General features: G+C 61.3%; 209 protein-coding genes, 4 tRNA genes and 3 rRNA genes (2 of these 216 running past the window's edge). 89 read left to right on the plus strand and 127 right to left on the minus strand.

Annotation, left to right across the window (positions count from 1 at the left end):
• The 9 genes from D1820_RS08665 to eda form a co-directional block, all read left to right on the plus strand.
• A protein-coding gene (locus D1820_RS08665; RefSeq protein WP_118068586.1) for an ABC transporter substrate-binding protein crosses the window boundary here: on the plus strand, positions 1-1,210 show its 3' portion. Its footprint begins 44 nt before the window's first position; only the last 1,210 of its 1,254 coding nucleotides appear in the window; its start codon lies off the left edge, out of view; it ends in the stop codon at positions 1,208-1,210.
• Between the two features lie 83 nt (positions 1,211-1,293).
• Positions 1,294-2,220 carry a carbohydrate ABC transporter permease gene (locus D1820_RS08670; RefSeq protein WP_040175537.1) on the plus strand — a complete coding sequence of 309 codons (927 nt, stop codon included), beginning with the start codon at positions 1,294-1,296 and terminating at the stop codon, positions 2,218-2,220.
• Between the two features lie 10 nt (positions 2,221-2,230).
• The gene (locus D1820_RS08675) at positions 2,231-3,070 is read left to right on the plus strand and encodes a carbohydrate ABC transporter permease (RefSeq protein ID WP_040179514.1); all 840 of its coding nucleotides are present in this window, start codon (positions 2,231-2,233) and stop codon (positions 3,068-3,070) included.
• Positions 3,071-3,212: 142 nt separating this feature from the next.
• Entirely contained in the window at positions 3,213-4,304 is a 1,092-nt protein-coding gene (locus D1820_RS08680; RefSeq protein WP_118068587.1) for a Gfo/Idh/MocA family protein, read from the plus strand.
• A gap of 12 nt (positions 4,305-4,316) precedes the next feature.
• A complete protein-coding gene (locus D1820_RS08685; protein ID WP_118068589.1) occupies positions 4,317-5,312 on the plus strand; it encodes an ABC transporter ATP-binding protein in 996 nt (331 codons plus the stop codon).
• 193 nt (positions 5,313-5,505) lie between these two features.
• Positions 5,506-7,122, plus strand: a complete 1,617-nt coding sequence (pgi, locus tag D1820_RS08690) for a glucose-6-phosphate isomerase (protein WP_118068590.1) — start codon at positions 5,506-5,508, stop codon at positions 7,120-7,122.
• 44 nt (positions 7,123-7,166) lie between these two features.
• Positions 7,167-8,627 carry a glucose-6-phosphate dehydrogenase gene (gene zwf / locus D1820_RS08695; RefSeq protein ID WP_118068592.1) on the plus strand — a complete coding sequence of 487 codons (1,461 nt, stop codon included), beginning with the start codon at positions 7,167-7,169 and terminating at the stop codon, positions 8,625-8,627.
• A 67-nt stretch (positions 8,628-8,694) separates the two neighbouring features.
• Positions 8,695-10,518 carry a phosphogluconate dehydratase gene (gene edd, locus D1820_RS08700; protein WP_118068594.1) on the plus strand — a complete coding sequence of 608 codons (1,824 nt, stop codon included), beginning with the start codon at positions 8,695-8,697 and terminating at the stop codon, positions 10,516-10,518.
• 3 nt (positions 10,519-10,521) lie between these two features.
• Positions 10,522-11,169, plus strand: coding sequence for a bifunctional 4-hydroxy-2-oxoglutarate aldolase/2-dehydro-3-deoxy-phosphogluconate aldolase (gene eda / locus D1820_RS08705; protein ID WP_118068595.1), 648 nt, complete (start codon positions 10,522-10,524; stop codon positions 11,167-11,169).
• A gap of 88 nt (positions 11,170-11,257) precedes the next feature.
• On the opposite strand, the gene D1820_RS08710 is transcribed toward eda, so the two are convergent.
• From D1820_RS08710 to D1820_RS08735, 6 genes are all read right to left on the minus strand, one after another.
• Complete coding sequence (locus D1820_RS08710) at positions 11,258-11,530, minus strand: GFA family protein (RefSeq protein ID WP_254683298.1); 273 nt, start codon at positions 11,528-11,530, stop codon at positions 11,258-11,260.
• A gap of 266 nt (positions 11,531-11,796) precedes the next feature.
• Positions 11,797-12,768, minus strand: a complete 972-nt coding sequence (locus D1820_RS08715; RefSeq protein WP_118068597.1) for a carbohydrate kinase — start codon at positions 12,766-12,768, stop codon at positions 11,797-11,799.
• Positions 12,765-13,409, minus strand: coding sequence for a nucleoside/nucleotide kinase family protein (locus D1820_RS08720; protein ID WP_118068598.1), 645 nt, complete (start codon positions 13,407-13,409; stop codon positions 12,765-12,767). The genes D1820_RS08715 and D1820_RS08720 overlap by 4 nt, the downstream gene beginning before the upstream one ends.
• Positions 13,406-14,182 carry an ATP-binding cassette domain-containing protein gene (locus D1820_RS08725; protein ID WP_040175555.1) on the minus strand — a complete coding sequence of 259 codons (777 nt, stop codon included), beginning with the start codon at positions 14,180-14,182 and terminating at the stop codon, positions 13,406-13,408. The genes D1820_RS08720 and D1820_RS08725 overlap by 4 nt, the downstream gene beginning before the upstream one ends.
• Complete coding sequence (locus D1820_RS08730; protein ID WP_118068600.1) at positions 14,182-15,243, minus strand: ABC transporter permease; 1,062 nt, start codon at positions 15,241-15,243, stop codon at positions 14,182-14,184. Before D1820_RS08730 ends, D1820_RS08725 begins: the two co-directional genes overlap by 1 nt.
• 234 nt (positions 15,244-15,477) lie before the next feature.
• Positions 15,478-16,494, minus strand: a complete 1,017-nt coding sequence (locus D1820_RS08735; protein WP_040175557.1) for a sugar ABC transporter substrate-binding protein — start codon at positions 16,492-16,494, stop codon at positions 15,478-15,480.
• Between the two features lie 172 nt (positions 16,495-16,666).
• Between D1820_RS08735 and D1820_RS08740 the strand changes: the two genes are divergently transcribed.
• Entirely contained in the window at positions 16,667-17,869 is a 1,203-nt protein-coding gene (locus D1820_RS08740; RefSeq protein WP_118068601.1) for an ROK family transcriptional regulator, read from the plus strand.
• A 9-nt stretch (positions 17,870-17,878) separates the two neighbouring features.
• Here D1820_RS08740 and D1820_RS08745 read toward each other — a convergent pair whose 3' ends face one another.
• The 3 genes from D1820_RS08745 to dnaE form a co-directional block, all read right to left on the minus strand.
• Positions 17,879-18,409, minus strand: coding sequence for a GNAT family N-acetyltransferase (locus D1820_RS08745; protein ID WP_118068603.1), 531 nt, complete (start codon positions 18,407-18,409; stop codon positions 17,879-17,881).
• 86 nt (positions 18,410-18,495) lie between these two features.
• Entirely contained in the window at positions 18,496-19,176 is a 681-nt protein-coding gene (locus D1820_RS08750) for a hypothetical protein (protein WP_118068605.1), read from the minus strand.
• A gap of 1 nt (position 19,177) precedes the next feature.
• Entirely contained in the window at positions 19,178-22,690 is a 3,513-nt protein-coding gene (dnaE, locus tag D1820_RS08755) for a DNA polymerase III subunit alpha (RefSeq protein ID WP_118068607.1), read from the minus strand.
• 381 nt (positions 22,691-23,071) lie between these two features.
• Here dnaE and xdhA point away from each other — a divergent pair, with 381 nt between their 5' ends.
• The 8 genes from xdhA to D1820_RS08795 all read left to right on the plus strand — a co-directional run bounded on the left by xdhA (position 23,072) and on the right by D1820_RS08795 (position 32,927).
• Positions 23,072-24,466 carry a xanthine dehydrogenase small subunit gene (gene xdhA, locus D1820_RS08760; protein WP_118068608.1) on the plus strand — a complete coding sequence of 465 codons (1,395 nt, stop codon included), beginning with the start codon at positions 23,072-23,074 and terminating at the stop codon, positions 24,464-24,466.
• Positions 24,466-26,871 (plus strand): xanthine dehydrogenase molybdopterin binding subunit, encoded by a 2,406-nt coding sequence (gene xdhB, locus D1820_RS08765; protein WP_118068610.1) that lies wholly within the window; start codon positions 24,466-24,468, stop codon positions 26,869-26,871. The genes xdhA and xdhB overlap by 1 nt, the downstream gene beginning before the upstream one ends.
• A 3-nt stretch (positions 26,872-26,874) precedes the next feature.
• Entirely contained in the window at positions 26,875-27,825 is a 951-nt protein-coding gene (xdhC, locus tag D1820_RS08770; RefSeq protein ID WP_118068611.1) for a xanthine dehydrogenase accessory protein XdhC, read from the plus strand.
• Complete coding sequence (locus D1820_RS08775; RefSeq protein ID WP_118068613.1) at positions 27,822-29,339, plus strand: ABC transporter ATP-binding protein; 1,518 nt, start codon at positions 27,822-27,824, stop codon at positions 29,337-29,339. Before xdhC ends, D1820_RS08775 begins: the two co-directional genes overlap by 4 nt.
• Before the next feature lie 120 nt (positions 29,340-29,459).
• Positions 29,460-30,542, plus strand: a complete 1,083-nt coding sequence (locus D1820_RS08780) for an ABC transporter permease (protein WP_118068615.1) — start codon at positions 29,460-29,462, stop codon at positions 30,540-30,542.
• Complete coding sequence (locus tag D1820_RS08785; RefSeq protein WP_118068616.1) at positions 30,542-30,856, plus strand: DUF2834 domain-containing protein; 315 nt, start codon at positions 30,542-30,544, stop codon at positions 30,854-30,856. Before D1820_RS08780 ends, D1820_RS08785 begins: the two co-directional genes overlap by 1 nt.
• Before the next feature lies 1 nt (position 30,857).
• Positions 30,858-31,778, plus strand: coding sequence for an ABC transporter permease (locus D1820_RS08790; RefSeq protein WP_014875712.1), 921 nt, complete (start codon positions 30,858-30,860; stop codon positions 31,776-31,778).
• 72 nt (positions 31,779-31,850) lie between these two features.
• A complete protein-coding gene (locus D1820_RS08795; protein ID WP_102883978.1) occupies positions 31,851-32,927 on the plus strand; it encodes a BMP family ABC transporter substrate-binding protein in 1,077 nt (358 codons plus the stop codon).
• A 172-nt stretch (positions 32,928-33,099) separates the two neighbouring features.
• Here D1820_RS08795 and D1820_RS08800 read toward each other — a convergent pair whose 3' ends face one another.
• The gene (locus D1820_RS08800; RefSeq protein ID WP_118068617.1) at positions 33,100-33,711 is read right to left on the minus strand and encodes a CDP-alcohol phosphatidyltransferase family protein; all 612 of its coding nucleotides are present in this window, start codon (positions 33,709-33,711) and stop codon (positions 33,100-33,102) included.
• Positions 33,712-33,852: 141 nt separating this feature from the next.
• Between D1820_RS08800 and D1820_RS08805 the strand changes: the two genes are divergently transcribed.
• From D1820_RS08805 to D1820_RS08820, 4 genes are all read left to right on the plus strand, one after another.
• Positions 33,853-34,806, plus strand: a complete 954-nt coding sequence (locus D1820_RS08805) for an aldo/keto reductase (RefSeq protein ID WP_118068618.1) — start codon at positions 33,853-33,855, stop codon at positions 34,804-34,806.
• Positions 34,803-35,915: an FAD-binding oxidoreductase gene (locus D1820_RS08810; RefSeq protein ID WP_118068620.1), complete on the plus strand. Its 1,113-nt coding sequence runs from the start codon at positions 34,803-34,805 to the stop codon at positions 35,913-35,915. Before D1820_RS08805 ends, D1820_RS08810 begins: the two co-directional genes overlap by 4 nt.
• Positions 35,915-36,586 carry a DUF938 domain-containing protein gene (locus tag D1820_RS08815; protein WP_118068622.1) on the plus strand — a complete coding sequence of 224 codons (672 nt, stop codon included), beginning with the start codon at positions 35,915-35,917 and terminating at the stop codon, positions 36,584-36,586. The genes D1820_RS08810 and D1820_RS08815 overlap by 1 nt, the downstream gene beginning before the upstream one ends.
• A 183-nt stretch (positions 36,587-36,769) precedes the next feature.
• On the plus strand, positions 36,770-37,768 hold the full coding sequence (locus D1820_RS08820) for a Gfo/Idh/MocA family protein (protein ID WP_118068623.1): 999 nt from the start codon (positions 36,770-36,772) through the stop codon (positions 37,766-37,768).
• A gap of 83 nt (positions 37,769-37,851) precedes the next feature.
• On the opposite strand, the gene D1820_RS08825 is transcribed toward D1820_RS08820, so the two are convergent.
• From D1820_RS08825 to D1820_RS08840, 4 genes are all read right to left on the minus strand, one after another.
• Entirely contained in the window at positions 37,852-40,362 is a 2,511-nt protein-coding gene (locus tag D1820_RS08825) for an FAD-dependent oxidoreductase (RefSeq protein ID WP_118068625.1), read from the minus strand.
• Between the two features lie 643 nt (positions 40,363-41,005).
• Positions 41,006-42,409, minus strand: a complete 1,404-nt coding sequence (locus D1820_RS08830) for an FAD-binding oxidoreductase (RefSeq protein WP_118068627.1) — start codon at positions 42,407-42,409, stop codon at positions 41,006-41,008.
• Between the two features lie 141 nt (positions 42,410-42,550).
• Positions 42,551-44,341, minus strand: a complete 1,791-nt coding sequence (gene ggt / locus D1820_RS08835; RefSeq protein ID WP_118068628.1) for a gamma-glutamyltransferase — start codon at positions 44,339-44,341, stop codon at positions 42,551-42,553.
• Between the two features lie 41 nt (positions 44,342-44,382).
• Positions 44,383-45,369 carry a D-glycerate dehydrogenase gene (locus D1820_RS08840; RefSeq protein WP_118068630.1) on the minus strand — a complete coding sequence of 329 codons (987 nt, stop codon included), beginning with the start codon at positions 45,367-45,369 and terminating at the stop codon, positions 44,383-44,385.
• Positions 45,370-45,642: 273 nt separating this feature from the next.
• Between D1820_RS08840 and D1820_RS08845 the strand changes: the two genes are divergently transcribed.
• A complete protein-coding gene (locus tag D1820_RS08845) occupies positions 45,643-46,128 on the plus strand; it encodes an SH3 domain-containing protein (protein ID WP_254683395.1) in 486 nt (161 codons plus the stop codon).
• 12 nt (positions 46,129-46,140) lie between these two features.
• Here D1820_RS08845 and D1820_RS08850 read toward each other — a convergent pair whose 3' ends face one another.
• Positions 46,141-48,753, minus strand: a complete 2,613-nt coding sequence (locus D1820_RS08850; RefSeq protein ID WP_118068633.1) for an AAA family ATPase — start codon at positions 48,751-48,753, stop codon at positions 46,141-46,143.
• Positions 48,750-49,883 (minus strand): metallophosphoesterase, encoded by a 1,134-nt coding sequence (locus tag D1820_RS08855; RefSeq protein ID WP_118068635.1) that lies wholly within the window; start codon positions 49,881-49,883, stop codon positions 48,750-48,752. The genes D1820_RS08850 and D1820_RS08855 overlap by 4 nt, the downstream gene beginning before the upstream one ends.
• Before the next feature lie 191 nt (positions 49,884-50,074).
• On the opposite strand from D1820_RS08855, the gene D1820_RS08860 reads away from it, so the two are divergent.
• The 5 genes from D1820_RS08860 (at position 50,075) to D1820_RS08880 (ending at position 56,069) form a co-directional block, all read left to right on the plus strand.
• Entirely contained in the window at positions 50,075-50,755 is a 681-nt protein-coding gene (locus D1820_RS08860; RefSeq protein WP_118068637.1) for a GntR family transcriptional regulator, read from the plus strand.
• Positions 50,756-50,832: 77 nt separating this feature from the next.
• A complete protein-coding gene (locus D1820_RS08865; RefSeq protein ID WP_118068638.1) occupies positions 50,833-51,852 on the plus strand; it encodes an ABC transporter substrate-binding protein in 1,020 nt (339 codons plus the stop codon).
• 51 nt (positions 51,853-51,903) lie between these two features.
• Entirely contained in the window at positions 51,904-52,671 is a 768-nt protein-coding gene (locus D1820_RS08870; protein ID WP_118068640.1) for an ABC transporter ATP-binding protein, read from the plus strand.
• Positions 52,664-53,515, plus strand: coding sequence for an ABC transporter permease (locus D1820_RS08875; protein ID WP_118068642.1), 852 nt, complete (start codon positions 52,664-52,666; stop codon positions 53,513-53,515). The genes D1820_RS08870 and D1820_RS08875 overlap by 8 nt, the downstream gene beginning before the upstream one ends.
• 337 nt (positions 53,516-53,852) lie before the next feature.
• Positions 53,853-56,069 carry an NADP-dependent isocitrate dehydrogenase gene (locus D1820_RS08880; RefSeq protein WP_118068643.1) on the plus strand — a complete coding sequence of 739 codons (2,217 nt, stop codon included), beginning with the start codon at positions 53,853-53,855 and terminating at the stop codon, positions 56,067-56,069.
• Between the two features lie 107 nt (positions 56,070-56,176).
• On the opposite strand, the gene D1820_RS08885 is transcribed toward D1820_RS08880, so the two are convergent.
• The 3 genes from D1820_RS08885 to D1820_RS08895 form a co-directional block, all read right to left on the minus strand.
• Positions 56,177-56,875, minus strand: coding sequence for a gamma-glutamyl-gamma-aminobutyrate hydrolase family protein (locus D1820_RS08885; protein ID WP_118068645.1), 699 nt, complete (start codon positions 56,873-56,875; stop codon positions 56,177-56,179).
• A complete protein-coding gene (locus D1820_RS08890; protein ID WP_118068647.1) occupies positions 56,872-57,882 on the minus strand; it encodes an amidoligase family protein in 1,011 nt (336 codons plus the stop codon). Before D1820_RS08890 ends, D1820_RS08885 begins: the two co-directional genes overlap by 4 nt.
• Before the next feature lie 127 nt (positions 57,883-58,009).
• Positions 58,010-58,624: a LysE family translocator gene (locus D1820_RS08895; RefSeq protein WP_118068648.1), complete on the minus strand. Its 615-nt coding sequence runs from the start codon at positions 58,622-58,624 to the stop codon at positions 58,010-58,012.
• A 208-nt stretch (positions 58,625-58,832) separates the two neighbouring features.
• On the opposite strand from D1820_RS08895, the gene D1820_RS08900 reads away from it, so the two are divergent.
• Complete coding sequence (locus D1820_RS08900) at positions 58,833-59,303, plus strand: hemerythrin domain-containing protein (RefSeq protein ID WP_027246270.1); 471 nt, start codon at positions 58,833-58,835, stop codon at positions 59,301-59,303.
• Between the two features lie 136 nt (positions 59,304-59,439).
• Here D1820_RS08900 and D1820_RS08905 read toward each other — a convergent pair whose 3' ends face one another.
• From D1820_RS08905 to D1820_RS08925, 5 genes are read right to left on the minus strand one after another with little or no spacing between them, the layout of a single operon-like run.
• Positions 59,440-59,979 carry a GAF domain-containing protein gene (locus tag D1820_RS08905; protein WP_118068650.1) on the minus strand — a complete coding sequence of 180 codons (540 nt, stop codon included), beginning with the start codon at positions 59,977-59,979 and terminating at the stop codon, positions 59,440-59,442.
• A gap of 30 nt (positions 59,980-60,009) precedes the next feature.
• Entirely contained in the window at positions 60,010-60,756 is a 747-nt protein-coding gene (locus tag D1820_RS08910) for an ABC transporter ATP-binding protein (RefSeq protein WP_027246268.1), read from the minus strand.
• Positions 60,753-61,601 carry an ABC transporter ATP-binding protein gene (locus D1820_RS08915; RefSeq protein WP_118068652.1) on the minus strand — a complete coding sequence of 283 codons (849 nt, stop codon included), beginning with the start codon at positions 61,599-61,601 and terminating at the stop codon, positions 60,753-60,755. The genes D1820_RS08910 and D1820_RS08915 overlap by 4 nt, the downstream gene beginning before the upstream one ends.
• Positions 61,598-62,500 (minus strand): ABC transporter permease, encoded by a 903-nt coding sequence (locus D1820_RS08920; protein WP_118068653.1) that lies wholly within the window; start codon positions 62,498-62,500, stop codon positions 61,598-61,600. The genes D1820_RS08915 and D1820_RS08920 overlap by 4 nt, the downstream gene beginning before the upstream one ends.
• Positions 62,500-63,474 (minus strand): ABC transporter permease, encoded by a 975-nt coding sequence (locus D1820_RS08925; RefSeq protein WP_371311699.1) that lies wholly within the window; start codon positions 63,472-63,474, stop codon positions 62,500-62,502. The genes D1820_RS08920 and D1820_RS08925 overlap by 1 nt, the downstream gene beginning before the upstream one ends.
• Before the next feature lie 235 nt (positions 63,475-63,709).
• On the opposite strand from D1820_RS08925, the gene D1820_RS08930 reads away from it, so the two are divergent.
• The 3 genes from D1820_RS08930 to D1820_RS08940 all read left to right on the plus strand — a co-directional run bounded on the left by D1820_RS08930 (position 63,710) and on the right by D1820_RS08940 (position 67,242).
• Entirely contained in the window at positions 63,710-64,327 is a 618-nt protein-coding gene (locus tag D1820_RS08930; RefSeq protein WP_040175608.1) for a helix-turn-helix domain-containing protein, read from the plus strand.
• 77 nt (positions 64,328-64,404) lie between these two features.
• Positions 64,405-65,991, plus strand: coding sequence for an ABC transporter substrate-binding protein (locus tag D1820_RS08935; RefSeq protein ID WP_040175610.1), 1,587 nt, complete (start codon positions 64,405-64,407; stop codon positions 65,989-65,991).
• Between the two features lie 150 nt (positions 65,992-66,141).
• Positions 66,142-67,242 (plus strand): Xaa-Pro peptidase family protein, encoded by a 1,101-nt coding sequence (locus D1820_RS08940; protein WP_118070116.1) that lies wholly within the window; start codon positions 66,142-66,144, stop codon positions 67,240-67,242.
• A gap of 111 nt (positions 67,243-67,353) precedes the next feature.
• Here the strand turns inward: D1820_RS08940 and D1820_RS08945 are convergent, their stop codons facing one another.
• The gene (locus D1820_RS08945) at positions 67,354-67,761 is read right to left on the minus strand and encodes a response regulator transcription factor (protein WP_118068657.1); all 408 of its coding nucleotides are present in this window, start codon (positions 67,759-67,761) and stop codon (positions 67,354-67,356) included.
• Positions 67,762-67,995: 234 nt separating this feature from the next.
• On the opposite strand from D1820_RS08945, the gene D1820_RS08950 reads away from it, so the two are divergent.
• Positions 67,996-71,130 carry a transporter substrate-binding domain-containing protein gene (locus tag D1820_RS08950; RefSeq protein ID WP_118068658.1) on the plus strand — a complete coding sequence of 1,045 codons (3,135 nt, stop codon included), beginning with the start codon at positions 67,996-67,998 and terminating at the stop codon, positions 71,128-71,130.
• A 365-nt stretch (positions 71,131-71,495) separates the two neighbouring features.
• On the opposite strand, the gene D1820_RS08955 is transcribed toward D1820_RS08950, so the two are convergent.
• Positions 71,496-72,419 carry a LysR family transcriptional regulator gene (locus tag D1820_RS08955; RefSeq protein WP_118068660.1) on the minus strand — a complete coding sequence of 308 codons (924 nt, stop codon included), beginning with the start codon at positions 72,417-72,419 and terminating at the stop codon, positions 71,496-71,498.
• Between the two features lie 273 nt (positions 72,420-72,692).
• Here D1820_RS08955 and D1820_RS08960 point away from each other — a divergent pair, with 273 nt between their 5' ends.
• On the plus strand, positions 72,693-73,070 hold the full coding sequence (locus D1820_RS08960; protein WP_118068662.1) for a nuclear transport factor 2 family protein: 378 nt from the start codon (positions 72,693-72,695) through the stop codon (positions 73,068-73,070).
• 57 nt (positions 73,071-73,127) lie between these two features.
• On the opposite strand, the gene D1820_RS08965 is transcribed toward D1820_RS08960, so the two are convergent.
• Positions 73,128-73,730: a TetR/AcrR family transcriptional regulator gene (locus D1820_RS08965; RefSeq protein ID WP_118068663.1), complete on the minus strand. Its 603-nt coding sequence runs from the start codon at positions 73,728-73,730 to the stop codon at positions 73,128-73,130.
• An 85-nt stretch (positions 73,731-73,815) separates the two neighbouring features.
• On the opposite strand from D1820_RS08965, the gene D1820_RS08970 reads away from it, so the two are divergent.
• Positions 73,816-74,682 (plus strand): NADP-dependent oxidoreductase, encoded by an 867-nt coding sequence (locus tag D1820_RS08970; protein WP_118068665.1) that lies wholly within the window; start codon positions 73,816-73,818, stop codon positions 74,680-74,682.
• A 118-nt stretch (positions 74,683-74,800) separates the two neighbouring features.
• Here D1820_RS08970 and D1820_RS08975 read toward each other — a convergent pair whose 3' ends face one another.
• Genes D1820_RS08975 through gstA form a run of 3 tightly spaced genes read right to left on the minus strand, consistent with a single transcriptional unit; the run spans position 74,801 to position 76,014 of the window.
• Positions 74,801-75,022, minus strand: coding sequence for a 4-oxalocrotonate tautomerase family protein (locus D1820_RS08975; RefSeq protein ID WP_118068666.1), 222 nt, complete (start codon positions 75,020-75,022; stop codon positions 74,801-74,803).
• A gap of 3 nt (positions 75,023-75,025) precedes the next feature.
• Complete coding sequence (locus D1820_RS08980; protein WP_096872473.1) at positions 75,026-75,406, minus strand: nuclear transport factor 2 family protein; 381 nt, start codon at positions 75,404-75,406, stop codon at positions 75,026-75,028.
• Positions 75,403-76,014, minus strand: coding sequence for a glutathione transferase GstA (gene gstA / locus D1820_RS08985; protein WP_118068668.1), 612 nt, complete (start codon positions 76,012-76,014; stop codon positions 75,403-75,405). The genes D1820_RS08980 and gstA overlap by 4 nt, the downstream gene beginning before the upstream one ends.
• A gap of 106 nt (positions 76,015-76,120) precedes the next feature.
• On the opposite strand from gstA, the gene D1820_RS08990 reads away from it, so the two are divergent.
• Positions 76,121-77,005 carry a LysR family transcriptional regulator gene (locus D1820_RS08990; RefSeq protein ID WP_118068670.1) on the plus strand — a complete coding sequence of 295 codons (885 nt, stop codon included), beginning with the start codon at positions 76,121-76,123 and terminating at the stop codon, positions 77,003-77,005.
• Positions 77,006-77,312: 307 nt separating this feature from the next.
• Here D1820_RS08990 and D1820_RS08995 read toward each other — a convergent pair.
• The 7 genes from D1820_RS08995 to D1820_RS09025 all read right to left on the minus strand — a co-directional run bounded on the left by D1820_RS08995 (position 77,313) and on the right by D1820_RS09025 (position 84,198).
• Positions 77,313-78,439 (minus strand): IS3 family transposase gene (locus D1820_RS08995; RefSeq protein WP_118068317.1). Its coding sequence is split into 2 segments (ribosomal slippage): positions 77,313-78,175 and positions 78,175-78,439, totalling 1,128 coding nucleotides; the frame shifts between segments, so codons are not numbered across the junction.
• Between the two features lie 262 nt (positions 78,440-78,701).
• A tRNA-Met gene (locus tag D1820_RS09000) sits at positions 78,702-78,778 on the minus strand.
• Positions 78,779-78,924: 146 nt separating this feature from the next.
• A 5S ribosomal RNA gene (rrf, locus tag D1820_RS09005) occupies positions 78,925-79,039 on the minus strand.
• 118 nt (positions 79,040-79,157) lie between these two features.
• Positions 79,158-81,985 (minus strand): 23S ribosomal RNA (locus tag D1820_RS09010).
• Between the two features lie 421 nt (positions 81,986-82,406).
• Positions 82,407-82,483, minus strand: a tRNA-Ile gene (locus tag D1820_RS09015).
• Between the two features lie 25 nt (positions 82,484-82,508).
• A tRNA-Ala gene (locus D1820_RS09020) sits at positions 82,509-82,584 on the minus strand.
• Between the two features lie 150 nt (positions 82,585-82,734).
• Positions 82,735-84,198: ribosomal RNA gene (locus D1820_RS09025) — 16S ribosomal RNA — on the minus strand.
• Together the 16S, 23S and 5S rRNA genes with 3 tRNA genes alongside form the textbook arrangement of a ribosomal RNA operon.
• 1,100 nt (positions 84,199-85,298) lie before the next feature.
• Here D1820_RS09025 and D1820_RS09030 point away from each other — a divergent pair.
• Both D1820_RS09030 and D1820_RS09035 read left to right on the plus strand, forming a co-directional pair.
• Positions 85,299-86,042 (plus strand): hypothetical protein, encoded by a 744-nt coding sequence (locus tag D1820_RS09030; RefSeq protein ID WP_254683299.1) that lies wholly within the window; start codon positions 85,299-85,301, stop codon positions 86,040-86,042.
• Positions 86,043-86,112: 70 nt separating this feature from the next.
• The gene (locus D1820_RS09035; protein ID WP_118068673.1) at positions 86,113-88,689 is read left to right on the plus strand and encodes an HWE histidine kinase domain-containing protein; all 2,577 of its coding nucleotides are present in this window, start codon (positions 86,113-86,115) and stop codon (positions 88,687-88,689) included.
• Positions 88,690-88,782: 93 nt separating this feature from the next.
• On the opposite strand, the gene D1820_RS09040 is transcribed toward D1820_RS09035, so the two are convergent.
• From D1820_RS09040 to D1820_RS09075, 8 genes are all read right to left on the minus strand, one after another.
• Positions 88,783-91,998 (minus strand): 2Fe-2S iron-sulfur cluster-binding protein, encoded by a 3,216-nt coding sequence (locus D1820_RS09040; RefSeq protein ID WP_118068674.1) that lies wholly within the window; start codon positions 91,996-91,998, stop codon positions 88,783-88,785.
• Between the two features lie 152 nt (positions 91,999-92,150).
• Positions 92,151-92,924 (minus strand): LamB/YcsF family protein, encoded by a 774-nt coding sequence (locus D1820_RS09045; protein WP_118068676.1) that lies wholly within the window; start codon positions 92,922-92,924, stop codon positions 92,151-92,153.
• On the minus strand, positions 92,921-93,964 hold the full coding sequence (locus D1820_RS09050) for a biotin-dependent carboxyltransferase family protein (RefSeq protein WP_118068678.1): 1,044 nt from the start codon (positions 93,962-93,964) through the stop codon (positions 92,921-92,923). Before D1820_RS09050 ends, D1820_RS09045 begins: the two co-directional genes overlap by 4 nt.
• Positions 93,961-94,713 (minus strand): allophanate hydrolase subunit 1, encoded by a 753-nt coding sequence (locus D1820_RS09055; RefSeq protein WP_118068679.1) that lies wholly within the window; start codon positions 94,711-94,713, stop codon positions 93,961-93,963. Before D1820_RS09055 ends, D1820_RS09050 begins: the two co-directional genes overlap by 4 nt.
• A gap of 170 nt (positions 94,714-94,883) precedes the next feature.
• Positions 94,884-95,663, minus strand: a complete 780-nt coding sequence (locus tag D1820_RS09060; RefSeq protein ID WP_096789805.1) for a class II glutamine amidotransferase — start codon at positions 95,661-95,663, stop codon at positions 94,884-94,886.
• On the minus strand, positions 95,663-97,132 hold the full coding sequence (locus D1820_RS09065) for an aminotransferase class V-fold PLP-dependent enzyme (protein ID WP_118068681.1): 1,470 nt from the start codon (positions 97,130-97,132) through the stop codon (positions 95,663-95,665). The genes D1820_RS09060 and D1820_RS09065 overlap by 1 nt, the downstream gene beginning before the upstream one ends.
• Before the next feature lie 209 nt (positions 97,133-97,341).
• Entirely contained in the window at positions 97,342-98,664 is a 1,323-nt protein-coding gene (locus D1820_RS09070) for an aspartate aminotransferase family protein (protein WP_118068682.1), read from the minus strand.
• Entirely contained in the window at positions 98,661-99,467 is an 807-nt protein-coding gene (locus tag D1820_RS09075) for a 3-keto-5-aminohexanoate cleavage protein (RefSeq protein WP_118068683.1), read from the minus strand. Before D1820_RS09075 ends, D1820_RS09070 begins: the two co-directional genes overlap by 4 nt.
• 255 nt (positions 99,468-99,722) lie before the next feature.
• Here D1820_RS09075 and D1820_RS09080 point away from each other — a divergent pair, with 255 nt between their 5' ends.
• Positions 99,723-101,120 (plus strand): aspartate aminotransferase family protein, encoded by a 1,398-nt coding sequence (locus D1820_RS09080; RefSeq protein WP_118068684.1) that lies wholly within the window; start codon positions 99,723-99,725, stop codon positions 101,118-101,120.
• An 83-nt stretch (positions 101,121-101,203) separates the two neighbouring features.
• Here the strand turns inward: D1820_RS09080 and D1820_RS09085 are convergent, their stop codons facing one another.
• The 4 genes from D1820_RS09085 to D1820_RS09100 form a co-directional block, all read right to left on the minus strand.
• Positions 101,204-101,959: an SDR family oxidoreductase gene (locus D1820_RS09085; protein WP_102898157.1), complete on the minus strand. Its 756-nt coding sequence runs from the start codon at positions 101,957-101,959 to the stop codon at positions 101,204-101,206.
• A gap of 206 nt (positions 101,960-102,165) precedes the next feature.
• Positions 102,166-103,194 carry a permease gene (locus tag D1820_RS09090; RefSeq protein WP_118068686.1) on the minus strand — a complete coding sequence of 343 codons (1,029 nt, stop codon included), beginning with the start codon at positions 103,192-103,194 and terminating at the stop codon, positions 102,166-102,168.
• Positions 103,187-103,504, minus strand: a complete 318-nt coding sequence (locus D1820_RS09095; protein WP_040174346.1) for a helix-turn-helix transcriptional regulator — start codon at positions 103,502-103,504, stop codon at positions 103,187-103,189. Before D1820_RS09095 ends, D1820_RS09090 begins: the two co-directional genes overlap by 8 nt.
• Positions 103,505-103,598: 94 nt before the next feature.
• Entirely contained in the window at positions 103,599-104,342 is a 744-nt protein-coding gene (locus D1820_RS09100; protein WP_118070118.1) for a hypothetical protein, read from the minus strand.
• A 127-nt stretch (positions 104,343-104,469) separates the two neighbouring features.
• Here D1820_RS09100 and D1820_RS09105 point away from each other — a divergent pair, with 127 nt between their 5' ends.
• From D1820_RS09105 to D1820_RS09120, 4 genes are all read left to right on the plus strand, one after another.
• Entirely contained in the window at positions 104,470-105,945 is a 1,476-nt protein-coding gene (locus tag D1820_RS09105) for a PLP-dependent aminotransferase family protein (RefSeq protein WP_118068688.1), read from the plus strand.
• A gap of 193 nt (positions 105,946-106,138) precedes the next feature.
• Complete coding sequence (gene xsc / locus D1820_RS09110) at positions 106,139-107,914, plus strand: sulfoacetaldehyde acetyltransferase (protein ID WP_118068690.1); 1,776 nt, start codon at positions 106,139-106,141, stop codon at positions 107,912-107,914.
• A 5-nt stretch (positions 107,915-107,919) separates the two neighbouring features.
• Entirely contained in the window at positions 107,920-108,666 is a 747-nt protein-coding gene (locus D1820_RS09115) for a TSUP family transporter (RefSeq protein ID WP_118068691.1), read from the plus strand.
• Positions 108,663-109,823, plus strand: a complete 1,161-nt coding sequence (locus D1820_RS09120; RefSeq protein ID WP_118068693.1) for an acetate/propionate family kinase — start codon at positions 108,663-108,665, stop codon at positions 109,821-109,823. The genes D1820_RS09115 and D1820_RS09120 overlap by 4 nt, the downstream gene beginning before the upstream one ends.
• Positions 109,824-109,860: 37 nt before the next feature.
• Here the strand turns inward: D1820_RS09120 and D1820_RS09125 are convergent, their stop codons facing one another.
• A complete protein-coding gene (locus tag D1820_RS09125; protein ID WP_118068695.1) occupies positions 109,861-110,712 on the minus strand; it encodes a phosphate acyltransferase in 852 nt (283 codons plus the stop codon).
• A gap of 32 nt (positions 110,713-110,744) precedes the next feature.
• On the opposite strand from D1820_RS09125, the gene D1820_RS09130 reads away from it, so the two are divergent.
• The 7 genes from D1820_RS09130 to D1820_RS09160 all read left to right on the plus strand — a co-directional run bounded on the left by D1820_RS09130 (position 110,745) and on the right by D1820_RS09160 (position 118,529).
• On the plus strand, positions 110,745-111,878 hold the full coding sequence (locus D1820_RS09130; RefSeq protein ID WP_118068696.1) for a citrate synthase: 1,134 nt from the start codon (positions 110,745-110,747) through the stop codon (positions 111,876-111,878).
• A 76-nt stretch (positions 111,879-111,954) separates the two neighbouring features.
• Positions 111,955-114,795 (plus strand): molybdopterin oxidoreductase family protein, encoded by a 2,841-nt coding sequence (locus D1820_RS09135; protein WP_118068698.1) that lies wholly within the window; start codon positions 111,955-111,957, stop codon positions 114,793-114,795.
• 149 nt (positions 114,796-114,944) lie between these two features.
• Positions 114,945-115,358 (plus strand): DUF6882 domain-containing protein, encoded by a 414-nt coding sequence (locus D1820_RS09140; RefSeq protein WP_162894084.1) that lies wholly within the window; start codon positions 114,945-114,947, stop codon positions 115,356-115,358.
• Entirely contained in the window at positions 115,355-116,149 is a 795-nt protein-coding gene (locus tag D1820_RS09145) for a 4Fe-4S dicluster domain-containing protein (protein ID WP_118068701.1), read from the plus strand. The genes D1820_RS09140 and D1820_RS09145 overlap by 4 nt, the downstream gene beginning before the upstream one ends.
• The gene (locus D1820_RS09150; RefSeq protein ID WP_118068703.1) at positions 116,149-117,036 is read left to right on the plus strand and encodes a DmsC/YnfH family molybdoenzyme membrane anchor subunit; all 888 of its coding nucleotides are present in this window, start codon (positions 116,149-116,151) and stop codon (positions 117,034-117,036) included. The genes D1820_RS09145 and D1820_RS09150 overlap by 1 nt, the downstream gene beginning before the upstream one ends.
• A 144-nt stretch (positions 117,037-117,180) precedes the next feature.
• Positions 117,181-117,651 (plus strand): carboxymuconolactone decarboxylase family protein, encoded by a 471-nt coding sequence (locus D1820_RS09155; protein ID WP_118070120.1) that lies wholly within the window; start codon positions 117,181-117,183, stop codon positions 117,649-117,651.
• The gene (locus tag D1820_RS09160; RefSeq protein WP_118068704.1) at positions 117,648-118,529 is read left to right on the plus strand and encodes a sigma-70 family RNA polymerase sigma factor; all 882 of its coding nucleotides are present in this window, start codon (positions 117,648-117,650) and stop codon (positions 118,527-118,529) included. The genes D1820_RS09155 and D1820_RS09160 overlap by 4 nt, the downstream gene beginning before the upstream one ends.
• A gap of 369 nt (positions 118,530-118,898) precedes the next feature.
• Here the strand turns inward: D1820_RS09160 and dapA are convergent, their stop codons facing one another.
• Positions 118,899-119,771: a 4-hydroxy-tetrahydrodipicolinate synthase gene (gene dapA, locus D1820_RS09165; protein ID WP_118068706.1), complete on the minus strand. Its 873-nt coding sequence runs from the start codon at positions 119,769-119,771 to the stop codon at positions 118,899-118,901.
• Positions 119,772-119,912: 141 nt separating this feature from the next.
• Between dapA and D1820_RS09170 the strand changes: the two genes are divergently transcribed.
• Positions 119,913-121,871, plus strand: a complete 1,959-nt coding sequence (locus D1820_RS09170; protein WP_118068708.1) for a lytic transglycosylase domain-containing protein — start codon at positions 119,913-119,915, stop codon at positions 121,869-121,871.
• Here D1820_RS09170 and D1820_RS09175 read toward each other — a convergent pair.
• Entirely contained in the window at positions 121,845-122,771 is a 927-nt protein-coding gene (locus D1820_RS09175; RefSeq protein WP_096789822.1) for a DMT family transporter, read from the minus strand. The two genes, D1820_RS09170 and D1820_RS09175, sit on opposite strands and share 27 nt — an antisense overlap.
• Positions 122,768-123,466, minus strand: a complete 699-nt coding sequence (gene mnmD, locus D1820_RS09180) for a tRNA (5-methylaminomethyl-2-thiouridine)(34)-methyltransferase MnmD (protein ID WP_118068709.1) — start codon at positions 123,464-123,466, stop codon at positions 122,768-122,770. The genes D1820_RS09175 and mnmD overlap by 4 nt, the downstream gene beginning before the upstream one ends.
• A gap of 58 nt (positions 123,467-123,524) precedes the next feature.
• Between mnmD and D1820_RS09185 the strand changes: the two genes are divergently transcribed.
• On the plus strand, positions 123,525-124,592 hold the full coding sequence (locus D1820_RS09185) for an FAD-binding oxidoreductase (RefSeq protein ID WP_118068711.1): 1,068 nt from the start codon (positions 123,525-123,527) through the stop codon (positions 124,590-124,592).
• Positions 124,593-124,615: 23 nt separating this feature from the next.
• Positions 124,616-125,032, plus strand: a complete 417-nt coding sequence (locus D1820_RS09190) for a VOC family protein (RefSeq protein WP_102896315.1) — start codon at positions 124,616-124,618, stop codon at positions 125,030-125,032.
• Between the two features lie 75 nt (positions 125,033-125,107).
• Here the strand turns inward: D1820_RS09190 and D1820_RS09195 are convergent, their stop codons facing one another.
• The 3 genes from D1820_RS09195 to D1820_RS09205 form a co-directional block, all read right to left on the minus strand.
• Positions 125,108-125,650 carry an NADPH-dependent FMN reductase gene (locus D1820_RS09195; protein ID WP_096872534.1) on the minus strand — a complete coding sequence of 181 codons (543 nt, stop codon included), beginning with the start codon at positions 125,648-125,650 and terminating at the stop codon, positions 125,108-125,110.
• A gap of 210 nt (positions 125,651-125,860) precedes the next feature.
• Entirely contained in the window at positions 125,861-126,520 is a 660-nt protein-coding gene (locus D1820_RS09200; protein ID WP_118068712.1) for an OmpA family protein, read from the minus strand.
• Between the two features lie 125 nt (positions 126,521-126,645).
• Complete coding sequence (locus tag D1820_RS09205) at positions 126,646-127,353, minus strand: YafY family protein (RefSeq protein WP_118068714.1); 708 nt, start codon at positions 127,351-127,353, stop codon at positions 126,646-126,648.
• Positions 127,354-127,456: 103 nt separating this feature from the next.
• Between D1820_RS09205 and D1820_RS09210 the strand changes: the two genes are divergently transcribed.
• Complete coding sequence (locus tag D1820_RS09210) at positions 127,457-127,741, plus strand: hypothetical protein (RefSeq protein WP_118068715.1); 285 nt, start codon at positions 127,457-127,459, stop codon at positions 127,739-127,741.
• Here the strand turns inward: D1820_RS09210 and D1820_RS09215 are convergent.
• A complete protein-coding gene (locus D1820_RS09215; protein WP_096872541.1) occupies positions 127,696-128,553 on the minus strand; it encodes a methylated-DNA--[protein]-cysteine S-methyltransferase in 858 nt (285 codons plus the stop codon). The genes D1820_RS09210 and D1820_RS09215 overlap by 46 nt on opposite strands.
• 177 nt (positions 128,554-128,730) lie before the next feature.
• Between D1820_RS09215 and nth the strand changes: the two genes are divergently transcribed.
• Both nth and D1820_RS09225 read left to right on the plus strand, forming a co-directional pair.
• On the plus strand, positions 128,731-129,375 hold the full coding sequence (nth, locus tag D1820_RS09220; protein ID WP_024096028.1) for an endonuclease III: 645 nt from the start codon (positions 128,731-128,733) through the stop codon (positions 129,373-129,375).
• Positions 129,372-130,361 carry an adenosine kinase gene (locus D1820_RS09225; protein WP_040174395.1) on the plus strand — a complete coding sequence of 330 codons (990 nt, stop codon included), beginning with the start codon at positions 129,372-129,374 and terminating at the stop codon, positions 130,359-130,361. The genes nth and D1820_RS09225 overlap by 4 nt, the downstream gene beginning before the upstream one ends.
• Positions 130,362-130,470: 109 nt before the next feature.
• Here the strand turns inward: D1820_RS09225 and D1820_RS09230 are convergent, their stop codons facing one another.
• A complete protein-coding gene (locus D1820_RS09230; RefSeq protein ID WP_118068717.1) occupies positions 130,471-130,959 on the minus strand; it encodes a MarR family winged helix-turn-helix transcriptional regulator in 489 nt (162 codons plus the stop codon).
• Between the two features lie 81 nt (positions 130,960-131,040).
• Between D1820_RS09230 and D1820_RS09235 the strand changes: the two genes are divergently transcribed.
• Positions 131,041-131,910 (plus strand): EamA family transporter, encoded by an 870-nt coding sequence (locus D1820_RS09235; RefSeq protein ID WP_040174397.1) that lies wholly within the window; start codon positions 131,041-131,043, stop codon positions 131,908-131,910.
• A gap of 20 nt (positions 131,911-131,930) precedes the next feature.
• Here the strand turns inward: D1820_RS09235 and D1820_RS09240 are convergent, their stop codons facing one another.
• Together D1820_RS09240 and D1820_RS09245 are read right to left on the minus strand one after the other, a co-directional pair.
• Positions 131,931-132,446, minus strand: a complete 516-nt coding sequence (locus D1820_RS09240) for a hypothetical protein (protein WP_118070122.1) — start codon at positions 132,444-132,446, stop codon at positions 131,931-131,933.
• 39 nt (positions 132,447-132,485) lie between these two features.
• On the minus strand, positions 132,486-132,968 hold the full coding sequence (locus D1820_RS09245) for an RNA pyrophosphohydrolase (protein ID WP_118068718.1): 483 nt from the start codon (positions 132,966-132,968) through the stop codon (positions 132,486-132,488).
• Positions 132,969-133,126: 158 nt separating this feature from the next.
• Here D1820_RS09245 and D1820_RS09250 point away from each other — a divergent pair, with 158 nt between their 5' ends.
• Both D1820_RS09250 and D1820_RS09255 read left to right on the plus strand, forming a co-directional pair.
• Positions 133,127-135,154 (plus strand): NADPH-dependent 2,4-dienoyl-CoA reductase, encoded by a 2,028-nt coding sequence (locus tag D1820_RS09250; RefSeq protein ID WP_118068720.1) that lies wholly within the window; start codon positions 133,127-133,129, stop codon positions 135,152-135,154.
• Between the two features lie 160 nt (positions 135,155-135,314).
• Complete coding sequence (locus D1820_RS09255; RefSeq protein ID WP_118068722.1) at positions 135,315-135,866, plus strand: type 1 glutamine amidotransferase domain-containing protein; 552 nt, start codon at positions 135,315-135,317, stop codon at positions 135,864-135,866.
• Positions 135,867-135,936: 70 nt separating this feature from the next.
• On the opposite strand, the gene D1820_RS09260 is transcribed toward D1820_RS09255, so the two are convergent.
• The 4 genes from D1820_RS09260 to D1820_RS09275 all read right to left on the minus strand — a co-directional run bounded on the left by D1820_RS09260 (position 135,937) and on the right by D1820_RS09275 (position 137,562).
• Positions 135,937-136,284, minus strand: coding sequence for a hypothetical protein (locus tag D1820_RS09260; RefSeq protein WP_118068723.1), 348 nt, complete (start codon positions 136,282-136,284; stop codon positions 135,937-135,939).
• 47 nt (positions 136,285-136,331) lie between these two features.
• A complete protein-coding gene (locus D1820_RS09265) occupies positions 136,332-136,688 on the minus strand; it encodes an antibiotic biosynthesis monooxygenase (RefSeq protein ID WP_014875796.1) in 357 nt (118 codons plus the stop codon).
• Positions 136,685-137,008, minus strand: coding sequence for an NIPSNAP family protein (locus tag D1820_RS09270; RefSeq protein WP_118068725.1), 324 nt, complete (start codon positions 137,006-137,008; stop codon positions 136,685-136,687). The genes D1820_RS09265 and D1820_RS09270 overlap by 4 nt, the downstream gene beginning before the upstream one ends.
• A 98-nt stretch (positions 137,009-137,106) precedes the next feature.
• Entirely contained in the window at positions 137,107-137,562 is a 456-nt protein-coding gene (locus D1820_RS09275) for a DUF4399 domain-containing protein (protein ID WP_118068726.1), read from the minus strand.
• A gap of 197 nt (positions 137,563-137,759) precedes the next feature.
• Between D1820_RS09275 and D1820_RS09280 the strand changes: the two genes are divergently transcribed.
• The gene (locus D1820_RS09280; RefSeq protein ID WP_014875799.1) at positions 137,760-138,665 is read left to right on the plus strand and encodes a LysR family transcriptional regulator; all 906 of its coding nucleotides are present in this window, start codon (positions 137,760-137,762) and stop codon (positions 138,663-138,665) included.
• Positions 138,666-138,752: 87 nt separating this feature from the next.
• Here the strand turns inward: D1820_RS09280 and D1820_RS09285 are convergent, their stop codons facing one another.
• Genes D1820_RS09285 through D1820_RS09300 form a run of 4 tightly spaced genes read right to left on the minus strand, consistent with a single transcriptional unit; the run spans position 138,753 to position 141,771 of the window.
• Positions 138,753-139,733 (minus strand): OmpA family protein, encoded by a 981-nt coding sequence (locus tag D1820_RS09285; protein ID WP_118068728.1) that lies wholly within the window; start codon positions 139,731-139,733, stop codon positions 138,753-138,755.
• Positions 139,730-140,305 carry a peroxidase-related enzyme gene (locus D1820_RS09290; protein ID WP_118068730.1) on the minus strand — a complete coding sequence of 192 codons (576 nt, stop codon included), beginning with the start codon at positions 140,303-140,305 and terminating at the stop codon, positions 139,730-139,732. Before D1820_RS09290 ends, D1820_RS09285 begins: the two co-directional genes overlap by 4 nt.
• A 3-nt stretch (positions 140,306-140,308) precedes the next feature.
• Entirely contained in the window at positions 140,309-141,052 is a 744-nt protein-coding gene (locus D1820_RS09295) for an N-acetyltransferase (RefSeq protein WP_118068731.1), read from the minus strand.
• The gene (locus D1820_RS09300) at positions 141,049-141,771 is read right to left on the minus strand and encodes a molybdopterin-binding protein (protein WP_118068733.1); all 723 of its coding nucleotides are present in this window, start codon (positions 141,769-141,771) and stop codon (positions 141,049-141,051) included. Before D1820_RS09300 ends, D1820_RS09295 begins: the two co-directional genes overlap by 4 nt.
• A gap of 50 nt (positions 141,772-141,821) precedes the next feature.
• On the opposite strand from D1820_RS09300, the gene sfsA reads away from it, so the two are divergent.
• Entirely contained in the window at positions 141,822-142,520 is a 699-nt protein-coding gene (sfsA, locus tag D1820_RS09305) for a DNA/RNA nuclease SfsA (RefSeq protein ID WP_118068734.1), read from the plus strand.
• Positions 142,521-142,524: 4 nt separating this feature from the next.
• On the opposite strand, the gene D1820_RS09310 is transcribed toward sfsA, so the two are convergent.
• Positions 142,525-143,442, minus strand: coding sequence for a mechanosensitive ion channel family protein (locus D1820_RS09310; RefSeq protein WP_118068736.1), 918 nt, complete (start codon positions 143,440-143,442; stop codon positions 142,525-142,527).
• Between the two features lie 157 nt (positions 143,443-143,599).
• Here D1820_RS09310 and map point away from each other — a divergent pair, with 157 nt between their 5' ends.
• Positions 143,600-144,409: a type I methionyl aminopeptidase gene (gene map, locus D1820_RS09315; protein ID WP_040174854.1), complete on the plus strand. Its 810-nt coding sequence runs from the start codon at positions 143,600-143,602 to the stop codon at positions 144,407-144,409.
• A gap of 85 nt (positions 144,410-144,494) precedes the next feature.
• On the opposite strand, the gene D1820_RS09320 is transcribed toward map, so the two are convergent.
• From D1820_RS09320 to D1820_RS09335, 4 genes are all read right to left on the minus strand, one after another.
• Entirely contained in the window at positions 144,495-144,821 is a 327-nt protein-coding gene (locus tag D1820_RS09320; RefSeq protein ID WP_014875807.1) for a hypothetical protein, read from the minus strand.
• Positions 144,822-145,007: 186 nt separating this feature from the next.
• On the minus strand, positions 145,008-145,676 hold the full coding sequence (locus D1820_RS09325) for an HAD family phosphatase (RefSeq protein WP_118068737.1): 669 nt from the start codon (positions 145,674-145,676) through the stop codon (positions 145,008-145,010).
• 24 nt (positions 145,677-145,700) lie between these two features.
• Positions 145,701-146,255: a 16S rRNA (guanine(966)-N(2))-methyltransferase RsmD gene (rsmD, locus tag D1820_RS09330; RefSeq protein WP_118068738.1), complete on the minus strand. Its 555-nt coding sequence runs from the start codon at positions 146,253-146,255 to the stop codon at positions 145,701-145,703.
• On the minus strand, positions 146,252-147,463 hold the full coding sequence (locus tag D1820_RS09335; protein WP_118068740.1) for an NAD(P)/FAD-dependent oxidoreductase: 1,212 nt from the start codon (positions 147,461-147,463) through the stop codon (positions 146,252-146,254). Before D1820_RS09335 ends, rsmD begins: the two co-directional genes overlap by 4 nt.
• Before the next feature lie 123 nt (positions 147,464-147,586).
• Here D1820_RS09335 and D1820_RS09340 point away from each other — a divergent pair, with 123 nt between their 5' ends.
• Positions 147,587-148,075, plus strand: coding sequence for a peroxiredoxin (locus tag D1820_RS09340; RefSeq protein ID WP_040174426.1), 489 nt, complete (start codon positions 147,587-147,589; stop codon positions 148,073-148,075).
• A gap of 76 nt (positions 148,076-148,151) precedes the next feature.
• On the opposite strand, the gene D1820_RS09345 is transcribed toward D1820_RS09340, so the two are convergent.
• From D1820_RS09345 to D1820_RS09370, 6 genes are all read right to left on the minus strand, one after another.
• Positions 148,152-148,442, minus strand: coding sequence for a 4a-hydroxytetrahydrobiopterin dehydratase (locus tag D1820_RS09345; RefSeq protein ID WP_102896299.1), 291 nt, complete (start codon positions 148,440-148,442; stop codon positions 148,152-148,154).
• Positions 148,439-149,626, minus strand: coding sequence for a GNAT family N-acetyltransferase (locus D1820_RS09350; protein ID WP_118068742.1), 1,188 nt, complete (start codon positions 149,624-149,626; stop codon positions 148,439-148,441). The genes D1820_RS09345 and D1820_RS09350 overlap by 4 nt, the downstream gene beginning before the upstream one ends.
• A 46-nt stretch (positions 149,627-149,672) precedes the next feature.
• Complete coding sequence (locus D1820_RS09355; protein ID WP_118068744.1) at positions 149,673-150,446, minus strand: glycerophosphodiester phosphodiesterase family protein; 774 nt, start codon at positions 150,444-150,446, stop codon at positions 149,673-149,675.
• Positions 150,443-150,901, minus strand: a complete 459-nt coding sequence (locus tag D1820_RS09360; RefSeq protein ID WP_118068745.1) for a RidA family protein — start codon at positions 150,899-150,901, stop codon at positions 150,443-150,445. The genes D1820_RS09355 and D1820_RS09360 overlap by 4 nt, the downstream gene beginning before the upstream one ends.
• 124 nt (positions 150,902-151,025) lie before the next feature.
• Complete coding sequence (locus D1820_RS09365) at positions 151,026-152,342, minus strand: HlyD family type I secretion periplasmic adaptor subunit (RefSeq protein WP_118068747.1); 1,317 nt, start codon at positions 152,340-152,342, stop codon at positions 151,026-151,028.
• The gene (locus D1820_RS09370; RefSeq protein ID WP_118068749.1) at positions 152,339-154,069 is read right to left on the minus strand and encodes a type I secretion system permease/ATPase; all 1,731 of its coding nucleotides are present in this window, start codon (positions 154,067-154,069) and stop codon (positions 152,339-152,341) included. Before D1820_RS09370 ends, D1820_RS09365 begins: the two co-directional genes overlap by 4 nt.
• Positions 154,070-154,255: 186 nt before the next feature.
• On the opposite strand from D1820_RS09370, the gene D1820_RS09375 reads away from it, so the two are divergent.
• Positions 154,256-155,035 carry a VacJ family lipoprotein gene (locus D1820_RS09375; protein WP_024095999.1) on the plus strand — a complete coding sequence of 260 codons (780 nt, stop codon included), beginning with the start codon at positions 154,256-154,258 and terminating at the stop codon, positions 155,033-155,035.
• Positions 155,025-155,633 (plus strand): phospholipid-binding protein MlaC, encoded by a 609-nt coding sequence (locus tag D1820_RS09380; RefSeq protein WP_102896293.1) that lies wholly within the window; start codon positions 155,025-155,027, stop codon positions 155,631-155,633. Before D1820_RS09375 ends, D1820_RS09380 begins: the two co-directional genes overlap by 11 nt.
• A gap of 137 nt (positions 155,634-155,770) precedes the next feature.
• Here the strand turns inward: D1820_RS09380 and D1820_RS09385 are convergent, their stop codons facing one another.
• Positions 155,771-158,035, minus strand: a complete 2,265-nt coding sequence (locus D1820_RS09385; RefSeq protein WP_118070124.1) for a transglycosylase domain-containing protein — start codon at positions 158,033-158,035, stop codon at positions 155,771-155,773.
• A gap of 271 nt (positions 158,036-158,306) precedes the next feature.
• Between D1820_RS09385 and D1820_RS09390 the strand changes: the two genes are divergently transcribed.
• Together D1820_RS09390 and D1820_RS09395 are read left to right on the plus strand one after the other, a co-directional pair.
• Positions 158,307-158,645, plus strand: coding sequence for a P-II family nitrogen regulator (locus D1820_RS09390; RefSeq protein WP_024095995.1), 339 nt, complete (start codon positions 158,307-158,309; stop codon positions 158,643-158,645).
• Positions 158,646-158,671: 26 nt separating this feature from the next.
• A complete protein-coding gene (locus tag D1820_RS09395; protein WP_118068751.1) occupies positions 158,672-160,015 on the plus strand; it encodes an ammonium transporter in 1,344 nt (447 codons plus the stop codon).
• Positions 160,016-160,174: 159 nt separating this feature from the next.
• Here the strand turns inward: D1820_RS09395 and D1820_RS09400 are convergent, their stop codons facing one another.
• The 6 genes from D1820_RS09400 to D1820_RS09425 all read right to left on the minus strand — a co-directional run bounded on the left by D1820_RS09400 (position 160,175) and on the right by D1820_RS09425 (position 165,270).
• Positions 160,175-161,359, minus strand: coding sequence for an amino acid aminotransferase (locus D1820_RS09400; protein WP_040174453.1), 1,185 nt, complete (start codon positions 161,357-161,359; stop codon positions 160,175-160,177).
• Positions 161,359-162,210 (minus strand): 3-mercaptopyruvate sulfurtransferase, encoded by an 852-nt coding sequence (sseA, locus tag D1820_RS09405; RefSeq protein WP_040174456.1) that lies wholly within the window; start codon positions 162,208-162,210, stop codon positions 161,359-161,361. The genes D1820_RS09400 and sseA overlap by 1 nt, the downstream gene beginning before the upstream one ends.
• A 139-nt stretch (positions 162,211-162,349) precedes the next feature.
• Positions 162,350-162,916, minus strand: a complete 567-nt coding sequence (locus D1820_RS09410; protein WP_118070126.1) for a hypothetical protein — start codon at positions 162,914-162,916, stop codon at positions 162,350-162,352.
• Between the two features lie 220 nt (positions 162,917-163,136).
• Positions 163,137-163,613 (minus strand): SsrA-binding protein SmpB, encoded by a 477-nt coding sequence (gene smpB / locus D1820_RS09415; protein ID WP_040174459.1) that lies wholly within the window; start codon positions 163,611-163,613, stop codon positions 163,137-163,139.
• 64 nt (positions 163,614-163,677) lie between these two features.
• On the minus strand, positions 163,678-164,541 hold the full coding sequence (locus D1820_RS09420) for a DMT family transporter (RefSeq protein ID WP_118068753.1): 864 nt from the start codon (positions 164,539-164,541) through the stop codon (positions 163,678-163,680).
• Between the two features lie 174 nt (positions 164,542-164,715).
• Complete coding sequence (locus tag D1820_RS09425; RefSeq protein ID WP_102898151.1) at positions 164,716-165,270, minus strand: helix-turn-helix domain-containing protein; 555 nt, start codon at positions 165,268-165,270, stop codon at positions 164,716-164,718.
• Between the two features lie 149 nt (positions 165,271-165,419).
• On the opposite strand from D1820_RS09425, the gene D1820_RS09430 reads away from it, so the two are divergent.
• The 3 genes from D1820_RS09430 (at position 165,420) to D1820_RS09440 (ending at position 169,172) form a co-directional block, all read left to right on the plus strand.
• Complete coding sequence (locus tag D1820_RS09430; protein ID WP_118068755.1) at positions 165,420-166,625, plus strand: benzoate/H(+) symporter BenE family transporter; 1,206 nt, start codon at positions 165,420-165,422, stop codon at positions 166,623-166,625.
• 120 nt (positions 166,626-166,745) lie between these two features.
• On the plus strand, positions 166,746-168,590 hold the full coding sequence (gene ilvD / locus D1820_RS09435; RefSeq protein WP_040174468.1) for a dihydroxy-acid dehydratase: 1,845 nt from the start codon (positions 166,746-166,748) through the stop codon (positions 168,588-168,590).
• Between the two features lie 114 nt (positions 168,591-168,704).
• Entirely contained in the window at positions 168,705-169,172 is a 468-nt protein-coding gene (locus D1820_RS09440) for an NUDIX hydrolase (RefSeq protein ID WP_118068757.1), read from the plus strand.
• Positions 169,173-169,302: 130 nt separating this feature from the next.
• On the opposite strand, the gene D1820_RS09445 is transcribed toward D1820_RS09440, so the two are convergent.
• Positions 169,303-170,121: a sulfotransferase family protein gene (locus D1820_RS09445; protein WP_118068759.1), complete on the minus strand. Its 819-nt coding sequence runs from the start codon at positions 170,119-170,121 to the stop codon at positions 169,303-169,305.
• A gap of 141 nt (positions 170,122-170,262) precedes the next feature.
• On the opposite strand from D1820_RS09445, the gene D1820_RS09450 reads away from it, so the two are divergent.
• Entirely contained in the window at positions 170,263-171,840 is a 1,578-nt protein-coding gene (locus D1820_RS09450; RefSeq protein WP_118068761.1) for a DUF5928 domain-containing protein, read from the plus strand.
• 55 nt (positions 171,841-171,895) lie between these two features.
• On the opposite strand, the gene D1820_RS09455 is transcribed toward D1820_RS09450, so the two are convergent.
• The 11 genes from D1820_RS09455 to D1820_RS09505 all read right to left on the minus strand — a co-directional run bounded on the left by D1820_RS09455 (position 171,896) and on the right by D1820_RS09505 (position 183,556).
• The gene (locus D1820_RS09455; RefSeq protein ID WP_118068763.1) at positions 171,896-172,543 is read right to left on the minus strand and encodes a DUF1523 family protein; all 648 of its coding nucleotides are present in this window, start codon (positions 172,541-172,543) and stop codon (positions 171,896-171,898) included.
• 10 nt (positions 172,544-172,553) lie between these two features.
• Positions 172,554-172,820, minus strand: a complete 267-nt coding sequence (locus tag D1820_RS09460; protein WP_024095981.1) for a hypothetical protein — start codon at positions 172,818-172,820, stop codon at positions 172,554-172,556.
• A complete protein-coding gene (locus D1820_RS09465; RefSeq protein WP_118068765.1) occupies positions 172,820-174,205 on the minus strand; it encodes a DUF6638 family protein in 1,386 nt (461 codons plus the stop codon). Before D1820_RS09465 ends, D1820_RS09460 begins: the two co-directional genes overlap by 1 nt.
• Positions 174,202-174,741, minus strand: a complete 540-nt coding sequence (locus D1820_RS09470; protein WP_118068767.1) for a hypothetical protein — start codon at positions 174,739-174,741, stop codon at positions 174,202-174,204. The genes D1820_RS09465 and D1820_RS09470 overlap by 4 nt, the downstream gene beginning before the upstream one ends.
• Positions 174,738-176,675, minus strand: coding sequence for an ATP-binding protein (locus tag D1820_RS09475; protein WP_118068768.1), 1,938 nt, complete (start codon positions 176,673-176,675; stop codon positions 174,738-174,740). Before D1820_RS09475 ends, D1820_RS09470 begins: the two co-directional genes overlap by 4 nt.
• 142 nt (positions 176,676-176,817) lie before the next feature.
• Positions 176,818-177,939: a hypothetical protein gene (locus D1820_RS09480; protein WP_118068770.1), complete on the minus strand. Its 1,122-nt coding sequence runs from the start codon at positions 177,937-177,939 to the stop codon at positions 176,818-176,820.
• 398 nt (positions 177,940-178,337) lie between these two features.
• Positions 178,338-179,420 (minus strand): hypothetical protein, encoded by a 1,083-nt coding sequence (locus D1820_RS09485; RefSeq protein WP_118068772.1) that lies wholly within the window; start codon positions 179,418-179,420, stop codon positions 178,338-178,340.
• A 218-nt stretch (positions 179,421-179,638) separates the two neighbouring features.
• Positions 179,639-180,265, minus strand: a complete 627-nt coding sequence (locus tag D1820_RS09490; protein ID WP_040174489.1) for a class I SAM-dependent methyltransferase — start codon at positions 180,263-180,265, stop codon at positions 179,639-179,641.
• Positions 180,266-180,283: 18 nt separating this feature from the next.
• Positions 180,284-181,036 (minus strand): phosphatidylcholine/phosphatidylserine synthase, encoded by a 753-nt coding sequence (locus D1820_RS09495; RefSeq protein WP_040174492.1) that lies wholly within the window; start codon positions 181,034-181,036, stop codon positions 180,284-180,286.
• A gap of 307 nt (positions 181,037-181,343) precedes the next feature.
• The gene (locus tag D1820_RS09500) at positions 181,344-182,552 is read right to left on the minus strand and encodes an aminopeptidase P family protein (protein WP_118068773.1); all 1,209 of its coding nucleotides are present in this window, start codon (positions 182,550-182,552) and stop codon (positions 181,344-181,346) included.
• Positions 182,553-182,770: 218 nt separating this feature from the next.
• Entirely contained in the window at positions 182,771-183,556 is a 786-nt protein-coding gene (locus tag D1820_RS09505) for an alpha/beta hydrolase (protein WP_118068775.1), read from the minus strand.
• A 199-nt stretch (positions 183,557-183,755) separates the two neighbouring features.
• Between D1820_RS09505 and D1820_RS09510 the strand changes: the two genes are divergently transcribed.
• Positions 183,756-185,231 (plus strand): NAD-dependent succinate-semialdehyde dehydrogenase, encoded by a 1,476-nt coding sequence (locus tag D1820_RS09510; RefSeq protein WP_118068777.1) that lies wholly within the window; start codon positions 183,756-183,758, stop codon positions 185,229-185,231.
• A gap of 132 nt (positions 185,232-185,363) precedes the next feature.
• Positions 185,364-187,553: an esterase-like activity of phytase family protein gene (locus tag D1820_RS09515; protein WP_118068778.1), complete on the plus strand. Its 2,190-nt coding sequence runs from the start codon at positions 185,364-185,366 to the stop codon at positions 187,551-187,553.
• Positions 187,554-187,653: 100 nt separating this feature from the next.
• On the opposite strand, the gene D1820_RS09520 is transcribed toward D1820_RS09515, so the two are convergent.
• From D1820_RS09520 to D1820_RS09545, 6 genes are all read right to left on the minus strand, one after another.
• Positions 187,654-188,112 (minus strand): Hsp20 family protein, encoded by a 459-nt coding sequence (locus D1820_RS09520; RefSeq protein WP_118068779.1) that lies wholly within the window; start codon positions 188,110-188,112, stop codon positions 187,654-187,656.
• A 133-nt stretch (positions 188,113-188,245) separates the two neighbouring features.
• Positions 188,246-189,061: a serine protease gene (locus D1820_RS09525; protein ID WP_118068781.1), complete on the minus strand. Its 816-nt coding sequence runs from the start codon at positions 189,059-189,061 to the stop codon at positions 188,246-188,248.
• Positions 189,058-189,912, minus strand: a complete 855-nt coding sequence (locus tag D1820_RS09530; RefSeq protein WP_014881124.1) for a serine protease — start codon at positions 189,910-189,912, stop codon at positions 189,058-189,060. Before D1820_RS09530 ends, D1820_RS09525 begins: the two co-directional genes overlap by 4 nt.
• 130 nt (positions 189,913-190,042) lie before the next feature.
• Positions 190,043-191,377, minus strand: coding sequence for a glycolate oxidase subunit GlcF (gene glcF / locus D1820_RS09535; protein WP_118068783.1), 1,335 nt, complete (start codon positions 191,375-191,377; stop codon positions 190,043-190,045).
• A 3-nt stretch (positions 191,378-191,380) separates the two neighbouring features.
• The gene (locus D1820_RS09540) at positions 191,381-192,481 is read right to left on the minus strand and encodes an FAD-binding protein (RefSeq protein ID WP_118068784.1); all 1,101 of its coding nucleotides are present in this window, start codon (positions 192,479-192,481) and stop codon (positions 191,381-191,383) included.
• A gap of 84 nt (positions 192,482-192,565) precedes the next feature.
• Complete coding sequence (locus tag D1820_RS09545; protein WP_118068786.1) at positions 192,566-194,014, minus strand: FAD-linked oxidase C-terminal domain-containing protein; 1,449 nt, start codon at positions 194,012-194,014, stop codon at positions 192,566-192,568.
• A gap of 90 nt (positions 194,015-194,104) precedes the next feature.
• Here D1820_RS09545 and D1820_RS09550 point away from each other — a divergent pair, with 90 nt between their 5' ends.
• Together D1820_RS09550 and D1820_RS09555 are read left to right on the plus strand one after the other, a co-directional pair.
• A complete protein-coding gene (locus tag D1820_RS09550) occupies positions 194,105-194,863 on the plus strand; it encodes a DUF599 domain-containing protein (RefSeq protein ID WP_118068787.1) in 759 nt (252 codons plus the stop codon).
• Between the two features lie 36 nt (positions 194,864-194,899).
• Positions 194,900-195,268, plus strand: a complete 369-nt coding sequence (locus D1820_RS09555) for a hypothetical protein (RefSeq protein WP_118068789.1) — start codon at positions 194,900-194,902, stop codon at positions 195,266-195,268.
• 39 nt (positions 195,269-195,307) lie between these two features.
• On the opposite strand, the gene rlmH is transcribed toward D1820_RS09555, so the two are convergent.
• The 3 genes from rlmH to D1820_RS09570 form a co-directional block, all read right to left on the minus strand.
• Positions 195,308-195,778 carry a 23S rRNA (pseudouridine(1915)-N(3))-methyltransferase RlmH gene (gene rlmH, locus D1820_RS09560; protein ID WP_118070128.1) on the minus strand — a complete coding sequence of 157 codons (471 nt, stop codon included), beginning with the start codon at positions 195,776-195,778 and terminating at the stop codon, positions 195,308-195,310.
• A gap of 85 nt (positions 195,779-195,863) precedes the next feature.
• Complete coding sequence (gene rsfS / locus D1820_RS09565; RefSeq protein ID WP_024095960.1) at positions 195,864-196,232, minus strand: ribosome silencing factor; 369 nt, start codon at positions 196,230-196,232, stop codon at positions 195,864-195,866.
• Positions 196,233-196,461: 229 nt separating this feature from the next.
• On the minus strand, positions 196,462-197,823 hold the full coding sequence (locus D1820_RS09570) for a mechanosensitive ion channel family protein (protein ID WP_040174518.1): 1,362 nt from the start codon (positions 197,821-197,823) through the stop codon (positions 196,462-196,464).
• Positions 197,824-197,975: 152 nt separating this feature from the next.
• Between D1820_RS09570 and D1820_RS09575 the strand changes: the two genes are divergently transcribed.
• Genes D1820_RS09575 through leuD form a run of 3 tightly spaced genes read left to right on the plus strand, consistent with a single transcriptional unit; the run spans position 197,976 to position 200,151 of the window.
• Positions 197,976-198,074 (plus strand): isopropylmalate isomerase, encoded by a 99-nt coding sequence (locus D1820_RS09575; RefSeq protein ID WP_241770621.1) that lies wholly within the window; start codon positions 197,976-197,978, stop codon positions 198,072-198,074.
• A 55-nt stretch (positions 198,075-198,129) separates the two neighbouring features.
• Complete coding sequence (leuC, locus tag D1820_RS09580; protein ID WP_096872612.1) at positions 198,130-199,533, plus strand: 3-isopropylmalate dehydratase large subunit; 1,404 nt, start codon at positions 198,130-198,132, stop codon at positions 199,531-199,533.
• Between the two features lie 12 nt (positions 199,534-199,545).
• Positions 199,546-200,151, plus strand: coding sequence for a 3-isopropylmalate dehydratase small subunit (leuD, locus tag D1820_RS09585; RefSeq protein WP_040181116.1), 606 nt, complete (start codon positions 199,546-199,548; stop codon positions 200,149-200,151).
• Positions 200,152-200,220: 69 nt separating this feature from the next.
• Here the strand turns inward: leuD and D1820_RS09590 are convergent, their stop codons facing one another.
• Entirely contained in the window at positions 200,221-201,198 is a 978-nt protein-coding gene (locus D1820_RS09590) for a DUF2332 domain-containing protein (RefSeq protein WP_118070130.1), read from the minus strand.
• A 368-nt stretch (positions 201,199-201,566) separates the two neighbouring features.
• Between D1820_RS09590 and D1820_RS09595 the strand changes: the two genes are divergently transcribed.
• From D1820_RS09595 to D1820_RS09615, 5 genes are all read left to right on the plus strand, one after another.
• The gene (locus D1820_RS09595) at positions 201,567-202,400 is read left to right on the plus strand and encodes a hypothetical protein (protein ID WP_096789866.1); all 834 of its coding nucleotides are present in this window, start codon (positions 201,567-201,569) and stop codon (positions 202,398-202,400) included.
• Entirely contained in the window at positions 202,397-203,461 is a 1,065-nt protein-coding gene (locus tag D1820_RS09600; RefSeq protein ID WP_118068791.1) for an endonuclease/exonuclease/phosphatase family protein, read from the plus strand. Before D1820_RS09595 ends, D1820_RS09600 begins: the two co-directional genes overlap by 4 nt.
• Before the next feature lie 141 nt (positions 203,462-203,602).
• Positions 203,603-204,706 carry a 3-isopropylmalate dehydrogenase gene (leuB, locus tag D1820_RS09605; protein ID WP_024095953.1) on the plus strand — a complete coding sequence of 368 codons (1,104 nt, stop codon included), beginning with the start codon at positions 203,603-203,605 and terminating at the stop codon, positions 204,704-204,706.
• A gap of 209 nt (positions 204,707-204,915) precedes the next feature.
• Positions 204,916-205,872, plus strand: a complete 957-nt coding sequence (locus D1820_RS09610) for a DMT family transporter (RefSeq protein WP_118068792.1) — start codon at positions 204,916-204,918, stop codon at positions 205,870-205,872.
• 43 nt (positions 205,873-205,915) lie between these two features.
• Positions 205,916-205,992 (plus strand) — tRNA-Pro (locus tag D1820_RS09615).
• A gap of 55 nt (positions 205,993-206,047) precedes the next feature.
• On the opposite strand, the gene D1820_RS09620 is transcribed toward D1820_RS09615, so the two are convergent.
• From D1820_RS09620 to hisS, 4 genes are all read right to left on the minus strand, one after another.
• The gene (locus D1820_RS09620) at positions 206,048-206,710 is read right to left on the minus strand and encodes a hypothetical protein (protein ID WP_118068794.1); all 663 of its coding nucleotides are present in this window, start codon (positions 206,708-206,710) and stop codon (positions 206,048-206,050) included.
• A 268-nt stretch (positions 206,711-206,978) separates the two neighbouring features.
• On the minus strand, positions 206,979-207,671 hold the full coding sequence (gene hisG, locus D1820_RS09625) for an ATP phosphoribosyltransferase (protein WP_118068796.1): 693 nt from the start codon (positions 207,669-207,671) through the stop codon (positions 206,979-206,981).
• On the minus strand, positions 207,668-208,756 hold the full coding sequence (locus D1820_RS09630; RefSeq protein WP_118068797.1) for an ATP phosphoribosyltransferase regulatory subunit: 1,089 nt from the start codon (positions 208,754-208,756) through the stop codon (positions 207,668-207,670). The genes hisG and D1820_RS09630 overlap by 4 nt, the downstream gene beginning before the upstream one ends.
• Before the next feature lie 3 nt (positions 208,757-208,759).
• Complete coding sequence (gene hisS / locus D1820_RS09635; RefSeq protein WP_118068799.1) at positions 208,760-210,247, minus strand: histidine--tRNA ligase; 1,488 nt, start codon at positions 210,245-210,247, stop codon at positions 208,760-208,762.
• A gap of 205 nt (positions 210,248-210,452) precedes the next feature.
• On the opposite strand from hisS, the gene D1820_RS09640 reads away from it, so the two are divergent.
• Complete coding sequence (locus D1820_RS09640) at positions 210,453-210,647, plus strand: SlyX family protein (RefSeq protein WP_014875870.1); 195 nt, start codon at positions 210,453-210,455, stop codon at positions 210,645-210,647.
• A 29-nt stretch (positions 210,648-210,676) separates the two neighbouring features.
• Here D1820_RS09640 and D1820_RS09645 read toward each other — a convergent pair whose 3' ends face one another.
• Positions 210,677-212,857, minus strand: coding sequence for a heavy metal translocating P-type ATPase (locus D1820_RS09645; RefSeq protein WP_118068800.1), 2,181 nt, complete (start codon positions 212,855-212,857; stop codon positions 210,677-210,679).
• A 215-nt stretch (positions 212,858-213,072) separates the two neighbouring features.
• On the opposite strand from D1820_RS09645, the gene D1820_RS09650 reads away from it, so the two are divergent.
• Positions 213,073-214,173, plus strand: a complete 1,101-nt coding sequence (locus D1820_RS09650) for a CaiB/BaiF CoA-transferase family protein (RefSeq protein WP_118068802.1) — start codon at positions 213,073-213,075, stop codon at positions 214,171-214,173.
• A 1-nt stretch (position 214,174) separates the two neighbouring features.
• Here D1820_RS09650 and D1820_RS19115 read toward each other — a convergent pair whose 3' ends face one another.
• Entirely contained in the window at positions 214,175-214,342 is a 168-nt protein-coding gene (locus tag D1820_RS19115) for a hypothetical protein (protein ID WP_014881143.1), read from the minus strand.
• A gap of 99 nt (positions 214,343-214,441) precedes the next feature.
• Positions 214,442-215,476, minus strand: coding sequence for a uroporphyrinogen decarboxylase (hemE, locus tag D1820_RS09655; RefSeq protein WP_118068804.1), 1,035 nt, complete (start codon positions 215,474-215,476; stop codon positions 214,442-214,444).
• 110 nt (positions 215,477-215,586) lie between these two features.
• Here hemE and hemC point away from each other — a divergent pair, with 110 nt between their 5' ends.
• Positions 215,587-216,549, plus strand: a complete 963-nt coding sequence (gene hemC / locus D1820_RS09660; RefSeq protein WP_118068805.1) for a hydroxymethylbilane synthase — start codon at positions 215,587-215,589, stop codon at positions 216,547-216,549.
• Positions 216,550-216,626: 77 nt separating this feature from the next.
• Here hemC and D1820_RS09665 read toward each other — a convergent pair whose 3' ends face one another.
• The 5 genes from D1820_RS09665 to clpS all read right to left on the minus strand — a co-directional run bounded on the left by D1820_RS09665 (position 216,627) and on the right by clpS (position 220,782).
• A complete protein-coding gene (locus D1820_RS09665) occupies positions 216,627-217,466 on the minus strand; it encodes a GH25 family lysozyme (protein ID WP_118068807.1) in 840 nt (279 codons plus the stop codon).
• A 126-nt stretch (positions 217,467-217,592) separates the two neighbouring features.
• On the minus strand, positions 217,593-218,486 hold the full coding sequence (hemF, locus tag D1820_RS09670) for an oxygen-dependent coproporphyrinogen oxidase (protein WP_118068808.1): 894 nt from the start codon (positions 218,484-218,486) through the stop codon (positions 217,593-217,595).
• Between the two features lie 37 nt (positions 218,487-218,523).
• Positions 218,524-219,327, minus strand: a complete 804-nt coding sequence (locus D1820_RS09675; protein WP_118068810.1) for an SDR family NAD(P)-dependent oxidoreductase — start codon at positions 219,325-219,327, stop codon at positions 218,524-218,526.
• A gap of 106 nt (positions 219,328-219,433) precedes the next feature.
• Positions 219,434-220,426: a class I SAM-dependent methyltransferase gene (locus tag D1820_RS09680; RefSeq protein WP_118068812.1), complete on the minus strand. Its 993-nt coding sequence runs from the start codon at positions 220,424-220,426 to the stop codon at positions 219,434-219,436.
• A 14-nt stretch (positions 220,427-220,440) separates the two neighbouring features.
• Positions 220,441-220,782 (minus strand): ATP-dependent Clp protease adapter ClpS, encoded by a 342-nt coding sequence (clpS, locus tag D1820_RS09685; protein ID WP_014875880.1) that lies wholly within the window; start codon positions 220,780-220,782, stop codon positions 220,441-220,443.
• A gap of 88 nt (positions 220,783-220,870) precedes the next feature.
• Here clpS and D1820_RS09690 point away from each other — a divergent pair, with 88 nt between their 5' ends.
• From D1820_RS09690 to D1820_RS09700, 3 genes are all read left to right on the plus strand, one after another.
• Complete coding sequence (locus D1820_RS09690) at positions 220,871-221,584, plus strand: HAD family hydrolase (protein ID WP_118068814.1); 714 nt, start codon at positions 220,871-220,873, stop codon at positions 221,582-221,584.
• 32 nt (positions 221,585-221,616) lie between these two features.
• A complete protein-coding gene (locus D1820_RS09695) occupies positions 221,617-221,955 on the plus strand; it encodes a hypothetical protein (protein WP_118068815.1) in 339 nt (112 codons plus the stop codon).
• 333 nt (positions 221,956-222,288) lie between these two features.
• Positions 222,289-223,878 carry a D-alanyl-D-alanine carboxypeptidase family protein gene (locus D1820_RS09700; RefSeq protein WP_118068817.1) on the plus strand — a complete coding sequence of 530 codons (1,590 nt, stop codon included), beginning with the start codon at positions 222,289-222,291 and terminating at the stop codon, positions 223,876-223,878.
• An 87-nt stretch (positions 223,879-223,965) separates the two neighbouring features.
• Here D1820_RS09700 and ccoS read toward each other — a convergent pair whose 3' ends face one another.
• The 7 genes from ccoS to D1820_RS09735 all read right to left on the minus strand — a co-directional run.
• Positions 223,966-224,124: a cbb3-type cytochrome oxidase assembly protein CcoS gene (gene ccoS / locus D1820_RS09705; RefSeq protein WP_024095921.1), complete on the minus strand. Its 159-nt coding sequence runs from the start codon at positions 224,122-224,124 to the stop codon at positions 223,966-223,968.
• A gap of 43 nt (positions 224,125-224,167) precedes the next feature.
• Positions 224,168-226,348, minus strand: coding sequence for a heavy metal translocating P-type ATPase (locus tag D1820_RS09710; RefSeq protein WP_118068818.1), 2,181 nt, complete (start codon positions 226,346-226,348; stop codon positions 224,168-224,170).
• Between the two features lie 3 nt (positions 226,349-226,351).
• The gene (locus tag D1820_RS09715) at positions 226,352-226,822 is read right to left on the minus strand and encodes a FixH family protein (protein ID WP_118068820.1); all 471 of its coding nucleotides are present in this window, start codon (positions 226,820-226,822) and stop codon (positions 226,352-226,354) included.
• Positions 226,819-228,258 (minus strand): cytochrome c oxidase accessory protein CcoG, encoded by a 1,440-nt coding sequence (ccoG, locus tag D1820_RS09720; RefSeq protein WP_118070132.1) that lies wholly within the window; start codon positions 228,256-228,258, stop codon positions 226,819-226,821. The genes D1820_RS09715 and ccoG overlap by 4 nt, the downstream gene beginning before the upstream one ends.
• A 558-nt stretch (positions 228,259-228,816) precedes the next feature.
• Positions 228,817-229,590, minus strand: a complete 774-nt coding sequence (locus D1820_RS09725) for a transglutaminase domain-containing protein (RefSeq protein ID WP_118068821.1) — start codon at positions 229,588-229,590, stop codon at positions 228,817-228,819.
• A 152-nt stretch (positions 229,591-229,742) separates the two neighbouring features.
• The gene (gene ccoP / locus D1820_RS09730) at positions 229,743-230,612 is read right to left on the minus strand and encodes a cytochrome-c oxidase, cbb3-type subunit III (protein ID WP_040174574.1); all 870 of its coding nucleotides are present in this window, start codon (positions 230,610-230,612) and stop codon (positions 229,743-229,745) included.
• On the minus strand, positions 230,609-230,686 hold the final stretch of the coding sequence (locus D1820_RS09735; protein WP_040174575.1) for a CcoQ/FixQ family Cbb3-type cytochrome c oxidase assembly chaperone. Its footprint extends 120 nt past the window's final position; 78 of the gene's 198 nt are visible here — the last part of the coding sequence; its start codon lies beyond the right edge, outside the window; its stop codon occupies positions 230,609-230,611. The genes ccoP and D1820_RS09735 overlap by 4 nt, the downstream gene beginning before the upstream one ends.

A 230,686-nucleotide genomic window follows, 5' to 3' on the forward strand; every position in this document is an offset into this window, starting at 1 on the left:
GATCGGCGGCGCCGCAGCTGCTGAAGACGTGACGCTGACCATTGAGAGCTGGCGCAATGATGACCTCGCCCTCTGGCAGGACAAGATCATCCCCGCTTTTGAAGCGGCCAACCCCGGCATTAAGCTGAAATTCACCCCTTCCGCCCCGGCAGAATACAATGCGGTGCTGAATTCCAAACTCGATGCGGGCAGCGCCGGTGACCTGATCACATGTCGCCCTTTTGACGCCTCGCTTGGTCTCTATGACAAGGGCCAACTGGCCGATCTCTCTGATCTGGAGGCCATGGGCAGCTTCTCCAATGTGGCCAAATCTGCCTGGCAGACCGACGATGGTTCCGCCACCTTCTGTGTGCCGATTGCCTCGGTGATCCACGGCTTCATCTATAACAAAGATGCTTTTGCCGAGCTGGGTATCGATGCGCCTGACACCGAAGACGAGTTCTTTGCCGCATTGGAAAAGATCAAACAGGACGGCAATTACGTTCCTCTGGCGATGGGCACCAACGACCAGTGGGAAGCCGCCACCATGGGCTACAACAACATCGGCCCGAACTACTGGAAGGGTGAGGAAGGCCGTCTTGCCCTGCTCGCAGGTGAGCAAAACTTGACCGATGATCAGTGGGTTGCACCCTATGAGACCCTGTCGAAATGGGGCGCGTACATGGGCGACGGCTATGAGGCGCAGACCTATCCCGACAGCCAGAACATTTTCACCCTGGGCCGCGCCGCGATCTATCCGGCGGGCAGCTGGGAAATCTCCGGCTTCAACACTCAGGCTGATTTTGAAATGGGCGCCTTCAAACCGCCGGTCAAAGCCGCAAGTGACACCTGCTACATCTCGGATCACACCGACATCGCCGTGGGTCTGAACGCCGCCTCCCCCAATGCCGAGGCTGCCAAGACCTTCCTGAACTGGGTCGGCTCGGCTGAATTCGCCAGCATCTACGCAAATGCGCTGCCGGGCTTCTTCTCGCTGTCGAACCATGAGGTCGCAATGGAGGATCCGCTGGCGCAGGAGTTTGTCTCCTGGCGTGGCGAGTGTGAGAGCACCATCCGCTCCACCTATCAGATCCTGTCGCGCGGCACGCCCAACCTCGAAAATGAGACATGGGGCGCCTCCGTTGCTGCGATCAAGGGCACCAAAGCTCCTGCTGATCTGGGCGCAGAGCTGCAAGAGGGTCTGGCCAGCTGGTACGAACCGCAGAAGTAAGCGCGCCACCACCTGACTGACCTGACACTCAGGCGTCCGGGCGGCCCCATGCGGCCCGGACCCGCCGATAGATGGGACACATCATGCAAAATACCTCTCATAAACCGCGCAGACGCTGGCATATCGCCGTTTTCCTTGCGCCCGCTGTGCTGGTCTACACCGCCATCATGATTTTCCCGCTGTTCAATACTCTGCGGCTCGCGCTCTACAGCGAAAGCGACCAGATCCGCCAGTTCGTCGGCCTTGCCAACTTCGAGACCCTGTTTTCCAATCCCAACTGGTCTGAACAGTTCTGGAACGCGCTTGGCAATAACTTCTGGTTTTTCTTTGTTCACATGCTGGTGCAGAACCCGATCGGGGTGGCATTGGCGGCGATCCTCAGCCATCCCCGGCTGCGCTTTGCAGCGCTCTATCGTACGGCGATCTTTGTGCCCACAATCCTCAGCTTTGTCATCGTCGGCTTTGCCTGGAAACTGATCCTCTCGCCGATCTGGGGCATCACACCGGACCTCTTGGACGCCATCGGCCTGAAATGGCTGTTCGCACCCTGGCTCGGCAAGGAAGACTACGCCCTGACCACGCTGGCGCTGATTTCCGTCTGGCAGTTTGTCGGCATCCCGATGATGCTGATTTACGCAGCCCTCCTGTCGATCCCGGAAGAGGTGATCGAGGCGGGCGAGGTTGACGGCATTACCGGAATGGCCGCCTTCTGGAAGATCAAACTGCCGCTGATCCTGCCCTCCATCGGGATCATCTCAATCCTGACATTTGTGGGTAACTTCAACGCCTTCGATCTGATCTACACCACCCAAGGTGCGCTCGCTGGGCCGGACTTCTCCACCGACATCCTAGGCACCTTCATGTATCGCACCTTCTTCGGTTTTCAGCTGCAATTGGGCGATCCGCATATGGGATCCGCCATTGCCACCGCCATGTTCGCGATCATCCTGATCGGTGTCTGTATCTATCTCTTCGGCATCCAGACCCGTCTGCGCCGCTACCAGTTCTGAGGATCGGACGATGAACAAAGCCCGCTCAAACCCGTTCAACAGCATCCTCGCGCATGGCGCGCTGATCACCTACACGCTGATCGCCCTGTTTCCGGTCTTCGTCATTCTGGTGAACAGCTTCAAAACCCGTAAAGCGATCTTTCGCGACCCGCTGGGTCTGCCCACATCAGACACGTTTTCGATGGTCGGCTATCAGACAGTCCTGAAGCAGGGGGATTTCTTCCTCTACTTCCAGAACTCGATGATTGTTACCGTGGTCTCCCTCGCACTGGTGTTGCTGTTTGGCGCCATGGCCGCCTTTGCCCTCGCGGAATACCGGTTCAAGGGCAATATGTTGCTTGGCCTGTACCTCGCCCTTGGCATCATGATCCCGATCCGCATCGGCACCGTCGCCATCCTGGAACTGATGGTGGACACTGGCCTCGTGAACACGCTGACTGCGCTGATCCTTGTCTATACCGCGCAAGGGCTGCCGCTGGCGGTGTTCATCCTGTCGGAATTCATGAAACAGGTGAGCGACGATCTGAAAAACGCCGGCCGCATTGACGGGCTGTCGGAATACACTATCTTCTTTCGACTGGTCCTGCCGCTGGTGCGCCCAGCCATGGCCACCGTCGCGGTTTTCAACATGATCCCAATCTGGAACGATCTCTGGTTCCCGCTGATCCTGGCCCCGGCCGAGGAGACCAAGACGCTGACATTGGGCAGCCAGGTCTTCATCGGGCAGTTCGTCACCGACTGGAACGCGGTGCTATCCGCCCTGTCGATGGCCATTCTGCCGGTGATGGTGCTCTACGTGATTTTCTCACGCCAGCTCATCCGCGGCATCACCTCCGGGGCGGTCAAATGATGCTGCCGCGCAAACCATCCCCCTGCCCGGCCCCGATGCCGGGCCGCGCCGGACCAGCCCCCCAATATGGCAGGGTTCTGTCATCTCTTGGTCCGGCGCACTCACCCGCTGTGCAGCTGAACCGCCATTCAGGAGGCTGCCAATGACCCGTGTTCTGATTGCTGGCCTTGGCAATATGGGGTTTTCCCATGCTATGGCTCACCACCACGATGACACCGCGCAGATCGTCGGCCTCGTCAACCGCTCTGGCACGGCCGCGCAGGCTCCCTTGCAGGACTATCCGGTTTTTAGCGATTTCCACCGGGCGCTGGCGCAGAGCAAACCCGATTTGGTGGTCATTGCGACCTATTCTGACAGCCACGCCGCCTATGCCATCGCGGCGATGGAAGCCGGCGCGCATGTGTTTGTCGAAAAACCGCTGGCCACCACGGTTGCTGATGCGCGTGCCGTGACCAACGCCGCCCGCCGTCTGGGGCGCAAACTGATGGTGGGCTATATCCTGCGCCATCACCCCAGCTGGCAGCGTCTGATTGCTGAGGCCCGCGATCTCGGCCCGCCTTATGTGTTCCGCATGAATCTCAACCAGCAGTCCGATGGGCCGACATGGTACACCCATAAAGCGCTGATGCAGACCACCTCTCCGATCGTGGATTGCGGTGTGCATTACGTCGATGTCATGTGCCAGATCACCGATGCCACGCCCCAGCGCGTTCACGGCATCGGCCTGCGCCTGTCCGACGAAATCGCCGAAGATATGTATAACTACGGCCAGTTTCAGGTGAGTTTCTCCGACGGTTCCGTCGGCTGGTACGAGGCCGGTTGGGGTCCGATGATGTCGGAGACCGCCTATTTCGTGAAAGACGTGGTGTCGCCCAATGGCTCCGTCTCGATCACCGAAATAGACAAGACCGGCTCAGACGATGTGGACAGCCACACCGCCGTCGGCAGCCTGATCGTACATCGCAGTACCCAAGGCACCCCCGACCGCCGCATCGACCTACCCGAGGAGCCCAACCATGACGCCCTCTGCGCCGCTGAACAGGCCCATATGCTGCGCGTCATCGCCGAGGACATCGACATGGAGCGGCATATGCAGGACGCCGTTGCCTCGCTGGCGATCTGTCTGGCCGCCGACCAGAGCATCCGCAGCGGCGCGCCTGTCGATCTGACATCTGACCTGACAGAGGCCGAGGCCACAGCGCCCGCCTCTCCATCTCTGACCCCGAAGACCTGAAGGATTACCGCCATGACTGCCCTACAGCTCACCAATGTCTGCAAATCCTTCGGCCCGGTCGAGGTGCTGAAAGACATCAACCTCACCGTCGAAGACGGCGAATTCGTGGTCTTTGTCGGCCCCTCGGGATGTGGGAAATCCACCCTCCTGCGGGTTATCTCCGGGCTGGAAGATGCCACCGCAGGCGAAATTTCCATCGGCGGCCAGACTGTCACCACCACGCCCCCCGCCAAACGCGGCATTGCCATGGTGTTTCAGTCCTACGCGCTTTACCCGCATCTTTCCGTGCGCGAAAACATGGCGTTGGCGCTGAAACAGGAACGCCAGCCCAAGGAGGAAATCACCGCGCGCGTCGCCGAAGCCAGCCGCATGTTGTCGCTGGAAGACTATCTGGACCGACGCCCCTCCGAACTCTCCGGCGGCCAACGCCAGCGGGTCGCCATCGGGCGCGCCGTGGTGCGCGAACCGAAACTGTTTCTCTTTGATGAACCGCTCTCCAACCTTGATGCGGCCCTGCGCATGAACACACGGCTGGAAATCGCCCGGCTGCACCGGCAGCTGTCGGCCAGCATGATCTACGTCACCCATGACCAAATCGAGGCGATGACCCTCGCCGACAAGATCGTGGTGCTGCGCGATGGCCGCATTGAACAGGTCGGCAGCCCGATGGAGCTCTATAACAATCCCGCCAATCGCTTTGTCGCGGAATTCATCGGCGCGCCCGCGATGAACTTTGTGCCGGCGCAACGCCTTGGTGGCACCGCCGGTCAGTTCATCGGCATCCGCCCGGAATACGCCCGCATCAGCCCTGATGGCCCCCTCGCGGGGGAAGTGATCCATGTGGAAAAGCTGGGCGGAGATACCAATATCCTCGTCGACATGGGCGAGGACCTCACCTTCACTGCGCGGCTCTTTGGGCAGCATGAAACCGATGTGGGCGAGACGCTGCAATTCGATTTCGACCCCGTGAATTGCCTCACTTTTGATGCCACGGGACAACGTATCTGATCGCACTCTGCTGCGCGCGCTCTTATTACAGGCACATCACACCGGGCCAGTCTATTTGGCCTGATCCAACGGCCAGCTATATTAGGGCGTTACAAACATACATGTTAGCGCTAACTATACAACAACGGCACCCCAGAGTGATTCGCGACTGGATGAATCACAACTGGGCGAGACCAACCGAGGGAGACCGACGATGACGCAGACCTGGCAACTTCTGGCAGAGCACCGGGCACAGACTGCCGATACCGCGCTGCTGTCGCTGTTTGACACGCCTGACCGGTTTCAGACCTTCTCTGCCGAAACAGACGGTCTGTTGTTGGACTATTCCAAAACCGCGCTCGACACCACCGCGCTCTCGCTTCTGGAGCGGATCACAGCTGAGGCCGGACTGGCGGATCGCATCAGCCGGATGTTTCACGGTGAGAAGATCAACACCACCGAAGACCGCGCGGTCCTGCACACCGCGCTGCGGGCGCAAACTGATGAGCCGATCAAAGTCGATGGTGACGATGTCCTGCCCGCCATCCGCCAGACCCTGCAACAGATGGCGAGTTTCGCCACGGCGTTACGCGATGGCAGCATCCGTTCAGGAACAGGCGCAAAATTCACCGATGTGATCAATATCGGCATTGGCGGCTCCGACCTTGGCCCCGCCATGGCCACACTGGCCCTGGCGCCTTACCATGATGGCCCCCGCTGTCATTTCGTCTCCAACGTGGATGGCGCCCATATCGCCGACACACTGAAGGGGCTGGATCCACAAACCACATTGGTGATCATCGCCTCCAAGACCTTCACCACCATTGAGACCATGACCAATGCCCGCACCGCATTGGACTGGCTGCGCGCCGCACTGGGGGATGACACCTCTACGCATCTGGCGGCCGTCTCGACCGCTCGGGACAAAACCTCAACCTTTGGCATTGCCCCCGAACGGGTCTTCGGTTTTGCCGATTGGGTGGGCGGGCGCTACTCGCTCTGGGGGCCGGTGGGTCTGCCGATCATGATCGCCATCGGAGCGGAAGATTTCCGCCAGTTCCTGTCCGGCGCCGCCGCGATGGACCAACATTTCCGCACCGCACCGTTCCGCGAAAACCTGCCGGTGATGCTCGCGATGACTGGCATCTGGCACCACAATATCTGCGGCTACGACAGCCGCGCGATCCTGCCCTATGACCAACGTCTGGCCCGCTTCCCCGCCTATCTCCAGCAGCTGGATATGGAAAGCAATGGCAAGAGCGTCGCACTGGATGGCAGCCCGCTGCCGCGCGACTCTGGCCCGATTGTCTGGGGCGAACCCGGCACCAACGGCCAGCACGCCTTCTATCAGTTGCTACATCAGGGCACCCGCGTGGTACCTGCCGAATTCCTTATTGCGGCTGAGGCGCATGAGGGGGATCTGACCCACCACCACCAGCTTCTGGTCTCCAATTGCCTCGCCCAGTCTGAAGCGCTGATGCTGGGCCGATCCCGCGAGGAGGCCCGCGCCATCGCCGCCAAACGCGGCTTCACCGGCGAGGCATTGGAACAGATGGCCGGGCACCTGTCCTTTGCTGGTAATCGCCCCTCTGTGACCCTCGCCTATCCTAAACTGACGCCCTTTGTGCTTGGCCAGCTGATCGCGCTTTATGAGCACCGCGTCTTTGTCGAAGGGGTGATCTGGGGGCTGAACTCCTTTGACCAATGGGGCGTGGAGCTGGGCAAGGAACTGGCCGTCAGCCTGCTGCCGCTGGTCGATGGCTCCGCCCCGCCCGAAGCTTACGAGGCCAAAGACGGCTCCACCCGGGGCCTGCTGTCCAAACTCACCTGATCCGCCCGCCGCCCTTCCGCCCCTCAGCTGACAGAGAAAAAGCCATGGTATCCCGCGTCATTCCCGTCCAGTCCTTTGATCTCGTGCTGTTTGGCGCGACCGGGGACCTCGCCCGCCGCAAGATCCTGCCCAGCCTGTTCCACCGTTTCCAGATCGGACAGTTCTCTGACGATTGCCGCATCATCGGCACCTCGCGCAGCGAAATGGACCGCAAGGGGTTTCAGGAGATGGTCGCCGACGCCATCCGCACCTATGGCCAGCCGGGCGAGACCAGCGACGACGAAATCGCAGCCTTCGTGGATCTGCTGCACTACACCGCTGTAGACGCGCGCGGCGACAACGGCTGGCAGGCGCTTGGCGATCTGCTGCGCGATGATGCCATCCGCGCCTTCTACCTCTCCGTCGGGCCCAGCCTGTTCCCCGATATCGCGGGCCGTCTGCGCTCCACCGGGATCGCCACCCCCGACAGCCGTATCGTGTTGGAAAAACCCTTCGGCCATGATCTGGCCTCAGCCCAGGCGCTGAATGCCGCCCTGCGCGCGAATTTCGAAGAACACCAGATCTACCGGATCGACCATTATCTGGGCAAAGAGACCGTCCAGAACCTGATGGCCCTGCGCTTTGCCAATTCTCTCTTTGAACCCCTGTGGAACTCCTCGCACATCGACCATGTGCAGATCACCGTTGCCGAGAGCATCGGCGTCAAAGGGCGCGGCGAATATTACGACAAATCCGGCGCCATGCGCGACATGGTCCAGAACCACCTGATGCAGCTCTTGTGCCTCACCGCGATGGAGCCCCCCGCCCGCTTCACCCCCAACGCCGTGCGCGACGAGAAGGTCAAGGTGATCGAGGCGCTGAACCCCGTCGCCCCGGATCAGATCGCCCGTGGCCAGTATCGCGGCCCGGAGGGAGACTCCTACCGCGACCATGCAGGCAATCCCGCAAGCACCACCGAAAGCTTCATCGCGATGAAGGTGGAGGTCGCCAACTGGCGATGGGCCGGTACGCCGTTCTATCTGCGCACCGGCAAATGCCTGCGCGCCCGCGAGTCGGAAATCGCGGTGTTCTTCCGCGACCCGCCGCACAACATCTTTGCCGAGGACACCGGCACCGGCGGCATCAAGGGCAATGTGCTGGTCATTCGCCTGCAACCGGACGAGGGCATCACCCTGCGCACCACCATCAAGGATCCCGGCCCTGGTGGCATGCGCCTGACCGGTGCCAATCTCGACATGACATTTGCCGACAGCCTGCCAGAGGCCGGACGCCCGCAGGACGCCTATGAACGGCTGATCATGGATGTGATCCGGGGCAACCAGACCCTGTTCATGCGCGGTGATGAGGTCGAGGCCGCCTGGGCCTGGGCCGATCCGATCATCGCGGGCTGGGCCGACAACAGCAATGACAGCCCACAGCCCTATGATCCCGGCAGCTCCGGGCCAGAGGATGCGCTGCTCCTGATGCACCGCGACAACCGACGCTGGCGCGGCATCGGCTCCTGAACCTGCCCGTTCTCGCTCCCGACACGATCCGATCAACCGGCACCTGACTGACTGAAAGAGGCACCTGATGCGTTTGAACCAAACAGTCCGCGACGTCACAGACCGAATTATCGCCCGCAGCGCCAAACCCCGCGCTGCCTATCTCGACAGGATGCGCGCCGCCAAGGGCAAAGGCCCTGCCCGCGCCCATCTCTCGTGCAGCGGTCAGGCCCATGCCTATGCCGCCACCGGTGAGGATCAGATGCCCCTCGCCGAAGGCACCGCCGGGCACCTCGGCATTGTGACCGCCTATAACGATATGCTCTCGGCGCATCAGCCGTTTGAAACCTACCCGCAACGGATCCGCGACGCCGTACGCCGCGTCGGCGGCACCGCACAGGTGGCCGGTGGCGTGCCGGCCATGTGCGATGGCGTCACCCAGGGCGAGGCGGGGATGGAGCTGAGCCTGTTCTCGCGCGACGCAATCGCCATGGCCACCGGCATCGCCCTCAGCCACAATGTCTTTGACGCCACCGTCTACCTCGGCGTCTGCGACAAGATCGTGCCGGGTCTGGTCATCGGCGCGCAGGTATTTGGCCATCTGCCCGCAGTATTCCTGCCCGCCGGTCCGATGACCTCCGGCATTTCCAACGACGACAAGGCCAAGGTCCGCCAGAAATTCGCCGCCGGTGAAATCGGGCGTGACGAACTGCTGAAATCGGAGATGGCCGCCTATCACGGCCCCGGCACCTGCACCTTCTACGGCACCGCAAATACCAACCAGATGCTAATGGAGTTCATGGGCCTGCACCTGCCCGGCTCCTCCTTCGTCAATCCCGGCACCGACATGCGCGCCGCCCTGACTGAGGAAGGTGCCCGCCGCGCTCTGGCGCTCAGCGCGCTTGGCAATGATTACACGCCGGTCTGCGATATTCTGGATGAGCGTGCCTATGTGAACGGCATCGTCGGGCTGATGACCACCGGCGGCTCCACCAACCTGCTGATCCACCTGATCGCGATGGCCCGTGCTGGTGGCATCATTCTCGACTGGCAGGATTTCTCTGACCTCTCCGACGTGGTGCCGCTCTTGGCGCGGGTCTATCCAAACGGTCTTGCCGATGTGAACCACTTCCATGCCGCAGGTGGGCTGGGCTACGTGATCGGTCAGTTGCTGAACTCAGGTCACCTTCACGCCGACACCCGCACGGTCGCGGGCAGCGGATTGGAGAGCTACACCGCCGAACCCTTCCTTGGTGACGATGGTCTGGTCTGGAAACCGGGCGCGGCTGAGACCCTCAACGACAAGATCATTCGCCCGGCAAGCGACCCCTTCCAGCCCACCGGTGGTCTGGCCCGGCTGTCTGGCAATCTCGGCACCGGGGTGATGAAAATCTCCGCCGTCGCGCCCGAACACCGCGTGGTCGAAGCCCCGGCCCGTGTCTTCCACGATCAGGAGGAAGCCAAAGCCGCCTTCAAGGCCGGGGAACTGGACAAAGGCGACGTTGTCATCGTGGTCCGCTTCCAGGGGCCGAAGGCCAACGGCATGCCGGAGCTGCATTCGATGACGCCCTTCCTCGGCATCATGCAGGGGCGCGGTCAGAAGGTTGCGCTGGTCACCGATGGCCGCATGTCCGGCGCCTCGGGCAAGATCCCCTCCGCCATCCATGTGGTGCCGGAAGCGCTGGATGGCGGCGCAATCGCCAAACTGCGTGACGGCGACATCGTGCGGGTTGATGCTCTCACCGGGACGTTGGAGGTCCTGAGCGAGGGGTTTGATGCCCGCGAGCCGGTGGTCGCCGATCTCTCCGCCTATCAGCATGGCACCGGCCGCGAGATGTTCGCGCTATTCCGCAATGCCGTCACCTCTGCCGACACCGGCGCCACCGTATTCTCGACCTTGATCGGAGACTGACCCATGGCCATCACCCCACAAGACGCCAGCACCCGTGCCCGCGAGATCTGCCAACTGGCCCCCATCGTGCCGGTTCTGGTTGTCCATGACGTCGCCCACGCCCGGCCGCTGGCAGAGGCGCTGGTCGCCGGTGGCCTGCCCGCACTGGAGGTCACGCTGCGCACCCCCGCCGCGCTGGATGTGATCGCCGAAATGGCGAAAGTGAAAGGCGGCGTTGTTGGTGCCGGTACGCTGATCACGCCAGAGGATGTCACCCGCGCCGTCGCTGCCGGGGCACAGTTCGGCGTCTCCCCCGGTGCCACCGACACGCTGCTGGACGCGGCGGAAGCCGCAGGCCTGCCGATGCTGCCCGGTGCTGCCAGCGCCTCCGAAGCGATGCGCCTGCTGGACCGCGGCTATGACATGCTGAAATTCTTCCCGGCTGAGGCCTCAGGCGGCGCGCCCGCGCTCAAGGCCATTGGCGCCCCGCTGCCGCAGATCAGCTTCTGCCCGACCGGCGGCGTCAGCCCGGACAATGCAAACAGCTACCTGTCGCTGTCCAACGTGGTCTGCGCCGGCGGCAGCTGGGTGGCACCGGCGAAACTGATTGAGGCGGGTGACTGGGACGGCATCCGCGACCTCGCCCGCGCCGCCAGCCAACTGCCACGCTGACCCAGAGCTCTGACAGAGACAAGCCCGCAGCCCTGTGCAAACGGCGCTGCGGGACGGCCACGGCTATACGCCGCTCAAAGCAGGTGGATCAGGCCGGATGACCGCTGGATTTCGGCGCATCGTCGCAAATCTCATACCAGCCGGGCTTCTCCGACACGAATTCATGGAACCGGTTTCTGGTCGAGATCTCGCTGTCCAGCGCATTTGCGGCAATCGGGAAACTATCCTCCTCGGATAGGATTTCGCCAAGCGAGCTGCCGCAGATCCTACAGAAACATCTTCCGTATTTATACGGCGCACCCGGCTGGTACAGGGCCACCTGATCCCTGCCCGCGACCCAGGTCAGATCTTCCCGTTTCACAAAAACGATGGTGCTCGCCCCCGCCTTTCAGCAGCGCGAACAATGGCACGTGCCCATCATGCTTGGCTCCGCCTTCAGTCGGAATTTGACCGCTCCACAGCAACAGCTCCCGTCAATCATCACATCAATCCTTCGCTGCACAATTCACAGGAACAATACATGAACATTCGAGATCGGGCAATCCCAAACGCGACGCGCGACACCGGCGGTCTCAGCGGGGCGGCACCTCAACAAATCTGGCATTGATGGGGATTGGATCGAGCGTGCTAGCCCTCCAGCTCGCCCCGCCAGGGCGGATTGGCACCGGGACGGGACACCGTGACAGCCGCCGCCCGCGCACCGTATCCCAGACAGGCGCGCAGCTGTTCGGGATCCATCTCACCGCGGGCCGCATCCGCCAGCACGCCTGCCTCGCTCGCCGCGGCCAGAAAGCCTGCATTAAACGTATCGCCAGCCCCGACCGTATCCGCAACCACCGCCATCTGCGCAGGAACCTCGACCGTGGGGCCGGACCGCAGGAACCCCTTCGCGCCCTTGCTGCCCAGCGTCAGGATCACCAACCCTGGCCCCCTCCCGGTCTCCCCGGTCAGAACCTGGCGGATTTTTTCCTCGATCAGTGCATCGCCGGGATAGATCCAGTGCAGATCCTCGTCCGAGACTTTGACAATCCCGGCCCCCGCCACCATCGCCGCCAAGCGGCTGCGATAGGCCGTCTCATCCTTGGCAAACCCGGCCCGCACATTGGGGTCGATCATGATGATCCGGCGTCCCCGTTCTCGGGCCGCCAGCGTTGCGTAAGCCTCCGCCGCAGCGCCATTGCACAAGGAAATCCCGCCAAAGAACAACGTCTCCACATCCTCAGACAGCTCCGGCAACTGGTCAGGACGCAGGCTGCCCCCGGCGGAATTCTCATCAAAGAAATGATACTCCGCATGACCGTCACGCAGATGCACAAAAGCCAGCGTAGAGGGCTGATCTGACCGTTCGGCAAACCCGTGATCCACATGTGACGCCGTCAGGGCCGCCGCCAGTTGCTGGCCGAACAGGTCGCGCGACAGGCCGGTGAACAGGCCGGTTTCCTGCCCCAGCCGCCCCAGCGCAATCGCCGTGTTGAACACCGCGCCGCCGCAATGGGGCACAAACCCGGTCTGCGCCTCTGCGCCATCCATGGTGGCCACGCCCCCCGCGACCGGCGCCGGGATCATATCGATCAGCGCCTCTCCACAACACAGGATCATTCTGTCTTACCTCTCCAGATCACATCCACAGGCAGGGAGGCGGCGGCCACACGATCTGCATTGGCCAGGTCATTGCCCTCCGCCCGCGCTTCTGCCTCAGCGTCGTTCAGGCCATGGGCCTGCCAGCGCGCCACAAGGCGCGCGCGCAGCATCTCGCGCGGGACATCGACCCGCACCGATACATCCCACAATGCCGCCAAATCGCGCCAGCCCGGCGCGTCAAACATCAGATAATTGCCTTCCACCACGGCGACCTCAACAGCTGCATTCACCCGTGCGGCACCTGCGATGGCAATGTCCTGCGCGCGGTCGAACTCTGGGTAAATCACCTCTTCGTCTACCGCCATGGCCGCTATCAGCCGCTGAAACCCCGCCTGATCAAAGCTCTCCGGCGCGCCTTTCCGTGCCAGCAGATCCATCTCCGACAACAGCCGGTTGTCCAGATGAAAACCGTCCATCGGCACCACCGCAGCTGACGTCCCCTGCGCACAGAGCGCCCGCACCAGCAGCTCTGCGAGGGTGGATTTTCCACTGCCCGGCGCGCCTGCCAGCGCCACCAGTCGCCGCGCCCGACCGGGCCGACATGGCAGCGCCTCAATGGCAGTGACCAGATCCGCCAGTGATGTCACCTCCTGCGTCATGCCGCCGTCAGATCCTCGGACGGCACCTGCGCGCCGGTCATATACGCCACCGCATCCGACATGCTGTGCTGCTTGGGATCAATCACGCAGAGCCGCTTGCCCAGCCGGTGCACATGGATGCGATCCGCAACCTCAAACACATGGGGCATATTGTGGCTGATCAGGATGATCGGAATGCCGCGTGATTTCACATCCTGGATCAACTCCAGCACCCGCCGGCTCTCCTTGACGCCCAGCGCCGCCGTTGGCTCATCCAGAATGATCACCTTGGAGCCAAAGGCCGCCGCCCGCGCCACGGCTACGCCCTGACGCTGACCGCCCGACAGGGTTTCCACCGCCTGATTGATATTCTGGATCGTCGCCAAGCCCAGCTCGTTCAGCTTGTCACGGGCGACCTGCTCCATGCGGGCGCGATCCAGCTGCCGCAGCAGATTGCCCCGCCAGCCGGGTTTGCGCAGCTCACGCCCCATGAACATATTATCGGCAATCGACAGCGCAGGCGACATTGCAAGCGTCTGATAAACCGTCTCGATCCCCTCTTCACGCGCATCAATCGGCGATTGGAACGCCACCTTGCGCCCCTCCAACCAGACCTCCCCCGCATCCGGGATCACCGCGCCGGAAATCGCCTTGATCAGCGAGGATTTCCCGGCCCCATTGTCACCGATCACCGCAAGGATCTCTCCCGGCATCAGATCAAAATCGCAATGGTCCAGCGCCGTCACACGGCCGTAGCGCTTCACCAGACCGCGGGCTTTCAAAATAGGTTCCATCAGACAGACACCTTTCTGATCCATTGATCCACGGCCACCGCCGCAATGATGAGAAGGCCAATCAGCAGATAGGTCCACTGTGCATCCGCCCCCAGCAGGCGCAACCCCAGGGTAAAGACTCCGACAATCAGCGCCCCGAAAAACGTCCCAAGGATCGACCCGCGCCCGCCAAACAGCGAGATCCCCCCAATCACCACCGCCGTGATGCTCTCGATATTCGCCAGCTGGCCCGAAGTCGGCGACACCGATCCGATCCGCCCGATCATCGCCCAACCGGCAAAGGCGCAGATCAACCCCGACAGCATATAGACAGAGATCAGCACGCGGTTGACCTTGACCCCCGACAGCTCCGCTGCCTCCGGGTCGTCGCCCACCGCATAGACATGCCGCCCCCAGGCCGTGTGGCGCAGCACATAGGCCAGCAACAGCACCAGAACCACCATGAAGATCACCCCATAGGTGAACACCGCGCCGCCGATTTTGATCTTATCGCCGAACAGCTGCAGCAGCGGCGCCTCGGCGGCGATGGTCTGGCTGCGGATCGTTTCATTGGCGGAATAGAGGAAATTCGTCGCCAGCACGATCTGCCACATGCCCAGCGTCACGATGAATGGCGGCAGCTTCATCCGCGCCACCAGCCAGCCGTTGATAAATCCGCAAAGCGTGCCGCAAATCAGGCCAGAAGCCACCGCCACCTCAACCGGCAACCCGTAGCGAAAGGTGAATTGCCCCATCACCACCGAACTCAGCACCATGATGGCGCCCACCGACAGGTCGATCCCTGCCGTCAGGATCACCAGCGACTGTGCACAGGCCACGATGCCGACAATACCCACCTGCTGCAGGATCAGCGTCAGCGCAAAGGGGGAGAAAAACTTACTCCCCAGCAGCAGCCCAAACACGATCACCGACAGCACCAGCACAATCAGCGGCACCAGCGATGGCGTTACATGCAGAAGATGCTGCAATCGGCTGATAAAGGAGGCCTCTCCCTGGTCAAAATCCGCAACGGCCTCGGGGCTGCCGCTGGCCGCCGCTTCATAGCTTTGGGGCGTGGTCATATCTGTCTCCGTAACATCCGGCATCCGGGCGGGTCGCATGGTCCCGATCCGGGGATTGAACTGCGGATCAGATCCGCAGCGGTGCAGAGGGGGCGATGTTGCCACCGCCCCTGTCTATTTCAGCACCCATGATCTGCTCGATGGGTTGGTATGACCGCCTGCGAAATATGCCTGCGTATCCGGTGGCACTGCCAATCCGTCGTCAAGAGGTCAGGCCGAACCGGATGCCCGGACTTAGCCCCAGCAGAGGTTTGTGCCCTCTTCGGTGTTGATGCTCTCGACGCCCTCAGCAGGCTGATCCGTCACCAGCGCCACGCCGGTGTCAAAAAACGCCTTGCCCGGTGTCGGCGCGGGTTTCTCTCCAGTGCTGGCCCAGGCGCTGATCGCCTCGATCCCCTTGGAGGCCATCAGCAGCGGATATTGCTGCGAGGTCGCGCCAATGACACCATCCTTGATGTTCTGCACACCAGGGCAGCCGCCATCAACAGAGACGATCAGCACGTCATTTTCACGCCCGATCGCCTTCAGCGCCTCATAGGCACCCGCAGCGGCAGGTTCATTGATCGTATAGACCACATTGATCATAGGATCCTTGGCCAGCAGGTTCTCCATCGCGCGGCGACCGCCTTCTTCGTTGCCTGCGGTGATATCATTGCCGACAATGCGTGGATCGGTCTCGTCGCCCCATTTGTTGGGATCGCCCAGATCAATGCCGAACCCCTGCAGGAAGCCCTGATCGCGCAGCACGCCCACTGTGGGCTGGCTGACAGCCAGATCCAGCATAGCGATCTTTGCATTGGCCGCCTCATCGCCCAGGCTTGCTGCCGCCCATTTGCCGATCAGCTCACCGGCCAGAAAATTGTCGGTGGCAAATGTGGCATCGGCGGAGTCAATCGGCTCCAGCGGGGTATCCAGCGCAATCACCACCAGACCAGCGTCGCGCGCCTGCTGCACCGCCGGCACAATTGACGAGGTATCGGAGGCGGTCAGTAGGATCCCCTTCGCCCCATCGGCGATACAGGTCTCAATCGCTGCCACCTGGGTTTCATGGTCGCCATCCACCTTCCCGGCAAAGCTTTTGAGCGTCATGCCCAGCTCTGCCGCCTTGGCCTCGGCGCCCTCTTTCATCTTGACGAAAAACGGATTGGTGTCGGTCTTGGTGATCAGGCAGGCCGTCACGCCCTCCGCCGCAAAGGCGCTGCCAGACATGGCCGCAAATCCAAGCGCGGTTCCCAATAGCAATTTCTTCATGATGTCCTCCCTCAGCATCATAACGCACAAACAAACACAGGACGGACCAGCCGTCGTGTCGCCCATAGAGGGCCGTGATTCTGACCTCCCTGTCAATAAGTAAATCAACTTGACTTATTAAGTCGATATCCGCACTTTCCTCAGATCTCAAAGCGTGATTAGGGTCCGCCGCATGGAACAAGAACAAGCCAGATCCCTGACCGGCGGTGTCAATCAGACCGGTGTCCGCGTGTTCAACGAACGACTGATCCTGTCTCTCCTACAACGCAACGGGGCGATGCCCGGCAGCGCGTTGGCCCGGGGGACCGGCCTGTCGCCACAGACTGTCTCCGTCATCCTGCGTAAGCTGGAAACCGATGGGCTGCTGCAGCGTGGCGAGACCCAGCGCGGCCGGGTTGGCAAGCCGTCGGTGCCCATGGGTCTCAATCCTGACGGCCTCTTCTCCTACGGGCTGAAGATCGGCCGCCGCAGCGTCGAGGTGCTGTTGATGGATGTCTGCGGTGCGGTGCGCCAGCAGCTGCGGCTGCGCTACCCCTACCCCACGCCCGCGGTGGTCTTTGACTTCCTGCGCGACAGCATGCGCCAGATCGAGGCGGCACTGCCGCCAGAGCTGCACCCGCGCATCTGCGGCATCGGCGTTGCTGCCCCCTTCCAGCTCTGGACCTGGCATGCCCAGATCAACGCTCCCGCAGAGGCGCTGGCCGACTGGCAGACGGTTGATTTTACATCTGAAATTGCGCGCTTCAGCGCTCTGCCCGTGCATGTGGTCAATGATGCCACCGCGGCCTGCCGCGCCGAACATATGTATGGCCGGGGCAAGGCTTATCGCGACTACGCCTATTTTTTCGTCGGCGCCTTCATCGGTGGCGGCGTGGTGCTGAACCACCGGGTGCTGGAGGGCAATCAAGGCAACGCCGGCGCGCTTGGCTCCCTGTCGATGCTTGGCCCCGACGGACAGGAGGCAAAGCTCCTGGACCTTGCCTCCATCCACCTCCTCGAACAGCGCCTGCGCGATGCGGGCAAGGATCCCGGCCAGCTCTGGCAGCTGCCGATGCATTGGTCCGGATTTGACGCCGAGGTCACCCCCTGGCTGGATCAGGCCGCCGACGCCATCGCCCGCGCCAGCCTCGCGACCTGCGCGGTGATTGATTTCGAAGCGGTGCTGATCGACGGCGCCCTGCCCGACACCATCCGCGCGGCCCTGGTCGACCGCACCCGCACCGCTTTGGCGGCTCTCGACGCCCGCGGCCTGATCCTGCCCCGCATCGAATGCGGCGCCATCGGCCCCAACGCCCGCGCCATCGGCGCCGCCAGCGGCCCGATCATCTCCCAATATCTTCTGGACACCAATTCCGTCTTCAACGCCGCCCTGTGAAGGGGTTGCTCACCCCGGACAGTTGCGCGCAAAAACGTCGTTCAGATACGATTGATCGTTGATGATAAACTGTGTCTCCCCAACACGGTCAAACCCCTGTGACAGGTAGAACGCCTTTGCAGGGGTGTTTTCGGCATTGCTGGCCAGCCAGACCCGCGCCACGCCCTCCTCCGCACAATGGGCCAGACCCGCGCGCAGCAGTGCAGCCCCAATGCCCCGCCCCTGATGGCGTGGCTGCACATAGAGCGTCGTGATCTCCACGTCCGAACAGCCCGGTGTCGGCCCCGGACGCCCGCGACTGATGCGGATATAGCCATCAATGCCAACCCGGTTCTGCGAGACGATGACATGCTCCTGCGGATCAGCAAGCGTCTCGGCAAACCGCGCCGCCGTCAGCTCCGCCAGAGCATAATCGGCGAAGAACCCGCTCACCCCCTCGCGCAGATAGGTGCCGATCCAGACCTCCAGCGACAGCGCCGCCAGGCTGGACGCATCCGCCATTTCTGCCACCCGCAGGGTGAGGTCTGGGTGGTCAGTCACGGCAATGGGTCCTTAATTGGCAGAGACTTACGTGCGGCGATGTTAAGGGCGAGGATCACAAAAAAGGGGAATTATTAATAAAAACCCTAACCTGAGTTCTTGGCGATTTTCTCCAGTGCATCAACCATCCTCATTTCAGGAGATTTTTCAGCGCCTAGCTTCTCCATTTCTCTTACATCAAGGGTAAAATCACTACGATATCGACCGCTAGCCAAATCCTCGTATCGCAACGTAACCGAAAAGGGCGGTAACGGGTTTTCCCCGAGGAGATCCCAACCAAGACCAAGGCTGAACTGAACTGATCTATTCTGCGGGATGACCGAGAAGATGTGGTGCTTCACGAACACATTGACGAATAGATCACGTTTCATGAGATCATCATCTGGCTCCTCAACGTCTAGCACTACCTTGATTGCTGCGCCTGCTCCAACGTTGGTAACGTCAAGTGTGATCACGTCACGAGCATCTTCCCGTTGACCGAAATGAGCGACTAATACCGGGTCTGTTGCAGCTTCCCTTGCCTGACCTTGTTCAGACAAAGCTCTTGCCGCCAGAAAAGTTGACGCTCCAGCCACCAGAATAGAAATTAGTATTGGCGTAATGTCTACAATTGAGTTGAAATCTAAATCTGCAAGTTTCCCGCCAAGCAGCACAATCAATAAAACAGCAGAAAGCAGACCGATAGTTAAGCCTAGTGCCACCTTTCCATCGGCGAGGTATCCGCCCCCTGCTTCGGATTTATCATGCCTAATACTATACTTCCCCACTTCAAATCTCCTCCACATCCATCACCCCGTCCAGCGATTTCAGCGCGCCTTTGATCTGGGGGTTGATGGGGAAGGGCTGGCCCAGATCCATCTCAACATCACCGGGCAGGCCGGGATCCTGCAGGTACATATAAACCTCCCCGCGCGCGGCGTTGCGGGCGGCGGATTTGGCATCCTCCAGCACCTGTGCCACCGTCGCCACAGCGCTCGCCTGCGAGATATAGACCCGCAGCGAACTGCGTCCGGCATCGGCAATCGCCGCATCCACCGGCCCGACAGAGCGCACCAGCAGTTTCAGCTGATCGCTTTCCATCGTGGCCTCGGCGGTGATCACCACCTTGGCGCCGGTTTCCAGAAATTCGCGTGATTTCTCCAACACTTCGGAAAACAGCGTGACTTCATAGCCCCCGCTGGTGTCCGACAGCTGGGCAAAGGCAAAGCGGTTGCCGCGGGCCGACTTTCGCTCCTGCCGACCGGCGACAACACCGGCCATCTTGGCCATGAACGGTCCGCGCTCCGCCTTGGCCGTCACCTCGTCCAGCGTCATCACATCCTTGCGTTTCAGCGCAGGCATATAGTCGTCCAGCGGATGACCCGAGAGGTAGAACCCAATCGCCTTGAACTCCTCCGACAGCCGCTCCGCAGGCAGCCAGTCCGGGGTGCCGGGCAGACGCGGCTCCGGCAGATCCTCCCCGGCCTCACCAAACAATGACACCTGACTGGAATTGCGCTGATCATGTACGGCGGACGAATAGTCCACCAGTGCGCCGAGGCTGTCGAACACCCGGCGGCGGTTGGGGTCAAGTTGGTCAAAACCACCGGCCCGTGCCAGCATTTCCAAGGGGCGTTTGCCGACCTTTTTCAGATCCACCCGGCGGGCAAAATCAAACAGCGTGGCAAAGGGTCTGTCCTCACCGCTTTCCCGCCGCGCCGCCGTCACCAGCCGCATTGCCTCCACGCCAACGTTTTTCAGCGCACCCAGCGCATAGACCAGCTCCCCCTTGACCACATTGAAGGTCGCTTCGGACCGGTTCACGCAGGGCGGCACATAGGGCAGGCTCAGGCCCTTCTTCACTTCTTCGAAGTAGATCGCCAGCTTATCCGTCAGATGGATATCGCAGTTCATGACGCCGGCCATAAACTCCACCGGGTGGTTCGCCTTCAGCCAGCCGGTCTGGTAGCTGACCACCGCATAGGCCGCAGCGTGGGATTTGTTGAAACCGTAGTTGGCGAATTTCTCCAGAAGGTCGAACACCTCCGACGCCTTCTTGGCCGGCACGCCGTTTTCCGCCGCGCCTTTCTCAAACTTCGGGCGTTCGGCGTCCATCGCCTCTTTGATCTTCTTACCCATCGCCCGGCGCAGCAGGTCGGCACCGCCCAGCGTATAGTTCGCCATCACCTGGGCAATCTGCATCACCTGTTCCTGATAAACGATAATGCCTTGAGTTTCCTCAAGGATATGGTCGATCAGCGGATGCACCGACTGGATCTTGCGCAGGCCATTCTTGACCTCGCAATAGACCGGGATATTCTCCATCGGGCCGGGACGATACAGCGCCACCAGCGCCACGATATCCTCGATACAGGTGGGTTTCATGCGCTTCAGCGCGTCCATCATGCCGGTGGATTCCACCTGGAACACCGCCACCGTTTTGGCCCTTGAGTAGAGGTCATAGGTGACCGTGTCGTCCAGCGGAATGGCGTTGATCTGGTTTTCCGCCCCCTCCGGCGGATCATAAAGCTGGGTGCCATCGGCGGCCACATGCAGATCGCGGCCCGACTGGAAAATCAGGTCCATCGCATTCTGGATCACCGTCAGCGTCTTCAGGCCGAGGAAGTCGAACTTCACCAGACCTGCCTGTTCCACCCATTTCATGTTGAACTGGGTGGCTGGCATGTCGGAGCGCGGATCGCGGTAAAGCGGCACCAGCGCGTCCAGTGGCCGATCCCCAATCACCACACCGGCTGCGTGGGTGCCTGCTGATCGCAACAGCCCCTCAACCTGCATGCCGTATTTCAATAGCCGGTCGACAACCTCTTCGTTCTCCGCCTCCTCGCGCAGGCGCGGCTCTTCGCGCAGACTGTCCACGATGGACATCGGTTTCACGCCCTCGACCGGGATCAGCTTCGACAGCCGGTCGACCTGGCCATAGGGCATTTGCAGCACCCGCCCCATGTCGCGCACCGCCGCCTTCGACAACAGCGCGCCAAAGGTGATGATCTGCCCAACTTTATCGCGGCCATATTTCTCCTGCACGTATTTGATCACCTCCTCCCGGCGATCCATGCAGAAGTCGATGTCGAAGTCCGGCATCGACACCCGTTCCGGGTTCAGAAAGCGTTCAAACAGCAGTGAATAGCGCAGCGGGTCAAGGTCGGTGATGGTCAGCGCATAGGCCACCAGGGAGCCCGCACCAGATCCCCGCCCCGGCCCCACCGGAATATCGTGATCCTTCGCCCATTGGATGAAGTCGGCAACAATCAGGAAGTAGCCCGGGAACCCCATCCCCTCGATGATGCCCAGCTCGAAATCGAGCCGCTCCTGGTATTCCTCGACGCTCACCGCATGGGGGATCACCGCCAGCCGCTGCTGCAGGCCTTCGTTGGCGATGCGGCGCAACTCTGCAACCTCGTCATCGGCAAACTTCGGCAGGATCGGGTCGCGGCGATACGCCATGAAGGCGCAGCGTTTGGCAATCTCCACCGTGTTCTCAATCGCTTCGGGCAGATCGGCAAACAGCGCCACCATCTCTTCCTGGCTCTTGAAATAATGCTGCGCCGTCAGACGCCGCCGTGGTTCAGCCTGATCGACATAGGCGCCCTCAGCGATGCAGATCATCGCGTCATGGGCCTCATACATTTCTGTGTTCGGGAAATAGACGTCATTGGTAGCGACCAGCGGCAGATCCATGGCATAGGCCATTTCCACATGGCCGCGCTCGGTCGCCTGCTCCGCCTCTGGTTGGCCATGCTCACCGGGATGACGCTGCAGCTCCACATACAGACGATCCGGGAACATCGCCTTCAGCCGCTGCATCAACGTCTCAGCCGCCGGACGCTGCCCCATCTGCAACAGCCGCCCCACCGGCCCGTCCGGCCCGCCGCTGAGGCAGATCACATCCTCAGAATGCGCCGCCAGCTCCTCCAGCGTCACATGCGCCAGTTCACTGCCTTCGCGCATATAAAGGCAGGAATTCAGCTTCATCAGATGCTCATACCCGGTCTCGCTCTGCGCCAGCAGCACCAGCGGGGCGGGCGGTTTGGGCCGCTCCCCGGGGGCCGGCTCAGTGAACCGCAGATCCACCTGACACCCCATGATCGGTTGTACCCCGGCCCCGCTGGCCCCAACGGAAAATTCCAGTGCGGCAAACAGGTTGTTGGTGTCGGTCACTGCAATCGCGGGCATCTCGTGTTTCTTACAGAGATCCGGCAGCTTCTTCAGCCGCAGCGCGCCTTCCAAGAGCGAATATTCGGTATGGGTGCGCAGATGAATGAATCGGGGAGCATTTGTCATGCCGCCAAGCTACCGCCAGCACCGCCAAGGTTAAAGCGCTTCCGCGCGCCCGGCGATCAACTTCCGGCACACGGAAGGTTTTTCCAAATGCCAAAAAATTAACCGCTCATTATTCCGCTTTCTTTGAAAGTCTTATCAAGATCCGCCCGAAACCTGCGGCAATTCGGCATTAAACCCTTCAAAAAGAATAGCATACACCGGCACACCGCAAGGATCTTGCGCCGCCGACCCGCTCCATGGCAGAGTCACTTTTCCTTGCCAGAACAACAGCCTGCTTTCTAGGCTATCGGCAACAGAGCAACCAAGGCCCGCCATGTCTTCTACGTCGCATCGAAGGGATGGCATCAAGGGAAAACCAAAGTAACGCGACGGGTTTCTGACATGACAATCACCTTTCGGCTGAACGGTGAAGAGGTCGCGCTGACGGAGGTCTCTCCGACGGCGACACTGCTGGACTGGCTGCGCGAGGATCGCGGCCTCACCGGCACCAAGGAAGGCTGTAACGAGGGCGACTGCGGCGCCTGCACGGTCATGGTCACCGATGGCCATGGCGCCAAGCCGCTCAACGCCTGCATCCTGTTCCTGCCGCAACTGCACGGCAAGTCCATCCGCACCGTCGAAGGGGCCGCAGGCCCCGATGGCCAGCTGCACCCCGTCCAAGAGGCGATGATCACCCACCACGGCAGCCAATGCGGTTTCTGCACCCCGGGGTTCATCATGTCGATGGTAACCGCCCATAAGAACGGCGCGCAGGATCACGATGACCAACTGGCAGGCAATCTCTGCCGCTGCACCGGCTATGCCCCGATCATCCGCGCCGCTGAGGCCGCCGCTGAGGCACAGATCCCCGACTGGATCCACAGCGAAGACGCGATCAGCCTCTCCGAAACAGGCGGTGATGTCACGTCCTTGCGCCCCACCTCCGCCGACGCGCTGGCTGCCGCCTATGCCGCGCGACCCGAGGCGACGCTGATTGCCGGCGCCACGGATGTTGGGCTCTGGGTGACCAAACAGCTGCGCGATCTGCCGGATGTGATCTTCCTTGATGGTTGCGAGGATCTGAAGCAGATCACCAAGCAGCCCGACGGCAGCCTGCGCATTGGTGCGATGGTCGACATGAACCGCTTGCGCAGCGCGCTTGCCACGCGCCATCCGTCTTTTGGCGAAATGCTGCGCCGCTTTGCCAGTCAGCAGGTGCGCGCCGCCGCCACCATTGGCGGCAATATCGCCAATGGCTCCCCCATCGGGGACAATCCGCCTGCGCTGATCGCCCTTGGCGCGACGCTGCACCTGCGCTGTGGGGATACCCGCCGCAGCCTGCCGCTTGAGGAGTTCTTCATCGACTACGGCAAGCAGGACCGCCAGCCCGGCGAATTTGTTGAGGCGATCACCCTGCCTGCACTCCCGGAGGGCCAAGCTGATGCCCTGCGTGTCTATAAGCTCTCCAAACGGTTCGATCAGGATATCTCTGCCGTTCTGGGCGCCTTCAACCTGACCGTTGAGGACGGCCAGATCACCGCCGCCCGCATCGCCTTTGGCGGCATGGCCGGCGTGCCCAAGCGCGCCAGCCATGTGGAGGCGGCGCTGATTGGCCAGCCCCTGTCAGCTGCCACGCTTGCCACCGCGCGGGGCGAATTTGCCCGCGACTTCACCCCGATGAGCGACATGCGCGCCTCTGCCGACTATCGGCTGGAGGCAGCGGCAAATATGCTCGCCCGCTATTTTGACGATCTGGGCCAGTCGACCACCCCCACCCATGTGCTGGAGGTGAAGTGATGGCTGTTGCAAAACCCCTTCCCCATGATGCGGCACGGCTGCATGTGACCGGTCAGGCGCGCTATGTGGATGATATTCCGTCGCCGCGCGACACGCTGCATCTGGCCTTTGGCCTCTCCACCGTGGCCCATGGTGATATCACCGCAATGGAACTGGAGGCCGTGCGCCAAAGCGATGGCGTGGTTGCGGTGCTGACCGCTGAGGATCTCCCCTTTGACAATGATGTGTCTCCCTCGGCACATGACGAACCGCTCTTGGCCAAAGGGTCTGTTCACCATATCGGTCAGCCGGTGTTTCTGGTGGTCGCCACCTCACATCGTGCGGCACGGGTTGCGGCGCGCAAGGGCGAGATCAGCTACGCCGAACGCCCGGCTTTCCTGACGCTGGAAGACGCGCTGGCCGCAGACAGCCGGTTTGAAGACGGCCCCCGCATCTACACCAAAGGCGACGCCGACAGCGCCATCCAGACCGCCGCGCATGTGGTTGAGGACACGTTTGACATCGGCGGGCAGGAGCATTTCTACCTTGAAGGCCAGGCCGCTATGGCGCAGCCGCAGGAAGACGGCGGCATGCTGGTCAACTCCTCAACCCAGCACCCCACCGAAATCCAGCACAAGGTGGCCGAGGCCATCGGTCTGCCGATGCACGCCGTCCGGGTTGAGACCCGCCGCATGGGCGGTGGCTTTGGTGGCAAGGAAAGCCAGGGCAACGCGCTGGCCGTGGCCTGCGCCATCGCCGCCCGCGCCACCGGTCGCACCTGCAAGATGCGCTATGATCGCGATGATGACATGACCATCACCGGCAAGCGTCACGCCTTCCGCATTTCCTATCGCGCGGGCTTTGACGCCGAGGGGCGCATTCTGGGGGTTGAATTCACCCATCTGGTGGATTGTGGCTGGGCACAGGATCTGTCGCTGCCGGTGGCAGATCGCGCCATGCTGCACAGCGACAACGCCTATCTGATCCCCGCGATCCGCATCGAAAGCCACCGGTTGAAAACCAACCGTCAAAGCGCTACCGCCTATCGCGGCTTTGGCGGCCCACAGGGCATGGTCGGGATCGAACGGCTGATGGATCACGCGGCCCATACCCTGGGTCTGGATCCGGTCGCGCTGCGCCAGCGCAACTATTATGCGCCGATGCAGTCCGCCACCGCGCCAGCGGGCGCGCCCCACGACAGCTCTGTCCCCGCGCCGGATGCGGCAGGCGATCTTGCCACCCGCGGCGCCCCGGCAGATCCGGCCGATGTCACCACACCCGCCGCAGATGTGCAGACAACCCCCTACCATATGCCAGTAGAGGACTTCGTTCTGCACGAGCTGACGGCAGAGCTGCTGGACACATCGGATTATGCCGCGCGCAAGGCGGAGATCGCGAAGTGGAACGCCGATAATGACCGTCTCAAGCGCGGCATTGGGTTTTCCCCTGTGAAATTCGGCATTTCCTTCACGCTGACCCATCTCAATCAGGCCGGTGCGCTGGTGCATGTCTATCAGGATGGCTCGGTCCACCTGAACCACGGCGGCACCGAGATGGGGCAAGGCCTGTTTCAGAAGGTGGCACAGGTGGCCGCCAGCCGCTTTGGCATCTCGCTGGACAAGGTAAAGATCACTGCCACCGACACCGCCAAGGTGCCAAATACCTCGGCCACGGCAGCCTCCTCCGGCACCGACCTCAATGGCATGGCGGTGAAGGCCGCCTGTGACACCATCCGCGACCGCATGGCGGCCTATCTCGCGGAGCGCTACCAGCAGCCGGTCGCGGCCGTGCGGTTTGAGGGCGATCGCGTCATCATCGGCAGCGAAGAGCTGAGCTTTGAGGCGGCAGCGATGGAATGCTACACAGGCCGCATCAGCCTGTCGTCTACCGGGTATTACAAAACCCCGAAACTGGAATGGGACCGCATTCAGGGCAAGGGGCGCCCGTTTTTCTACTTTGCCTATGGCGCGGCGATCACCGAGGTTGTGGTCGACCGGTTGACCGGCGAAAACCGCATTCTGCGGGCAGATGTTCTGCATGATGCGGGCGCCTCGCTGAACCCGGCGCTGGATATCGGGCAGGTGGAAGGCGCCTATGTGCAGGGGGCAGGCTGGCTCACGACAGAGGAGTTGGTCTGGGACCAGACCGGCAATCTGCGCACCCATGCGCCCTCCACCTACAAGATCCCCGCCTGTTCTGACCGCCCGGATGTGTTCAATGTCGCGCTTTGGAATGGCGAGAACCGCGAGGACAGCATCTATCGCTCCAAAGCGGTGGGGGAGCCGCCCTTCATGCTTGGGATCTCGGCCTGGCTCGCGCTCAGCCATGCGGTGGACGCCTACGGTGGCGGCTATCCGGCGCTGAATGCGCCCGCAACGGCGGAAGAACTCTGGCGGGCGGTGCGCCGCATCGCGCCGGAGGTCTGAGCGATGGGGTTTGATCTGCAGGATCTGAGCCACGGGATTGCGGCGCATGGGCCGGTGGTGCGGGTGGTGATTGCCGCCATCCGCGGTTCCTCCCCGCGTGAGGTAGGCGCGGCGATGCTGGTCTGGGAAGACGGCCAGTCCGGCACAATCGGCGGTGGCGCGTTGGAGCATGAGGCGGCTGAGGCGGCTCGTGCCCAGCTGGCGACGGGTCGGATGCGGCAGCAGACCACCCGCGCACTTGGTCCCGACCTGGGGCAATGCTGCGGCGGGTCAGTGACGCTGTGGAGCGAGTTGTACCGCGCTGAGGATCTGGAGCAGCTGGACGACGAGGTGATCCTGCGGGCACTGCAGTCAGATACGGGCGAACCGCCGCTTGCCCTGCGGCGCAAACTGGCGCTGGCCCGCAGTCAGGGGCAACGCCCCGATCCGCAGCTGAGCGATGGCTGGCTGCTGGAACCTGTGCACCGCCCTGAAACCCCGCTGTGGATCTGGGGAGCGGGCCATGTGGGCCGCGCCCTGGTCGATGTGCTGGCGCCGATGCCGGATCTGGATATCACCTGGGTCGATACCGGGCCTGAGCGCTTCCCCTCTGACAGTCCTGCGACTGTCACCACCGTGCCCGCAGCGGAGCCTGCGGCATTGGTGCCCCATGCCCCTGAAAATGCACAGCATTTGGTGCTTACCTATTCCCATGCGCTGGATCTGGCGCTATGCCACGCCCTGTTGCTGCGCGGCTTTGCCTTTGCCGGGGTGATCGGATCTGCCACCAAATGGGCGCGGTTCCGCTCGCGGCTCAGGGAACTGGGCCACAGGCCGGATCAGATCGCCCGGCTGACCTGCCCCATCGGCGATCCCGCCCTTGGCAAGCATCCGCAGATGATTGCGGTGGGGGTTGCGGCAGAGCTTTTGCGCCTGGGCGCCACAGACGAGTTGAAGAAGGACAGACGCGCGTGACCCAACCTCTCCTGAGCCTGCAAGGTTTGACAAAGGCCTATCCCGGTGTTGTTGCCAACGATACGGTCTCCTTTGATATCGGCGCGGGAGAGGTTCACGCCCTGCTCGGCGAAAACGGCGCCGGGAAATCGACGCTGGTCAAGATGATCTATGGGCTGGTGAAGCCCGACAGCGGCACCATGCTGCTGCGCGGGGAACCCTATACCCCCGGCGAGCCGCGACAGGCCCGCGCCGATGGCATTGCCATGGTGTTTCAGCATTTTTCGCTGTTCGATGCGCTGAATGTGGCGGAAAATATCGCCCTTGGCATGGAAAACCCGCCTGCGATGCGCGATCTGGCCAGCCAGATCCGCCGGGTCTCGGAGACCTACGGCCTGCCGCTGGATCCCTTTCGCACGGTTGGCGACCTGTCAGCCGGCGAACGCCAGCGGGTCGAGATCATCCGCTGTCTGTTGCAGGACCCGAAGCTGCTGATCATGGATGAGCCGACCTCGGTTCTGACTCCGCAGGAGGTGGAAATCCTGTTTCAGACCCTGCAGAAGCTGCGGTCCGAGGGCACGTCGATCCTGTATATCTCGCACAAGCTGGAAGAGATCCGCACCCTCTGTGATCACGCCACCATTCTGCGGCTGGGCAAAAATGTCGGGGAATGCGTGCCCTCCGAGACTTCGGCCCGCGATATGGCTGAGATGATGGTGGGCACAGCGCTGCAAACGCCGGAACGCTCCGGCCGCGCGCTTGGAGACGTGGCGCTGGATATCAGCGGCCTGTCGGTGCCTGCACCCTCTGCCTTTGGTACCGCTCTGAAGAACGTACATATGACCGTGCGCAAGGGAGAGATCCTCGGCGTGGGCGGGGTTGCTGGCAACGGTCAGGATGAACTCTTGGGCGTGCTGTCGGGCGAGACCACAACCGCCGCCGATGCGGTCACCCTGGATGGCGCCCCGATTGGCAACCTCGGCCCTGTGGCACGCCGCCGGTTGGGTATTCTGGCCGCCCCGGAGGAGCGTCTGGGTCATGCCGCCGCACCGGATATGAGCCTGACAGAAAATGCCATGCTGACCGCCGCCACCCGCGAGGGGCTGGCGAGCCGGGGTTTCCTCAAATGGGGGCTGGCGCAGGAGTTTGCCGAGAAGGTCATCAAGGACTTCGACGTCCGCACGCCTGGCCCAGAGAATGCCGCGCGCTCTCTGTCCGGGGGCAACCTGCAGAAATTTGTCATTGGCCGCGAGGTCCTGCAACGCCCGGAGGTTCTGGTGGTAAATCAGCCGACCTGGGGTGTGGATGCCGCCGCCGCTGCTGCGATCCGCCAGTCGCTGCTGGATCTGGCCGCCGGGGGCACCGCCGTGATCTGTATCAGCCAGGATCTGGATGAGCTGATGGAAATCGCCGACAGTTTTGCCGCCCTGAACGAGGGCCGATTGAGCGCACCGCGCCCCACTGCGGGTCTCAGTGTCGATGAAATCGGCCTGATGATGGGCGGCGCCCACGGCATGGAAGTTGCGCATGTCTAGCCTCGCGGCCGGGCGCACGCAGTCCAACCGCAGCGCAGGCTGCCGGGTTCGGAGTGTGAGTATTTTTGGAAAGATGACAGGCACGCAGGCACAGATCTGCGACCGGGGGGAACGATAGGAATGATCCGGCTAGAAAAGAGACCACAGCCATCGCGCGTCTGGTCGATGGCAACGCCGCTGGTGGCGGTGCTGGCGACGATGATTGCGGGCGGGCTGCTGTTTGCCGCCCTCGGCAAAGATCCGGTGGCGGCGATCCGCACCATCTTCTGGGACCCGTTGTTTGGCGAATTTGCCTTTTATTACCGCCCGCAACTGCTGGTGAAGGGTGCGCCCCTTGTGTTGATCGCCATCGGCCTGTCCTTGGGCTTTCGTGCGGGGATCTGGAACATCGGCGCTGAAGGCCAGTACATCATGGGCGCCATCTGTGGCGCCGGGGCCGGCCTTGCCTTTTACCCGTCGGACTCGGTCCTGATCTTTCCGCTGATGGTGGTGGCTGGCGCGCTTGGCGGCTGGGCCTGGGCGATGATCCCGGCCGTGCTCAAGACCCGCTTTGGCACCAATGAGATCCTGGTCTCGCTGATGCTGGTCTATGTGGCCGAGCAGTTCCTCGCATCGGTCTCGCTTGGCCTGTTGAAAAACCCGGAGGGCTTCGGCTTTCCCGGCTCGCGCAACCTGCAGTCCTGGGACAGCGCCCATAACGCCGAGCTGATCGTGGGCACCGGCATGCACTGGGGTGTTGTGGCGGCGCTGATTGCCGTGATCTTTGCCTATGTGCTGCTGAACCGTCACATGCTGGGATATCACATCCGCCTGAGCGGCGAGGCCCCGCGTGCGGCGCGTTTTGCAGGTGTGAACCCCACCCGGCTGGTGCTTTTCTGCCTTGGCACCTCCGGCGCTCTGGCAGGTCTTGCGGGCCTGTTTGAAGTTTCCGGCCCCTCCGGTCAGATCTCCATCGATTTCAATGTGGGCTACGGGTTTACCGCCATTATTGTCGCCTTCCTTGGCCGGTTGCATCCGGTGGGTATTCTGCTGGCCGGCGGGTTGATGGCGCTGACCTATATCGGCGGCGATATCGCGCAGTCCAACATGGGCCTGCCCTCTGCCGCGATCCAGGTGTTTCAGGGGATGCTGCTGTTCTTCCTGCTGGCCTTCGACCTGCTGACCAATTTCCGCATCACCCTGCGCAAGCGGGAGGTGGCGTGATGCCAAGGCCTGCATTCTGGTGGACCCTCGCGGTATTGGGCACCGTTCTACCCTGGCTGTTCTTTGCGTCATTCATTGCCCAGCACGGCCTGTCACCTGTGTTGTTCATAACGGCATTGTTTGAGAATGGGGCTGCTGCGGGGTTTTCGACGGATATCCAGCTGTCGATCCCAATGTTCTGGATCTGGTCTTTCTTTGACGCCAAACGCGAAGGCGTCGACCTGTGGTGGCTGACCCTGCCTGCGGCCTTCACGGTTGGCCTCTCCCTTGCACTGCCGCTCTATTTTGCCCTGCGTGAAACGAGGAACGCCTGATATGGATCTTTCTGCAATCAACCCGGTCCTGCTCATCGCCTCGCTGATGGTGGCGGCCACACCGATCCTGATCGCCGCCATTGGCGAATTGGTGGTGGAAAAATCAGGCGTTCTGAACCTTGGCGTCGAAGGCATGATGATCACCGGCGCCATCGCCGGTTTCGCCACCGCGGTTGAGACCGGCTCCCCCCTGCTGGGCTTCTTTGCTGCCGCCTTTGCCGGGGCAGCGCTGTCGGTTTTGTTCGGCTTCCTGACCCAGTTTGCCAAAGCCAATCAGGTCGCCTCAGGCCTGGCGCTGACGCTGTTTGGTCTGGGGCTGTCGGCGCTGATGGGGCAATCCTATGTGGGGGTGAAGCCGCCGCAAATGGGCGACATCCATATCCCCGTCTTGAGCGATCTGCCGGTGGTGGGTCCGATCCTCTTTGGCCATGATATCATTCTCTATTTCGGTATCGCGCTCACCGCCGCTGTCTGGGCGCTGCTGAAGTTTTCCCGTGCCGGGCTGATCCTGCGGGCGGTCGGTGAAAACCACGACGCCGCCCATGCGCTGGGGTACAAGGTGATCCGCATCCGCCTGATGGCGATCCTGTTCGGCGGTGCCTGTGCGGGCGTTGGCGGCGCCTACATCAGCCTTATCCGGGTGCCGCAATGGACCGAGGGCATGACCGCCGGTGTCGGCTGGATTGCGCTGGCGCTGGTGGTCTTTGCCAGCTGGAAGCCGTGGCGCGCGCTGCTCGGTGCCTATCTTTTCGGCGGGGTCACTGTGGTGCAGCTCAATCTGCAGGCCGCAGGCGTTGCCATCCCGGTCGAGTATCTGGCAATGTCGCCCTACGTTATCACCATTGTCGTGCTTGTTATTCTTTCCGCGGACAAGAGCAGCGCACCTGCCGCCCTTGGCCGCAATTTCCACGCCTCCCGCTGATCTGGCGGGCGGCGGAACCTCTGTCCAGGGTCCTCTCCTGGGCACAACAACCAAAACGGGGAGTCCGTAAAGATGAAACTGAATAAACTGCTGACCAGCGCCGCAGTGGCGCTTGGCCTGGCAACCGGCGCCGTGGCCGCAGACGACAAGACCAAAGTGGGATTTGTCTATGTTGGTCCGGTGGGTGATGGTGGCTGGACCTATGAACATGATCAGGGCCGCAAGGCCGTGGTTGCGGAATTCGGCGACAAGGTCGAAACCGTCTACGTCGAAAACGTGGCAGAAGGCCCCGATGCCGAGCGCGTGATGACCCAGATGGCGCTGGAAGGCGCAGATCTGATCTTCACCACCTCCTTTGGCTACATGGATCCGACCATCAACGTCGCCAAGAAATTCCCGAACGTGAAGTTCGAGCACGCCACCGGCTACAAGCGCGCCGACAATGTCTCCACCTACTCGGCCCGTTTCTACGAAGGCCGCGCGGTACAGGGCCACATCGCGGGAAATCTCACCGAAAGCAATATCGTCGGCTACATCGGCTCCTATCCGATCCCCGAAGTGATCCGCGGCATCAACTCGGCCTATCTTCATGCCAAGAAAGTGAACCCCGATGTGGAGTTCAAAATCGTCTGGGCTTTCACCTGGTTTGACCCGGCGAAGGAAGCCGACGCTGCCAAGGTTCTGATCGAACAGGGCGCCGATGTGATCCTGCAGCACACCGACTCCACCGCGCCGCAAGCCGCCGCGCAGGCCGCTGGCAATGTCTACACGTTTGGCCAGGCCTCGGATATGGCCGAGTATGCGCCGAAACCGCGCGTCTCCTCCATCATCGATGACTGGGCGCCTTACTACATTGCCCGCACCCAGGCCGTGATGGATGGCAGCTGGGCCAGCACCGACACCTGGCACGGTATCGGCGACGGCATGGTGAAAATCGGCGAGATCACCGATGCGGTTCCCGCAGCGGTGAAGGAAGAAGCCCTGGCGCTCAAGGCATCGCTGGCTGATGGCTCCTACCATGCATTCACCGGTCCGATCAAAAAACAGGACGGCTCCGACTGGCTGGCAGAAGGTGAGACCGCGGATGACGGCACGCTGGCGGGCATGAACTTCTTCGTCGAGGGCATTCAGGGCGACATCCCGCAATAAGCGGCGCTGCCTCCTCAAAGATGGAATGACACGAAAGGCCCGCCTCATCCGGCGGGCCTTTTTTCACAAAAACCTTCAGTGGCATCTGCGAGGGCAAGCCTCGCCGGGTCCCATGACCTTCGCCTGTCACCTTTCCAAAAATACTCAAAATCCCAAAACGCAATTCGGCACTTCAGCCGCGATGAAACACCCGCAGCGCCAGCAGCACACGGGAACTGGCGGTCACCAGACACAGCGCGCCAAAGATCCAGGCCATGGGGGCAAACCACGCAGGCAGCAGGCACAGGAGCACGAAGAAGCCGATGGTCTCCGCCCCCTCCAACAGCCCGCCGGTGAAATAGAGCGTCTTCACCCCGCGCGCCGTGCTCTTCATCTTGTGTTTTTCCGCCAGAACCGCATAGCCCAGAAAACTGGTGCCGTTCACATAGAACGTCATCAGCAGGAAGGCACCCGCCACCGCGTTCTGGCCCGGATCCGCCAGCACAAAGGCCAGCGGCACCGCGCCGTAGAACAGGAAATCACAGGTGATATCGAGATAGCCGCCAAAATCACTTGGTTCACTGGCGCGGGCCACCGCACCGTCCAGACCATCCGCCAGCCGTGACAGCAGCAGCGGCAGCAGCGCCAGCGCAAACAGACCGCAGGCGATCATCACGGCCGACAGCAGCCCCAGCCCCAGCCCCAGCAGTGTCACCTGATTGGCGCTGATGCCGGCGCGGGCGATCACCTGCCCCTGCGCGTTCAGCATCGGATCAATCAGCGGGCGGATTTTTGAATCAAACATACTCTCCCCTACCCCGCGCACCGGGGCTTTGCCACTCACGATTATGATAGGCGGACTGCGGGATTTCCCGCAGATATCTTTGCGCCAATATCTGACATTTTGCGCTTTTGGTTGCGGCGCACTCGTGCCACGCTGCGGCGCATGAACACCAATCTGATCAGCCTAGACGGCACCCCCGCCGGCGCCCTTGCCTTTGGCACCATGCAGTTTGGCGGCCGTGCCAATGCCGCGCAATCGGCTGCGATGTATGACGCCTGCCGCGCCGCCGGGATCACCCATTTCGATACCGCCTGGGTCTATACTGATGGCCAGAGCGAAGAGATCCTCGGCCAGTTGATCCGGGACGCCCGCGACAGCCTGCTGATCGCCACCAAGGTCGCCTACACCGGTGGCGCAGGCCCTGAGAATATCCGCCGCCAGCTGGATCAGTCACGGGCGCGTCTGGGGCAGGATATGGTCGATATCCTATATCTGCACCGCTACGACGAAGAAACGGATCTGCGCGAAACGCTTGCCTCACTGGCCGAGCTGCGCGCCGCCGGGCAGTTTCGCTATCTCGGCCTGTCGAACTTTGCCGCCTGGCAGGTGATGAAGGCGATCATGATCGGACAGGAGTTTGATCTGCGCCCGGCGATCCTGCAGCCGATGTATTCGCTCATCAAACGTCAGGCCGAGGTCGAGATCCTGCCGATGTGCGCCGATCAGGACATCGCCGTTGCCCCCTATTCGCCACTTGGCGGCGGAATGCTGACCGGGAAATATGCCGCAGATCCGACCGATGGTGGCAGCCGGGGCCGGCTGGATGAAGACCCCCGCTACCGCGAACGTTACGGCCAACGCTGGATGCTGGACAGTGCCAGCGCCCTTGCTGAACTGGCTGCGGAGCTGGGGGTGGAGCCTGCAAGCCTCGCTGTGGCCTGGGCGGCAGGCTATGGCGCGCAGGTGACGCCGATCATCTCCGCCCGCACGCTTGCGCAGCTGCGCCCCTCGCTGGCGGCGCTGGATATCGAGATGACGCCCGCGCTTTATGACCGCATCTCAGCGCTGTCGCCACGTCCGGCGCCGGCCACCGACAGACTGGAGGAACAGGCATGAGCACTCAGATCCCCGATGTGCTGATCATTGGCGGCGGTCTTGCGGGCCTTAGCGCCGCAGCCGCGCTCAGCCCCCGACGCAGCACCCTCGTGCTGGAGAGCGAAAGCGCACTTGGCTATCATTCCTCCGGTCGCTCTGCGGCGATGTTTGAGGCCCATTACGGCCCCAGCCCGGTGCAGGTGCTGACACAGGCCAGCGAGGCCCATCACCGCAGCAATGGCTATCTCAGCCCGCGCGGCATGATGCTGGTCGCAGGCCCCAATCAGGCAGAGGACTTTGCCGCTGACTGCGCCGTCCTGTCGCTGACAGAGATTCCCGTGGAACAGGCGGTGCAGATGGTGCCGGTGCTGAACCCCGCCGCAGTAGGCTTTGCCGCCTATCACGACACCGCCGAAGATCTGGATGCCGACAGGCTGCTGCAGGATTTCGCTAAGGTCACACGCAGCCACGGTGGCAGGATCCGGACCGATGCGCAGGTGACAGCGATCCGCCACAGCGCTGCAGATGATCTTTGGGAGGTTGAGGTCACAACCGGCACGGGGACGGGCAGAACCACCGAAACCCTGCGCAGCCGCCATATCGTCAATGCCGCCGGAGCCTGGGCCGATGAGATCTCCGCGCTGGCGAATATTGCTCCGATTGGGCTGCAACCCAAACGTCGCTCCATGGCGCGGCTGCCTGCCCCCGGTGGCCACGATGTCACCCGCTGGCCGATGATCATGGGAGTGGGCGAATGCTGGTATGCAAAACCGGACGCAGGCAAGCTGCTGGTCTCTCCCGCCGATGCCGATCCGGTCGCGCCGCATGATGCCTATGCTGATGATATGGTGCTGGCCGAGGGGCTGGCCCGCTATGAGGAAATGGTGACAACACCCGTGACCCGCGTTGAGCACAACTGGGCGGGTCTGCGCAGCTTTGTCGCTGACGGTGTGCCGGTGATGGGTCCCGACCCGGATCAGCCCAGCTTTGTCTGGTGTGCGGGTCAGGGGGGATACGGCGTGCAGTCCAGCCCTGCTGCCGGGCGCTTGATTGCTGATCTGATCACCGGTGAGACCCCGAAAATCGATGCGACCACGCTGGCCGCTCTCAGCCCCGGACGGTTGCGCTGATGGCTGTGCGGAGCGTCCCCGGAGAAGCCTCCGTCGCGCTGCCTGAGGCGGGTGAGAAGCTGTTTGCCCCCTCTGCCGCGCGCAATCTGGAGCCGATTGCAGATCTTCTGGCCCAGATCGCCCCCCAGCCCGGCAGTTCGGAGCTCCCCCGCCCGCGCGCACTGGAAATCGCCAGCGGCACCGGCCAGCATATCGCCGGCTTCGCCCGCCGCTGCCCGCACATTGACTGGCATCCAAGTGACGTGGACCCGGCGCGATTGGCCAGCGTCACCGCCTACAGCGCCGAGAGCGGGTGTACAAACATCGCCCCGGCCCGCCAGCTAGACGCCACTGAAGAGCGTTGGCCTGAGGATATGGCTGCCTTTGATCTGATCGTCCTGTGCAACCTGCTGCATCTGATCAGCACGCCGGAAGCCAAAGCGCTGATCCGCGGGGCCGCCGATCATCTGGCACCGGGCGGGCGTTTCGTGATCTATGGGCCGTTCATGCGCGCAGGTGAGTTGACCAGCGAGGGTGATCGCGCCTTTCACACCAAACTGAGCAGCCATGACCCGGAGGTGGGTTACAAGGATGATTTCGATGTGATGGACTGGCTACAGGCCAGCGGTCTGGAGATGGCGGAGGTCATCGAGATGCCCGCCAACAATCTGGCGCTGGTGGCCAGACGATAGGTCAGCCGAGGGCCAGACGGCCCGTCCCCGGGAAGGCGACATCTAAGGCGAGGCGCGTGATCTCTTGGGGCCGAAACTTGCCGCTGTCTTGCATTGCAACTAGGGTCGACCCTTCGCCGCGACGCAACCCGCGCTGGTCGCCTGTGACGCGCGCGCACTCAGATCCAAGACATGAAGGTTACAATGACACTGAAATGGGCAATTATCGGCACCGGATTCATCTCCAACAAGGCGATTGACGGCATCAAGGCAAGCGATGGATCGCAGCTTCATAGCGTGTTTGGGCGACAGCCAGATCTGGTTGCAGAGTTTCAGACACGTCACGATATTCCCCACGGTCAGACCGATCTGGATGCGGTGCTGTCCGACCCGGAGCTGGACGCGATCTATATCGGCTTGCCGAACCATATGCACCATGTCGTCACCATGAAGGCGGCGCAGGCAGGACTGGCGGTGCTGTCAGAGAAATCGCTGACCACAACCATGGCCGAAGCCGACGCACTGCTGGGCGCGGTCTCGGATGCGGGGACCTTTTTTGTCGAGGGGCTGATGTATCTGGCACATCCGTTGCTGGCGCGGTTTGTCGAGGTTCTGCGCGATGGTCGGCTTGGCGCGTTGCGTAGTATCAACGGGTATTACTGCGCCGATATCTGGCAGGTCGTGAATCCCAAGGGCATGGGAACGCTCTATAATCTGGGCTGCTACCCAGCTTCGTTGCTACAGCTGACCGTGCAGACAATGTGTGGCGAGGACGCGTTTGCACAGCGCCAGCTGCACGGGGTCGGAAATCTCAATCAAGACGGCACGATCTGCGATGCGGCCTGCACGGTGCGGTTTGATACCGGCGTGTTGGCCACCTTGCATTCCACCGATTCCTACGGGACCGGCAATGGCTTCGCAGTGATTGGTGACAATGGCGTCCTAAGTTTTGAGACCAACCCCTGGCAGCCGATCGGAGGCCGCAGCACGCTGAAGTGGTCGCCATTTGACGGGGACGCGGAACTGATTCACGTCGAGGATCCCCATGACGCGTTTTATCACCAAACCAAGCTGGTGGAACACCATGTCTCCCGTGGCAATCGCGAAGCCGCGCGCCCCTCTCCCCGGCATCGCGACAGCCGAGAGATCATGGCCTTACTCACAGATTGGGAAGCCAGCGCGCGCGCCGCGCTCTCCGACTAAGGCGCGTATTTTCTTCAGATGAAAAAGCCCCGGCACATTGGCCGGGGCGTTGTTGTTTTAGTCTGCGCAAAAGAACCGAGAGATCACCCGTTCTGACGGATGGTCTCGTTCTTCGGATCGTAGGGGCTGTCGCAGGTGACGACCGCATCCCACAGCTTGTCCTGCATCTTGACCTGCAACTTGGTGCCTTCCACCGCAACGTCGGGTTTTACATAACCCATGCCGATGGATTTCTCAAAGGCCACCGAATAGCCGCCAGAGGTCAGGCGGCCAACACGGGTTGTGCCGTCTTCAGCATAAAGCGCCTCGTGGCCCCAGGGATCAGCGTCCGACGGACCGTCGATCAGCAGGGTGCAGCATTTGACGCGCACGCCGGTCTCAACCAGTTTGTCCTTGCCGTGGAAGTCTTTCTCCAGATCGACAAAGCGCGGCAGGTCGGCTTCCAGCGGGGTCGCGTCGCGGCCCAGTTCGTTGCCAAACGCGCGGTAGGATTTTTCCTGACGCAGCCAGTTCTGGGCGCGCGCGCCGACCAGCTTCATGCCGTGCTTCTCGCCCGCCTTTTCCAACAGATCGAACAGGTAGTTCTGCATCTCGATCGGGTGATGCAGCTCCCAGCCGAGTTCACCGGTGTAGGCCACGCGGATCGCATTGACCGGGCACATGCCCAGTTCGATCTGACGGGCCGACAGCCAGGGGAAGCGCTTGTTGGACAGTGCGGTTTCCGGATCGGCATCCACGATCACCTCTTTCAGCACATCGCGGGATTTCGGCCCTGCGATGGCGAAAACGCCCCACTGGGTGGTGACATCCTGGATCTCGATATAGCCGAACTCCTCCATCTTGTCCTCTGCGGCCTTGCGCAGGAAGTCGGCGTCATACTCGGTCCAGGCACCGGCGGAGACGAGGTAGTAGTTGTTCTCGCCATTGCGGACGATGGTGTATTCGGTGCGGGTGGTGCCAAAGGCGGTCAGCGCATAGGTCAGGTTGATGCGGCCAACCTTCGGCAGTTTGTTGCAGGTGAACCAATCCAGGAACTGGGTCGCACCAGGGCCTTTGACGACATGTTTGGTGAAGGCGGTTGCATCCACCAGACCAACCCCTTCGCGGATCGCCTTGGCCTCATCTACGGCATGCTGCCACCAGCCACCACGGCGGAAGGAGCGGCTCTCTTCGTCGAAGTTGTCGGGGGCATCGACAGGGCCGAAATAGTTCGGGCGTTCCCAGCCGTTGACCCAGCCAAACTGTGCGCCGCGTGCTTTCTGGCGGTCAAACGCAGGTGCTGTGCGCAGCGGGCGGGCTGCCGGGCGCTCTTCATCCGGGTGGTGCAGAATGTAGACGTGCTCATAGCACTCTTCGTTCTTGCGCGCCGCAAATTCGGTGGTCATCCAGTTGGAGGAGTAGCGTTTCGGATCGAGCGACGCCATATCGATCTCGGCCTCGCCGTCCACCATCATCTGCGCCAGGTAGTAGCCGGTGCCGCCCGCCGCCGTGATGCCGAAGGAGAAACCCTCTGCCAGCCACATATTGCGCAGGCCGGGAGCCGGGCCAACCAGCGGGTTGCCGTCGGGGGTGTAGCAGATCGGGCCGTTGAAGTCGTCCTTGAGGCCGGATTCGGCGCAGGAGGGCACACGCTCGGCCATCGCCATATACTGATCGGCAATCCGGTCCAGATCCAGCGGGAACAGGTCGGCGCGGAAGCTGTCTGGCACGCCATGCTCAAAGCGTGCAGGTGCGCCGTGCTCATAGATGCCAAGGATCCAGCCGCCGCGCTCCTCACGGGCATAGGATTCATTGTCGGCGTCGCGGATAACGGGGTGTTCAGGGTTGCCGGCTTCGCGCCATTTGACCAGCTCGGGGTCCTTGTCCATGACGATGAAGGTGTGCTCAACCGGAATCGCTGGCATTTTGATGCCCAGCATCTTGGCGGTGCGCTGCGCGTGGTTACCAGAGGCCGTGACGACATGCTCAGCGGTGATCACGACTTTCTCGTCGCTCTCAATGAGGTTGCCGCCCTTCTCAACCATCTTGGTGCAGGTGACCTCCCAATGGGTGCCATTCCAGTGGAAGTCGTCAGCCTGCAGCTTGCGGTGGATCTCAACGCCGCGCTGACGGGCGCCCTTGGCCATCGCCTGGGTCACATCGGCGGGGTTAATATAGCCATCTTCGGTGTGGTAGATCGCACCTTTCAGGTCGCCAGTCTCAATGAGCGGCCAGCGTTCCTTGATCTGATCCGGGGTCAGCCATTCGTAGTCGACATCGCAGGTCTCGGCGGTGGAGGCATAGAGCATATATTCATCCATGCGATCCTGAGTCTGCGCCATCCGCAGGTTACCCACCACGGCAAAACCTGCGTTGAGGCCGGTTTCTTCCTCAAGGGTCTTGTAGAAATCGACCGAGTATTTGTGAATATGGGTGGTCGCATAAGACATGTTGAACAGCGGCAGGAGACCCGCCGCGTGCCATGTCGAACCGGAGGTCAGCTCGTCACGCTCAATCAGCATGACGTCGTCCCAGCCTGCTTTGGCAAGGTGATAGGCAATCGAGGTGCCGACAGCGCCGCCGCCGACGACCAATGCTTTGACTTGGGTTTTCATGGGCCCGCTCTCCGGAAAATGATGACTCGTTTGCAGGGAGTTATGCCCCGCCTGCAGATTTTGCGCCAAATCCATCCGACCCAAAACATGACAAAACCGACCTAGCGTCGCCCGGAATGCAGGTTTCTGCCCGCCCCCTGTCGGTTTTCGTGGTCATGGCCCCGATTTGCCGCTTGGGTTTGCACAGCCCGCGATGCGCATGGCTTTGGTCCGGTCGGGGCACTGCCCTGCCGGAGTATCGTTCTCTTATACCCTGCTGCGGCCGTTTGATCGGTGCTGCTATACGGCCAGAATAACGAACAATAAGAAGTGGCGGCGCCGCCGGAAGCGGAGGTGGGACGGGGCAATCTGCCCCGCACGCTGAACGTCGGTTGTGCGTGCCCCTGCCAAGGGCCCTGTTCCAAAGTGCCGGGGATGTCAGTCCCGGCGGTGATCGCGATCAGCTCAGATCATGACAGTTTCAGATTGGGCAAAGGTAAGCCCACCGTGCGGCGGCTTCGCAACGGGCCGCCTTCTGCTCCTGCAAGGGCAGCGCCGTGAGTATTTCAGGAAAGGTGACAGAGCGAGGTCCGTCCTGTCACCTTTCTCTAAATACTCAAACTCCGACGTCAGACTGGCGCGCTGTGCTGTCGGCAGGCAGACCTCAAATCTCCAGGATCTTGCCGGGATTGAGGATATTCTCAGGGTCCAGTGCCGCCTTGATCGCGGCCATATAGCGGGTGGTCTCGCCCAACTCTTGCTTGAGATAGGGGCGTTTGCCCTGACCGATACCATGTTCCCCGGTGCAGGTGCCCTCCATGGAGATCGCCAACTCATTCAGCCAGCCGACGTAGGCATCGGCGGCCTCCCGTTCCGCGTCGCTGTCCATGTCGATCAGCAACAGCGCGTGGAAATTGCCATCGCCGACATGGCCGACCATCGGCGCTAGGAGGTCCATCTCTTCGGCTTTCGAGCGCGCAGCGCTGACACATTCGGCGAGTTTCGAGATTGGCACGCAGACATCGGTGGAGATCCCCCTGGCGCCGGGGCGCAGCTGCAGGCTGGCCCAATACATATCGTGGCGCGCCTGCCAAAGCTTGCTGCGCTCCTCAGCGGTGGAGGTCGCCGCGATATCAAAACCGCCGAATTCCTCAGCGATCTGGGCGAAGGTATCCGCCTGTTCCACCACGCCCGCCTCTGAGCCGTGGAACTCCAGCAGCAACAGCGGCATTTCCGGCAGGTCGAGGCCGGAATAGGCGTTGGCGGCGCGCACGCTCATCTCGTCCAGCAATTCGATCCGGGACACCGGGATGCCGTATTGGATGGTCATCATCACCGCGCGGCAGGCGTCATCCACACTGCGGAAGGCACAGCGCGCTGAGCGGATCGCCTCCGGGATGCCCTGCAGCCGCAGGGTCAGTTCGGTGATCAGACCCAGCGTGCCTTCGCTGCCGACCAGAAGGCGGGTCATGTCATAGCCAGCCGAGGATTTCTTGGCCCGCTGGGCGGTGCGGATCACCCCGCCGTCTGCCATCACCGCCTCAAGCGCCAGTACATTGTCCTTCATCGTGCCATAGCGCACCGCATTGGTGCCGGAGGCGCGGGTCGCGGCCATACCGCCGAGCGAGGCATTGGCGCCGGGATCAATCGGGAAGAACAGGCCCTGATCGCGCAGATAGGTGTTGAGCTGCTCGCGGGTCACCCCCGGTTGCACCACCACATCCAGGTCTTCGGCATGGACCGCAAGGATCTTGTCCATCCGCATCATATCTACGCAGATGCCGCCCGCGGGGGCGTTGACATGGCCTTCAAGCGAGGTACCAGTGCCATAGGGGATCACCGGGACGCCGTAGTCGGCGCAGGTCCTGACGATCTCTGCGACCTCATCGGTGGAGGTCGGAAAGACCACCGCATCCGGTGGCTGATTGGTGATCCATGTGGTGGTGTGGCCATGCTGCTCGCGGATCGCCTGCCCGGTCTGCAGCTGCTCACCAAAGCGTTGTTTCAACACGTCAATCACCGCGTTGATACCGGTCTCATTGCGCGGCAATGCTGTGGCCTGCACCATGGTCTTATCCCCCAAATAGGCGTGTGCCGGACGATTGCCCGGCACTTCACCTGTTAACTTACACAGCGGTGCAAAGGTCCAGCAATACCCAGTAGTCGGTAGGGTATCGGACGCCCGGCCGGATGTGGCCGGGCGGCGATGTCACTCGCCAAGTGCGATGCCTTCGCGGCGCGGATCTGCGCCACCTTTCAGCCCGTCACCGATTTCGATCACATGCAGACCAGAGTTCAGGTCGCGGGCATTGACCTCAAACCCCATATCGGTGAGCGGCTGCGTCATACCCTCGGCACGGGTGCCCGCCTCCACATCATAGGTGCCAAAGCGGTTGACCGCATGGGGCAGCGCCACCGCCTGCTGCACATCCATGCCCCAATCCGCCCAAGCGATGATCGTCTTGGCGACATAGCCGATGATGCGGCTGCCACCGGGAGAGCCTACGGCAAGCACCGGCCCGCCATCCTTCAGCACAATGGTGGGCGCCATGGAGGAGCGTGGACGCTTGCCCGGCTCCAGCCGGTTGGCAATCGGCACCCCGTCGCGATGAGTGCGGAAGGAGAAATCCGTGAGCTCGTTGTTGAGCAGAAACCCGGCCGCCATCAGCCGCGAGCCAAAACCGTTTTCGATGGTAGTCGTCATCGACAGCACATTGTCATATTGATCGACGATGGAGATATGCGAGGTCGAGGGCAGTTCAATCGACTCATCATCGGCCAGCAGCAGCGCATGGTCAAATTCCGGCGCGCCTGCGTTCACCTCCGGCAGGGCGTCATCGCCGCTGAGCAGTGTGGCGCGCGTTTCGAGGTAGTCCTGCGCCACCAGCCCCTGTGTCGGCATCGGCACAAAGTCGCTATCGGCCATGTACCGCCCCCGGTCGGCAAAGGCGAGCCGCGAGGCGTCGCCGATCAACCGCCAGGCATCGGGGTTATCTGCGCCCAGTTCCGCCAGATCGTAATTGCCGAGCATGCCGAGGATCTGCCCCACGGTCAGCGCCCCGGACGAAGGTGGCCCCATGCCGCAGGCCTCATAGGCGCGATAAGTGACGCAGACGGCGGGGCGTTCCTTCACCTGATAAAGCGCCAGATCCATCGCGGATAGGACGCCGGGATTGCCCTCGGCCTCGCGCACCGCACTGGTGATCGCCTCCGCTACGGGACCGACATAGAACCCGCGCGCGCCCTCTGCTGCGAGGCGGCGCAAGGTGTCGGCGTAGGCGGGGTTCTTCAGCGTGCTGCCCGCCACCAGCGGCGTACCACCGGGCAGGAAGTAATCGGCGGTCTCTGACCAGCGCGACAGGCGGTCGGCATCTTTTTCGATGAGACCGGCCAGCCGGGGCGAGACGGCAAAGCCATCTTCGGCCAGGTCAATGGCTGCGGTGAACAGGCCGGGCCAGGCGGCGCGGCCCCAGCGCCGGTGCGCCGCTTCTAGCAGGGCAGGTGTTCCGGGGGTGCCGACAGAGCGGCCACCGACGACGGCATCGTAGAACTTGAGCGGCTCGCCTGCGTCATCCTGAAACAGCGTCGGCGTGGCTGCCAGCGGCGCGGTTTCACGGCCATCCAGCGTTGTCACCTCGCCCGTGGCTGCGTCATACCAGACCAGAAATGCGCCGCCGCCCAGGCCTGAGGATTGCGGCTCCACCAGCCCCAGAACGGTTTGCACTGCCACCATGGCATCCGCCGCAGTCCCGCCCGCGCGCAGAACCTCGGCACCGGCTGCAACCGCATGTGGATTGGCGGCGGCAACCATCCAGTTCTCAGCCTCGACCGGGGTGCCATCGGATTTGGCCTGAATCGCAGCGGCAACCGCGTCGCTGATCGCCGCAAACCCGGCATCTGCGGTTTCTGCCGCGCCCTCGGGTGCCACGGCGTCTGCCGCCTCCTGTGCCCAAGCGGGTGTTGCTGCCAGCAATAGGCCGGCCCAGAACAGATGTTTCATAACGTCGCCTCCCTCAAAAATGGCGGGCTGCGTCAGCAACCCTAGAGCATGGACGGCACGACCTGATCCGGTGGCCGGTGGCCGTCCTCGAATGTCTTGATATTCAAAAGAACTTTTTCGCCCATCTCCAGGCGACCTTCGAGCGTGGCAGACCCCATATGCGGCAGCAGCACGACGTTTTCCAACTCGCGCAGGCGCGGGTTGATGTCGGTGCCATGCTCATAAACATCGAGACCTGCCCCGGCGATCTCACCGGCGCGCAGCATCCGCGTCAGCGCATGTTCGTCGATCACCTCGCCCCGCGAGGTGTTGACGATGACCGCATCGGGTTTCATCAGCTTCAACCGCCGGGCATTCATCAGATGGAAGGTCGAGGGCGTGGAGGGGCAATTGATGGACAGCACATCCATCCGCGCCACCATCTGGTCAAGGCTTTCCCAATAGGTGGCCTCAAACCGGTCCTCGATCTCGGGGCGCAGGCGTCGGCGATTGTGATAATGGACCTGCATGCCAAAGGCACCGGCCCGTTTGGCGACCGCTTGCCCGATGCTGCCCATGCCGAGAATCCCCAGACGCCGCCCGGCCAGACGCCCGCCCAGAAGAGCGGTGGGCGACCAGCCCTGCCAGTCCCCTTTCTGCATGATTGCCAGACCTTCGGGGATGCGGCGCGCCACGGCCATGATCAGGGCCATGGCCATATCCGCCGTGTCATCGGTCAGGACACCGGGTGTGTTGGACACCAAAATGCCGCGCTGGCGCGCCGTTGCCACATCGATGTGATCGACCCCGGCACCGTAGTTGGCAATCAGTTTCAACCGGTCTCCGGCCTGTGCCAGCAAGGCGGCATCGATGCTGTCGGTCACCGTCGGCACCAGCACATCGGCATCTTTTAGCGCGGTGGCCAGCTCGGTCCGGCTCATCGGCGTGTCGTCCTCGCGCAAGCGCACATCGAACAATTCGCTCAACCGGGTTTCCACCGGCTCCGGCAACCGTCGCGTTACGACAACACTCAGACGATCTCTTGCCACTGCTGCTCTCCCTCGGCTTTGCAATCTCTCTGGCCTCATGGCATCGTGGCGCAGGACGCGGGCAGGCACAAGAACCATCCCGCACCTCGGCCCATCTGACGCGGCTTTCTTTTTTCAGACCACATGGCACCCGGACATCAGATCAGGGGCGGGTCGGCAGAAAACGCAGTGCGTTCAGGTTGGTCAGGCAGGTAACAGGCAGCAAAAAGAAGAAGCGAGCAGGCAGTGAACATTTCGGCATCTTATCTGCGGTCCCGGCTGGCCGTGGTCGCCATGACCCTGATTGCAACAACCGGCGCGATGATCCCGGCTGAAGGTGCCGCGCGAGATGAGCGCGGCCCGGTGACCAATCTGCCGCTGCCGCGTTTCGTGTCGATGAAGGCCGCTGAGGGCAATGTGCGCCGTGGCCCTTCCCTGACCCACAAGATCGACTGGGTGTTCAAACGGCGCGGGATGCCGCTGGAGATCACCGCCGAATATGGCCATTGGCGCCGGGTGCGTGATCGCGATGGCGCCGGTGGCTGGGTGCATTATGCGCTGCTGTCCGGTGCCCGGACCGTGCTGATCGAAGAGGACATGCTGACGGTGCACGCCCGCCCCGACAGCGGCGCGCCGGTCACGGCTGCCTTTGAACTGGGCGTGGTGGCCCGACTGGGCAAATGCGAGGTCAGCTGGTGTTCGATTTCGGCCGGCGGCTATCGCGGCTGGGCGCCCAAGGAGAAGCTCTGGGGCGTGGCCCCGGAGGAGCTGCGCGACTGAGCCATCAGGCCGTCAGTCGCGATCGTCGGCGGGGCGGATTGCAAGGCTGGTGCCGCCCAGATCGCGAAAGCTCTTCTGCCGGCAGGAAAACACCAGAATTTGCAGATCATTGGCCTGAAGCGTCAGCGCATCAAACAGCGCCTCAATGCGGGCATCATCGGTATAAACGAGCGCGTCATCCAGTATGACCGGGATGCCTTGGCCAGATTTGGCCAGCAACCGGGCAAAGGCCAGCCGCACCATCAGCGCCAATTGTTCCTGCGTGCCGCCTGACAACTGGGTCAGCTGTTCCTCTGCCGCGCCGCGCGCCAACTGACTGGGCAGCACGCTGTCGGCATCGACCTGCACCTGCGCCTCGGGCCAGAGGCGACGCAGCAGCGGCGTCAGCTCTGCCATCAGAGGCCCCAGATATTGCGCCTGCGCGCCCGCCTGCGCGGCCTCCAGCGCCTGATCGAGACGACGCAGGGTGGCCACTTCGAACTGCAGCGCCTTCTGTCGGGCCTCCGCAACGGCCAGCTGGTCGGTCACCTCGGCCAGCTCTTCCTCAACCGCGTGGCTGGCATGGGCGCTGATACGCGCGTCCAAGACGGCCAGATCGCGCGCCAAATCCTGCAACCGGGCCTGTGCGGCCTCTACCACCGAGCGGGCCCGCTGACAGGCGGCGCGGGCCTGTTCCAGATCGGGGGCGGCAGCGGTCAGGCGGGCATCTTCGGCGCGGGCCTCAGCAACGGTCTGATCCAAGGCAGGCATCTCGGCCCTCAGGGCGGCCAGCTCTGTAGTGGCGGCTTCCGTCTCTCCGAGGGCCTGCGTGGCGCGGTCGAGATCGGCCTCCGCCGCTTTGGCCTCGGCCAGGGCACCATGTGCGGATTGCTGGGCGACGCCCTCCTCGATGCGGGCTTTGGCGAGATCGGCCTCCGCCTGTGTCTGACCGGCCTCCGCCTCCGCCAGTGCGGCCTCCAGCGTGGTGCGATCCGGCAGCGGATCGCAGGGGGGCTGCGGGTCGGCGCCACCGGGCAGGGCCGCGATCGCCGCAACCAGCGCCTCGCGCCCCTCGGGGGCAAGTGCGCGCTGGGTGGCTTCGCCTTCCTTCAGCCGGGCGGTGGCGGCAAGGCGCGCCTGATGGGCAGCGCGGGCCTGTGCCAGTGTCTCAAATTCCAACTGACCAAGGGCCGTTGCCAGCGCGGTTTCGGCCTCGGAGACCGCCCCGGCCTCCTCACTGCGGGCAGGATGCAGCGTGACTGTGGCAAGGCCCGGAACCTCCAGCTCACCACCATCCGGCAAGGCAATCTCATCCCCCTCATCGAAGGTCTCACCGTTGAGGCGCAGCGCTGTGGTGCTGCCCGGCAGGTAGCGGACGCTGAGTGCCGCCGCAGAGGCGGTGCGGGCGTGCTGCGCCAGGGTGACAGCCTGCGCCAGATCCTCCAGCTGGGCGAGCGCATCCGCATCAACGCCCTGCCCGGCCTGCTGGCGATCCTTGGCAAGACGTGCCTGAAGCGCATCAAACTGTGCCAGACGTTCGCTCAGCTCCGTGCGCCGCAACTGCGCCTGTTCTGCGGCCTCAGACCGCAGGGCGGCGGCCACGGATTTCCGCGCCTGGGCAGCGTTTTCGCAGGCCTGCCCTGCCCCGCTCTCCGCCTCTTTCAACTCTTGGGCCGCCTGCGCCGACTGCTCTGCGGTACTGTCGCGCCGTTCTGCCGCCTGCGTTAGCGCGGTGGTGGCGCGGGCGTGATCGGCAAGGCGTTCGGCCTGTGTCTCGATCCGCGCCGCCTGCCCGTCGCGTTGCAAAACAGCGAGATCAAGCGCGCGGCGGGCCTGTTCACATTTCTCGCGGTGACGTTCAGCAGCGGCCAGCGCGGTTTCGGCGTGGTTCAGCCGGGACTGGCGGGCGGTAGTTTCCTCCGGCGCAGCAAGCTCCGCCTGTTCGCGGCGCAGGAGGTGCCGCTGGTCCAGCAGCTGACGCAGGTCGGCGACCTGCCCGGCCAAAGCATCGCGCTGCTCAGCGAGCGTGGCCACGCGGGCCTCCACCTCGGCGAGCGGGCCACCCTTGCGCGCGCCACGGCTGGTGACCATGCGGTCCAGATCGCTGCGCAGGCGGCGGCGCAGGCGTTCCATCTGCTGCCCGCCAGTCACGGCCTCGACCTCACCGCTAAGGGAGGACATCAGATCGCGCCGCGCCTCCAGCGTGTCCTTGGCATCGGCAAAATCCGTCAGCCCCTGCCGCAGCCAGAGCATGCCGACCGGCCCGTCCTTGGGCGGCGCGATGAGGTCGCGCAGCCATGCTTCCGCCGCGTCGGCCTGATGCAGGAGCCCCCCCTCGCGCCAAATGCGCGCGGTGCCTTTGCCTGCTGATTTGGTAAAGCTTTTGGCGATGCGAAAATGACTGCCCTGATGGGTCAGCTCGACCTCGATCTCAGGATCGCCACCCGCATGCGGAGCCAGCGCGCGTACCTCTTTGTCCCACGATTTCGCATCCTTGAAGAACAGCGCATGCAGGGCGTCAAAGATGGTGGATTTGCCCTGCTCATTCGGCGCGCTGAGCAGGTTGAGACCGGGACCGATACCCGTAATCTCCACCGGATCGACAAAGCGGCGCACATTAGTCAGGCGAATGGAGGTGAGCTTCATTCCGCGCCCTCCCGCACAGCGGCATAGAGCCGGTTCAGCGCGGCGGCGGCCACATCGCGGGCCTCCTCGGCGAGGGCGCTGTTCTGACTCTCAGCCATCAGGACCTCTGCCGCAGCGCGCAGCGCGCCGGTGGTTGCAATCTGATCCAGATCCTCCGCCCGGTGTTCAATGCGCAAGTCATCCCCATCAAGGCTGAGGTGGCAAAACGCCGGAGCCTGCTCTGCCACAAAACCCGACAGCTGCATGTGTTGATCTGCGGTGACCCAGCCGCGCGCGCGGATGCGGATCATACAATTGGGCCAGTCCTGCGGATCATCCGGCAGCGCCTCTCTGATGAGGGCGCCGATATCCTGCCCCGGCGCCAGCTCAAGCGTGAGATCCTGCCAGTGGTATTGTCCCACCTCGACCGGACGCAGCTGTGGCGGCTGACCCGGTCCCGGCAGGTCCACCAGCAAGCAGCTGCCGCGCCCCGGATGTTTGAACCGATCCCGTTCCGGCGTGCCGGGGTAGCGGCTGTGGGCATTCAGGGTGAAATCACCGTGCCAATCCCCCAGCGCCAGATAATCCAGCCGAGCGCTGCTGGCGCGGTTGGTGGCAATTGTCTCGGCCCCGTTCTGATCACGGTCGAAATCCAGCACGGCCCCATGGGCCAGACCGATCCGCAGATGCCCCTCCGGCGTCTCGGCGCTGTCCATCCAGATGGTGCGATCCTGTCCGGCGAAACGGCGCTCGCAGGGCGCGGGCAACAGCGTGGCCCCGGGCGTGATCTCAACCGGCGTGGGCTGCATCAGCAGATGCACGTTCTGCGGCGCGTGGCGCGCCATTTCCGCCCAAAGCGGCTCTGCCGCGCCGCTGTCGTGATTGCCGGGAATGATCCACCATTGCACCGGATCCGCTGCCGCCATTGCCGCCAGCGCCTGCCGGATCACCCGCGCCGACGGGGTTTCGGTATCAAACAGATCCCCCGCGATCAGCACATGGCCCGCGCCTTCTGTCGTCGCGATCCCGGCCAGCCGGGACAGGATGCCCTGCCGAGCCTGTTGCAGCGCGGCGCGGGTTTCCTCATCGAACTGGCCAAACCGCTTGCCCAGATGCAGATCAGAGGTGTGCAGCAGGCGCAGGCTGGTCATGCGGGGCAAGATCCTTCGAAGCGGTCGATTGAGTTGGGTGGATTGCAGGAGTGACAGAGCCGCGCCGGGGCGTCAACGCCGACCCGGCGCAAGCGTCGCAGGCGCGCGCGCAAAGGGGCGGGCGCCCCCATTGACAGAGGGGGACTGGCGCGGCAAAAATGTTGGATATTTTGCAAAATAGGGATCAAAGCATGTTTGGTCGACGCGCACAGTCGGAGGAAGACACGGTTGTTGCTGTGCTGGCCGCAGCGCTGCGGCGGGACATTTCCTTTGGTGTGCTGCGACCGGATCAGAAGCTGAAGATTGAGGCGCTGCGTCAGAGTTACGGCGGCTCCAACCACTCCATGCGCGAAACTCTGCGGATGCTCAGCGCCGAGGGGCTGGTGGAGGCAACCGCCCAGCGCGGCTTTCGCGTGACTTCGGCCACCGAGGATGATCTGCGGGATATTCTGTTCATGCGGCTGGAGGTGGAGCGGCTGGGCCTGCGGTTGGGGCTGGCGCGCAGCGATGTACAATGGGAGGGCCGGGTTCTGGCCGCCCACCATGCGCTGCGCCGCACCGAAGAGGCGCTGCTGAACGAGGCCAATGATGCGCTGGCGCTGGACTGGGATATGGCCTGCCGGAGCTTTGCCGCAGTGCTTGTGGAGGCCGCGCACTCGCCCCGGCTGTCGGATATGCAGCTGAAATTCTATGATCAGTCGCGCCGGTTCCGTCTGGCGCTTCTGCGGGAGGGGCGGTTGGATTTCGCCGCCCGCGCAGAACAACAACAGGCGCTGGTGGAGGCGGTTCTGGCGCGCGACACAGAGGCCGCGGTGACGGCGCTGGAGACCTATGTGACGGGTGACATGATGACAGGGGCGAGGGGCGTCTGACGCTGCCGCGAAGGAACCGCGGACGCTACGGGCCGGATTGGTCCGGAACGACAATCACGAAGAGGGAGGATTAAGACATGACCCATTGGACACGCCGCCGCACGCTTGCGGCCCTTGGCAGTGCGGGCGCCGTTGCGGGGCTGGCCACACCGGCGCTGGCGAGCAAGCGGAAAATCGTGCTGGGGGCATTGCGCTTCACCAGCCATTCGGCGAGCTTTATCGCGCAGGAACGTGGCTATTTCGCCGATGCCGGGCTGGATGTGGAACTGCGGTTTTTCCAGGCGGCCTCGCCGATGTCGGTGGCAATTGCCTCTGGCGATGTGGACTATGCAATCACAGCGATGTCGGGCGGTCTGATCTCCCTTGCCAATCGCGGCGCGATCAAGGTGATCGGCGGCGCCCTCTCGGAAGAGCCGGGCATTGACGGGCAGAAAATCCTGGTCTCCGATGCGGCCTATCAGGCGGGCATCACCAGCCCGGCGGCGCTGGATGGCAAGAGCTTCGGCATGACCACGGCCGGGTCATCCTTCCATTACATGGGGTCGCGTATGGCGGAGAAGGAAGGCGTGTCGCTGTCCTTCAAGCCGCTGCAAAAAGTCGGGGCCATCATCGGCGCGCTGAAATCCGGCCAGATTGATGCCTGGTCCATCGTGCCGCATATTGCGAAACCCCTGGCGGGATCGGGTGCGGTGCATATCATTGGCGATGTGGCGGACTATCTGCCCGACTATCAGGTGACGACGGTGTTTACCTCGGCCCAGAACGCCAGCGGGGAACAGCAGATGACCCGCGATTTCCTGAGCGCCTACAGCCGCGGGGTTGCCGACTACAACGCCACCATGATCGACCGGGCCAGCGGTGATGCGGGCGTCGATCAGATGGTCGATCTGATCCACAAATATGTCTATGCCGACCGCCCCCGCGACAAAGCCGCCAAGTCGATCATCAACGGCACCATGCGCCTGAACGAAGGTGCCGCGATGAACACAAAATCGCTGGCGGATCAGCTGGCCTGGTTCCAGGCGGAGAAGCTTGTGGATGCCGATATCTCGCTGGAGACAATCATCGATCCCAGCTACGTCGACAGTATCGGCTGACCTTTGTGCCGGGGCACCCTGCCCCGGCGCATCCTCTTGCGGAGCAACATCATGGATATTCGCCTGTCAGCGGTGGGTCATGCCTATGACAATGTCGCGGTGCTCAGCGACATCACGCTGGATATTCCCAGCGGCAAAATTGTCTGCATCGTCGGCCCCTCGGGCTGTGGCAAATCCACGCTCTTGCGATTTATCGGCGGGCTGGAGCGGCCTGCGACGGGCGAGGTGTTGCAGGTGGGGCAACCGCCGGAGGGCTGTCTCAATCCGCTGACATATGTGTTTCAGGACTTTGCCCTGCTGCCCTGGCGCACGGTCCGGGGCAACATCAGTCTGGTGCTGGAGGATCACGGCATTCGCGGCACGGCAGCGGCGCGGATCATCGACGATGTTCTGGCGCGCGCCAAGCTAAGCGAATTCGCCGGGGCGCTGCCTAAGCAGCTGTCGGGTGGTATGAAGCAGCGGGTGGCGATTGCGCGGGCGCTGGCGGTGAACCCGGCAGTGATGCTGATGGATGAGCCGCTGTCGGCACTGGACAGCCAAACCCGTGAATTGCTGATGGATGATCTGGTGGCGCTGTGGACACGCACGCCATTCACTGCGGTCTATGTCACCCATAACCTGGCCGAAGCGGTGCGGCTGGGCCATGCCATCGTGGTGCTGTCCCGCCGCCCCGGCCAGATCCGCGAGATCGTGCATCTGGACACACCGTTGGCCGAACGCGCGTTCGGCGATGCGGATCTTGAACAGAAACAGAAATACCTGTGGCAGCTGATGCGTGACGAGGCGCGGGCGGCAGATGCGGAGCTGATGAATGTCTGACACCCGGATGGCCACACTCCCGCCTGCCCCCAGCACGGCAACGCCCCACCAGCATGCGCCGGTGCGCCCAGTGCAGTTTCGCGGCGGCGGCTTTGCGCCGCGCGGCGCCCGCTGGGTGGGCGCGCTCGTCTTTGTCCTGTTGCTGGTGCTGGCGGAACTGGGTACCCGTCAGGGCTGGATCTCCAACCTGACGCTGCCGCGCCCCAGTGACGTGCTGGCCACATTGGGGGAGCTTTATGCCTCTGGCCTGCTGTGGACCCATGTCAGTGTCTCGCTGTCGCGGCTGGTGGTTGGCGCCGCCCTTGGGGCCAGTGTCGGCATTGGGGTCGGGCTGATGATCGGGCTGTTTTCCTATGTCCGCGCAGGGCTGGTGCCACTGGTGGCTGCGCTGTTCCCGATCCCGAAAATCGCTCTGCTGCCGCTGTTTGTGATCTGGTTCGGCATTGATGAGGGGTCGAAATATGCGCTGATCGCCTTTGGTACGTTCACCCCCACTGTCGTGGCCACCTATGGCGCTGTGGACAATGTGGACCGGTCGCTGATCCGCATGGGGCAGAGTTTTAACCTCTCGTGGCTGTCGATTGTGCGCAAGATCGTGCTGCCGGGTGCGATGCCGGGTATCCTGTCGGGGCTGCGCATCAGTCTGGCGATTGCCATTATCCTGCTGGTGGCCGCTGAAATGCTGGGCGCGGAACATGGCATCGGCGCGTATATTCTGGAGGCCGGATCGCTCTATGATCTGGAACGGTTGTTTGCCGGGGTTGCGATCCTGTCGGTGCTCGGCGTGGTGGTCAGCAGCCTGATCGGCCTGATCGAACGCCGCCTGCTGCGCTGGCGCAGCTGAGCAGGCCCCCGTTTTCGAGTCGCAGCAGGCCCGTGCCTCTTGCGGCTCCCAAACCGGAAAAACTGCCACTATAGGCGGCAAAACACCCCAATAATCTCAAAAGCGCGGCAATCTGCACCCCACAAAGGCGCTGCTGGCAATTGCGCCCGCGCGCCAGCTGATTTACACGGGGGGCCATATGAATGGCTGTTGTCCTCGCGGGCCGCCGGTCTGTCAGAGCAGATCTGACACAGAATGACCGCCCCGCATCCAAGCTGGACCGCAGCACCCCGTCCATCCGGTGCAGCGCCAACCGCTCACCCAAGTTTCCGATATCGCTGAAAAAAGGTTGTGGAATATGGCAGAAAATTCGACCCCCGACATTTTGTATACCATCGTAGACGAAGCCCCCGAGCTGGCCAGCGCCTCGCTGCTGCCGATCATCCGCAGCTTTGCCGCGGCGGCAGGCGTCTCCGTCGGGACCAAGGACATTTCGCTGGCGGGCCGTATCCTTGCGACCTTCCCCGAAGCGCTGAGCGACACCCAGCGTCAGAGCAATGATCTGGCCGAACTGGGCCAACTGGTGAAAACGCCTGAGGCCAATGTCATCAAGCTGCCCAACATCTCGGCCTCTGTACCGCAGCTGACCGCCGCGATTGCCGAATTGCAGGCGCAGGGCTTTGCAGTTCCGGACTACCCGGCAGATCCGGCAACCGATGCGGAAAAAGAGATCCGCGCGCGCTATGACACCATCAAGGGTTCGGCTGTGAACCCGGTGCTGCGCGAAGGCAACTCTGACCGTCGCGCAGCCAAAGCGGTGAAAAACTTCGCCCAGAACAACCCGCATTCGATGGGCAAATGGTCCGCAGACAGCAAGACCAAAGTGTCGTCGATGCCGGGCAATGATTTCTATGCCAACGAAGTCTCCGCCACCATCTCTGCAGCACAGGCCGGTACCGCGAAGATCGAATTCGCCGGCAAGGACGGTGCGGTCACCGTGCTGAAGGACAGCTGGCCGCTGGAAGAAGGCACCGTTGCTGATGCCACCTTCATGTCGGCCAAGGCGCTGTCTTCCTTCCTGAAGGGCGCGATTGAAGACACCAAAGCCGACGGCACCATGTTCTCGCTGCACATGAAGGCCACCATGATGAAGGTCTCTGACCCGATCATCTTTGGCCACGCGGTAAAGGCATGGCTGGGTCCGGTCTGGGACAAATACGGCGCTGAAATCGAAGCGGCAGGCGGCTCTGCCAATTCCGGCCTTGGCGCGGTTCTGGCGACCATTGATGGCCTGCCCAATGCGGATGCCATCAAGGCTGAGATCGCCGCATTGGACCGTCCGTCCATGTATATGGTCGACAGTGACAAGGGCATCACCAACCTGCATGTGCCGTCCGATGTGATCATCGACGCCTCCATGCCAGCGGTGATCCGTGCAGGCGGCAAGGGCTGGGACGAAGCGGGCAACAAGGGCGACACCAACTGCGTGATCCCCGACCGCTGCTATTCCACCGTCTACGACGAGAGCATCAACTTCTTCAAAGCCAATGGCGCGCTGGATGTGACCACCGCAGGCTCCGTCGCCAATGTTGGCCTGATGGCGCAGAAGGCCGAGGAATACGGCTCCCACCCGACCACATTCGAAGCACCTGCCGATGGCACCATCCGCATCGTGCTGGCCAACGGCGAGACGCTGCATTCACATGAGGTTGAGGCCGGAGATATCTGGCGCTCCTGCACCGTGAAGAAAGCCCCGATCGAGAACTGGATCGAACTGGCGATGGATCGTCAGCGTCTGACCGGTTCCGAGGCGATCTTCTGGCTGGACGAAAACCGCGCCCATGACGCTGAGCTGATCAAATATGTGAAGCCCGCACTGGATGCGGCTGGCAAATCCGACCTGTTCCAGATCATGGCCCCGCGTGAGGCGACCGCCCAGTCGCTGAAGACCATCACCGCAGGCAAGGACAGCATCGCCATCACCGGCAATGTGCTGCGCGACTATCTGACCGACCTGTTCCCGATCCTGGAACTGGGCACCTCGGCCAAGATGCTGTCGATTGTGAAGCTGATGAACGGTGGCGGGTTGTTTGAAACCGGGGCTGGTGGCTCTGCGCCCAAGCACGTGCAGCAGCTGGTGGAAGAAAACCACCTGCGCTGGGACTCCATGGGTGAGTTCTGTGCTCTGGGTGAATCGCTGAACTTCCTCGCCGACAGCAAGGGCAACGCCAAGGCGGGCGTGCTGGGTGCCGCCGCCGAGGCTGCGACACAGGGCATTCTGGACCACAACCGCTCGCCCTCGCGCAAGGTGGGTGAGCCGGACAACCGCGCCAGCCACTACTGGTTCGCCCGTTACTGGGCCGAGGCGCTGGCCGCACAGGGGAATGACGCCGAGCTGGCCGCGCATTTCGCGCCCATCGCCGCGGAACTGGCCGCCAAGGAAGAGGCGATCCTTGCCGAACTGGCAGAGGTGCAAGGTCAGGCTGCGGATCTGGGCGGTTATTTCCACACCGATCCGGTGAAAACCGCCGCCGTCATGCGCCCCAGTGCCACGCTGAACGGCATCATCGGCTGATCACGCGGCTACGTGACCGGGCGACATACTGCCCCTAAACCATAAAAACGCCCGGAGCGATCCGGGCGTTTTCTTTTGTGACTAGGTTGTTAAGCCCGTGTCAGACATCAGCCTGCGCAGCGCATCTGATCTTCGGGTGTATCCCGTTTGGATCTGGCTGCCGCAACCAAGGCGCGAAACAGATTGAGATGTGCCGCGCGGTAGAACAGATGCTCAGGGTGCCACTGCACACCAATCGCAAAACGTCGCCCCGGATCCTCAACCGCCTGCACCATGCCAGACTGATCGCGCCCGGTGACCCGCAGCCCCTGCCCCAAATCGCTGACGGACTGGCTGTGCAATGCGTTGACTTTGAGCCTGGGCACGCCCAACACCCGGCGCAACACGCTGTTGTTGGTAATGGTGACCTCTTTGCGAGGCAGAACCGTTTTGTAGTTCTGCTGACCATAGAAGGCGTAGGCGTCCTGATAGAGCCGCCCGCCGCGCGCCACGTTCAACATCTGCGCGCCGCGACAGATCCCCAAGAGGGGTACATCCTGACGCGTCGCCTCGCGCACGATGGCTGCCTCCAGCGCGTCGCGGTCGGGATCCAACCGGACCTCAGGCATGATCTGACCATCATACAGTGTTGGCGCAATGTCATCACCTCCGCCAATGACCACGGCATCTACCGTGGACAGATCCGCCTCACGGTTGCTTTGCCAACGGACCGCACGGCCACCTGCCAGCCAGATATTGAGAGCCATCAGCGGAAAAATCCGCCAACCGCTGCGGCGCGAGACTGTCACGGCAATCCTCGGTTTCATGCGATGCCCTCCCGGTTGGCAACGCCGAGGATATCAGCCGCGTGTTTGGCCCATTCCCGGCTCATCAACTGTTCGCTGCGCGGTCGCGCTTGCCAGCCTTCAATCAGAGCTTTCAGCCGCCCATCGCGGGCGATCTGTTCTACCTCGGCCCAGCGGTTCCACTCACGGGTGATCGACCAGTCGGGGTCCCCCAGACGGCAATCAGGCAATCTGTAATGGTAGGCAGGCCGCGCGGCGGTTTTGTCTCCCTCTCCCAAGGCTGCACGCACGCGGTCCGGGGCATAATCCGCAAGCAGCGGCAGCAGATCCAGCGCGTGATTGCGATCGGCGGCATGTTCAAGATAGAGGCGGAGAAGATCGTCCATGGTCTGCGGAGGGGACGCACACAACGCGTCTACCAAGGCCTTGGGATAGGGCGCGATGAACGGCTGCACACGGCGCGACAGGTCGATCCCCGGCATTCGGCGTAACAGCGGCTCCAGCAGCGCAAAGGACGTCAGCACCGGCCCGATATGCTCAGCCGTCATATCGGCAACTTCCACATTGAGATGCACGCCAAAGCCGTTCAGCACACCGTCCTGCGTACCCGTGGCCCCGGCCTCTGCCAATCTGACGCACAGCTGATCCAGCTGCGACAGCTGCGACTGTTTCAGCGGCGGGGTGACGATTTCGACCGGGATCAGCGGTTCCGCCATGGCGACCAGCGTTTTGCCGAGGCCCGGTTTGCTGCGATAACGGCTGTCGAGATAGACCTCTACGTCACCCAGCGCCGTAGCCTTGACATGGGGGTTTGGTCCGTCAGCGCGATCCTGCGCTCGGATCTCGCCGCCAAGTTCACGCTGCACGATTTTTTGAGCGTGCGTAACGGACAGGCCGCCGAACTCAATCTCGACGCCCACCTTGCGGGCCGCTGCAGATCTGCGCGCCTGCGGCAGGGGGGCTGCGATCACGTCCGGTGCGCCTCCAGCGGCACAGCCTACCCCGCCTTTCAACTCACTTTCACCCATGTTTGGCTCCGTTGTCGCTCTCTGGCTCAACGTCACCGCTCTGAAAATGTTCCGGATTGCGCCATGTGCCCCGTCCGGCGCGGTCTCCTTATGCGATCCTACCGGGGCGGCTGAGCGCCCCGCCACCTCACAGCAGCAACATCCACAAGGCAACACCGGCCAGCAAAAGCGCAAATCCCTGGTTGAGCTGCCGCGCGCGCAGATCGCGGGAAAACTGTCGCGCCAGCCCGTCGCCGATCCAGGTCCAGATCGAGAATGCCACCAGATTGTTGAGAGTGAAAATCAGCGTGATGGCCAGCACCGGCGCCAGCGCGCCCCTACCAAGGCTCACCGCCCCCGGAGGTGTGAGAAACTGGCTGAACATCACTGTGATAATCACATAGGCTTTGGGGTTGAGCAGCAGCAGGACGACACCATCTCGAAAGAGGGCCGGACGGGCCTGAAGCTCCGCCTGTAGCCCACCGGCGCGCCAAAGACCCCATGCGATCCACAGCACATACCCCGCGCCTGCCATCTTCAGCCAGGTGAACGCCTCCTGCGCCACCGCCTGAGCCGCCAATGCGCCGGATCCAATCAGCAGCGTCACCGCAGCCGTGGCGATATGGTAACCCGTTGTCGCAGGCAAGGTCGCGCGAAAGCCAAACCGCGCACCATTGGCCGCAAAAAACAGATTGCCCGGTCCGGGGCTATAGGCGAGCGGGAACAAAAACAACAACAGCGCCAATACCATATCCAGTGTCATCTTTGTGGGTCCTTTGCCAGCCTGCCGCCCCAAAATAGGCTGGACCGTGCAGCACGCGCGACCCGGATCCTGCGCAATCCTGCGGAGCGATTGACCGCTTCAGGAACACTCTGCCTGATTGCGGCGTTTGTCTGTCAGAGAGCTGCGGCACCTTGTGCCGACAAGGCAGCCGCGCCGTTCAACCGACCCCGCCAGACTGGAGCTTCCAATGCCGACAATTTATGATGCAATCAAGGACGATCACGATACCCACCGCAAACTGCTGACCTCCATTCAAGACAGCAAGGTCGAAGCGCGCGGCGCCCTTTGGAAACGGTTTTACGAAGACGTCAAAAGCCACGCTGCTGCGGAGGAAGAGACCTTCTATTCCAAACTGATCAGCCAGACCTGGGGCCAGGATGCGGCCCGGCATTCCGTGCACGAGCACCAGCAGCTTGATGATCTGATGGAAGAGCTGAATGTGATGAAAATGTCTTCGGATTTGTGGATGACCAAGTTCGAACAGCTGAAGCATGAATATGAGCATCACATGGATGAGGAGGAGAACGAGGTCTTTACCCGCGCCAAAGAGGTGATTTCCGACGAGGAACTCGAAGGCTATGGTACCCGCTTCCAAAAACGCAAGGATGAGGAACGCGGATTGATCGACGAGAAACGCGAGGACAGTCTGGAAGACTGATCCGCCGACCGGAAACCCGCTTTCCGCGTCCCTCGCCCCTGACGCTGGCCTCTCGGCGCCGCGCGCATGGGACCGCAGATCACAGAGAGGCCGCCGACGCGCGGCCTCTTTCTTCGCCTAACGCGCGGATCAGAGACTACAGCTGCCGGGCGAAGGCCAGCGTCGCCATTGCAGGCAGGGTCAGCAAGGCCTTTGCCGCCTCAACGCGCGCCTCTGTATAGTACCCCGGCTCATGCAGAATATTGATGGTCGCAGCAAGTTCGCCGCCGATCAGTACCGGCAGGTTGATCACCGACCCGCAGCCCAGCGCCCCGATCAGCTCCGCATCGGGGAAGACCTGATCGATGTCTTCCAGCGTATTCGCAACGAAACTGCGGTGCTGACCATGGACGATCTCAAACCAGTCATTCATTTCAATCGGCTTGGTGCCGGAGGTCGGGTAGTTCTCGGGATCATCGGTATAGGTGCGACAGGCCAGCATGGCGGTCATATCCACCGTCATCACGGTGAACAGCTTTGCCCCGACGGTCGCCTTGGTCAGCGCGCAGAGGGCATCATACGCAGCCTCGGCAGTTGTGGCGGCGGCCAGTGCGTCGGTGAAATGGCGCAGCGCCTCTGTCGACTGGGGTACAGACACGGTCTCTGAGATATTTTCCGGCAGTCTATCGTCGGGCATTCGGTGGGATCCATCTTCTCGGGTAAATTGTCACGCGGTCGGCTCCGCGCCACCGCTGGCAGCATAGAGCTGCTGCGTATAAGCATCACTGAAGCCGCCATCATGCAGCGCCTCAGCTGGGGCGATCTCAACAATGCGCCCCTTGTTCATCACCGCCATGCGGTCACACATGAAGCTGACAACAGGCAGGTTATGGGTGACCATCAGATAGGTCAGCCCCTGCGCACGACGCAGCGCCTTCAGCAGGTTCAGGATCTCGGCTTGCACGGACACATCCAGCGCCGATGTCGGCTCATCCAGCAACATCACCTTGGGTTCCAGCATCAAGGCCCGCGCAATGGCGACCCGCTGGCGCTGCCCACCGGACAGCTGATGCGGATAACGGAACCGGAATCGCTGGTCGAGGCCGACTGCGGCCAGCACCTCTGCGACGCGGGCGTCACGCGCGCCGATGCCATGCACCCGCAGGGGCTCCCGCAACACCCAGTCGACCGGTTTGCGCGGGTGCAATGATCCATAGGGATCCTGAAACACCATCTGGCAGGTTCGGGAAAACGCGCGATCAATCCCGTGGCTGCGCGGCTGACCCAGAACGGAGATCTCACCAGTCCAGTCAGGCGCAAGCCCGGCAATCGCCTTCAGCACGGTGGATTTCCCCGATCCGCTTTCGCCGACCAGCGCAAAGCTCTCCCCCTCAGCCACATCAAAGCTGACGCCCTGCACCACCCTCGTGTCGCCGTAGGAAATATCGAGGTTTCTCAGAGAAATCGCTGTCATGTGCCGCTCCAGCTTGATCGGTCCAGCACAGGCAGCGTGTCGCGGGTTTCCTTCATCCGGGGCACCGCTGCCAGCAGACCTTGGGTATAGGGGTGGCTGGCCTTGTGCAGATCAGCGGCGGCGCAGCTTTCGACCACGCGGCCGGCATTCATCACCATGATCCGGTCACAGTAGCGCGCCACCAGATTGAGATCATGGCTGATCAGGATCAGGCCCATGCCCTTGTCCCGCACCAGATCATCAATCAGATCCAGCACCTGCGCCTGTACCGAGACATCCAGCGCCGAAGTCGGCTCATCCGCGATCAACAGATCCGGGCGCGGGATCAGCATCATCGCGATCATCACCCGCTGCCCCATGCCGCCGGAGACCTGATGGGGATACATCTGCGCCACCAGTTCGGGGTCGTTGATGCGCACCGCCTCCAACATCTCCAGCACACGGGCACGGGTGTCGCGGCGGCTGAGACGTTCGTGGACATCCAGCGCCTCGGCGATCTGTGCGCCGATGGTCATCACCGGATTGAGCGAGAATTTCGGGTCCTGCATGATCATCGAGATCCGCGCCCCACGGATATTGCGCATCTGGCGTTCGCTGAGGGTTTGCAGGTCCTGCCCCTCCAGTGCCAGCCGGTCCGCCGCCATCTGGCCCGGGCGGCGGATCAGCCGCAGGATGGCGCGGCCGGTCATGGATTTGCCCGATCCGCTCTCGCCCACGATACCAAGGCGTTCGCGGCCCAGGGTCAGGTCCAGCCCCTTGACCACCTCAACCCGTCCCTTGGGGGTCGGAAAGCTGACGCGGAGGTTTTCAACCTCCAGCAAGGGGGCAGATGTGGATTGGCTCATGACTTGCCCCCCTGTTTGGGGTCCAGCACATCGCGCAAGCCATCGCCAAGGAAACAAAAGCCAAGGCTGACCACGATGATGGCAATGCCGGGCATGGTCGCAACCCACCATTGGTCCAGAATGAACACCCGCCCGCGCGAGATCATCGCGCCCCATTCGGGCAGCGGCGGCTGCGCGCCCAGACCCAGAAACCCAAGACCCGCTGCCGTCAGAATGATCCCCGCCATATCCAGTGTCACCCGCACGATCATCGAGGAGGTACAGAGCGGCAGCACATGGTGCAGGATGACCCGGCTGTGCGAGGCCCCCAGCAGGCGCGTCGCGGCGATGAATTCAGCGTTGCGGAAGGTCAGCGTTTCGGCCCGTGCGATGCGGGCATAGGCAGGCCATGCGGTGATTGCGATGGCGATGATCGCGTTTTCGATCCCCGGCCCCAAGGCGGCGACAAAGGCCAGCGCCAGGATCAGCTTGGGCATCGACAGGAAGACATCGGTGATCCCCATCAGGATCCGGTCGATCCAGCCGCCGAAGTAGCCCGAGATCGCCCCGATGATCAGCCCCAGCGGTGCCGATATCACCGCCACCAGAGCGACAATCATCAGCGTGATGCGCGCGCCGTACACCACCCGGGAAAAGATATCGCGCCCCAGCTCATCCGTGCCCATCCAATTGGCCCAGGAGGGCGGCAACAGACGGGAGGACAGGTCCTGCCCCACCGGGCTTTGCGGCGCGATCCAAGGCGCAAAAGCCGCTGCAAGGATAAGGACGGTGATGATCACAGCTCCCAGCACCGCCAGCGGGTTGCGCATCAGCGCAAGGATCATGCGATAGGCGCGCCCTGCGGTGGCCTGGGTCCGTGTGGCGGGCGAGTCGTCCAGCAACCAGTCGCGGCTCAGCATCACAGGCTCCTTGGGTCGAGAACCCGGTACAGCACATCCGAGATCTTGTTGATGAAGATGAAGACCGCGCCGATCACCAGTGTTGAGCCAAGGACGGCATTCATATCCGCATTGAGCAGCGCCACAGTGAGGTAATTGCCGATGCCGGGCCAGCTGAACACCGTTTCAATCATCACCGAACCTTCCAGCAGAGCGGCATAAGAGAGGCCGATTACGGTGATCAGCGGCACCCGGATCGGTTTGAACCCATGCACCCATATCACTTTCCATTCCGGCACGCCCTTGACGCGGGCGGTGGTGATGAACTCCTGACTGAGCTGGTCCAACATGAAACTGCGGGTCATGCGCGCGATATAGGCGAGGCTGAAAAACCCGAGGATGGCCGCAGGCAGCACCAGATGCGAGAGCGCGTTCCAGAACACCTCGGTGTCGCCGACCAGCAGGCTATCGACCAGCAACAGGCCGGTGACCGGATCAATCAACCCATCATAGAAGATGTCGACCCGCCCCGGCCCGGCGACCCAGCCCAGACCCGTGTAGAACACCGCCAGACCAACCAGCCCCAGCCAGAACGCGGGCACCGAATAGCCCAGAAGCGCAAAGACCCGGATGATCTGATCGACCCAAGTGCCCTGCCGCGCGGCAGCCCAGACACCCATGGGAACCCCCATAAGCACACCAATCAGAATACCAAGCGTGGCCATTTCCAGCGTGGCGGGAAACACCCGCGCAAGATCGGACACGACGGGCCGGTTGGTGGAGACAGAGCGCCCCAAATCGCCCTGAAAGACGTCCGCCACATAGGCGAAAAACTGCACCACCAGCGGGCGATCCAACCCCATGGCAACCCGCGCCGCCTCGTATTGGTCCTGCGTGGCGCGATCTCCGACCACTGACAGAACCGGGTCGATCGGCACCACACGGCCAATAAAAAACGTGATTGCCAGAAGGCCCAGAAAGGTCAGCGTCGACACGATGGCAAAGCCCGCAAGCCCTCGTCCCCAGCGCAGAACTGCGCGTCTCGTTGTTCCTGTGCTGGTCAAGATACCCTGCCCTTTCACATAGCCGAAGCCGACGGTTCACGACCGCAGACACACCGGCGCCTTGCCTACGGGCATAAATATTTTTTTCTGCAAAAGCAAAAATTTTTTGCTTCACAATAATTTTTTTCCTAAGCTGATTGAAAGCCATCCAGAATGAGAGCCGCCGATGCCCCAGACCACCGCCCCCCAGAAAACGGCGAAGACCCGCAGCAGCGCAGGCCCGATGCTGGGCGCGTTGATCCGCAAGCGGCGCAAGCAGATGGGGCTGACGCTTCAGGCGCTTTGTGATGTGTCCGGCGTCTCAGTGGGCTATCTGAGCCAGGTGGAGCGCGACAATGCCACCCCAACGCTGGGCACGCTGGCACAGATCGCGTCAGCGCTGGAGGTGGGGCTGGAATATTTCATCGCCACGCCGAAACCCTCGGACGCGGTAACGCGGGCGATGACGCGGACGCAATTCTCGCTGGCGGGCTCCTCCATTACCTATGAGGCGCTTGGCGCACAGTTTCCGGGCGCGGAGCTGTCCAGTTATATCCTGCATGTGCCGCCCGGATATGTCTCTGAGGAGGTCAGCCACGAGGGCGAAGAGATGCTCTATGTGCTGGAGGGGGAGATTGATCAATCACTGGATGGGCAGGTGTTCCGTCTGCGGGTTGGGGACAGCCTGCACTACAGCGGCCTGACCTCCCATTCTTGGAGCAATCCCACCGACCAGCCGGCGCGGTTGTTGTGGACCGGCACACTCAGCGTTTTGCACAGCACCAACACCCCCAACCTGCCCTGACCGGGCAGCTGCGGCAGGCCGGTCCTGCGGGGCGGTCGTGGCCGATGGATACCAATGAACCAAACAGGGAGACTGACATGAACCTCGTGAAATCCGCCTTGCTGGCCAGCGTGATGGCGCTGCCTCTGGCGAGCGGCGCTATCGCTGACACGCCCGCCAATGCGCTGATCGTGGCGCAGAATATCGACGATATCGTCGCCATTGACCCCGCTCAGGCCTATGAATTCACCTCCGGTGAACTGGTCACCAACCTTTATGATCGCCTGGTGCAATATGACGCCGAGGATCCCACCGTTCTGGCGCCGGGCCTTGCCAGCGCCTGGGACGTCGACGCGGAGGCCAAGACCATCCGCTTCACCCTGCGCGACGATGCGGTGTTTCACTCCGGCAACCCGGTGCGCGGTGAGGATGTGGTGTTCTCACTGGCGCGGGTGATCAAACTGAATCTGACCCCGGCCTTCATCCTGGCGCAACTGGGCTGGACCGCCGAGAATGTCGATCAGATGATCACCACCGACGGCAACAACGTCACTATCAAATACGAAGGGGAGTTTTCCCCTGCCTTTGTGATGAACGTGCTGGCCGCCCGCCCCGCTTCGGTGGTGGATAAAGAGGTGGTGATGGCCAATGCCGTGGACGGCGACATGGGCAATGGCTGGCTGAATGAAAACGCCGCCGGCTCCGGCCCGTTCAAGCTGCAGGGCTATCGTCCGGCGCAGATGGTCCGGTTGGCAGCCAATGCGGATTATTTCAAGGGCGCACCCAAGATGGAAAGCGTCATCATCCGCCATGTGGCCGAAGCCGCCACGCAGGAGCTGCTGCTCGAATCCGGCGATATCGACATGGCCCGCAATCTGACACCCGATCAGATCCGTGGCTTTGACAGCGACGCCATCAAGGTGGAAACCTACCCGCAGGCGGCGGTGCATTTCCTGTCCTTCAACCAGAAAACCGACAGCCTGACCGACCCCGCCGTCTGGGAGGCTGCCCGCTATCTGGTGGATTACAAGGGCATGACCGACACCATCATCAACGGCCAGATGGAGATCCATCAGGCGTTCTGGCCCAAAGGCTTCCCCGGTTCCTACGACGACACACCATTCGGCTATGACCCGGAACGCGCAAAATCCATCCTCAGCGAGGCCGGGATTGAGACCCCGATCACCGTGTCGCTGGATGTGATCAATGCGGCCCCCTTTACCGATATGGCGCAGTCCTTGCAGGCCAGCTTTGCCGATGCGGGGATCAATTTTGAAATCCTGCCCGGCACCGGCAGCCAGGTGATCACCAAATACCGTGAGCGCAGCCATGAGGCGATGCTGCTCTATTGGGGCCCGGATTTCATGGATCCGCATTCCAATGCCAAGGCTTTCGCCTATAACTCCGACAACTCGGACGACAACTATGCGGCCACTACCACATGGCGCAATGCCTGGGCGGTACCGGACGCGATGAACGCCAAGACCAAGGCAGCCCTCACCGAGGCGGATCCTGAAAAACGGCTGGAGATGTACCGTGAATTGCAGGCCGAGGTGCAGAAAACCTCTCCCATCGTGATCATGTTCCAGGCCGCCTATCAGGTGGCAATGGATGCGGATGTCTCTGGCTATGTGAATGGCGCGACATCCGATTTTGTCTTCTACCGTCTGGTGGAAAAGAATTGATCCCCCGGCGCCACTAGGCGCTTTCGCCTGCTCCCCTTATCCGGGGGCGGGCATCTGGGGCCGGCGCTGACATGAGCCGGCCCTTCTTTTCATCTTCCGGCCCGATCTCCCGCCACCGATGGGGCCGCCCGCGCTACAGGACATATGACCATGACCACGCCCCCCTATGCAGACCGGCTGACCCGGCTGCGCCACCGCATGACTGAGACCGCCACCGATTTGGTGGTGCTTGGCCCCTCCAGCCATATGATGTGGCTGTCGGGTGTGAACCCCCATGGCGACGAGCGGCCCGTGCTGCTGATGGTCAGCCAGAGCCACGCAGGCTTTCTGATGCCGGGGTTGAACGCCAATGCGGCGCGCACATCCACCGATCTGCCATTTTGCTGCTGGTCGGATGATGACGGGCCGGATGCCGCGCTTACCGCGCTGCTCAATGACTGCGGCGCCACGGCTGCTGGCCTGTCGGTGGTGCTGGATGAAACCATGCGCGCTGATTTTGCGCTGCGGGTTCTGGACGCGATGGACGCGCCAAAGCGGCGCTTTACCGATGATACCGTGGGCCTCCTGCGGGCGATGAAGGATACCGCTGAATATGATGCGCTGAAGGCTGCACATCTGTTGAATGATGCCGCCGTGACCGAGGCGTTTTCCCGCCTTGAAGAGGGTATGAGCGAGCTGGATGTGCAAGCGATCCTACATGCCCATTACAAAGCCCACGGCGCCAGCGCGGAATTCACCATCGTCGGCTTTGGTGCCAATGGCGCCTTCCCGCATCACCACACCGGCGACACCAGGCTGACCCGCGACATGGCGGTGTTGATCGACACCGGGTGCCGGTTGAACGGCTACCCTTCGGACATGACCCGCTGCGGCTGGTTCGGCACGCCGGAGGCCGAATATGAGCAGGTGTTTGAGGTGGTCGAAGCCGCAGTAAAAGCCGCAGTCCAAGCCGCGAAACCCGGCGTGCGCGCCAGCGAGGTCGACCGTGCCGCCCGCGAAACCATTACTGCCGCCGGATATGGTCCGCAGTTCCTGCACCGCACCGGCCACGGGCTGGGTATTGATGTACATGAACCGCCTTATATCACCGCCACCTCTGATGTTGAGCTGCGCGCAGGCAATGTGTTCTCGATCGAACCGGGGATCTACCTCAAAGACCGGTTTGGCGTGCGGCTGGAAGAGATTGTGATCCTGCGCGAAACCGGCGCCGAGATCCTGTCGGAAATGCCGCGCGACATGCAACGGCGCTGAGACCAGATCATCTGCCAACCAGAAAATCAGGCGCACCCCGCATCCGGGCTGCGCCTTTTCATATTTCCCGGCATCTGGGTTACCTCCTTGAAGCGGCCCCCGGGGGGATGATCAGGTCAGCGGTTGCAGCAGCTGATCAATGAGGGCCAGCAGCTCTGCCGGTTCAAACGGTTTCGTCAACGTTGCCGTCGCACCAAGATCCTTGGACGTGACCAGCAGCTGCTCCAGCCCCGGACGCTGCGTGGCGCCGGACATCGCTATAATCGGCGGAATTGCATGCCCGTCGCGTGCACACCCCTGTAGGAAGGAGATAACCATCACGCCGCCATCTGGTATGGCGCGGTTATTTTTCTTTACGATCAGATCGGTGATAACCAGGTCAAAGTCATATTCTTTGTACTGGGCAATCGTCTCGGTCGCGTCTTCACAGATGATGGGGAAATGCCCGGCCTGCTCCAGAGAGACCTGCAACAGGCTGGCAAAGATCTCATCATCCTCCAGAACCAGTATGTTGGCCATATCCGTCGCTCCTCCGCAGCATTGCGATACTGCCCTGAACCAGACATGGACACGCTGCTATTTTTCCCGCAAACCTTTTACCCGGCGTTCGGGGCGTGATCAATTGCTGAGCGACCAGAACGGTTACTGAACAGCGGCTGAGGTCGGTTTTGCCTGACATTCCCGATCGCTCACCTATAACATGGCAACGATCCGCGATCCCACCCTGAGCCAGCACGTTACGGAGCCTTCTACATGGCGAAACCAATCCGGTTCCTGTTCTCCTTCCTTGTGCTGGGGGGCCTCGCCCTGCCGGGCTGGACGCAGGAGCGCCCGGCCCCGTTGCGGATCGGTTTCCTGTCGGTTCCCCCCTTTGCACAGCGCGACAGCGAGGGCGAGGAAACCGGGTTTCTGGTGGAGTTGGCGCAGCATCTCGCAACCGAGATGGGCACCAGCATCACATTGGTGCCGGTGACGTCGAGCCGCGATTTCGTGCAGGCACAGGTCGAGGGCCGTACCGATCTGATTGCCGGCATCGCCCAACTGCCTGCGCTGCGTGACAGCAATCTGTTCTCCGCGCCGATTTCCAGCGAATCCCTGCGCCCCATGGTGCGAAATGACGCGGTGCAGGATCTTTCTACCGCAACGCTGAGCGGCATGCGCGTGGGGATCGTGCCACCGGCTGTCGGTTCTGAGCAAAAAGCATTTCTCGCTCGCAATACGACCGTGCATTTCACCACGCCCGAGGCGGCTGTCATGGCGCTTCTTTCCGGGACTGTTGATGCGATTCTGATCCCGGAACCTGTGGCCTTCCACATTACGAAATCAGCCAGGGTAGATGGTCGGGTCCGGTTTCTTAATCCGCCTTTGCGCAGATTTGACCGTGTCGTCGCCCTGCATCAAAGCCGCGCCGATCTGATGCCGGACATCACTCGCGCGCTTGACCGGATGAGGCAGGACCAACGCCTTGACGCGCTGCTGCTAAAGCACTTTCTGGATATTCCCCTGCCCGCACCGGACGTGCTGCGGGTGGGTGTATACCCTTCTCCCCCCTATCAGGTGATCACTGCTGACGGCCGGGTGTCGGGGTTCGCGGTTGACGTGTTGCGCAGCCTTGCACGGCGCACCGGGCTGCAACTGGAATTTCAGACCATCAGCGAAGAGGCCTGGTTACGTGGTCCACAATCGGACACTTATGACATTCTCCCCGCAGCGCAGGTCACCGAGGCCCGGCAGGCGCAGATGGATTTCGCGCATCCGATCCTGGCAGCGGATCAATCCGTCTTCACTCAGCTGGATCTGGCAGGTCGCATCACCCACCCCGAGGATCTGACGCAGCGCCGCGTCGGGGTACGGGCTGACAATGCCACCGCGCAGGCGATGGGGGCTGCACTGGACTGGCAGGTCATCCATATGGGCACAGTGCCCGCCCTGCTGACAGCGCTGCAAACCGGAGAGGTTGATGCGGTGGTCGATCACCCGGACAAACTGCTGGTGACTGCCGAAAACCTCCAGATGCGGGAGGCTCTGACAGAGGTGCTGCCTGCGTTGCTGACGTATGAACGCGCACCGGCCTTGCGATTTGGTCTGGGTGAGGTGCGCGACAAGCTGGATCTAGCGCTGCCGCAATATCTGGTCTCCGCTGAATACGCCGAGCTGCGCCGCACGTATTTCGAACCACCAATATTCTGGAATGCGGCCCGGCTGAGCCTGCTCGGCTATGCCATCGGTGGCGGGGTGCTGACGCTGCTGGGGGTGCTCGGCATGAACCAGCTGCGCACGCGCCGTCGCATCGCCGCAGACAAGGCCCGGCGCGCTGCAGAAATCGCCGAAATCCGCGATGAACTGGAAGTGGTGCTGAACGCAGCCACCAGCGGAATTGTCGCCTTTGACCGTGCAGGCCAGATCATCCGGATCAACCATCGTGCCCGCCACATGCTTGGGGGTACATCCGCTGAAACGCCATTTCTCTGGCCTCAGGCGATCAGCTTTCTCGAAACAGCAACCCTCAGCCCGCTGATCGCCAGCGCCGATCCGCTGAAACGCGCCCGGTCAGGCCACGTGCTGTCAGGAGAAACCCATCTGCTGCGGCGCAGCGCCAGCAGCGACGACCATCGCTACGTCCGGGTCCGAAGCGCGGTTCCGGACAATGAACAACATGGTGTTGCCTTGGTGCTGGTGCTGGATGATGTCACCGGCGAGGAGCGCAACCGGCAGGTTGTCGACCGCAAGAACAGGCTGGATGCGCTGGGTGAGCTGACGGGCGGTATCGCCCATGACATCAACAATCTGCTGGCGTCGTTGCTCTATGCGGTGGATCTGGCGGGGACCGCCGCCACTCCCGATGACCGGTCCCGGTTCCTTGGCATTGCAACAACAACCATCAATCGAGGGCGCCAGCTGACCACGCGGCTACTGGCTTTTGCCAAACGCCAGCCGGGTTTTGCGATGACCAAACCGGTTGAGGAGATTCTGACAGAGTTCCTCGACCTGATCCGCCCGGTGCTCGAGACGCGGATTGAGATACAAGCACAAGAGACAGACCCCGGTTTGTTGGTTTACTGCGATCCTGCGCAGCTGGAAACCGCGCTGATGAACCTGGTTTTGAACAGTCGCGATGCCATTATGAGCAGCGGTGAGGGCACCTGCATTACCCTGAAGGCCCGGCCGGTCCCCACCCCGCAAGGCCACCCCGGTGCAAAACCTGGCCAGATCGATCAAAAGTTGGACGCGTCTGATGCCGCCGCAAGTCACCCCTATGTCGAACTCTCCGTCACCGATGATGGCCCCGGCATGAACGACGCCACACTGGCCCGCTGTACCGATCCTTTCTTCACCACCAAAGACGGCAATTCAGGCACCGGGCTGGGGCTGTCGATGGTCTATGGGTTTGCCCGCCATTCAAGCGGCGATTTGCGGGTCTATTCCAGACCAGGCCACGGCACTACAGTGCAGTTGACGCTGCCGCGCGGCTCCGATCTGAGCCTGCCCAAAGCTGCCGCCGCTGACGCGCCGCTTGAGACTGGCGCCGGTGAGACCATTCTGCTGGCGGAAGATGAGCCAGATCTTCGCCAGATGACCCAGGACATGCTTGTGACGCTCGGGTATCGCGTGCTGCCGGTCGGCTCGGCGCAACAGGCGCTGGAGCTGGTGCAGGACAGCACCCACATTGACCTGCTGCTGACCGATGTGGTGATGCCAGGCTCCATCGGCGGCTTTGAATTGGCCAACCGTGTCCGCCAAATCCACCCGACCATGCCTGTAATCTACACCTCAGGCTACACCGCCTTCACCCCCGACGAGATGGGCCCCGTTACAGCCCCGCTGCTGCATAAACCGGTCCACCCAAGCGACCTCGCAGCGGCCCTTGCCTCGGCTTTGCGAGACTGATTATCACCTAAAGCCAAACCTGCGATTATGTACCAGAGAGCTGGGAAATTCTGACGCGAAACCACCCGCCTATTCAGCGCGAAACCGACAGTATAAGAGATTACCCTTTGGTCGGACCCATAGGCACATCTGCGCACAAAAACGACTCCCGATAGCCAACGCAAGGGAAGGCACAGCTACCCAATCTTAGAAACGCGCGACACAATATCATGTCTTGCGTGACTGGTCGCAGTCTCTGACAGGTGGTTGCTTCGATCCGATGCGCAATCTGGCAAGAACGTTCTACATGGAGGCAAGATCGCAACCAGATCGGCGCTGCGAGATCTAGACGGGATCATGATCCCTTCCGGTACTGATGTTTCCCATCATCGAGCCAGTCCCGCCTCAACATCCCAGAAAGGCGTTTCACGACCAATTCGGTCGGCCAGGTAGTCAGCAAAAGCTCGAACTTTTGAGGGCATATGACGCCGCTCAGGGAACACTGCGTACAAGGATTGCGCAGGCAGCGAATAGGTCGGAAGTACCCGCACCAGGCGCCCTTCTGCCAGATGGGCGCCCGCCACAAAGGTCGGCAGGCGCCCGATCCCCAGACCGTCAATCAAGGCGGTGCAAAGGGCTTCGCTGTTGTTGACACGCATCCTGCCTTTCGGATGCACACGTACCTCCCCTTCTGCACCGCAGAGCACCCACTCCCGCGGATCACGCGAATAGCTGTAGTGCAGGCAGCTATGCTGAAGCAGGTCTTCGGGGTGCTTTGGCGTACCAGTCTGTGCCAGGTACTCCGGTGCTGCGGCGAGGACACTGTGGATCGGCGCCAGCCTGCGGGCAATCAGAGCGGAGTCCGGCAAGGTCCCCGCCCTGATTGCCATATCAAACCCCGCTTCAACCAGATCCGTGACCCTGTCATCCATGGTCAGATCCAGTGTGATCCCGGGATGGCGCTCCAGAAAATCCTTGATCAATGGCGCGACATGCAGGCACCCGAAAGACATCGGCGCGTTGACCCTAAGCCGGCCAATGGGTTGCCCCAGCATGGCAGTGACCGCATCTTCCGCTTCCTTCGCGGCCCCAAGCGCCTGCACCGCATGGGACAGGTAAATTTCGCCGGCTTCCGTCAGAGATATGCTGCGTGTCGAACGATGAAACAGTTGCATGCCCAAATGCGTTTCCAGGTTGCCGATCCGCTTGCTGACAGCGGATTTTGTGATCCCCAGTTGCCGGGCCGCAGCCGCAAACCCGCCGGTTTCCGCGACCGCCACAAAGACCGGAATGGCGCCAATCTCAATCATGCTGCTCTTTCCATTGACAACTTTTTCTCACCCTAAAGTTTCCCTGATAGCGAATTATCGCAGGCAGGAAAGTCAATTAGATCAGTCCTATTCCTCAGCTTGCCGGTGGTCACAATGTCCAGAATGCTCATCCATGGAATTTTTCACGGCAAGCCTGTCGATAAGAGCGGATAGTTGCTGCCGCTGTCGGATGTTCCAGTTTTGGATCGAAGCCGCACGCTGCCCGTGTCCCGCTGCCCTTTCAATCTCAATCTCACAATAGGAGAACCACCGATGCAAATCACAACTCTTAAGCCCGCAGCCCATACAGCCCTGGTCGGCGATCTATACGCGGCAGTCGACGCGTTGAATGCGCAAGCAGTCGCCAGCTTTTTGACCGATGACGTGACCTTCCGCTTGGGCAATTTCGACGCCATAACAGGACGCAAAGCGGTTGAGGACGCCAACGCGTCCTTCTTCACCACGATCCGGGCGATGGGTCACACGATTACCGGCATATGGACAAGCGGTGATGCGATCTTCTGCGAAGGGGAAGTTCACTATACCCGCAAAGACCAAAGCGAGCATAAGGTGCCCTTTGCGACGCGCCTTGGCCTTCGCGACGACAAGATCGCCACATACAATGTCTACGCTGATATTTCGGAACTGTGACGGGGATCGCGGGCCTGTGGTCGCCGTCCAAGGCGGACACGCGCCGCAGGCCGGATGCTAGGATGACACAGGTAGCTGGTTGAGCGCGAGTTCGGCCACCTCATGCAAGTCATCCGCTGACGCGCCGTCGCGGGCCTGCGCGGCCAGTCCTTGGATCAGGACCGCCACGTATTTCGCCAGCAGATCAGGTTTGGTGGATGCTGGCATGTCCCCTGCTTCCATACCGCGCCGAATGCGGTCTGCAATCAGCGTCTCGCTGGCCTGCCGATATCCTGTCAGCAAATCCTGAGCGCCCGCGCTCCCCTTGCCGCAGTTGGTTGCAGCGCTGACGAGCAGGCAGCCCTTCGGTCTGTCTTTCGTACAGAAAGCCTCAATGGCGTCAGAAACAAAACGACGCAGGGCCGTCTCGGCGGTTGCTGCCTCCCCAAGGGCGCGGGGGGCGTAGGCGGCAACGCTCTGCGCGTAATGGGCGGCGCATCGTTCGAATAGCGCCTGCTTGTTGCCGAAGGCCGCATAGATGCTGGGAGGGTTCACCCCCATCGCAGCACTGAGATCGGCCATGGAGGCCGCCTCGTAGCCTCGCTCCCAAAACAGCAGCATCGCCTGTTCAATTGCGTCATCAGTGTCAAAGGATCGCTGTCGTCCCAAGGTCGTCTCCATTTTATTTATCAATCACTACAGAAATATGCTTGACCCGGCAAGCCACAGGTTATTTAACGGTCATTACAAAATGTTGGAGGCACGGATGAAAGCTGCAATTATCGAAACCTATGGCGGACCTGATCACTTCCGGATGGCAGAGCTGCCGCGCCCGGAGCCCAAGCCAGGGGAGCTGTTGATCCGCATCCAAGCGTCCAGTGTGAATCCAGTGGATGTCGGTGTCCGCGCGGGCAATATCCTGCCTGATGAGGCGGCCACTTTCCCAATGATCCTGGGCTGGGATGCGGCGGGCACGGTCGAGGCGCTTGGTCCTGAAACCGACGATTTTGCGCCCGGCGACCGGGTGATGGCGATATCACCGCAGCCGGGATCACTGGTCGGCACCCACGCGCAGTTTGCCGCGCTGCCAGCCAGCCAGGTTGTGAAAATCGCGGATGCGGTCTCCTTCACCACCGCCGCTGCGGTGCCGCTGATCGGCAGCACGGCCCTGGCCGCGCTTCAGGCGCTGGACCTGGCACCGGGCGCCCGTGTTCTGATCAACAACCCCAAAGGGGCGGTTGGCGCAATGGCTGCGAAAATCGCCCCCCTGCTGGGGTTCGAACTGGCCGACCCAGACACGCAGGGTGTCGATGGTGCCATTGATGTGCGCGGTCGCGAGCACGCGCAAAGAGCATTCGCCGCTGTCAAGGATGGCGGCGCTTATGTGACCGTCGTTCCAGAATGGTGGAAGCCGGGAGGGGTTTTTACCCCCGCTCGCGGGATCACCCCGGTGACGGTTCAGAACCCCGCCAATCGAGACGTTCTGGCCCCTTTGGCCGATTGGCTGGCACAGGGAGATCTGATCCCGGACATCGAAGAGATCTTGCCACTTGATCAGATATCGGAGGCACACCGCAGACTGGAGGCCCCCGGGCATACCGGCAAACTGGTCCTCGACCATACCAGTTGCTGACACAAGCAAAGGCGGGCACAGGCGGAGTTCTCGCCGCCAGTGCCCATCATCGTCAAAACCGGGGCCGCTGAGCGTCGTCAGGTTGCCAGCGGCCCCAATGTCTCTGTCAGCGACGTCCTCACTGTGCCTGTATACGATACTCCTGCACCGGTAGGCCGCCGACGCCCCAATCCTCCAGCGGGACCTCATTGATCACCACAAATGTGGTCGCCGGGGATTTGCCCAGAACCTTCTGCAAAAGATCAGTGACGCCGCGGATCAACTGCGCCTTCTGCTCAGCGCTCGGGCCGATGCCGTTGGGGCCACCTTCGCGGGTCACCTTGATATTCACATAAGGCATTGCTCAGTCCTTTTTCGGCACATAGGAGAACACTTTTGTAACGATACGCCATTCGGCACCGTAGCGGACGAGGGTCAGAAGGTCATGGAAATCACGTCCCATCATGGTCATCCGGGCGTTAACCTGGGCCATCCGGTCGTTGACAAAAGCAACCTCCAGAACCTCCTCCTCGCGTGGCTCGCCGCGCCGGGCAGGCGGCTCACGACCATCCACGCGGGTCATGTAAGTCTCAAGGTCCAGATACAGCTCATCGCCTTCGGTGGCGCAGACATAGGCCAACTGCGGGTGGAAGACATCCCGCAGCATGGCGCTGTCGGCTTGATGAAGCCCCTCGAAATAGGCCTCCATCAGCGCGCGGACCTGTTTGCGATCCGTAGGCGTCATTGGATCAGCCCCTCTGCGCGCATCGCGGCCTGAGCGGAGGGGTGCGCGGCACTGCGGTCTACAAAGGCAGCCAGCCGGGGCCAGCCGGCCAGGTCGATGCCGGTGAAATTCGCCCAGTTCGCGACCACGAACAAATAGGCGTCCGCAACCGAAAACTGATCCGCAACCAGCCACGCGCGGCCATCTTCCAGCTGCGCCTCAACCAGATCGAATTTGCCCGCGACATCGATGCGTGCTTTGGCCTTATAAGCCTCGGTGCTGCCCTCACGAAACAGCGGACCAAATGCCTTGTGCAGCTCAGTCCCAATCCAGTTCAGCTGCTCCTGCATCCGGGTGCGGGCCAAGGTTCCCGGCACCGGTGCCAGACCTGCCTCCGGGTGGCTATCTGCGATATACTGCAAGATAGCGGGCCCTTCGGTGAGGATGCTGCCGTCTTCCAGACGCAAGGCCGGAACGTACCCTTTGGGATTGATGGCACGGTAGTCCGCACCGCCTTCGGTCCGACCTGCAGTAGTATCGACAGCCTCAATATCAAAGGGGCGGCCAGCCTCCTGCAGGGCGATATGGCTGGCCAGCGAGCAGGCACCGGGTTTGTAGTAGAGTTTCATGACAGTCTCCTGTGGTGTGATGCCCACTGGCTACCGCCTGAGATGATTGATTGATAATATTGTGTTTTCATCATAACGATTAAAAAAATAGATCGTCTATAAACCCATGAAACACGACCAGCTCATCGCTCTCGACGCAATCGTCTCAACCGGCACCTTCCGCGGCGCCGCTGAGCGTCTGCATAAATCACAATCCGCCATCAGCCACACAATCCGCCAATTGGAGGACCAACTGGAGCTGGAGCTGTTCAGCCGAGAAGCTTACCGCCCGGTGCTCACCCCGGCAGGGGAAGTATTTTACCGCGAGGCCTCCAGAGTGCTGCGTCAGATGCAAGGGCTGCGCACCACCGCGGCCCGGCTGCGCGCCCGCGAAGAGCCGGAGTTGACCATCGCCGTGAGCGCCACGATGGATCTGGATCTTCTTCTGCCGACCCTTGCTGACACCGGGCGGCGTTACCCAACGACCCATTTGCGGCTACGGATGGAGATGATGGGTGGTCCGATCGCACGGTTGCTGGAGGGCAAGGCTGATATCGCGGTTGCGTCTCTGGACGGGGTGCCCCTCGACACTGTCGAGGCCACACCAGTTGGCGAGGTCACGATCCGACCGGTGGCCAGCCCAGATCTGGACCTGCCCGCCACATGCCGCGCCCTTGCAGCCAACGAAATGCAGGGCCACGTGCAGGTGGTCACTGCCGACTCCGGTGGTGCGGCGCATGAACAAAGTCGCGACCTGCTGGCAGGCGGGTTGAAATGGACCGTGTCCGATCTCGCCGCCAAGAAAAAGGTGATCCTCGCAGGCCTCGGCTGGGGCGGCTTACCCGACCACATGACACACCATGAGCGTCGCTCCGGGGTCTTGCGACCTCTCAATCTTGAGGGCTTCCCGCTGCGCCGGACCACGCTCTTCAAAATGAGGCGCAGAGACCAGGTGATAGGGGTCGTCGCCGACGAGCTTTGGAACCGGATCGACCCCCTCACCCCGTCATAACACTGGATGCGTTCGGTGCTGCAGATATCAGTTAGGTTGCGGGTGCAAACACGAGAGGCACCCCTTGGGTGCTGTACTATTGTAATCATGTCCAGATTTGGTTTCTCGAGCAGGTAATCGCCATATCCTACCTGCCCTCTCCGCAATCATCTAAACCCATGATGACGCACAGCTAGCGGCACCTTTGCTCAGATAGTGACCATTACAAAGTTTGACTAACGGCCCAAACTGCCGCTCACTAAAACCAAACCATTCTGAGACGGACAACCTAATTGAGCAGCCCCACTTGAGTGGTCCAAATTAAAAGTTAGTGCATAGTTGGCCTTTGGTCCATCGAGACGATGGTCTCTGGAGCCGGTGGGCGGTAGCCCAGAGCACTGTGGGGTCTTTTGGTATTGTAGTGTTTCCTCCAGCTTTCGATGATAATTTGCGCCTCACGCAGCGAGTAGAAAACTTCCCCGTTCAGCAGCTCGTCGCGCATTCGCCCGTTGAAGCTTTCGCAATAGCCATTCTCCCAAGGTGACCCTGGTTCAATGAACGCAGTTTTGGCCCCGACAGCTTTGATCCAACCCCTGACAGCCTCCGCGATGAACTCTGGGCCGTTGTCAGATCGGATATACGCTGGGACACCACGCAATATGAACAGGTCCGTCAGCGCGTCGATGACCTCGGTCGAGTTCAGCTTTCGCTTCACCCGGATCGCAAGACACTCCCGGCTGTGTTCGTCCAGGATGTTCAATGTCCTGAACGCCCTGCCATCATCTGTCCGGTGATGCACGAAGTCGTATGACCAAACGTGATTGCGATACTCTGGCCGCAGCCGGACACATGATCCGTCGTTGAGCCAGAGCCGTCCCTTCTTGGGTTGCTTCATTGGAACCTTTAGCCCCTCTCGCCGCCATAGACGTTCGACACGTTTATCGTTCACCTGCCAGCCTGCGTCTCTCAGCAGAGCGGCAATCCGACGGTAGCCGTATCGTCCATACTGGCGTGTCAGCTCGATCATGTCCGCAACCAGACGGTCTTCGTCAGCCCGACCAACCGGCTCTCGTCTCTGTGTGGATCGATGCTGGCCCAGGACGCGGCAAACGCGACGCTCGGAAACCTTCATTTGGCTGCGCACAAGATCGATGCAGGCGCGGCGGCGCGAGGGGCTCAGAAGTTTCCCTTTGCGGCCTCGGACAGGATCAATTTGTCCAACGTCAGGTCCGATACCGCCCTACGCAGGCGCTCGTTCTCCTTCTGAAGCCGCTTCAGTTCCTTAAGCTGCTCTGTACCCATGCCACCGTACTTCTTCTTCCAGCGGTAGTATGGTTGTTCAGTCACGCCGATCTGTCTGATTGCATCAATCCGGGGCATGCCTTGCCCCATCAGCACTTCAACCTGCCGCAACTTCACGACAATCTCTTCGGGCTTCGGTCTCTTATTGGCCATCTATGGTCCTCCGCTTTCCTAAACATAGGGGCGGACCACTTCATGGGGGGAGGCTCAGTATCCCTTCAAAGGTTTGGGATACACCTTAATCCGCTGTCCAGTTTGCTCGGACCACTTCAGCTGGACGCGCTGCGGGTTGGTGTTGGTGCAGCATAGGACCTCTCTTGGCTCTGTTTACATCCTTGTGCTTTCAGCGGGCTTGTCCCAAACGCAGGAAGCCGCCCGGAGGCGGCTGTAAGTATGTGTTATGTTTTGGTAATATTGGTTGCGGGAGTAGGATTTGAACCTACGACCTTCAGGTTATGAGCCTGACGAGCTACCGGGCTGCTCCATCCCGCGACAGTATAGTTTTGCCTCATTGCGTTTTGTTGCCTGAGGCTGCCGCTGCTTGATCACGCGTGTTGTGACTGAGCGTTTTTGTCTTCAGATGTTTGTGTCTGAAGGTATATTTTATTGGTATCGTTTGTGTTTATGGATTTTTCTAGGTTTGGCGGTGACCTACTCTCCCACGCCTTAAGACGCAGTACCATCGGCGCAACAGTGCTTAACTTCCGGGTTCGGGATGGGACCGGGTGTTTCACTTGCGCTATGACCACCAAACCGAGGAAAATCCATATTCGCGACGTTTCGGTTTTGAGACGTCGCGGAGATACAATCGACATGAAGTCCAAGTTTTGTGTTTTGCTTTTGGTTCTTGTGTCACTGACTGTTACTGGAACAGATCAAGCCTATCGGGCGATTAGTACCGGTCAACTGAATGCATTGCTGCACTTACATCTCCGGCCTATTGACGAGGTGGTCTACCTCGGCCCTCAGGGATACCTTGTTTTGAGGGGGGCTTCCCGCTTAGATGCCTTCAGCGGTTATCCTGTCCGATCATAGCTACCCTGCACTGCTGCTGGCGCAACAACAGGTCCACCAGTGGATCGTTCACCCCGGTCCTCTCGTACTAGGGGCAACTCCTCTCAAGTATCCTACACCCACGGCAGATAGGGACCGAACTGTCTCACGACGTTCTAAACCCAGCTCACGTACCTCTTTAAACGGCGAACAGCCGTACCCTTGGGACCTGCTCCAGCCCCAGGATGAGATGAGCCGACATCGAGGTGCCAAACACTGCCGTCGATATGGACTCTTGGGCAGTATCAGCCTGTTATCCCCGGCGTACCTTTTATCCGTTGAGCGATGGCCCTCCCACTTGGGACCACCGGATCACTATGGCCGACTTTCGTCTCTGCTCGACTTGTCAGTCTCGCAGTCAGGCTGGCTTCTGCCATTGCACTCAACGAGCGATTTCCGACCGCTCTGAGCCAACCTTCGCGCGCCTCCGTTACGCTTTAGGAGGCGACCGCCCCAGTCAAACTACCCGCCACGCAGGGTCCCGGATCCGGATAACGGACCGCGGTTAGACATCAAGAGTGCGAAGGGTGGTATCTCAAGGGAGGCTCCACCGGAACTAGCGTTCCGGTTTCGATGCCTACCACCTATCCTGCACATCACAATCCTGATGCCAGTGCGAAGCTGTAGTAAAGGTGCACGGGGTCTTTCCGTCTAACCGCGGGAAGCCTGCATCTTGACAGGCAATTCAATTTCGCTGAGTCGATGTTGGAGACAGCGGGGAAGTCGTTACGCCATTCGTGCAGGTCGGAACTTACCCGACAAGGAATTTCGCTACCTTAGGACCGTTATAGTTACGGCCGCCGTTTACCTGGGCTTCAATTCGGAGCTCTCACCCCTCCTTTTAACCTTCAGGCACCGGGCAGGCGTCAGACCCTATACGTCGTCTTGCGACTTCGCAGAGCCCTGTGTTTTTAATAAACAGTCGCCACCCCCTGGTTTGTGCCCCCAGCTCCAAGTTGCCTTGGAACCGGGCCTCCTTCTCGCGAACTTACGGAGGTATTTTGCCGAGTTCCTTCAACATCGTTCTCTCAAGCGCCTTGGTATTCTCTACCAGTCCACCTGTGTCGGTTTAGGGTACGGTCTCATGGAGGGCTATTTCCAGGGACTGATCAGCAGCCCATTCAATCCGATAAGGATGAACTACCTTCACAATCCGTCACATCCTCCTGGCCTAGGAATATTAACCTAGTTCCCATCGGCTACGCCTTTCGGCCTCGCCTTAGGGGCCGGCTTACCCTGCTCAGATTAGCTTTAAGCAGGAACCCTTGGACTTTCGGCGAGAGTGTCTCTCACACTCTTTGTCGCTACTCATGTCATCATTCTCGCTAGTGATCTCTCCACGGGATCGCTCACGCGCCCGCTTCATCGAAAGCTTCGTGTCTCCGATGTGTCCGAGGACACTAAGGAGACATGAAGCTATGTCACACTACGCTCTGCTACCATGCACTATGTGCATCCTAAGCTTCGGCTCATGGCTTGAGCCCCGTTACATCTTCGCCGCAGGACGTCTTAATTAGACCAGTGAGCTGTTACGCTATCTTTAAAGGATGGCTGCTTCTAAGCCAACCTCCTGGTTGTTTTGGACATCCCACCTGCTTTCCCACTTAGCCATGAATTAGGGGCCTTAGCTGTAGGTCAGGGTTGTTTCCCTCTCCACTACGGACGTTAGCATCCGCAGTGTGTCTGCCATCTAGTACTCCCGGGTATTCGGAGTTTGGTTAGGATCAGTAAGCCTGTGGGGCCCCATTACCCATCCAGTGCTCTACCCCCCGGGGTATTCGGATGACGCTCTACCTAAATAGATTTCGCAGAGAACCAGCTATCTCCGAGTTTGATTGGCCTTTCACCCCTAGGCACAGCTCATCCCGATCTTTTTCAACAGATGTGGGTTCGGTCCTCCAGTGCATGTTACTGCACCTTCAACCTGGCCATGCCTAGATCACTCGGTTTCGGGTCTGATCCCACGAACTCATGCGCCCTATTAAGACTCGCTTTCGCTGCGCCTACACCTAACGGCTTAAGCTTGCTCGTGAGACCAAGTCGATGACCCATTATACAAAAGGTACGCTGTCAGCCCTCAAGGGGCCTCCAACTGATTGTAGGCGTTCGGTTTCAGGTACTGTTTCACTCCCCTCGTCGGGGTGCTTTTCACCTTTCCCTCACGGTACTGGTTCGCTATCGGTCAGTAAGGAGTACTTAGCCTTCGAAGGTGGTCCTCCGATCTTCAGACAGGATTTCACGTGTCCCGCCCTACTTAATACGTCCTATCATGCTTCATATACGGGGCTATCACCCACTCTGGCTGTGCTTCCCAACACATTCTATTCACACTCAAGGCTCGGCTGGTCCCCGTTCGCTCGCCGCTACTAGGGGAGTATCATATTGATGTCCTTTCCTCCGGGTACTTAGATGTTTCAGTTCCCCGGGTTTGCTCTTAAAACCCTATGTATTCAGGTCTTAAGTACCTGATTAAGCTCATTATTGATAGCAAAGCTAACAATAACAAACTGTCAGGTGGGTTCCCCCATTCGGAAATTCATGGATCAAAGCCTATTCTCAGCTCCCCATGACTTATCGCAGAGTATCACGTCCTTCATCGCCTCTTACTGCCAAGGCATCCACCAAACGCCCTTCTCGCGCTTGATCTGGTCCAGAAAAAGACAGTGAACTGTCACGCCACAGAAGCTGGTAAGAAACTGTGGCCTTATTCTGAACCAAAAGCATACTTTCCCGCTCACTTAATAAGAAGTGAACATTGGTTCATAAACCTTGCGGAATATGAACCGGGTTAGTGTACTTGACTTGGACAACACTGTGGTTTCAATCCGGCAGACCCTCGCGCGCCCGAGGAAAAGGGCGGATGCAAAGGCTCGCATCAGACCACCGAAGCGGTCCTCAGCACCAAACTGAGGTCGATCCCTTACGCGGGTGACCAACAGTGTTGTTGATTGTATCTCTCTAAACGATGTCAATGTGATCAACCTTCCCGAAGGAACATCGATCCGGTCCGATTGGACGATCAAACACTCAAAGCAAGTGCTTGATGATCAAATCATAGTCTGAAGAATGGTGGGTCGAGGAGGACTTGAACCTCCGACCTCACGCTTATCAGGCGTGCGCTCTAACCACCTGAGCTACCGACCCATTCTATGTGGGCCGTTCGCATGAGTGGTGGAGCCTAGGAGGATCGAACTCCTGACCTCCTGAATGCAAATCAGGCGCTCTCCCAGCTGAGCTAAGGCCCCTTGCTAGATCCTGCCCCAGGGCAAGATCATGACAGTTCTGAAGAGATATGAGGACGGCCTGGTCCGGATGTGATCAGTTTTGATTACTGATCTTATGCTAAGTGTATCACGAGACAGAGCAAGCTCTGATCTAGCTAGATACATCCTTAGAAAGGAGGTGATCCAGCCGCAGGTTCCCCTACGGCTACCTTGTTACGACTTCACCCCAGTCGCTGAGCTCACCGTGGTCCGCTGCCCCCTCGAAAGGTTGGCGCACGGCCTTCGGGTAAACCCAACTCCCATGGTGTGACGGGCGGTGTGTACAAGGCCCGGGAACGTATTCACCGCGTCATGCTGTTACGCGATTACTAGCGATTCCGACTTCATGGGGTCGAGTTGCAGACCCCAATCCGAACTGAGACAGTTTTTTGGGATTAACCCATTGTCACTGCCATTGTAGCACGTGTGTAGCCCAACCCGTAAGGGCCATGAGGACTTGACGTCATCCACACCTTCCTCCCGCTTATCACGGGCAGTTTCCCTAGAGTGCCCAGCCGAACTGCTGGCAACTAAGGATGTGGGTTGCGCTCGTTGCCGGACTTAACCGAACATCTCACGACACGAGCTGACGACAGCCATGCAGCACCTGTCACTAGGTCACCGAAGTGAAAGCCAAATCTCTCTGGCGGTCCTAGGATGTCAAGGGTTGGTAAGGTTCTGCGCGTTGCTTCGAATTAAACCACATGCTCCACCGCTTGTGCGGGCCCCCGTCAATTCCTTTGAGTTTTAATCTTGCGACCGTACTCCCCAGGCGGAATGCTTAATCCGTTAGGTGTGTCACCAACAAGCATGCTTGCTGACGACTGGCATTCATCGTTTACGGTGTGGACTACCAGGGTATCTAATCCTGTTTGCTCCCCACACTTTCGCACCTCAGCGTCAGTATCGAGCCAGTGAGCCGCCTTCGCCACTGGTGTTCCTCCGAATATCTACGAATTTCACCTCTACACTCGGAATTCCACTCACCTCTCTCGAACTCAAGACCAGGAGTTTTGGAGGCAGTTCCGGGGTTGAGCCCCGGGATTTCACCCCCAACTTTCTGATCCGCCTACGTGCGCTTTACGCCCAGTAATTCCGAACAACGCTAACCCCCTCCGTATTACCGCGGCTGCTGGCACGGAGTTAGCCGGGGTTTCTTTACCAGATACTGTCATTATCATCTCTGGCGAAAGAGCTTTACGACCCTAAGGCCTTCATCACTCACGCGGCATGGCTGGATCAGGCTTGCGCCCATTGTCCAAGATTCCCCACTGCTGCCTCCCGTAGGAGTCTGGGCCGTGTCTCAGTCCCAGTGTTGCTGATCATCCTCTAAAACCAGCTATAGATCGTAGACTTGGTAGGCCGTTACCCCACCAACTATCTAATCTAACGCGGGCCGATCCTTCTCCGATAAATCTTTCCCCCGAAGGGCGTATAAGGTATTACTCACCGTTTCCAGTGGCTATTCCTTAGAGAAGGGCACGTTCCCACGCGTTACTAACCCGTCCGCCGCTCACTCCGAAGAGTGCGCTCGACTTGCATGTGTTAGGCCTGCCGCCAGCGTTCGTTCTGAGCCAGGATCAAACTCTCAAGTTGAAAAGCACTTACATGCTTATCCTTGACGTTCGAACCTCTGCACATCTTTGAATGTCCTACCGCTAACGCTACTTGAGGACGGGCCTCAAACAGCACGGCTTCGAACCCGGCTAGGAACTCGAAACGAACATCCAACATTCTCTGTTTCTCGTGCTTCAGTACCAAAGGTACAGAAAGCCGACAAACAGTGAAGCTGACACTAGATCATCGGACAAAAGCCCTACTAGCGTTGATATGAAGAGGTTGATCCATCGAATGAACCAAACCGCCCACATATCTCTTCAGATATCATCAATGTCAAAGAGCATACATCCAGAGACAACAACCAACAGATGCGCCAAATTCCTGACGCGCCCGCCGATCAAAACCCCACAAATGCCACCGTCTTTCCGATGCGTCCGACCGCCTCTCCAGCCCGTCCCAGCGTCTCTCCGCCGCGTTTCCCGTCCATCCCAGCGTCGCCGCCGTCCCGTCCGGTGTGTCTCAGTAGCGCCTCAGCGCCGCCGGTGAAGGGGGTTCTAAGGTGAGTTACCGATGGCCGCAAGCGGTTTTTTGACGTTTTCATGAAGTTTTCGAAGAAACTCAGTATTTCCGTTTTATATCATGCCATTAGCCTGACTAATTTCTCTGAAAACCATTCCTTTTCCGGTGGATCCTACGGCGCGCGCGGCGTCCTGCCCCAGCGGCCCACCGCGGCTGCATCTATATGTAGGTGCACAACGGCGCAGGACCACTAGTGCGACGCCGACTCGTTGCCATTCGACTCGGCGTTACGGACCTCAACATGGCCGGGCCGGACGATACCGGGCTGCAAAATCAGCCCTCCTTCGCAACCTGCGGGTCAAATTTCATCAGGCCGCAGGGTCACTGTTGAGACTAAGGGTTGTGCCACCCCCCGATCATACGCTTTGGTAGGGTATGAGCGTGGATGTGCTGAACCGATCAGCGCACCGCCCTGCCCGTGCCGTGATCCGACTGGTGCACAGTTCGACCGGTGAATTGATCAACGTGCGGAGCACCAGCCGGACACACCGGGTCGCAGAGGGATCCTGTCCATACATAATTCAAGACGCCTGCGCGCAGCACCAACATATGAGACCATGACAGATCTTCACCTCTCCGCACCATTCGCCCTGTCCGAGGATGCCGACGACGCCCCTGACGACGACACCCCTGATCAGGACACCCTGAACACCGTGCTCAAGGTCGATGCACCATCCAAGACAGAGGGCAAACCATTGCAGTCCCCCGGGCAGTCCCCCGGTGGCACACATCGCAGTCACCAGGACAAGTCCGGGTTTCGGGTCGAGCTGCGGCGGGCCACTCGCCGCGAACATGATGCGGCTGAACTGGCCTTTGCCCCGTTTCATCAAAGCCCCCTGCCCTATCTTGCCTGGTTTCTGGCCTGCCAGCATACCGCGCTGCATGCGTTGGCGGGCTCCGGCGACGATGGCACCGGACATAGCACAAGGCTGCTCGCCGCGTTGACCACAGCGCTGCGCGCAGATTGCGCCCAGAATGGCGACCATCCGGCCACCCTCTCTGTTGACGCCCTGCCCCAGTTGCATCCGTTGGCGGTGGACTATCTCGTGCTGGGATCTCGTATGGGCAACGAGGTGTTGCGCCGTCGCCTGAGTGCAGCGGCGGACCAGTTGGCGCTGCCTGCCTATTTTGCACCGCGCGATCATCTGGTCGCCTGGCGGGCCACCTGCGCGGATCTGGATCAGATCCCGCCGAGGGGCGCGCTGGCCCGGCGTATCGTGGCCGATACGCGCCAGGGGTTCGCCCTCTTTGATACGGCGGCGCGGCTCAATCCGCTGAAACCATCCACACTCTTACTATAGAGCAACACCTACCAAGACAGCGCCGTCCGCAGGGCGCACCGTCGGCATATCAAGAAAAAGGGCCTGTACAATGGCTTTGGAACAGACAGTCTCAACCACCACACTGACCAATTGCGACCGCGAGCCGATTCACCAGTTGGGGCGTGTGCAATCTTACGGCGCGCTGATCGCGGTTTCGACCGACTGGATCGTGCAGCATGCTTCGGACAATCTTCTTGAGATATTGGGAACCGAGGCGCAGGCGGCTATCGGTCATTCGCTGGCAGATCTGATCGCGGAGGATGCCTTTACCCGCATTCGTCGCAATCTGGGCGCCTTGGAAGCCCCGGACAGCAGCCTGCGGTTCTTCAACATCCCGCTGAAAGACCGCAGCCAGGCCTTTGATGTCAGCATCCATCAGAGCGGCCGCCATCTGGTCATCGAGTTCGAACCAAAGTTCGAGCGCAGCGACCGCGATGTGATGTCCGAGATCTATCCGCATTTCTCGCAGCTGCGTCGGGACGGGGATATCTCGCGGCTGGCGCAGGGGGCGGCGCGCGGGCTGCAGGCGCTATCGGGGTTCGACAGCGTCATGGTCTATCAGTTCCAGCCGGATCACTCCGGACAGGTGATCGCCGAGATCCGCAGCGACCGGACCAAGAAATACGACGGCATGTTCTTTCCCGCCTCGGATATTCCGGTCCAGGCGCGCGCACTTTATAAGCGGTCGTTGCTGCGGCTGATTGCCGATGTGGACGATGAGGGCGCGCCGATAAGCCCGGCATTCAAAATCGACGGCGCCCCCCTGGATCTGTCTCTGGCGGTGACCCGCGCTGTCTCGCCGATCCATCTGGAGTATCTGCGCAATATGGGCGTGCGGGCCTCGATGTCGGTATCAATCATGAAAGACGGAGAGTTGTGGGGCCTGTTTGCCTGCCATCACAACCGCCCGCGGTATATTGACTATGAACGTCGCACTGCCATTGAGATGTTCGCGCATGTCTTCTCATATGAGCTGAGCCAGTTTGAGACCACGCAGCGCAACCGCGAAGAAAAGAACATGAGCCGCCTGCAGACCCAACTGATGGCGATGCTGGCGGATGGCCGCCCGTTCAAGGAAAGCCTGATTTCGGTCTCCGAAGACATTCAGGACGTGATCCCTCATGACGGTCTGGTGCTCTACTCCGATGGGGAGTTTCATGCCACCGGCACCACCCCCACCGCCGAGGAAACCCGCTCCCTCGCCAGAATGCTGGATGTCACCATTGGGGCAACGGCGTTTTCCACCAATCAGCTGGAGAGCATTCATGACCCGGCGCGGGATTACATTGATCGCTGCGCCGGTATTCTCGCGATCCCGATTTCCAAACGCCCACGCGATTACCTCATCCTATGCCGCCGCAGCATCTCGCAGACGGTTGCCTGGGCCGGGGATCCCACCAAACCGATGGACGTTGGCCCCAATGGCGTGCGGCTTACCCCCCGCAAAAGCTTTGAGGCCTGGCAGGAAACCGTCGAATGGCGGTCCGCCCCCTGGGCAGACAACAGCCTTCACAGCGCCAATATGCTGCGCACCGTGCTGCTGGAAATCTTCCTCAAGGTGACCGAAGCCAACAACGCCGAGCGGGCACGCGCCCAAGAGCAACAGCAACTGCTGATATCAGAGCTCAATCACCGGGTTCGGAACATCCTCAACCTGATGCGCGGGCTGGTCACCCAGACCAAAGGCACGGCGCGCACGCTGACGGAATTCACCGACAATCTGGATGGCCGCATCCATTCGCTGGCGCGCGCGCATGACCAGTTGACGGGTGAGCAATGGGAACCCGCTTCGCTGCGGGCGTTGATCACCTGCGAGCTGGAGGCCTATACCACCGGTCGCGATGATGAGGTTGTCCTGACAGGCCCCGATGTGCTGGTCACCCCGGTCGCTTTCACCACTCTGGCATTGGTCCTGCATGAGCTGACCACCAATTCGGTCAAACATGGTGCCCTCAGCAATGGGGTCGGCCGTGTCGAGATCGCTCTGGAGGAAGAGGACAGCGGCGCCCTTCTGATCCGTTGGGTTGAACGCGGAGGCCCACCGGTGGCGCCGCCTTCACGGCGCGGCTTTGGCTCTACCATCGTGGAGAATTCCATCCCGCATGAGCTGAAAGGCGACGCCTCGGTCCAGTATAAGACAACCGGCCTTGAGGCGCGGTTCCGCATTCCCACCCGATATCTCGACAAGATCCAGCATAGCGAGACCCAGCCCATTCCTGACGCGTCTCTCCCCCAGGCCAAAGAAACCCCAAAGCTGGGCGGCAAAGCACTGGTGGTCGAAGACAGCTTCATCATCGCGATGGATCTGAGCGCCATGCTGGAAGACATCGGTTTTGCGGAAACCGTCAGCGCCTCAACCGTGGGCAAGGCGCTGGACAAACTGGAGGAAGGCGGCATCAACTACGCGGTGCTGGACGTCAATCTCGGTTCCGAGCAATCCGTCCCCGTGGCCGAAGAACTGGCGCGACGCGGCATCCCCTTTGTCCTGACCACCGGCTACGGCGAGGTGCAGGACATCATCGAGATCTACCCGCCCTGCCCGATCGTGCAAAAACCAGTCTCTGAAAGCGCGCTGGCCGCCGCCCTTCTCCGCGCGGGTGAGGGGCCAACGCCGGAAGACATCTGACCGGGGTGGCAATACCTATATTGCAGCAACCGGGCCGCGCCATCTGTGATGCGGCCCGAAACATCTGGACCCGCGCAGGCGCGGCCTCCGCTGTCAAAGATCCACTTCAATCACGCCATCTTTCTCTGCCGCCCGCGACTGGCACAGGATCACCGCATCTTGGCGCTGCGCCTTGGAGAGCACAAAATCGCGATGCTCCACCTCGCCTGACACCAACCCGCATTTGCAGACGCCACAGATGCCGTCGGAACATTTCACATCAATATGAATGCCGTTTTCGGCCAGCACATCGGTGGCGGTTTTCTCCGCAGGTACCCGCAGCTCACGCCCTGATCGGCTGAGCTTCAGGGTAAAGTCGTGGTTTTCATACTCCGGCACCTCCGGCACGGAGAAATACTCCAGATGACGCGCCTCCTCGGGGAAGCCCTGACGCTCTGCCGCCTCCATCACGCCGCCCATGTAGCGGTCCGGCCCACAGGTATAGACGTGCCAGCCGTCCTGATAATCCGCCAGCACTTGGTCCAGATTCGCGCGACTGCCCTCATCTGACACATGGATCTGCACATGCTCAGCCCAGGGCATCGCTGCGAGGTCATTGAGGTAGCCTGCGTCCTGGCGCGATGACACGGAATAATGCAGCTCAAACGGCTGTCCCAGCGCATGCAGACGATGGGCCATGGCAATCATCGGCGTTACACCAATCCCGCCCCCCATCAGGAAACTGCGACGCGCGTCTTCCATCAGTGGGAAATGGTTGATCGGCTTGGAGATGAAGACCCGCCGCCCCTTGGTGAAAATCCGGTGCAGCAGTTTTGAGCCCCCCCGCCCCAGATCCTCGCGCAGGACACCGATCTGGTATGTCGACCGGTCTGCCGGATCGCCAGACATGGAATACTGGCGCAGGAACTCCGGCGCGACCACGATGTCCAGATGCGCCCCCGCCGTCCATTCCGGCAAGGGACTGCCATCAAGGCTCCGAAACTCATATTTGGTGACGCCGCTGCTCATCTCCTCGACGTTCGACACCTCAACCCGCAGAACCGGACTGTCGCCGTCGTTGGTATAGATGTGATCCCAATCGCCAGTCTCCCCCCGCGCACGGCGGGCTTTGTATTCCTCCGCCGTGACCATTGCCTGATAGGCTTCGATGCCCGCTTCCCGGTCCATCGGGAACGGGTAGGGCCAGGGGTGCGGTGCCAGATGCGCAGGATACACCGCCAGCGTCTGATCCTCATAGCGCAGATCCAGATCCTTTTGCAGCGCGCGCGCATTAACCGGATGGCGCGTCGGGCGATAACCACCGTCCTCTTCCAGTTCCAGATCCCACCACCATTTCTTGGCCGGGTTCATCTCACCATTGCCAACCATATCGTCGAGCTTGGCCAAAGCGGGGGCCGCCGATGGCATATTCATCGCCGCCCAGCGAAACGGCTTTTCCTTGAATATCCCCTCAAGGTTCCAGGGGCAGGTTTTCATGCAGCGCCCGCACATCGCCCCCCCGGGCGTGGTGATGCGATAGGTGGTGCATTTCTGGCTGTCGGATTTCCAGATCTCATAGCCATTGAACATCAGCTTCGGCCCGGCCGTGATCGCCCCCGACGGGCATTCGCGGGCGCATTTGTTGCAGGCCTCGCAGAATGCCTGAAGACCAAAATCAATCGGCTTGTCATGGGCCATCGGCATATCGGTGGTGACAACCCCGGATTTCAGTCGTGGCCCAAGGAAAGGATTCAGGATCACCTCACCAATCCGGCTGACCTCGCCCAGCCCCGCGAGCAGCAAGAGCGGCGGCTGCAACACCTCGCCGTCCATCACCGTATGCGCCTTCGCCTTGTAGCCAAGGTTGCGGATCTGCCGCGCAATCACGCCCCCAAGCAGCGAAAACCGCAAATAGGCCCGCATGGACTGCGCCACCGCAATCCAGTCATCCCCGGAGGTGCCTTCGGTGGTATCAAAGCCCTGATCAACGATCATCGAAATCGCCTGATCATGCTCCGGATGGATTTCGGCGCCTGTGGCGTCATGGCTGTACCAGGTCCAGTCCGGGCAGCGGCTGATCCCCACCGCGTCAATCCCCAGCCAATAGCTCGCCGCCTTGATATTGGCAGCATTGCGCTCCGCATCCGTGGGGCGCGGCGCCCGCGGGGCGGGCGCGCCATCCTGCAGCAACACAAAGGCCCCCAGCATCCGCCGCTGCGCCATCGAAGGCGCGGCCTTGCGCACGTAAAACCCGCCGGTGGCCGCCGCCTGATTGGTCTTGCCCATATCGCCGAACTGGCTACGGGCAAACATATCAGCGCGTTTTGGCACCCGTGCCACCCGCGCCTCGTCAATATAGGTGGTGGGATCCGCGACCCGCTTCAGCGTCTCAAACGGATGCGGCCCATCGCAGAAGTCGCGGCGGGCAAAGGGATCGCCATTGAGTGCTGAGCGTTCGGAGCCGATCCCCAGCCACCATTTCGGCCCCTTGACCTGCATCACCGGTTGCAGATCCTGCAGCAACAGCGGCTTGTCCTGCGCCATGTCGAAATCGGTGGTCACCACGGCCACGCCAAACCTCGTGCCCAGATAGGGGTTCACCAGCTTGCCATCCTCAACCGTGGCAAGCCCCGCCGCAACCGTCAGCTGGTTCAGATCCACATCCGCCGACGTCCCGGTATGCGCTTTGGCATCCCAGCCCAGCAAGCGGATGTAATTCGCCAGTACCACCGCTGTCTCCGAGGCCCGCAGACAGGCGCGGTGGCACTCGGCCCCGTCCAGCCAGTCACAGCCTGCCTCATCCGGGCGCGGATCGCGCGGCATGTCATAGAGAAACACAATCGAATGGGTGTGATCGCCAATAGTGGTCGGCGGCGCCTCCATCGCATCCCGCAGATCCGCCATGATCATATCAATGCCCGAGGCCAGCGTCTTGGTCTGGCGGGTTTTCAGATCATGGGACAGCCGGTCGATATCCGCGTTACGATAGGGAACATCCAGCCGCGCAGAGGCAGGCATCGGCCCGATCCCCACCATCGCCGCATCGCTGAAATAGCCGAAGGCCTTGATATGATCGGCCCGTTCCTGCGGGTCGCTCGGGCAGTCCGCTTGCGCCTTGTTGACCAGCCCGTCGCGGATCGCATCCATCATCGCCTGATATTCGCCCATCGCATTGACGATGGACGCAGGCATATCGGGACGTCTGAAATTCAGCGGCTGAAACGGCGGTACTGCCGCGAGATCCGGCATCGGCCCCGGCTGCACCCGCTCCATCGGAAACGGCCCCATATGGATCGGGCGGGACCGGGTCGAAAACAAACGGAGAGACATAGGCGGATCCTGTTGCAGCAAAAGGCTGCCACAGGTTTAGCCCAGAAATCCGCCCAGAGGATAGGCTCCAACATCCAATTTCACATACTCGATGTCCAACATTTTGTTTTCAAACAAAACAATGGACATCCAATATGGAAATTACAGCAACGTCACCCCCGGCGCCCATCAAAAGCGCGAACCTCGATCCCGCCCTCGGACAACGATTGCCGCACCGATCGCGCCAGCTGCACGGCGGTTGGTGTGTCCCCATGCAGGCAGATCGTGTCGATGGCAGTGGGGATGCGCGCACCGCTTTCGGTGATGATCGCCCCCTCCTGCACCATTTGCAGAATGCGCGGCCCGGCAATCGCGGGATCGTGGATCACCGCGCCGGGCAGGGAGCGGTCCACCAGCGTCCCGTCATCATTATAGGCCCGATCCGCAAAGATCTCTCCGCACCAGTTGCAGCCCAGCTCCCGCACCACCTCTTCCATGGCGGTGGCGGCCAGCACCATGATGATCAGATCCGGGTCCAGCTCCAGCGCCGCCTCATAGCAGGCCCGCGCCATAGCATGATCCACCGAGGCCATATTCGACAGCGCCCCATGCAGCTTCAGATGTCGCACTTTGGTACCAGCCGCGCGCGCCATGCCCTGTGCCGCGCCCAGCTGATAGCGGATCATATTGGCCAACGTGCCCTGTGGCACCTGCATCCTGCGGCGGCCAAAGCCTTGAAGATCATCAAACCCCGGATGCGCGCCGATCCCTACCCCGTGGTCGCGTGCCCGCGCCATGGTCACCGCCATCACATCCGGATCACCCGCATGGAACCCGCAGGCAATATTGGCGGAGGATACGACATCCAGCAGCGCCGCATCATCGCCCATGGTCCAGGGGCCAAAGCTCTCGCCCATATCGGCGTTCAGATCGACGGTCTTGCTCATGTTTCAGCTCCAGTTTCAAAAGGATCAGCCTCGGCTGATATTGCGCCCCCGATCAGCTGATAGGACAGCAGATCCGTCATATCAGCCGGATCGCGCAGCAGCGGGCGGCAGGCAGAGGGCAGCGCCGCAACAGCGGCCTCATGGGCGGCCTGCTGCGCCAACCCGTCCTCAAGCGTGACCCAGCGAAACCGCAGCACCGCTCCAGCTGCCGCCTGCACCGCCCGCGACAGATCGCAGGGCAGAACCGTACCGATCCGGGGGTAGCCCCCGGTCGTTTGCGCCTCGCGCAGCAGCAGAAACGGGCGGCCGTCACCTGTCATCTGCACATCTCCCGGCACAATGATCTCCGACAGCACATTCAACTGCCCCTCAGCGGCAAATCCGGCCCCCTCGGACATCAACTGCAAGGCCATGCGACTGGCACGCCGCCCCGGTGTGAAAGGTGTCTCGGCAAAGCGTCGGCGCACCTCGGGTGGGAACAGATCAGACTGGAAGCTTTCGACCAGCCGCAGCTCCCCGCCTGAGAAGCGATCCGCCACGCGCAGCCCCAACCCGGTTACCTGCCGCGCCGCTGGCAGCACCTCAGCCCCCACCGGCAGGGTATCGCCTTTGGTCACTGGCGCGCCGAGGGCCGCCACCAGATGCGCCGCCCGCGCGCCCAGCAACTCCGGCGTGGCAAACCCGCCACCCACATGCAGATAGCCATAAACGCCCCGTTTTGCGGCGCCGATCTCCAACCGTTGGCCCGGCTCAATCCGGTGCGACGCATTCCAGACCAGCGGCGCGCCATCCAGCGTTGCCACCATCTGGGCGCCGGTCAGGGCAATCCGCATCGGCGCACTTGCCTCAAACAGCCCGCCCATTCCGGCCATCTCCAGCGCCGCCAGCCCGGCATCCTGCCGCAACAGCGCCGCGCCTTCGGCCAGCGCCAGTGTATCCGCCGCGCCGCCCTGCGACAGCCCCTGCCCGAGGTAGCCAACCCGGCCTCGATCCTGCACCGTGCAGGAGGGACCAATCCGCAGAACCCGCAGCGCTCTCATGATGTGACCTCGCTGACAATGGCACCGCCCTGCTGGGCGCCACTGTCCCGCAACCGCAAAAACGCCGCCCGGCTCACCGGTTCGAACTGCAACTCATCTCCGGCGCGCAGCGCAAAGGGATCGACGGCCTCTGGCTGAAACAGTGTCAGACCGGTCTGCCCGACATGACGCCAGCCGGTGGGCGATGCGGTTGAGAACAGCACGAACTGTCGGATCGCCAATACCAGCGCGCCAACCGGCACCTGCGGGGTGACTTCGCTCTGCCGCGGGATATCCCAGTTTTCGCCCAACGTCCCAAGATAGGGCTGCCCCGGTGCAAATCCGATGGTCAGCACCCGAACCCGCGCCGCGCCCAGCTCCTCAATCGCTGCTGCCTCGCTCACACCCGCAAGCTCCGCCGCCTCCGCCAGCTGCGGCGCGAGCTCGGTGCCGTAAACCGTCGGAACCCGCCAGAACCGCCGCCCGTCCGGCAGCGGCGCCTGATACCAATCCTGGGTCAGCAACAGATCTGCCAGCGCCCCGCGCAACCGATCATGCGGCAGCTCCACCGCATCAAAGCGCACAAAGACCGAGGCCAAAGAGGTCGCGGTTTCCACGACGCCGCTCAGCCCCAACGCATTGACCGCACTACGAAAGGCAAGCGTGGCCCGGTTGGTGGCCTCATCCAGCTGATCGCCAAAGCTGACCAGCATTCCCGACAGCCCGACATTGCGGATCAGCGGATAGGTTGGGGGGGCCTCGCGCGACATGGTTCCTCCGACAGCGGCGACGGGCGACGCCCCGGCCACCTCGGGCCGCTCCGGTATCGCCGTCCATTTTCGCCACAGGGTTGCGCCGCAAAGCGGGGATAGTCAACCGCGCTTTGCTCTCTCAGGTCACCAACGCACAGGAGCTGCCTCCCGTCGGCATCAACCCAGGATCAGGCCGCCAAGGCTGTGGTGAAGGGCAGGTCCATGACCTCGCCCCCCTCGACCACCAGCGCCCGGTTCGGCTGCACCTCAATCCAGGCACTGATATCGCTGTCCAGCGGTTCGGAGGTGACGATCACCCCCTCCTTATAGACCCGGTAATAGAGGCTGGGTGCATGCCTGTCGGAGGCATAGCGCGCCGCATATAGCCGGGTGCCATCGGACCAGCAGGCCCCAAACCGCATATGCGGCGTGGTGCCATTCTCGCGCGAAACGGCCTCAACCTGCTGCACGGCGGCGGCGACGGCCCCGATGGGATCCGCGTCCAAGCCCAGACCAAGGGCAATCAGGAAAATCGCCTCACTCTCAGTGCCGCCCAGACGGTGATCGTAAAACGCATCCGGAATCATCGTATCCAGCCGCTTGCGGAACTGCATATGCCCGCCGGCCTGACCATTGTGCATGAAGCTCCACTTGCCGCTGGCAAAGGGATGGCAATTGTTGCGCGAAGTCGCGGTTCCGGTGGAGGCCCGCACATGGGCCAGAAACAGCCCAGTTTTGGTATGGCGCGAAATCTGCGCCAGATTGGGATCGGACCAGGCCGGATGCGTGTCCTTGTAGAGACACGGCTCCGGGCGGTCCGAATACCAGGCCATCCCAAACCCATCGGCATTGATCGGCGTCTTGCAGATCAGCGCATTCCGGCACTGATGCACCAGCGAATGTTCCGGTACAAACACCAGATCCTCAAGGTAGCGCGGGGCCCCGTTCCAGGCGAGCAGACGGCACATTAGGCCACCTTCGGCGCAAAACGCGCGGTAGCGGTATCGACGTTATACCCCTCACAGAACCGCCGCGGATCCTGTGCGAGGTCGCGCACCGCGTGGATGATTGCATCGGCCTTCTCATCGCTCAGCGTGGCGGAGAAGTTGAGACGGGTCCAACCCGGTTTCTCGATCTCCTGCCCACCCAGAATGGCCGCGCGCATGGCACGGGACTGCACCGGTCCGATGTTCAGCAGCCGGTGGGCATATGGCCCCGCACAGGCGCAGCCGCCACGGGCCTGCACCCCGTAGTGATCCGACAGCATCCGGGTGAACAGCTGTTGGTGGATCGGCGCGCCGGTCTCCGGGTCCTGCACCTGAAACGAGAAGATCGGCAGTTTCTGCTTGGCGTTCGGATTGCCGAGGATCTGCAGATTGGGCAGATCCTGCCAGGCCGCCAGCGCCCGCTGCCGCAGCTCCTCCTGCCGCTGGTCCATGAACGCCTGCCCCATCGCCTCCTTCACCAGAAGACACAGCGCGGCACGAATATCGCCAACCACATTGGGCGTGCCTGCCTCTTCCCGCGCGGCCAGATCATCGGCGTAGTCATGCCGCCAGGGGGAGACAAATTTCACGGTACCGCCACCGGGGAGGGTTGGGCGTGTACTTGCGACAGCAGCCTTGCGCAGGATCATCACACCAGACGCCCCCGGCCCGCCCAGGAATTTATGGGCGGAGAACACAATCGCGTCCTTCTCGGCATCCGTGCCCGCTGCCATATCCATCGGCAGATAAGGGCCACCCCCCGCGTAGTCCCAGACCACCCGCGCGCCATGACGACGCAACACCCGGCTGACGGCATCGGTGTCGGTAACAATCCCTGTGACATTAGACGCCGCCGAAAACGCGCCCACGATCAGGCGGTCGCCGCCAGCCTCCCGCTGCAACACGGTCTCCAGCTCGCCAATGTCAGGCCCGCCCTCGGCGGCCTCGGCAATTTCGACCACTTCGGCGCCGCTTTCGCGCCACGGCAGGATGTTGGAATGGTGCTCATAGGGGCCAAGGATCACCAGAGGCGTCTGCCCCGCAGCCACCGCGCCGGAGACCCCCAACAAATGCACCAGCCGATTGAGCCCTGCCGTCGCGCCGGATCCAGTGAACACCGTCGCAAAACGATCATCCGCACCGCAGATCCGCGCAATGGTCTGCCGTGCCGCCCCGCGCAGCCGAGTCATGAAGCTGCCGCAATAAGATGCCTCGGTGTGGCTGTTGGCATAATAGGGCAACACCTCAGTCAGAACGAAGTCCTCAACCTGCCGTAGGGCCCGGCCAGAGGCGACGTAATCGGCATAGATCATTTTCACCGGCCCGTTCGGCCCCGGCAGTTCCGCCCCGTCACCAATGACACCGGCCCGCAGGCGGTCCAGACGCTCCGCCCCGGCAAGCGACGCGCCGAAACGATCAAGAAGGTCGGCAGGGGCGAAATTTGTGGTCATTTGAACGGTCCTCTTGCTGTGTTGCAGACACACTACCAAGCAGGACCAGTGAATATTCACTCATTTATTGCATAAATCAATCTAAGTGTTCATCAAATGACACCACACAAAAGCTCATTGCCGATCAAAACCTCAAACACGGCACGACCACCCGATGGTATATCTGCCAGTCCGCAGCACCTCGCTGACCACCACCGCCAACAGCCGTCTTAGGGCAGCACCTGAGCGAAGGCGATCTCCAGCTTGTCTGTGATCTCGCCGATCTGATCTTCACTGAGGATGAAGGGCGGTGCCAACAGAATGTGATCGCCCTTGCGCCCATCCCGCGTGCCTGCCATCGGATAACAGATCAGCCCGGCCTCAAACGCCGCCTTTTTCAGCTTGCCGGCAACACCGAGGCCGGGGTCAAACGGCGTTTTGCTCTCGCGGTCTGCCACCAGTTCGATCCCACGGAACAGCCCCCGTCCGCGCAGATCGCCGACATGCGGGTGCGGACCAAACCGCGCCACCAGTGCTGCGTGCAGCTTCTCGCCCATCTCAGCACTGCGCCGCACCAATCCGCGATCCAGCAAGGCCCGCACTACCGCCAGCCCCGCAGCCGTCGCCACGGGGTGGCCGATATAGGTGTGGCCATGCTGGAAAAATCCGCTGCCGCCTTCAATCGCCTCATAGATTTTCCGACTGCACAGCATCGCGCCAATCGGCTGATAGCCAGCCCCCAACCCCTTGGCGATACACAGTATATCCGGCGCCACACCATCCGCCTCGCAGGCAAACAGATGCCCGGTCCGCCCCATGCCACACATCACCTCATCCAGAATCAGCAACACGCCATATTGGTCGCAGATCTCGCGGATGCGTTTGAAATACCCCTCAACCGCGGGCACCGCGCCCGATGTGGCCCCGACCACCGGCTCCGCCATGAAAGCCATGACCGTTTCAGGCCCAAGCCGTAGAATCTCCGCCTCCAGCTCATTGGCGACGCGCTGACCATAGTCGTAGCTGCTTTCGCCCTCACCCCGGTCAACATATTCATAGCAGGGCGCAATATGGGACATCTCAATCAGCAGCGGCGCAAACTGCTGCCGCCGCCATTCATTGCCGCCAGCCGCAAGCGCGCCCAGCGTATTGCCGTGATAGCTTTGCCGCCGGGCAATCACATGGCGGCGCGTGGTGTCGCCACGCTCCAGATGATATTGCCGTGCCAGCTTGATCGCCGCCTCTGTCGCCTCCGACCCGCCAGACACGAAATAGACCCGGTCCAGATCTCCCGGCGCCTGTGAAATCAACAGATCGGCCAGCGCCTCTGCCGGTTCCGACGTCAAAAACCCGGTATGGGCAAAGGCCAGTTTGCCGACTTGCTCCTGCACCGCAGCAATCACTTCGGCATCAGAATGCCCAAGACAGGACACCGCCGCCCCGCCAGAGCCATCGAAATAGCGTTTGCCGTTGGCATCAATCAGATAGCAGCCGTCCCCTGCGACGGCAGTGGGCAGGCTGGCCTTGGTGTGGCGGGGAAAAACATGGCTCATAGCTGGGCTCCTTTATCCTCGGAATCAGGCATCACAAGCGGGCGATGCCCCGCCGCGCGCGCCAATGCGACAAACTCGGCAACTGAGGCTGCGTTGTCAGGATACTCCGATCCATCCGCAGCTTGGGTATTGTTTTCAAACCCGATCCGCAGCCGCCCCCCGGCCTCCAGCCCCGCCAGCAGGCAGGCGTGTTCCTGCCGGCCAAAGGCGCAGAGCCCCCAGTCCAGATCCAGATCCGCAGTTGCCTCAAGAAACACGCGCAGCTCGGACGCCTCAGCCAAACGCGGCGGCGCATATTGGCCCAGCACAAAAATAGCCGACCGCATCTGCGCCGGAATATCCCCCCGCGCATAGGCCTGACGCAACGCCGCAATGCAGTCAGGACCATACAGGATATGCTGCACCTCGGTTCCTGCCTCAGCGCAGATCGCATAGGCCCGCGCGGCCAACGTCCAGTCCCGCGCCATTTCCCGGACCGAGACCGAGGCCGCCGCCGGGCGCAGCGCCTCCAGACAGGCCAGCTGATCCGCCACGTCAAACATACCCGCACTCTCGGTGGTAATCTGGATCGCCATGCCCGGCGCCGCCTCAGCCACCGCCGCCATCGCCGCGCGGTAGCGCCCCGCATCCAGAGAATGGCCGCCGTCCCGGTTGCGTACATGCAGATGCAGCGCATCCGCCCCGGCCCGTTGGCAGGCGGCTGCCGTGGCAGCAATTTCCGCCGTGCGCAACGGCAGCCCCGGATGATCCGCCTGCCGTCGCCGCGCCCCATTGGGGGCCACCATCAAATGATATGTCGTCACCGCGTCGCTCCGCCTGTGTCACTGCGCCGGTCTATCGGCTGCATCGGTTTGGCGCATAACGGCGCATGTTCTCAATCCGGCAAATCCAGAACATATGTTTTTTTACCACACCCCCCGCCCGGCGTCTGGAGCTAAATTGCGTCGGCAACTGGACCTAGAGCAAAACGTAAATATAGCGTTTCGTGGATACAGGGCGAGTCTGGCCAGCCAATCCATGGCAGACCGCATTTTCGAACAACGTGGAAAGGGCATGTCATGGATGGCACGTTCAATGAAAACGACCTGAGCCGGGTCATCGCCGCAGACAAGGCCAACGTCTGGCATCACCTGATCCAGCACAAGCCTTTTGAAGAAAACGACCCCCGCATCATCGTCGAGGGCAAGGGCATGCGGGTCTGGGACCAGAACGGCAAGGAATGGCTCGACGCCGTTTCCGGCGGGGTCTGGACCGTCAATGTCGGCTATGGCCGCGAGGAAATCGCCAAGGCGGTCTACGACCAGCTGATGAAGCTTTGTTACTTCGCGCAATCCGCAGGCTCGATCCCCGGTGCGTTGTTTGCCGAAAAGCTGATCGAGAAGATGCCGGGCATGAGCCGGGTCTACTACAACAACTCCGGCTCGGAGGCGAATGAGAAAGCCTTCAAGATGGTGCGCCAGATCGCGCATAAGAAATACGGCGGCAAGAAAACCAAGATCCTGTACCGCGACCGCGACTACCACGGCTCCACCCTCGCAGCGATGTCCGCCGGCGGCCAGGAAGAGCGCAACATGCAATACGGCCCCTTCGCGCCCGATTTCGTGAAGGTCCCTCACTGCATGGAGTACCGCAAGCACGAGCTGGGTCTGGAGCATCTCTCCGGCAAGGAGTTCGGCATCGCCGCCGCCAATCAGATCGAAGAGGTCATCCTGCGCGAAGGCCCCGATACCGTTGGCGCGCTCTGCCTTGAGCCGGTGACCGCAGGTGGTGGTGTTATTGAGGCGCCCGAAGGCTACTGGCCGCGTGTGCAGGAGATCTGCAAACAATATGACATCCTGTTGCACATCGACGAGGTGGTCTGTGGCGTCGGCCGCACCGGCACTTGGTTTGGCTATCAGCACTACGGCATTGAGCCCGACTTCGTGACCATGGCCAAAGGCGTCGCCTCGGGTTATGCCGCAATTGCCTGCCTCGTCACCACCGAAGCGGTCTTTGACATGTTCAAGGATGACGCCAGTGATCCGCTGAACTACTTCCGCGACATCTCCACTTTTGGCGGCTGCACCGCAGGCCCCGCCGCCGCACTGGTCAATATGCAGATCATCGAGGATGAGAACCTCCTTGAGAACTGCGTCGCCATGGGGGAGCGGATGAAATCCAACCTCGAGGCGCTGATGGAGAAACATCAGGTCATCGGCGATGTGCGCGGCAAGGGTCTGTTCCTCGGCGCCGAGCTGGTTGCGGACCGCGAAACGAAGGAGCCGGTGGACGAGAAACTGGCACAGGCGGTTGTGGCCGAATGTGGCAATCAGAACGTCATCATCGGTGTGACCAACCGCTCCATTCCGGGCAAGAACAACACCCTGTGCTTCAGCCCGGCGCTGATCGTGACCCCCGAAGACGTGGACAAGATCACCGACGCGGTGGATGTGGCCCTGACCAAAGTGTTTGGCTGATACATTTCCCCTTTTGGAGGAACGAATTGCGCCCCGGTATGTCCGGGGCGCTTTTTTTGTTGAGACAGTTGGCCCGGTCGGGTTCAGACAAGCCGCGCCGCGATTCCGCCATCCACCGCCACCGGACCGCCGGTCACGAAACTGGACCGGTCCGACAGAAGAAACAGCGCAGCTTGGGCAATTTCCACCGGCGCGGCCATCCGTTTCATCGGGTGCAACCCCGCGATAAAACTGTGTGTGTCCGGATCGTCCCCCGCCATGGCGGTTTTGGTTCCGCCCGGCAGCAGCGCGTTTGCCCGGATACCCTCAGCAGCCAGATCGGACGCCAGCGACTGAACCAGGCCGATCAACCCCGCCTTAGACGCCGCATAGGCCCCCATGCCAGGCATGCCGCCATTGCTGAACCCAACAAAGGATCCGGTAAACACCAGCGCGCCACCGCCGCGTGCGCGCAAAGCCGGGATCTGCGCCTTGGCCGAGAAAAACGCGCCGGTCAGGTTTGCCGTGAGGACGGCGTTCCAGTTGGCGGCATCCATCTGCTCAACCGGCCCCATGTCTCCCATGATGCCCGCGTTGTTAAAGGCGCCGTCCAGCCCGCCGAACGCCTCTGTCGCCAAGGCAACCAAAGATTCTGAATAGGATTCCTCGGTAACATCCCCGGCCAGGCAGGCCGCCCGTCCACCGCTCTGATTTATCTGATCCGCAAGGGTTTGCAGCTCAGCCTGCCGCCGGGCACCCAGCACGACATTGGCCCCTTCTGCCGCAAATAACAACGCCGCCGCAGCACCGATACCGCTACTTGCGCCGGTAATAATAAGTGTCTTGTCTTTTAGTTCCATGATCAAAGCCTCCATTGGTTGACGCCCTGAGCTAACCGCCTCACTGACATGCACTCGACCCGTTTCATGCGGCTGCAGCGGAGGCTCTTCCCTTTCCCGCAGGAAACGGGTCGCGGAGGCCGCCGGTCCCGGACCGCCAGGTAACGCCGCCCCAGACGCGACAGCGCCGCGCACCGGACGGGAGCATCCCGCCCAGTCCTGGCTCCTCAGACCATCTGAAACAAGATCCCAGACAGGATCGCGCCGGTGATCCCCAGCGCCAGATAGGTGGCAAAGACCTGTGGCTTCACCAGCGACCAGACCGCCGCCATCGCCGGGATCGAGCTCACTGCACCCGCCACCATGAAGGCCATCGCGGCCCCCGCGCTCATCCCCTGCTCCATCAGCCCCGCCAGCAAGGGTGGCGCCACATAGGAGTTGAGATAGGCTGGCATCCCCACCAGCGCTGCGGTGGCAATCGGCAGGATCCCCTCGCCACCCACCAGGGTCGCAATCAGATCGGCTGGCACATAGGACACCAGCAGCGCCTCCAGCACATAGGCCAGCGTCAGCCATTTCACCAGAAACAGACCATTGCTGACGAACTCCTGCCGGAACTGGCTGCGCCGCGCAGGGTCCCGCCAGAACGCCCAGACCGGCGCCTCGGCCTTCGGCGCACCACAGCCACAGCAGCTGGAACGCGGCGCCTGCCGCAGCGGGCTGGCAAAGGCGCCCGCCCCCCGCAATGCCTTGATGGCAAAGCCACCAAACAGCCCCAGCGCCACCGCCGCGACCGCCTTGGCAATCGCAAACGGCCAGCCGAGCGCCCCAGCCGTGATCAGCAGCGTCGGCGGGTCGATCAGGGGCGAGGCCAGCCAGAACGCCATCACCGCAGACAGCGGCGCGCCCAGCGCCAACAGCCCGGCAATAAACGGGATCACCTCGCAGGAACAAAACGGTGCCAGCCCGCCAAAGACCGCTGCCAGAAAGATCATCCGCACTTCCCGCCCTTCAAAAGCGCGCGCGACCATCACCTCGGCCCCTGTCGCCTTGAGGTAGGAAAGCAGCAGCACCGCAAAGAGAATATAACGCCCGGTATGCAGCAGCGCCGCCCCGGCAAAACGGATGACCTCCGCCAGATTGCCGGGGTCCAGCACCGCCACCGCCAGCAGGATCGCCACACAAAGCGCCCATGGCGTTCTGATCCCCCGCGCAATCAGGCCTGCAGGGCGTGGATTTTGTGTCAGCTCAGCCATCGTTTGCCACCTCCCGGATAGAGACATCATCCGCGCAGCACTCACTGAGGATAAACCCCGCCAATTGTTTCAACTGATCATAGTCCGCTGTGTTATAAGTGCTGCGCCCGTCCTTGCGCTGCAGGATCAACCCGGCTCCAGCCAGCAGTTTCAGATGATGGGCCAATGTGGAGGGCGCAATGCCTGTCCGGGCCTGAATATCCTGCACCATCAACCCGCCTTCGCCCGCGCGCACCAGGCAGCGCAAAACTGCCAGCCGCGCCTCCGACCCCATCGCCGCAAATCCACCCGCCGCCTGTTCCCAGTCCATAACGCACCTCTTGGCCCTATCTTGACTCTAAATGATTCGATAAAACTAGTTATATAGAAAAATGAAGATCAATCCAACCAGCTTCTCGATACACCTAGATTTGGACGTGTATATGATCGTCATGGCGGGCGGCACGGCAGCCTTGAAACCTGATCTTACGGAAGCCTGCGCCCATCCTTTCCCTTAGATGAGGCTCAATAAACACCTTCTGGACGCGCGCATCTTCTGCCAGCGCCTTCACCAGGAAAAATGTCCTGCGCTCTTCAAGAACTAAATCTCGCCAAATCCCCTGCGCCCAATCCAGATCCCAACGCAGAGACAACCAAGCCTTGCGACACTCAGTCGGCCCAGACTCAAATGCAAAATACCCAATAGGCGACCGTACCGCCCTCGGAATATATCGACCTTCCTCGCTATAAAAGAGCGCCAAGTCAGCCTTCTTTCCATCATGATGCGAAAGATGTGGCAGCAGTGGGAAACCATCCCAGAACGGAAAGTTGGCATCCAATACAAGTGTAACCGTGCCGGGGTACTTCCGCGCAACCTCATCCGCATTGTCCTGCAACACCTCAAGCAACGCGGGCGACACATAGGTTCTGTTCAACGCACAGTAAAACCAGGACTGCACTTGCAGGTTGCCTGATCCAAAACAGCTGAGCGGTGTTCTCCCAAAGGCCGGGGCCGTGTACTGCGCCCCAATACTGAACGCCACATAGACAATAACGAAGACAAGCAGGGATCTGCGGAACAATCTCGACATCAACCAAGCGAGCCCGCCGATCTGAGTAACCACAGTCAGAAACAGAACAATCAGGCCGTGAACAAAAAACTTCATCATGAGTTGAACATGCCCAAAGCCGAACACGGATTGCAATCAAGATCGATACCGACAAGATTCTCACTGCAAGACATCAAAATATGTAAGTCCAGATTGCACCCCATTTATGTCCAGCCTACAGTGAGGCATGGCCATCTCTGTCGACACCTTCTTTCTGAACCCCGATGCGCAAGGCACCCTGCAGGCGCAGATCCAGGAAATGATTGCCGAGGGCATTCTCTCCGGCCGCTTGCGGGTGGGGGAGAAGCTGCCTTCCTCGCGCAAGCTGGCCGCGCATCTGGGCATCAGCCGCATCACCGTAACGCTGGCCTATACAGAGCTTCTGGCCAATGACTACCTGATCTCCAAGGGACGGTCTGGGTATTATGTTTCCGAAAACGCCCCGGTGCCGCCCAGCTACGCGCCTTCGCAGAAATCTGCGGACACGGTGGACTGGGCCTCGGCCATCGTCGGCAACTACTGCGGCGGCGACACCCCCCGCAAACCACAGGACTGGCGCGATTATCGCTACCCGTTCATCTACGGGCAGGCGGATGCCTCGCTGTTTGACCACGCCAACTGGCGGCTCTGTGCCCTGCGCGCATTGGGGCAAAAGGATTTTGCCGCGCTCACCAATGATTACTTCGATCAGGACGATCCGCTGCTGGTGGAATATATCGCCCGCCACACCCTGCCCCGCCGCGGCATCTCTGCCCGGCCAGAGGAAATCCTGATCACCCTTGGGGCGCAGAACGCACTCTGGCTGGTGGCGCAGCTGCTCTTGGGACTGGGACGCAAGGCCGCGCTGGAGGATCCGACCTATTATACCCTGCGCGATCAGCTGGTCTATCGCGGCTGCGAGATCGACTGCCTGCCGGTGGACCATGACGGGTTGCCACCCGACACCATCCGGGAGGACACTGATGTCATTTTCACCACCCCCAGCCACCAGAGCCCGACCACAGCCACCATGCCGATGGCGCGGCGCAAACAGCTGCTGGACCGCGCCCGCGATATTGATGCGGTGATTGTCGAGGATGACTATGAATTCGAGATGTCCTTCCTCGGCGCGCCCTCACCAGCGCTGAAGTCGCTCGATGCGGATGGCCGGGTGGTCTATGTCGGCAGCTTCTCCAAATCGCTCTTCCCCGGCCTGCGCCTTGGCTATCTGGTCGGATCCGAACCCTTCATCCGGCAGGCCCGCGCCCTGCGCGCCAATGTGCTGCGCCACCCGCCTGGCCATGTGCAGCGCACCGTGGCTTATTTCCTGTCGCTGGGCCACTACGATGCCCAGATCCGCCGCATGGCCAAGGTTCTGCATGATCGCCGCTGCGTGATCGAAGAGGCGGTGACCCATCACGGGCTTAGCGTGGCAGGCGTCGGGGTCTACGGCGGCTCCTCCCTGTGGATGCACGCCGACGCGGGCGTGGATACTGCGGCGGTCGCCCAATCGCTGAAGGCAAAGAGCGTCCTGATCGAACCCGGTGCGCCATTCTTCGCGGCGGAACATCGCAAACAGAACTATTACCGCCTGGGGTATTCTTCGATCCCGTCCAACCGGATCGCGCCCGGGCTGGCCCTCATCGCAGAGGCCCTGCGCCCCAGTCGTGCAAAGGCTGGCTAGCCTGCCACAGCTGCGATGCGCCCGCCTCAGGGCCGTCTGCCTGACGCCGCACCGCAGCATTCCGCACCCCATCGCATACTGGTACTAAGCCGGGGCGGGAACTGGCCCTAACCCGGCTCTGCCCGGCGGAATACACCAGATTCATCCCGGCCTTTGTGCCGGCCCTTTTGGCGTCTCATCAGGAGAATACGCGATGAAAATGACCACCGAGGAAGCATTTGTAAAAACACTGCAAATGCACGGCATCCAACATGCGTTTGGCATCATCGGCTCGGCCATGATGCCGATTTCTGACATCTTCCCCGAAGCAGGGATCACCTTCTGGGACTGCGCCCACGAAGGCTCCGGCGGCATGATGGCCGACGGCTACACCCGCGCGACCGGCAAAATGTCGATGATGATCGCCCAGAACGGCCCCGGCATCACCAACTTCGTGACCGCGGTGAAGACCGCCTACTGGAACCACACCCCGCTCTTGCTGGTCACCCCTCAGGCTGCGAACAAGACCATTGGTCAGGGCGGTTTCCAGGAAATGGAACAGATGCGCATGTTCGCCGATTGCGTCGCCTATCAGGAAGAGGTCCGCGACCCCTCCCGCGTGGCCGAAGTGCTGAACCGTGTGATCATGAACGCCAAGCGCGCATCGGCGCCTGCACAGCTGAACATTCCCCGTGACATGTGGACCCAGGTCATCGACATCGAACTGCCCGCCATTGTCGAATTTGAACGTCCTTCCGGTGGCGAAACCGCTGTTAGCGACGCCGCCAAACTGCTGTCCGAAGCCAAGAACCCCGTGATCCTGAACGGCGCCGGCGTGGTATTGTCCAAAGGCGGCATCGCCGCGTCGCAGGAGCTGGCCGAACGTCTGGATGCCCCGGTCTGCGTGGGTTATCAGCACAATGACGCTTTCCCCGGCAACCATCCGCTGTTTGCAGGTCCGCTGGGTTACAACGGCTCCAAGGCCGGGATGGAGCTGATCAAGGACGCCGACGTCGTTCTCTGCCTCGGCACCCGTCTGAACCCTTTCTCCACCCTGCCCGGCTACGGCATGGAATACTGGCCCGCCGATGCCAAGATCATTCAGGTCGACATCAACCCGGATCGCATTGGCCTGACCAAGAAAGTCTCCGTCGGCATCATCGGCGACGCCGCCAAAGTGGCCTCCGGGATCCTCTCCCAACTGAGCGACACCGCAGGCGATACAGGCCGCGCAGAGCGTAAGAACCGCATCTCGGAAACCAAATCCCGCTGGGCGCAGCAGCTGACCGAAATGACCCATGAGGACGACGATCCGGGCACCACCTGGAACGAACGCGCCCGCGCCGACAAACCCGAATGGATGAGCCCCCGCATGGCGTGGCGCGCCATCCAGCAGGCGCTCCCCCGTGAGGCGATCATCTCCTCCGACATCGGCAACAACTGCGCCATCGGCAACGCCTACCCCTCCTTCGACGAGGGGCGTAAATACCTCGCCCCCGGCCTTTTTGGTCCCTGTGGCTATGGTCTGCCCGCCATTGTCGGCGCCAAGATCGGCTGCCCGGATACCCCGGTCGTGGGCTTCTCCGGCGATGGTGCCTTCGGCATCGCGGTGACCGAGCTGACGGCGATTGGCCGCGGCGAATGGCCCGCGATCACCCATATCGTGTTCCGCAACTACCAGTGGGGCGCGGAAAAGCGGAACTCCACCCTGTGGTTCGATGACAACTTCGTCGGCACCGAGCTGGACGAGCAGGTGTCCTATGCAGGTATTGCCAGCGCCTGTGGTCTCAACGGTGTTGTGGCCCGCACCATGGACGAGCTGACCTCCGCACTTGCGCAGGCCATCGAGGACCAGAAAAACGGCAAAACCACCCTGATCGAAGCCATGATCAACCAGGAACTGGGGGAGCCGTTCCGCCGTGACGCCATGAAGAAGCCGGTCCGCGTGGCAGGCATCGACAAGGGCGACATGCGCGAGCAGCAGGTCTGACGCCTATGCCCCTGCCTTTTGATCTCTCAATGGGCGCGGGCGCCTTTCTGGCCGCCGCATTATTTGCGGCGGCCTTTATCCGCGGATATTCGGGCTTTGGCTTTTCCGCAATCTTCATTATTCTCGCCGCTCTAGTCACCAATCCGCTGCCGCTGATCCCCGTGGTCTTTGCCTGCGAGATTGCGATGACCGCCTTTCAGGCGCGCGGTATCAGTCCACATATCGACTGGCGCAGGTCCTTTGCCCTGCTGGCAGGTGCCGCCGTTGCGACGCTGCCCGCCGTGGCCGTGATGGCCCGCCTTGGCCCGGATCAGGCGCGGCTGGTGATTTCCGCGCTGATCCTTGCCCTCAGCCTATTGTTGCTCAGCGGTTGGCGCCTCGCGCGCCCCATTGGGACCGCCGGACATGTCGCCGTTGGCATGGCCTCCGGCATGGCCAATAGCGCAGGTGTCGGCGGCCTGCCCGCCGCCGCCTTCATGACCGCGCAGCCGATCCCGCCTGCGGTGTTTCGCGCCACCATGATCGTGTTTCTGACGGGCATCGACCTGATGGCCCTGCCGGTCATGTCCGCCCATGGCCTCACTGGCCCGGACACGCTCTGGGGTGTTCTCCTCGCCTTTCCCATCCTTGGTGCGGGTGTTTGGGTCGGCTCTCGCGGCTTTGCGCTCGCCGCGCCGGATTTGTTCCGCCGCTATGTCGTGACGCTCTTGGCGGCACTGGCGGCCCTCAACATCATGAAGGCTGCGCTATGACCTCATCTGCTGAAACCGACATTCTGGCCCTCAACGCAGGATCCTCATCAATCAAATTTGCGATCTTCGACGCGGATCTCACCCAGCGCATTTCGGGCCTGGCTGAGGGGATCGGCACGCCGCAATCACGTTTGCGCATCGCAGACACCAGTAGCGACAGCCAGTTCCCCACCCACGCAGAGGCGCTCGCCGCGATTCTGGCGGCACTGCCCGAGCACGGGCTTGACCCGTCGCGGCTCGCAGCTGTGGGCCACCGGGTCGTTCATGGCGGGCGAAAGCTAACCAAACCGGTGCGCATCACCCCGGAAATCCGCAGTGAAATCGCCGATTGCACGCCGCTGGCTCCGCTGCACAACCCGCACAGTCTCGCGGCGATTGATACGATGGCCGCCACCGCGCCTGAGCTGCCGCAGTTTGCCAGCTTTGACACATCGTTTCACGCCACCAACCCAGAGGTCGCAACCCGCTATGCGATCCCCCGCGTGGAAGAGACCAAGGGCATCCGCCGCTACGGGTTTCACGGGCTGTCCTACGCCTCGCTGGTGCGGCGCCTGCCGAAAATTTCCGGCGCCGCCCTGCCCTCGCGCCTGCTGGCGTTTCACCTCGGCAATGGCGCCTCACTTTGTGCGATCCGCAATGGCCAGTCCGTTGCCACCACCATGGGCTATTCGCCCCTAGATGGCCTCACCATGGGCACGCGGTCGGGCGGGATTGACGCCAATGCGGTGCTACGCCTGGTCGAGGACAACGGCCTCGACCGCACCAAGGCGATCCTGAACAATGAAAGCGGCCTGCTTGGCCTGTCGGGCGGCAAATCCGACATGCGCAACCTGATGCTCGACCCCAGCGCTGACAGCGCCTTTGCCATCGAACATTTCTGCTACTGGAGCCTGCGCCACGCTGGCAGCCTGATTGCCGCAATGGAGGGGCTGGATGCCATCGCCTTCACCGGCGGTATCGGCGAAAACGCGGTGGGAGTGCGCGCCCGTATTCTGCGCGGTCTGGAATGGATCGGCGCGCGTATGGATGTGGATGCCAACCACGCCCGCAAGGCGCGCCTGCATGCCGGCAGCTCCAAGGTGGCGATCTGGGTGATTGAGGCTGAGGAAGAGCGTCAGATCGCGATGGATGCCCAGACCCTGATGGGGGCGTCATGATCGCCGCCCCCGTCTGCCTGTCACACCTTCAGCAAGATCAGATCTGCGCCACCGTCAGGACCGTCGCCGCCACGATGTCCTCGACCGAGGCGCCTCGGCTCAGATCGCAGACCGGCTTGGCAAAGCCCTGCAAGAACGGCCCCAGCGCCTGCGCGCCGCCTAATTCCTGGCAAAGCTTGTATCCGATATTGCCCGCATCCAGCGTCGGGAAGATCAGCACATTGGCCTCAACCGGCGCGATACCTTTCTTCTCGGCAATCACCGGGTTCAGTGCCGCATCCGCCTGCACCGGGCCTGCAAATCCGCTCGCCTCTGCCGCCGCGCGCACCAGCGCCACACTGTCACCATCGCCCGAGGTGCCGGTGGAAAACGACAGCATCGCAACCCGTGCTGACCCCAAGAGCGCCTCTGCCGAACGTGCAGAGGCCCGTGCGATATCAGCCAGTTGCGCCGCATCCGGCGCCACGTTGACCGCGCAATCGGCAAACACCAATTCGCGCCCATCCGGAAACAGCATCAGGAAAAACGACGACGCGGTGCTGCCCCCCGCATCCAGCCCGATGCCGATGCTGGCCGCCTCAATCACCCGGCGCGTGGGCACATCCGCGCCCGCCACCATCGCATCCGCCTCGCCCGCAGCCACCATCGCCGCCGCGCGGTACAGGGGTTTGGAGAGCATGCGTTTGGCGATGCCTTCCTTCATACCGCGCGCCGCCACCAAGACATCCACATGCGCCGCAGACACCGACGCCAAAGGCACCGCGTCCACCAGCCCCTCACGGGTCAGCTGGTCTACCGCAGCCGCCACTCTGGGGTCGTCCATCTCGGGAAACACCACCCGTGCCTTGCGTTCCCGAGCCAGCGCATATGCGTTTTCAAGTACAGTCATTTTGTTCTCCCTTGCGGGGAAAGGAGCCAGCAATGAGCGATAACGTCAAGATCAACCGCGGCCTCAAGGGGATCTACTTCGAACGCTCCGGGGTTTCCGACATTGATGGCGCCAAGGGTGAGCTGAGTTATCGCGGCTATTCCATTCACGATCTGGCCACGCATTCCACCTTTGAGGAGGTCTGCTATCTGCTGATCCATGGCGAATTGCCCGATGCGGATCAGCTCGCAGAATTTGATACCGCACTGAAAGCCGCCCGCGTGTTGCCTGTCCCGGTGCTGGATATCATCCGCGCCACCAAGGATGGTCATCCGATGGATGTGCTGCGCACTGCCGTCTCTGCCCTCGCCGCGCTTGAACCAGACAGCCAGAAGGTGGGCGAAGACGCTTTTGTCGCCAATGGCATTCGGCTGATCTCGCAGGTGCCGATCATCATCGCCGCCCATGACGCGATCCGAAATGGCCGCGAGGTGGTGGCCCCCGACATGACCCTCAGCCATGCGGGCAACTGGCTTTGGATGCTGAAGGGCGAAAAACCCACACCCGAGGCAACCCGGCTCGCGGATGTCGATTTCATCCTGCACGCTGAACATGGTGCCAACGCCTCCAGCTTTGCCGCGCGCGTCACCATCGGGACCGAAACCAACCTCCACGGCGGCATCGTCACCGCGCTCTCCACCCTTGCGGGTCCAGCCCATGGCGGCGCCGCCGAGGACGTGATGAAAATGGTGCATGAGATCGGCACGCCGGACAAAGCCGCCGCCTACGTAAAGGCCAAGCGCGCCGCCAAGGAGGCCGTGACCGGTTTTGGCCACCGCGTCTACCGCAAGGAAGACCCACGCGCGCGCCACATGCGCGAAGGCGTGCGCCAGTTGGGCGCAGAAATGGGCGCACCGGAGTGGTATGAAATCCTGCAAGCCGTGGTGGAGGCCATGCAGCCCTATGCGCGCCACGGTCTGAACGTGAATGTCGATTTCTATTCCGGCGTGATCTACCAGCTGCACGGCATCGCGATGGATCTCTACGTGCCGATCTTTGCCATCGGCCGGATGCCCGGCTGGATCATCCAATGCATCGAACAGCAGCGCGGCAATATCCTGATCCGCCCCCTGACCCTTTACAACGGGCCGGAACCCCGCGCCTATATTCCACTAAACGCGCGCTGATCCCACCAACTCCGCGCCACAGCACATAACGCCGCCCGGCCCATGCAGGCCCGGCGCATCACCGAACAGGGACACCATGGCACATACCCAGCCCCAGCTAGACACCTCGCCGCCCGTGTCGGACGAGATCCGCCAGACCACCTGCTACATGTGCGCCTGCCGCTGCGGCATCAACGTCCACATGAAAACGGATGAGGATGGCCAAAAGAAAGTCGCCTATATCGAGGGCAACCGCGATCATCCGGTGAACAAGGGCGTGCTCTGCGCCAAAGGCTCTGCCGGGATCATGCAACACAACGCGCCGTCACGTCTGCGCGCGCCGATGAAGCGCGTCGGCCCGCGCGGCTCCGGCAAGTTCGAGGAGATCTCCTGGGACGAGGCGCTGGACATTGCCGCTGGCTGGCTGGAACCCATCCGCGAGGATAACCCGGAAAAGCTGGCGTTCTTTACCGGGCGCGACCAATCCCAGAGCTTCACCAGTTTCTGGGCGCAGAACTTTGGCACCTGCAACTATGCAGCCCACGGTGGGTTCTGCTCGGTCAATATGGCCACCGCCGGCATCTACACGATGGGCGGCGCGTTCTGGGAATTCGGCCAGCCCGACTGGGATCACACCAAGCTGTTCATGCTGTTTGGCGTCGCCGAGGACCACGACAGCAACCCCATCAAGATGGGCATTGGCAAGATCAAGGCGCGCGGCGCGCGGGTCATTGGCGTTAATCCAATCCGCTCCGGCTACAACGCTGTGGCTGACGATTGGGTCGGCATCACGCCGGGCACCGACGGTCTGTTCATCCTGGCGCTGGTACATGTGCTGATGAAGGCGGGCAAGATTGATCTGGAGTACCTCAGCCAGTTCACCAACGCGCCGGTGCTGGTCAATCAGGATCCAGATAGCGCCGATTACGGCCTGTTCCTGCGCGATGACCATGGCGCGCCTCTGGTGATCAACCGCAAGACCGGCCAGCTTGCGCCCTTTGACATGCATGGCGTGCGCCCCGATCTGGGCGGCTCGTTTGAACTCAATGGCATCACCCATGTGTCCGTCTTCCAACTGATGGCCCAGCGCTATCTCAGCGACGACTACGCCCCCGAAGCCGTGGCCGAGCGTTGCGGCGTCTCCGCCAAGCGCATCCGCGCCATCGCCGCCGAGCTGGCCCGCGTCGCCTTTGACGAAGCGTTTGAGCTGGAACAGGAATGGACCGATTTCCGCGGTGAGACCCACAAAACCATGAAAGGCCGCCCGGTCGCCATGCACTCCATGCGCGGTGTCTCGGCCCATGCCAACGGCTTCCAGACCTGCCGCGCGCTGCATGTGTTGCAGATCCTTCTGGGCACGGTGGAGGCGCCCGGCGGCTTCCGCTTCAAACCGCCCTACCCCAAACCGGTAGAGGCGCATCCCGCCCCCCATTGCCGCGTCACCCCAAACAAACCGCTGGATGGCCCGCATCTGGGCTTCGTGCACGGGCCGGAACATCTGGCACTGAAGACCGACGGCAGCCCGGCGCGCATCGACAAGGCGTTCACCTGGGAAAACCCGATGTCCAGCCACGGGCTGATGCATATGGTGATCTCCAACGCCCATGCCGGTGATCCTTACAAGATCGACACGCTGTTCATGTATATGGCGAATATGTCGTGGAACTCCTCGATGAACACGCGCGGCGTGATGGAAATGCTCACCGACACCGACGACAATGGCGACTATGTGATCCCTCGGATCATCTATTCCGACGCCTATTCCTCGGAAATGGTGGCCTATGCGGATCTGATCCTGCCCGACACCACCTATCTGGAACGGCACGACTGTATCTCCCTCCTCGACCGTCCCATCTGCGAGGCCGACGGCGCAGCCGACGCAATCCGCTGGCCCGTGGTTGAACCCGACCGCGACGTGCGCGGTTTTCAGACCGTGCTGGTGCAGCTGGCCAATAAGATGAAACTGCCCGGCTTCACCCATGAAGACGGCACAGCGAAATGGCAGGACTACGCCGACTATATCGTGAACCACGAACGCAAACCCGGCATCGGCCCACTTGCAGGCTTCCGGGGCGAGGACGGCAGCAAGGTCGGCCGGGGCGAGGTGAACCCCGAACAGCTGGATAAATACATCGAAAACGGTGGTTTCTTTGTTGAGCATATCCCGGCAGAGGCCAGCTATTTCAAACCCTGGAACATGGCCTATCAGGACTGGGCGGTGAACCTCGGCCTCTTTGACAGCCCGCAGCCTTATCTGTTCCAGCTCTATGTGGAGCCGTTGCGCAAATTCCAGCTGGCCGCCGAAGGCCACGGTGAGCGTCAGCCGCCCGAGCATCTGCGCGACCGCATCAAGGAGACGATGGACCCGCTGCCGATCTGGTATGAAACCGATCAGCAGGGCAACGAGGGCTTCACCGTCAACGCCCTCACCCAGCGGCCCATGGCGATGTATCATTCCTGGGGCACGCAGAACGCCTGGCTGCGCCAGATCCACGGCCGCAATCCCCTATATGTGCCAACCAAGCTGATGCGCGAGAACAACCTCAGTGATGGCGACTGGGCCAAGGTCACCTCCCCTCATGGCGAAATCACCGTGCCGGTGATGGAGATGGCCGCGCTCAATGAAAACACCGTCTGGACCTGGAACGCCATCGGCAAGCGCAAGGGAGCCTGGGCCCTTGAGGAAAATGCCCCCGAGGCCACCAAGGGCTTCCTCCTCAATCACCTCATCCACGAACTGCTGCCGCCCAAGGGCGACGGGCTTCGTTGGGCCAATTCCGACCCGATCACCGGTCAGGCCGCGTGGTTCGATCTGAAGGTGAAGATCGAAAAAGCCGCCGCGCCGTCTGACATGCAGGAAAGCCAGCCAGCCGTACCGGCGCAGGAGTCCCCGGTCGGCACAGGCCCGAAAGAACTGAAATGGAAGGTGGGCGAATGATCTGGCCTTTCAAACCTACAGAGCCCCCTACGCAGCCGCCCATATTCGATTTTGAAATCGCCTGTGATAACTGCGACGCACGCCACGCTGTGACGGACCCCAATCTCGATGCGCAGATCCAAAAGGCCTGTGTGCAAATGGATCAAAAGATGGACCGCCTGACCCGCGACTTTGGCATCGGGAACGGTCAGGGCACCTGGGGATATGATGACGACGTTGGCATGCTTGAGTTTCATTTCCCGGACGGCGGCATTATGGAAACCCCATTGTCCTACATCGGCAGCTGGTTCGAACCTCGACAGGAGTTTCTCTGGGCCTGGGCCAATCCGCATCTGGACCCTGCGCGCACAGAGGTTGCGTCACATTGCTTTGATTATGGTGACGCCAACAACCATCAGGTTTTGATGTCCCAGCCCGTTTGGTGCTCATTGAACGATGCTTGGCATCTGGTGAAACTGGCGGGCAACCTCGCCGAGGTCGAGGGGGTCTATTCCGCCCCTGTCGACGAGAATTTGCGCTTTTTCTGGGCGATTACAGACCCAAAATGGAGGGTCCTGCAATGACCGAGCTTCCCACCAAGACCGACCGCAAGATGGGTCTGGTCATTGACCTGGACACCTGCGTTGGCTGCCATGCCTGTGTGATTTCCTGCAAGGGCTGGAACACCGAAAACTATGGCGCGCCGTTATCAGATCAGAATGCCTATGGCGCCGATCCCTCGGGCACCTTCCTCAACCGCGTGCATTCCTATGAGGTGCAGCCATCCCCCTGTGCCAGCCAGCCCAACCCGGCGGCCCAGCTGGTGCATTTCCCGAAATCCTGTCTGCATTGCGAAGACGCCCCCTGCGTCACCGTCTGCCCCACCGGAGCCAGCTACAAACGGGTGGAGGATGGCATCGTTCTGGTCAATGAATCCAACTGCATCGGCTGTGGCCTTTGTGCCTGGTCCTGCCCCTATGGCGCCCGTGAGTTGGATCTGGCCGAAGGGGTGATGAAGAAATGCACGCTCTGTGTGGACCGGATCTACAATGAGAACCTCGAAGAGGTGGACCGGGTCCCCTCCTGCGTGCGGACCTGCCCGGCAGGCGCGCGCCACTTTGGCGATCTGGGGGATCCTGACAGCGATGTCTCCAAACTGGTGGCAGAGCGCGGCGGCATGGACCTGATGCCGGAAATGGGCACCAAGCCTGTGAACAAATACCTGCCCCCCCGCCCCAAGGATCAGATCGAGGATCAGATCGACATTCTGGCCCCGCTGCTGGCCCCCGTCGCAGAGGAGCCCAAGGGCTTCCTCGGCTGGCTGGACAAGGCTCTCGACAAACTTCCGGGTCACTCTGAAGGGGGATCGAACTGATGCATCCCGCACCTTCTGTTATCCTCTTCACCATCCTCTCTGGTCTCGGCTTTGGCCTTCTGGCCTTCCTTGGCCTTGGCAAGCCTGAGGTAACCGGCTGGGTCGCGTTTGTGTTCTACGCCATCGCCTTTGGCTTTGCGGTGGGCGGGCTCTTGGCCTCGACCTTTCACCTTGGCCGGCCGGAACGGGCCTGGCGCGCCTTTAGCCAGTGGAAAACCAGCTGGCTCAGCCGCGAAGGCATCTGCGCCGTTGCGGCCCTCATTGTGATGGGCCTCTTTGCCTTTGGCGCGGTGTTTCTGGACACCCATTGGTGGGTGCTCGGCTGGATCGGCGCGGCGCTGTCGCTGGCGACCGTCTTCACGACCTCGATGATCTACACCCAGCTGAAGACCATTCCGCGCTGGAACATGTCGCTGACGCCGGTGATGTTCCTGTCCTTCAGTCTTGCGGGCGGGTCACTGCTGGCCGGGGCGGAGGCGCTGGCGCCTTGGCTTCTGGCCATCGCAGGTTCGGTGCAGCTGGCCTATTGGGCCAAGGGCGATCAGGCCTTTGCCACCTCTGGCACCGATATGGGTACCGCCACCGGCCTTGGTGATCGCGGCACAGTGCGTGCGTTTGAACCGCCCCATACCGGCTCAAACTACCTGCTGCGTGAGTTTGTGCATGTGGTCGGGCGCAAACATGCGCAGAAACTGCGGGTGATCGCCTTTGCCTCAGGCTTTGCGCTGCCCTTGATCTGCCTCATCCTGCCGGTTGAAGGCCTGATGCTCAAACACCTGCTCGCAGGCGTCGCCGTACTGCTGCACATCGCGGGCATCGCGGTTTCCCGCTGGCTGTTCTTTGCCCAGGCCGAACATGTGGTCGGGCTGTATTACGGCAAGCGTTGAGCCATCCCAAACCCACAAGGATCAGGGCGCCCCAGCGGCGCCCTTTTTCATGGGCCACATCTTTTTTCAAAAAAACCACCGGCCATGTCACAAACCCACCCGCTGCCTCGTCCTGTTTCTGAACCCATCAGAAAGGACCAAATGATGTCGCAACGTCTCGATTATTTCTCTACCGCCGGGGATCTGTTCAAACCGATGATGGAGCAGGAAACCCTGTTCAAAAACAGCACCTTGGAATTCAGTGTGGTGGAACTGGTGAAACTGCGCGCCTCCCAGATCAACGGCTGCGCCTTCTGCATCCACATGCACACCCATGAGATGCGCGCCCATGGCGAGAGCGAGGACCGGATGCATCTGCTGAACGCCTGGCGCGAATCGCCGCTCTACACGCCCCGCGAACGCGCGGCGCTGGCGTGGTGCGAGGCGCTGACACGGGTGGAGGCCACCGCCGCACCCGATGCCGACTATGACGCCGTGGCAGAGCTGTTTGAGCCGCGCGAACAGGTGCTGCTGACGCTGCTGATCGGCGCCATCAACAGCTGGAACCGCATTGCAATCGGCTTCCGCAGCGCCCACCCTGTGAGCGAGAGCAGCACAGGGGCCAACACGGCGTGACAGCACAGACCAAAGACACAGGAACCGATGCGTTTCTGACAGCGCGGCCGCGATTGTTTGCGGCCGCCTACCGGATGCTGGGCAGCGTGACCGATGCCGAAGATATCCTGCAGGACGCCTATCTGCGCTGGCAGTCGGCCCCCAGAGGGGAGGTTCTGGACCCGACCGGGTACCTGATGCGGATCACCACGCGGCTCTGTCTCGATCAGTTGAAATCAGCCCGCAAACGGCGCGAGACCTACCCCGGCGAGTGGTTGCCGGAACCCGTGCTGACCGATGATGCCACCGAGCTGCTGGATCATAACGTTTCGGTTGCGCTTCTGCTGGCGCTGGACGCCCTCTCCCCGCTGGAACGCGCGGCCTTCCTTCTGCATGATATCTTTGACAGCTCTTATAGCGACGTGGCCTCCGCGCTGAACCGCTCGCCCGAGGCTTGCCGCCAACTGGCCACCCGCGCGCGCCGCAAGGTGCAGGCCTTGCGACCGGAGGCCCCCAGCCGCCCAGACCAAGGCGAGGCGCTGACCGAGGCGTTCTTTCGGGCCTCCAAAACCGGGGATATGACCGCCCTCACCCGGTTGCTGAGCGAAGATGTGCAGCTAATCTCTGACGGCGGCGGCAAGGCGATGGCAGCACTCAATCCGATCTATGGACGCGACAAGGTGCTGCGGCTGCTCGCGGGGCTGGCTCGCAAAGGCCATCACACAGCGCCAGATCAATGGCGCCTGTGCCAGCTCAATGGCCTGCCCGCCATTCTGAGCCGGGGCGAGGATGGCATTCTGCAAGCCACCTCGTTGGAGATTCGCGACGGCCGGATTGCCCGCATCTATGTCACCCGCAACCCGGATAAGACACGGCATCTGACATCCGTGCTCGGGTGACCCGCCGTTGCCAATGCGGCGCACGCCCCGCTTACCGTTGATACATCTGGCGGCACTATCCTGTTCCGGATCGCGATCACCTCCGGGATTTACGCCCCCGGACACCATGGAAACCGGCCCTGTTGGCAGTGATGCCGCCAGGGTTCGTGCAAAACAGTTTGGCACCGGGGCAGTGACGCGTCCCGCAACTTCCAGCCTTTCCCGGGACCTTCACCGGGGCGGCGCCGCCTTTTTCATTTCCGACGGATCTGGCCCTGGCGATGTGACCCTAAACCGCCAGTTAGAGACAGAAGACAGCCAAAACGAAACAGGCCGGAACGCAGCAGCGTCCCGGCCTGAGATGACGTGTCTATGATCGCTGTGCTGCGCTTACAGCAGACCTGCGTGCGCCATGGCGGCGTCGATTGCCGCCTTGGTGCTGTCTTCCAGACCGGTCAGCGGCAGGCGCACCTCCTCGCTGCACAGGCCCAGTTTCGACAGGCCGTATTTCGCACCCGCCAGACCCGGCTCAATGAAGATCGCCTCATGCAGCGGCATCAGTTTGTCCTGATACTCCAGCGCCTTCGCGTAATCACCGGCCAGCGTCGCCGTCTGGAACTCCGCGCAGAGCTTCGGCGCGACGTTTGCAGTGACCGAAATACAGCCAACCCCACCATGGGCGTTGAAGCCCAGCGCGGTGGCATCCTCGCCAGACAGCTGGATGAAATCCGCACCACAAGAGGCGCGCTGCTGCGAGACACGCGCGATATCGCCGGTGGCGTCCTTCACACCGATGATGCGCTCCAGCTTGGCCAGTTCGCCCATGGTGGCAGGGGTCATGTCGATGACCGAGCGACCGGGAATATTGTAGATCACAATCGGAATATCGGCGCAGTTATGCAGCTCGGTGAAATGCGCGATCAATCCGCGCTGGGTCGGCTTGTTGTAATAGGGCGTCACCACCAGCGCGGCATCGGCGCCAACCTCGGCGGCGAATTGCACGAACCGCTTGCCCTCAACCGTGTTGTTGGATCCGGCCCCGGCGATCACCGGCACCCGGCCTGCCGCGATTTTCACCACTTCGGCAATGACGGTCTCATGCTCTTCGTGGGTCAGCGTCGGGCTTTCACCGGTGGTTCCCACCGGGACCAGCGCTGTAGAGCCCTGATCAATGTGCCACTCAACCAACCGTTTGAGCGTATCCAGATCCAGCTCGCCGTTGGAAAACGGGGTGACGAGGGCTGGCATAGAGCCTTTGAACATGGGCACGCTCCCTTTGCTGTTCGTGCGGGCGCAGAATTGCACCGGCTTGAGTGATGGACATGCCGGGGATTTGAGTTGATACCGGCAGGTCACGGATTATCGTCATTGGCTCTATCCCCGGAACGTTGGAAAATGCAAGAGATGACACGCATTCTGGCCCTTATTGCCCTCATTTCCGCCACTCTGAGCGGCACCGCTGCCATGGCCGTGGACCTTGGTCGCGCGCTGGAGCTAATGCGCTCGGAAAAATGGAGCGAGGCCGGGCGGAGTGCCGGCCATGAAGCCACCGTCGCCCGCGATGTGATCGAATGGCACCGGCTGCGCGCAGGCATGGGGTCGGCCGCCGATGTGATGGCGTTTCTGGCGCGGCGGTCTGACTGGCCGGGGCTGGCGCTGCTGCGGCGCAAGAATGAGCCACAGATTGCCGAGGCCGGGCGTAAGACCATCCTTGCCTTCTACAAAGACACCCCTCCGCAGACGGCCGAAGGCGCGCTGAGCTATGGCCGCGCGCTGATCGCAGCCGGGCAGAAAGGCGAAGGCGAGGCAGAGCTGGTTCTGGCCTGGCGCACCATGCCCATGGGGTCGGTCATTCAGGACGATTATCTGAAACGCCACGCCAAACTTCTGACCCCCCATCACGCCGCCCGGCTGGACCGGCTGCTGTGGGACGGCCACAAGGTCAGCGCAAGGCGGATGTTGCCACTGGTCAGTGCCGATCAGCGCAAACTGGCAGAGGCCCGACTGGCGTTACAGGAGGCGGAACCGGGTGTGGATGGCAAGATCGCCGCCGTCCCCGACGCGCTGAAGGATAACGCGGGCCTGGCCTATGACCGCTTTGCCTGGCGCGACCGCAAGCGGCGGCAGGAGGATGCCATCACCCTGATGATGGATCGAAGCACCACCGCCGAAAAACTGGGCGAGCCAGCCAAATGGCTGCGCCGTCGCCGCGATCTGGCGCGGCAGGACATGCGCGACGGCAATCACGAACGCGCCTATCAGCTGGCCGCGCATCACTTCGCGCCGGAGGATGCAGGCTATGGCTACTCCGATTGCGAATGGCTGGCAGGCTATATCGCCCTGCGCAAGTTGAACGACCCGGAACTCGCCGCCTATCACTTTGAACGGTTCCTTGCCTCCGTCGAAAGCCCGATTTCGGTGGGTCGTGGCGGCTATTGGCTGGGTCAGGCCTATGGTGCCCATGGCGATATCGAGAAAGCCCACGCCGCCTATGCCAAGGCTGCCGACTATCAGACATCCTTCTACGGGTTGCTGGCGGCAGAGGTTCTGGGCCGTCCCTTTGATCCAGACCTCATCACCCCGCCGCAGCTGCCTGACTGGCGCGCGGCTGGGTTTTTGAACTCCACCGTGGCGGAGGCCGGGCTGTTGCTGTTGCAGGCAGGCGATCTGCCGCTGGCGGAACGCTTCCTTACCCATCTGGTGGAGGGGCTCGGCCCGATCGAGGCGCGCCAGCTGGGGGAGATGGCCGTCGCCATGGAAGAGCCGCATCTGGCGGTGATGGTCGCAAAACGCGCCGCTCAAAAGGGCGAAGAGCTGGAGGCGGCTTATTTCCCGCTGCATCCCGTCGCGCAGAGGGACCTGCCGATGGCACGCGAAATGACCCTCGCCATTGCCCGGCGAGAAAGCGAATTCGACCCCATCGTGATCAGCCATGCGGGCGCGCGGGGGCTGATGCAGGTGATGCCCGCCACCGCCAAGCTGGTCGCCTCAAACATGGGTATTCAGGCCAATCACACAACGGGACGGCTGATCTCCGACTGGTCCTATAACGCCCTTCTGGGCAGCAACTACCTTGCCGATCTGGCGGGTGATTTTAACGGCAATGTGGTGATGATGGCGGCAGGTTATAACGCAGGCCCCCATCGCCCCAAGGCCTGGATGGAGCGCTATGGCGATCCGCGTGACAGCACGCCGGGGATTGTCGACTGGATCGAACACATCCCCTTCAACGAGACGCGCAACTACGTGATGCGCGTCACCGAAAGCCTGCCTGTCTACCGCGCGCGCCTTGGCAAGACGCCGCTGCCGGTGCCTTTCTCGCAGGAACTCGCAGGCTCAACCCTTGACGCGTTCGCGCCATAGGGTGAACAGGCCAGCCGCCACGATGATGGACGCACCGATGGCGACATTGGTGCGGATCACCTCGCCGAAAACAATCACCCCAAGCGCCGCCGCCCAGATCAGGTGGAAATAGGCAAAGGGCTGCACTGCGCTGGCCTCGGCCATCTCGTAGCATTTGATCAGCAGCCAATGCCCGATCACCCCGGTGACGCACAGGATCGCCATCCACATCCAGTCGCCCTGGCTCATCGGCTCCCAATGCCACATCCCCACAAGGGTCATCGCCACCATGCCCGCAACACCGGTCCAGAAGAAACTGGTCGCCGTGCTGTCACGCCGCGCCGCATAGCGGGTGATCAGACCATAAAGCGCAAACATCAGCGCCGAGATAAACGGGATAATCGCCAGCGGATCAAAGACGCCGATACCGGGTTGCAGGATGATCAGCACGCCAATCAACCCCACCGAAATCGCCGCCCACCGCCGCCATCCCACCTGCTCCCCCAGCACCGGCCCGCTAAGAGCCGCAACCAAGAGCGGGTAGCAGATGAAGACCGCGACGCTTTCGACCAGTCCCAGCACGGTAAAGGCATAGACGGCAACGCAGATTTCCGCGACCAGCAGCACCCCGCGAAAGATCTGCAACCCCAGCTGATCGGTGCGGGCTGTGGCACGAATACCCCCCGGCGCGCGCGCAGCAAGCGCAATCACAAACAGCGCAAAGAACCAATACCGCACCATGATCACCATGAAGGTGTTGTACTGTCCCGCTAGATGCCGCGAGATCCCGTCCTGCATGGCAAAGACCACCGTTGCAGCAATCATCAAAAGCACACCGGCGGTGACGTTGTTCTTCTGGGTGATCGGCGTGATCCGGGGCGGATGAGGCTCCAGGATCTTCGCATCGGGGCGCATGGTCATCGCAATTGTGCCTTTGTCATATGCCGCTTGCGCCCGAAACCGGGCGTGCGGGAAACCTCAAATCCGGCGGCCTCCAACCCACGGCGGACAAATCCTGCCGCCGTATAGGTCGCCGCGCTGCCGCCGGTTGCGGTGTGGCGGGCGACCTCGCCCAGCAGGTCCTCCTGCCACAGCTCCGGGTTCTTGGCCGGTGAAAACCCATCCAGAAACCAGGCATCCGCCTTGCCTGTCCACTCCGGCAGCGACACGCGGGCGTCGCCGGTGATGACATTGACGCGCAAATTGTCCAGATCGCACGCCCCGGCGCCGTCCCAGACCGCCAGAAACCGTTCAGCCCAGGGCGCCACCTCGGGAAAAGCCTCCAGCGCGCGGGCCATATCCTCCACCGCCATCGGGAAGGCCTCGAAACTGGTGAAATGCAGCACCGATGATGCGGCGCGGCCCTCCTGCGCCATCTCCCAGGCACGCCAGGCCGCCAGCAGGTTCAGACCGGTGCCAAAGCCCAGTTCGGCAATGTGGAAATCGGCCCCTGTCTCTATCGCGCTGGCAAAGCGCGCTGCCAGATCATTGCCGTCCAGAAACACATGCCCGGTCTCGGCCAGCCCATCATGGATGGAGAAATAGGGGTCGTCGAACCGATCGGATACCGGAATGCTGCCATCCCGCCAGCTGAGCCGCGCCTGCTGGTCTGCCATGCTATTATCCCCTAAATGATGCGGTGGAACGGCGCGACACTGGCGAAAGGGTGCGAAAATGGCAATGGCAGATATCACCGTCCGGGGCGCCGGGATCTTTGGGCTGTCCATCGCCTGGACCTGTGCGCGACGCGGCGCATCGGTGCAGGTGATTGACCCGTTTGGGGCGGGCGCCGGCTCCAGCGGCGGGCTGGTCGGCGCGCTGGCCCCGCATGTGCCGGAGAACTGGAACCCAAAGAAGCAGTACCAGTTGGAAAGCCTGCTGATGGCCAACGCGTTCTGGGCCGAGGTTGAGGCCACCGGCGGGGTCTCTCCCGGTTATGGTCGCACCGGACGGCTGCAACCGATCCAAGACCAGCGCACGTTGGATCTGGCCCGCGCCCGCGAAGGGACTGCGCAGACCTACTGGAAGGGCGAGGCCGAATGGCGCGTCTGCCCGGTCTCTGAGGTGGGGCCATGGGTGCCGCCCAGCGCCACGGGCTATGTGATCCACGACACGCTCAGCGCGCGAATGCATCCCCGCCACGCCTGTGCTGCGCTGGTGGCAGGGCTGGCGGTCATGGGGATCACGGTGCAGGCAGAGGCGCCCGATCAGGGGCTGGTGGTCCATGCCAAGGGTTATGCCGGATTGCTGGAGCTGAACCGGATGCTGGCAGGTCCCGACGGCCCGGCGGCAGGCAAGATAGTGGGCAATGGGGTGAAGGGTCAGGCCGCACTCCTGCGCTTTGCCGAAGGGCCGGAGGTGCCACAGCTTTATGCGGATGGGCTGCACATCATTCCCCATGCGGATGGCACATTGGCGATTGGCTCCACCAGTGAACGCGAGTTTGAGGATCCCAGCAGCACCGATGCGCAGCTGGACGAGGTGATCGACCGGGCGCGGGCTGCCCTGCCGGTGCTGCACGGGGCTGAGGTGATCGAACGTTGGGCCGGGGTGCGCCCCCGTGCCCGCTCCCGCGCGCCGATGCTGGGGGGCTGGCCGGATCGGCGCGGTCATTTCATTGCCAACGGTGGTTTCAAGATAGGCTTTGGCATGGCGCCCAAGTTGGCCGAGACCATGGCCGATCTTCTGCTGGATGGGCGGGATGATATCCCCGAAGGTTTCCGGGTCGAAGATAACTTCTGAATGACAGGCGGGGGGGCAGAGAGATGATCGCCTATATCACCATCGGCACCAATGACATAACCCGCGCCCGGGCGTTCTACACCGCGTTCCTGCCGGCACTTGGCTATGATTTCAGCGAAGGGTCCGACGGCCTCAGCTTTGCCCTGCCGGTGGCGGAGGGAGAGGTTCCGACCGCGCCGGATGTCTATGTCAAACATCCGTTTGACGGCGCGCCTGCTGCGGCGGGCAATGGGGTGATGGTGGCCTTTCAGGCCGACACGCAGGCGCAGGTGCGCGCCCTGCATGCCGCTGCAGTGGCGGCAGGGGGAACGGATGAGGGCGCGCCGGGATTTCGCGCGGCTTATAGTGCGGGGTTCTACGTGGGATATCTGCGTGACCCGCAGGGCAACAAGATTGCACTTTTCTCCAGTAACCCGGATGAGCCGAGCCGCGACGGCTAGCCCGGCACCTCGCATCAGGCCGCAAAAAACCCGGAGCGATCAGCTCGCACCGGGTCTGCTGGGTCTTCGTCTGACTTAGCGCGCGATTTCGGCCCGCAGCGCGGTCATCAGCGCCTCAAGCGTTTCGGTGTAGAGATCGCTGAGTAGCCGGCCGCCTTCGTCGAATTCCGAATGCGATGCCGCCAGATGTACCTGCGGCGCAGTCAGGACGCGGGGCTGAAACGGCACGAGAAACGTGCGCAGCAGCATCTGGGATTTCTCACCGCCGGCACGACCCGCAGCGGCGGACATGATGGCGACGGGCTTGTCTTGCCAGGGCTTGTTGCTGGTGCGGCTGACCCAATCGAGGGCGTTTTTCAACACACCTGATGGCGCGCCATTGTATTCCGGAGTGGAGATAATCACCGCATCCGCCGCCCCGATCTGATCGGCAAGTGTTTGAACCGCCGCAGGAATGCCACGCGCCTGTTCATCATCGCCGTCATACAGTGGCAGGTTGAGATCGGCCTCGCTGACCTCGGCAGGGCCAAACAGGCGCACCGCCTCGGCGAGCAGTTTGCGATTGGTGGCCCCTGCGCGCAGAGAGCCGGAGATGGTGAGAATTTTAGGATCGGACATGGAAGGAGACCTCTTTCGGTTGGCAATGTCTGTCTGGTCCCAACCTATTCCGCTTCAGCCGCAAGAAAAGCCCAAACCCTGCGCAACCCATGTGCATAAGTTCACAATGCGCACATATAAATGCCAAACCTGCACATTTTCGCACAAAAAAGACCGCGCCCTTCAGCGCGGTCTTTCATGAGTGTCGCGGCTGTTGCGCCGATTTGGGGATCAGGCGCCCTGCGGGATCACCACGATTTCGACGCGGCGGTTGCGGGCCTTGCCCTCGGCAGTGAGGTTGGAGGCCACCGGCTGGCTCTCACCGCGGCCAATGATCTGCACGCGGTTGTAGGGCACACCGCCGGCCTGGATCTGATCGGCGACCGCATTGGCGCGGCGCTCGGACAGGCCTTGGTTATAGCCCGCGTCGCCATCACTGTCGGTGTGGCCGATCACCTGCACCTGGCTGTTGGGGTAGCGCACCAGGCTACTGGCCACTTTGTTCAGGTCAGAGCGTACCGCAGGCGAAATCGCCGAGCTGTCGGTGGCGAAGGTCAAATCATTGGGCAGCGACACGATCAGGCGGTCGCCAGTGTTGACGATGGAAATGCCATCGTTGGAAATTGACTGGCGCAGCTCCCGTTCCTGTGCGTCCAGCTGGTTGCCAATCACGCTGCCGGCGGCAGCCCCGACCAGCGCACCGGTGACAGCGCCCAGACCCCGGTCGGAATCATTGGCCGCGGCGCCAACGCCCGCCCCGATCAGGCCCCCAATCAACGCGCCGTTCTGGGTTTTGCTGCCAGGGGTTCCGATGGTTGCGGGATCGGTACAGGCGGTCAGGCCAAGGCCAGCGGCCACAATGGCGGCGGTGGTAAGTTTCATCTGCATCATCAAAATCTGCCTTTTGCTTGCTCAATCCGGGCAGCGCCCGTGCATCCGGTAGAATATCGTGCTGCGGCGCTGCCATCACAAGGTAGCGCTCTTTTGCCTCGGCGAAAACCTGCCCAGTTTCCGCTTTAGATTGAAGGGATCTGGTCCTCGTCGCCGCTGACACCGCCCTCCTGTTCCATCCAGAGTTTGCGCAGCAGATCTGCCTCGCCGACAAAGCTGTCCTCAAGCAGATCGGCGCAGAGCATCCGGTCGGTGCGAAAGTGACGAAAACCGCCCCGCAACTCGCACCAGGCGGCCAACAATGTGGTTTCAACATTGTAGATCAGCGCCAGCGGGCGCAGGAGCCGCTGGGTCTCACCACTGTCCGGGCCAAGATAGGTGAGCCGCAGCTTGCGGCTTTCGCGGACGGCCTGACGCAGCAGCCCCTTGGAGACGCAGCCGAGTTCGGGGTCATCCGGCGGGGCGCCACCCCAGGGGGCCACTTGCAGCCGATCCCCCGGTGAACGGCACTCCATCACCTTGCGGCAGACCCTTATGGCAGCCGCCTGCAAGGCGCCATCCCCGGTGCGGATCAGCATCGACAGCCCCACATAAAGCGCCTCCAGCTCTTCATCGTCAAAGTTGAGCGGCGGCAGGTCATAGCCCTTGCGCAGCATATATCCGATGCCTGCCTCCCCCTCGATCGGGGTACGCATGCCTTGCAGTGCGGCGATATCGCGGTAGACGGTCCGCTTGGAGACCTCAAGCTTCTCCGCCAGATCCTCCGCCCGGATCGGGGCGCTGGCGGCGCGCAGGATCTGGATGACTTCGAACAGGCGACCGGTGCGTTCCATGGGTTTTCTCCACTGACAGGCTGCTGACATCTTAGCACGCCCCGCTGACAAAGCGTGTCAGCAGCGTTGTGGTTTTCTCGTTTCAGACAAAAGGAGAGACACCATGTTGACCTATGACTGGATTGTTCTGATCACGCTGGGCAAGGACAAATGGGAGGCACAGCGCCGGTTTCCCAAATCTTACGAATCGGAGCGAGACGCCGCACAGATTCGGGGTGCGGCTGAGGAAGCCGCCAAAGCCGCAGCGCGCGCGGAGGCAGAACCGATGTCGACCGCCAAACGCCCCGGACTGCTGCGGCGCCTGTTTGCGCGGCGCGCGGATCAGGGCGCGGCGGGTGCGGATCAGGCCGCGCCGTCCTGCTGCCCCTCATCGCGCGCCGCCTCATAGGCCAGCATCGCGCGTTTGACCGGCAGACCCCAGTGATAGCCACCAAGGGCGCCGGATTTGCGCAGCGCGCGGTGGCAGGGGATCAGCCAGCTGACCGGGTTGCGCCCCACCGCCGTGCCGACGGCGCGCACCGCACGGGGCGCGCCGATGGCGTGGGCAATCTCGGAATAGGTGGTGACCTGCCCCGAGGGGATGCGCAACAGCGCCTCCCAGACCTTGATCTGCAAGGGCGCGCCGATCATATGCAGCGCGGCATCGCCCCGCTGATCAAAAATCGCCTCCACCATCGCGCGCAGAGCCATCGGATCCTCGACAAAATCGGCATCGGGCCAGCGGCTGCGCATATCGGCCATGGTCGGCTCCGCCCCGGTTTCTGCGGCAAAGCCCATACCACAGATCCCCTTCTCCGTGCCCATCACCAGGACCAGTCCAAACGGGCTGTCAAACCAACCCCAGAGGATGCGCAGGCCGGCCCCCTTGCGGGCATATTCACCGGGGCTCATCGCCTCCCAGCGCAGGAACAGATCATGCAGACGGCCACTGCCGGAAAGACCAACCGCATGGGCCGCCTCCAGCGTGGTGAAATGCTCCTGCAACAGGGTCTTGGCGTGGCCAAGGCGCAGATACTGCTGGTAGCGCTTGGGCGAGACGCCGACCCAGGCCGAGAACAGGCGTTGAAAATGCGCCGGGCTCATATCCATGGCGGCGGCCAGTTCGGCCAGGGTCAAAGCCTCGCCGCCCTCGTCAATCAGCTCAATCGCGCGGCGCATGACGCCGTAGTGATAGCTCTGTTCACGTGCCTGCATGTTCATGGGGACCCCTCCCGACCTGTGTTCCTGCCCCTCAGTATAGGGTCACACCCCGGCTGTGCGACCCGGATCTTGCGCGAACAGCTGATTATGGGTCAGTCACCACAGGGTAACGCTTCGCTCACCTAGCGCGGCTTTTCTGTTTGCGCCGACGAGACCTGCGCGGCATTAAGGACCGCGATGGCAAAGCAACTCGATTATCACACCCTGCGTGAGATCTTCACGCGGTTTCAGGCAGCGGATCCAGAACCCAAAGGGGAGCTGGAGCATGTCAACGTCTACACATTGGTGGTGGCGGTGGCGCTGTCGGCACAGGCTACGGATGCCGGCGTCAACAAGGCAACCCGCGCGCTGTTTCAGATCGCAGATACCCCGCAGAAGATGCTGGATCTGGGCGAAGAGGGTCTGACCGAACATATCAAGACCATTGGCCTATACCGTCAGAAGGCCAAGAACGTGATCAAGATGTCACGCATTCTGGTCGAGGATTACGGCGGTGTGGTGCCCAATTCCCGCGCTGCCTTGCAATCGCTGCCCGGCGTCGGGCGCAAGACGGCAAATGTGGTTCTGAACATGTGGTGGCGCCAGCCCGCACAGGCGGTGGACACCCATATCTTTCGCGTTGGCAACCGGGCGGGCATTGCGCCGGGCAAGGATGTCGATGCAGTCGAACGCGCCATCGAAGACAATATTCCGGCAGATTTTCAGCTCCATGCCCATCATTGGCTGATCCTGCACGGACGCTACCATTGCAAAGCTCGCAAACCGATGTGCCCCACCTGCATCATACGCGATCTCTGCCAGTTTGAGGATAAAACTCTATGAAAACCTACCAGCTCGTCGGGATCGGCAATGCCGTTGTGGACGTGATCAGCCAATGCGACGACAGCTTTCTGGAGCATATGGGCATTGAAAAGGGCATCATGCAGCTGATCGAACGCGATCGCGGCGAGGTGCTTTATGCAGCGATGCAGGAACGGGTACAGACGCCCGGCGGTTCGGTTGCGAACACCATTGCAGGGGCTGGTGCCCTCGGGCTTGAGGCGGCGTTTATCGGCCGGGTCCATGATGACGCGCTGGGACGGTTTTACGCGCAAGCGATGGCCGATGATGGCGTCGATTTTGTGAACCCGCCGGTTGAGGGCGGTGAGCTGCCCACCTCGCGCTCGATGATCTTTGTCTCCGGCGATGGTGAGCGGTCGATGAACACCTATCTGGGCATCTCCTCCGAGTTGTCGTCGTCGGATGTGCCGGACGTGGTGTCGGGCAAGGCCCAGCTGATGTTCCTTGAGGGCTATCTGTTCGACAAGGACAAGGGCAAGACCGCCTTCATGGAGGCGGCGCGGGACTGCCGCGAAGGTGGCGGCAAATGCGGCATCGCGATTTCCGATCCCTTCTGTGTGGAACGCCACCGCGCCGATTTCTTGTCGCTGATCGAAAACGATTTGGATTTCGTGATCGGCAATGAGGCCGAGATCAAATCCCTGTTTGAAACCGACGATCTGGAAGAGGCGCTGGCCAAGACCGCTGCCATCTGCCCGCTGGTGGTCTGCACCCGCTCCGGCGATGGGGTCACCGTGGTTGAGGGCGACACGCGCGTCTCAGTCCCGGTCGAACGGGTGGTGCCGGTGGATGCCACGGGGGCTGGCGATCAGTTTGCAGCCGGGTTCCTGTTTGGCATGGCCAAGGGGCTGGATATCGAGACCTGCGCCAAGATCGGCAATGTCTGCGCGGCTGAGGTGATCAGCCATATCGGCCCCCGCCCCAAGGCGGTGATGAGCCAGGTGCTGCGCCGCGAAGGGCTGATCTGAGCCGGGAACTTTCCCGCAGACCTGATAGCAAGGCCGCCCCGGAGTGATCGGGGGCGGCTTTTTTCATCGGGCAAAACTTTGGCTGTCCCCGTTCGTGGGCTGACCGGGATCAGGCGTTGTCGGCGGAGGTCAGCGCCTTTGACAACAGCTCGGTCAAAACCTTCTGCTCTTCCGCCCCAAGACCATCAAGCAGGCGCGCCTGTGTGGCGACATGCGCCTCTACCACCTCATTGATCAGGCGCAGCCCTTCCGGGGTCAGCTCAATCAGAAAACCGCGACTGTCCTCGGGGTTGACGCTGCGCGCGACCAGCCCGGCATCCACCAGCCGATCGATGCGGTTGGTCATGGTACCCGAGGCCACCATAGTGGCCTGCAACAGATCCCCCGGTGACAGGCGATGCGGTGCCCCGGCGCGACGCAGGGTGGCCAGCACATCGAATTTGGCGCCGTTCAGATCATAACGCGCCCAGGTTTTCTGCATTTCCTTTTGATAGGCCTGCGCCAATCGTCCAACCCGCCCGATCACGGCCATCGCCGATACATCAAGGTCGGGACGTTCCCGCTCCCATTGCTGGGTCACAAAATCTACATGGTCCATGGCTCGTGTTTTATCGGATGATATCTTGACGTCAAGAAAAACCGTTATATCTTGATGTCGAGAAATCAAAAGGAGCCTGCCATGCAGAGCCGCGATCTGATCCTTACCGCGCTGGCGCCCGTGATCTGGGGCAGCAGCTATATTGTCACCACCAGCCTGCTGCCGGGCCAGTCGCCGCTGCTGGTCGCCTTGTTGCGGGCCTTGCCTGCGGGGCTTTTGCTGATGCTGATGGTGCGGCAATTGCCGCCACTGAACTGGGTGCCACGGCTCTTGGTGCTGGGGGCGCTGAACTTCTCGATCTTCTGGAGCCTGCTGTTTGTCGCCGCCTACCGACTGCCCGGCGGGGTGGCCGCGACGCTGGGCGCTGTGCAGCCGCTGGTGGTGGTGTTTCTGTCGGCTTTGATGCTGAAGACACCGGTGCGGATGGCGGCGGTTCTGGCGGCAGGCCTGAGCATCCTTGGCGTGGCGCTGCTGGTGCTGACGCCGAGTGCAGAGCTGGACGGGATCGGTGTTTTTGCGGGACTCGCCGGGGCCATTGCGATGGCGGCTGGCGTGGTGCTGAGCCGCAAGTGGCAGCCGCCTGTGTCGCTGCTGACCTTCACCGCGTGGCAGTTGACGGCGGGCGGGCTGTTGCTGATCCCGGTCACCCTGTGGTCCCTGCCCGCCGTGCCGCAGCTGAGCGGCGAGAACTTGCTTGGGCTGGCCTATATGAGCCTGATTGGCGGCGCTGCGACCTATGTCCTGTGGTTTCGTGGCATTGCCCGGCTGGAACCATCGGTGGTGTCGCTTCTGGGGGTGCTCAGCCCGCTGTCAGCGGTGATCCTGGGCTGGGTAATCCTTGGCGAGGTGCTGACGGCAAAACAGGCGATTGGCGCGGGCCTTGCGCTGTTCAGCCTGTGGCTGGGGCAAAGCGGTTTGCGCTGGCGCAGACGGCGGGTGGCCGGCGCCTAGCCCGCCAAACCGGCTGCGGGTTAGCGTTCGGACCAGGGGGTGCAGGATTTGCCCGCGTGGCAGGCCAGCACCTCCTTGCGGGCAGCGCCTTTGGTGCCCCCGAAGCCAAAGCCGCCACAGGGATCCATCCGCAGCACATAGGCACCGTCGCGCTGTTCCAGAAACGCCAGATACTCCACCCCGTCAGCGGCCCCCGCGCACCACGGGCCGTAACAGAGAATCTCCAGCGTGACGGGCAGATCGACCGGTTTCGAAAACCCCCGCGCCATCATCAGCTTGCCCTCAATCTGCGCCGGAATCAGACTGCGCGGCGGCGCGTCATTGGGATTGTCCTGCGGGGCCTTGGGCAGCGCGCCCTCATCAAAACTCAGCACGCCCTCGACAACGACATAGCTCTTGTCGGATTTCGCGGCCTCAAGATAGGCGTCCGACGGCCCCCAGGGCAGACAGCTGAGGGCGGATGCAGGCCCCGCCAAGGTCGCGATGAGCGCGATGGAGATGGCAGCTGGCGCGATAAGCGTGCGAAGAGGTGGCATCAGGCTGTCCTTTGTCAGACGCAAGTTGGGCCCGAACCATCATAGATGGTCCTGAAACTCCTGAATAACCCGTTCGTAGACCTCGCGTTTGAATGGCACGATCTTGCTCACCAGCTCATCCACCGGTTGCCAGCACCAGGCGGAGAATTCCGGGTGATCAGTGGCGATATTGACCTGATCATCGCGCCCGAGAAAGCGCATCAGATACCATTTCTGCTCCTGCCCACGATATTTCCCGCCCCAGAACTGCGGCACCACATCGACGGGCAGATCATAGGGCAGCCAGCCGTCGCTTTCGGCGATAATCTCAATCAGATCAGGCGTGACACCGGTCTCTTCCTCCAGCTCACGCAGGGCAGCGCGCCGGGGATCTTCGCCTGCGTCAATGCCGCCCTGTGGCATCTGCCAGGCGTCTTTGTGACGGTCCATGCGCTGCCCGACCCAAACCTCCCCCGCTGCATTCAGCAGCATCACACCCACATTGGGCCGATAGGGCAAGGCGGCGATTTCTTCGGGCGTCATCAAGGCTCTCCTCGGTTGGATGCCCCCTTGTGCACCCATGCCCCAGCGTCGTGCAAGAGGGTGACGCCGCGTCCGAAGTGACAATCCCTTTCAGACTGGGCCATTTTCGCGCAAACCCAGATATTAAGACGTATCAGAGAACTACCAGGGAGAGTGTCATGACTGCGTACCCGAAAATGTTGGCGCCGCTGGATCTCGGCTTTACCACGTTGAAAAACCGCGTGCTGATGGGATCCATGCACACCGGGCTTGAGGAAACCAAGGACTGGAACCGGGTGGCGGAGTTCTATGCCGATCGGGCGCGCGGTGGCGTGGCGCTGATGGTGACGGGAGGCATTGGTCCCAACCTCGAAGGTTCGGTTCTGCCGGGGGCGGCGATGATGACCAGCGATCAGGATGTGGAGAACCACAGCATAGTCACCAATCGCGTGCATGAGGCCGGCGGCAAGATCGCCATGCAGATCCTGCATGCGGGGCGCTATTCCTATGGACCCAAATGTGTCGCGCCCAGCCCGGTGAAATCGCCAATCTCGCCCTTCCCGCCCAATGAGCTGGACGAAGACGGCATCGAGAAGCAGATCGCAGATATCGTCAACGCCGCCGTACTGGCGCAGCAGGCGGGTTATGATGGCGTTGAGATCATGGGCAGCGAGGGGTATTTCCTCAACCAGTTCCTGGTCACCCATACGAATAAGCGCGAAGACCGCTGGGGGGGCTCCTATGAGAACCGGATGCGCCTGCCGATCGAGGTGGTGCGCCGCACCCGCGAGGCGGTGGGAACGGATTTCATCATCATCTACCGCCTGTCGATGATTGATCTGGTGCCCAATGGCTCCACCTACGATGAGGTGGTTCAGCTGGCGCAAGAGGTCGAGAAAGCCGGGGCGACCATCCTCAACACTGGGATCGGCTGGCATGAGGCACGGATCCCGACAATTGCCACCTCGGTTCCCCGTGCGGCCTTTGCCTGGGTCACGAAGAAGCTGATGGGCAAGGTCGGCATTCCGGTGATTACCTCAAACCGGATCAACACGCCGGAGGTCGCCGAGCAGGTGCTGACCGACGGCTGCGCCGATATGGTGTCGATGGCGCGACCGATGCTGGCGGATGCGGATTTTGTGGCCAAGGCCGCCGAGGGCAAGGCCGATCAAATCGCGCCGTGTATTGCCTGCAATCAGGCCTGTCTTGACCATACATTTGGTGGCAAGCTGACATCCTGCCTGGTCAACCCGCGCGCCTGTCACGAGGCCGAGCTGGTGCTGACGCCTGCTGCAACGACCAAGACTGTTGCCATTGTCGGCGCGGGTCCGGCGGGGCTGTCGACGGCGCTGGCGGCGGCGGAGCGCGGCCATAAGGTGACGCTGTTTGACCGCGCAAGCGAGATTGGCGGTCAGTTGAATATGGCCAAACAGGTGCCGGGCAAAGAAGAGTTCTGGGGCTTGGTGGATTGGTATCGCACCATGCTGGCGGACAGCGATGTCTCGCTGGAACTGAATCGCGAGGTGTCCGCGGGCGATCTCAAGGGGTTTGACGAGGTGGTGATTGCCACCGGCGTCGTGCCGCGCGATCCGCAGATTCCCGGTCAGGATCGTGACAATGTGGTCGATTACATCGACGTGCTGCGCCACAAGGCCGAGGTCGGCAAGCGGGTTGCGGTGATCGGCGCCGGTGGCATCGGCTTTGACGTGTCGGAATTCCTGCTGCACGCAGGCGACAGCGCGACCGAGAACCTGCCGCTGTGGATGAAGGAATGGGGCGTTGCCGACCCCGCCGAGCACCGTGCCGGTCTGTCCCCCGAAGGCCCGCAGCCCGAAGCGCCCGCGCGCGAGGTGACTCTGTTGCAGCGTAAGGCGGAGCGCCACGGCAAGCGGTTGGGCAAGACCACCGGCTGGATCCACCGCGCCACGCTGAAGATGAAGGATGTGAATTTCGTCGGCGGCGTCAACTATGAGAAGATCGACGACGACGGGCTGCATGTCAGCTTTGGCGAGGCGCGTGAGAACCCGACCGTAATTGCGGCGGACACCGTTGTGCTGTGCTCTGGCCAGCTGTCGGAGCGGTCGCTGGTGGATGCGCTGGAGGCACAGGGCACATCCTGCCACGTGATCGGCGGCGCGGATCTGGCCGCAGAACTGGACGCCAAACGGGCCATCAATCAGGGCACACGGCTGGCGGCCAGCCTCTGATCCGGCACCATTTCGCCCCCTTGTAAGTCTTGCGACCCTCGCCGCCTGTGGTGGCGGGGGTCGTTTGCTATTGTGGAACCTCCGGCGCCCGGTGGCGTTTTGTCGGTGAACGGCGCCGCCCCTGCGGCGCGATTACCGACACGACGAACAGGAGAGTTTCATGCCCCGTATCACCGACGCCAAGATCCTGATGATTGCCACCCATGGGTTCGAGCAGTCCGAACTGGAATTCCCGCGCGATCAGCTGCGGGTCAAGGGCGCTGAGGTCTCTGTCGCCAGCCTCGATGGCAAGGCGGTCAAGGGTTGGGAAGGCGATGATTGGGGCCGCGAGGCCGAGGCGGATCTGGCGCTGGAGGCGGTCCGTGTCGACGATTACGACGCGCTGGTCCTACCCGGCGGTCAGGTCAACCCGGATCTGCTGCGCATCAATGACGATGTGATCGAGCTGATCAACGCTTTCTACGATCAGGGCAAGGTTGTCGCCGCAATCTGCCATGCGCCCTGGCTTCTGATTGAGGCCGGTCTGGTCAAGGGCCGCACCATGACATCGTTTCAGTCGATCAAGACCGACATGATCAACGCGGGGGCCGATTGGCAGGACGCGGAGGTCGTCACGGACAACGGGATCGTGACCAGCCGCACCCCCGATGATCTGAAGGCATTTGTCGGCAAGATCGTAGAAGAGATCGAAGAAGGTCGGCACCCGCGCTGAGCCTGCGACCGGTGAATGTGTCTATTTCCACAACGGCCCCGGTTCGCCGCCGGGGTCTTTGCCGTAACGGTCAAGGGCGGCGCAAACCGCCACAGGCGAGGCAGTTCGTGTCGTCCGGCAAGGTGATCCGATCAACAAGCACGGTGATAGCCTGACCGCTGAAGGCGGCGCCCATCTGGCGCACGTCAAGTTCGTGGATCCCTGTTGGCACATCCAAGGTCAGGCGGACATCGCCCATGGGTAGTCCCTCGGGGTCTACAGGATCGCCATCGACATAGAGGTGATACGCGCCCTCTGCCGGCACCCGGAGATCAACCGCGATGGGCGATGCGACGATATCGCCATCTCGGGGCGACAGGATCGCCGCGCCGGGTATTCGCATCTCTTCCGCCCCAACCAGAGAGGTGAAAAGCGCCATGCCGATCCCAGCACAGCCCCAGAGGCGCAGTCTGCGCGCCTTGTGTTTCACGTGACAACAGGATCGTGGACGGCGCGGGCATCGGCGGGGGCTTCGTCGCGCCGGTCCATGCCGTAGTCGCGCAACACACCTGCCACCCGCAGGCGGTAGTCGCTGAACACGCTCTCTCTGCCCTCGGCCTGCCCCGCGCGGTGGGCGCTGAGGCGGCGCCAGTTGGCCACGGCTTCCTCGCTCTCCCAGAAGGACAGCGACAGGAGTTTGCCCGGTGTTGTGAGGCTCTGGAACCGTTCGACGGAGATGAAGCCTTCAATCTCCTGCAACAGGGGTTTCAGGTCGGCTGCGATCTCAAGGTAACGGTCCTTGGCGCCGTCCTTGATTTCAACCTCGAAGATAACGGCAATCATCCTGTGGATCCTTCCGGGTCAGAGACTTTTTTCAGCCAGGTGCGATCCTCGCGCAGGATGAAGCGGCGGTCCTGAGCGAAGGCACAGTTTTCACGCCCCAGCGGGTCGGCTGCGAGGCGCGCGCGGTAGGCTTCGTATTCGGCAAGGTCTGCCACATCATAGATGCCATAGGCCAGCGTTGATGAGCCCTCATGCGGGGCGTAGTAGCCGATGAGATCCGCACCACATCGCGGAATTGCCTGCCCCCAGTTGCGGGCGTAGGTGGCGAAATCCTCACGTTTGGTGGGGTCGATATGGTAGCGGATAACACAGGTGAGCATCAGGGGCGTCCTTTGCTGGAAAATACGCCCCTGATCTAGCAGGCAGGATGCGGGGAATGCTTCGCCCTACGCCGAAGTATCGCCGCCCGTTGCCCCGCCTATTCAACCTTGATGGTGATCACCTCTGAGACGATGGGTGTCGAATGAGGGACGTGGCCGTAATCACCCATCACCAGCTGCAGCGTATGTTCACCCGGTGCCAGATCCAGCGTGGTTTCGGTCTGTCCGCCACCAAAATGAATGTGGTTTTCATCCGATGGCAGGCCGTAGGATAGTTCATCCGCACCGTCTTCGCCCTCCCCCAGTGGCGGGCGGTCGATCAGCAGGTGGTGATGGCCGGTGTTTTCTTTTTCAGTCCCGGCCGGTGCCACCCCCATGCCGCGCAGGCCAAAGACCACGGTCACCGGCGCAGACACCACCTCACCATCCTTGGGGGTCACGAAATAGACCTCTGCCCCCTCCGGCGCCGGGGTTTCGCCACCCGCAAGGGCCGCAGAGACGGGCAAGGCACAGGCCACCGCAGCCGCCAGTGTGGATCTGATCATCGCATTCATAAGATGTCCTCCCATTGACATAACCTCTTTCAACATAGGGGAAGCGGGCGGGTTTTCGATCTTCCGTCGCGCGGGCAGGTGTTTCCAGCTGGTAAACTATGGGTGAATAACCTCGCAATTATCCCATCCCTGCCCCGTTCTTGCCCGATTTCACCGCGAAAAATAGGGGAACACGGATGGATAAGGACGCGAGTGCTATGGATCGACTGACCGAAATGGAGGCCTTTGCCAATGTGGTGGATCAGGGCGGATTCACCGATGCGGCCAAGAAGATGGGGATCTCCAAATCGGCGGTGTCCAAACATGTGTCCAGCCTTGAGGCCCGTCTTGGCGCGCGGCTGCTGAACCGGACCACGCGGCGGGTGTCCCCCACAGAAATCGGCCTCGCCTATTACGACCGGGCGCGCCGGGTGCTGAATGATGCCGGGGAGGCGGATGCGCTGGTGACCTCGATGCAATCTGCGCCTTCCGGACTGTTGCGGATCTCTGTTGCGACGGATTTTGGCGTCAACCACCTGTCGCCCGTGTTATCGGATTTCCTGCGCGACTTCCCCGATATCACCGTCAATATGGTGCTGAACAACCGCTATGTGGAGCTGATCTCTGAAGGGTTCGACATGGCGCTGCGCATTGGTGAGCTGGAAGACAGCTCCCTGCGGGCGCGCAAACTGACGGAAACCACCAAACGGATGATCGCCTCTCCTGCCTATCTGGAGAAATTCGGCCGCCCTCAGAAGATCGACGATCTGAACATGCACAAGCTGCTGCATTATTCCAACCAATCGAGTGGCAGCATGTGGAAGATCACCGCGCCGTCCGGCGAAAAGCGGCAGGTGCGGACCTCCGGCTGGCTGTCGGTGAATGACGGACAATCGTTGCTGAATGCGGCAATCTCCGGTCTGGGGATCGCCTATCTGCCGAGCTACCTTTATTCAGATGCCATGGCCGAAGGGCTGGTTGAGGACGTCATGCCCTCACTGCCGATGGAGACCCAAGGCATCTATGCGGTCTACCCTCCTGGCCGCTTCACCCAACCCAAGGTGCGGGCCTTTATCGACTTCCTCGCCAATGCCTTTGCCGACAAGGATGGCATCACCTGGTGAGGCGCGCCTCTTTGGGATTGGACAGGACCCGGCCGTTGTGCCGGGTTTTCTGTTTCTGTCCGACAGGCCGAGCGGGACCGCACCACATCAGCGTCTGATCAGCACCACCTCAACCCGGCGATTGGCCTCGCGCCCCTCTGGGGTGAGGTTGGTGGTCAGCGGCGCCATGAACCCGGCCCCGGCTACGGCAATCCGCGCGGGGTTAAGGGCGCTATCGGCCAGCAGGCGGCGACGAACCGCATCGGCGCGGCGTTCAGAAATCGCGATATTCTGCGTCAGCGACCCTACCGTATCGGTATGACCCACCAAGAGCACATCGAAATCCGGGTTCTGACTCAGGAACTCTGCGAGAGCCGCAAGGCTGTCATAAGGTTTGGCCCCCAGTGTCACGGCGCCGGTTTCAAACTCCAGATCCGCCAGCACGGCCCGCCCATTGCGGCGCAACCCGGTGATCAGCTCTGCCGCGCCAATGAGTGGCAGCGCAGCAGTCGGGGCTGCGTCGGAGCCGCCGTCTGCCGGGCTGGTGCCATCGGTGATGACCGGCGCGCTGTCCCCTTCAGGCGTGACCTCGATCACCTGCACAAAGGTGGCGTTGCCGGAGCGCGAGACCAAGAGCGTAACGATGCGCCCATCGGGATGTTCCGCCGAGACAAAGCTGTAGTTGCTGACATCGACGGTCATGTCCGGGGCGGGGATCACCTCAATATCGAAGCGGAAATCAAAGCCGCCGCAGCTGCGCGCAGGGCATTGATAAAGCAGCTCATACCCGGCCGCGACCAACTGTGCGCGGAGCGGTGCCAGTACCTGTAGCACTGTGGAATCGCCGGACACACGCCAGCTGCGGCGCAGGATCTGCCCCTCGACCTGGCGTTCGGGCACACCGTCGTCGCTGGCGGGACCCAACGGCACTGAGTAGCTGCCAAGGGCGGTGGCGCGCTCGGCCAGCTGGCGCGCGCCGGCGGGCAGATTGATCCCCTGTGCAGCAACGCCCAACGGCAGGCCTGCGCAAAACAGACCCGCCAGAACAGGCACCAGCCAGCGGCTGGTCAGAATGGCGCGACGGATCACCGGTGCTGCGCGTGATAGGCGTCGTTGGGCACCATGCCGGTGGCGCTGGCAACCCGGTTGGACATGTTGAAAAAGCCCGTCACATTGGCGATGTCCCAGATGTCGCGGTCGCTAAACCCATGGTCGCGCAAGATTTGACGGTCGGACTCCTCAATCTCGGCGCTGGCTTTGGTCACCTTTACGGCGAAATCCAGCATCGCACGCTGGCGCGGCTCCAGCGGGGCGACGCGGTAGTTCATCACCAGCATCTCGCCGAGCTTTGGATCGCCTGACAGCTGGCGCACCGCCGCCCCATGGGCCGTTAAGCAATAGAAACAGCTGTTGATGGCGGAGACCACCACCGCGATCATCTCGCGTTCCAGCTTTGACAACGCGCTGTCCGCCAGCATCAGGTCGTTATACATCCCGGTAAAGGCGTTGAGCTTGTCGATGTCGAACGCATTAGCACGCAGCACATTGGGCACCATGCCCAGCTTCTCCTGGCAGATGTCGAAGTATTTCTGCGTCTCGGGCGGAAGCGGGTCCACCATCGGCAGGTCAAGCGCGGTGGGTGCGTCGGTGTCATGTGTCATGGGTTACACTCCCTCTGGGTTGTGGCGATAGTGGTAACGCCCGGCGCGCTGCATGCCAAGTGAGGCATATAGACCGTTTGCGCCAGCATTGGCCTCGGTGCAGAGAACCGCCAATTCGCGTGCGCCCTGATCGGCGGCCCACTGCGCAGCCCGGTGCAGCAGCCAAACACCCATACCCTTGCGGCGTTGATGAGACAGGATTTCCAGCGCGTGGACCATGGCGATGCTGTCGTGGATCGCCACAAAGCCGGTGCCCCCCGGAGAATCGTCACACCGGCCCAGCAGCGAGGTTTTTGCGCCCTGAGCCCGTTGCATCACTGCAAAGCGCTCGGGGCCGATGCCCCCCTCGGCCCAGATTTCATACTGGATCGCCAGCGGCTCCCAGACGCAGAAGGCTGTCACGGGCGGGATCTCCACCGTGCAGAGCTGCTGAACCGGACAGGTCCAGAGCACCACCGGATCCTTGATCACATAGCCCCGCGCGGCGAGCTGCGCATCAAGGGCGTCCTGACCATCGCGGATCATGAACAGAGAATCCTGTCCCATATCGCCCATGGCCTGTTCGGCGGCGGTGATCTCCGCCTCGCTGGCGTGACCTGTGGTGACAGTGGCCGCTGACACGCGGCTGCCGCCGCCAGCGCCCCGGCGCAGGGTTACCGGGCCAAGCTGGCGCATTTCAGCGGCGGGCCATGTGTGGTCGGTGACGTCGTAATACTTGGGGTCGGTCAGAGAGTGAGCAGTCGTCAAAGATCAAGATCCCGCGCCAGCGCTGTGATCGCCGCATCCACCCGCGCGCCATCAGCGCCCCGCACCACCACATTGGCGCCAAAGGCACCGTTTTGTTGGAACGGGTAACAGCCGATGGAGAGGTCATCATAGGCCTCGGCAATGGCGGTCAGGATGGGGGCGATATCGCCCTCGCCCCGCTGCACCCGCAGGGTCTGCGACAACAGCGGCGCGCCGCCGGTGAGCGTGGGCAGCACCGAGGCGACCATGGCCTGAAACACGCTGGGCACACCGGCCATCACATGCACATTGCGCAGGGTGAAACCGGGGGCTGTGGAGACCGGGTTTTCGATCAGCGTCGCGCCATCGGGGATCCGTGCCATCCGCAGGCGGGCGGCGTTCAGCTCCTGCCCGGACTTGTCGTAATGGGCCTGCAGCAGCGCACGGGCATCGTCGCGCACGTCCAGATGGGCATCAAAGGCCTTGCTGATGCAATCAGCGGTGATGTCATCATGGGTGGGGCCAATACCGCCGCTGGTGAAGACATGGTCATAGCTATCAGACAGCGCCGTCACAGCCGCGATGATCGCAGGCTCGTTGTCGCTGATCACCCGCACCTCCTGCAAGTCAATGCCATGTTTTGTCAGCTCACCGGCAAGGTAATACATATTGGCATCACGGGTGCGCCCGGACAGAATCTCGTCTCCGATCACCAGCATTGCGGCGGTTGGGTTTGCCATCTGCGCTCCTCCTCTTGATCCAATGATAGCGCAGGTATAGGCCCAGTCACATGCGCTTTCAAACCCCTCTCCTGCCCGCCATGCTGATCCGACGCTACAAAAGGTTTCTGGCGGACTGCCAGTTGCCGGATGGGCGCGAAGTAACCGCCCATTGTGCCAATCCCGGATCGATGTTGGGACTGGCCGAGCCGGGCAGCCCGATCTGGCTGGAGCCCAATGACGACCCCAAGAAAAAGCTGAAATACGGCTGGCGGCTGGTTGAGGTTGCGGGCGGTGCTCTGGTCGGCGTGGATACGTCGGTGCCAAACCGCGCGCTGAAATCGGCGCTGGAGGCAGGCGAGATTCCGGCCCTAGCGCAATACGCAACGGTCCGGGCCGAGGTGAAATACGCCGAGAAGAGCCGCATTGATTTCCTGCTGAGCCAGCCCGGCCTGCCAGATTGCTATGTTGAAGTGAAAAGTGTGACGCTATCCCGGCGGCCCGGTCTGGCAGAGTTTCCCGACAGTGTGACCGCGCGCGGCGCCAAACATCTGGGAAATCTGGCGGATATGTGCCGCGCCGGACACCGGGCGGTGCTGCTTTATCTGGTGCAGCGCGAGGATTGTGATCGGTTTGAGATTGCCCGCGACATCGACCCGACCTATGCCGCCGCCTGGGATGCGGCGGCGGCGGCAGGTGTGGAACGTCTGGTGATCGGCACCCGCATCAGCCCGCAAGGCGTTGAGATCGCAGGTGTGATCGCGGGCTGATCCCTCAGGCGGCGGCGCTTCGCTCGTCGGCCTGGGCGTCAGATGTGTCCGCGACGTCCTGCGAGGCATCGGGGGCCGCCTGAACCAGCGTGCGGGTCGGGAATGGAATATCAATCCCGGCGTCATCAAGCGCCTCTTTCACCTTGCGTTTCATGTCGGCCTGATACTGGAAATACTCCGCCGCATCGACCCAGACGCGGACCAGAAAATCAACCGAACTGCTGTTCAGATTATTGACCTGGATGAACGGCTCCGGCTCTGCATGAGAGCGGCTGTCGGACATGATGGTGTCGCGGATCACCTGCTCGGCGGTGGCAAGATTGGCACCGTAACCCACACCAAAACTCCACTCGGCCCGGCGGGTGTCAAACTCGGAATAGTTGGTGATCGTGTTGCCCCAAACCTCTGAGTTGGGGATGATCACCTTCAGATTGGAGAGGCTGGCGATCACGGTGTTGTTCAGGGTGATTTCCACCACCGTGCCCATTTCGTCATTCACCTCAATGAAATCGCCCAGTTTGAACGGGCGGAACAGGATCAGCATAATGCCGGCCGCGACATTGGACAGCGCGCCCTGCATTGCCAGACCAATGGCGAGGCCGGCAGCACCGATAGCCGCAATAATAGAGGTGGTCTCAACCCCGAAGGTGTTGAGCACAAACAACAGCGCAAAGGCGAGGATCACATAGCGTGCCAGATTGCCGAGGAAGTGGAACAGGGTCACATCGAGGCTGGCGTGGCTGTCACCGATCTGCACGATGCGGCGTTTGACCCAGCTGGCAACGATAAACCCGGCCAGCAGGATCACGATGGCGGCAAGCACGCTGCCCATGGCCTGGGCCAGAAACTCCAGCGTGACCAGATCAGCCAGCGATTTGCCGTTGTAGATTTCGGTCTGCATCAGGGCATTCAGACTGTCCATATGTGCGCCTCCCTCCGTAGTGCGGTTGCAATTCGTCAGGGAGGGGAACGCATGCCACCGGTAAAAAGTTCCCGGCACGGGGGTGTGCTGGCTCTGGCCCTTTGGGCGCGAACCGCTTACATAGCTATGTCAAAGACACCCGATGGAGCCTCATCTGATGAGATCGAAAGACGGCCGCACCACAAAAGACGGCATTCGCATTTATGAGCCCGGCGATTTCGCCGGAATGCACGCGGCCGGGGCGCTGGCGGCCCGGATCCTTGACGATATTGCCGCCCATGTCGTGCCCGGTCAGACCACCGGTGAGCTGGACCGGCTGATCACCCAGATGGTGGAGGACGCAGGCGCGACCTCAGCGACCATAGGTTACAAAGGCTATCAGCACGCCAGCTGCATCAGCGTCAATCACGTGGTCTGCCATGGGATCCCCGGTGAGAAAAAGCTGAAGGATGGCGACATCCTGAATATCGACGTCACCGTGATTGTTGACGGCTGGTTTGGCGATACCAGCCGGATGTATGTGGCCGGCAAACTGTCGCGCAAAACCGAACGGCTGATCCAGGTGACGCATGACTCCCTGATGAAGGGGATCGAGGCGGTGAAACCCGGCAACACATTTGGCGATATCGGCCACGCCATCCAGTCCTACGTCGAAGCGCAGCGCATGAGCGTGGTGCGGGATTTCTGCGGCCATGGTCTGGGTCAGGTGTTCCATGCCCCGCCCAACGTGCTGCACTATGGCCGCGCGGGCTCCGGTCCGGTGCTGGAGGAAGGTATGTTCTTCACCATTGAGCCGATGGTGAACCTTGGCCGTCCGGAAACCAAGATTCTGGCCGATGAATGGACCGCCGTGACCCGCGACAAATCGCTGTCTGCGCAGTTTGAACATTCGGTCGGGGTGACGGCAGATGGTGCTGAGATTTTCACCCTGTCGCCTGCGGGCAAGTTTCACCCGACCTACGGCTGAGACCGTATCACTCCACTAAAAAAAGGGGCGGGCCATGCGGCGCGCCCCTTTGTCGTTCAGCGATACAGATTGCCCCGTACCGATATCAGAGCTTGCAGCGTTTGCGCTCTGCCAAGGCAACCAGAACCTCGTGACGCTCATTCGCGGCTTCAAGCGCCTGCTTGGCGTTGGAATGGTTGCCGATCACCGCGGGCCAGAACAACAGCGCGGCTGCGATATTCTCGCCGGACATGCTCTTGCCCTTCTTGGCTTCTTTGCGGATCTCTTCCAGCTGGTTCAGCTGCACCGCGATTTCGGTGCAGGTCAGCTTGGCATCACCCACCTGCGTTTTGGTGACAACATCGGGCGATACGCAGGCCGACAGGGCCAAGGCGCTGGCGAGGGCCAGGCCGATGCGGAGATTGAGTTTCATATTGTGTCCTACTTCAATTCTGAGCATCTGAAATGAGATGCTGAACGGGCCGATTGATCGTCCGTTTCCCAGGCCGAATATGGCGAACATGGGTGCGTGTAAATCCTGCGGTCGGACTGCGGGGAGTTCCGCCAAGCAAAACGCATAGATTGCTGTGAAAATGTCGCACTCTACCTGAGAGCACCATTAGGGACGCAGGCCGATCAGACGTGGGACGTCTGTCATGGTGGTAATATGCTCGGCGTTATGCGGTGTCAGGCGGTGGCCCGTGCCGTGGGGATCAAAGCCGAGGCAGCGCATGCCGGCGCGGGCGGCGGCGATGGCGCCGTTTTCGCTATCCTCGATCACCAGGCAGTCGCGGGCCTGCACATCGAAATGGCAGGCGGCGGCAAGGAACAAATCAGGGTCCGGTTTGCCGGTCTTGAGCGTATGAGCGGAGAACATGGCGTGGGGATGAAACAAATTCCAAAGGCCGTTCTGGCCAAGGGTGATGCGCATCTTTTCCTCGCTGCCGTTGGAGGCCACGCAAAAGGCGATGCCTCGCGCCTGTAACAGCGCCAGTAGATCGGACACCCCCGGCACCAAATCGACCCCCTGCTGCAGACGGGTATAGGTTTCCTCATAGATCTCTGCGATCCAATCTTGGGGCAGGTCAGCGCCACGGGCGATGGCCTTGGTGCGCACATCTGCCATGGTGCCACCGACAAAGAGATCCATACATTCCGCAAGTGACAGCTGAAGCCCGTGGCGTGCGAGGTTGTCGACCAGCACCTGATTGCTGAGCGTTTCGCTGTCGACCAAAACGCCGTCACAGTCGAAAACCACCAGTTTCGGCGTCGGATATGTGATCGGCATGAAATGCGTCCTTTGTTTTGGTGTTCAGCTCTCGCGCCACAAGAGGGTGATGTGCGTGTCGCCGTATTTGCGGCTGTCGTGCAGGGTAAATCCTGCGGGGGCTTGCATGGGGCTGCTTTCTTCCCAGACCACCAGCGCATCCTCAGCCAGCCAGCCGCCTTTGGTCGCGGCGATCAGCGCCTTCTGCCCCAGCGATTTACCATAAGGTGGATCAAGGAATATCACATCACAAGGCGTGCCATCATTGACCGGCAGGCGGGTTGCATCGCGGCGGATGAGCCGTGCGCGGTCCTTAATCCGCAGCAGGTCGATGTTCTTAGTGATCAGCCCCTGTGAGACCCGGCCATCATCGACAAACACCGCATCCGCCGCGCCGCGCGACAGCGCCTCAAGCCCCAAGGCACCGGTGCCCGCGAACAGATCCAGCACCCGCAGCCCATCGAAATCAACCAGATGGCTCAACACGTTGAACAGGCTTTCGCGCACCCGGTCAGTAGTGGGGCGCAGATGGGCGCCTGCATCCCCCTTGCCCACGCTGGTGAGCGCGCGGCCTCGGAAATCTCCGGCGATGATCCTCATGCGCGCAGCAGCGGTTTCAGATCCGCCTCAGGGTCTGCCACCACGGTTTTGTCGGCGGTGCGTCCCGCCTCAATCAGGCGTTTGGCGACCATATAGGCGCGGGGATCGTTCATTGCATCCACCGCCACCAGCTGATCGCCGGTGTAATACCAGAAGGACATGGTGCCATCCTGTCCCGCGCGCGTGACGACATTGTCGTATCCGGTGTTGAGGCCCGCGATTTGCAGTTTGACGTCATATTGATCGGACCAGAACCAGGGCTTCGCCACATAGGTCTCTCCCGCGCCGAGCATATTGAGGGCAGCGACCTCTGCCTGATCAATGGCGTTGGGCACGCTTTCGAGCCGGATATGGCTGCCGCGATAGGGGAAGGAGGCGCAATCCCCGGCGGCCCAGATCGCGGGATCAGAAGTGCGTCCCTGCTCATCCACCTTGATGCCGTTCTCCAGCGCCAGGCCCGCCGCCTCTGCCAGATCACATGCGGGGGTGATGCCAACGCCGACAATGATGAAATCCACCTCAACCGTTGAGCCATCGCTGAGCACGGCGCGGCTGACGGCCCCACCCTCGCCCTCCAGCCGCTCCAGTCCGATGCCTTCGCGGATGTCGACACCGTGGCCCGTGTGAAGCGCGCGGAAATAGTCCGAGGTTTCTGGCGCAGCGACCCGTTGCAGGATACGGTCGGCCATTTCCACCAGCGTGACGGAGACCCCGCGTTTGGCACAGACGGCGGCGGCCTCTAGCCCGATGTACCCACCGCCCACGATCAGCGTGCGCGCGCCGTCTTTGACCACGGGCGCCATGGCGTCCACATCTGCCAGATCGCGCAGCACGTAAACGCCGTTCAGATCACCACCAATAGCGGCAGGCAGACGGCGCGGACTGGACCCAGTGGTGAGCGCCAGCTGGTCGTAGTGCAGCACCTCATCCGCGAGGGTCACGGTCTTCTCCGCTGGGTCAATGGCCTGCACCTGTCGGCCCAGCTTGAGGGCGATATTGCTATCGGCGTAGAAACTCTCAGGGCGCAGATAGAGCCGCTCCAGCTCCATCTCGCCCAGCAAATAGGCCTTGGAGAGGGGGGGACGCTGATAGGGCACGACCGGTTCGCTGCCGATTAGGGTGATTTCCCCGTCAAAGCCCTGCTTGCGCAGCTGAGCCACCAGCGAGGCGCCAGCCTGCCCTGCCCCGATCACGACGAAATGGGTCATGGTTCCCCTCTCTTTCTGCTGTCCCGGTCTGCGGCTGCTGGTTGTCACACGCCTCTGGCATGCCAGCTGCCCGACCCTATATGTGTGGGGATATAAAACACAATCACGGGAGAGGAACAGATCATGATTTCCGTTGGAGAGACCCTGCCTGAAGCGACACTGACCCGCATGGGGGCGGAGGGCCCTGAACAGGTGAGCATGGCGGAGCTGACCAAGGGGCGCACGGTTGCCATTTTTGCGGTGCCGGGCGCGTTTACCCCGACCTGCCATTCGGCCCATGTGCCCAGCTTCATCCGCAATAAGGACGCGCTGGCCGCCAAAGGCGTGGATGAAATCATCTGCATTGCCGGCAATGATCCCTTTGTGATGCAGGCCTGGTCGGAGGCGACCGGGGCTGGTGCTGCCGGTATCACCATGTTGTCGGACGCCGAATGCGGGTTTACCGATGCGATCGGGATGCGGCTGGATGCACCTGCGGCGGGTCTGATCGGGCGGTCGCTGCGCTATGCGATGCTGGCGCGCGATGGCAAGGTTGAAGTCATGAACGCCGAAGACAATCCCGGCCAATGTGAACTGTCTGCGGGCGAGGCGCTGCTGGACTCCATCGGCTGATCCGCAAGGATCAAACAAACAAAGGCGCGGATCCAAGCCGCGCCTTTGTCTAGTCATATCTGTCGGGTGGTGGCCGCTAAAGGCTCTCCATCTTGCGGGCGAGTTTTGCATCAAGTGCGCTGATGCCGCCGACATCATGGGTGGTCAGGGTCACGGTAACGGAGTTGTAGACGTTGCTCCACTCCGGGTGGTGATCCCATTTTTCGGCCCAGATTGCGGCGCGGGTCATCCAGCCGAAGGCATCGACAAAACTGTCGAATTTATAGGTCTTGGTGATGGCATCGCGGCCTTCGACTACCTGCCAACCGGCGCTGAACAGCGGATCCAGCAGCGGGCCGCGCGTGGCGTCTGAGAGTTTCTCGGTCATTGTTGCTCCTCCACATGGGGTTTGCGGAACGGACCGTAGTCCGTCAGGATCTCGATTTCTTCTTCGATGGCGCCGCGTTCGGCCTCCAGATAGCGGGCAATGGCATCGGCAAATCCCGGATCGCCCACCCAATGCAGACTATGCGTTTGCGTCGGCAGATAGCCACGCGCCAGCTTGTGTTCCCCCTGCGCGCCCGCCTCGACCCGGTCCAGCCCGCGGGCAATCGCCTGATCGATGGCCTGATAATAACACAGTTCGAAATGCAGGCAGGGGTGGTGTTCGCGGCACCCCCAGTAGCGCCCGTAAAGCGTGTCACGGCCTAGGAAATTCAAAGCACCCGCAACCGGTATCCCGTCACGTTCGGCAAGAATCAGCACCATGTCGTCCGCCATGGTGTCATGCGCGATGTCGAAAAAGGCGCGGCTGAGATAGGGCGAGCCCCATTTGCGCGCGCCTGTGTCCTGATAGAAGGTCCAGAAGGCATCCCAATGTTCGGGGCGCAGATCGCTGCCGTGATAGGCGCGGATCTCACCGCCAAAGCCCTGCGCCTGCGCGCGTTCCTTGCGGATGGTCTTGCGCTTGCGTGACGAGAGTGCGCCAAGGAAATCGTCAAAACTGCGGTAGCCGTCGTTCAGCCAGTGAAACTGTTGCGTGACACGGGCCATCAGCCCCATTTCGGCCCCCATCTGCGCCTCATCCTCGGTGCAGAAGGTCACATGCAGGGAGGAGACGCGGTTGTCCGCCGCCAGTTGTACAGCCCCCTGCACCAGTGCGGACTGGCCCTGACCTTCGAATTCCGGCTTCACCAGAAAACGCCGCCCTGTGGCGGGGGTAAAAGGCGCTGCGATCTGCAGTTTGGGGTAATAGCGCCCGCCTGCCTGTTCGTAGGCATGGGCCCAGTTGTGGTCGAAGATATATTCGCCCTGACTGTGGGATTTGGCATACATCGGCGCGCAGGCGATCAGCTCGCCGTCGCGGCGTGCGGTCAGGTACTGCGGCTGCCAGCCGGTGCCGCGCCCGACGGAACCGCTGTCCTCCAGCGCGCTCAAAAACCGGTGCGTGGTGAAGGGATCTCGTGGGGCACCGCCGTCAGCGGCCTCAGGACAGGCGCAGGCGTCCCATTCCTCGGCCGATAGCTGCGACAGCGCGCCGAGCACTTCGATTTCAATCTGCGCCTGTTCCATTCAGTTCCTCCGCGACAGACAGTATCTGGGTCCGCCGCGGATGGGATCAAGCCGGGATATCAGAAAGATAGCGTTCAAAGGTGACATTATGCGCGATTTTGCGCGCCTCCTTTTCCATCGCGGCGGAGGTGACGGTCCAGCACAGCACCGGCACACCCCGGGCACGTAGTTCCGCGACCTGCGGGCTGGCGAGATCGGCCACCTCATGGCTGATGAAACAGGAGCCGGAGCGGTCAAAATCCGGGATTGCGCGCAGATGGTCGCAGACCTCCGCCGTCAGCTCGGGCCAATGTTCAACCCTGTAGCTGCTGGTGGTGAGGCCCCGGGGCCGACCCGGCGCCAAGCGCGCCAGTTCGACAACGGAATGCGGATTGAAAGACATCAGCGCGACCTTGCCCTTATAGTCTTTCAACTGTTCCGCAGTATCGGCCTCCAGCGCGCCGATATTTGGCCCCATATTGCCGTCCTGATCCTTCAGCTCAATCAAGAGGGGCACGCGCCCATCAACCAGGTCGAGGACCTCGGCCAGATCCGGGATGCATTCGCCATCACCGCCCTTGAGAGGAATGGCGCGTAGCTGGTCGCGGGTGTGATCCGCAACAAGCCCAGCCCCCTCAGCCAGCCGTTCCAGATTGTAGTCATGGAACACTATGGCGCGCCCATCGGAGGACAGTTGCAAATCCATTTCAATGCCATAGCCTGCTTCAATCGCCGCAAGAATGGCGGCGCGGCTGTTCTCCGGGCGACCATCGCGCACGTCGTGAAGCGCGCGATGGGTGATGGGCTGGCGCAGGAATGCGGCAGGCAGGTCAGAGGTCATGAGATTTGGAACACGCCGTCGATTTCCACTGCCACACCCAGCGGCAGCGAGGGTGAGCTGACAGCGGCACGGGCATGACGACCAGCATCGCCCAGCACCTCAACCATCAGGTCAGACGCTCCGTTCACCACCTGCGGCTGGTCAGTGAAGCTGTCGGTGGAATTGACAAACGCACCCAGTTTCACAACGCGTTTCAAGCGGTTCAGATCGCCGTCACAAGCGGCTTTCAGCTGCGCCAGCAGCGCGATGGCGCATTGGCGGGCGGCTTTCTGACCGGCGGCTACATCCATATTCGCACCCAGTTTGCCGGTGATCAGACCCTCAGGCCCGGCAGAGATCTGGCCGGAGATATAGACCATATTATCGACCACCACATAGGGCACATAGTTGGCTGCGGGGGCCGGTGCGCTTGGCAGCTGAATGCCCAGATCTTTGAGTTTGGCTTCGATATCCATGGATGTGGTCCTTTGCGTCGGGTTTTGCGGAACGCTAACCGGGAAGCGGCAGGGCGGAAAGCAAAAAACCGCCCCCGAAGGGACGGTTTTGCGACGCGGGGCACACTGAGCGGCGCTTCGCTGTTCAGCTTTCCCGGAAGGCGCGCACGAAGTAATCCGCAAGCGGTTTCACCAGATAGCCAAGCGGGGTTCGATCAGCGGTGCGGATATAGCCCTCAACCGGCATGCCGGGAATGAGCACGGTGCCTTCGGGCAAGGTCTCCAGCTGACCGGGGTTCAGTTCGATTTCGGTCCGGTAGTAGGAGAGCTTGCTGGCCTGATCCTCAAACGCATCGGCGGAGACCTGTTTCACCGAGCCGAACAGTTCCGGCGTCGAACGTTGATCCAGCGCCGGGAAGCGCAGGGTCACCGCCTGACCGACAAAGATCTGATCAACATCCGTGGGCGCCACCTGCGCGGCGATTACCAGCGGTCGATCCTGTGGCACCAGATACAGCACCGGATCCGCCGCCCGGATCACCGAGCGGGGCGTGTGCACCTGCAGACCATAGACGATGCCGGAGACCGGCGCGGTGATATCGAGCCGCGCCAGACGGTCCTTCAGCGCGCGGCGGGTCTCGGCCAGTTCCAACTCCTGGTAGCGCAAATCACGCAGGCGGGTGATCGCCTCTTCGCGCTGCTGGGTGCCGAGTTTCAGGATCTCGATATCAATCTCGGTGATGCGCCCCTCGGCCTGCGCTTCGGTGGCGATCAACTCGCCCAGCGAGCCCTGTAGATCGGCCTCGGTCCGACGCAGGTTCAGGACGGTGCCGGCCTGCGCCAATCCACGGTCCAGCAGGGACTGCTGGTTGGCCAGCTCCTCCTCGATAAGGTTAAGCTGGGTGCGGCGCGAGGCCTGTTGGGCGCGGACACCGGTGATCTGATCCTGGATCTGGGTACGGCGCTTCTCCAACTGGTCAATTTCCCGCGCGATGGAGTCTTTGCGGGCCTGAAACAGGCGGACCTGCCCCTGCATCAGATCCGCCACCTCTGGCCGGGTTTCCGCCAGTTCGCGCAGTTCAGCGTCGAACTCTACCGTCTCAGCGCTGTCGCGTTCCGCATCAAGGCGGGCACGGCGGGCCATCAACTCAAACAGCTGTCCTTCGGTGATGACCAGCTGCGAGCGCAACTCCTTGGCATCCAAACGCAGCAGGACCGCGCCTTCGGCGACGGTGTCGCCCTCCTCCACCAGAATTTCCTGCACGATGCCGCCGTCCAGATGCTGGACAACCTGCCGGTTGCGGTCAACCTCGATCCGGCCTGAGGCGACAACCGCGCCGGCAATCGACGTGGCCACCGACCAGGTGCCAAAACCGCCAAGCAGGATCAGCACCCCAATCAGCCCGATGATCAGCGGGCGGCGGGCGGACCAGGTATTGGTCTCGGGTTTGCTCTGGTTCATCGCACACCTCCCGGCGCTGCCTGTTGAATGCTCTGGTGGTTGGACACCATTTCGCGCAGCACCTTATCCTTGGGCCCGAAGGCGGTCTGAACCCCCTGATCAATCACCAACAGCAGGTCACATTCCTGAATCGCGGCGGGGCGATGGGCCATGATCAGCACCGAGTGGCCATCGGCCTTCAGCTGCTTGATCGCGCGGTTCAGCGCTACCGACCCGTCATTGTCGAGATTGGAATTCGGCTCATCCAGAATGACAATCACCGGATCATCATAAAGGGCGCGGGCCAGTGCGACCCGCTGCATCTGCCCACCGGACAGCCGCCCGCCCCCAGCGGTGATATGGGTGTCATAGCCGTCAGGCAGATGCACGATCATGTCATGGGCGGCGGCTTTCTTCGCCGCGGCGACCACTTTGGCGGAATCCGGGTTGGAGGACAGGCGGGCAATGTTCTGCGCGATGGTGCCTTCGAACAGCTGCACCCGCTGTGGCAAATAGCCAATGTTCTGGCCCAGCACCTCTGGCGCGTATTGATCGAGCGACGCCCCATCCAGCCGGACAGTGCCTGCCGCCGGGCGCCAGGCCCCGGTCAGCGCCCGTGCGAGGGTGGATTTGCCCGAACCGGATGGACCAATCACGCCAATTGCCTGCCCCGGCTGCACCCGGAAGCTGACATTGCGCAGCTGCGGGCGGTTGTCACCGGGGGGCACCACGGCAAGGGCCTGCACCTCCAGATTGGCGGTGGGCTTGGGCAATTCGGTGCGCTCGGTCTCTTCCGGCACCTTGTCGAGCAACTCGGCAAGATTGCGCCATCCTTTGAGAGCGCGCTGCACCATGGCCCACTGACCAAGCGCCAGTTCGATTGGCGCCAGTGCTCGGCCCATCAGAATGGAGCCTGCGATCATCGCGCCCGCTGTCACCTCGTTCTGCAGCACCAGATAGGCGCCCAGACCCAGCATCGCCGATTGCAGGAACAGGCGCAGGGTCTTGGTCAGCGTGGTGAAGCCTCCCCCGACATCACTGGCGGTGACACTGTCGACCAATGCGGCGTCACGGCCGGCCTTCCAGCGTTGAAAGGCCGCGCGGCGCATGCCCATCGACTGGATCATCTCCGCCTCGGTGCGGATCTCCTCTGACATGAGATTGGCGCGATGGCCGGACATGCCCGCCTGCATCTGCGGGCGGCGTGACAGGAACTGGTTCAGCACTGCAATGGCAATCAGAACAGCGCCGCCACCAAGGGCAAGCAGCCCCAGCCAGGGATGAAACAGGGCAATGCCAAAGAGAAAGATCGGCGTCCACGGCAGGTCGAATGCAGCCCCAAGGACCGGCGAGGCGATCAGCCGCTGTACGGACTCCAGATCGCTGAGGCCGGTCTGGGCCACCGGATCTTGCGCCACCGCAGAACGGCGGATCATCGCATCAAACACGCGGTGGTCCAGCCCAGCCTGAAACCGCGCTCCGACACGCGCGAGAATGCGGCCCCGCGCATAGTCCAGAACCCCCATGGTGCCGTAGAGGAACACCACCAACAGCGACAGCGCGATAAGGGTCGCCACCGACCGGCTGCCCAGCACGCGATCATAGACCTGCATCATATAGAGAGGGCCTGTCAGCATCAGCATGTTCACAAAGAAACTGAAAATGCCGACTGACCAATAGAGGCCGCGACTGCGGCGGCGATGCGCGCGCAGCTCCTCCAATCCGGATTTATGAGAGGTTTTCATCATGAGAGGTCTGCAATTCCCTATCGATATGCCCTATGTATCAGCCACGCGCGCAGAAAACTGGATCTTCACATGTTCCAAATCTGCAACAAAAGTGTAAACAAGCTCAGCCCCTGACTAGGCAGAGACGAGAAACATTATAAGTGGGTCCGCATATGCCCACAGCAGACAGATTGGACACCGAAGCGCATGACCTTCCCGCTGCGACCTTTTGTATTGATGGCCCTGGTAACTGTTACGTCGGCACTGGCAGGCTGTGCAACCCAAGATAGCGTCTCGCGCAACTCGGGTGAGGTGTTTGATCCCTATGAGAACACCAACCGGTCGATCCATAACTTCAACCGCGGTGTCGACCGTTTTGCCTTTCGCCCGGCCGCCAAAGGCTACGTGGCGGTTGTCCCTCCGGATATGGTGAAGAGTTTCAACAACTTCGCCGAGAACCTGTCGATGCCGGGTCAGGCGGTAAACGCGCTGCTGCAAGGCAACCTGAAGGAATCCGGCATTGCGCTGTCGCGATTTGTGGTCAACACGATCTTTGGCATTGGTGGTCTTGGCGATCCGGCGTCGGACTTTAATATGCCGCGGGTGGATACGAATTTCGGCGAAACCCTGCATGTCTGGGGCGTTGGCGAAGGGGCGTATGTGGAACTGCCGTTCTTTGGCCCGTCAACCGCACGCGATGGCACCGGCATTCTGGTCGACTTCTTCACCAACCCGATCAGCTATGCTCGGCATAATCCAGCCGACAACATCGGCGTTTACGCCGAGGTGGTGCGCCGTCTGGGGGATCGTGGCACATATTCCGACACCATCGACTCGATTTTGTATGAGAGCGCAGACAGCTACGCGCAGGCGCGGCTGATCTACCTGCAAAACCGCCGTTTTGAGTTGGGCGGCGATCAAAGCGAATACGAAGGGGTCTATGGCGATCCCTATTCAGATCCGTATGAGGACATCTATGCCGAGTAATTTTCTGACCCGTCGCAGTTTTCTGGCAACCGGCGTTGCCTTTGTTGGGCTTGCCGCCCTGCCGGGCAAGCTGCTGGCCCTGACCGAAGCTGGTGCGCGCTCCCTTGTTGGCAGCGTCGTCGGCGATATCAACAAGGTCATCGCCTCTGGCAAGTCTGAAGGCGCGATGATCCGCGACTTTGAAAAGATCTTCGTGCGCTACGCGGATGTGAACATCATGGCGCGCTATGCCCTGGGTGTGGATGCCCGCCGTGCCAGCGCCGCGCAGATGCGCGCCTTTTCCGGTGCGTTCCAGAGTTATATCGCCCGCAAATACGGCAAGCGCTTCCGGGAGTTCATCGGCGGCTCTGTCGAGGTGCAATCCGCGCGCAAGATCAAGGCTGGCTATGAGATCAAATCACTGGCCAAGCTGCAAGGTCAGGCCCCGTTCGAGGTGACCTTCCTCGTGTCGGATAAATCCGGGCGCGACAAGTTTTACAACATGTTCATCGAAGGCGTGAACCTGCTATTGACCGAGCGGACCGAGATCGGCGCCATCCTTGACCGCAACAAGGGCGACATCAACAAGCTGATCGCCGAGCTGAAGCGGTTGAGCTGAGCGGCTGACGCCTCAAGCGCCGATGAGGACAAAAAGAAGGGGCCAAACGGCCCCTTTTTTTTCATGTCAGAGTTTACGGCAGAGGCGGCACTGAACAGCGTTTGCGTACCGCGCCGCCTTCTATCCGGTACATCTGATCAGTTCCCGAAGATATCGCGCAGCAGGCCATCCACCGCACGGCCCAGCTCCTGCCCGACATTGGGGCGCTGGCGGCTTTGGGGCTGCGGTTGCGGCGGCGGGGCGATGGGTTTGGGCGCAATCATCGGCAGGGGTTTGGGGGTCAGCCCGTCATGCACCCGCACCATGACCTCGCGCCAGATATCAGCGGGCAAGCCGCCGCCCGTCACACCGGAGAGTGGCGTGTTATCGTCGTAGCCCATCCAGACACCGGCCACGTAGTCAGCGGTGAAACCAACGAACCAGGCATCGCGTGCGGCCTGAGTGGTGCCGGTTTTACCGGCGGCCTGCCAGCCGGGGATCTGGGCGCGGCGACCGCTGCCTTGTGAGACCACCTGTTCCATCATCCAGATCAACTCCCGCGCGGCCTTGGTCTGGATCACCCGCTCGCCCAGGCCGCCACTGGCCCCCATCATGGGTGTATTATCACCGATCAATGTCAGCTCCGTCACCCCGTAAGGGGTCACCGATGAACCACCGTTCAGGATGCCGGCATAGGCACCGGTCATGTCGATCAGCGTGCTTTCCGATGCGCCAAGCGCTAGCGCCGGGCCAGCGGCCAGTTCACTGTCCAGCCCGAAATCACCCGCGACGCGGCGCACCAGATCGCGGCCCACGGCCTCGGAAACCTTGACGGCCGGGATATTCAGCGAGTCGCGCAGAGCCCGCGCCAACGTCACCTCGCCATAGAATTTACGGGTGTAGTTCTTCGGGCACCATTGGCCAGAACCCGGCACATCCAGGCAATATTGTGCGTCCAGAACCCGGTCGAGCGGTGAATACCCCAGCTCCAGCGCCGTGGCATAGACGAAGGGTTTGAAGGCCGAGCCGGTCTGGCGCTTGGCCTGTGTGGCGCGGTTGAACACGCCCGACACACGAGACTTGCGCCCGCCCACCATGGCGCGGACTGCGCCATCCGCGCTCATCACCACGATGGCGGCCTGTGCCTTCGATCCCTTGCGGACCTTGGTATCAAACACATGGTTCAGCGCGTCCTCGGCGGCGCGTTGCAGGCGCTGGTCGATGGTGGTGCGGATCACCACATCTTCTGTTGTCTCACTGCCAAAGAAGTCCGGAATGGTATCCATGACCCAATCGGCAAAATACCCCCCCGCACGGGCGGCAGCAGCCTCGCTCAGCACAGCAGGGCTGTTCTGGGCTGAACGCATCTCAGCCGTTGTCAGATAGCCCTGCTCCTGCATCAGCCGCAGCACGGTGGCGGCACGATCCTGCGAGCGTTGCAAGTTGTTGGTCGGTGCCAGCGTTGATGGTGCGGTCAACAGCCCCGCCAGCATCGCCGCCTCCGCTGCATCCACCTGATTGGCAGATTTGCCGAAATAGCGCTGCGCCGCAGCCTCCGCACCATAGGCGCCGCCCCCAAGATAGGCGCGGTTCATATAGATCGAGAGGATCTCATCCTTGGTGTATTTGGCTTCCATCGCCATCGCGAAGATGGCTTCCTTGGCCTTGCGCCAAAGCGAGCCTTGGCGGCAATCGCGCTCATACGCCCGCTCGCTCTCCCATTCTGTGGGATCATAGACCACACCAAGACAAAGCAGTTTGGCGGTTTGCTGGGTGATGGTGGAGCCCCCATGACCGGACAGCGGACCGCGCCCCTCTCGCAGGTTGATGCGCACAGCACTGGCGACACCGCGGGGCGACACGCCAAAGTGGCGGTAGAACCGTTTGTCCTCAGTCGCGACGATGGCGTTCTTGAGAAAGGGCGACACCGTGTCACTGGTGACGACACCGCCAAACTGATCGCCGCGCCAGGCAAAGACCTCACCGTTGCGATCGGTCAGGGTGACGGAGCCGCGTGCGCGCCCGTCGAGCAGGGCTGAGGCGTCAGGCAGTTTCATGTAGTGATAACCCACAGCCAACGCCACAAGCGCTGTCGAGATCATGCCGACACGCCAGGTGAACCCCCACGCAAGCCGGAACGCCCAACGGAATGGGGCCAGAATCAGCGCGAGAACCCGCCCCAGCAGTGTCTTAGGCTTCTGCGGTTTGCGTGGCCTTCTGCCACCGCCCCCGCCGCCGCCAGCTCTACCACCGGTTTTGCGCCCGCCACCTAACAGGCCAAACCAGCCGGATTTGCGCCGTGTCGTGGTGGATTTTGGCCGTGGTTTGGCCTTGCGCGCAGAGGGTTTGCCCTGCGTGCCGCGCCCCGCTGTCGCGTAGCGCTTGTCTGCGACCAGAGGTCGGCGCCGCGTTCCTTGTGCCATTTTCCAGATCCTGCCCGGTTTGCCCGTTTTGCGAACAATACCGCGTCCCATCTGGTTTGTTGAGGGGCAGTTTGACAGCAATTCCCCTCTGCAAGCCGGGTGTTTTTTAAGCGCACCAGCAAAAGACCGCCTTTTTTTTCACCGTCCCGCTGCGACACCCCCCTGAAACCGCTCTCAAAACGTTCCACCGACTCGGTTCTGCGGATTTGCTGCACCTGCAAACAGTTCAGGCGCTCTCATCACGCGCCGTCATCATGACAGGGGTTCGGGGATGAAAATGATCATAGCAACCATCAAGCCGTTCAAGCTGGAGGAGGTCCGCGAAGCGCTGACATCCATCGGCGTGTCCGGGCTGATGGTCACGGAAATCAAGGGGTTCGGTGCCCAATCAGGCCACACAGAAATCTATCGCGGAGCGGAATACGAGGTGAATTTCGTACCAAAAATGCGGCTCGATCTGGTGGTGCCCTCCGGACTCGCTGACCAAGTGGTCGACACCATCACCCAGACCGCCCGCACCGGCAAAATCGGTGACGGCAAGATCTTTGTTCTCGACGTTGAGCAGGCAATCCGCGTGCGCACCGGCGAAACCAATCACGACGCGCTGTGAAAACACGCAAAGGAAGGAAATCAGTTATGCGTAAATCACCCCTCACCCTTGCGGCTGTGACGGCGGCGCTGGCGCTGCCCGGCCTCGCCGTTGCGCAGGAGACCGCAACCGCAGCCCCTGCCGGCGCTGCGGCAACCGACACCGTGTTTATCCTCAACTCGCTGCTGTTTCTGGTGGGCGGCTTCCTTGTCTTCTGGATGGCGGCCGGGTTTGCCATGCTGGAAGCCGGGCTTGTCCGCTCCAAGAATGTCACCATGCAGCTCACCAAGAATGTGGCGCTGTTCTCGCTCGCGGCGATCTTTTACTACCTTATTGGGTACAACCTGATGTATCCGCTGGGCACCTGGTCGATTGACGGTGTGCTGTCGGGTGTCTGGGAGCCGGGCGTGCTGGAAGCGGTCGGCATCACCGCCGAGCAGGCAGATGATTACTCCTATGCCTCCACCGGGTCTGATTTCTTCTTTCAGCTGATGTTCTGCGCGACCACGGCGTCGATTGTTTCCGGTACAATGGCGGAACGGGTGAAGCTCTGGCCGTTCCTCGCCTTTGTCGTCGTGCTGACCGCCGTGATCTACCCGCTGCAAGCGAGCTGGAAATGGGGCGGCGGCTTTCTGGATGAGATGGGGTTCCTCGACTTTGCAGGCTCCACAGTGGTGCATTCCGTCGGCGGTTGGGCTGCGCTGACCGGCGCGCTGATCCTTGGCCCGCGTCTGGGAAAATACAAAGCGGGCAAAACCATCCCGATGCCGGGTTCCAATCTGGCGCTGGCCACATTGGGCACCTTCATCCTGTGGCTGGGGTGGTTCGGCTTTAACGGTGGATCGCAGCTGGCCATGGGCACCGTGGGAGATGTCGCCGATGTGAGCCGTATCTTTGCCAACACCAACGCCGCTGCGGCGGGTGGAGCGGTTGCCGCCCTGCTGCTGACGCAGCTGCTGTTCAAGAAACCGGATCTCACTATGGTGCTGAACGGCGCGCTGGCAGGTCTGGTCTCGATCACGGCCGAGCCGCTGACCCCAACCCTTGGTATGGCGACCCTAATCGGTGCTGCCGGCGGTGTCATCGTGGTCTTCGTCGTACCGATGCTGGACAAGATGAAGATCGACGATGTGGTCGGCGCTATCCCTGTGCACCTGGTTGCCGGGATCTGGGGCACCCTTGCGGTGGTTCTGACCAACCCCGAAGCGAGCCTCGTCACCCAGCTGACCGGTATCGTGGTGATTGCGCTCTTCGTCGTGATCTCCTCCGCTGTGGTCTGGCTGATCCTGCGGGCTGTGACAGGGATCCGGGTTGGCGAGGAAGATGAGGTGAACGGGCTGGATATGGCGGAACTGGGGATGGAAGCCTATCCCGAATTCTCTCCCAGCTGATCCGACCAGATCCCGAGATATCACTGCGGCTCCCGGAAATGGGGGCCGCCTTTGTATGTGGCGCCCACCGCCTGATCTTGCCCAAAAGTCTGGGACCACGCCGCGAAAAAGCGCCCCGCTGTGGCGGAGCGCTTCATGTCATTTTGGGTTTTCTCAGCGTCAGACGCCGGCGTCGACAATCGCCTGAGCCAGGATCGGCACAGTCTGCGTGTTCAGGCCTGCGATGTTCATCCGGCTATCGCCCACCATGTAAATACCGCTGTCAGCACGCATTTTCTCGACCATCTCAGGCGTGGTGCCAAGCAGCGAGAACATGCCACGGTGCTGCGCCAAGAAGCCAAAGCGGTCAGAGCCGGTGAGGCGCTGCAACTCATCCGCGAGCTGCTGACGCAGCGCCAGCATGCCCAGACGGGTCTCTTCCAGCTCAGCCGCCCAGTCGGCGCGCAGCGCGTCATCGTTCAGGATCATCGACACCAGACGCGCGCCGTGGTCCGGCGGGAAGGAGTAATTCTGACGGTTGAGGAAGGCCAAAGTGCCCTGGTTCAGCGCCTGCGCGCCGCCGTCTTGGGAGACCGCCATCAACAGACCGGTGCGTTCGCGGTAGATGCCGAAATTCTTCGAACAGCTGGCCGCGATCAGGCATTCCGGCGTATTGGCCGCGACATAACGCACGCCCTGTGCGTCCTCTTCCAGCCCGTCGCCAAAGCCCTGATAGGCAATGTCGATCATCGGGATCAGGCCACGTTCGTTCAGGATGGCGACGACTTCCTGCCACTGAACCATATTGAGGTTGGCACCGGTTGGGTTGTGGCAGCAGCCGTGCAGCAGCACGACATCGCCCTTGTTGGCGGTTTTCAGGTCCGCGATCATGCCGTCGAAATCCACGCCACAGGTCTCGCGATCAAAATAGCGGTAGGCGACGGTTTCGATGTTCAGATAGTTCAGGATCGAAATGTGGTTCGGCCAGGTGGGGTTCGACACGAAAACACGCGCGCCGGGGTTGGCCATCTTGATCAGTTCAAACGCCTGACGCACAGCGCCAGTGCCACCGGGGGTGGCCGCAGCAGCGACATTGGCGCGCGCGACACTGTCGGCGAGGATCAGCTTGATCATGGCGTCGGAATAGGCCGGATCCCCGGCCAGACCGACATAGGATTTGGAGGTCTGCTCTTCCCAGAGCTTATGCTCTGCTGCCTTGATGGCGCGCATCACCGGCGTCACCCCTTCGGCGTTCTTGTAGACGCCGACGCCGAGGTCGATTTTGCTGTCGCGCGGATCGTCGCGATACATCTGCATCAGCGCCAGGATCTTATCCGCTGGCTGGGGTTTGAGGGTTTCGAACATCAGGCTTCTCCGGTTGCAACGGGCAATGTCGGGAAGGCGCCCCACTCGGTCCAGGAACCGTCATAGAGCGCATGATCGGTCTTGCCGAAACGCTCCATGGCGAGGCTGAGGACAGCAGCGGTGACACCTGACCCACAGGTGGTGATAGCTGGTTTGCTAAGATCGACGCCGGCCTGCTCAAACACCGCGCGCAGAGCGTCCGGCGATTTCATGGTCTGATCGGCGTTCAACAGCTCCGTATAGGGCACGTTCCGGGACCCGGGGATGTGACCTGCACGCAGGCCTTCGCGAGGTTCGGCCACGGCACCCTGAAATCGCTCTGCCGCGCGGGCGTCGATAATCTCGTGATCGCCCAGCTTGGCGGCGGAGGAGACCTGTGTCACATCCCGCAAGAGGTGGTTCTGCACCCGCACGGTCATATGGCGGTCGCGGATCACCGGCGGCAGATCCTCAACCGGATTGCCCTCGGCCTGCCATTTCGGCAAACCGCCATCCAGAACCGCGATATTGGTCTGCCCCATCAGACGGAACAGCCACCATACCCGCGCCGCAGAGCGCAGACCGGTGCCGTCATAAACCACAACCTGATGGCCATCGCCGACACCCATGGCCCGCAAGCGGGACATGAATTTCTCTACCGGTGGGACCATATGCGGCAGGTCGGAGCGATTGTCAGCGATATCATCAATGTCAAAGAAGCGCGCGCCGGGGATATGGGCCGCAGCGTATTCAGCCTTGGGGTCGCGCCCCTCTTGCGGCATATACCACGAGGCATCAAGGATCCGCAGATCGGGGTCCTTCAGATGCGCAGCAAGCCAGTCTGTCGACACAAGCGTTTTAGGATCGTCCAACGTTACCGTCTCCCCTCATATGTGCTGAGGCATCCGTACAACCGTGCGGGCAGAGTCGCAAGGGACGCCGGAGCCGTAGCGCAACAATCTGTCTCACGGGTCCGTCTGTGTTACCCTACAGGTCCTGAAACGGCGTTCGTCAGCGGACCACTCGCAGGCGGGGCGGCTGATCGACCTTGGCGTTGGCCTGCGGTATCTCAGCGGGGTGCGCCTTGCCAGCCGGAAACCGATCGGCAAAGGACAACGCGGCGCGGATCACATGGGGATCCATCCAGCCGCCGGTCAGATCCGCAACCGCGTCCCGCGCGGCCGGAGTGTCATCACGGCGCATGTGGTGGATCATGCGCAGAAACGCCGCCTCATCCGCAGTCACTACTGTACGTGTTTCCAGTGTCAGCGCGTCATGTCCCACGTAGTGATGACCACGCAGGTCATAGAGGCAACGCACCACCTTGAACAGCGCATGGGCCACAGCCAGCCCGAATATATCCCCCCAGCGTTCTGACGCACTGCGATAGGCCAGCTGCCAGGCCTGGCTCTGCGGCGTCTGAAGACAGGTGTTGAAATGGCGCAGCTGTGGCAGCAGGGCCGCCTCAAACGCATCAAGCCCAAGATCTGCCAGCGCGGCCTCTCCCGGTGAGACGGTTGCGGCGGCGGGTGCGGCGGGTAGAGATTGCGCGGGGGTCTGAGGCTCAGAAATCGGCACGGGAGTCATCCTCTTTCAAACAGGAACACGAAGGATGCCGGGCCTGACCGAGGGATGAGTCTGCTGGGTGCGGCTTATCTGACTCATTCAGTCAGATATTGCAACGCTCTGCTGTGGCTTGCAGCGGTTGTCGCTGCGATACCTCGGCAGAGGGGATTACTGATGCCTCCGTGACGGGGCCACGCAGCAGATATATCGAAAGTTGTCGGCTGTTCGCGGATCAGCTGTGATCTTTCAGCAGGCGCTGCTTCTGACGTGACCAATCGCGTTTGGCCTCGGTCTCGCGCTTATCGTGGTTCTTCTTGCCCTTGGCGATGCCGATTTTGATCTTGGCCAGCCCGCGATGATTGAAATACATCACCAGCGGCACCAGGGTCATGCCCTTGCGCTGTGTTGCATTCCACAGGGTCGACAGCTCCTTGCGGGACACCAGAAGCTTACGGCGACGGCGCTCTTCATGCTTGAACATCTTCGCCTGTTCATAAGGCGCGATGTAAGAGTTCACCAGCCACAGCTCGCCATCATCCACGGTCGCATAGCTTTCGGCGATATTGGTGCCGCCCACGCGCAGGGATTTGACCTCGGACCCTTCCAGAAGGATCCCGCACTCCAGATCGTCTTCAATCGCGTAATCAAACCGCGCGCGGCGGTTTTCTGCGATCACTTTGTAGTTCGGGTCTGATTTTTGCTTGGCCATGGGGCGCAGATGTAAGGTGCCGGAGACAGAGGTGCAAGATGGTGATGCAGATGAGCGACCGGCCTCAGGCCACCTGACGGCGATTGCTGCGCATCAGGGTGAAGCCACCGCTGACCACAATGACGCCGCTGCCGATCAGGGTCCACATATCCGGACGTTCATGGAAGACCACCACCCCCAGCACCATGGCAAAGATCAGCCGGGTGTAGCGGAAGGGCGCCACGACAGAAATTTCACCAACCCGCATGGCCCCGGTCAGGCCCTGATAGGCCACCACCCCCACCAGCGTTGCGGCAACCAAATCAATGGTGGTCTCTACATCCGGCATCGCCATCGGCGCCCCAAAAGGCAACGCGATCAGCCCCGCCACCACCAGCATGGCAAAACCCGCAAGCCCCAGATGCGCATTCGACAGCCCCGCTGGCGCTGCCCGCGTGGCCAGATCGCGCCCGGCAAACCCCAATGTTCCCGCCACCGCAAAAAGTGAGGCCAGTTCAAACCCGCTCGCCCCCGGACGCAGGATCATCAGCACCCCGATGAACCCCGCCGCAATCGCCAGCCAGCGGCGCAGGCCCACATGCTCGCCAAAAAATACCACCGCCCCAGCGGAGACCACCAGCGGCGTCGCCTGCAGTATGGCTGAGGCCGAGGACAACGGTGTCAGCGCGATCGCCAGCGTGAAGCAAAGCCGTCCAGCAACCTCCGCAACCGAGCGCACCAGCAGCGCGCGCGTGCAGAACACCGGGTTCCACAGGCGATGCCCCTGCGCACGCGCCACAATTGCAAAAATCACCATGCCGCCTGCGCCGAACAGGATCAGGATCTGGCCCACAGGCAGACTGCGGGCGGCGGATTTGATGAACATGTCTTCCAGCGCAAAGGCCGCCATGGCCAGCACCATCAGGAGGCTGCCGCGCAGTGTATCCATGGATCAAATCGCTTTCCTAAAGGGCCGGAAAATGCACCGGCGATGGGTCATAGAAGGTCGGTATTCGCACGTTCCCCAAGGCGGCAACTGCGGTGCGCAATGGTGCAAGCATTAGGCAGACCGCGACTACGGAACAAGCCACATAGCTGCGGCGAATTGATCCGCCAGAACAGCCTAGTCAGTGCGACCCACACGACGATAGTGATGCATGTTCAGGAATGCTGCCCCACTGTCGCCGCTGCGGTACCCATGCGGCTGATCGGCCGCGAACCGCAACCCCTGGCCGGTCTCCAGCGGCACCCAGCTGCCATCCCGCAGCACCTCCATGGCGCCCTCCAGCACAAAGACCTCTTCGGTAACGCCGGTATCATGGGGCTGCGACTGATGCGATTGGCCGGGTCGCAGGCTGACATGAAAGGTCTCCGCCCCAAGCACAGGATCGAAGGGGAACACCATTTTCACCGCGATAGAACCGGGGAACTGCACCGAGCGAAAGCTGCGGCCACTGCTGCCTTCAGGCTGCGAGGCTTCACCGATCAGCGCTGTCAAAGGCAGATGAAACCCTTTGGCGATCTTCCACAGCGTCGCAATTGTCGGACTTGATTCGCCTCGTTCGATCTGGCCCAGCATCGCCTTGCTGACACCCGTGACCTCAGCCGCTTTGGACAGGCTGAGCCCCGCGCCCTGACGAATGTCCCGCAAATTCAGAGTGATGCCCGCTTCGCTCATTGTGCTGCCCGTCGCTTTTCTGTCGGTCACACGGCGTTTCAAGCCGCCGCTCAAAAAACACTTGTGCGCTATAACGCACAAGCAGTACTGTGCGCTATAACGTACGCCTCTCCGATCTCTAGCGGATCCGTCACCTCAGGAAAACCCGGATGCTCAGTTCCTTGAAACTCTCGCATATTGTTGCAGGCGCGGTTGCCGTGTTGGTGGGCTACACCGGGTCTGTCGCGATCATCTTTCAGGCGATTGAGGCCTCCGGCGCCAGTCAGGCACAAGCCAACAGCTGGATGCTGGCGCTGGGGCTTGGCATGGGGCTGACCAGCCTTGCGCTGTCACTGATCTACCGAATGCCGATCCTGACCGCCTGGTCCACGCCGGGTGCTGCTCTGCTCGCTGTGAGTCTGACAGATGTGCCCTTGAGCGATGCGATTGGCGCGTTTCTGTTCTGCGCTGCCCTTCTGATCCTCACCGGAGTGACCGGCTGGTTTGCCGCGCTGTCCCGGCTGATCCCGGATGCGCTGGCAAATGCCATGCTGGCCGGGTTGTTGTTCCCTTTTGGTCTGGCGGCCTTTAGCGCGGTCCAATCCGACACCGCTCTGGTCGCAGCCATGGCGGTCACCTTTGTGGCCGGACGGCGATTGTTTGCACGCTATACCATCCCGGCTGTGCTAGCTGTGGGCATCCTGTGGTGCCTTGGCGATGGCAGTTTCACCCACTCTGCCTCATTGGATCTGACGATGGCTGAGCCGGTCTTTATGATGCCGAGTTTCTCACTGCCGGTACTGATCGGCGTTGGCCTGCCCCTCTATATTGTCACCATGTCATCGCAGAACATGCCCGGCGTGGTCACGCTGAAGGCCGCAGGCTATGCGCCACCGGTCTCCGCCAGCCTGATCGTGACTGGTGCCGCCTCTTTCGTGCTCGCGCCCTTTGGTGGGTTTGCCTTCAACCTCGCCGCCATCACCGCCGCCATCGGGTGCGGACCGGAGGCGGATGAAAACCCCAAGACCCGCTACATGGCCGGGGTGATGACGGGGGTATTCTACATCCTCGTCGGGCTTGGTGGCGCAACGGTCATCAGCCTGTTCCTGATCGCACCCACGACGCTGATCGCCACTGTGGCAGGGCTTGCGCTTCTGTCGACCATCGGCAACAGCCTCTCGGCGGCACTGGCGGATGCACGGGGGCGCGACGCTGCCCTGATCACCTTCATGGTCACGGTGTCCGGCGTCAGCTTCTTTGGAATTGGCGCTGCGTTCTGGGCTCTTGTGGTTGGTATTGCCGTGAATCACCTGATCACACCCCCGCCACCAAACACGGCAACAGCGGGCACTGCCGCGAATCCGGCCCGACCATGATCCGCCAAAGCCTGCAAAATTTCGCAGAAACCACCAGATAATTACCGCAGACTGCCCCGACATGTTGCCTTTGTTGCGCAAATCGTGTCCCTGAGGGGCAAAGACAAGGGAACCAGCCAGATGCCAATGTACCGATCCAGAACCTCCACCCATGGCCGCAACATGGCCGGCGCACGCGGCCTGTGGCGCGCTACCGGCATGACGGATGATGATTTCGGCAAGCCGATCATCGCCATCGTCAACTCCTTCACTCAGTTCGTGCCCGGCCACGTCCACCTGAAGGATCTGGGCCAGATGGTCGCCCGCGAAGTTGAAGCGGCCGGTGGTGTCGCGAAGGAGTTCAACACCATTGCCGTGGATGACGGCATCGCCATGGGCCATGACGGCATGCTCTACTCCCTACCCTCCCGCGAGGTGATCGCCGACAGCGTCGAATATATGGTCAACGCCCATTGCGCCGACGCCATGGTCTGCATCTCCAATTGCGACAAGATCACGCCGGGGATGCTGATGGCCGCCATGCGCCTCAATATTCCGGCGATCTTCGTCTCCGGTGGTCCTATGGAAGCTGGCAAGATCGACATCGCCGATCTCGATATGAAAAAGATCGACCTGGTGGACGCCATGGTTGCCGCCGCCAGCGACACGATGACCGATGAGCAAGTGCAGCACATCGAGGAAAACGCCTGCCCGACCTGCGGGTCCTGCTCCGGCATGTTCACCGCAAACTCGATGAACTGCCTGGCCGAAGCACTGGGGCTGGCGCTGCCGGGCAATGGTTCAACCCTCGCCACCCATGCCGACCGCAAGCATCTGTTCCTGGAAGCAGGCCGCAAGATCGTCGACATCACCAAGCGCCATTACGTCGGCGAGGAAAAAGGCCTGCTGCCGCGTGAGATCGCGACCTTTGATGCGTTTGAAAACGCCATGAGCCTCGATATCGCCATGGGCGGCTCGACCAATACCGTGCTGCATCTTCTGGCGATCGCCAATGAGGGCAAGGTTGATTTTACCATGACCGACATGGACCGCCTCAGCCGCAAGGTCCCCTGCCTTTGCAAGGTCGCACCGAACATCGAGAATGTGCATATGGAAGACGTCCATCGCGCCGGTGGCATCTTCTCCATCCTCGGCGAGCTGAGCCGTGCGGGCCTGTTGCACAATGAATGCAGCACGGTGCATTCCAGCACCATGGGTGAAGCGATCGCCAAATGGGACATCAAGGTCGCCAACAACCCCGACGCCGAAGCGCTGTTCAAGGCGGCCCCCGGCGGCGTGCGCACCACCGAAGCGTTTTCACAGTCCAACCGCTACAAGGAGCTGGACACCGACCGTGAGGGGGGCGTGATCCGGTCCAAAGACCATGCCTTCAGCCAGGATGGTGGTCTGGCGGTGCTGTTCGGCAATATCGCGCGTGACGGCTGCATCGTGAAAACCGCCGGTGTGGATGAGAACATCCTGAAATTCACCGGGTCCGCCTATGTCTGCGAAAGCCAGGACCAGGCGGTGAACGACATCCTGACCAGCAAGGTGAAGGAAGGCGATGTCGTAGTGATCCGCTATGAGGGTCCGCGCGGTGGCCCCGGGATGCAGGAAATGCTCTACCCGACCTCCTACCTGAAATCAAAGGGCCTCGGCAAAGCCTGTGCGCTGCTGACGGACGGTCGCTTCTCCGGCGGTACCTCGGGTCTGTCGATCGGGCATGTCTCACCTGAAGCGGCAGAGGGCGGCATCATCGGGCTGGTTCAGCAGGGCGACACCATCGAGATCGACATCCCCAACCGCACCATCCATCTGGCGGTTTCGGACGAAGAACTGGCCGCACGCCGCGCCGCTCAGGACGCAGCGGGCTGGAAACCGGTAAAGCCGCGCAAACGCAAAGTCTCCACCGCGCTCAAGGCCTATGCGCTGCTGGCCACATCAGCCGCCAAAGGCGCCGTGCGCGCCCTGCCTGACGACGAATAATCGACGCTGTCAGGCAATTCGCATTTAAGGCCCCGGCATCTTGGATGTCGGGGCTTTTTCTATCATAGGAGACGGACCCTATTCGACACACCGCAGCATCTCTGGAGATCCGACATGACCATTTGGCGCCCCGCCCAAACCATTCGCGTGAAAACCATTGGTCTGCCTTGGCGCAAAGGCCATCTTCTCGCGGCGGAGGTCCCCGATGACAGCGGTCGAACCAAAGGTGTCCGCCCTCTGGGGGGCACGGTTGAATTTGGCGAAACCTGGCAACAGGCGCTACAACGGGAGTTTCAGGAGGAGCTCGGTGTGGAGATCACCATCATCGGCGCGCCGGTGGTACTGGAAAACATCTATCAGCACGAAGGTCAGACCGGTCATGAGATCATCTTCGCCGCACAGGTTACTTGGCCAGAGACACCGCATCTGGCAGGCGATACAATTGAGTTTTTCGAAGACAACGGTCTGAAATGTATCGCCAGATGGTTTCATCCCGACGCGCTGGAGGTTGGCGGGACTGAGCTGTTTCCAACCGGATTAAAAGCGCATCTGCAAGATCTGGGATCCCCGACCCGCGCATAAGGCACGCCCCCCCTCACCTTTCCCGAAATACTCCCGCCGGAGGCGCGCCGCGCCAGCGGCGCCAGGCCCAACCGGGTCAGATCATGTCAATGATCGCCACCCCGGGCGGGAGCATCGCGCGGGGTGGCGATCACTCACCCAATTTGGCGTGCACCTCATCCAGGTCGATCTCACCCACCGGCATCTTGTTGGCGGGGTTTTCGAAGTCATATTTGAACACTTCAAAATCCCGCTTATAGATTTCATAAATCAGATGCATCGAGAGGTCGTCGAAATAGTCTTCGACCGGATGGGCGCGTTTGGGGCCGTGGCCTTCGCTTTCATTGAAACGGGGGATCTGGGTCAGATCCACCTGATGCGGCGTCTCGATCGCGTCCAGCACATCCTGCATGCCCTCGTTGAAGGCTTCGGTCCAGATCACCTTGTCGTACCGACCACCGTTGCAGATGAAGGTCGAGACATGTCCCGATGTGGCCGACCAGTGGATGTCCGGCTCCATCGGGCGGCGAAACTTCACCGTGTCTCGGACAAACAGCAGGAAACGGCGGAAGCTCTTGATCTGATCAAACGGCTCTTTGCCGTCATCGCCGCCCACGTCAATCCCGTAGTCGTAGGTGAGCCGCGGCACCAGATTGCCCCGGTAACGTTTGCCATTGCGCTGAATGCCGCAAATCTTGTCAAAGAAGGAACTCAGTACGCGGGTGTAAGGGTTGCGCACGCAGGTAAATGCGTAGGATTTCTGCGCCTGAACGTTGCTGGTGATCAACGGCTGGCTGTCAGGCAGCGCCCATTTGTGCAGACCGCTCTTGGCATCGTGAATATCACCGTCAAAGAACTGCCCGTGGTCGGAGTAATACATGATCTGGCCGATGGTGGAGCAGGCACATTTGGGCACCACGCGATAGACCACGCTTTCGCTCTCCGTCATCCAGGTGCCTGGAAATCCCATCTGTCTCTCCCCGTCCCCATGCGCCGCAATTGGCGCCACGTACGACTCTAGTCGTTAAAAGCGAAATAATGCGGTTTATTCAGTGAGAATTCGTCAGTATCAAGGAAACAATCAATCAAAATACGACACCGGGGCGCTGTCATGGCAAAAATCGCATATGTTCTGCTGTGCCATAAGGACCCAGAGGCGATTATTCAGCAGGCAGAGCGACTAACCGCAGCCGGTGATTATATGGCGATCCACTTCGATGGGCGCTCTCCGGCCAGCGATTATCAGCAGATCCGCACCGCCCTGAAGGACAATCCCAACATCTGCTTTGCCCGCAAGCGGGTCAAATGCGGCTGGGGGGAATGGTCGCTGGTTCAGGCAACGCTCTATGCGCTGGAAAGCGCGGTCGCCACCTTCAGGCGGGCGACACATTTCTACATGGTGTCGGGCGATTGCATGGCGATCAAGACCGCGGAATATGCCCATCAGCTGCTGGACAGCCGGGATTGTGACTATATCGAGAGTTTTGATTTCTTTGAAAGCAACTGGATCAAGACCGGAATGAAGGAAGACCGGCTGATCTATCGCCATGTCTTCAACGAACGCAAAAACAAGCGCCTCTTCGATCTGAGCCACAGCCTGCAGAAGCGCATGGGCCTGACCCGCGCCCTGCCTGAGGACATGCAGATCCAGATCGGCAGCCAATGGTGGTGCCTGCGTCGCCGCACCGTCGAGTGGATCCTGTCCTTCCTGAGTGAGCGGCGCGATGTGCTGCGGTTTTTCCGCACCACCTGGATCCCGGATGAGACATTCTTTCAGACCCTGGTGCGTCATCTGATCCCCACGAAGGAGATCGAAAGCCGCACACTGACATTGCTGATGTTCTCGGACTACGGGATGCCGGTGCAGTTCTACAATGATCACTACGACATGCTGATGGGGCAGGATTTCCTCTTTGCCCGCAAGATCAGCCCCGAAGCGCAAGAGCTGAAATCCCGTCTTGGCGCGCTGTATGCCGAACAGGGTGTTGAATTTCAGATCTCCAATGAGGGGCGCAATCTTTATGGGTTTCTAACCAAACGCGGGCGCAACGGGCTGCGCTTTGCTCCCCGGTTCTGGGAAACCGAAAGTACGCTGGGGCGCAATCGCGAACTGCTGATCATCAGCTGCAAGAAATGGCATGTCGCCAAGCGCCTGATTGAGCGGCTGCGCGAGGTCAGCAACGTCCCGGCGCTGGCCTATCTCTTTGACGAGGAAGGCACCGACATGCCCGATCTTGGCGGCATCGAGGCGACGCTCTGGAAGCGCACGCGCCACCGTCGCGCACTGGTGCGGATGTTGTTTGATTACTATGAAACCGACCGCCTGGTGATCTGCCTGGATCCATCAGCGTTGGAGCTGATGCAGGATTTCTGTGCGGATCGGGCCATCACGCGCATACTGCAGATCGAATGCAGTCTCAGCGACGACTACTTAACCGGCCATGCCGAGCGCATCGGGCTGGCCGGCCAACAGACTGCCACCGCCGCGCTGGAACGGTTGCTGCCGACCATTCGCAACGATATCCAGCATGAATCCGACCGTATCCGCGATGTTGGGTTTGACCACCACAGCCTGATCCGCGAAAGCGACAGTGATGAGCAGATCGCCGAACAGCTGATGCCGTTTCTGGCGTTGGATCATGAGGCCGCCCTGACACTCGCGCGGACCGAACATCTCTTCTCTGACTAGGGCAACCCTACCATCAGGCCGCCCCGGTCTGGTGTTATGGTCCGCGCGCGGTTGGTTACTTCTGTTTCCAGCTGTCCAGCCAGCGCCGGACCCGGCCACGCCGCTCCGAGAGCGCATCACCCGCAGCGTAAAGACTGTCTTCGACATTCTCGACCATCGGGTCGATGCGGGCGCGACGGAAGCGGCGCCAGCGCACATAAAGCGCCCAGATCACCGCCGCCAACATGGTCAGGAAGATGATGTTGAACCAATTCACCTGGCTATACTCCGGCCCGTCAACCGGCTTCACCGCAACCGCATTCGGGAAGATCGACAGAAATTCATTGCGCCAGCCATAGTGGCGCAGCAGCACCCATTGCGGATCAGCCTTGGTGGAGGCGAGATCGGTCAGCTCGGCCTGCAGGTTGGAGCTGTCCAGCTTGAAATAGGGCGGCCAGCCCCAGCCGGTGTCCTCGTTCCGGTAGACGATGGGACGGCCGGTGGGCAGGAACGCCTCCACGAAGCGGACATCGCGATTGACGCTGGTCGCGCTCTCCTGTGCCGTGTCCTGCTGCGCCCAGAAAATCGAGTTTTCGCCGAAATCCACCCGGCGCACCTCAGTCTTGACCACGCGCACCACATCATTCTGCGGCAGCGTGTAATGCAGAAAGGCCCCTGCCAGCAGCCAGATGGTGAGAATGAACACCCATTTGATATAACGCATCTCAGCGACCTCACATGAAATTCATGACATAGACCAGAAGCGCAATGGCCCCCAGCGGCACGACATAGACCAACAGGATCAATCTGCGCCGCAGTGACCTGTCATATTGGTGCAACCCGCGCTGGATGAAGGCGGAACGGTCTCCGGTCAACCCCTTCTCGGCCCAACGACGTTTCAGCTTGGCGCGCCGCACCTCGCGCGAGTAGAGCGAGACAATGCCGTAGATCACAGTCAGCACCACCAGCAAAATCGCCATCAGGCGGATAAAGGCAAACATCAGCGGCGCCCCCTGTTGCCAGATCTGCTGCTGACAGCGCCCCAGGGGCCGACCCGTTCAACCAGACTGTCTGTTCGGCGCTGCTTCGGTCGATCCTGCGCGCCCGTGCTGCGCCCGCTCATATCCGGCTCATGGCCAAATAGCGCCGCCCGCGCGCCTGCCTTGTCCATCGCGTATTCGCGCGCAAGGAAGGCGACGACGTGGTCCTTCTTCGCCTCCGGCCAGCTGCGATACTGCTGATAAAACGCTTCCTTGTGGCAGATGAACAGCTGGCGGAAATCCAGCGGCGTCAGCTCTGCCAGCAGCATATTGACCAGATCCCGGTTCGGCGTGTTGGTGGCCCGCAGGCAGTAGAAATAGGCCGGGTGATCCGATTTGATCCGGGGCCATTTGCCACCGCTTTCAGCCCAGCGAACCATCGCCGCCATGCCTTCGAACTCCGCCGGCAGCTCGCTTGCGTGACGTGCTGCCATGCGCCGCAGATCACTGCGGGACAGGCCCGAGAGGTCCATCCCCTTGTCCGCCAGCACGCTGATGGCCAGAAACCCCATCTTCTGACGCAGGATGGCCGCGCCATCGACGCCGCGCGCGCGGATGATCGGCTCCACCAGCCCGTTCAGTTCCAGAAACTTCGCAACCGCATTGTCCTGCGTTAGGTCAAACACCCGGTCCAGCGGCACGCCTTCGGGTTTTTCCCCACTGGCGATCAGGGCCGGGTGCTCGACATCCTGAAACACATAAAGCCCGCCAAAATGCGCGGTCCAGAAATTCTGTTGCTCAAACACCTCGTGCTTCAACCGCACCGGGTTGCGGGTAACATCGCCGGTTTTTTCCGCCGTCGCGATCATCTCAGCGATCAGCGCGTCGTCAAACCAGCCGTCTTCCTCACTCTTGAACCGATCTACCAGTTCAGCCAGCTGATCAGCCTGCCGCAGCGTGCCCTTGGTGGTGTCCGCCTCGACCCTGACCTGCCGAATGTCAAAAAGCTGCGCGGGCGTTGCGACCTCAAACACCGAATTGACCAATTCACCCGCCACCGCATCGGTCGCGGTCAGCGCAAACAGCTGGCTTTCATTTGCGGCAATGAACCGGCGCAGGATGTCCCGGCTGGTGGAGAATTTCACATTCAGAAGCGGGCAGCGCTTCTGTTCGGTGCTCAAGAGAATGAACTGCCGGTTCACACCCGCATGGTTCAGATAGTGGTCATCCCCCAGCTCATCGCCCACTTCGGGGGAGTAGCCGGAGATATCAACGTGAAAATCCGTGAGGCGCGTGGTCTTGCCCGTCAGATGCTTCAGCGCGCGGTTATACCGCTCCACCAATGCGGGCGAGGCCACATGGAAGAGATTGCCGAACATCAGACCATGCTGGATGAGGCGTTTCAATTCATCTCCTCCAGTTTTTTGTAATCACTCAGCTCAACTTTGAGCCTGTCCCACTCTAACTTGAGATATCGGTTGACCAAGTTCGTAAGTACAAACGCTGTGTCTTCTTTCTTTTTAGCGTCACGCTCATTGATCAACTGCATGAGTGTATCAAAAATTTTGTTCGGCGCTTCCTCCCTTGGATTCATGCGAAGCAATACCCTTTGGATTCGAGTATTTACGTCAGAGTAATCGACCTTGTCGGCTTCGTGATGTGGCACTGCAGCTAGTATGGCAGCAAAGTCCTCACGCAAATTGTCGATCCAGTTTTGGCGAAAATCAGCTAGTTTCATACGCCTTGAGAGTTCGAGCTGTAGTCTTCTTTCCTTGGCTGCTCGATCTTCCGCAGCCTCCCGAGCTTTTGTAGATCGTGCTTCCACGGACCGATTTACAGCCACCGTAATTCCCGCCGTTAGAAGGGGGATAGCAACTACGGTCACTAGCTCCTTGTGAGAAACGATCCACTGGTTCCATTCAATGAGGAAATCAAAGCTCACCCCTTCCCCTCCAGATACCGCCGCTTGGCCTCTTCCTGCCGTCCGAAATCGCGCACCATATTCTCAATCGCCACCTCATCCGACTTGTCGGCATAGCGGAACTCGCTGTCGGCGTAGCGGTTGATCTCCTGCACCACCATGTCGACCGTGATCGGCACCCGCAGCTCCGCAATCATCGCGGATTTGGTCTCGTAATCCTTGAACAGGAACAGTTCCGGGTTCTCCATCCAGTCATCCGGCAGCTCGAAATCCATCGCGCGCACCTTCACCGCATCGGTGATGTTCTTGATGGCCCGCCCGGTGAAGCGTTCATCTGCCTGCTGGATCGCCTTCAGATAGGTGCCCAGCTTGGCAAGGCTGTCCAGTTCGCCGATCTGGTCATGGACGCGGCCAAAGACCTCTGCCAGCCCCGGCTCCTGCGGGCGGTTGTGCGCCTCGAACGAGCGCGCGACGGCCTGTTTGATCTCCTGCGCGCCGTATAGGTCATGATCGCCCAGCGGGATCTCATGGTTTTTGCCCATCAGAAGCGTCAGGATATCGATGTAATCCTCCCGCGTCTGCGGCCCGTCCACCAGGAATCGCGCCCCCGCCCGCTGGCGCAGCGCGTCGTCGACGTTCTCCGGGTAGTTGGAGAACATGCCAAAGGTGCAGTTGCCACGCACCACGGTGTTGGCGCCGGCAAAGGCCTCCATGAAGACCGCCGTCACCTCCTGCTGGCCGGCGCTGGACTGGCGGTCGCCACGCTTGCCCGCGATCTGGTCGATGTCGTCAATGGTGCCAAAACCGATCACGCCCGGATCAATCACATTCTGGATGAAGGATTTGGCGTTCTGACCGGATTTGCCCTGATAGCTGTCGATATTGTCGATGCCGAAATTCTGGTAGCGGAAGGCATAGCCTGCATTCTGGCAATAATCATGGATGAGGCCCGCCATCATCTGAATGAGCGTTGTCTTACCCGTCCCCGGCTTGCCGTCGCCCATGAAGGTAAAGATAAAGCCGCCCATCTCGGCAAAGGGGTTCAGTCGGCGATCGAAATCATAGGCCATCAGCATCTTGGAGAGCCGCAGGGCCTGATACTTGGCGATATGGTTGCCGACCACCTCATGCGGTTTTTTGAAGGCCATGGTGAGGGTTGTGGACTTCGCCTTGGTGGCGGGTTCAAAGCCGCTGATGGTCAGATCATCCGCCTCCACCCGCCAAGCGGCAGCGGTGAACCCATCCAGACGTGGCGCGGTCTGCGCCCGCAGGGCCGCCTTCTCCATCAGCTGCTCGGCATAACCCGCCGTAGCCGCAATCAGATGCGCATCGTCGGTGCCATGCTGCGCCAGCTTCTGGTCCAGCTCCCACAGCGCCCCGTGCAGGGCGAGCGGCGCATTGTCTGTGAGCAGCTCCTCCGCCTCGCCCACCTCGGCCTGCGCCTCAGACCCATGCGGTGCCAGCAGATAGGCGACGGCATTGGCAAACACATGCGCCGCAATCAGCGCCTCCGCCGCCAGCAGCTCTGTAAACTCCCCCTTGCGCGCGCCGTCCAGCGAGCCTGCCAGATTGGCCCGTTTCAGATCGGCGAGGCCAGAGACATCCGCATAAGCCTCCCCCATCGCCAGCGAGACCGCCAGCGCTCGGCGCAAGGCATGCTGCAAGGTCGCCTGCAGGGGCGAGGTCAGCGGGTCATCGTCATCCGCCGCCTCAATCCGGGCGATCAGATGCACCCCTTCGGGCCGCGCCGTGGACCGCGTCACCAGCCCCGGCGTGGTCGAGCGGAAGCGCCGCGTACGGGCAATCCCGGGCGAACGCTCAGGCGCTTTTGCCTCCACAGCGGGCTTGGCAATGCGCGGGGTGTGGTCAAACCCCTCCAGCATTGCCGCAGCTGCCACGTAGTGCTTGCGAATATCATCTTCCCGCAGTTCCATCTGATTGCCTGAAATGCTCATCTCACCCTCTCAATTCGTCTCATCGCCGGCAAAAAAATCCGGCCCGCCCATCTTCTGGCTAAAAATATCGCCGTCCCGCTGCCCGGCAGGCGGCTTTGCCGCCGAGAGGGGAGGCTCCCCCGGCTTCAACAAACGCAGGCGCTCAATACCGCAGCACCTGCCCGGCCTCACTCACCACGAATTTCTGCACATCAGCGAACCCCGGCGGGTCCAGCTCTGCCAGCACCTGAAACGGGCGCTGCGGCAGGATAATGGCGCGCTGGGTCCGGGTCGCTCCGGTATCCGCACCACGCCCGCCAAAGGGATCAAGCGCGAATATCTCCCGCTCCACGGTGCCGAACCAGCCGGAACGCTCCTCGCGCACATCTTCGCTTTCCAGCTCTTCCAGCGTCCAGGCCAGCGCCCAGTCCTGGCCCGCTGGTGCCTCTGCCTGCTCCAGCACCTGGTGCAGCGGGCCGGATTGTTCGGTATAGGCGGAGGAATACATCGGCCCCACATGGAAGCGGCGCAGATGTTTAGGGTGGAGATCGTCGAAATCCTCGTCAAACCCTTTGGCAATCGTGACCAGCTTCAGCCCTGCCAGCGCCTGCGCCATCAGATGCGCCTGCACCTCCGGCCAGCGGCGTTCGTCCTTCGGCAGCGCCACCTTGCCGCTGTCTTCCAGCTCCATCAGGTAGATCACCGGCAGGTTCACCTGGCTGTCATAGGCGGCCCAATGCAGCAGGAAGCGCCGGCGGCGCTCGCCAAGGTTTTCCAGCCATTCGCATTCCGGATCATTCTGGGTCCAGAACAGCTGCCCCTTCAGCAGTTCCTGATAATAGAGCCGCTGCGACAGCGCGAATTGCAGCTTGGAAGGCGCCGTGCGGTCCGAAATGATGGTGCGCACCATGTCGTTCTTGAGCGTCTCAACGCTCGCCATATTGGCCAGATGCCGCTCCGCCTGCTGGGCATCATTGGCCATGGTCATCAGCTCTGCCGCGACCGGAAAGCCGCTGTCGCGCTTGTCCATCGCCAGACTGCCGAAAAACCTGCCCGTATCGCGCCCCGCCATCAGGTATTTCATAGACAGCGCACGGAAGGTGAAGTTCAGCCGCATGAGGTAAGCAGTCAGAACCCTCACATCGGACTTGCTGAGCCGCCCCTCCGCCTGCATCGCTGCCGCCACCCGGGTCAGGTGCCGGATGATGGTGTCGAACTTCTTGAAATACCGGCGCGAGGCGAAGGTATCGCTGAGGCCGGCGTGATCGTGCGAGGGATCGGTCATACCGCTCCCCCTTCCGGACGTGCCGCTTGCGGCGCGGACAGCGCCCGGCCGCCCCCGTCAAACCGAAGGTTTGCCTCCGGCAAAACGGCGGGCGCTACGCCCCCACCCGCGGTCGGGCTCGATCCTCTGTTGCAAGTTTCAGCTTTCACCACCAGCCTCCGTTCTTCATTTGCCGTCTGGCGCTCTAAACCAGGTGTAAACTGCCCAAAGAAGCGCCAGTGCTCCTACAATCATACTGGGCGTTCCCAGCAAATAGGCTCCGTAGAACGCAACTCGAGCGGCAAAGGTTCCAAACTTACCTTGGGCAAAGAGAAAACCAGAAAGGAAAGCTGCAACGACGGGCCAAAGAAGCAGGCCAATCCCTAGCCAGAATGCTCTTCTAGCGGCAGTCGGCAATGTTATCCACCATACAGGTTCTTGTCGTGCTTCTCGACAATCGCCGCAAACCGGCGGGCAAAGCGTTCATCGGCCTTGGCCTTCTTCTCCAGCACGTCGCGGGCGAACACCATGTTGTCCTCATGCGCTTCCAGCATGTCGGCCATCTTCTGGTTGGTTGCAGTGCCGATCGCTGCCATCGCGGTCTGGGCTTCCTTGTCGGTCTGCACGCCGATCTCGTTGATCCGGTGCGCCACATCCTGCTGCTGCGCGGTCTTCAGCGATTTGGTCAGCGCGTCATACAGCACCACCCGCTGCGCCGTGTCCGTCTGCAGCTTGTTGATCAGCACCATCTGCGTTGCCGCCTGGTTCTGCAAACTATCGACCCAGGTCTTACCCTTCTCGATATAGCGCTCCAGCGTCTGGGATTTCGCAAGCTTCACCTGCTCCTCCTGCACCAAGGCGTTGTATTTCGCATTGATATCCGCCAGTTCGGTCTCCAGCTTGGTGCGCGCGGCGGCGTCCTGCTCGACTGAAATCTTGTTCTCCAGCTCAATGATCTGCGGATCCAGGGCCACGATCTCGGCGCGGACGGCTTCCAGCTCTTGCACGGTGAATTCGCGGTCGTCCAATGTGGCCGACAGGTTCACCTGCACCTTTTCACGCTGATCTTCCAGCGTCGCCAGCTGGCCCTCCAGGAGTTTTACGATCACGTCAGACTTGGCAATCAGGTCCTGCAGCTTGTCGTCGATACTGGCCGTGCGCATCCGTTCCTGGCGCATCGAATCCGATTTGCCACGGCTAAAAAAGCCAACAAAGCTCTCCCAGCCGGTTTTCGACCGCATCTCGTCGAAATCCTTTGAGAACGCCGTGGTCACATCATCCAGACCCATGATCAGCTCAGCGATATTGGCGTTCATCACCTCGGTATGGGCGTGCACGTCATCCAGCGTTGCGTTCTCAATGTCGATGCTGGCGTCTTCTCCGGCCGAAATCTTGGCTCGCGCAGTTTCGATCCGCGAGGTCAGCGCCGTGATCTTCTGCTGCGACTCGCTCACCTTGGCTTGTGAGGCCCGCACCATCTCGTCAAATTGTGATTGGCTCATAAAGTGCCCTTTCTGCAATGTCTTATGTATCATATGGGGAATGTGAACATGATTTACATCCCCTATGTAAAGAAAACCCGCTCTTGCTGCAGCCATAACGCAGCACCGCACAGATCCGTTGCCAGCAGTTTTGCAGAGCCGATCCGCAAAGGGAAGACCGACCGGCGGCCCGATCAGTCACAGTCCACAGATATTGACACGCGGGACGCTGTCGCGCCTCAGACGGGTTTGATTTTGGACAGCACCAGAAAGGTCATCAGACCGAAGGGCGGCAAGGGCTGGTGATGCTCCACCGAGAGATGATCCGCGCCCAGCACGGTGTCGATCTCAAAATCCGAGTGCCAGCCAAGCACATTGGCAAACGGCGCAGAAACCCGTTCGAGGAACGCCAGCACGCCCTGTTCGCGCAGGAAATGATTGGTGATCACCACTTTGCCACCTGGCTTGAGCACGCGGGCAATTTCACCCATCACCTGTTCCGGGTCCGGTACAACGGACAGCACATGCATGGCTGAAACAGTGTCGAAGGTGGCATCGGGGAAATCCAGTGCACGGGCATCCATCTGGCGGAGGGTTTCAACGTGGTCTAGATCGTGTTCCTCCACCCGTTTCATCGCCTTTTTCAGCATATCCTCGCTGAAGTCGATGCCGGTGACCTTTAGGTGGGATTTGTAGAGAGGCAAGGACAGTCCGGTGCCGACACCCACCTCCAACACCCGACCGCTGCGATGTTCGTTGACGTAGCCGACAGCACGGCGACGGCCCACATTGGTGATTGCCCCAAATGTTTTGTCATAGACAGGGGCCCAACGGGCATACGACGATTCAACAGCCTTGATATCCAATTATCCACCCTTACTCGTTTATGCGCCGGTCTCCGGCGTTTTCTTTTTAACCAATCCCCAGGCCACCATCGCAGCATAGCCAAGGCACAGGATCACCAATGTAATCCATGCGTAAATCAGGACGGCTGCCCCCGCAAAGGCAAAACCGACCAGAAAATACTTCACGTTTTCGCGCGAAATTTTGACTGCCTTCAGCGACCAGGTCGGCACATGGCTGATCATAAGCAATCCGATGACACCCATATGAAGGCAGATCAAAATATCCGGAATAACCGGCGCATCGGCGAAGGCAAAAGAGATGAACATCGGCAGCATCGCCAGAAGCGCGCCGGCCGGGGATGGGACCCCTTCAAAATAAACGCTTTTTGCGGTGACTTTCTGCTCGGACTTGGTCGAGACGTTAAACCGCGCCAGCCGCACCACGCAGCAAACCGAGAACACCAGCACCGCCAGCCAGCCCAGACCACGCATGTCCTGAAGAGCCCAGTAGTAGATCACCAGTGGCGAGGCGACGCCGAAGTTGAGAAAATCTGCCAGTGAGTCGAGTTCCGCACCCATCTTGCTGTCGCTGCGCAGGATCCGCGCCAGACGCCCGTCAAACCCATCCAGAATCGCCGCCGCCAGGATCAGCTGCACCGCCAGGGTATAATTGCCCTGCACCCCAAAACGGATCGCAGATAGCCCGGCACAGATGGCCGCAATGGTCATCATGTTCGGCAACAGCTGGATCAGCGCGTATTCGGATTTTCGCTTTTCCGGTGGGTGGTGCATAGCGGTGGTGTTTCCTTGTGTACGGCAGGGAGCCACCACACTCCCAGCGCCCCGAAGCGGGGCACAATCGCAGGATCAGGTGTCGCCTTTGCGCACATATGCCTTAACCAAGGCGCTGGTGCAATCTTTGCGACCCGCGGCAGGACGCTGGTACCGATATGGCGGCCTGAGCACCACCTCTCAGTAAGAATGCGAAAGCACCGTGCAATGCACGGTGCCACGCCCAACTGGGATTGCCTTCCCCAAGGGAGGCGAAGACCAGGCGGGAGCCCCCGCCTGCCAATTATCACAGTGCCTAGGAGCGCCCTTAGCCGACGACGTTAAACTCCGGCCCATAGGGGTATTTGGTGATGTTCTCATTATCATCGTCATGGATGATCAGAATGTCATGCTCGCGGTAACCGCCTGCACCGGGCTGACCATCCGCGATGGTCAACATCGGCTCCATGGAGATCACCATCCCCGGCTCCAGCACCGTGTCGATGTCCTCGCGCAGCTCCAGACCGGCCTCGCGACCATAGTAGTGGGACAGCACACCAAAGGAGTGGCCATAGCCGAAGGTGCGGTATTGCAGCAGATCCTGCTCTTCAAAGAAGGCGTTGATCTGATGGGTGATTTCCGCGCAGCTCGCGCCTGGTTTCAGCAGCGAGATACCCAGCTCATGGGCTGCCACATTGGCCTCCCAGATGCGCAGGGACTCGGCATCCACTTCTTTCACGAACATGGTGCGTTCCAGCGCGGTGTAGTAGCCGGAGGTCATCGGAAAGGTATTCAGCGACAGGATATCGCCACGTTCCAGTCTGCGGGCGGTCACTGGATTATGGGCGCCATCGGTGTTGATGCCGGACTGGAACCAGACCCAGCTGTCGCGGTACTCCGCATCCGGGAAGCGTTTGGCGATTTCCAACTCCATCGCATCGCGCCCGGCCATCGCCACGTCGATCTCCCGCGCGCCTTCCTTGACCGCATCCCGAATCGCGAAGCCCCCGACGTCAGCCACCGCAGCCCCGGCGCGGATCATGTCCAGTTCTGCGGCGGATTTGCCCATGCGCTGGCGCATCGTCGGTTCATAGAGGTCAACCAGCTGAGATGGCGCCAGGAAATGTTCCAGTTTTGCCTTCTGCAGCAGGGTCAGGTGATCGCTCTCATAGCCGACAACCGCACCATCGCCCGAAACCGATTTGATCGCACGCCAGAAGTTGTCGCGCTGCCAGTCGGTATAGGTGATGTTGTCGCAGAACGACCGGCGCCAGGGCTGGCCTGCGTCAATGCCGGCTGAAATTGTCACAGCCTCGGATGCGGTCACCACCATGCCATAGGGGCGGCCGAAGGCGCAGTAGGTGAACCCCGAATAGTAGGAGATATTGTGCATCGAGGTGAAGACAGCGGCGGTTACGCCGGTCTCTGCCATGATTTTGCGCAGACCTGCGATCCGCGCCTCATATTCGGAGACAGCAAATTGCAGCGGCGCCTTTTCACCATTGTGAAAACGATACATTTCAGGACGTGCAGTCATAGTCGACCCTTCCATCTTACAAGAAAGGTCCCGGCGTTCAGGACAATGTTGTGAGTGAGGGCAGCATGGATCCATGCGGCGACGCCATCGCCTGGCCCTTGGCGCAAAGGATGCGGCAGAGCTGCGATGCTGGCAAGTCTGATTCCCCGCGATAGGGTCGAAAAACGACAAACGCCGCAGGTTTCTACGGCGTTTGTCGTTTTTTCTGAAGGGTCGGATTACTTGACCAATACCGCAACCAGATCGCTTTCGGGATCAGCCAAGGGTTCGATTACGTTGAAATGATGTTTGCCGAACGCAATGACGTGATCGGCTCCCCAAGCTTCGGTCAGCCAGACCGCCTGATCCAAAAAGGCCGGGCGCTCGTCACCGCCCACCCAGACTGTGACCTCCGCCGGGTAGCGATGTTCCATGTCAATTGGGCTTTCTGCGGCAGCGCCTGCTGCGTCCAGTTTGAACTTTCCGTTCATGGAGGTGCGCAGCAGTGGCCGCAGATCCGCGAGCGGCGAGATTGGCACTACCGCCGTAATTCGTTCACCCACTTCCTTCGGCAAAAGATCCCGGTCTAACATGCGCGCGACCAGATGCCCGCCTGCAGAATGGCCCGCCAGCGCAATCGGTCCCTCTACCTCAGCCGCGATAGCGGTGACAGCCGCAGCGATCTGCTGGGTGATATCAGAAATCCTTACCTCCGGGCAAAGATCATAGGAGGGCATGGCGACCGCATAGCCATGCGCCAACGCCCCCACCGCCAGATGCGACCAGCTGGATTTATCAAACGCCATCCAATAGCCGCCATGCACGAAGATCATTAGCCCCTTGGCAGCCCCTTCGGGAAGAAACAGATCATAGCGGTGCCGGGGACCGTCGCCGTAGGGCACATCCAGACGGGACCGGTCGCGCGTCGCGTTGCGAAAATCTTCGGCCGAGGCTGCCCAGCGCGGCGGGTAGCTGTCAGCGTTTTCGATATAGGCGCCATTTGAATACGCGTCGTCGAGCTCCATGCCCAATCTCCCTGTTCTTCTTGTTGCCGCTACCTGACAGTCTGGCACAGAACATGTCAAATGACCCGCTCCCTGCTGAGTAGTGATGTCGTGGAGACCGCGCCCCTGAATTTGATCAAATTCTGGACTCACCTATCTTTCTGGACATATCAAGTCACAGCTGATTTGCATTTCGCAAATGACATACGGGAGGCCCGCAATGCTCGACGCAACCACTGATCTGAAATCACTGCTCACCGATCCCAGCCTGCTGGAACCGCGTGCCTATATTGGCGGCGGTTTTGTCGATGGCCAGGATGGCACGTTCGAGGTGAAAAACCCGGCGCGTGGCGATGTGATTGCCAATGTGGCGGACGTCAGCCGCTCGCAGGTGGCAGGCGCCATCGTGCAGGCTGACGTTGCTCAGAAGGATTGGGCCAAATGGACCGGCAAAGAGCGCGCCAACGTTCTGCGCAAATGGTTTGATCTGATGATGGAGAATCAGGAAGACCTGGCCGTCATTCTGACCGCCGAAATGGGCAAACCCCTGTCCGAGTCGCGCGGCGAGATCGCTTATGGCGCGTCCTTCATTGAGTTCTTTGCCGAAGAAGCCAAACGTATCTATGGCGAGACCATTCCCGGTCATCAGCGCGACAAGCGCATCACGGTGCTGAAGCAGCCCATCGGGGTGGCCGCCTCCATCACGCCGTGGAATTTTCCCAATGCGATGATCACCCGCAAGGCCGGTCCGGCATTGGCTGCGGGCTGTGCTTTCGTCGCGCGGCCTGCCGAATTGACACCGCTGTCTGCGACTGCATTGGCCGTACTGGCAGAGCGCGCGGGCATTCCGGCAGGCGTGTTCAACGTCGTCACCTCCTCCAATGCCTCGGAAACAGGCAAGGAGTTCTGCGAGAACAACGCTGTGCGCAAGCTGACCTTCACCGGCTCTACTGAAGTTGGCCGCATCCTGATGCGGCAGGCGGCCGATACCGTGATGAAGTGCTCGATGGAGTTGGGCGGCAACGCGCCCTTCATCGTGTTTGATGATGCTGATCTGGATGCCGCCGTCGAAGGCGCGATCATGTGCAAGTTCCGCAACAACGGCCAGACCTGTGTCTGTGCCAATCGGATCTATGTACAGGCAGGCGTTTACGATGCCTTTGCTGCGAAGTTAAAGGACGCCGTGTCCAAAATGACCGTGGGCGACGGTCTGGCTGAGGGCACCCAGTTTGGCCCACTGATCAACGAGAAAGCCGTCGAGAAAGTGCAGGCGCATATCGCCGATGCAAAGGAAAAAGGCGCTGAAGTGATTCTGGGCGGCAATCCCTCTGAACTGGGCGGCACCTTCTTTGAACCGACCATTCTTACGGGCGCGACGCAGGACATGGTTTTCTCTCAAGACGAGACCTTTGGCCCCATGGCCCCTCTCTTCAAGTTTGAGACCGAAGATGACGTGATCGACATGGCCAATGATACGATCTTTGGCCTGGCCTCCTACTTCTACGCCAAGGATCTGAGCCGGGTCTACAAGGTGGCCGAAGCACTGGAATATGGGATCGTCGGCGTCAACACCGGCATCATCTCGACAGAGGTGGCCCCATTTGGTGGCGTCAAACAGTCGGGCCTTGGCCGCGAAGGCAGCCATCACGGCATCGAAGACTATCTGGAGATGAAATACATCTGCATGTCGGTCTGATCCGCCCCAGAAGGCCTCGGCTGACCGCAGCCGGGGCCGATCATCGTCAAAACGACATCGAACCGTCACAGTCCTTTTACGCGGGCACGGCAGGAGGTTGGGCAATCAACTGTCCAATTTTCGGAGTAGCCGATGTTTCCGCGTCTCATGTGCCTGACCTCTGCGCTGGCCCTTACCGCCGGTTTTGCCCAGGCAGAAAAATCCTTTAACCGCATCGCCGCCTTCCCGGTGGTCCAGAACATGGCCGCCGGAGAAGATACATCACGCGAAACCTCGCCAGAAATCATCGACGTCACAGCCAATGGCATGACATTGGTCTACACCGACAGTCCGTTGGAGGCTCTGGGGCTGATTGATATCACCGATCCGGCCATCCCAGCGCCCAAGGGCAATATCGCACTGCCGGGCGAACCCACATCGGTCGCAGCCATTGGCAGCACCGCCTATGTCGGCATCAATACCTCCGAAAGTTACACACAGCCCTCGGGCCTGATGAAATCTATCGACACGGAAACCGGCGCTGAAACGGGCTCCTGTGATCTGGGTGGCCAGCCGGACTCTGTCGCGAAATCCAAGGACGGCGCCTTTCTCGCTGTGGCGATTGAAAACGAGCGGGACGAAGACTTGAACGATGGCATGCTGCCACAGATGCCTGCGGGCAATCTGGTGCTGGTGAACGCCACCAAGGAGGGCCTTGATTGCGCGTCGATGAAAGTCGTCAGCCTCACGGGTCTTGCAGATATCGCAGGCGAGGATCCGGAGCCTGAATATGTCGCGATCAACGGGCTTGGGGAAACCGTCGTCACGTTACAGGAAAACAACCACCTCGTGATCGTCTCGAAGAACGGCGAGATCCTGAACCATTTCTCTGCCGGTTCTGTGGACCTTGACGGTATCGACGCCACGGACGAACGCGGCGCGCTGATCTTCAACGAAAGCCAGACAGGGCGCTTGCGCGAACCCGATGCCGTCACTTGGATTGACGACACGCACTTCGCCACCGCAAACGAAGGCGACTATCAGGGAGGATCGCGGGGTTGGACGATCTTCAACAAGGACGGCACCATCGTTTACGACAGCGGCACCTCCTTTGAACATGCCATCGTGCAGATCGGACACTACCCGGACAAGCGCTCCGATGCCAAAGGGGTTGAACCCGAAAGCGTGACCTTCGCCGAATTCGACGGCACGCCCTATGTGTTTGTCGGGGCGGAACGCGCCTCCGTGGTGGGGGTCTATGATGTTACGGATCCTGCCAATCCGGTTCTCACCCAGCTGCTGCCGTCTGGGGTTGGGCCAGAAGGCTACGCCGTCATCCCCGAACGCAATCTGCTGGTCTCAGCCAATGAGAAGGATCTGATCGAAGACAAGGGCCCCCGCGCCCATGTCATGACGTATGAATTGCAAGACGGCGCACCGACCTATCCGCATCTGACCTCTGCCGGAGCAGATGAGCTGATCGGCTGGGGCGCGCTCTCTGGCATAGTGGCGGATGCTGACGGTATGATCTATGCGGTCAACGACAGCTTCTATGGCTTCCAGCCGTCGATCTTCAAAATTGATCCCAGTCAGACGCCTGCCCGTATCGTCGACGTGATCCGCATCCACCGGCAGGACGGCAACCCGGCCCAGAAACTGGATCTGGAAGGCATTACGCTGGACGGCAAAGGTGGCTTTTATGTTGCCTCAGAAGGGCGCACTGATCGGGTGACCCCACATGCCATCTATCACGTCTCCAAAGATGGGCTCATCAAAGCCAAGAGTGGAGAAATCGGGTTGCCTGCCGAGTTGATGGCCGTTGAAAAACGCTTTGGGTTTGAAGGGATCACCAAGGTTGGCAACACGCTCTGGATGGCGGTTCAGCGGGAATGGAAAGATGACCCCAAAAACCACGTCAAACTGGTAGCCTACAACCTTGAGACCAAGGAATGGGGCGCGGTCCACTATCCCAAGGCAGAACCGAACACCGGTTGGGTTGGCCTGTCGGAGATCGTGGCCCATGGCGACTATGTCTACGTGATTGAACGCGACAACCAGCATGATTTCCGCGCTGTCACCAAGAAGGTCTATCGCATTCCGCTGGCCGAGATGGCACCGGCCCCGTTGGGTGGTGATCTGCCGGTGGTCAGCAAAGAACTGGTGCGTGATCTGCTGCCGGATCTGACCGCGACCGGCGGCTATGTTCTGGATAAGGTCGAAGGGCTGGCCATCACTGCCGAGGGCGAAGGGTTCATCGTGACCGACAATGATGGCGTCGATGATGCCTCCGGCGAGACGATGTTCTTTTCCATCGGTCAGATGAACACGCCGACCGTCAACTGACCTCATTCACTCCGCGTGTCCGACATACCAAAACAGCCCCCCGATAGCATCGGGGGGCTGCTGCGTTCAAAGCTGTCAGATCAGGAAGATCAGGGCAGCATCAGTTGACGGTCTTAGCGTCCAGTTCAGGCGCCTTGCCGGTTGCGATTTCGATCCGGCGCGGTTTCAGTGCCTCTGGCACCTCGCGCTGCAGATCGATGTGCAGCATACCGTCGGAGTGGCTGGCACCGGTGACGCGCACATGGTCGGCCAGGGTAAACCGGCGTTCAAACGCGCGGGTGGCGATGCCACGGTGCAGGTAGGTGCGGTCGCCGTCGTCTTCGGACTTCTTCGCCGAAACGACCAGCGCGTTTTCCTTCACCTCGACACCCAGATCAGCCTCGGAAAAGCCCGCAACGGCAATCGAGATACGATAGGCATCTACAGCGGTTTTTTCGATATTGTAAGGGGGATAGCTCGGCTGCGCGACGTCAGAACTCAGGGCGCGATCCATAAGGTCGGCAATCTGGTCAAAGCCAATGGTGGCCCGGTGCAGCGGTGCAAAATCAAAACTACGCATGTGTCATCCTCATTCGTGAGCGATTTCTACGTGCCCTCCCATCAGGGACAGGCGTTTGGAGTGTCGGACCCCGATCATCGGCGATCCGAACAGAACTGAGATAAGGGCTGAATTTGTCGGTTCAAGAGGTGGCTTATCCGCCGGGGCGGACAAATTTCGCACCGCCCGCCGACGTGCCACTGCCCACGCGGATACGCTTAATTCGCCGATCCGGTGCCGCCACTGGATTGCGGCGCAGCTGTGCTTTCAGCTCGGCCACCCTTTGCGGCAGTTTCATGCCAAAGGCCACCTGCTTCCCACCGTACGCGCCACCGCCGGAAATCAACGCCAGAATACGCCCGCGTCCCCCCACCTGCGAGAACACTGGCGCACCGGAGGAGCCGAAGGTGACGTTGCAGTCGATCATCAAGACATCCGCGCGTTCGGCCATCAGATTGCAATGGCGCTGGCGTGACAAGGGCTCGGCACGGCCCATCCCGTAGGACGTCACCGATATATCGCTTCCATAGTCCCGGCCGGAATGCAGCACGAAGGCATTCGCCAAACCACTGGTCACTGGGGCCGCCAGACGGATCAATGCGACATCGTGGCGGATGTTCTCAAGATCAAGCCGCCCGCCCGGTCGAAACCCGGGATGCGCTGCAATCTGCAGTGCCCGGCGCTCGGCAATTGCCACCCCGTCACGCAGGCCCGCGCGAAAAGTGATCTGGTCAGCCGGGCGCGGGGTATGGCCCTGACCATAGACACAATGCGCCGCAGTCAACACCAGATCCGGGGCAATCAGCGTTCCGGTGCAAAACCCCTGCCCGTTCAGCTCCAACCGCCCGACTGCCTCCCACCCAAGAAGGTCATCGCGGTCGGTTAGACGACGTAACCCGGCCTCCTGTGCCGCTGCCACAGTCGCATAGAACGCCGTCACTACAGTCAGGACAAGCGCGCAGAGTCTCATTGGCTGATGAACTTTGCGCCGGAATTGCTCCGACGTTCACCCACTTTCACGCGACCAACTCCGGGGGGCATTTGGCCGCCGATCCGACTGCCGGTAAGCTGCGCACGCAACAGCGCCAGTTCCTCTGCCAGAGCCGAGCCAAGAGCGACCTGCTGACCGGAAACCTCCGCCTTGGCAGAGACCACCGACACGATCTTGGGGCGCCCTGCGTCAAAGGAAAACACCGGCGCACCGGACGAGCCATAGTCCACGTCGCAGGACATCACCAACACGCCCTCCTGCCGGGCCATCACCGCACAGACATCCTGCAGCGACGGCGCCTCAGAGCGGTCATGCGCATAAGACACCACACCAATCCGCGCGCCCTTCTGTGGGCGCTGATCGGTTTCAAATGGCATCACGGTGGTGTTGCGGATGGGCCGCTGCAACTGCAGCAGCGCGATATCGTTGCGCACCCGGTCTGTCGAGACTTTGCCATCGTAGATATAGCTGGGGTGGATGACCGCCTGGCGGATGCTGCGATAGGCCGAGGCGCGCCCGTTGCGCCATCCCGCAAGAAATTCGATGGTCTGCGGTGCGATCCGGGTCCGACTGTCGCGGTCATAAAGACAATGCGCCGCTGTCAGCACCAGATCAGGCGCAATCAATGCGCCGGTACAGAAACCTTCGCCATTGACGTCAAGCCGTCCGACCGCCTGCCACTCACGCCCCGCCTCAGTGGTTTCCAGCCGTTGCAGGCGGCTGTCGTCAGCGCTTGCTCCCGTCGGCGCGGCGACACAGACCAGCCCGATGGAGACCAGCGCTGCCGCCAGTGGCAGCATCCGCTGCCGGATCGGTTTCTTTACGCTCATAACCCTGCCAGCCCCATGTCCCAATTGCTCCCGTTTCAGGGTATGCTTTGCTTGGGGCGAAATTACGGCAGCAGGATCCGGAATGCACCCGGCCTGTGGGTGGTCGGCAGCGACATCTTGCCGACCTGCATCATCTAAGGATCGGGATCTCTCCCGCGCGGGGATCAGCGCCGGGTCCACCCGCCACCAACGCCCGTGGTTTCGGACCTCCGGTGGCCCAATCCAGTAATTCCACCGTGTGCAGGATCGGGATGTCCGTGGCGGAGCCGATCTGCATCATGCAGCCAATATTGCCCGCTGCGATCAGGTCAGGTTGCCTGGCTTCCAATGTCGTCACCTTACGGGCCTTCAACTCAGCCGAAATTTCCGGCTGCAGCAAATTGTAAGTCCCGGCCGAACCGCAGCAGAGGTGACTGTCGGCAGGTTCCACCACCGTGAAGCCTGCGCGCTTCAGGAGCGTTTTCGGGTGGGTCTTGATCTGCTGGCCGTGCTGCAAGGAACAGGCCGCGTGATAGGCCACCGTTGTTTCCTTATCCTCCCCTTCCGGCAGGTCCAGCTGCATCAACAGCTCGGAGATATCCATTGCGATGGCAGAGACGCGCGCCGCATCCTCTGCCAACGCATCATTGCGGAACATATGGCCATAGTCCTTGACTGTGGTGCCGCAGCCCGAGGTGTTGATGACGATCGCATCCAGGCCCTGCCCGTCGATTTCGTCTGTCCAGGCGCGGATGTTCTTCGCGGCGGTGGCGTGGCTTTCCGCCTCGCGCCCCATGTGATGGGTCAGCGCTCCGCAGCAGCCCGCCCCCGCGGCCACCACCACCTCACATCCCAGCCGAGTCAGCAGGCGAATGGTGGCGTCATTGATATCGGTATTGAGCGCCTTCTGCGCACAACCCGTCATCAGGGCAACGCGTTTCCTGCGTGGTGCCTTCGCGGCAAAGCTTTGGGGATCGTCGTTGCGGCTGACCGGTGGGATATGCCGCGGCACCATATCCAGCATGGCGCGCAGACGAGCATCCGGCATGAGCCCTTTGAAAGGCTGTGCCAGCTTGGCCCCGATCAGGGCGAGACGGAACCGCCCCGGATACGGAAGGATCCGCGCCAGCAGCCAACGCAAGGCACGGTCACTCCATGGCCGGTCATAGTGTTTGTCGATGTAGGCGCGCGCATGATCCACAAGATGCATGTAATGCACCCCCGACGGGCATGTGGTCATGCAGGCCAGACAGCTGAGGCAACGGTCAATATGCTTGACGGTCTTGGCATCCGGAACCCGCTCGTTTTCCAGCATATCCTTGATCAGGTAGATCCGACCGCGCGGGCTGTCCAGCTCATCGCCCAGCACCTGATATGTCGGGCAGGTCGCAGTGCAGAAGCCGCAATGCACACACGACCTGAGGATTTCGTTGGCACGCTGGGTGCCCGGGTCGCGCAGCTGTTCTTCGCTGAATGTCGTCTGCATCGTCTACCCCATCAGTCCCGGATTAAGAATGCCGCGCGGGTCAAACTGGCGCCGCAGCCCCTCAGATATCGCAGCGAGTGGCCCCGGTTGTGACTGGAACTGGCCCAGCTCAGCCCGTGTCTGCGTGCTGGCGCGCACCAAGGTCGCATGACCCGGCACAGTCAGCCGGGATCGCAGATCGCTCCCTGCCGGAACCAACGCCCAGATCAGCCCTCCGCCCCAGTCGAACAGCAAGCCCTCCGCCTGCAACGCAGGCGCCAGCGCAATCGCATCCGACGGTTTGACCGAAATTCGCCAGACGTCGCCGGGCCGGTCATGAAACGCCGCGACATCGCGGATCCCCTTCCACAGCGCATCCCCGGCGCCAGGGGCGAGGCTCACCTCTCCAAATCGACCCAGCGCCTCTTTCAAGGCCTCTGCGCGATAAGTGACGGAGGCCTCAAACCCCTCGACCCGAATATGAACCGCGGCCAAAGCCGGATCATACGCCGCGCCAGTCACATCATAGGGCGAACCGAGTGCCGTCGACATCGCAGCAACCGCCAACCCCAGATCCGCCACATGCACCGTCACCGTCGCGCAGGCCTCCGAACACGGCAGCACCTTCAGCGATACCTCGCTCAACACCCCCAGGGTGCCATGAGAGCCGGCCATCAGCTTCACCAGGTCGTAACCGGTCACGTTCTTCATCACCCGGCCGCCATTGCTCAGCACCGCGCCGCGCCCATCGACAAAACGCACCCCCAGCAGGAAATCCCGCGCCGCGCCGCATTGAATACGCCGGGGGCCGGAGACATTGGCAGCAAACACCCCGCCCATGGTTGGCGTTCCTGTGGTTCCAAGCAGCCCGCGATGATCCATCGGCTCAAAGGCCAGACGCTGATTTTCCCCCGCCAGCAGCGCCTGCACCTCCTCCACCGATGTGCCCGCCTGCACAACCAGTGTCAGGGCGCCGGGCTCATAAAGTGTGACGCCATTGACACCCGCCACACTGAGCGTCTCACCGCCCATCGACAGACCACGGGTGCCTCCGCCGCTGACAGCCAGAGGCGCTGTTGCCCCTGCGATGATCTCGGCCAGCTCGGCCTCGCTCTGAGGTGTCATTCTTTCACCTTTCCAAAATACTCTGGGGGTCGTGGGGGCAAAGCCCCCGCTGCAGACCCGCACAGGGTCTGCCATGGGCCACTGTCACAGGGGGACAGCTGCCGGAGTTCGACGGCTTTGCGTGGTCGAGAGGGGGAAAACCTTGGCCGGGTTCAGTAGCCACTTGGGATCGAACACATCCTTCACCCGCAGCTGTGCCTCGATATCCGCAGCGCCGTATTGATCCAGCATCAGATCACGCTTTTCGATCCCGACACCATGCTCCCCTGTCAGGCAGCCGCCCACCTCCACACAGAGCTTCAGGATTTCAGCGCCAAAGGCCTCGCAGGTTTCCAGATCGCCTGGTTTGTTGGCATCAAACAGGATCAAAGGATGCATATTGCCATCGCCTGCGTGAAACACATTGGCGACATCCAAGCCAAATTCCTGGCTCATCTCTCCAATGCGACGCAGCACATGGGGCAATGACGTAACAGGGATCGTGCCGTCCAGACACATGTAGTCATTGATCTGCCCCATCGCACCAAAGGCTGATTTCCGGCCCAGCCAAATGCGAGCCGCCTCATCGCTGTCGCGGGCCTCGCGCAGTTCCACCGGATTATGAGAGCGGGCAATTTCGGTGATCAGCCGCAACTGGTGGTCGATCTCCGCATCGCTGCCTTCGACTTCGACGATCAGCAGGGCTTCGCACATCGGATAGCCCGCCTTGGCGAAGGCTTCACAGGCCTCAATGCAAGGGCGGTCCATAAACTCAATCGCGACCGGCAGTACACCTGCCTTGATGATATCGCTGACACAGGCACCGGCGACTTCATTACTGTCGTAGCCAATCAGCACGGGGCGCGCCCCTTCGGGTTTGCGCAAAATGCGCAAAGTGGCCTCGGTCACCACCCCCAGCTGTCCCTCACTGCCGCAAATCACGCCCAGCAGATCCAGCCCACCCGCATCCAGGTGGGCGCCGCCTATTTCCACAACAGTTCCATCCATCATCACCATGGTCACCCCCATCAGGTTGTTGGTGGTGACGCCATATTTCAGACAATGGGCACCGCCGGAGTTCATCGCGATATTGCCGGCAATTGCACAGGCCAGCTGCGACGACGGATCCGGCGCATAGAAAAACTCTTCTTCTTCCACCGCGCCTGACACGCTCAGATTGGTGCGCCCGGTCTGCACCCGGATAATGCGGTTGTCGTAATCCGTCTCCAGAACAGCATTCATCCGCGCAACGCCAAGGATCACGCAATCAGCTGTCGGCAGAGCGCCACCGGCAAGCGAGGTGCCCGCGCCGCGCGGCACCACCGGAACACCAGCCGCATGGCAGATCCGCAGCACATCGGAAACTTCCTTGGTCGTGCGCGGCAGGACAACCAGCATTGGCGGGCATTTATATGCCGTCAGCGCGTCGCATTCATAGGCGCGAGTCTCCGCCGGGTCCTGAACCAGAGCATCATCCGGCAAGACCGCCGCAAGCCGCGATGCCAGCTCAGCCTTCTGTGACAGCACTGTCTGATCTGGGATGGGCATGTCCATGGGGCTCTCCTGTGGATCCGGTATTTGGTAAACTAATATTACCAATTTTCACAACTGGCAAGTCTGCAGTTCTACAGCTAGGGTCAGCACATGACCTTGCTCGACCGTATCGCCCTGTTTTCACCCGCTGATCTGGCAGCCTGCGTGCTTTTGATCCTATGCTGGCTTGGCATTGGATGGCGGATCGAAAATGCCACGGCTGAGCATCCTTCCGTCTCTGGCCTGATGGCTGAGTTCCGGCATGCCTGGATGATTCAGATGGTGCAGCGCGAACCGAGAATCTTTGATGCGCAGCTGATCTCGAACCTGCGGCAAGGCAGTGCTTTCTTTGCCTCGGCCTCAATGATCGCCATTGGCGGCGGGCTCGCCTTGATCGGCAACACGGATCAACTGGCTGGCGTCGCACAGGACCTGAGCCTGGAAAGCGCCCCCGCCTTTGTCTGGGATGTCAAAATCCTGATGGTGCTGTTGCTACTGTCGAATGCGTTTCTGAAGTATGTCTGGGCGCACCGCCTGTTCGGCTATTGCTTTGTGCTGATGGCGGCGGTGCCCAACACCGACGCGGATGCGCAGGCCTATCCCCGCGCCAGCCAGGCGGCGGATCTTAGCATTACTGCGGCGCGCAGTTTCAATCGCGCCATGCGATCCACCTATTTCGCCCTTGCCGCCGTGGCTTGGCTGATCGGTTCCTGGGCGCTGATTGCAGCCAGCCTTGTGACCTTTGCCGTGCTCTACCGCCGCGAGTTTGCCTCACAATCACGCAGCATATTGCAACGTGTACCCGCGAACACGACGCCACCTGCGCCGGGCGCGACCGTTGACGCCGACCGAAACAACACGCAGATGTGACTGCGACGGGATGCGCGTCCCGCCTATACTCGCGCCATGATCCGATGCATCACTCTTCTCGCTCTGATTTGGCTGCCTGCGGTGGCGCTGGCCGATGACCCACAGATAACCGAAGCGACCGCGCAGCAGACGGGCGACAGCTGGCGTATCAGTGTCACACTCACCCATCCGGACAGCGGCTGGGACCATTATGCGGACGGCTGGCGAGTGCTGGACACCAGCGGCAATGTGCTCGGTCTGCGCGAACTTGCCCATCCGCATGTAAACGAACAGCCCTTCACCAGGTCATTGGCTGGTGTGGCAACACCGGAAGGTTTGGACACCGTGTTGATCCAGGCCCGCTGCAATGTCGATGGCTGGTCCGAAGCAACCTATGTGCTGCCTCTTGCCTGCTCCTCCTGCTGACGCCATTGATGGCACCGCTCTGCTGAGGAGCCCTTTAGGCTAGACTCTGTGATACGGGCCGCCTGCCAGAATAGTGGCGGCGCGATAGATTTGCTCTGCCAACAGCACCCGCACCAGCATATGTGGCCAGACCATCTTGCCCAAAGAGATCGAGAAATCCGCCTCAGCACGCAAGCTGGGATCAATCCCATCCGCCCCCCCGATCACGAAGGCCACATCTTGGCGACCGGTATCGCGCCAATCGGCAAGGCGTTTTGAGAAATCAGGCGAACTCAGCAGCTTGCCGCGTTCGTCCAATGTGCAGATGACAGCCCCCTTGGGGATTGCCTTGCGCAGCAGTTCCGCCTCGGCGGCCATGCCTGCGTTTTTCTTGTCCTCGACTTCGACAATGCGACAAGGGCCCAGACCAAGGGCCCGACCCGTGCGGTCGAAGCGCTCAATATAGTCGTCAATCAACTGCTTTTCCGGGCTGGCCCGCAGCCGCCCGACCACGCAGAAATGAACTTTCATGAGGACACTTTCGATACAGGCCCGCGCCAGGCGCATACTACGCTCTGCACGGGCCGATCTGATGGAACCGAATCCGATCTGGGGATCAGTTCTCGCTCTGGGCAGGTGACGTGCCCGCAGGCAGCCACATTTTTTCGAGCTGATAGAATTCGCGCACTTCCGGACGGAACAGATGGACGATGATATCGCCGGTATCGATCAGCACCCAGTCGCCGGTGTCTTTGCCTTCGACCTTGCAGACCATGCCGTAATCCTGCTTCAGGCGGTCAGCCAACTTTTCAGCCATAGACGCCACCTGACGGGTAGAGCGACCCGAGGCAATAACCATGTGATCGCCAATAGCCGTTTTGCCGCGCAGGTCGATCTGCACGACATCTTCAGCCTTGTCGTCATTCAGCGAGGAAAGAACACGCGCCAGCAGCTCATCGCTGGTTGGCTGTGATTTGGTAGCCATTACGGCCACTCCGCGGCCAGCATCTGGGGCCGCCTGAGGTTCGGGTGACAGGACATTGTCCTCCTTGTAACGCGCCGCCGGTCCCCCGGCGCTGGGGTTGCCTCAATGTAGCAAGCCATATGCGGTTTTTCAATGAACCTTGACGGCCGGCTGCTATGCGCGCCGCGCAGGCGTAAGATCAGCGTGAAATGACGATGTGACTGAGCTGCCTTCCCTGTCAGAACGCGTCTCAGTCCTGCATTGCCACAGGCAGGGCCTCGTTCAGCACACGCACCTCCCGCTGTGGGAAGGGGATCGAGATTCCGGCCTCCTTGAAGGCGTCCCAGAGCGCCAGATAGACGTTCCCGCGAATATTGGTCAGCCCGCCGGTCGGATCGCTGATCCAGAACCGCAGCACATAGTCCACGCTGCTGTCCCCAAATCCGACGATGTGACAGACCGGCGCCCGGTTGCCGCCACTCAGCACACGCCCCACTGTCTTGGCCGCTTCAATCGCGACACGGCGCACCTCATGCGGGTCATCGCTGTAGCCGGTGCCAAACTTCAGATCCAGCCGTACGAATCGGTCTGTATGGGACCAGTTGACCACCTCATTGGTGATGAAATCCTCGTTCGGGATCAGGTATTCGCGCCCATCCCGGGTCACTACAGACACATAGCGCGCGCCAAGGGAATTGATCCAGCCGAAGGTCTCGCCGAGCGAAATTACGTCCCCCGGCTTGATGGACTTATCCAGCAGGATGATGAGGCCTGACACCAGATTGGACACAACTTTCTGTAGACCAAAACCAAGACCGACACCAATGGCACCAGACAGAACCGCAAGGCCCGTCAGGTCAATTCCAATCGCCTTCAACCCAATGAAGAAGGCACCGCCAAGCAGCAGGATCTGCGCCAGCTTGGCACCAAGCACCTGCATTGACGGTGAGATATCCGGATTGTTGCGGATCCGGTTCGCGGCAACGGATGAAATTGCACGCGCCAGCGTGAGCATCACACCCAGAATGACCACCGCCTGAACGATCAAGAACAGCGAGATTCGCAAATCCCCGAAATCAATCGCCACACTGTCGAGAAACGCCGTTGCTTCAGCTGTAATGCCGAGGATGCGTAGGGTGACCCAGATCCAGGCGCCATATTTTACCAGCTTTCGCAGCAGGGGATTGGCAACCAGCCGCGTCGCAAAGGACACGATCAACCAGGCCAGAGACAGGTTTGCGATCACCACCAATAGGCGTGACCTGCTGGGCCAAGTGATATCCTGCATGATCAGAACCGTGGTCCAGATCAGCAATACAAAGAGGATGCCACGGATACGCCTGTGCAAGACAAGCCCTGCCCGCATACGCCAACGCGGCCAGCCGGTGCGGCCCCGCAGCCAATCGTGAAAAGCCCCGGCGATAGGTTTGGCCAACACCGCGGCCAGGACCAACAGACCGGCTGCGATCCCGAGCTGATAGGCATTCCATGGGCGCAGCAGGACCTCCGCCGTGTTGGTCAGGAAATCCCACAGCTGCTGCCCAAGCTCAATCGCCTCAGCCGTGCTTTCGGCCAGCGCATCTTTGGTCTCGATCTGTTCGTCCGGATCCATGACGCTCCCTTTTGTTTGCGAGTCTGACGCGCCTTCAGGTTCCAATCAAGGCGCGACTTTGGGTGATATCGCAATCCCAGGTGCGACCATCCTGTTCACTGCGTTTCAGAACGAATCTTGATTGCCACGCCCAGCAGATGTATCTGACAGCCATGACCCTCGTTTTGGCCCATCATATCGAGCTGCAAGACCGCGCACGCCTGCGCGAACGGTTCTTTGGTGCCGCCCGCACGGTCCTGGCGCGGCTATAAGGCTGCCGCCAAGCCCTTTTGCCAGCTACATTCCAAAAACTACGGGAGAGGACTCATGTCCCCCAAGACGCTTTACGACAAAATCTGGGATGCGCATGTTGCGCATGAAGCCGAAGACGGCACCAGCCTGCTTTATATCGACCGCCATCTGGTCCACGAAGTGACAAGCCCACAGGCGTTTGAAGGCCTGCGCATGGCAGGCCGCGGCGTGCATGCCCCGGATAAAACCATCGCGGTGCCGGACCATAACGTACCAACCACGCTCGACCGCGCCAAAGGCATCGAGAATGAGGAAAGCCGCATTCAGGTCGAAGCTCTCGACAAGAACGCCCGCGAATTTGGCGTGCATTACTACCCGGTGGATGACGTCCGTCAGGGCATCGTGCATATCGTCGGCCCGGAACAGGGCTGGACCCTGCCCGGCATGACCGTGGTTTGCGGCGACAGCCACACCGCCACCCACGGTGCGTTCGGCGCGCTGGCGCATGGCATCGGCACCTCAGAGGTGGAGCACGTGCTGGCCACCCAGACGCTGATCCAGAAGAAGTCCAAGAACATGAAGGTGGAGATCACCGGCAAGCTGAAGCCGGGTGTGACCGCCAAGGACATCACCCTGGCCGTGATCGGCGAGACCGGCACCGCCGGCGGCACCGGCTATGTCATCGAATACTGCGGCGAAGCGATCCGCGATCTTTCGATGGAAGGCCGCATGACCGTCTGTAACATGGCGATCGAAGGCGGCGCCCGCGCCGGTCTGATCGCGCCGGACGAGACCACGTTTGAGTATGTCAAAGGCCGCCCGCACGCCCCGAAGGGCGCCCAGTGGGAAGCCGCGCTGACCTGGTGGAAAACCCTGTTCACCGACGAAGGCGCCCATTTCGACAAGGTTGTCACCCTGAAGGGCGAAGACATCCAGCCGGTTGTGACCTGGGGCACCAGCCCTGAGGACGTGCTGCCGATCACCGGTGTGGTGCCCGCACCTGAGGATTTTACCGGCGGCAAAGTTGAGGCGGCCCGCCGTTCGATTGAATACATGGGGCTGACCCCCGGTCAGAAACTGACCGACATTGAGATCGACACCGTGTTCATCGGCTCCTGCACCAACGGCCGCATCGAAGACCTGCGCGCCGTGGCTGAGGTCGTGAAGGGCAAGAAGATCAAGGACGGCATGCGCGCCATGGTCGTACCGGGCTCTGGTCTGGTCCGTGCTCAGGCTGAGGAAGAAGGCATTGCCGAGATCCTTCAGGATGCTGGTTTCGAATGGCGTCTTGCGGGCTGCTCCATGTGCCTGGCTATGAACCCCGACCAGCTGTCCGAAGGCGAGCGCTGTGCCGCAACCTCCAACCGGAACTTCGAAGGTCGTCAGGGCTACAAGGGTCGCACCCATCTGGTGTCCCCTGCCATGGCTGCCGCTGCTGCCCTGACAGGCAAGCTGACCGATGTGCGCGAGCTGAACTAAGGAGCCAGCAAAATGGAAAAGTTCACAAAAATCCAAGGCATCGCTGCCCCCATGCCGCTGGTCAATATCGACACCGACATGATCATCCCGAAGGTGTTCCTGAAGTCCATTCAGCGCACCGGTTTCGGCAAGAACCTGTTCGACGAGATGCGCTATAACCGCGACGGCACTGAGATTGCGGACTTCGTGCTGAACAAGCCGCAGTACCGCGACGCCGAGATCCTGATCGCGGGCGACAACTTTGGCTGCGGCTCCTCGCGCGAACATGCGCCTTGGGCGATTGCCGACTTTGGCATCAAGTGCATTGTGTCGACATCCTTTGCCGACATCTTCTTCAACAACAGCTTCAAGAACGGCATCCTGCCAATTGTCCTGCCGCAAGAGCAGGTGGATCTGTTGATGAAGGACGCGGAAAAAGGCGCAAACGCGCGCATGACTGTCGATCTGGAAGCGCAGGAAATCACCACATCCGATGGTGAGGTAATCTCCTTCGAAGTCGACGCGTTCAAAAAGCACTGCCTGCTGAACGGGCTCGACGACATTGGTCTGACCATGGAGAAATCCGCCTCTATCGCCAGCTTTGAAGACAAGGCTGCGCAAGAGCGCCCCTGGGTCTGACCCGACATCAGGTCACCTTTGATATCACCGCGAAAAGCCGCCCCCACGGGCGGCTTTTTTGTCGTGAGGCTATGCTCCAGTTGCAGACAGCCACGCGATCTGCTGCCCATGCGGGCCGGTCCATGCCAAGGGCTGGCCATTCTGCATAAGTAAGAACATTCCGTCCCGAGGCTGACCTGCACTGGCAGAAAACTGAGGGAAGACGCGCGGCCCCTCGTTGCTGATCCAGATTGCGTCACTCTCAAGCATCTGCTTGGCGAAGGCATCCCGCTGCTGTTGATCGGCGACATAGGTCAGAACTGCGGTGTGAAAGATGACAACGGTTGCATTGCCCGGTGCCTCAGCGACCAGCGCAGGCAAATCCTGCATCAAATCTCCGGAGACCACATGTGGCGGACAATGCTTTGCGACCGAAATCGCAGACCGCAGCCGACCGAGGCGCAGCCGATGTTCAGGCCAGACCAACTGTTCCAGCCAAGCCACGTCAGCGTCACAACTGACATCAAGAGGGTTCAGATCCAGCCCCGCCCGCCAGATAATATCAGGGTGCGCCATCGGTCGCGGTGTACCCGGTGACGTATTGCACTGAAATATCGGGGCGTGACCTGCAAATTCCGGCGGCGGGGGCAACTTATGGTCGCCCCAATCGTACCCATAGATATCTGGCAACAGGCACAGACCAGCGGAGGCGCCCACCTCAATCAGCGCGATCGGCCCAGTGATCTGCGCCAAAAGGGGCAGCAAGACAGCACAGCGTCCCGGCTCATTCGTCTGCGTCGTCCGTCTTCGCATGACCGTGGCAACTTCCTCGGCAAGGTCGCGGATGACCCTGTCAAATGCCTCGGGACAGGAAATGTTGCCTGCAACGTGGCGCACTGCCGCAAACAGCAAATTGGGTTGCTGACGATCTGCAGGCAACGCCGACAAAAAGCCGAGACAGTTTTGCGAGTGAGCCACATGCAGCGCCAGCCTCTCATAGATGGGCGACTGACCTGCGGCCTCCCATTGCGCGAATCTGACGTAGCGTTCTGCAATGTGAGGGATCATCCCAGCCTCCAACCAAACCGCGAGCAGCACGCGCGGCGACTGACCTGCGCCGAAATCTGCCCTAATCCCCACTATCCCAGTTGCGCGGCTCTCCCACAACATATTGTGGACCACCGCATAAACCCTTGTTTTCACTCACACGCAGCCACGATCACTGATGCAAACCAGCACCACCCTACCACCCAAAACACGCAAAACCCTGCTGAAACCCTGGTGCGAACTTGAGCAATATCCCGCTGACGGGCACAAATAAGGCGGAAATGAGGCAGCGCTCAGCAGAGACATTTCACCAAGAAATGCATGCGGGCATCAAGTTGGAACAACGGCACGGCAATGCACCGGCCAGTCCAGTTTGAAGGGATCGAGGCGTGATAGCACGGATTACAGGCGCGGCCATCCGCGGCATCTTTGTTGCATTGCTGATTGCAATGCCATCGCTGTTGTTGCCGGATGCAGCGACACGGTCACCCGAGGTGATCGCCCTGCTTGCCATCCTCGCCGCAGCACTGACCTTCGCCGAGTATTTCTCAAGCTATCCAAGTTTCGTGGAGTTTCGCGAGGCGCCTCCGCTGAACAGAATGCGGTTCATATCGCTGGCCCTGATCGTCATTCTGGTCAGCCTGGTGGCCCGCCATCCAATGGAAGCAACTGCCCTCACCTCTCTGGTGCATGGTCTGGCCTCAGGGCTGGGCGACACACTTGATTTTGCGTTCTCCCCGATCCAGCTGACCGGGTTGATGATGCCCGCCCATGTGGCGCCAGATCTTATCTCACAGGTGATGGCGGCAGCGGCGCTCAGCTATATGATTGCCCTCATCACCATCCTTGGTTTTGCACTGGCGATCCGGCTTCGGGACTGGCCGCTCAGTAATGGGCCTTTCAATGTCTGGACCAACCTGCCTCTCTTCGACCCAACGACCGGCGGCGATGTGGTTGAGCGGCTGCAACGGGATGCCCGGATCAATATCGTTGGTGGCGTGCTTCTGCCCTTCGCGCTGCCTGCGATGGTGAAGCTCACCTCCGGTGTCGTGGACCCTAGCCTGCTGGCGGCCCCGCAGACCCTGGTCTGGGTCGTTTCGGCCTGGGCCTTTGTTCCTGCGTCAATGATTATGCGCGGGCTCGCAATGCTGCGGATTTCAGATCTGATCGCGCAGAAGCGCCGTGCCGCCTATGCCAGTTCAGAGGCATTGCAAACCGCATGAGACAGCTGGCCACGCTCCTGCTGGCCGTTCTCCTTCCATTGATCAACCCTGCCGACGCGGACCCTGCAAAGACCTTGCGCATCGCCAGCTTCAATACGGAGCTGTCCCGCAAGGGACCCGGCCTGTTGTTGCGGGATCTGCAACGCGGCAAGGATCCGCAGATAGCCGCCATTTTGCAAACACTCACCGAGGCCGATGCTGATGTACTTGTCTTGCAGGGGATGGATTGGGACTACGAAGGCCGCAGCCTGGCCGAACTACGCAACCTCCTGGCCAAACGCATCCCCCGTTATGGCCATATCTACGCGGCGCGGCCCAATACTGGCATGCAGACCGGGCACGACATGGACGGCGATGGGCGTTTGGGCACCGCGCGGGATGCACAGGGCTATGGGCGGTTCACCGGGCAGGACGGCATGGCCATCCTCTCTCGGCTGCCCATTCTGCGCGATGACGTGAGAGATTTGTCTGCGTTGCTTTGGCACGATCTGCCCGGCGCCGCGCTGCCGACCTACCCCGATGGTACGCCCTTCCCCAGCCGTGACGCGCTGGCAGCTCAGCGCCTGTCGACAACAGGGCACTGGGTCGTCCCTGTCCTGCTGCCCAGTGGTGAGCCGCTGTCAGTTCTGGCATTTCAGGCAACACCCCCGCTGTTTGACGGGCCGGAAGACCGCAACGGACTGCGCAACCAAGACGAAATCAGGCTTTGGCAGGTCCTGCTGGATGGTGGGCTTGGTCCCGCACCAGCCGAACCATGGGTCATCGTGGGCGGAGCCAACCTCGACCCCGACAAAGGCGCCGGTCGCCGCGCGGCCATCGCGGATCTGCTCCGCGATCCGCGCCTGCAAGACCCACGACCACGGGATAGTGCAGGACACATAGATACCGTCAACTGGGGCACATCCGGTTCGATGCGTGTCGATTACGTCCTGCCCTCACAAGCGTTGCAGGTTGTCGCATCAGGGCTGATATGGACTGCTAACATCCCGGCCAAAGGTGACGACGCGAACCGCCCTGCCAGCCGTCATGCGCTGGTCTGGACAGATCTGCAAATTCCGTAGCTGTTCTGTAGCAACAAGATGGCGCGAAAACTGCCCTCTCAGCCATAAAAACAAAGCGATCAGCCGCTATCTGCGCCCGGAACATTGACCCAAGGGCGATGTGCCGTTACCCCGGCTGCAACGCTTTCAAGGAGTACCCATATGTCCAACCCATCGATTCTGATTCTGCCCGGCGACGGGATCGGCCCCGAGGTCATGGCCGAGGTCCGCAAGGTCATCACCTGGTATGGCGAAAAGCGCGATCTACAGTTCGATGTGAGCGAGGACCTCGTTGGTGGGGCCGCCTATGATGTGCACGGCAAACCGCTGGCCGATGAGACCATGGAGAAGGCACAAGAAGTCGATGCGGTTCTGTTGGGCGCCGTGGGCGGCCCCAAGTACGACGATCTCGACTTCTCCGTCAAACCAGAACGCGGCCTTCTGCGTCTGCGCAAGGAGATGGATCTCTACTCCAACCTGCGCCCGGCGCAATGCTTTGACGCGCTGGCGGATTTCTCTTCCTTGAAGAAGGACATCGTTGCCGGTCTCGACATCATGATCGTGCGCGAACTGACCTCGGGTGTCTATTTCGGTGAACCACGCGGCATCTTCGAAGAGGGCAATGAGCGCGTCGGCATCAATACCCAGCGCTATACAGAGAGTGAAATCGAACGCGCCGCACGGTCTGCGTTTGAACTGGCCATGCGCCGGAACAAAAAACTCTGCTCGATGGAAAAAGCCAATGTGATGGAGTCCGGCATCCTGTGGCGCGAAGTGACCACCCGCGTCTCTGCCGACTACCCAGAGGTCGAGCTGTCCCACATGTATGCTGACAACGGCGCGATGCAGCTGGTGCGCGCGCCCAAGCAGTTTGACGTGATCCTCACCGACAACCTCTTTGGTGACATCCTGTCCGACTGTGCCGCAATGCTGACCGGCTCTCTGGGTATGCTGCCGTCTGCTTCGCTCGGTGCGCCAATGGCAAACGGCCGACCCAAGGCGCTGTATGAGCCGGTACACGGGTCCGCGCCGGATATCGCGGGCCAAGGCAAGGCAAATCCGATTGCCTGTATCCTCAGCTTTGCGATGGCGCTGCGCTACAGCTTTGATCAGGGGTCCGAGGCGGACCGCTTGGAAACTGCGGTGGAGAAAGTTCTGGCTGATGGTCACCGCACCGGCGATCTGCTGGGCGAAGAAGGCGTCTCGCCGATCAGCACATCTGAAATGGGCGATGTGATCATCGCCGCCCTTGACGCCAGCCTCTAAGGGCTTCGGCATAAATCGCGGCGCGGGCCACCGATGGCCCCGCCGCATCAGCCTCAGACCGGTCGCGAACCTGACACGTGGCAGCCAGACTACGCGCCGATTGGACGGTGCGATCCGCGACAATCATCGGTTTTTTTAGTATTTTCCTGACAGTGTTAGCGCTATAGTGCAGGCTATCTGCCGCGTTTTGCAGCCATCCGGATAAGCCTATGAACATAAAAGCCGCTCTGCTTGCCCTCTTGGCCTATGCGATTTTTTCCACTCACGATGTGGTGGTCAAGATCCTCGGCGCCGATGTGTCTCCGGTTCAGTTGGTATTCTTCAGCAGCCTCTTGTCCTTTCCGCTGCTGGTTCTGATGCTGGTGAAAGATGCGACCCCTGGCCATCTGAGACCTGTCCATCCCTGGTGGATGGCTGCGCGGTCCGCAACAATGGCTGTGATCCCTGCCAGCGCCTTTTATGCGTTCTCCGAACTGCCGCTGGCGGAAACCTATGCGTTGCTGTTTGCCACGCCGCTGCTGATCACCCTGCTGTCGATCCCGATCTTGGGCGAACGTGTCGGGCTGCCGCGACTGGCGGCGGTCGTGGTCGGCTTTATCGGCGTGATGGTGGTGTTGCGCCCCGGTGCGACCAGCTTTGGCCTCGGTCATGCGGCCGCGCTTTTTGCCTCTTTCTGCGCCGCTTTTCAGTCGGTCGTTCTGCGCAAAATCAGTGCGGATGAGCGCCGGGTCGTACTGATGATCTATCCGATGCTGATGACCTTTGCGGTCATGGGGTTGGCACTGCCGCTGGTCTATGTCCCACTGGAAGGTGTGACCTTTGGCGGCATCACGATTGTGGCCCTGTTTGGGTTTTGCGCGACGTTGCTGACGGTCAGCGCCTATACCATCGGCGAGGCGGCGATCGTCGCCCCCATGCAGTACTCCCAGATCATCTGGGCCACCATCTTCAGCGTGGTTCTTTTCAACGAAAAGGTCGATTTGATGACATTGGTCGGTGCCGCCATCATCATCGCCAGCGGAATTTTTATTGTGCTGCGCGAAGCCTTTGGCGGGCGCTCCGATAATACTCCGGTTCTGCGCACCCGGAGCCGTGGATATACTGCGGGCGGCACCAATGTATCACTCATGCTGAAACGGCAAAGCGAGGATAAACCGGCGGAATAGGGCTTGCATATCCAAGCCCTGCCGTGTAATTCCGCGCCACGGTCGGAGCGTAGCTCAGCCTGGTAGAGCACTGTCTTCGGGAGGCAGGGGCCGGAGGTTCGAATCCTCTCGCTCCGACCAAATATGCAAAGGCGCCCTTGGGCGCCTTTTGTGTTTTCAGGTCCGTGATCCGCCCTTAGCCGCCGTTCGTGGCAAAGCACATAAACAGTCCGGCGCCACCTGTCATGGCAAGAGCTTCCATCGAACAGCCACGCGTGTCATGCGCCGCATTCCAGGATGTATTGCCGCCACCATGGCGATCATGATGTCCGACCGTGGCACTGCCCTCTCCGGAACTGGTCCAATTGCTACAGGTCTTATCGCCCTCCATCCACGGGAAATAAGCGGTGCCATCCGCCATGGTGCCAGTAAGCAGATCATGGACATTTGGGCGATCGCCCCGGCCATTTACCAGATTACCATTTTCATCCAGCCCAGTGGATTTGACGATATTGGGACTAAGATGCAGCTCATCCAGATTGCCCGCGATCTGTACGCCCTCGGCATTGTGCCATGGACCGCTGCCAATCCGGTCACGCGCTGAAGTCCCGCGCTTCCCCTCTTCCTGCGTGCTGAGATAGGCGCGCCAGGTTTTGCCCGTGATACCGGCCGCTTCGGCGAGGCTGGCACAATGTGCGTCTGCGCCCTCCAGTCCGCCGAGATCGCCGCCTTTTCCTGAGCCGACGCTGGTCACGAAAAAGCTCATGCTGGTGTCCTGGGCCAGCGCAGCCCCACCGGCGCTCAAGAGCAGCGGAATAGAGATCAGCGCGGCTTTGGCCGCAGCTATGGTCACTGTCATCTTATGGTCTCCCCTGTTGTATCGAACGGGGCGCCTGACCGCCTCTCGACAGAAACTACAGTCACGGATCCTGCCCTGCGCGCGCATACGCCTCCCAGTCTTTTAGGTAGAAGCCACCAGGGGGTTTTCAAACAAAGGTCAAGCATGTCCGCCAAGAGTGAGCGTCATAATAAAACAAGGCCGCACTGAGTGGTGTCAGTGCGGCCTTGTCTCTCATATCGCGAGTTTGGCTCTGATCCGCCAATTAGGCTCGAATCTCTTGCCAGGATTACCCGTGCAGGCGTTCCAACAGGTTGCCCAATGTGGCCTTTTCCTCAGCGCTGTATTTTGCCACCCGGCTGCGCCATAGCGTGGCCTGCGAGCGCAGGATCAGACCATCTGACATCAGCTTTAGGTGGTTGGCCCGCAGGGTTTCCCCGGTCGATGTGATATCGGCAACCATTTCAGCCGTCTCGTTCTTGACGGTGCCCTCGGTCGCGCCTTGGCTATCTACCAGCTGATAATCCGCAACACCTGCATCCATCAGATACTCACGCACAAGACGGTGATACTTCGTCGCAATTCGCAGCCGGTGGCCATGTTTCGCACGGAAAGCGGCAGCGACCGCATCCAGATCGTCGATGGTCTCCACGTCGACCCAGATTTGTGGCACCGCCAGAATGAGATCGGCATGACCAAAGCCGAGCCCTGCGATTTCTTCAACCTGCTGCTCCCAGAGGGGTAGTTTTTCCTGTACCAGATCGGTCCCGGTCACCCCAAGATGGATGCGCCCGGCGGCCAGTTCGCGGGGCATCTCCCCTGCGGATAGCAGCACCAGATCGATCCCCTCAATTCCCTCGACTGCGCCGGCATATTCACGGTCCGACCCCGTGCGTGACAGGGTAATTCCGCGTTTAGCGAACCATTCGAAGGTCTTCTCCATCAGCCGCCCCTTGGACGGCACCCCAAGCTTCAGGTTCATGACTTCGCCCCTTCCAGCAGCAGCATCAGATCGGGACGAACCACACCGCCAACGGCGGGAATTTCTGCCCCCTGTCCCAGCTGCCGCGTCAGCGCGTCATAGCGACCACCGCTGGCAATCACCGGCAGATCTGGACGGCTATCAGCGTAAAAGCCGAACACGAAACCATCGTAATATTCCATTGATGTGCGCCCGTATGAGGCTTCAAAATCGAGGCTGTCGACATCAATGCCCCGCGCCTTCATCGCCGCGGTACGCGCATCAAGCCGGTCCAGCGCCGGGTTAATCGCAGGCAGGTCCACCGCGATATCGCGCAGCTGTTCAGATGCATACGGAATGGTCTCGCGCACCGCCATCAGCGCCTCTAGTGCGGTCAGCTCATTCTCGGCAATCGGCGGGGCTGCCGCATCAGCGCGCAGGGCCTCAACACGGGCATCCACCTCCGCCGGGCGACGTTTGCCAATGGCGGGCACCTTCCCCGTCAGCACCCCTTCGGTAGACAGCAGCTTGCGACGGCTTTCCGCAACTGGGCTGCGTCCGGCAAACTGGTCGAGCATTGCCCGGAACCGGCGCGGCCGCCAGATATGGCGCATCAGGGCTGCCTTGCGCAACGACGTGGTATTTAGCCCCTCAACCGCCGCCATCAGGATACCGATATCACCGGTTGCGGCGCGCACGGGCAGGTCGCGCAGCTGCAACGCAATCAGCGCAAACACCTCGGCATCGGATCCCGCCGGATCATGGCGTTCAAAAACCTCATACCCGACCTGAAGATATTCGTTGGCGCGGTCCTCGTCGTGTTCCTGACGGCGAAATACGTCGCCTGCATAGGTGTAACGCGCGGGCTCTGCACCGTCGCGCATGTGCATTTCGACCACCGGCACGGTGAAATCGGGGCGCAGCATCTGCTCTCCGCGCAGCGCGTCTGAGGTCACGTAAGCGCGAGCGCGGATGTCCTCACCATAGAGATCCAACAGGGTCTCCGCAGGCTGCAGGAAGGGCGGCTCCACCACCCGTGCGCCAGCAGCCTCAAAACTCATGCGCAGCCGGGCGGCCAGCGTCAGGGCGCTTAGACGATCCCCCATCGCTCAGCCCTGCCCTGCAAGAATTTCGCGCACCTTGGCGACCAAATCACCGCGTGGCACTTCAAACTGGCTGGGGCGTTCTTTCCACTCTTCCAGGGTGGCGTTTTCAGCAATTTGAGCGCCAAGGATCAGATCCTTGATCTGGACCACGCCGCGGTCCTTTTCTTCACCACCCTCAATCACGGCGATCGGCGAATTGCGCTTATCCGCATATTTCAACTGATTACCGAAATTCTTGGGGTTGCCCAGATAGACCTCAGCCCGGATGCCTGCACTGCGCAGCTCAGCGACCATGGTCTGATAATCCGCCATGCGGGCCTTATCCATCACGGTAACGACAACGGGTCCAGTGGCCTCGGCCTTGATCCGCCCCTTTTCGCGCAGCGCCGCCAACAGGCGGTCGACGCCAATGGACACGCCGGTTGCAGGAACTTCCTGACCGGTGAACCGCTTTACCAGATCATCATAACGACCACCGCCGGAGACCGAGCCGAACTGCCGCTTGCGGCCTTTCTCGTCAAGGATCTCAAAGGTGAGTTCCGCCTCATAAACTGGACCGGTGTAATACCCCAGACCGCGCACCACCGATGGGTCGATGTCGATGCGGTCTGCACCGTAGCCGCCTGCGGCCAGCAGATCGCCGATCTGCTCCAGCTCGCCAACACCCTCAGCCCCAATGGAGCTGCTGCCAACCGCGTCGCTGAGGTTGGCAAGGGTCTTGGCAGCATCCACCCCCTTGGACGTCAGGAAGGCCAGCACCGGTGCGGCCTGATCTTCCGACAAACCAACACCATCGATGAAGGCACCAGAGGCATCCAGACGCCCCTTGGTCAGCAATTCGAGCACGCCGGCCTCGCCCACCTTGTCGAACTTGTCGATGGTACGCAGCACATCGTCGCGCTTGGCATCGCCTGCCTCAAGCCCCATGGCCTCCAGCACGCCATTCAGAACCTTGCGGTTGTTCACCCGCACCAGATAGTCGCCGCGCGGAATGCCGACGGTTTCCAGCGTATCAGAGAGCATCGCGCAGATCTCGGCGTCCGCCGCCATAGAAGCAGTGCCAACGGTATCGGCGTCACATTGGTAAAACTGGCGGTAGCGCCCCGGACCGGGCTTCTCATTGCGCCAAACCGGCCCCATCGCGTAGCGGCGATATGGTGTCGGCAGGTCGTTGCGGTGCTGGGCGTAAACCCGGGCCAGCGGGGCCGTCAGGTCATAGCGCAGCGCCATCCAATCACCGTTGCCGCCTTCGTCGTATTCCTGCCAGGCGAAGACGCCCTCATTGGGACGATCGACATCGGGCAGGAATTTGCCCAGCGCCTCAACGGTTTCCATCGCAGAAGATTCCAGCGCATCAAACCCGTAGCGATGATAAACCCCCGCGATGGCCTGCAGCATCTCGCTGCGCTGGCTCACCTCTTCGCCGAAATAGTCACGGAAGCCCTTGGGCGTGATCGCCTTGGGGCGGGGCTGTTTCTTGACTTTGGCCATCTTGGCCTCCTCGGGGTGTCAAATGGGTCAGATACTCGCCCGGCGGTCTAGCCCAAGGGCGGGCTGACAGCAAGGCGGCAGAGGTGCACACCCAGCAAGGCGTCTCCGCGCTGCCTCACATGAAGGCACCGTGTTTCAGACTTGTGACAGCATGGACGCGCCCGCCGCCAGCGCATATGAGAGCGTGAGCCCCAAGGAGACAATCATGCAACATCTTGAAGAGCAGATCGCCCACCTGACGCGCACCGTCGATGAGCTGAGCGAGGTCATCAACCGGCAGCAATCAGAGATCGACCGGCTGACCCACCGTGTCGCGATGCTGTATCAGCGCGAAGCTGCCCGTGAACAGGATGGCGGCGGCGGGGTTGTTATCGGTGACGAACGCCCACCGCATTACTGATCTTCTGGGACGGCTGACTGCGGCGCCTGTCAGCTGTCGCTGCTCGCCGGGGACGGTTTGAACGACAGCAAGCGCAACGCATTGAGCGTCACCAGCACCGTGGCGCCGGTGTCAGCCAGAATGGCGATCCATAGGCCCGTGATGCCCAGGACCGATGTGACAAGGAACACCCCCTTCAGCCCCAGCGCAACGGCGACGTTCTGACGGATATTGGTCAGCGTCGCGCGGGACAGCCGAATTACGCCAACCACGTCGCTGACCCGGTTCCTCAAGATCGCTGCATCTGCGGTCTCTAGCGCCACATCAGTGCCCGATCCCATTGCAACCCCGATCTGAGCGGTCGCGAGCGCAGGCGCATCGTTGATCCCGTCGCCAACCATCATGACCTGAGCGCTCTTGGTGAGCGCCTGCAGCGCCGTAACCTTATCCTCCGGCATCAGCTCCGCGTGATGGTCCAAGCCCAAGTGCCCGGCAATTGCCTCTGCCGTGCGAGCATTATCTCCGGTCAGCATGGTCGCGGTGATCCCCATCCGCACCAGCGCTTGCACCGCGTCATCCGCATCTTCGCGGGGTTCATCACGTAGCGCGATCAGCCCGTAGAGCGTCTCTTCGCTGAACAGGACGACGACCGTCTTGCCCTGCGATTCCAGCTTGGCCGCCTGCGCAAGGGCGGCCTCTGTCATGACACAGGTCTCTGAGGCAAAACGCGGGGACCCGACTGTGATCATAACGGATCCGACTTTGGCTGAGGCGCCCTTGCCTGGCACCGCACGGGCCTCCTGTGCCAACGGAATCTCCACGCCGCTGTCCGCCGCCCGCGCGCAGATCGCTTCCGCCAGCGGGTGGCTCGACTCGCGTTCCACCGCGGCGGCCAGTTCCAACAGCTTATCCTCGCTGCCATGATAGACGACGATATCCGTGACCTGCGGCCGCCCGCAGGTCAGTGTCCCGGTCTTGTCAAAAACCACATGTGTGGTGCCCGCCGCAGCCTCAATGACCGCGCCTCCCTTCAGCAACAGACCATGGCGCGCACCGGCTGACAAAGCCGACGCAATGGCCGCCGGAACACTGATCACCAACGCGCAGGGGCAACCAATCAGCAGCAGCGCAAGCGCGCGATAAATCCAGGTGTCCCAAACCAGACCGAAGCCAAGCGGTGGCACCAGTGCCACCAACAAGGCGACCCCCACAACGATGGGCATATACACACGGCTGAAACGGTCGATAAATCGCTCAGTCGGGGCGCGGGCACTCTCGGCCTCTTCAACCAAGCGAATAATCCGCGAGATCGTGTTATCTGCCGCCGCACGGCTCACGCGCACCCGCAGGACGGCCTCGGCGTTGATGGATCCGGCAAAAACCTCGGAACCGGGCTCTTTCAGACACGGAACGCTTTCGCCTGTCACCGGGCTCTCGTCTACGCCGGAGACCCCATCGATAACCGCGCCGTCGGCGGGCACGCGGTCACCCGGGCGCACCACAACGATCTGACCTTCACGCAGGCTGTCTGCTGCGACCTCTTCCAATACATCTCCCCGCTCCACCAACGCAGTTTTGGGCACGAGATCGGCCAGCGCACGAATCCCGTCTCGTGCTTTGTTCGCGGCCAATCCTTCCAGCATTTCGCCCACGGCAAAGAGGAAGACCACCAGCGCGGCCTCTTCAGCAGCGCCAATAAACAAGGCACCAATCGCCGCAATCGACATCAACATTTCGATGGTGAAAGGCATTCCCGCCCGCAGCATCGCAAAGGCGCGGCGTGCGATGGGGGCCACGCCGATCAGGGTTGCCAGCATAAACGCCCAGAGACCTACGGTAGGGGATGCCATGAGTTTGATCCCCCAGGCCAGCACCAGAAGAAAACCGGTCCCAAGGAGCAGTTGCCCCTTACCGCTGCGATACCATGCAGGTGTCTCGGTTGCGGTGGCAGAGCCGGTCTGCGTGGCGTCGCAGCACGGCGTCCGGTCAGTCCCCGAACCATCACCACGGGCCATCAGATCAAACCCTAACTTGCGCACCGTTTTCTCCACGGCGATCACCGACCCCTCTTGCGGGTCCAGATCCAGACGCAGCCGTTCGGCCATCATCGCGACCTCAACGCCGCTGACGCCCGGCAATCGTTCAACCGCGCCGCGCAGTTTCGTCGCGCAGGACCCACAGTCCATGCCCGTGACCCGCCACTCCAGCTGCTCACTCGTATCCCTGGCCATGTAAACGCCGCCTTTCCTGCTCTCATATTTTGTCAGCGACTTATGTAGTTGCTACAGCCACTAGAGCTTCAAGACATTTCTTCAGAAAAACCCGATCCAAATTCAGCCTCGCTCAAGACGTGCCGCAACGGCCTTGTTGGGAAAGGACGAAAAGCCGCTAAGCTGCGCAGAAAGCTTGGCCGATCCGCCAGCACCACGACCAAGGAGGCGCCCCCGTGCTGCAGTGTATTCGTGTGATCGAAATTGAAGGGCTGGGGCCTGCGCCCTTTGCCGCGATGATGCTGGCAGATCTTGGGGCTGACGTTATTTGCGTCCACCGCAAAGGGCACAACGCAGGTCTGATGCCACCCCATCCGATCATCGACCGTGGCAAACGCTCCATCATGCTGGATCTGAAATCAGCGGCCGATGTGGAGACGCTGCTGCAGCTGGTCGAAAACGCCGATGCGTTGATTGAGGGGTTTCGACCCGGCGTGATGGAGCGTCTGGGCCTTGGGCCTGCGGCCTGCCATGTTCGCAACCCTAATCTCATCTATGGTCGCATGACAGGCTGGGGGCAGGACAGCCCACTGGCGCAGACTGCAGGCCATGATCTGAACTATACCGCGCTCTCAGGCGCGCTTTGGTATGACGCGACGCCAGGAACGCCACCCCAGCCGCCTGCGACGCTGGTGGGCGATATTGGTGGAGGTGCGCTTTATCTGGTCGCTGGTATTCTTGCGGCACTTGTGAAGCGTGGAAACGCCCACGATGATAGCCCGTCCGGATGTGTGGTCGACGCAGCGATATACGATGGATCGGCCCATATGATGAACCTGCTGATGACATTGCAGCAGGCCGGGCAGTTTGCAACGCCGCGCGGGGCAAGCCTGCTGGATGGGCCCCATTGGAGCCGTTGCTACCTCTGCGCTGACGGCGGCCATATCAGCGTGCAATGTCTGGAACCGCAGTTCTACGCAGAGTTTCTGTCACGTCTGGATCTGGACGAGGACGCGCAATTCGCCCAGCAGCATGACAAAAGGCTGTGGCCCGTGCTCGCCGCGCGGCTGACCGGGATTTTTGCGACCCAGACGCGCGACTACTGGGCCGATCTGTTCGATGGCAGCGACGCCTGTGTGGCCCCAGTTCTGTCGCCGGAAGAAGCCGTGACCCACCCCATGAACACGCGAAGGACATGGATCATGGCAAACAATGGCCTGCAGGCGGCACCCGCGCCTCGATTCTCGGATCAGGGCGATTGGACCGCCCCTCCCACGCCAGAACGCGGTGAGCATACGGCCCAAATACTGGCGGACCTGATGCAGCGCGGACGCTAGGTCAGTCGGCTTTCTTGGCTTTCTCAGCTGCCGCCTTCATCCGCGCCAGCAGGTCGGCTTTTGTTTCGCGGCCGCCGTAGGGGTTCTTGTCGGACCCTTTAGCGTTGTGCTCTTGGTGGCGCGGGCTGTTCTTGCCCTTTTTGGGGGCGCCAGATTTCTTGTAGTCCATCGACTTGCCCTTTCGGCGTGATCGCAAAAGACGCTGATGCCGCAATTGGCCTCAGCGCGCAAGATTATCTCAAGCATTACATTGTGGCGTGCAGACGGATCAGCCGCCCCGCACCGCATCAATCATGCGCTGCACATTGTCCGGGTCCGCATCAGGCGTGATGCCATGACCAAGGTTGAAGATATGCGGCCCGTTCCCAAAGGCTTTGACGATGCGGCGGGTGTCATCCACCAGTTCCTGACCGCCGGTGACCATATGACGAGACGCGAGATTGCCCTGCACACAGCCGTCCACCTGAACATGGGCTGCGGCCCATTCAGGATCCACCGAATTATCAAGCGCGATGCAATCCACCCCGGTTGCCTTGGCAAACCCGACATATTTGTCACCGGCCTCACGCGGGAAGCCAATAACCGGGATGCCCGGATGACGCTCTTTCAACGCATCGGTGATCTGGCGGCACGGCTCCAACGCGTATTTCTCAAACGCCTCACCACGCAGCGAGCCTGCCCAGCTGTCGAAGATTTTGACCACCTCTGCACCGGCTTTGATCTGCATCGACAGATATTCAATCGTCGCCTCTGTGATGCGCGCCAGCAGGGCCTCAAACAGAGGGTTATTCTCCTGACGCAGCAGGTGCGCAGGCCCCTGATCCGGGGTGCCGCGCCCGGCGATCATATAGGTCGCGACAGTCCAGGGCGCACCGGCAAAGCCGATCAGCGTGGTCTCAGAAGGTAGCGCCGAAGAGAGCAAGCGCACCGTCTCATAGATGGGGTTCAGCGTTTCGTGAATATCGCTGACCGGGCCCAGCTTGGCGAAATCCGCTTCGGTGGTGATTGTCGAAAGGCGCGGCCCCTCGCCGGTTACAAACCACAGATCCGCCCCCAGAGCCTGCGGCACCAGAAGAATATCGGCAAAAAGGATCGCGGCGTCGAACCCGTAGCGGCGGATTGGTTGCAGGGTGACCTCGGTTGCCAGCTCCGGATTGTAGCATAGCGACAGAAAATCGCCCGCCTCGGCCCGTGTGGCGCGATATTCCGGCAGATAGCGACCGGCCTGACGCATCATCCAAATCGGCGGCACATCCTGTGTCTCGCCCGCCAATGCGCGCAGCAGTTTCTTCTGTTCGGCCATGGTCACCCTCATATCTGTGTTGCATCTGAGGTCTAGCCTTGGCGGCAAATTGTCAAGGGCAGCAGGACCGGTGCTTGTCATGGCATTATGTCGCGATTAAGGGTCAACACATGACACAGATTGATCTGCCCTCCCCCGCTTCGCCCCTGAAAATCGGCACCCGCGGTTCGCCTCTGGCGCTGGCCCAGGCCCATGAAACACGCGCCCGGTTGGTTGCGGCCTTCGATCTGCCACAAGATGCCTTTGAGATCGTGGTGATCAAAACCAGCGGGGACAATCAGGCGCTGATCGCGGCAGACAAACCGCTGAAGGAACTGGGCGGCAAAGGTCTGTTCACCAAGGAAATCGAAGAGGATCTGTTGTCCGGAGCCATCGATATCGCGGTGCATTCAATGAAGGATATGCCCGTGGCACAGCCTGCCGGGCTGCTGCTGGAAACTTATCTGCCCCGCGAAGACGTGCGTGATGCCTTCGTCTCGCCAGATGTCACTGCCATCGCTGATCTGCGCGAAGGGGCGGTTGTCGGCACCTCCTCCCTGCGGCGACGCGCCCAGCTGTTGCATCGTCGCCCCGATCTGCAGGTGGTGGAGTTTCGCGGTAACGTTCAGACACGCCTGACCAAGCTGCGCGATGGTGTCGCGGAATGCACATTCCTGGCAATGGCCGGCCTGAACCGGCTCGGCGCAGATCAGGTGCCCGCAACCCCCATTCCACCTGAGGACATGCTGCCCGCCGTTGCCCAGGGCGCCATCGGGATTGAGCGGCGCGCGGATGACAGCCGCACCGGCGATATGCTGGCCGCCCTTCACGACCGCAAAACCGGAGAGCGGCTGGCGGCAGAGCGCGCGTTTCTGGCCGCACTTGACGGCTCCTGCGAAACCCCGATTGCCGGGCTGGCCACCCTGGACGGCGGAACACTGCGATTGCGCGGCGAAGTTCTACGTCCTGACGGTTCCGAGGCGATCAGCGATGAGCAGTTCTGCCCGGTTGAGGACGGCGCGGAACTGGGCCGTGAGATGGCGGCAAAGCTGCTGGCCCAAGCCGGGGCAGGCTTCTTCGACTGGAAACGCTAAGGGCTGACCAAGGGGTGCGAGGCGCTGCCTCGCGCTCCGGGATATCTTCAGCCAGGAGATGCGCCAAGTGTGATGCCTCAGATCTGACCGGACCAACGCAACCAACGCTCTGGCCCGCCACCAAAGACATTCAGATCGACGTTCCCCTCAACCCCCGGCACCCGCCCGGTGCCGGTATATTGCCAGAACCGCCAAAGCGCGCCGGGATAGGTAACATGGGGGTGATCCGCAACAGAGCGCAGCCAGAATTCGGTGCCCCTCAGCCGGCCGATGCCCGTATCACGGTAGAAATCAACGGTGGTGTAGAGCACCGGGCGACGTCCGTAGTGCGCCTCAAGAATATCGAGAAACCGATCCGCCTCAGCACGGATTTTACTGCCGGAAGGCCGTTTTGTGCAGGTACGTGAATGGGGCGTCCATTCCATATCCAGCACGTGGGGCAAGGCGGCGCTGTCGCGCGGGACATGGCGGATGAACCAGCGCGCCTGCTCGGCCGCAGGGCGGCAGAAGTAATAATAATGATAAGCCCCGCGTTTCACACCGGCCCGCCGCGCGCCGCGCCAGTGATCGCGAAACTTCGGATCCGCCAGATCGCCGCCTTCGGTCGCCTTGAGGTAGGCAAAGCTGATGCCAGCCGCCTTCGCCCGGCGCCAGTCGATGTCGCCCTGCCAGCGTGAAACATCAATCCCGTGGATCGGATAGGACCAGGGCGTGCGGCCATCCCAAGGGTGTGGATCACTGTCACCAAATTTAGGGTGGGTGATCAACCCCGCGCGCGCCACGGCGAGGCTGGCAGCGGTCTCCCCCGGCTGGACCGGCTGACCGATCGGCGGTGAAGGCGGCGCGACAGATGTGGTGCGTGACCCGCAAGAGGCCAGCATCAACACTGCTGCAATCAACAGCCAAAGTCTGCTCATATGGACCTGCCCTGATCTGCCCCGGATCTGCGTGCAATCCCACGCCTTGCCTCAGTAAAGCGCGACCGACCGATCAGAGCAATGACCAAGGCATCCCCATGCCGCAATCAGCAAAACACCGCGACGTCAGATCCATTTGGCCATTGGTGGCAGGCTCATCAGCACCGCATTGGCATCATGACCGGTTTCCAGGCCAAACTTGGTCCCACGGTCATAGACCAGATTATATTCAGCATAGAGACCACGATGGACCAGCTGAATGTCCTTTTCCGGTGCGCCAAACGCCATCGGCCGTCGTTTTTCAACCAGTGGCAGATAGGCGGGAAGAAACGCGCGGCCAATGTCCTGCGTCAGGGCAAAATCAGCCTCCCAATCACCCGTGTTGCGATCATCCATGAAGATCCCGCCAACGCCTCGCGCCCGGTTGCGGTGGGGGATATAGAAATACTCATCCGCCCAGTCTTTCAGCTCTCCATAGAGCGCGTCCCCATGCGGTGCCAGATGCTGTTCCTGGGTGCGGTGGAAATGGGCCGTGTCCTCGTCATACTCAATACAAGGGTTAAGGTCGGAGCCGCCGCCGAACCACCAGGCATGCGGTGTCCAGAACATCCGCGTGTTCATGTGGACTGCGGGCGCATGGGGGTTCTGCATATGGGCAACAAGGGAAATGCCGGAGGCCCAGAACCTCGGATCGTCCTGCATGCCGGGGATCCCCTTACGGGCCGCCATGGCAGATTGGGCGCGTGCCCCCAGGGTGCCGTAAACCTCGGAGATATTGACGCCAACCTTCTCAAACACCCGGCCACCGCGCATCACGCTCATCAGGCCGCCGCCCGCATCGCTGCCCTCCTCGGCGCGACGGGTGGTTTCGCTGACCTCAAACCGGCCGGCAGGCTGATCGCAAAGGGGGCCGCTGTTGTGGCTGTCTTCCAGTGCTTCGAAAGCCGCGACGATGTCATCGCGCAAAGACTTGAACCAGGCCGCTGCGCGGGCCTTTTCGTTAATCATATCGGTGCTCATCTGGTCGCCTATGTCCGCAGGAGAGGTGGGAGATGGTTTAATGGACCGGCACGGCAACCGTGTCCAGCAACGTGCGCCCACCGTCCAATGTGACAATCTGTCCGGTCATAAAGGCGGCTGCGTCGGAAGCAAGGAACTGCGCGGCCTCGGTCAGCTCACTGGGAGAGGCAATCCGGCCCAGCGGCGTATGCCGTTCGATGTCCTGCCGATAAGCGCGGTTGTCCTTCAGCGTGGCCTGCATCGAGGCACTCATCACCGAGCCGAAAGCGATGGAATTGACCCGGATCCGATGCGGCGCAAGCGACACCGACAAAGAGCGCGTCAGCTGATCGAGTGCGGCGGAAGCCACGCAATAGGCCATAAGCTCAGGGTGGGACCGGCGCGCTGCGATGGATGACAGGTTGATGATTGCGCCATTTGGTCCGCTGCTGTCGCGCTGCTCCGCCTGCTTGATCATACGTCGTGCCACCTGTTGTGACAGACGCATGGTCGGCAGCAGGGTTTCATTGAGCAGCAGTTCCATGGACTCATCTTCCGGATCCAGCGGATCGGTCGGCACCACCTGCCGGGCGCCGTTGACCAGGATGTCGACCTCGTCAAAGGCATCAATCGTTGCCGACAGGAGATTGGCGATGGTCAGGCGTTCCCGCAGATCCCCGGCAAAATAGCGAATATTGCTCTCATCCGCCTGGGTGCCCAGCTCACTCAGCAAGGCCCGTTCATCGGTATCGGCAAACATCACATTGGCGCCCGCCGCAGCAAATTGCTTACCAATGGCCAAGCCGATGCCACTGGCCGAGCCGGTAACGATGGCCGTTTTGCCAGAAATGGAAAAAGACATGAATGACCTCCGTCAGGACTGAGAGGACGGACCAGCGGCCAGCCTCTTTTCTGCAACCTAGACTGCGGACAGAAACAAGTGAACCATCCTTTGTCGTCCGCCTGCGTCAGCGGCGATGACGGCGTGGGCGGCTGGCCTGCAGCACTTTGAAGCGGTTGTCACCTGCAGCCTCCGTCACCGTAGCGAACTGTTCGGCAAGCGTGGCCTCATAGGGAAGATGACGGTTGGCAACCAGCCAGAACACCCCGGCAGGTGCCAGCATCCCGGAGGCTGCGGTGATGAAGGCCTGCCCCAGCGATGGCTCAGCCGCGCGACCGGTATGGAACGGCGGGTTGGAGATGACACAATCGACCCGCTCGGTTGTCTGCCAACTGCGGGCATCCGCCCAGTGAAACTGGGCGCGGGGATCGTTTATATTCTGTCGTGCACAGCTAAGCGCACTGTGGTCAGCTTCGACGAGATGCAGCGTCTGCACGGTCTCTCGTTGAAGAACCGCTGAGGACAGATATCCCCAGCCGGCGCCAAGATCGACCACATTACGGCCCGGCTTTTCCGGCAGTGCAGCGACAAGCAGGGCCGAGGCCGGATCGACACCATCAGCGGAAAACACCCCCGGAGCGGTCTGAAACCCTCCGTCAATCTGCGTGGTTGCAGCCTGCCAGTCGCTCAGATCGGTGCCTGTCGCATCGAAGCTGAACGCCTTCCCGTGAGCTTTTGAGATGGGTGCTGACACCTCGCAGCGTGCGCGCAGAGCTTTCAGCACCGAATCGACGCCGTCCGTCTTGCCGCCATCGACCAGGACAGGCCCATCGCAGAGCTCTGCCGCCTGCGCCAGTAGGCCACGCGTCAGCGCCTTAGCACGCGAAAGGAACACAACCGCTGCCGCAAACCGTGCCTCAGCAGGCAGTTCAGGCACGCAGTCATAGCCCCGCGCCACAAGCGCAGCATGATCAGGAGCAAAGGGCTGAACGATCAGAACCCGCTCTTTCGGCAGTGCCGACAGATCCATATCAGAGGTGGGGTGAAACACTGCGATATGGCCGGTTTCGGGCACGGGAAATCCACCCGTCTCGACGGCCAGGGACAGACGCACAGACATCTAGGAGCCTCTTTTTATTCTTCTTTTTCCATCGTGCATTGCAGAGGATGCTGATGGCGGTGGGCAAAATCCATAACTTGCCCGACCTTGGTCTCGGCGATCTCGTGGCTAAACACGCCAACCACAGCGACGCCCTTTTTATGCACGGTCAGCATCACTTCAAACGCCTCGGCATGGGTCATGTTGAAGAACCGTTCCAGCACCATGACCACGAATTCCATCGGGGTATAGTCATCGTTCAGCAACAGCACCTTATAGCGCGGCGGACGCTGCGTTTTGGGCCGGGTCTTGGTCAGGACACCGAGATCGGTGTCGTCATCTGAGTGATCCGACATCATAACTGGCGTAGGCAGCATTGGCACAGACTTCCGATCGTGGATGGATTTTGGTGTTCCGCTTATATAGCCTTTCTGGTGAATAGGAAAAGGCATTGAGCGTGTCGTATTGACCCGAAAATTGACAACAATTGGCTTCGATGCCGATGATACCCTTTGGCATAATGAACGATTTTTCCGCATTACTCAGGATCGCTTTGCCGAATTGCTGATGGACCACGTCCCGCGGGGGGTCGATTCGCAAGCTCTCGGCGCACGTCTGCTGGCCGCGGAGAAGCAGAACCTTGGCCGCTATGGCTACGGCGTGAAAGGCTTCACCCTGTCGATGATCGAAACCGCCATTGAGGTGACGGATGCCCGCGTGCCGGCAAGCGTGATCCAGGAGTTGATTGTCGCAGGCCAGATGATGCTGTCCTACCCGATCGAATTGCTGCCCAACGCGCAAAGCGCGGTTGAGGCGTTGGCTGACAGCCACCGGGTGGTGCTGGTCACTAAGGGCGATCTTCTGGATCAGGAGCGCAAACTGGCACAGTCCGGTTTGGGGGATCTGTTCGACGGCGTTGAGATCGTGTCGGAGAAAACGCCTCAGATCTACGCCGAGATTTTTGCACGACACGGCGATGGCCCCGAACATGCGATGATGGTGGGAAACTCCATGCGATCAGACGTGGTGCCCATCATCGAGGCGGGTGGCTGGGGCACCTATGTACCGCATGGTTTGGTCTGGGAAGTCGAATACGCCCCGGCCCCGGTTCACAGTTCCCGATATACAGAAATTGCCGATCTGAGCGCCCTGCCCGCGCTGGTGGCGCGGATCAGTTGATCCGCCCCCGGCATCACCCAACGCCTAGCACAATGGATACGCCCATGCCTCACGCCGAAATAAAATACAGCAGCGATCTTGATCTCGATATCCCTGCGATCCTTGCTGAGATCGAACAGGTCATCCTGTCCCACGACGACGGTGCGGGCGATTGCAAGGGGCGCGGATACCCAACCGATACTTATCACCACACCCATGTTGCGGTGAAGGTCTCCGTGCTGGTGAAGCCGCATCGCAATGCAGATTTTTCCAGCACGTTACTTGCGGCGCTGCGGGCGGCTATCACCGCGCGAATCTCTGCCCCCTGTGCGTTTTCTCTGGAACTGGCCTATACAGGTCCCTTCTACTTTACCGGCCAGCATCACCCCTGATGAGGCGCCCGGGCAAAAGCGCTGCAAGCGACCCGTCACACTAACGAGGAGCCAACAGGAAGTGCCTGCGCTCAACCTTGTTGCATCCCTGCACCAGATGGCAGCGCACAACCGCTCAAGACCCCAAGCTCTGCGACTTTTTTTGCTAACACTTCCTTAACCAACCGCCGATGTAGTGGGTACTCGCCAGACGTTCCACTAGATATCGAAGCCTCTGGCCCGTTCGCGATTTTCCCTTAAAAACCTCACTGTTTATTCCGAACAGACCCTGTGTTACGCTTTTTTAATACAGGCAAAAAACGTCAGTCGGAAAACCGGCGGCAAGAGGCAAAAATGGTAGATATCCTGCAGGTCAGGCGGACTCCGCTGATCCGCGCAGGACGGGCGTGTTCCCGTCTGGGGCGTTGGGTCTTGGGACTGATTATTTTCCTATCGATGGTCGCAACTGCGCCCCCCGATGCAATGGCTGCGCCATATGCTGCGATGGTGATTGACGCCCGGACCGGAGAGGTCTTGCACTCGCGCAACGCTGATACCCGGCTGCACCCCGCCTCCCTGACCAAGATGATGACGCTCTATATCGCGTTCGAGGCGGTTCGCAACGGCGAGATCAGCCTTGATACCAAGGTAAAAATCAGCCGTAACGCCGCCTCCGAACAGCCCTCCAAGCTGGGTTTGAAAACTGGTCAACGCATTGCCTTTCGTTACCTGATCCGCGCCGCTGCGGTGAAATCCGCCAATGATGCCGCCACCGCCATCGGCGAGACACTGGCCGGATCTGAGGCCGCTTTCGCCCGGCGCATGACCCGCACTGCCAAGGCGCTCGGCATGTCGCGCACCACTTTCAAAAATGCGCACGGCCTGACCCAGAAGGGGCATATGTCCACCGCCCGCGACATGACAACGCTGGGGCGGCACCTGCTCTATGATTATCCCGAATACTACAACCTCTTCTCGCGCCGGTCGACGGATGCGGGCGTGCGCAAGGTGCCCAACACCAACCGCCGCTTGCTGGCGGCCTACCGTGGCGCCGATGGGATCAAGACCGGCTACACCCGTGCCGCCGGTTTCAACCTCGTCGCCTCGGCCGAACGTGGGAATGAACGGGTTATCGCTACGGTTTTTGGTGGCAAATCCTCTACCTCCCGCAATGCCAAAGTGGCCGAACTGCTGGATCTCGGCTTTCGCCGCGCGCCCAGTCGCGCCAAACTCCGCCGCCCGGCCCGCCCGCCTTATCAAGGCAATCGGGGTCTCGGAACGCAGTTGGCCAGCACCGGTGACAGCGCGCCAAATGGTGCCGCAGGCAAAACCATTCGCGTTTCGGGTCTGGTGAAAACCAGCCTGCGTCCCAAGGGCCGTCCAGCATCCGCCGAACCGGACACATCGACGCTGCTGGCAGAGGCGCAGACAAGCGCCACGACCGCAGATGCGCCAACCACCGAAGCACCTTCGGCCGCAAGCGAAGCCGCACCAAAGCTGGATCGCGACGTGCTACAGGCCAGCATAACGGCAGCAATTGCGGAGGCAGAAGTCATCGCTGCCGTCGCCGAGCAGGCCTCAACCCCGATCGCCAAACCGCGTCCCTTTGTCGGGCTGCGTCCGATGGCGCGTCCCGCGCGGCTGGCAGAAAACCAGACGACCGCAGAACCGGAACCCGTCGTTGTCACCCGCCTGTCCACATCAGGCGGGCGGTACTGGGGTATCAATGTCGGGCGCTACGGCAGCCGCTATCAGGCTGAAAAGGTGCTGCTGCGTACGGCCTTGGCCGAAATGGCCACCTTGGACGGCAGCCTGCGCAAAGTTGTCAGAACACCTCGTGGCTTTGATGCCAACTTCCTTGGCATGACCAAAGAGAGTGCGGCCCTCGCCTGCCGCCGCCTCTCTGCCCGCAATATCACTTGCGAAACGGTCGGTCCCTCCTAAGCGCGGGATCGCAGAGCCAACAGGAGAAGGCGCCCCTAAGGCGCCTTTTCTTTTGACTGACAGCTCCCGGTGTTGGAAAGGGCCTTATCAGGGCTTTGGATGGTCGTCCCACTCATCGCTCAGGATGCGGCGGGCGTCCCCTTCAGGATCATCATACTGATTCGAACGCACGGTATAGAGAAACCCGACAAGGCCAACGCCTCCCAGAAACAGGGAGATTGGAATCAGATAGGTCAGTACACTCATCAGAACTCTCTTGGTCTGGGTTCACCGTCGCCTGCGCGTTTCATTACCGCAGACGCAGCGCGTTCAGGGACACTGTAATGGACGAGGTCGACATCGCCAAGGCGGCCACCAATGGGGTCGCAAGCCCAGCGACTGCGAGGGGGACTGCGATCACATTGTAAAGCGTCGCAATGCGGAAATTCTCGCGGATGCGGCGGGTGGCTTTCTGGGCAACGGTGCAGGCTTCAGCGATAGGTGACAGATCCTGCCCAAGCAGAACAATATCTGAGGCCACCCGTGCTGCATCCAGCGCTGAGGCCGGCGAGATGGAGACATGGGCCGCCGCCAGCGCTGCCGTGTCATTAAGCCCATCGCCCACCATCAACACCCGATGCCCCTGCTGCGACAACAGCGATACCTGGTCGCATTTGTCCTGCGGCAAGGCTGCGGCAATCCAGCTCTTAATTCCAAGACGCGTTGCGAGATCACGAACCGCCCCCTCTGCATCACCGGAAATCAGCCAGACATCTTTGCCCGCTTTCAAAAGCGCCTCAACGGCGTTAGCAGCGCCGGGCCGCAGACTGTCGGAAAACGTCAGAGCCTGCGGTGCGCCTGCCCCCCGATCAAGATAGGCCGCTGTCTTCTCTCCCGGTTCAGCTCCGACCCAGGCCGCACGGCCAAGACGCACACGTTGCCCCTCATACAAGGCTTCACTGCCGTATCCGGGAACTTCTTCTTGTGCGGTCACGACGGCCGCCTTGATCCCGGCCTGCGCGGCCGCACGGCAGATTGCGACTGACAGCGGGTGGTCCGATCCCTGCGCCAACGCATAGGCCAGCCTCTGGTCCGACAACGACAATTGGTCAAAATCATCACAGCGCGGCTGCCCGTTGGTCAGCGTACCGGTTTTATCGAAAACGACGGTATCCACCTCAGCCAGACGTTCCAGCGCGGTTGCATGTTTGATCAACATACCTTTTTTGAACAACCGGCCCGAGGCTGCCGTGGTCACCGCAGGCACGGCCAGCCCCAGCGCACAGGGGCAGGTGATGATCAAGACAGCTGCCGCGATATTCAGCGCGACCCGCATGTCGAAGGTGAAGAGATACCAGCCGAGAAAGGCCAGCCCCGACAGAATGTGAACCCCCGGCGCATAGAGCTTTGCAGCCCGATCCGCCAATGAGGTATAGCGCGAGCGTCCGGATTCCGCGATGGCGACAAGATCCGCCAGTTGATGCAGAGAGCTTTCTTTCCCGACCGCCGTCGCGCGGATCACCAAGGGACCGGTCAGATTGACCTCACCCGCAGAAACCGAGCTTCCGACTTCGGCAAAAACCGGCAGCGTTTCGCCGGTCAGCAGGGATCGGTCCAGTTCAGACTGCCCCTCCAGCACGACGCCATCCACGGGCATTCGCCCACCGGGCCGCACAAGAATATGGTCATCAATGACCAGATCTGCGACCGCCACTTCCACCGGTTGCCCCCCCGAATCCAGGCGTAGCGCACGCGGGACCTCCAGGGCGGCCAATTCCTCCGCAGCGGACCGGGCGACCGCGCGAGTGCGATGATCCAGATACCGCCCGGCCAGCAGGAAAAAGGTCAACGTCAGCGCCGCATCGAAATACGCATGCTCTCCGGACAGGGAGGTCTCCCACAGTGAGGTCAGTAGGGCCAGAACAATTGCCAGGACAATCGGCACGTCCATATTCAACCGCCCCACCCGAAGGGCTTGCCAGGCATTGCGGAAGAACGGCTGCCCCGCAAACAGGATCGCCGGGAAGGTGATCGCCGCAGAGATCCAATGGAACATATCGCGGGTTGCGTCGCTCGCCCCGGACCAAACCGAAATCGACAGCAGCATTACGTTCATGGAGGCGAAGAAGGCAACCGCCAACCGCATCAACAGGTCACGGCCGACCTGATCTGTCTGGGTTGCACTTAGCGCCGCGAGGTCCAGCTCATGCGCCTCGAATCCCAGGCGTTCCAGCACCGGCACCAGATCCAATGCGCGCATTTCGGGGTCCGCCTCAATCAGCGCGCGCTTCAGTGTGAGATTCACCCGCGCGCTCCGCACGCCCGGCACCGCGTTCAATCCACGCTCAACGGTTGAGATACAGGCCTGACAGTGGATGCTGGGCAGTGACAGCGCCAGACGCGCCTCCGTTGGCGCCTGTTCTACTGTGCCATTTGGTGCGGCAACGCAGCCCGGACAGGCCGCAAGCTGGGGGCGGACGGCGGTGCTCATCGTTTACCGCGCCACATGCAGGATGACACGCTGCGTAAACTCCGTACCGTCCTCCGCCCGTGCGACCATTCGGATGTTCCAGTTTCCAGCGCTCAACTCAGCCGGAGCAACATAAGCCGTGCCGTCAAACTGGAAATCCGGGGTCTGGTCGTCCTTCACATGGGTCGCACGGCCAAGGGTCGCGCGCAACGCGGCGACCTCAACCGGGGCACCATCGGCATCGGTGATTTCCAGTTTCACCTGATCGCCGATAGCCGAGGCATAGACTGACCAGCCCAGGGCTTGCTGCGCATCGCGGCGGGCATCAAAGCTTTGGCTGGCGACATAGCTGTTCTTCACCTCAAGCCCTGGAAAGGTGCGTACCGCATTGACCGCCAGCGCAATATTGACGCCGATGATCACGGTGAACGCCCCGCCAAAGACCATGAGCATGTGCCAGCCGGTGAACTGCCGTGGTGTTTTACCTTCACTCATTGCCCGGCTCCCCGCCCATTAAAGCTGGTATCCTTATACGCGCGCTCTCCGTTGTCGAGATCAGCGACCCAGATCCGCACCGGCGTACTGCGTGCAGATGCAGCCTCGGCGGTTTTTGGTGCCACGATATAGACCCGCTGAAGGAAGCTGGTATCCGCAGGTACGGTGACAATCGTGCCATCGACCCCTTCCAGTTCCAGTAGCATTGCAGGCTCCCCCTTGATCGACAGCTCAAACGGACGAGGCTCACCAGTCTTGTTGCGCAGCCGCACGTCGTAGGTGTTGCGGATCGATCCGTCGGAGAGGGTCACAAAGGTCGGGTTGCGCACCGGAGCAACCGTCAGTTCAATGTCAGAGCGGATGAACAGGGCAAACAACAGCGCCAGACCAACGCTCCCCCATAGGGCCGTATACATGATGGTCCGCGGCCTCAGGATGTGTTTCCAGATGTTCTTGGGCGCATGTCCTGCGCGCTCATTCGCCTCGTCGCTCAGCGCCATGTAGTCGATCAATCCGCGCGGTTTGCCGATCCGCTCCATCACATCATCACAGGCATCAATACAGAGGGCGCAGGTAATACACTCCATCTGTTGCCCATCGCGAATGTCGATCCCCATCGGGCAGACGTTGACGCAGGCCATGCAATCAATGCAGTCACCATGCACCAAACCGGGCTCATCGGTCTTGCGAGGCTTGCCACGTGGCTCTCCGCGCCATTCGCGGTAGCCTACGGTCAAAGTATCCTCATCCATCATCGCGGCCTGAATACGCGGCCAGGGGCAGGCATAGATACAGATCTGTTCTCGGGCAAAGCCACCGAAAAGGAAAGTGGTGCCGGTCAGAATGGCCATCGTGGTATAGGCAACGGGGTGAGCCTGACCCGTCAGCAAATCCCGCAGCAGGGTTGGTGCATCTGCAAAGTAGAACACCCATGCGCCCCCGGTTGCGAGCCCGATCAGGAGCCAGACGACCCATTTGGTAACCCGCAGCCGCGCCTTTCGGAAATCCAGCTTTTTCTGGCGGTGTAGACGCAATCGTGCGTTTCGATCCCCTTCGATCCAGCGTTCCACCAGAATGAACAGGTCGGTCCAGACAGTCTGCGGACAGGTGTAGCCACACCAGACACGGCCAAGCGCCGAGGTGAACAGAAACAACCCCAGACCGGCCATGATCAGAAGGCCCGCGACGAAGTAGAATTCATGTGGCCAGATTTCGATCCAGAAGAAATAAAAGCGCCGGTTGGCCAAATCCAGCAAAACCGCCTGATCCGGCAGTGCCGGCCCCCGGTCCCAACGGATCCAGGGCGTCAGGTAGTAGATCCCCAGCGTCACCGCCATGATATACCATTTCAAGTTTCGAAACGGCCCGGACACACGGCGAGGGAATATCGGCTCATGGGCGGCATACAGGCTGGGGGCGGGATCGGAATCGCTCACGGACTCACTCCAAATCTTGCTTTGTTGCAGCGGTTGTCCCAGATGCGCCACGGACGAACCTTGACGTGGATCAAACGCATATACGGAACGCATCTTTGCCGCTACTCGGACGCCGTCAACCGGGCGCGGCATTCTGTCCGAGATTACAGCACGCACCATAATCTCATATAATACAGGTGTTTACATGTTATTGCGACAAGCCCCCGCGCGTCGCCGCGTCGCAGATGTGACACCAGAGCGCAGGCTCATTCGCTAAGCACCTTCTCTCTGAGAAAGAGCATAGCGTGATCGCTGCGCGCTGGGTAGCGCGACGTTCACAAGGACACATCAGCCCTGTCAGTCCTCTGGGAGCGTCAGAGCGTCGGCTTTTCAGGAAACGCGCGAACAGATCGAAAAGCCGACGCCGGGTCCGCCCCTGCAAAGCAGGAGGGCGAACTGGACAGACATCGGCGCTGGAAAGGGCGAACCGACGGCACTGTCTCAAGAAGGGATATTACCCAGTAACGCTGCTTGGGTATTTGACAGGGATCAAAAAACCATAAAATAGGTGCTGCGATTTCAGCGATCCGTAAATACCCGAGCCGGAACATCCGGCATCAGTGCGTTGTCACCGCCAGGCAGCGTCGGCACAGCCCCGCGCCGAATCGCAGCGACCCGTTGGTTCATCCAATGACGAATGATGTTTCGGTAAAGCCACCCCCGTACCCCCGTCAGTGCCTGTTCATATTCGCCAAAGAACGCATCCGGACTGTCGAAAACACCAAGATCGCCATTGATACCGGTTCGCTGAATGTAGGTATCCCGCCCCTGCCAGCTGACCATTGGCGCTTGCAGGCAGTCGGTCCCCGCGCCATAGGCACATAACGACGTCCGGCCCGGAAACGCCGCTTGCAACGAGCTCAAGACCTGCTGATCGAGAATGAACCCCTCAAGATTGATCCATCGGGCGTCCAGACGAACCTCAACCCATGAATGCAGGATGGTGCGTGGCGCCATCCAATACACAAGTTCAGGCACTATTCCGCGTTGTAGGCTCTTGTCGATGGTGAACCCGTGCAGTCGACACGGGATACCAAGCGCGCGCAACACGGCCATCAGCAGCGTCGCCTTTGTGTTGCACTGACCGTAGCCATCCGCAAGTACCAACGAGGCGGGGCGCGTGTCGGCCACATTATAGCCAAACAGGATCTCATCGCGGACGTAGTCATAGGCTGCACCGATCCGTTCATGAGGGGACAGCTGCTGCCAGCCACGGTCTGAGATCAACGCAGCTATCGCTGGTGCCTTGCTGTCGAGCATCGGTGTTACGTCAAGAAAACGGGTATTGGGCATGAGATCACCTATTTGGTTGCCCAGCCCTGCTACACCCTACAGCGGCTGTAGCTTCAAGGGGGAAATCAACCATGAACCAACATGCTGAAACGGAACGGGGCCGCCCAAAGGCAGCCCCGCTCGATGCTGATACCGTATGAAAGGGCGCAGCCTTATTCACCGCCACCCAATTGGTGCACATAAGCGGTGACCGCGCGGATCTGGGCCTCTGTCAGGCGCGCGTTCCAGTTTGGCATAACCCCGTAACGCGAGTTGTAGACGGTTTCGGTCAGTGTCGCGTGATCCCCACCATAGAGCCAGATGGCATCTGCGAGGTTCGGCGCCCCCTGGGAGCGGTCACCGGTGCCATCGTCCATGTGGCAAGAAGCACAATTGTCCGCGAAGATCACAGACCCCGCCTCGACCTTGGCGGCATCCTGAGGCTCACCCGAAAGAGACATCACATAGTTCACGACCTGATCAATCTCTTCCTTCTCCAGCAACTCATCCCGGCCAAAGGCTGGCATCTCAGAGTAGCGCGCATCGTCGCTTTCTTCGTTGCGGATACCATGGGCGATGGTGGCGTGAATGTCCTCCATCGACCCGCCCCAAAGCCAGTCATCATCCAGAAGGTTCGGATACCCTTTCGCCCCGGCTGCGCCAGCACCGTGACATTGGGCGCACCAGGTCTTGAACACCGCCGAGCCAGCCGAAACCGCATAGCCGTTCAACTCGGGATCGGTGGTGATAGACGCCAGCTCAATCTCCTCCAGACGACTGTTGATCGGGGCGTTGGCCTCGTTCACGGCTGCGATTTCCTCAGCGACCAGCGCCCGGGAGTTCCAGCCCAGCACACCGGCTGTCGCCGATTGGATCCCCGGCCAGGCCGGGTAGGCAACGGTATAGCCGATGGCCCAGATAATGGTCGCATAGAAGGTCCAGAGCCACCAACGCGGCATCGGATTGTCGAACTCTTCGATCCCGTCCCAGCTATGGCCGGTGGTGTTCGGATCGTCCTCGAACTTCTTCACTTTCTTACTCATGACCGCGCCTCCTTGGCTTTACCCATTTCTGGGGCGGGTTTGTCTTCATGCCGGAAGGGGATGTTGGCGGTATC

This window comes from Phaeobacter sp. LSS9, from assembly GCF_003443595.1.
Taxonomy (GTDB): domain Bacteria; phylum Pseudomonadota; class Alphaproteobacteria; order Rhodobacterales; family Rhodobacteraceae; genus Phaeobacter; species Phaeobacter piscinae.

Bases quoted from the DNA above. Each gene is read 5' to 3' on its own strand.
- D1820_RS08670 (WP_040175537.1), top strand. From the start codon at position 1,294: ATGCAAAATACCTCTCATAAACCGCGCAGACGCTGGCATATCGCCGTT.
- D1820_RS08675 (WP_040179514.1), top strand. From the start codon at position 2,231: ATGAACAAAGCCCGCTCAAACCCGTTCAACAGCATCCTCGCGCATGGC.
- D1820_RS08680 (WP_118068587.1), top strand. From the start codon at position 3,213: ATGACCCGTGTTCTGATTGCTGGCCTTGGCAATATGGGGTTTTCCCAT.
- D1820_RS08685 (WP_118068589.1), top strand. From the start codon at position 4,317: ATGACTGCCCTACAGCTCACCAATGTCTGCAAATCCTTCGGCCCGGTC.
- pgi (WP_118068590.1), top strand. From the start codon at position 5,506: ATGACGCAGACCTGGCAACTTCTGGCAGAGCACCGGGCACAGACTGCC.
- zwf (WP_118068592.1), top strand. From the start codon at position 7,167: ATGGTATCCCGCGTCATTCCCGTCCAGTCCTTTGATCTCGTGCTGTTT.
- edd (WP_118068594.1), top strand. From the start codon at position 8,695: ATGCGTTTGAACCAAACAGTCCGCGACGTCACAGACCGAATTATCGCC.
- eda (WP_118068595.1), top strand. From the start codon at position 10,522: ATGGCCATCACCCCACAAGACGCCAGCACCCGTGCCCGCGAGATCTGC.
- D1820_RS08715 (WP_118068597.1), bottom strand. From the start codon at position 12,768: ATGATCCTGTGTTGTGGAGAGGCGCTGATCGATATGATCCCGGCGCCG.
- D1820_RS08720 (WP_118068598.1), bottom strand. From the start codon at position 13,409: ATGACGCAGGAGGTGACATCACTGGCGGATCTGGTCACTGCCATTGAG.
- D1820_RS08725 (WP_040175555.1), bottom strand. From the start codon at position 14,182: ATGGAACCTATTTTGAAAGCCCGCGGTCTGGTGAAGCGCTACGGCCGT.
- D1820_RS08730 (WP_118068600.1), bottom strand. From the start codon at position 15,243: ATGACCACGCCCCAAAGCTATGAAGCGGCGGCCAGCGGCAGCCCCGAG.
- D1820_RS08735 (WP_040175557.1), bottom strand. From the start codon at position 16,494: ATGAAGAAATTGCTATTGGGAACCGCGCTTGGATTTGCGGCCATGTCT.
- D1820_RS08740 (WP_118068601.1), top strand. From the start codon at position 16,667: ATGGAACAAGAACAAGCCAGATCCCTGACCGGCGGTGTCAATCAGACC.
- dnaE (WP_118068607.1), bottom strand. From the start codon at position 22,690: ATGACAAATGCTCCCCGATTCATTCATCTGCGCACCCATACCGAATAT.
- xdhA (WP_118068608.1), top strand. From the start codon at position 23,072: ATGACAATCACCTTTCGGCTGAACGGTGAAGAGGTCGCGCTGACGGAG.
- xdhB (WP_118068610.1), top strand. From the start codon at position 24,466: ATGGCTGTTGCAAAACCCCTTCCCCATGATGCGGCACGGCTGCATGTG.
- xdhC (WP_118068611.1), top strand. From the start codon at position 26,875: ATGGGGTTTGATCTGCAGGATCTGAGCCACGGGATTGCGGCGCATGGG.
- D1820_RS08780 (WP_118068615.1), top strand. From the start codon at position 29,460: ATGATCCGGCTAGAAAAGAGACCACAGCCATCGCGCGTCTGGTCGATG.
- D1820_RS08785 (WP_118068616.1), top strand. From the start codon at position 30,542: ATGCCAAGGCCTGCATTCTGGTGGACCCTCGCGGTATTGGGCACCGTT.
- D1820_RS08790 (WP_014875712.1), top strand. From the start codon at position 30,858: ATGGATCTTTCTGCAATCAACCCGGTCCTGCTCATCGCCTCGCTGATG.
- D1820_RS08795 (WP_102883978.1), top strand. From the start codon at position 31,851: ATGAAACTGAATAAACTGCTGACCAGCGCCGCAGTGGCGCTTGGCCTG.
- D1820_RS08800 (WP_118068617.1), bottom strand. From the start codon at position 33,711: ATGTTTGATTCAAAAATCCGCCCGCTGATTGATCCGATGCTGAACGCG.
- D1820_RS08805 (WP_118068618.1), top strand. From the start codon at position 33,853: ATGAACACCAATCTGATCAGCCTAGACGGCACCCCCGCCGGCGCCCTT.
- D1820_RS08810 (WP_118068620.1), top strand. From the start codon at position 34,803: ATGAGCACTCAGATCCCCGATGTGCTGATCATTGGCGGCGGTCTTGCG.
- D1820_RS08815 (WP_118068622.1), top strand. From the start codon at position 35,915: ATGGCTGTGCGGAGCGTCCCCGGAGAAGCCTCCGTCGCGCTGCCTGAG.
- D1820_RS08820 (WP_118068623.1), top strand. From the start codon at position 36,770: ATGACACTGAAATGGGCAATTATCGGCACCGGATTCATCTCCAACAAG.
- D1820_RS08825 (WP_118068625.1), bottom strand. From the start codon at position 40,362: ATGAAAACCCAAGTCAAAGCATTGGTCGTCGGCGGCGGCGCTGTCGGC.
- D1820_RS08830 (WP_118068627.1), bottom strand. From the start codon at position 42,409: ATGGTGCAGGCCACAGCATTGCCGCGCAATGAGACCGGTATCAACGCG.
- ggt (WP_118068628.1), bottom strand. From the start codon at position 44,341: ATGAAACATCTGTTCTGGGCCGGCCTATTGCTGGCAGCAACACCCGCT.
- D1820_RS08845 (WP_254683395.1), top strand. From the start codon at position 45,643: ATGACCCTGATTGCAACAACCGGCGCGATGATCCCGGCTGAAGGTGCC.
- D1820_RS08850 (WP_118068633.1), bottom strand. From the start codon at position 48,753: ATGAAGCTCACCTCCATTCGCCTGACTAATGTGCGCCGCTTTGTCGAT.
- D1820_RS08855 (WP_118068635.1), bottom strand. From the start codon at position 49,883: ATGACCAGCCTGCGCCTGCTGCACACCTCTGATCTGCATCTGGGCAAG.
- D1820_RS08860 (WP_118068637.1), top strand. From the start codon at position 50,075: ATGTTTGGTCGACGCGCACAGTCGGAGGAAGACACGGTTGTTGCTGTG.
- D1820_RS08865 (WP_118068638.1), top strand. From the start codon at position 50,833: ATGACCCATTGGACACGCCGCCGCACGCTTGCGGCCCTTGGCAGTGCG.
- D1820_RS08870 (WP_118068640.1), top strand. From the start codon at position 51,904: ATGGATATTCGCCTGTCAGCGGTGGGTCATGCCTATGACAATGTCGCG.
- D1820_RS08875 (WP_118068642.1), top strand. From the start codon at position 52,664: ATGTCTGACACCCGGATGGCCACACTCCCGCCTGCCCCCAGCACGGCA.
- D1820_RS08880 (WP_118068643.1), top strand. From the start codon at position 53,853: ATGGCAGAAAATTCGACCCCCGACATTTTGTATACCATCGTAGACGAA.
- D1820_RS08885 (WP_118068645.1), bottom strand. From the start codon at position 56,875: ATGAAACCGAGGATTGCCGTGACAGTCTCGCGCCGCAGCGGTTGGCGG.
- D1820_RS08890 (WP_118068647.1), bottom strand. From the start codon at position 57,882: ATGGGTGAAAGTGAGTTGAAAGGCGGGGTAGGCTGTGCCGCTGGAGGC.
- D1820_RS08895 (WP_118068648.1), bottom strand. From the start codon at position 58,624: ATGACACTGGATATGGTATTGGCGCTGTTGTTGTTTTTGTTCCCGCTC.
- D1820_RS08900 (WP_027246270.1), top strand. From the start codon at position 58,833: ATGCCGACAATTTATGATGCAATCAAGGACGATCACGATACCCACCGC.
- D1820_RS08905 (WP_118068650.1), bottom strand. From the start codon at position 59,979: ATGCCCGACGATAGACTGCCGGAAAATATCTCAGAGACCGTGTCTGTA.
- D1820_RS08910 (WP_027246268.1), bottom strand. From the start codon at position 60,756: ATGACAGCGATTTCTCTGAGAAACCTCGATATTTCCTACGGCGACACG.
- D1820_RS08915 (WP_118068652.1), bottom strand. From the start codon at position 61,601: ATGAGCCAATCCACATCTGCCCCCTTGCTGGAGGTTGAAAACCTCCGC.
- D1820_RS08920 (WP_118068653.1), bottom strand. From the start codon at position 62,500: ATGCTGAGCCGCGACTGGTTGCTGGACGACTCGCCCGCCACACGGACC.
- D1820_RS08930 (WP_040175608.1), top strand. From the start codon at position 63,710: ATGCCCCAGACCACCGCCCCCCAGAAAACGGCGAAGACCCGCAGCAGC.
- D1820_RS08935 (WP_040175610.1), top strand. From the start codon at position 64,405: ATGAACCTCGTGAAATCCGCCTTGCTGGCCAGCGTGATGGCGCTGCCT.
- D1820_RS08940 (WP_118070116.1), top strand. From the start codon at position 66,142: ATGACCACGCCCCCCTATGCAGACCGGCTGACCCGGCTGCGCCACCGC.
- D1820_RS08945 (WP_118068657.1), bottom strand. From the start codon at position 67,761: ATGGCCAACATACTGGTTCTGGAGGATGATGAGATCTTTGCCAGCCTG.
- D1820_RS08950 (WP_118068658.1), top strand. From the start codon at position 67,996: ATGGCGAAACCAATCCGGTTCCTGTTCTCCTTCCTTGTGCTGGGGGGC.
- D1820_RS08955 (WP_118068660.1), bottom strand. From the start codon at position 72,419: ATGATTGAGATTGGCGCCATTCCGGTCTTTGTGGCGGTCGCGGAAACC.
- D1820_RS08960 (WP_118068662.1), top strand. From the start codon at position 72,693: ATGCAAATCACAACTCTTAAGCCCGCAGCCCATACAGCCCTGGTCGGC.
- D1820_RS08965 (WP_118068663.1), bottom strand. From the start codon at position 73,730: ATGGAGACGACCTTGGGACGACAGCGATCCTTTGACACTGATGACGCA.
- D1820_RS08970 (WP_118068665.1), top strand. From the start codon at position 73,816: ATGAAAGCTGCAATTATCGAAACCTATGGCGGACCTGATCACTTCCGG.
- D1820_RS08975 (WP_118068666.1), bottom strand. From the start codon at position 75,022: ATGCCTTATGTGAATATCAAGGTGACCCGCGAAGGTGGCCCCAACGGC.
- D1820_RS08980 (WP_096872473.1), bottom strand. From the start codon at position 75,406: ATGACGCCTACGGATCGCAAACAGGTCCGCGCGCTGATGGAGGCCTAT.
- gstA (WP_118068668.1), bottom strand. From the start codon at position 76,014: ATGAAACTCTACTACAAACCCGGTGCCTGCTCGCTGGCCAGCCATATC.
- D1820_RS08990 (WP_118068670.1), top strand. From the start codon at position 76,121: ATGAAACACGACCAGCTCATCGCTCTCGACGCAATCGTCTCAACCGGC.
- D1820_RS09030 (WP_254683299.1), top strand. From the start codon at position 85,299: ATGACAGATCTTCACCTCTCCGCACCATTCGCCCTGTCCGAGGATGCC.
- D1820_RS09035 (WP_118068673.1), top strand. From the start codon at position 86,113: ATGGCTTTGGAACAGACAGTCTCAACCACCACACTGACCAATTGCGAC.
- D1820_RS09040 (WP_118068674.1), bottom strand. From the start codon at position 91,998: ATGTCTCTCCGTTTGTTTTCGACCCGGTCCCGCCCGATCCATATGGGG.
- D1820_RS09045 (WP_118068676.1), bottom strand. From the start codon at position 92,924: ATGAGCAAGACCGTCGATCTGAACGCCGATATGGGCGAGAGCTTTGGC.
- D1820_RS09050 (WP_118068678.1), bottom strand. From the start codon at position 93,964: ATGAGAGCGCTGCGGGTTCTGCGGATTGGTCCCTCCTGCACGGTGCAG.
- D1820_RS09055 (WP_118068679.1), bottom strand. From the start codon at position 94,713: ATGTCGCGCGAGGCCCCCCCAACCTATCCGCTGATCCGCAATGTCGGG.
- D1820_RS09060 (WP_096789805.1), bottom strand. From the start codon at position 95,663: ATGTGCCGTCTGCTCGCCTGGAACGGGGCCCCGCGCTACCTTGAGGAT.
- D1820_RS09065 (WP_118068681.1), bottom strand. From the start codon at position 97,132: ATGACCACAAATTTCGCCCCTGCCGACCTTCTTGATCGTTTCGGCGCG.
- D1820_RS09070 (WP_118068682.1), bottom strand. From the start codon at position 98,664: ATGAGCCATGTTTTTCCCCGCCACACCAAGGCCAGCCTGCCCACTGCC.
- D1820_RS09080 (WP_118068684.1), top strand. From the start codon at position 99,723: ATGGATGGCACGTTCAATGAAAACGACCTGAGCCGGGTCATCGCCGCA.
- D1820_RS09085 (WP_102898157.1), bottom strand. From the start codon at position 101,959: ATGGAACTAAAAGACAAGACACTTATTATTACCGGCGCAAGTAGCGGT.
- D1820_RS09090 (WP_118068686.1), bottom strand. From the start codon at position 103,194: ATGGCTGAGCTGACACAAAATCCACGCCCTGCAGGCCTGATTGCGCGG.
- D1820_RS09095 (WP_040174346.1), bottom strand. From the start codon at position 103,504: ATGGACTGGGAACAGGCGGCGGGTGGATTTGCGGCGATGGGGTCGGAG.
- D1820_RS09100 (WP_118070118.1), bottom strand. From the start codon at position 104,342: ATGATGAAGTTTTTTGTTCACGGCCTGATTGTTCTGTTTCTGACTGTG.
- D1820_RS09105 (WP_118068688.1), top strand. From the start codon at position 104,470: ATGGCCATCTCTGTCGACACCTTCTTTCTGAACCCCGATGCGCAAGGC.
- xsc (WP_118068690.1), top strand. From the start codon at position 106,139: ATGAAAATGACCACCGAGGAAGCATTTGTAAAAACACTGCAAATGCAC.
- D1820_RS09115 (WP_118068691.1), top strand. From the start codon at position 107,920: ATGCCCCTGCCTTTTGATCTCTCAATGGGCGCGGGCGCCTTTCTGGCC.
- D1820_RS09120 (WP_118068693.1), top strand. From the start codon at position 108,663: ATGACCTCATCTGCTGAAACCGACATTCTGGCCCTCAACGCAGGATCC.
- D1820_RS09125 (WP_118068695.1), bottom strand. From the start codon at position 110,712: ATGACTGTACTTGAAAACGCATATGCGCTGGCTCGGGAACGCAAGGCA.
- D1820_RS09130 (WP_118068696.1), top strand. From the start codon at position 110,745: ATGAGCGATAACGTCAAGATCAACCGCGGCCTCAAGGGGATCTACTTC.
- D1820_RS09135 (WP_118068698.1), top strand. From the start codon at position 111,955: ATGGCACATACCCAGCCCCAGCTAGACACCTCGCCGCCCGTGTCGGAC.
- D1820_RS09140 (WP_162894084.1), top strand. From the start codon at position 114,945: ATGGACCGCCTGACCCGCGACTTTGGCATCGGGAACGGTCAGGGCACC.
- D1820_RS09145 (WP_118068701.1), top strand. From the start codon at position 115,355: ATGACCGAGCTTCCCACCAAGACCGACCGCAAGATGGGTCTGGTCATT.
- D1820_RS09150 (WP_118068703.1), top strand. From the start codon at position 116,149: ATGCATCCCGCACCTTCTGTTATCCTCTTCACCATCCTCTCTGGTCTC.
- D1820_RS09155 (WP_118070120.1), top strand. From the start codon at position 117,181: ATGTCGCAACGTCTCGATTATTTCTCTACCGCCGGGGATCTGTTCAAA.
- dapA (WP_118068706.1), bottom strand. From the start codon at position 119,771: ATGTTCAAAGGCTCTATGCCAGCCCTCGTCACCCCGTTTTCCAACGGC.
- D1820_RS09170 (WP_118068708.1), top strand. From the start codon at position 119,913: ATGACACGCATTCTGGCCCTTATTGCCCTCATTTCCGCCACTCTGAGC.
- D1820_RS09175 (WP_096789822.1), bottom strand. From the start codon at position 122,771: ATGACCATGCGCCCCGATGCGAAGATCCTGGAGCCTCATCCGCCCCGG.
- mnmD (WP_118068709.1), bottom strand. From the start codon at position 123,466: ATGGCAGACCAGCAGGCGCGGCTCAGCTGGCGGGATGGCAGCATTCCG.
- D1820_RS09185 (WP_118068711.1), top strand. From the start codon at position 123,525: ATGGCAATGGCAGATATCACCGTCCGGGGCGCCGGGATCTTTGGGCTG.
- D1820_RS09190 (WP_102896315.1), top strand. From the start codon at position 124,616: ATGATCGCCTATATCACCATCGGCACCAATGACATAACCCGCGCCCGG.
- D1820_RS09195 (WP_096872534.1), bottom strand. From the start codon at position 125,650: ATGTCCGATCCTAAAATTCTCACCATCTCCGGCTCTCTGCGCGCAGGG.
- D1820_RS09200 (WP_118068712.1), bottom strand. From the start codon at position 126,520: ATGATGCAGATGAAACTTACCACCGCCGCCATTGTGGCCGCTGGCCTT.
- D1820_RS09205 (WP_118068714.1), bottom strand. From the start codon at position 127,353: ATGGAACGCACCGGTCGCCTGTTCGAAGTCATCCAGATCCTGCGCGCC.
- D1820_RS09210 (WP_118068715.1), top strand. From the start codon at position 127,457: ATGTTGACCTATGACTGGATTGTTCTGATCACGCTGGGCAAGGACAAA.
- D1820_RS09215 (WP_096872541.1), bottom strand. From the start codon at position 128,553: ATGAACATGCAGGCACGTGAACAGAGCTATCACTACGGCGTCATGCGC.
- nth (WP_024096028.1), top strand. From the start codon at position 128,731: ATGGCAAAGCAACTCGATTATCACACCCTGCGTGAGATCTTCACGCGG.
- D1820_RS09225 (WP_040174395.1), top strand. From the start codon at position 129,372: ATGAAAACCTACCAGCTCGTCGGGATCGGCAATGCCGTTGTGGACGTG.
- D1820_RS09230 (WP_118068717.1), bottom strand. From the start codon at position 130,959: ATGGACCATGTAGATTTTGTGACCCAGCAATGGGAGCGGGAACGTCCC.
- D1820_RS09235 (WP_040174397.1), top strand. From the start codon at position 131,041: ATGCAGAGCCGCGATCTGATCCTTACCGCGCTGGCGCCCGTGATCTGG.
- D1820_RS09240 (WP_118070122.1), bottom strand. From the start codon at position 132,446: ATGCCACCTCTTCGCACGCTTATCGCGCCAGCTGCCATCTCCATCGCG.
- D1820_RS09245 (WP_118068718.1), bottom strand. From the start codon at position 132,968: ATGACGCCCGAAGAAATCGCCGCCTTGCCCTATCGGCCCAATGTGGGT.
- D1820_RS09250 (WP_118068720.1), top strand. From the start codon at position 133,127: ATGACTGCGTACCCGAAAATGTTGGCGCCGCTGGATCTCGGCTTTACC.
- D1820_RS09255 (WP_118068722.1), top strand. From the start codon at position 135,315: ATGCCCCGTATCACCGACGCCAAGATCCTGATGATTGCCACCCATGGG.
- D1820_RS09260 (WP_118068723.1), bottom strand. From the start codon at position 136,284: ATGGCGCTTTTCACCTCTCTGGTTGGGGCGGAAGAGATGCGAATACCC.
- D1820_RS09265 (WP_014875796.1), bottom strand. From the start codon at position 136,688: ATGATTGCCGTTATCTTCGAGGTTGAAATCAAGGACGGCGCCAAGGAC.
- D1820_RS09270 (WP_118068725.1), bottom strand. From the start codon at position 137,008: ATGCTCACCTGTGTTATCCGCTACCATATCGACCCCACCAAACGTGAG.
- D1820_RS09275 (WP_118068726.1), bottom strand. From the start codon at position 137,562: ATGAATGCGATGATCAGATCCACACTGGCGGCTGCGGTGGCCTGTGCC.
- D1820_RS09280 (WP_014875799.1), top strand. From the start codon at position 137,760: ATGGATCGACTGACCGAAATGGAGGCCTTTGCCAATGTGGTGGATCAG.
- D1820_RS09290 (WP_118068730.1), bottom strand. From the start codon at position 140,305: ATGACACATGACACCGACGCACCCACCGCGCTTGACCTGCCGATGGTG.
- D1820_RS09300 (WP_118068733.1), bottom strand. From the start codon at position 141,771: ATGGCAAACCCAACCGCCGCAATGCTGGTGATCGGAGACGAGATTCTG.
- sfsA (WP_118068734.1), top strand. From the start codon at position 141,822: ATGCGCTTTCAAACCCCTCTCCTGCCCGCCATGCTGATCCGACGCTAC.
- D1820_RS09310 (WP_118068736.1), bottom strand. From the start codon at position 143,442: ATGGACAGTCTGAATGCCCTGATGCAGACCGAAATCTACAACGGCAAA.
- map (WP_040174854.1), top strand. From the start codon at position 143,600: ATGAGATCGAAAGACGGCCGCACCACAAAAGACGGCATTCGCATTTAT.
- D1820_RS09320 (WP_014875807.1), bottom strand. From the start codon at position 144,821: ATGAAACTCAATCTCCGCATCGGCCTGGCCCTCGCCAGCGCCTTGGCC.
- D1820_RS09325 (WP_118068737.1), bottom strand. From the start codon at position 145,676: ATGCCGATCACATATCCGACGCCGAAACTGGTGGTTTTCGACTGTGAC.
- rsmD (WP_118068738.1), bottom strand. From the start codon at position 146,255: ATGAGGATCATCGCCGGAGATTTCCGAGGCCGCGCGCTCACCAGCGTG.
- D1820_RS09335 (WP_118068740.1), bottom strand. From the start codon at position 147,463: ATGACCCATTTCGTCGTGATCGGGGCAGGGCAGGCTGGCGCCTCGCTG.
- D1820_RS09340 (WP_040174426.1), top strand. From the start codon at position 147,587: ATGATTTCCGTTGGAGAGACCCTGCCTGAAGCGACACTGACCCGCATG.
- D1820_RS09345 (WP_102896299.1), bottom strand. From the start codon at position 148,442: ATGACCGAGAAACTCTCAGACGCCACGCGCGGCCCGCTGCTGGATCCG.
- D1820_RS09350 (WP_118068742.1), bottom strand. From the start codon at position 149,626: ATGGAACAGGCGCAGATTGAAATCGAAGTGCTCGGCGCGCTGTCGCAG.
- D1820_RS09355 (WP_118068744.1), bottom strand. From the start codon at position 150,446: ATGACCTCTGACCTGCCTGCCGCATTCCTGCGCCAGCCCATCACCCAT.
- D1820_RS09360 (WP_118068745.1), bottom strand. From the start codon at position 150,901: ATGGATATCGAAGCCAAACTCAAAGATCTGGGCATTCAGCTGCCAAGC.
- D1820_RS09365 (WP_118068747.1), bottom strand. From the start codon at position 152,342: ATGAACCAGAGCAAACCCGAGACCAATACCTGGTCCGCCCGCCGCCCG.
- D1820_RS09370 (WP_118068749.1), bottom strand. From the start codon at position 154,069: ATGATGAAAACCTCTCATAAATCCGGATTGGAGGAGCTGCGCGCGCAT.
- D1820_RS09375 (WP_024095999.1), top strand. From the start codon at position 154,256: ATGACCTTCCCGCTGCGACCTTTTGTATTGATGGCCCTGGTAACTGTT.
- D1820_RS09380 (WP_102896293.1), top strand. From the start codon at position 155,025: ATGCCGAGTAATTTTCTGACCCGTCGCAGTTTTCTGGCAACCGGCGTT.
- D1820_RS09385 (WP_118070124.1), bottom strand. From the start codon at position 158,035: ATGGCACAAGGAACGCGGCGCCGACCTCTGGTCGCAGACAAGCGCTAC.
- D1820_RS09390 (WP_024095995.1), top strand. From the start codon at position 158,307: ATGAAAATGATCATAGCAACCATCAAGCCGTTCAAGCTGGAGGAGGTC.
- D1820_RS09395 (WP_118068751.1), top strand. From the start codon at position 158,672: ATGCGTAAATCACCCCTCACCCTTGCGGCTGTGACGGCGGCGCTGGCG.
- D1820_RS09400 (WP_040174453.1), bottom strand. From the start codon at position 161,359: ATGTTCGAAACCCTCAAACCCCAGCCAGCGGATAAGATCCTGGCGCTG.
- smpB (WP_040174459.1), bottom strand. From the start codon at position 163,613: ATGGCCAAGCAAAAATCAGACCCGAACTACAAAGTGATCGCAGAAAAC.
- D1820_RS09420 (WP_118068753.1), bottom strand. From the start codon at position 164,541: ATGGATACACTGCGCGGCAGCCTCCTGATGGTGCTGGCCATGGCGGCC.
- D1820_RS09425 (WP_102898151.1), bottom strand. From the start codon at position 165,270: ATGAGCGAAGCGGGCATCACTCTGAATTTGCGGGACATTCGTCAGGGC.
- D1820_RS09430 (WP_118068755.1), top strand. From the start codon at position 165,420: ATGCTCAGTTCCTTGAAACTCTCGCATATTGTTGCAGGCGCGGTTGCC.
- ilvD (WP_040174468.1), top strand. From the start codon at position 166,746: ATGCCAATGTACCGATCCAGAACCTCCACCCATGGCCGCAACATGGCC.
- D1820_RS09440 (WP_118068757.1), top strand. From the start codon at position 168,705: ATGACCATTTGGCGCCCCGCCCAAACCATTCGCGTGAAAACCATTGGT.
- D1820_RS09445 (WP_118068759.1), bottom strand. From the start codon at position 170,121: ATGGGATTTCCAGGCACCTGGATGACGGAGAGCGAAAGCGTGGTCTAT.
- D1820_RS09450 (WP_118068761.1), top strand. From the start codon at position 170,263: ATGGCAAAAATCGCATATGTTCTGCTGTGCCATAAGGACCCAGAGGCG.
- D1820_RS09455 (WP_118068763.1), bottom strand. From the start codon at position 172,543: ATGCGTTATATCAAATGGGTGTTCATTCTCACCATCTGGCTGCTGGCA.
- D1820_RS09460 (WP_024095981.1), bottom strand. From the start codon at position 172,820: ATGTTTGCCTTTATCCGCCTGATGGCGATTTTGCTGGTGGTGCTGACT.
- D1820_RS09475 (WP_118068768.1), bottom strand. From the start codon at position 176,675: ATGAGCATTTCAGGCAATCAGATGGAACTGCGGGAAGATGATATTCGC.
- D1820_RS09480 (WP_118068770.1), bottom strand. From the start codon at position 177,939: ATGACCGATCCCTCGCACGATCACGCCGGCCTCAGCGATACCTTCGCC.
- D1820_RS09485 (WP_118068772.1), bottom strand. From the start codon at position 179,420: ATGAGCCAATCACAATTTGACGAGATGGTGCGGGCCTCACAAGCCAAG.
- D1820_RS09495 (WP_040174492.1), bottom strand. From the start codon at position 181,036: ATGCACCACCCACCGGAAAAGCGAAAATCCGAATACGCGCTGATCCAG.
- D1820_RS09500 (WP_118068773.1), bottom strand. From the start codon at position 182,552: ATGACTGCACGTCCTGAAATGTATCGTTTTCACAATGGTGAAAAGGCG.
- D1820_RS09505 (WP_118068775.1), bottom strand. From the start codon at position 183,556: ATGGAGCTCGACGACGCGTATTCAAATGGCGCCTATATCGAAAACGCT.
- D1820_RS09510 (WP_118068777.1), top strand. From the start codon at position 183,756: ATGCTCGACGCAACCACTGATCTGAAATCACTGCTCACCGATCCCAGC.
- D1820_RS09515 (WP_118068778.1), top strand. From the start codon at position 185,364: ATGTTTCCGCGTCTCATGTGCCTGACCTCTGCGCTGGCCCTTACCGCC.
- D1820_RS09520 (WP_118068779.1), bottom strand. From the start codon at position 188,112: ATGCGTAGTTTTGATTTTGCACCGCTGCACCGGGCCACCATTGGCTTT.
- D1820_RS09525 (WP_118068781.1), bottom strand. From the start codon at position 189,061: ATGAGACTCTGCGCGCTTGTCCTGACTGTAGTGACGGCGTTCTATGCG.
- D1820_RS09530 (WP_014881124.1), bottom strand. From the start codon at position 189,912: ATGAGCGTAAAGAAACCGATCCGGCAGCGGATGCTGCCACTGGCGGCA.
- glcF (WP_118068783.1), bottom strand. From the start codon at position 191,377: ATGCAGACGACATTCAGCGAAGAACAGCTGCGCGACCCGGGCACCCAG.
- D1820_RS09540 (WP_118068784.1), bottom strand. From the start codon at position 192,481: ATGACACCTCAGAGCGAGGCCGAGCTGGCCGAGATCATCGCAGGGGCA.
- D1820_RS09545 (WP_118068786.1), bottom strand. From the start codon at position 194,014: ATGGACATGCCCATCCCAGATCAGACAGTGCTGTCACAGAAGGCTGAG.
- D1820_RS09550 (WP_118068787.1), top strand. From the start codon at position 194,105: ATGACCTTGCTCGACCGTATCGCCCTGTTTTCACCCGCTGATCTGGCA.
- D1820_RS09555 (WP_118068789.1), top strand. From the start codon at position 194,900: ATGATCCGATGCATCACTCTTCTCGCTCTGATTTGGCTGCCTGCGGTG.
- rlmH (WP_118070128.1), bottom strand. From the start codon at position 195,778: ATGAAAGTTCATTTCTGCGTGGTCGGGCGGCTGCGGGCCAGCCCGGAA.
- rsfS (WP_024095960.1), bottom strand. From the start codon at position 196,232: ATGGCTACCAAATCACAGCCAACCAGCGATGAGCTGCTGGCGCGTGTT.
- D1820_RS09570 (WP_040174518.1), bottom strand. From the start codon at position 197,823: ATGGATCCGGACGAACAGATCGAGACCAAAGATGCGCTGGCCGAAAGC.
- D1820_RS09575 (WP_241770621.1), top strand. From the start codon at position 197,976: ATGACCCTCGTTTTGGCCCATCATATCGAGCTGCAAGACCGCGCACGC.
- leuC (WP_096872612.1), top strand. From the start codon at position 198,130: ATGTCCCCCAAGACGCTTTACGACAAAATCTGGGATGCGCATGTTGCG.
- leuD (WP_040181116.1), top strand. From the start codon at position 199,546: ATGGAAAAGTTCACAAAAATCCAAGGCATCGCTGCCCCCATGCCGCTG.
- D1820_RS09590 (WP_118070130.1), bottom strand. From the start codon at position 201,198: ATGATCCCTCACATTGCAGAACGCTACGTCAGATTCGCGCAATGGGAG.
- D1820_RS09600 (WP_118068791.1), top strand. From the start codon at position 202,397: ATGAGACAGCTGGCCACGCTCCTGCTGGCCGTTCTCCTTCCATTGATC.
- leuB (WP_024095953.1), top strand. From the start codon at position 203,603: ATGTCCAACCCATCGATTCTGATTCTGCCCGGCGACGGGATCGGCCCC.
- D1820_RS09610 (WP_118068792.1), top strand. From the start codon at position 204,916: ATGAACATAAAAGCCGCTCTGCTTGCCCTCTTGGCCTATGCGATTTTT.
- D1820_RS09620 (WP_118068794.1), bottom strand. From the start codon at position 206,710: ATGACAGTGACCATAGCTGCGGCCAAAGCCGCGCTGATCTCTATTCCG.
- hisG (WP_118068796.1), bottom strand. From the start codon at position 207,671: ATGAACCTGAAGCTTGGGGTGCCGTCCAAGGGGCGGCTGATGGAGAAG.
- D1820_RS09630 (WP_118068797.1), bottom strand. From the start codon at position 208,756: ATGGGGGATCGTCTAAGCGCCCTGACGCTGGCCGCCCGGCTGCGCATG.
- hisS (WP_118068799.1), bottom strand. From the start codon at position 210,247: ATGGCCAAAGTCAAGAAACAGCCCCGCCCCAAGGCGATCACGCCCAAG.
- D1820_RS09640 (WP_014875870.1), top strand. From the start codon at position 210,453: ATGCAACATCTTGAAGAGCAGATCGCCCACCTGACGCGCACCGTCGAT.
- D1820_RS09645 (WP_118068800.1), bottom strand. From the start codon at position 212,857: ATGGCCAGGGATACGAGTGAGCAGCTGGAGTGGCGGGTCACGGGCATG.
- D1820_RS19115 (WP_014881143.1), bottom strand. From the start codon at position 214,342: ATGGACTACAAGAAATCTGGCGCCCCCAAAAAGGGCAAGAACAGCCCG.
- hemE (WP_118068804.1), bottom strand. From the start codon at position 215,476: ATGGCCGAACAGAAGAAACTGCTGCGCGCATTGGCGGGCGAGACACAG.
- hemC (WP_118068805.1), top strand. From the start codon at position 215,587: ATGACACAGATTGATCTGCCCTCCCCCGCTTCGCCCCTGAAAATCGGC.
- D1820_RS09665 (WP_118068807.1), bottom strand. From the start codon at position 217,466: ATGAGCAGACTTTGGCTGTTGATTGCAGCAGTGTTGATGCTGGCCTCT.
- hemF (WP_118068808.1), bottom strand. From the start codon at position 218,486: ATGAGCACCGATATGATTAACGAAAAGGCCCGCGCAGCGGCCTGGTTC.
- D1820_RS09675 (WP_118068810.1), bottom strand. From the start codon at position 219,327: ATGTCTTTTTCCATTTCTGGCAAAACGGCCATCGTTACCGGCTCGGCC.
- D1820_RS09680 (WP_118068812.1), bottom strand. From the start codon at position 220,426: ATGTCTGTGCGTCTGTCCCTGGCCGTCGAGACGGGTGGATTTCCCGTG.
- clpS (WP_014875880.1), bottom strand. From the start codon at position 220,782: ATGCTGCCTACGCCAGTTATGATGTCGGATCACTCAGATGACGACACC.
- D1820_RS09695 (WP_118068815.1), top strand. From the start codon at position 221,617: ATGGATACGCCCATGCCTCACGCCGAAATAAAATACAGCAGCGATCTT.
- D1820_RS09700 (WP_118068817.1), top strand. From the start codon at position 222,289: ATGGTAGATATCCTGCAGGTCAGGCGGACTCCGCTGATCCGCGCAGGA.
- ccoS (WP_024095921.1), bottom strand. From the start codon at position 224,124: ATGAGTGTACTGACCTATCTGATTCCAATCTCCCTGTTTCTGGGAGGC.
- D1820_RS09710 (WP_118068818.1), bottom strand. From the start codon at position 226,348: ATGAGCACCGCCGTCCGCCCCCAGCTTGCGGCCTGTCCGGGCTGCGTT.
- D1820_RS09715 (WP_118068820.1), bottom strand. From the start codon at position 226,822: ATGAGTGAAGGTAAAACACCACGGCAGTTCACCGGCTGGCACATGCTC.
- D1820_RS09725 (WP_118068821.1), bottom strand. From the start codon at position 229,590: ATGCCCAATACCCGTTTTCTTGACGTAACACCGATGCTCGACAGCAAG.
- ccoP (WP_040174574.1), bottom strand. From the start codon at position 230,612: ATGAGTAAGAAAGTGAAGAAGTTCGAGGACGATCCGAACACCACCGGC.